At 47.9% G+C, this 230,686-nt stretch carries 197 protein-coding genes, 5 tRNA genes and 3 pseudogenes (1 of these 205 running past the window's edge); 79 read left to right on the top strand and 126 right to left on the bottom strand.

Annotation, left to right across the window (positions count from 1 at the left end):
• The 3 genes from ACO08I_RS25910 to ACO08I_RS25900 all read left to right on the top strand — a co-directional run.
• A protein-coding gene (locus ACO08I_RS25910; protein ID WP_282775671.1) for a glutathione peroxidase crosses the window boundary here: on the top strand, nt 1-431 show its 3' portion. It extends 43 nt beyond the left edge of the window; 431 of the gene's 474 nt are visible here — the last part of the coding sequence; the start codon falls outside the window, past its left edge; the stop codon is at nt 429-431.
• 2 nt (nt 432-433) lie between these two features.
• Nucleotides 434-901: a MarR family winged helix-turn-helix transcriptional regulator gene (locus ACO08I_RS25905; protein WP_421947553.1), complete on the top strand. Its 468-nt coding sequence runs from the start codon at nt 434-436 to the stop codon at nt 899-901.
• A 170-nt stretch (nt 902-1,071) separates the two neighbouring features.
• Nucleotides 1,072-2,604: an ABC transporter substrate-binding protein gene (locus ACO08I_RS25900; protein ID WP_282775669.1), complete on the top strand. Its 1,533-nt coding sequence runs from the start codon at nt 1,072-1,074 to the stop codon at nt 2,602-2,604.
• A gap of 11 nt (nt 2,605-2,615) precedes the next feature.
• Here the strand turns inward: ACO08I_RS25900 and ACO08I_RS25895 are convergent, their stop codons facing one another.
• Nucleotides 2,616-3,761: an MFS transporter gene (locus ACO08I_RS25895; protein ID WP_421947552.1), complete on the bottom strand. Its 1,146-nt coding sequence runs from the start codon at nt 3,759-3,761 to the stop codon at nt 2,616-2,618.
• A 383-nt stretch (nt 3,762-4,144) separates the two neighbouring features.
• On the opposite strand from ACO08I_RS25895, the gene ACO08I_RS25890 reads away from it, so the two are divergent.
• From ACO08I_RS25890 to ACO08I_RS25880, 3 genes are all read left to right on the top strand, one after another.
• Nucleotides 4,145-5,008 carry an AraC family transcriptional regulator gene (locus ACO08I_RS25890; RefSeq protein ID WP_282775667.1) on the top strand — a complete coding sequence of 288 codons (864 nt, stop codon included), beginning with the start codon at nt 4,145-4,147 and terminating at the stop codon, nt 5,006-5,008.
• Nucleotides 5,009-5,280: 272 nt separating this feature from the next.
• Nucleotides 5,281-5,721, top strand: a complete 441-nt coding sequence (locus ACO08I_RS25885; protein ID WP_282775666.1) for a hypothetical protein — start codon at nt 5,281-5,283, stop codon at nt 5,719-5,721.
• Between the two features lie 223 nt (nt 5,722-5,944).
• Nucleotides 5,945-6,826 (top strand): UDP-2,3-diacylglucosamine diphosphatase, encoded by an 882-nt coding sequence (locus ACO08I_RS25880; protein WP_282775665.1) that lies wholly within the window; start codon nt 5,945-5,947, stop codon nt 6,824-6,826.
• Nucleotides 6,827-6,923: 97 nt separating this feature from the next.
• Here the strand turns inward: ACO08I_RS25880 and ACO08I_RS25875 are convergent, their stop codons facing one another.
• Both ACO08I_RS25875 and ACO08I_RS25870 read right to left on the bottom strand, forming a co-directional pair.
• On the bottom strand, nt 6,924-9,422 hold the full coding sequence (locus ACO08I_RS25875; protein WP_421947551.1) for a PIG-L family deacetylase: 2,499 nt from the start codon (nt 9,420-9,422) through the stop codon (nt 6,924-6,926).
• A 58-nt stretch (nt 9,423-9,480) separates the two neighbouring features.
• Nucleotides 9,481-10,917 (bottom strand): glycosyl hydrolase family 18 protein, encoded by a 1,437-nt coding sequence (locus ACO08I_RS25870; RefSeq protein ID WP_421947550.1) that lies wholly within the window; start codon nt 10,915-10,917, stop codon nt 9,481-9,483.
• A 306-nt stretch (nt 10,918-11,223) separates the two neighbouring features.
• Between ACO08I_RS25870 and ACO08I_RS25865 the strand changes: the two genes are divergently transcribed.
• The 8 genes from ACO08I_RS25865 to ACO08I_RS25830 all read left to right on the top strand — a co-directional run bounded on the left by ACO08I_RS25865 (nt 11,224) and on the right by ACO08I_RS25830 (nt 20,126).
• Nucleotides 11,224-11,610: a hypothetical protein gene (locus tag ACO08I_RS25865; RefSeq protein ID WP_282775662.1), complete on the top strand. Its 387-nt coding sequence runs from the start codon at nt 11,224-11,226 to the stop codon at nt 11,608-11,610.
• A gap of 23 nt (nt 11,611-11,633) precedes the next feature.
• Nucleotides 11,634-12,998 (top strand): NAD-dependent succinate-semialdehyde dehydrogenase, encoded by a 1,365-nt coding sequence (locus tag ACO08I_RS25860; RefSeq protein ID WP_421947549.1) that lies wholly within the window; start codon nt 11,634-11,636, stop codon nt 12,996-12,998.
• A 44-nt stretch (nt 12,999-13,042) separates the two neighbouring features.
• Nucleotides 13,043-13,351 (top strand): GNAT family N-acetyltransferase, encoded by a 309-nt coding sequence (locus ACO08I_RS25855; protein WP_421947548.1) that lies wholly within the window; start codon nt 13,043-13,045, stop codon nt 13,349-13,351.
• Between the two features lie 67 nt (nt 13,352-13,418).
• The gene (locus ACO08I_RS25850) at nt 13,419-13,964 is read left to right on the top strand and encodes a helix-turn-helix domain-containing protein (RefSeq protein WP_282784319.1); all 546 of its coding nucleotides are present in this window, start codon (nt 13,419-13,421) and stop codon (nt 13,962-13,964) included.
• A gap of 67 nt (nt 13,965-14,031) precedes the next feature.
• Complete coding sequence (gene lysA / locus ACO08I_RS25845) at nt 14,032-15,288, top strand: diaminopimelate decarboxylase (protein WP_282784316.1); 1,257 nt, start codon at nt 14,032-14,034, stop codon at nt 15,286-15,288.
• Nucleotides 15,289-15,298: 10 nt separating this feature from the next.
• On the top strand, nt 15,299-16,186 hold the full coding sequence (locus tag ACO08I_RS25840; RefSeq protein ID WP_421947547.1) for a T9SS type A sorting domain-containing protein: 888 nt from the start codon (nt 15,299-15,301) through the stop codon (nt 16,184-16,186).
• Between the two features lie 6 nt (nt 16,187-16,192).
• Entirely contained in the window at nt 16,193-18,910 is a 2,718-nt protein-coding gene (locus tag ACO08I_RS25835) for a valine--tRNA ligase (RefSeq protein WP_421947546.1), read from the top strand.
• 109 nt (nt 18,911-19,019) lie between these two features.
• A complete protein-coding gene (locus ACO08I_RS25830; protein ID WP_421947545.1) occupies nt 19,020-20,126 on the top strand; it encodes a site-2 protease family protein in 1,107 nt (368 codons plus the stop codon).
• On the opposite strand, the gene ACO08I_RS25825 is transcribed toward ACO08I_RS25830, so the two are convergent.
• The 6 genes from ACO08I_RS25825 to ACO08I_RS25800 all read right to left on the bottom strand — a co-directional run bounded on the left by ACO08I_RS25825 (nt 20,123) and on the right by ACO08I_RS25800 (nt 27,363).
• The gene (locus ACO08I_RS25825; protein ID WP_282783148.1) at nt 20,123-22,183 is read right to left on the bottom strand and encodes an alpha-ketoacid dehydrogenase subunit alpha/beta; all 2,061 of its coding nucleotides are present in this window, start codon (nt 22,181-22,183) and stop codon (nt 20,123-20,125) included. The two genes, ACO08I_RS25830 and ACO08I_RS25825, sit on opposite strands and share 4 nt — an antisense overlap.
• Nucleotides 22,184-22,225: 42 nt before the next feature.
• The gene (locus ACO08I_RS25820; protein ID WP_282783146.1) at nt 22,226-22,486 is read right to left on the bottom strand and encodes a hypothetical protein; all 261 of its coding nucleotides are present in this window, start codon (nt 22,484-22,486) and stop codon (nt 22,226-22,228) included.
• A gap of 2 nt (nt 22,487-22,488) precedes the next feature.
• A complete protein-coding gene (locus ACO08I_RS25815) occupies nt 22,489-23,265 on the bottom strand; it encodes an enoyl-CoA hydratase/isomerase family protein (protein WP_421947544.1) in 777 nt (258 codons plus the stop codon).
• Nucleotides 23,266-23,567: 302 nt separating this feature from the next.
• Nucleotides 23,568-24,866, bottom strand: coding sequence for a PQQ-dependent sugar dehydrogenase (locus tag ACO08I_RS25810; protein ID WP_421947543.1), 1,299 nt, complete (start codon nt 24,864-24,866; stop codon nt 23,568-23,570).
• Nucleotides 24,867-25,063: 197 nt separating this feature from the next.
• Nucleotides 25,064-25,627, bottom strand: coding sequence for a fasciclin domain-containing protein (locus ACO08I_RS25805; RefSeq protein ID WP_282783141.1), 564 nt, complete (start codon nt 25,625-25,627; stop codon nt 25,064-25,066).
• Nucleotides 25,628-25,899: 272 nt separating this feature from the next.
• Nucleotides 25,900-27,363 carry an SDR family oxidoreductase gene (locus tag ACO08I_RS25800; RefSeq protein WP_421947542.1) on the bottom strand — a complete coding sequence of 488 codons (1,464 nt, stop codon included), beginning with the start codon at nt 27,361-27,363 and terminating at the stop codon, nt 25,900-25,902.
• A 143-nt stretch (nt 27,364-27,506) separates the two neighbouring features.
• Here ACO08I_RS25800 and ACO08I_RS25795 point away from each other — a divergent pair, with 143 nt between their 5' ends.
• A complete protein-coding gene (locus ACO08I_RS25795) occupies nt 27,507-28,418 on the top strand; it encodes a peptidyl-alpha-hydroxyglycine alpha-amidating lyase family protein (RefSeq protein ID WP_421947541.1) in 912 nt (303 codons plus the stop codon).
• 37 nt (nt 28,419-28,455) lie between these two features.
• On the opposite strand, the gene ACO08I_RS25790 is transcribed toward ACO08I_RS25795, so the two are convergent.
• The 3 genes from ACO08I_RS25790 to ACO08I_RS25780 form a co-directional block, all read right to left on the bottom strand.
• Nucleotides 28,456-28,623: a hypothetical protein gene (locus tag ACO08I_RS25790; RefSeq protein WP_421947540.1), complete on the bottom strand. Its 168-nt coding sequence runs from the start codon at nt 28,621-28,623 to the stop codon at nt 28,456-28,458.
• Between the two features lie 1,329 nt (nt 28,624-29,952).
• Nucleotides 29,953-30,411, bottom strand: coding sequence for a hypothetical protein (locus ACO08I_RS25785; protein WP_282784745.1), 459 nt, complete (start codon nt 30,409-30,411; stop codon nt 29,953-29,955).
• Nucleotides 30,412-30,652: 241 nt separating this feature from the next.
• A complete protein-coding gene (locus ACO08I_RS25780) occupies nt 30,653-32,698 on the bottom strand; it encodes a transketolase family protein (RefSeq protein WP_421947539.1) in 2,046 nt (681 codons plus the stop codon).
• Between the two features lie 326 nt (nt 32,699-33,024).
• Here ACO08I_RS25780 and ACO08I_RS25775 point away from each other — a divergent pair, with 326 nt between their 5' ends.
• Nucleotides 33,025-33,462, top strand: coding sequence for a LexA family protein (locus ACO08I_RS25775; protein ID WP_421947538.1), 438 nt, complete (start codon nt 33,025-33,027; stop codon nt 33,460-33,462).
• Nucleotides 33,463-33,470: 8 nt separating this feature from the next.
• Here ACO08I_RS25775 and ACO08I_RS25770 read toward each other — a convergent pair whose 3' ends face one another.
• The 3 genes from ACO08I_RS25770 to ACO08I_RS25760 form a co-directional block, all read right to left on the bottom strand.
• Nucleotides 33,471-34,493 carry a TerC family protein gene (locus tag ACO08I_RS25770; protein ID WP_282784751.1) on the bottom strand — a complete coding sequence of 341 codons (1,023 nt, stop codon included), beginning with the start codon at nt 34,491-34,493 and terminating at the stop codon, nt 33,471-33,473.
• A gap of 508 nt (nt 34,494-35,001) precedes the next feature.
• On the bottom strand, nt 35,002-35,460 hold the full coding sequence (locus ACO08I_RS25765; RefSeq protein WP_044223315.1) for a hypothetical protein: 459 nt from the start codon (nt 35,458-35,460) through the stop codon (nt 35,002-35,004).
• Between the two features lie 131 nt (nt 35,461-35,591).
• Nucleotides 35,592-37,016 (bottom strand): pyridoxal phosphate-dependent decarboxylase family protein, encoded by a 1,425-nt coding sequence (locus tag ACO08I_RS25760; RefSeq protein ID WP_282784754.1) that lies wholly within the window; start codon nt 37,014-37,016, stop codon nt 35,592-35,594.
• Nucleotides 37,017-37,126: 110 nt separating this feature from the next.
• Here ACO08I_RS25760 and ACO08I_RS25755 point away from each other — a divergent pair, with 110 nt between their 5' ends.
• Genes ACO08I_RS25755 through ACO08I_RS25740 form a run of 4 tightly spaced genes read left to right on the top strand, consistent with a single transcriptional unit; the run spans nt 37,127 to nt 40,457 of the window.
• Nucleotides 37,127-38,257 (top strand): glycosyltransferase family 4 protein, encoded by a 1,131-nt coding sequence (locus ACO08I_RS25755; RefSeq protein WP_282784757.1) that lies wholly within the window; start codon nt 37,127-37,129, stop codon nt 38,255-38,257.
• A 55-nt stretch (nt 38,258-38,312) separates the two neighbouring features.
• Nucleotides 38,313-39,014 carry a glycosyltransferase family 2 protein gene (locus ACO08I_RS25750; RefSeq protein WP_160213809.1) on the top strand — a complete coding sequence of 234 codons (702 nt, stop codon included), beginning with the start codon at nt 38,313-38,315 and terminating at the stop codon, nt 39,012-39,014.
• A gap of 1 nt (nt 39,015) precedes the next feature.
• Nucleotides 39,016-39,369, top strand: coding sequence for a DUF2304 family protein (locus tag ACO08I_RS25745; protein ID WP_421947537.1), 354 nt, complete (start codon nt 39,016-39,018; stop codon nt 39,367-39,369).
• Nucleotides 39,366-40,457, top strand: a complete 1,092-nt coding sequence (locus tag ACO08I_RS25740) for a glycosyltransferase family 4 protein (protein ID WP_421947536.1) — start codon at nt 39,366-39,368, stop codon at nt 40,455-40,457. Before ACO08I_RS25745 ends, ACO08I_RS25740 begins: the two co-directional genes overlap by 4 nt.
• On the opposite strand, the gene ACO08I_RS25735 is transcribed toward ACO08I_RS25740, so the two are convergent.
• The 3 genes from ACO08I_RS25735 to ACO08I_RS25725 form a co-directional block, all read right to left on the bottom strand.
• Complete coding sequence (locus tag ACO08I_RS25735) at nt 40,446-41,108, bottom strand: sulfotransferase family 2 domain-containing protein (RefSeq protein ID WP_282784763.1); 663 nt, start codon at nt 41,106-41,108, stop codon at nt 40,446-40,448. The genes ACO08I_RS25740 and ACO08I_RS25735 overlap by 12 nt on opposite strands.
• The gene (locus ACO08I_RS25730; RefSeq protein WP_421947535.1) at nt 41,105-41,572 is read right to left on the bottom strand and encodes a sulfotransferase family 2 domain-containing protein; all 468 of its coding nucleotides are present in this window, start codon (nt 41,570-41,572) and stop codon (nt 41,105-41,107) included. Before ACO08I_RS25730 ends, ACO08I_RS25735 begins: the two co-directional genes overlap by 4 nt.
• A 71-nt stretch (nt 41,573-41,643) precedes the next feature.
• Nucleotides 41,644-41,820 (bottom strand): hypothetical protein, encoded by a 177-nt coding sequence (locus tag ACO08I_RS25725; protein ID WP_421947534.1) that lies wholly within the window; start codon nt 41,818-41,820, stop codon nt 41,644-41,646.
• 432 nt (nt 41,821-42,252) lie between these two features.
• On the opposite strand from ACO08I_RS25725, the gene ACO08I_RS25720 reads away from it, so the two are divergent.
• The 3 genes from ACO08I_RS25720 (at nt 42,253) to ACO08I_RS25710 (ending at nt 48,844) form a co-directional block, all read left to right on the top strand.
• Nucleotides 42,253-45,402 carry a lamin tail domain-containing protein gene (locus ACO08I_RS25720; RefSeq protein WP_421947533.1) on the top strand — a complete coding sequence of 1,050 codons (3,150 nt, stop codon included), beginning with the start codon at nt 42,253-42,255 and terminating at the stop codon, nt 45,400-45,402.
• Nucleotides 45,403-45,928: 526 nt separating this feature from the next.
• Nucleotides 45,929-47,116 (top strand): hypothetical protein, encoded by a 1,188-nt coding sequence (locus tag ACO08I_RS25715; protein ID WP_421947532.1) that lies wholly within the window; start codon nt 45,929-45,931, stop codon nt 47,114-47,116.
• 27 nt (nt 47,117-47,143) lie between these two features.
• Nucleotides 47,144-48,844, top strand: a complete 1,701-nt coding sequence (locus tag ACO08I_RS25710) for a hypothetical protein (protein WP_421947531.1) — start codon at nt 47,144-47,146, stop codon at nt 48,842-48,844.
• Nucleotides 48,845-48,978: 134 nt separating this feature from the next.
• Here the strand turns inward: ACO08I_RS25710 and ACO08I_RS25705 are convergent, their stop codons facing one another.
• The 15 genes from ACO08I_RS25705 to ACO08I_RS25635 form a co-directional block, all read right to left on the bottom strand.
• Nucleotides 48,979-49,278 (bottom strand): hypothetical protein, encoded by a 300-nt coding sequence (locus tag ACO08I_RS25705; protein WP_421947530.1) that lies wholly within the window; start codon nt 49,276-49,278, stop codon nt 48,979-48,981.
• Nucleotides 49,279-49,429: 151 nt separating this feature from the next.
• A complete protein-coding gene (gene ftsZ / locus ACO08I_RS25700) occupies nt 49,430-50,887 on the bottom strand; it encodes a cell division protein FtsZ (RefSeq protein ID WP_282774487.1) in 1,458 nt (485 codons plus the stop codon).
• Nucleotides 50,888-51,054: 167 nt separating this feature from the next.
• Nucleotides 51,055-52,371 carry a cell division protein FtsA gene (gene ftsA / locus ACO08I_RS25695; protein ID WP_044223813.1) on the bottom strand — a complete coding sequence of 439 codons (1,317 nt, stop codon included), beginning with the start codon at nt 52,369-52,371 and terminating at the stop codon, nt 51,055-51,057.
• A 34-nt stretch (nt 52,372-52,405) separates the two neighbouring features.
• Entirely contained in the window at nt 52,406-53,179 is a 774-nt protein-coding gene (locus ACO08I_RS25690; protein ID WP_282774490.1) for a cell division protein FtsQ/DivIB, read from the bottom strand.
• Between the two features lie 28 nt (nt 53,180-53,207).
• Nucleotides 53,208-54,563 (bottom strand): UDP-N-acetylmuramate--L-alanine ligase, encoded by a 1,356-nt coding sequence (gene murC, locus ACO08I_RS25685; protein WP_421947529.1) that lies wholly within the window; start codon nt 54,561-54,563, stop codon nt 53,208-53,210.
• 3 nt (nt 54,564-54,566) lie between these two features.
• Entirely contained in the window at nt 54,567-55,718 is a 1,152-nt protein-coding gene (gene murG, locus ACO08I_RS25680; RefSeq protein WP_421947528.1) for an undecaprenyldiphospho-muramoylpentapeptide beta-N-acetylglucosaminyltransferase, read from the bottom strand.
• Nucleotides 55,719-55,814: 96 nt separating this feature from the next.
• A complete protein-coding gene (locus ACO08I_RS25675) occupies nt 55,815-56,957 on the bottom strand; it encodes an FtsW/RodA/SpoVE family cell cycle protein (protein WP_282774495.1) in 1,143 nt (380 codons plus the stop codon).
• A gap of 10 nt (nt 56,958-56,967) precedes the next feature.
• Nucleotides 56,968-58,272: a UDP-N-acetylmuramoyl-L-alanine--D-glutamate ligase gene (murD, locus tag ACO08I_RS25670; RefSeq protein WP_421947527.1), complete on the bottom strand. Its 1,305-nt coding sequence runs from the start codon at nt 58,270-58,272 to the stop codon at nt 56,968-56,970.
• 91 nt (nt 58,273-58,363) lie between these two features.
• Nucleotides 58,364-59,632 carry a phospho-N-acetylmuramoyl-pentapeptide-transferase gene (gene mraY, locus ACO08I_RS25665; protein WP_282774499.1) on the bottom strand — a complete coding sequence of 423 codons (1,269 nt, stop codon included), beginning with the start codon at nt 59,630-59,632 and terminating at the stop codon, nt 58,364-58,366.
• A gap of 74 nt (nt 59,633-59,706) precedes the next feature.
• Nucleotides 59,707-61,173, bottom strand: coding sequence for a UDP-N-acetylmuramoyl-L-alanyl-D-glutamate--2,6-diaminopimelate ligase (locus tag ACO08I_RS25660; protein WP_282774500.1), 1,467 nt, complete (start codon nt 61,171-61,173; stop codon nt 59,707-59,709).
• 67 nt (nt 61,174-61,240) lie between these two features.
• Nucleotides 61,241-63,394, bottom strand: a complete 2,154-nt coding sequence (locus tag ACO08I_RS25655) for a penicillin-binding protein (protein WP_282774502.1) — start codon at nt 63,392-63,394, stop codon at nt 61,241-61,243.
• A complete protein-coding gene (locus ACO08I_RS25650; RefSeq protein WP_063978278.1) occupies nt 63,384-63,731 on the bottom strand; it encodes an FtsL-like putative cell division protein in 348 nt (115 codons plus the stop codon). The genes ACO08I_RS25655 and ACO08I_RS25650 overlap by 11 nt, the downstream gene beginning before the upstream one ends.
• 11 nt (nt 63,732-63,742) lie before the next feature.
• Complete coding sequence (rsmH, locus tag ACO08I_RS25645) at nt 63,743-64,642, bottom strand: 16S rRNA (cytosine(1402)-N(4))-methyltransferase RsmH (RefSeq protein WP_421947526.1); 900 nt, start codon at nt 64,640-64,642, stop codon at nt 63,743-63,745.
• On the bottom strand, nt 64,639-65,112 hold the full coding sequence (mraZ, locus tag ACO08I_RS25640) for a division/cell wall cluster transcriptional repressor MraZ (RefSeq protein ID WP_282774508.1): 474 nt from the start codon (nt 65,110-65,112) through the stop codon (nt 64,639-64,641). Before mraZ ends, rsmH begins: the two co-directional genes overlap by 4 nt.
• A gap of 567 nt (nt 65,113-65,679) precedes the next feature.
• Nucleotides 65,680-66,513, bottom strand: a complete 834-nt coding sequence (locus ACO08I_RS25635; RefSeq protein ID WP_282774510.1) for a CvfB family protein — start codon at nt 66,511-66,513, stop codon at nt 65,680-65,682.
• A gap of 153 nt (nt 66,514-66,666) precedes the next feature.
• Between ACO08I_RS25635 and ACO08I_RS25630 the strand changes: the two genes are divergently transcribed.
• Nucleotides 66,667-66,864 carry a YwbE family protein gene (locus ACO08I_RS25630; protein ID WP_293565206.1) on the top strand — a complete coding sequence of 66 codons (198 nt, stop codon included), beginning with the start codon at nt 66,667-66,669 and terminating at the stop codon, nt 66,862-66,864.
• Between the two features lie 10 nt (nt 66,865-66,874).
• Here the strand turns inward: ACO08I_RS25630 and ACO08I_RS25625 are convergent, their stop codons facing one another.
• The 7 genes from ACO08I_RS25625 to ACO08I_RS25595 all read right to left on the bottom strand — a co-directional run bounded on the left by ACO08I_RS25625 (nt 66,875) and on the right by ACO08I_RS25595 (nt 72,865).
• Nucleotides 66,875-67,273, bottom strand: a complete 399-nt coding sequence (locus ACO08I_RS25625) for a putative toxin-antitoxin system toxin component, PIN family (protein ID WP_421947525.1) — start codon at nt 67,271-67,273, stop codon at nt 66,875-66,877.
• Nucleotides 67,274-67,279: 6 nt separating this feature from the next.
• Nucleotides 67,280-67,519 carry a hypothetical protein gene (locus ACO08I_RS25620; protein ID WP_421947524.1) on the bottom strand — a complete coding sequence of 80 codons (240 nt, stop codon included), beginning with the start codon at nt 67,517-67,519 and terminating at the stop codon, nt 67,280-67,282.
• A 59-nt stretch (nt 67,520-67,578) separates the two neighbouring features.
• Nucleotides 67,579-69,708 carry a gliding motility-associated C-terminal domain-containing protein gene (locus tag ACO08I_RS25615; RefSeq protein ID WP_421947523.1) on the bottom strand — a complete coding sequence of 710 codons (2,130 nt, stop codon included), beginning with the start codon at nt 69,706-69,708 and terminating at the stop codon, nt 67,579-67,581.
• Nucleotides 69,709-69,802: 94 nt separating this feature from the next.
• On the bottom strand, nt 69,803-70,369 hold the full coding sequence (locus tag ACO08I_RS25610) for a UbiX family flavin prenyltransferase (RefSeq protein WP_421947522.1): 567 nt from the start codon (nt 70,367-70,369) through the stop codon (nt 69,803-69,805).
• A 273-nt stretch (nt 70,370-70,642) separates the two neighbouring features.
• Nucleotides 70,643-71,743 carry a DUF6268 family outer membrane beta-barrel protein gene (locus ACO08I_RS25605; RefSeq protein ID WP_421947521.1) on the bottom strand — a complete coding sequence of 367 codons (1,101 nt, stop codon included), beginning with the start codon at nt 71,741-71,743 and terminating at the stop codon, nt 70,643-70,645.
• An 87-nt stretch (nt 71,744-71,830) separates the two neighbouring features.
• Complete coding sequence (locus tag ACO08I_RS25600) at nt 71,831-72,295, bottom strand: DUF2147 domain-containing protein (RefSeq protein ID WP_202965258.1); 465 nt, start codon at nt 72,293-72,295, stop codon at nt 71,831-71,833.
• 66 nt (nt 72,296-72,361) lie between these two features.
• Entirely contained in the window at nt 72,362-72,865 is a 504-nt protein-coding gene (locus ACO08I_RS25595; RefSeq protein ID WP_421947520.1) for a hypothetical protein, read from the bottom strand.
• Between the two features lie 708 nt (nt 72,866-73,573).
• On the opposite strand from ACO08I_RS25595, the gene ACO08I_RS25590 reads away from it, so the two are divergent.
• Genes ACO08I_RS25590 through ACO08I_RS25580 form a run of 3 tightly spaced genes read left to right on the top strand, consistent with a single transcriptional unit; the run spans nt 73,574 to nt 77,499 of the window.
• Nucleotides 73,574-74,644 (top strand): hypothetical protein, encoded by a 1,071-nt coding sequence (locus tag ACO08I_RS25590; protein ID WP_421947519.1) that lies wholly within the window; start codon nt 73,574-73,576, stop codon nt 74,642-74,644.
• Nucleotides 74,645-74,655: 11 nt separating this feature from the next.
• On the top strand, nt 74,656-76,812 hold the full coding sequence (locus ACO08I_RS25585; RefSeq protein ID WP_421947518.1) for a hypothetical protein: 2,157 nt from the start codon (nt 74,656-74,658) through the stop codon (nt 76,810-76,812).
• Between the two features lie 51 nt (nt 76,813-76,863).
• On the top strand, nt 76,864-77,499 hold the full coding sequence (locus ACO08I_RS25580) for a hypothetical protein (RefSeq protein WP_421947517.1): 636 nt from the start codon (nt 76,864-76,866) through the stop codon (nt 77,497-77,499).
• Nucleotides 77,500-77,563: 64 nt separating this feature from the next.
• On the opposite strand, the gene ACO08I_RS25575 is transcribed toward ACO08I_RS25580, so the two are convergent.
• Nucleotides 77,564-78,484: a metallophosphoesterase gene (locus ACO08I_RS25575; RefSeq protein ID WP_421947516.1), complete on the bottom strand. Its 921-nt coding sequence runs from the start codon at nt 78,482-78,484 to the stop codon at nt 77,564-77,566.
• 150 nt (nt 78,485-78,634) lie between these two features.
• Between ACO08I_RS25575 and ccoS the strand changes: the two genes are divergently transcribed.
• The 9 genes from ccoS (at nt 78,635) to ACO08I_RS25530 (ending at nt 86,902) form a co-directional block, all read left to right on the top strand.
• Nucleotides 78,635-78,814, top strand: coding sequence for a cbb3-type cytochrome oxidase assembly protein CcoS (ccoS, locus tag ACO08I_RS25570; protein ID WP_282783941.1), 180 nt, complete (start codon nt 78,635-78,637; stop codon nt 78,812-78,814).
• 6 nt (nt 78,815-78,820) lie between these two features.
• Nucleotides 78,821-80,956, top strand: a complete 2,136-nt coding sequence (ccoN, locus tag ACO08I_RS25565) for a cytochrome-c oxidase, cbb3-type subunit I (RefSeq protein WP_282783939.1) — start codon at nt 78,821-78,823, stop codon at nt 80,954-80,956.
• Nucleotides 80,957-81,019: 63 nt separating this feature from the next.
• Nucleotides 81,020-81,220 carry a hypothetical protein gene (locus ACO08I_RS25560; RefSeq protein ID WP_282783937.1) on the top strand — a complete coding sequence of 67 codons (201 nt, stop codon included), beginning with the start codon at nt 81,020-81,022 and terminating at the stop codon, nt 81,218-81,220.
• Nucleotides 81,210-82,181: a cbb3-type cytochrome c oxidase N-terminal domain-containing protein gene (locus ACO08I_RS25555; RefSeq protein WP_282783935.1), complete on the top strand. Its 972-nt coding sequence runs from the start codon at nt 81,210-81,212 to the stop codon at nt 82,179-82,181. Before ACO08I_RS25560 ends, ACO08I_RS25555 begins: the two co-directional genes overlap by 11 nt.
• A 127-nt stretch (nt 82,182-82,308) precedes the next feature.
• Nucleotides 82,309-83,865, top strand: a complete 1,557-nt coding sequence (locus tag ACO08I_RS25550) for a 4Fe-4S dicluster domain-containing protein (RefSeq protein WP_282783933.1) — start codon at nt 82,309-82,311, stop codon at nt 83,863-83,865.
• Nucleotides 83,866-83,988: 123 nt separating this feature from the next.
• Nucleotides 83,989-84,429 (top strand): FixH family protein, encoded by a 441-nt coding sequence (locus tag ACO08I_RS25545; protein ID WP_044223067.1) that lies wholly within the window; start codon nt 83,989-83,991, stop codon nt 84,427-84,429.
• Nucleotide 84,430: 1 nt separating this feature from the next.
• Nucleotides 84,431-85,129 carry a sulfite exporter TauE/SafE family protein gene (locus tag ACO08I_RS25540; RefSeq protein WP_044223064.1) on the top strand — a complete coding sequence of 233 codons (699 nt, stop codon included), beginning with the start codon at nt 84,431-84,433 and terminating at the stop codon, nt 85,127-85,129.
• Between the two features lie 111 nt (nt 85,130-85,240).
• Nucleotides 85,241-86,248, top strand: coding sequence for an NAD(P)/FAD-dependent oxidoreductase (locus tag ACO08I_RS25535; RefSeq protein WP_282783929.1), 1,008 nt, complete (start codon nt 85,241-85,243; stop codon nt 86,246-86,248).
• A gap of 366 nt (nt 86,249-86,614) precedes the next feature.
• The gene (locus ACO08I_RS25530) at nt 86,615-86,902 is read left to right on the top strand and encodes a hypothetical protein (protein ID WP_044223058.1); all 288 of its coding nucleotides are present in this window, start codon (nt 86,615-86,617) and stop codon (nt 86,900-86,902) included.
• Here ACO08I_RS25530 and ACO08I_RS25525 read toward each other — a convergent pair.
• The 5 genes from ACO08I_RS25525 to recR form a co-directional block, all read right to left on the bottom strand.
• Nucleotides 86,894-88,324, bottom strand: a complete 1,431-nt coding sequence (locus ACO08I_RS25525; protein ID WP_282783927.1) for a hypothetical protein — start codon at nt 88,322-88,324, stop codon at nt 86,894-86,896. The two genes, ACO08I_RS25530 and ACO08I_RS25525, sit on opposite strands and share 9 nt — an antisense overlap.
• A gap of 95 nt (nt 88,325-88,419) precedes the next feature.
• A complete protein-coding gene (locus ACO08I_RS25520) occupies nt 88,420-90,390 on the bottom strand; it encodes a glycosyltransferase family 2 protein (RefSeq protein WP_282783925.1) in 1,971 nt (656 codons plus the stop codon).
• Nucleotides 90,387-91,031, bottom strand: a complete 645-nt coding sequence (locus ACO08I_RS25515) for a hypothetical protein (RefSeq protein ID WP_282783923.1) — start codon at nt 91,029-91,031, stop codon at nt 90,387-90,389. The genes ACO08I_RS25520 and ACO08I_RS25515 overlap by 4 nt, the downstream gene beginning before the upstream one ends.
• Nucleotides 91,028-92,323: an AAA family ATPase gene (locus ACO08I_RS25510; RefSeq protein WP_282783922.1), complete on the bottom strand. Its 1,296-nt coding sequence runs from the start codon at nt 92,321-92,323 to the stop codon at nt 91,028-91,030. The genes ACO08I_RS25515 and ACO08I_RS25510 overlap by 4 nt, the downstream gene beginning before the upstream one ends.
• A gap of 6 nt (nt 92,324-92,329) precedes the next feature.
• Nucleotides 92,330-92,935: a recombination mediator RecR gene (recR, locus tag ACO08I_RS25505; protein ID WP_421947515.1), complete on the bottom strand. Its 606-nt coding sequence runs from the start codon at nt 92,933-92,935 to the stop codon at nt 92,330-92,332.
• A 93-nt stretch (nt 92,936-93,028) separates the two neighbouring features.
• Between recR and ACO08I_RS25500 the strand changes: the two genes are divergently transcribed.
• The 6 genes from ACO08I_RS25500 to ACO08I_RS25475 all read left to right on the top strand — a co-directional run bounded on the left by ACO08I_RS25500 (nt 93,029) and on the right by ACO08I_RS25475 (nt 98,194).
• A complete protein-coding gene (locus ACO08I_RS25500; protein WP_421947514.1) occupies nt 93,029-93,709 on the top strand; it encodes a DsbA family protein in 681 nt (226 codons plus the stop codon).
• 103 nt (nt 93,710-93,812) lie between these two features.
• The gene (locus tag ACO08I_RS25495) at nt 93,813-95,147 is read left to right on the top strand and encodes a pyruvate dehydrogenase complex dihydrolipoamide acetyltransferase (protein WP_282783916.1); all 1,335 of its coding nucleotides are present in this window, start codon (nt 93,813-93,815) and stop codon (nt 95,145-95,147) included.
• Between the two features lie 98 nt (nt 95,148-95,245).
• On the top strand, nt 95,246-96,070 hold the full coding sequence (locus tag ACO08I_RS25490) for an Rpn family recombination-promoting nuclease/putative transposase (protein WP_421947513.1): 825 nt from the start codon (nt 95,246-95,248) through the stop codon (nt 96,068-96,070).
• Between the two features lie 171 nt (nt 96,071-96,241).
• Nucleotides 96,242-96,601, top strand: coding sequence for a CoA-binding protein (locus ACO08I_RS25485; protein ID WP_044223020.1), 360 nt, complete (start codon nt 96,242-96,244; stop codon nt 96,599-96,601).
• A gap of 53 nt (nt 96,602-96,654) precedes the next feature.
• Nucleotides 96,655-97,545: a class I SAM-dependent methyltransferase gene (locus ACO08I_RS25480; RefSeq protein ID WP_421947512.1), complete on the top strand. Its 891-nt coding sequence runs from the start codon at nt 96,655-96,657 to the stop codon at nt 97,543-97,545.
• Nucleotides 97,535-98,194 (top strand): CDP-alcohol phosphatidyltransferase family protein, encoded by a 660-nt coding sequence (locus ACO08I_RS25475; protein ID WP_282783909.1) that lies wholly within the window; start codon nt 97,535-97,537, stop codon nt 98,192-98,194. The genes ACO08I_RS25480 and ACO08I_RS25475 overlap by 11 nt, the downstream gene beginning before the upstream one ends.
• An 18-nt stretch (nt 98,195-98,212) precedes the next feature.
• On the opposite strand, the gene ACO08I_RS25470 is transcribed toward ACO08I_RS25475, so the two are convergent.
• Nucleotides 98,213-98,437 carry a hypothetical protein gene (locus ACO08I_RS25470; protein WP_044223015.1) on the bottom strand — a complete coding sequence of 75 codons (225 nt, stop codon included), beginning with the start codon at nt 98,435-98,437 and terminating at the stop codon, nt 98,213-98,215.
• Nucleotides 98,438-98,543: 106 nt separating this feature from the next.
• On the opposite strand from ACO08I_RS25470, the gene mazG reads away from it, so the two are divergent.
• Both mazG and ACO08I_RS25460 read left to right on the top strand, forming a co-directional pair.
• Complete coding sequence (mazG, locus tag ACO08I_RS25465) at nt 98,544-99,302, top strand: nucleoside triphosphate pyrophosphohydrolase (protein ID WP_421947511.1); 759 nt, start codon at nt 98,544-98,546, stop codon at nt 99,300-99,302.
• A 139-nt stretch (nt 99,303-99,441) separates the two neighbouring features.
• Nucleotides 99,442-100,032, top strand: a complete 591-nt coding sequence (locus tag ACO08I_RS25460; protein WP_044223011.1) for a bifunctional nuclease family protein — start codon at nt 99,442-99,444, stop codon at nt 100,030-100,032.
• Nucleotides 100,033-100,092: 60 nt separating this feature from the next.
• Here ACO08I_RS25460 and ACO08I_RS25455 read toward each other — a convergent pair whose 3' ends face one another.
• A complete protein-coding gene (locus tag ACO08I_RS25455; protein WP_282783903.1) occupies nt 100,093-101,106 on the bottom strand; it encodes a threonine aldolase family protein in 1,014 nt (337 codons plus the stop codon).
• A gap of 405 nt (nt 101,107-101,511) precedes the next feature.
• Between ACO08I_RS25455 and ACO08I_RS25450 the strand changes: the two genes are divergently transcribed.
• Nucleotides 101,512-101,664, top strand: a complete 153-nt coding sequence (locus ACO08I_RS25450) for a hypothetical protein (protein ID WP_282783901.1) — start codon at nt 101,512-101,514, stop codon at nt 101,662-101,664.
• Here the strand turns inward: ACO08I_RS25450 and ACO08I_RS25445 are convergent, their stop codons facing one another.
• Nucleotides 101,665-103,113: a hypothetical protein gene (locus ACO08I_RS25445; RefSeq protein ID WP_421947510.1), complete on the bottom strand. Its 1,449-nt coding sequence runs from the start codon at nt 103,111-103,113 to the stop codon at nt 101,665-101,667.
• Between the two features lie 75 nt (nt 103,114-103,188).
• Between ACO08I_RS25445 and ACO08I_RS25440 the strand changes: the two genes are divergently transcribed.
• From ACO08I_RS25440 to ACO08I_RS25400, 9 genes are all read left to right on the top strand, one after another.
• The gene (locus ACO08I_RS25440) at nt 103,189-103,449 is read left to right on the top strand and encodes a hypothetical protein (protein WP_421947509.1); all 261 of its coding nucleotides are present in this window, start codon (nt 103,189-103,191) and stop codon (nt 103,447-103,449) included.
• A gap of 54 nt (nt 103,450-103,503) precedes the next feature.
• A complete protein-coding gene (locus ACO08I_RS25435; protein ID WP_421947508.1) occupies nt 103,504-103,908 on the top strand; it encodes a DUF2846 domain-containing protein in 405 nt (134 codons plus the stop codon).
• A 133-nt stretch (nt 103,909-104,041) separates the two neighbouring features.
• Nucleotides 104,042-105,061, top strand: a complete 1,020-nt coding sequence (locus ACO08I_RS25430; RefSeq protein ID WP_421947507.1) for an outer membrane beta-barrel protein — start codon at nt 104,042-104,044, stop codon at nt 105,059-105,061.
• Nucleotides 105,062-105,078: 17 nt separating this feature from the next.
• Entirely contained in the window at nt 105,079-105,846 is a 768-nt protein-coding gene (locus ACO08I_RS25425; protein WP_421947506.1) for an FHA domain-containing protein, read from the top strand.
• On the top strand, nt 105,843-107,132 hold the full coding sequence (locus tag ACO08I_RS25420) for a protein kinase domain-containing protein (RefSeq protein WP_421947505.1): 1,290 nt from the start codon (nt 105,843-105,845) through the stop codon (nt 107,130-107,132). Before ACO08I_RS25425 ends, ACO08I_RS25420 begins: the two co-directional genes overlap by 4 nt.
• Nucleotides 107,133-107,168: 36 nt before the next feature.
• Entirely contained in the window at nt 107,169-108,110 is a 942-nt protein-coding gene (locus ACO08I_RS25415) for a coiled-coil domain-containing protein (RefSeq protein WP_421947504.1), read from the top strand.
• 13 nt (nt 108,111-108,123) lie between these two features.
• A complete protein-coding gene (locus ACO08I_RS25410; RefSeq protein WP_421947503.1) occupies nt 108,124-108,888 on the top strand; it encodes a MotA/TolQ/ExbB proton channel family protein in 765 nt (254 codons plus the stop codon).
• Nucleotides 108,889-108,899: 11 nt separating this feature from the next.
• Nucleotides 108,900-110,216 (top strand): PP2C family protein-serine/threonine phosphatase, encoded by a 1,317-nt coding sequence (locus ACO08I_RS25405; RefSeq protein WP_421947502.1) that lies wholly within the window; start codon nt 108,900-108,902, stop codon nt 110,214-110,216.
• Nucleotides 110,213-112,030, top strand: a complete 1,818-nt coding sequence (locus ACO08I_RS25400; RefSeq protein WP_421947501.1) for a protein kinase domain-containing protein — start codon at nt 110,213-110,215, stop codon at nt 112,028-112,030. The genes ACO08I_RS25405 and ACO08I_RS25400 overlap by 4 nt, the downstream gene beginning before the upstream one ends.
• Nucleotides 112,031-112,064: 34 nt before the next feature.
• Here the strand turns inward: ACO08I_RS25400 and ACO08I_RS25395 are convergent, their stop codons facing one another.
• The gene (locus tag ACO08I_RS25395; protein ID WP_421947500.1) at nt 112,065-115,235 is read right to left on the bottom strand and encodes a CHAT domain-containing protein; all 3,171 of its coding nucleotides are present in this window, start codon (nt 115,233-115,235) and stop codon (nt 112,065-112,067) included.
• 243 nt (nt 115,236-115,478) lie between these two features.
• Nucleotides 115,479-118,184 (bottom strand): S8 family serine peptidase, encoded by a 2,706-nt coding sequence (locus ACO08I_RS25390; RefSeq protein ID WP_421947499.1) that lies wholly within the window; start codon nt 118,182-118,184, stop codon nt 115,479-115,481.
• Nucleotides 118,185-118,519: 335 nt separating this feature from the next.
• Here ACO08I_RS25390 and ACO08I_RS25385 point away from each other — a divergent pair, with 335 nt between their 5' ends.
• Both ACO08I_RS25385 and ACO08I_RS25380 read left to right on the top strand, forming a co-directional pair.
• Entirely contained in the window at nt 118,520-119,137 is a 618-nt protein-coding gene (locus ACO08I_RS25385; protein WP_421947498.1) for an RNA polymerase sigma factor, read from the top strand.
• On the top strand, nt 119,130-120,119 hold the full coding sequence (locus ACO08I_RS25380; protein ID WP_421947497.1) for a hypothetical protein: 990 nt from the start codon (nt 119,130-119,132) through the stop codon (nt 120,117-120,119). The genes ACO08I_RS25385 and ACO08I_RS25380 overlap by 8 nt, the downstream gene beginning before the upstream one ends.
• 96 nt (nt 120,120-120,215) lie before the next feature.
• Here the strand turns inward: ACO08I_RS25380 and rpoC are convergent, their stop codons facing one another.
• The 15 genes from rpoC to ACO08I_RS25305 form a co-directional block, all read right to left on the bottom strand.
• Entirely contained in the window at nt 120,216-124,520 is a 4,305-nt protein-coding gene (rpoC, locus tag ACO08I_RS25375) for a DNA-directed RNA polymerase subunit beta' (protein ID WP_421947496.1), read from the bottom strand.
• Nucleotides 124,521-124,600: 80 nt separating this feature from the next.
• Nucleotides 124,601-128,422 carry a DNA-directed RNA polymerase subunit beta gene (rpoB, locus tag ACO08I_RS25370; protein ID WP_044222976.1) on the bottom strand — a complete coding sequence of 1,274 codons (3,822 nt, stop codon included), beginning with the start codon at nt 128,420-128,422 and terminating at the stop codon, nt 124,601-124,603.
• A 218-nt stretch (nt 128,423-128,640) separates the two neighbouring features.
• Entirely contained in the window at nt 128,641-129,021 is a 381-nt protein-coding gene (rplL, locus tag ACO08I_RS25365; RefSeq protein ID WP_044222973.1) for a 50S ribosomal protein L7/L12, read from the bottom strand.
• 102 nt (nt 129,022-129,123) lie between these two features.
• Nucleotides 129,124-129,651: a 50S ribosomal protein L10 gene (rplJ, locus tag ACO08I_RS25360; protein WP_044222970.1), complete on the bottom strand. Its 528-nt coding sequence runs from the start codon at nt 129,649-129,651 to the stop codon at nt 129,124-129,126.
• Nucleotides 129,652-129,676: 25 nt separating this feature from the next.
• The gene (gene rplA, locus ACO08I_RS25355; RefSeq protein WP_044222967.1) at nt 129,677-130,369 is read right to left on the bottom strand and encodes a 50S ribosomal protein L1; all 693 of its coding nucleotides are present in this window, start codon (nt 130,367-130,369) and stop codon (nt 129,677-129,679) included.
• Between the two features lie 67 nt (nt 130,370-130,436).
• Nucleotides 130,437-130,913, bottom strand: a complete 477-nt coding sequence (gene rplK / locus ACO08I_RS25350) for a 50S ribosomal protein L11 (RefSeq protein ID WP_044222964.1) — start codon at nt 130,911-130,913, stop codon at nt 130,437-130,439.
• 113 nt (nt 130,914-131,026) lie between these two features.
• Nucleotides 131,027-131,641: a transcription termination/antitermination protein NusG gene (nusG, locus tag ACO08I_RS25345; RefSeq protein WP_238578293.1), complete on the bottom strand. Its 615-nt coding sequence runs from the start codon at nt 131,639-131,641 to the stop codon at nt 131,027-131,029.
• A gap of 6 nt (nt 131,642-131,647) precedes the next feature.
• Complete coding sequence (secE, locus tag ACO08I_RS25340; protein WP_421947495.1) at nt 131,648-131,848, bottom strand: preprotein translocase subunit SecE; 201 nt, start codon at nt 131,846-131,848, stop codon at nt 131,648-131,650.
• A gap of 126 nt (nt 131,849-131,974) precedes the next feature.
• Nucleotides 131,975-132,178: a hypothetical protein gene (locus tag ACO08I_RS25335; RefSeq protein ID WP_421947494.1), complete on the bottom strand. Its 204-nt coding sequence runs from the start codon at nt 132,176-132,178 to the stop codon at nt 131,975-131,977.
• Between the two features lie 40 nt (nt 132,179-132,218).
• Nucleotides 132,219-132,291 (bottom strand) — tRNA-Trp (locus ACO08I_RS25330).
• Between the two features lie 100 nt (nt 132,292-132,391).
• Nucleotides 132,392-133,588: an elongation factor Tu gene (gene tuf / locus ACO08I_RS25325; protein ID WP_044222958.1), complete on the bottom strand. Its 1,197-nt coding sequence runs from the start codon at nt 133,586-133,588 to the stop codon at nt 132,392-132,394.
• Between the two features lie 66 nt (nt 133,589-133,654).
• A tRNA-Thr gene (locus tag ACO08I_RS25320) sits at nt 133,655-133,726 on the bottom strand.
• A 219-nt stretch (nt 133,727-133,945) separates the two neighbouring features.
• Nucleotides 133,946-134,018 (bottom strand) — tRNA-Gly (locus ACO08I_RS25315).
• 104 nt (nt 134,019-134,122) lie between these two features.
• Nucleotides 134,123-134,208: transfer RNA gene (locus ACO08I_RS25310), tRNA-Tyr, on the bottom strand.
• Between the two features lie 73 nt (nt 134,209-134,281).
• Nucleotides 134,282-134,355 (bottom strand) — tRNA-Thr (locus ACO08I_RS25305).
• Nucleotides 134,356-134,434: 79 nt separating this feature from the next.
• Here ACO08I_RS25305 and ACO08I_RS25300 point away from each other — a divergent pair.
• Nucleotides 134,435-134,743, top strand: coding sequence for a hypothetical protein (locus tag ACO08I_RS25300; protein ID WP_421947493.1), 309 nt, complete (start codon nt 134,435-134,437; stop codon nt 134,741-134,743).
• A 9-nt stretch (nt 134,744-134,752) separates the two neighbouring features.
• Here the strand turns inward: ACO08I_RS25300 and hpf are convergent, their stop codons facing one another.
• On the bottom strand, nt 134,753-135,058 hold the full coding sequence (hpf, locus tag ACO08I_RS25295) for a ribosome hibernation-promoting factor, HPF/YfiA family (protein WP_044222956.1): 306 nt from the start codon (nt 135,056-135,058) through the stop codon (nt 134,753-134,755).
• A 58-nt stretch (nt 135,059-135,116) separates the two neighbouring features.
• A complete protein-coding gene (locus ACO08I_RS25290; protein ID WP_282775350.1) occupies nt 135,117-136,013 on the bottom strand; it encodes a tyrosine-type recombinase/integrase in 897 nt (298 codons plus the stop codon).
• A 108-nt stretch (nt 136,014-136,121) separates the two neighbouring features.
• On the opposite strand from ACO08I_RS25290, the gene ACO08I_RS25285 reads away from it, so the two are divergent.
• On the top strand, nt 136,122-136,568 hold the full coding sequence (locus ACO08I_RS25285; protein ID WP_282775349.1) for an energy transducer TonB: 447 nt from the start codon (nt 136,122-136,124) through the stop codon (nt 136,566-136,568).
• 803 nt (nt 136,569-137,371) lie between these two features.
• On the opposite strand, the gene ACO08I_RS25280 is transcribed toward ACO08I_RS25285, so the two are convergent.
• The 4 genes from ACO08I_RS25280 to ACO08I_RS25265 all read right to left on the bottom strand — a co-directional run bounded on the left by ACO08I_RS25280 (nt 137,372) and on the right by ACO08I_RS25265 (nt 144,245).
• Nucleotides 137,372-138,478, bottom strand: coding sequence for a DUF3179 domain-containing (seleno)protein (locus tag ACO08I_RS25280; protein WP_421947492.1), 1,107 nt, complete (start codon nt 138,476-138,478; stop codon nt 137,372-137,374).
• 102 nt (nt 138,479-138,580) lie between these two features.
• A complete protein-coding gene (locus tag ACO08I_RS25275; RefSeq protein ID WP_282775345.1) occupies nt 138,581-140,023 on the bottom strand; it encodes a SusD/RagB family nutrient-binding outer membrane lipoprotein in 1,443 nt (480 codons plus the stop codon).
• An 86-nt stretch (nt 140,024-140,109) separates the two neighbouring features.
• Entirely contained in the window at nt 140,110-143,322 is a 3,213-nt protein-coding gene (locus ACO08I_RS25270) for a SusC/RagA family TonB-linked outer membrane protein (RefSeq protein ID WP_421947491.1), read from the bottom strand.
• A gap of 206 nt (nt 143,323-143,528) precedes the next feature.
• On the bottom strand, nt 143,529-144,245 hold the full coding sequence (locus ACO08I_RS25265; protein ID WP_282775343.1) for a pyridoxine 5'-phosphate synthase: 717 nt from the start codon (nt 144,243-144,245) through the stop codon (nt 143,529-143,531).
• A gap of 161 nt (nt 144,246-144,406) precedes the next feature.
• Between ACO08I_RS25265 and ACO08I_RS25260 the strand changes: the two genes are divergently transcribed.
• The 3 genes from ACO08I_RS25260 (at nt 144,407) to ACO08I_RS25250 (ending at nt 146,897) form a co-directional block, all read left to right on the top strand.
• Complete coding sequence (locus tag ACO08I_RS25260) at nt 144,407-145,318, top strand: CPBP family intramembrane glutamic endopeptidase (RefSeq protein WP_052516059.1); 912 nt, start codon at nt 144,407-144,409, stop codon at nt 145,316-145,318.
• Between the two features lie 15 nt (nt 145,319-145,333).
• Nucleotides 145,334-146,170 carry a phosphatidate cytidylyltransferase gene (locus ACO08I_RS25255; RefSeq protein WP_044222928.1) on the top strand — a complete coding sequence of 279 codons (837 nt, stop codon included), beginning with the start codon at nt 145,334-145,336 and terminating at the stop codon, nt 146,168-146,170.
• Nucleotides 146,171-146,246: 76 nt separating this feature from the next.
• Entirely contained in the window at nt 146,247-146,897 is a 651-nt protein-coding gene (locus ACO08I_RS25250) for a phosphatidylserine decarboxylase family protein (RefSeq protein ID WP_421947490.1), read from the top strand.
• Here ACO08I_RS25250 and ACO08I_RS25245 read toward each other — a convergent pair.
• Complete coding sequence (locus tag ACO08I_RS25245; RefSeq protein ID WP_421947489.1) at nt 146,894-147,913, bottom strand: WG repeat-containing protein; 1,020 nt, start codon at nt 147,911-147,913, stop codon at nt 146,894-146,896. The two genes, ACO08I_RS25250 and ACO08I_RS25245, sit on opposite strands and share 4 nt — an antisense overlap.
• A gap of 91 nt (nt 147,914-148,004) precedes the next feature.
• Entirely contained in the window at nt 148,005-150,590 is a 2,586-nt protein-coding gene (locus ACO08I_RS25240; RefSeq protein ID WP_421947488.1) for an alpha-amylase family glycosyl hydrolase, read from the bottom strand.
• 167 nt (nt 150,591-150,757) lie between these two features.
• On the opposite strand from ACO08I_RS25240, the gene ACO08I_RS25235 reads away from it, so the two are divergent.
• Nucleotides 150,758-152,461 carry a T9SS type A sorting domain-containing protein gene (locus ACO08I_RS25235; protein ID WP_421947487.1) on the top strand — a complete coding sequence of 568 codons (1,704 nt, stop codon included), beginning with the start codon at nt 150,758-150,760 and terminating at the stop codon, nt 152,459-152,461.
• 11 nt (nt 152,462-152,472) lie between these two features.
• Here the strand turns inward: ACO08I_RS25235 and ACO08I_RS25230 are convergent, their stop codons facing one another.
• Nucleotides 152,473-155,217 carry a SusC/RagA family TonB-linked outer membrane protein gene (locus tag ACO08I_RS25230; protein WP_282783202.1) on the bottom strand — a complete coding sequence of 915 codons (2,745 nt, stop codon included), beginning with the start codon at nt 155,215-155,217 and terminating at the stop codon, nt 152,473-152,475.
• A 153-nt stretch (nt 155,218-155,370) separates the two neighbouring features.
• Here ACO08I_RS25230 and ACO08I_RS25225 point away from each other — a divergent pair, with 153 nt between their 5' ends.
• Nucleotides 155,371-156,093: an outer membrane beta-barrel protein gene (locus ACO08I_RS25225; RefSeq protein ID WP_421947486.1), complete on the top strand. Its 723-nt coding sequence runs from the start codon at nt 155,371-155,373 to the stop codon at nt 156,091-156,093.
• 4 nt (nt 156,094-156,097) lie between these two features.
• Here the strand turns inward: ACO08I_RS25225 and ACO08I_RS25220 are convergent, their stop codons facing one another.
• Entirely contained in the window at nt 156,098-157,390 is a 1,293-nt protein-coding gene (locus ACO08I_RS25220; protein ID WP_421947485.1) for a carboxypeptidase-like regulatory domain-containing protein, read from the bottom strand.
• Between the two features lie 435 nt (nt 157,391-157,825).
• On the opposite strand from ACO08I_RS25220, the gene ACO08I_RS25215 reads away from it, so the two are divergent.
• On the top strand, nt 157,826-158,317 hold the full coding sequence (locus tag ACO08I_RS25215; protein WP_421947484.1) for a hypothetical protein: 492 nt from the start codon (nt 157,826-157,828) through the stop codon (nt 158,315-158,317).
• A gap of 180 nt (nt 158,318-158,497) precedes the next feature.
• Here ACO08I_RS25215 and ACO08I_RS25210 read toward each other — a convergent pair whose 3' ends face one another.
• On the bottom strand, nt 158,498-159,025 hold the full coding sequence (locus tag ACO08I_RS25210; protein WP_421947483.1) for a biotin transporter BioY: 528 nt from the start codon (nt 159,023-159,025) through the stop codon (nt 158,498-158,500).
• Nucleotides 159,026-159,322: 297 nt separating this feature from the next.
• Between ACO08I_RS25210 and ACO08I_RS25205 the strand changes: the two genes are divergently transcribed.
• From ACO08I_RS25205 to ACO08I_RS25190, 4 genes are all read left to right on the top strand, one after another.
• Nucleotides 159,323-160,144 (top strand): LamG domain-containing protein, encoded by an 822-nt coding sequence (locus ACO08I_RS25205; protein WP_421947482.1) that lies wholly within the window; start codon nt 159,323-159,325, stop codon nt 160,142-160,144.
• A gap of 16 nt (nt 160,145-160,160) precedes the next feature.
• On the top strand, nt 160,161-160,976 hold the full coding sequence (locus tag ACO08I_RS25200) for a hypothetical protein (protein WP_421947481.1): 816 nt from the start codon (nt 160,161-160,163) through the stop codon (nt 160,974-160,976).
• A gap of 21 nt (nt 160,977-160,997) precedes the next feature.
• Complete coding sequence (locus tag ACO08I_RS25195; RefSeq protein WP_421947480.1) at nt 160,998-161,762, top strand: hypothetical protein; 765 nt, start codon at nt 160,998-161,000, stop codon at nt 161,760-161,762.
• A gap of 249 nt (nt 161,763-162,011) precedes the next feature.
• Nucleotides 162,012-162,440: a PLAT/LH2 domain-containing protein gene (locus tag ACO08I_RS25190; protein ID WP_421947479.1), complete on the top strand. Its 429-nt coding sequence runs from the start codon at nt 162,012-162,014 to the stop codon at nt 162,438-162,440.
• A gap of 252 nt (nt 162,441-162,692) precedes the next feature.
• On the opposite strand, the pseudogene tnpC (ACO08I_RS25185) reads toward ACO08I_RS25190, so the two are convergent.
• From tnpC (ACO08I_RS25185) to ACO08I_RS25145, 9 genes and pseudogenes are all read right to left on the bottom strand, one after another.
• Nucleotides 162,693-163,508 (bottom strand): annotated as a pseudogene (gene tnpC, locus ACO08I_RS25185) (IS66 family transposase); the annotation flags it as partial.
• Between the two features lie 31 nt (nt 163,509-163,539).
• Nucleotides 163,540-165,084, bottom strand: coding sequence for an IS66 family transposase (gene tnpC, locus ACO08I_RS25180; protein ID WP_421947415.1), 1,545 nt, complete (start codon nt 165,082-165,084; stop codon nt 163,540-163,542).
• A 30-nt stretch (nt 165,085-165,114) separates the two neighbouring features.
• The gene (tnpB, locus tag ACO08I_RS25175; RefSeq protein WP_421947416.1) at nt 165,115-165,465 is read right to left on the bottom strand and encodes an IS66 family insertion sequence element accessory protein TnpB; all 351 of its coding nucleotides are present in this window, start codon (nt 165,463-165,465) and stop codon (nt 165,115-165,117) included.
• Entirely contained in the window at nt 165,458-165,766 is a 309-nt protein-coding gene (tnpA, locus tag ACO08I_RS25170; protein WP_421947417.1) for an IS66 family insertion sequence element accessory protein TnpA, read from the bottom strand. Before tnpA (ACO08I_RS25170) ends, tnpB (ACO08I_RS25175) begins: the two co-directional genes overlap by 8 nt.
• Entirely contained in the window at nt 165,763-166,044 is a 282-nt protein-coding gene (tnpB, locus tag ACO08I_RS25165) for an IS66 family insertion sequence element accessory protein TnpB (protein WP_421947478.1), read from the bottom strand. The genes tnpA (ACO08I_RS25170) and tnpB (ACO08I_RS25165) overlap by 4 nt, the downstream gene beginning before the upstream one ends.
• Nucleotides 166,037-166,345 (bottom strand): IS66 family insertion sequence element accessory protein TnpA, encoded by a 309-nt coding sequence (gene tnpA / locus ACO08I_RS25160; protein WP_421947417.1) that lies wholly within the window; start codon nt 166,343-166,345, stop codon nt 166,037-166,039. The genes tnpB (ACO08I_RS25165) and tnpA (ACO08I_RS25160) overlap by 8 nt, the downstream gene beginning before the upstream one ends.
• A 236-nt stretch (nt 166,346-166,581) precedes the next feature.
• Nucleotides 166,582-166,938, bottom strand: coding sequence for a hypothetical protein (locus ACO08I_RS25155; protein ID WP_421947477.1), 357 nt, complete (start codon nt 166,936-166,938; stop codon nt 166,582-166,584).
• 10 nt (nt 166,939-166,948) lie between these two features.
• Nucleotides 166,949-167,368, bottom strand: a complete 420-nt coding sequence (locus ACO08I_RS25150) for a hypothetical protein (protein ID WP_421947476.1) — start codon at nt 167,366-167,368, stop codon at nt 166,949-166,951.
• A gap of 246 nt (nt 167,369-167,614) precedes the next feature.
• Nucleotides 167,615-167,863, bottom strand: coding sequence for a DUF5615 family PIN-like protein (locus tag ACO08I_RS25145; protein WP_421947475.1), 249 nt, complete (start codon nt 167,861-167,863; stop codon nt 167,615-167,617).
• Nucleotides 167,864-167,927: 64 nt separating this feature from the next.
• Between ACO08I_RS25145 and ACO08I_RS25140 the strand changes: the two genes are divergently transcribed.
• Together ACO08I_RS25140 and ACO08I_RS25135 are read left to right on the top strand one after the other, a co-directional pair.
• Complete coding sequence (locus ACO08I_RS25140; RefSeq protein ID WP_421946841.1) at nt 167,928-168,248, top strand: transposase; 321 nt, start codon at nt 167,928-167,930, stop codon at nt 168,246-168,248.
• Entirely contained in the window at nt 168,248-169,255 is a 1,008-nt protein-coding gene (locus ACO08I_RS25135) for a transposase (RefSeq protein WP_421947474.1), read from the top strand. The genes ACO08I_RS25140 and ACO08I_RS25135 overlap by 1 nt, the downstream gene beginning before the upstream one ends.
• Nucleotides 169,256-169,555: 300 nt before the next feature.
• Here the strand turns inward: ACO08I_RS25135 and ACO08I_RS25130 are convergent, their stop codons facing one another.
• Nucleotides 169,556-169,792: a DUF433 domain-containing protein gene (locus ACO08I_RS25130; RefSeq protein WP_147168000.1), complete on the bottom strand. Its 237-nt coding sequence runs from the start codon at nt 169,790-169,792 to the stop codon at nt 169,556-169,558.
• Nucleotides 169,793-170,178: 386 nt separating this feature from the next.
• Between ACO08I_RS25130 and ACO08I_RS25125 the strand changes: the two genes are divergently transcribed.
• Complete coding sequence (locus ACO08I_RS25125) at nt 170,179-171,486, top strand: IS1380 family transposase (protein WP_421947473.1); 1,308 nt, start codon at nt 170,179-170,181, stop codon at nt 171,484-171,486.
• Between the two features lie 403 nt (nt 171,487-171,889).
• Here the strand turns inward: ACO08I_RS25125 and ACO08I_RS25120 are convergent, their stop codons facing one another.
• The 3 genes from ACO08I_RS25120 to ACO08I_RS25110 form a co-directional block, all read right to left on the bottom strand.
• Nucleotides 171,890-172,201 (bottom strand): type II toxin-antitoxin system RelE/ParE family toxin, encoded by a 312-nt coding sequence (locus ACO08I_RS25120; RefSeq protein WP_421947472.1) that lies wholly within the window; start codon nt 172,199-172,201, stop codon nt 171,890-171,892.
• A complete protein-coding gene (locus tag ACO08I_RS25115; RefSeq protein WP_421947471.1) occupies nt 172,183-172,437 on the bottom strand; it encodes a hypothetical protein in 255 nt (84 codons plus the stop codon). Before ACO08I_RS25115 ends, ACO08I_RS25120 begins: the two co-directional genes overlap by 19 nt.
• Before the next feature lie 389 nt (nt 172,438-172,826).
• A complete protein-coding gene (locus ACO08I_RS25110; RefSeq protein WP_421947470.1) occupies nt 172,827-173,426 on the bottom strand; it encodes a hypothetical protein in 600 nt (199 codons plus the stop codon).
• A 99-nt stretch (nt 173,427-173,525) separates the two neighbouring features.
• On the opposite strand from ACO08I_RS25110, the pseudogene ACO08I_RS25105 reads away from it, so the two are divergent.
• The 5 genes and pseudogenes from ACO08I_RS25105 to tnpC (ACO08I_RS25085) all read left to right on the top strand — a co-directional run.
• Nucleotides 173,526-173,654 (top strand): annotated as a pseudogene (locus ACO08I_RS25105) (DUF6444 domain-containing protein); the annotation flags it as partial.
• Nucleotides 173,655-173,741: 87 nt separating this feature from the next.
• The gene (gene tnpA / locus ACO08I_RS25100) at nt 173,742-174,050 is read left to right on the top strand and encodes an IS66 family insertion sequence element accessory protein TnpA (RefSeq protein ID WP_421947417.1); all 309 of its coding nucleotides are present in this window, start codon (nt 173,742-173,744) and stop codon (nt 174,048-174,050) included.
• Complete coding sequence (gene tnpB / locus ACO08I_RS25095; protein WP_421947416.1) at nt 174,043-174,393, top strand: IS66 family insertion sequence element accessory protein TnpB; 351 nt, start codon at nt 174,043-174,045, stop codon at nt 174,391-174,393. The genes tnpA (ACO08I_RS25100) and tnpB (ACO08I_RS25095) overlap by 8 nt, the downstream gene beginning before the upstream one ends.
• Nucleotides 174,394-174,423: 30 nt before the next feature.
• Nucleotides 174,424-175,968, top strand: a complete 1,545-nt coding sequence (gene tnpC / locus ACO08I_RS25090; protein WP_421947415.1) for an IS66 family transposase — start codon at nt 174,424-174,426, stop codon at nt 175,966-175,968.
• 73 nt (nt 175,969-176,041) lie between these two features.
• Nucleotides 176,042-177,241: pseudogene (gene tnpC, locus ACO08I_RS25085) on the top strand (IS66 family transposase); the annotation flags it as partial.
• A 1,568-nt stretch (nt 177,242-178,809) separates the two neighbouring features.
• Here the strand turns inward: tnpC (ACO08I_RS25085) and ACO08I_RS25080 are convergent.
• From ACO08I_RS25080 to tnpC (ACO08I_RS25010), 15 genes are all read right to left on the bottom strand, one after another.
• Nucleotides 178,810-180,006, bottom strand: a complete 1,197-nt coding sequence (locus ACO08I_RS25080) for a T9SS type A sorting domain-containing protein (RefSeq protein WP_421947429.1) — start codon at nt 180,004-180,006, stop codon at nt 178,810-178,812.
• Between the two features lie 2,805 nt (nt 180,007-182,811).
• A complete protein-coding gene (locus ACO08I_RS25075) occupies nt 182,812-183,105 on the bottom strand; it encodes a hypothetical protein (protein ID WP_421947384.1) in 294 nt (97 codons plus the stop codon).
• Nucleotides 183,093-183,515 (bottom strand): hypothetical protein, encoded by a 423-nt coding sequence (locus ACO08I_RS25070; protein WP_421947383.1) that lies wholly within the window; start codon nt 183,513-183,515, stop codon nt 183,093-183,095. Before ACO08I_RS25070 ends, ACO08I_RS25075 begins: the two co-directional genes overlap by 13 nt.
• Nucleotides 183,516-183,564: 49 nt before the next feature.
• Nucleotides 183,565-183,705, bottom strand: coding sequence for a hypothetical protein (locus tag ACO08I_RS25065; RefSeq protein ID WP_421947469.1), 141 nt, complete (start codon nt 183,703-183,705; stop codon nt 183,565-183,567).
• 693 nt (nt 183,706-184,398) lie between these two features.
• Nucleotides 184,399-184,566: a hypothetical protein gene (locus tag ACO08I_RS25060; RefSeq protein WP_421947468.1), complete on the bottom strand. Its 168-nt coding sequence runs from the start codon at nt 184,564-184,566 to the stop codon at nt 184,399-184,401.
• 189 nt (nt 184,567-184,755) lie between these two features.
• The gene (locus ACO08I_RS25055) at nt 184,756-184,896 is read right to left on the bottom strand and encodes a hypothetical protein (protein ID WP_421947385.1); all 141 of its coding nucleotides are present in this window, start codon (nt 184,894-184,896) and stop codon (nt 184,756-184,758) included.
• 1,410 nt (nt 184,897-186,306) lie between these two features.
• On the bottom strand, nt 186,307-186,447 hold the full coding sequence (locus tag ACO08I_RS25050; RefSeq protein WP_421947400.1) for a hypothetical protein: 141 nt from the start codon (nt 186,445-186,447) through the stop codon (nt 186,307-186,309).
• 1,826 nt (nt 186,448-188,273) lie between these two features.
• Nucleotides 188,274-188,729, bottom strand: a complete 456-nt coding sequence (locus ACO08I_RS25045) for a type II toxin-antitoxin system death-on-curing family toxin (protein ID WP_044230199.1) — start codon at nt 188,727-188,729, stop codon at nt 188,274-188,276.
• Nucleotides 188,730-188,732: 3 nt separating this feature from the next.
• Complete coding sequence (locus ACO08I_RS25040) at nt 188,733-188,948, bottom strand: hypothetical protein (RefSeq protein WP_044230198.1); 216 nt, start codon at nt 188,946-188,948, stop codon at nt 188,733-188,735.
• Between the two features lie 1,787 nt (nt 188,949-190,735).
• A complete protein-coding gene (locus ACO08I_RS25035) occupies nt 190,736-190,963 on the bottom strand; it encodes a hypothetical protein (RefSeq protein ID WP_421947386.1) in 228 nt (75 codons plus the stop codon).
• A 699-nt stretch (nt 190,964-191,662) separates the two neighbouring features.
• Nucleotides 191,663-193,042, bottom strand: a complete 1,380-nt coding sequence (locus tag ACO08I_RS25030) for a hypothetical protein (RefSeq protein WP_421947467.1) — start codon at nt 193,040-193,042, stop codon at nt 191,663-191,665.
• Between the two features lie 850 nt (nt 193,043-193,892).
• Nucleotides 193,893-194,123 carry a hypothetical protein gene (locus tag ACO08I_RS25025; protein WP_421947466.1) on the bottom strand — a complete coding sequence of 77 codons (231 nt, stop codon included), beginning with the start codon at nt 194,121-194,123 and terminating at the stop codon, nt 193,893-193,895.
• A gap of 665 nt (nt 194,124-194,788) precedes the next feature.
• Entirely contained in the window at nt 194,789-194,929 is a 141-nt protein-coding gene (locus ACO08I_RS25020; protein WP_421947465.1) for a hypothetical protein, read from the bottom strand.
• 808 nt (nt 194,930-195,737) lie between these two features.
• The gene (locus ACO08I_RS25015) at nt 195,738-196,115 is read right to left on the bottom strand and encodes a hypothetical protein (protein ID WP_421947464.1); all 378 of its coding nucleotides are present in this window, start codon (nt 196,113-196,115) and stop codon (nt 195,738-195,740) included.
• Between the two features lie 294 nt (nt 196,116-196,409).
• The gene (gene tnpC / locus ACO08I_RS25010) at nt 196,410-197,975 is read right to left on the bottom strand and encodes an IS66 family transposase (RefSeq protein WP_421947463.1); all 1,566 of its coding nucleotides are present in this window, start codon (nt 197,973-197,975) and stop codon (nt 196,410-196,412) included.
• A 1-nt stretch (nt 197,976) separates the two neighbouring features.
• Here tnpC (ACO08I_RS25010) and ACO08I_RS25005 point away from each other — a divergent pair, with 1 nt between their 5' ends.
• A complete protein-coding gene (locus tag ACO08I_RS25005) occupies nt 197,977-199,101 on the top strand; it encodes an IS701 family transposase (RefSeq protein WP_421946784.1) in 1,125 nt (374 codons plus the stop codon).
• 186 nt (nt 199,102-199,287) lie between these two features.
• Here ACO08I_RS25005 and ACO08I_RS25000 read toward each other — a convergent pair whose 3' ends face one another.
• The 3 genes from ACO08I_RS25000 to ACO08I_RS24990 all read right to left on the bottom strand — a co-directional run bounded on the left by ACO08I_RS25000 (nt 199,288) and on the right by ACO08I_RS24990 (nt 200,795).
• Nucleotides 199,288-200,283, bottom strand: a complete 996-nt coding sequence (locus ACO08I_RS25000; protein WP_081969018.1) for a UPF0236 family transposase-like protein — start codon at nt 200,281-200,283, stop codon at nt 199,288-199,290.
• Nucleotides 200,280-200,507 carry a hypothetical protein gene (locus ACO08I_RS24995; RefSeq protein ID WP_044220747.1) on the bottom strand — a complete coding sequence of 76 codons (228 nt, stop codon included), beginning with the start codon at nt 200,505-200,507 and terminating at the stop codon, nt 200,280-200,282. Before ACO08I_RS24995 ends, ACO08I_RS25000 begins: the two co-directional genes overlap by 4 nt.
• 147 nt (nt 200,508-200,654) lie before the next feature.
• On the bottom strand, nt 200,655-200,795 hold the full coding sequence (locus ACO08I_RS24990; protein WP_421947405.1) for a hypothetical protein: 141 nt from the start codon (nt 200,793-200,795) through the stop codon (nt 200,655-200,657).
• A gap of 234 nt (nt 200,796-201,029) precedes the next feature.
• Here ACO08I_RS24990 and ACO08I_RS24985 point away from each other — a divergent pair, with 234 nt between their 5' ends.
• A complete protein-coding gene (locus ACO08I_RS24985) occupies nt 201,030-201,251 on the top strand; it encodes a hypothetical protein (protein WP_350177394.1) in 222 nt (73 codons plus the stop codon).
• Nucleotides 201,251-202,336: a hypothetical protein gene (locus ACO08I_RS24980; protein WP_421947395.1), complete on the top strand. Its 1,086-nt coding sequence runs from the start codon at nt 201,251-201,253 to the stop codon at nt 202,334-202,336. The genes ACO08I_RS24985 and ACO08I_RS24980 overlap by 1 nt, the downstream gene beginning before the upstream one ends.
• Before the next feature lie 1,716 nt (nt 202,337-204,052).
• On the opposite strand, the gene ACO08I_RS24975 is transcribed toward ACO08I_RS24980, so the two are convergent.
• The 18 genes from ACO08I_RS24975 to ACO08I_RS24890 form a co-directional block, all read right to left on the bottom strand.
• The gene (locus ACO08I_RS24975) at nt 204,053-205,015 is read right to left on the bottom strand and encodes a hypothetical protein (protein WP_213960104.1); all 963 of its coding nucleotides are present in this window, start codon (nt 205,013-205,015) and stop codon (nt 204,053-204,055) included.
• Between the two features lie 949 nt (nt 205,016-205,964).
• On the bottom strand, nt 205,965-206,105 hold the full coding sequence (locus tag ACO08I_RS24970; protein WP_421947456.1) for a hypothetical protein: 141 nt from the start codon (nt 206,103-206,105) through the stop codon (nt 205,965-205,967).
• Between the two features lie 1,652 nt (nt 206,106-207,757).
• Nucleotides 207,758-207,898: a hypothetical protein gene (locus ACO08I_RS24965; RefSeq protein ID WP_421947462.1), complete on the bottom strand. Its 141-nt coding sequence runs from the start codon at nt 207,896-207,898 to the stop codon at nt 207,758-207,760.
• 864 nt (nt 207,899-208,762) lie between these two features.
• A complete protein-coding gene (locus ACO08I_RS24960; RefSeq protein ID WP_421947461.1) occupies nt 208,763-209,221 on the bottom strand; it encodes a PIN domain-containing protein in 459 nt (152 codons plus the stop codon).
• 24 nt (nt 209,222-209,245) lie between these two features.
• Nucleotides 209,246-209,557, bottom strand: coding sequence for a hypothetical protein (locus ACO08I_RS24955; RefSeq protein WP_421947460.1), 312 nt, complete (start codon nt 209,555-209,557; stop codon nt 209,246-209,248).
• Between the two features lie 1,619 nt (nt 209,558-211,176).
• Nucleotides 211,177-211,317: a hypothetical protein gene (locus ACO08I_RS24950; protein ID WP_421947459.1), complete on the bottom strand. Its 141-nt coding sequence runs from the start codon at nt 211,315-211,317 to the stop codon at nt 211,177-211,179.
• Nucleotides 211,318-212,853: 1,536 nt separating this feature from the next.
• Nucleotides 212,854-213,090: a hypothetical protein gene (locus ACO08I_RS24945; RefSeq protein WP_421947458.1), complete on the bottom strand. Its 237-nt coding sequence runs from the start codon at nt 213,088-213,090 to the stop codon at nt 212,854-212,856.
• A gap of 79 nt (nt 213,091-213,169) precedes the next feature.
• Nucleotides 213,170-214,636: an IS66 family transposase gene (gene tnpC, locus ACO08I_RS24940; RefSeq protein WP_421947457.1), complete on the bottom strand. Its 1,467-nt coding sequence runs from the start codon at nt 214,634-214,636 to the stop codon at nt 213,170-213,172.
• A gap of 657 nt (nt 214,637-215,293) precedes the next feature.
• Nucleotides 215,294-215,434 (bottom strand): hypothetical protein, encoded by a 141-nt coding sequence (locus tag ACO08I_RS24935; protein ID WP_421947456.1) that lies wholly within the window; start codon nt 215,432-215,434, stop codon nt 215,294-215,296.
• A gap of 759 nt (nt 215,435-216,193) precedes the next feature.
• On the bottom strand, nt 216,194-216,421 hold the full coding sequence (locus ACO08I_RS24930) for a hypothetical protein (RefSeq protein ID WP_421947409.1): 228 nt from the start codon (nt 216,419-216,421) through the stop codon (nt 216,194-216,196).
• Between the two features lie 1,560 nt (nt 216,422-217,981).
• A complete protein-coding gene (locus ACO08I_RS24925) occupies nt 217,982-218,122 on the bottom strand; it encodes a hypothetical protein (RefSeq protein WP_421947455.1) in 141 nt (46 codons plus the stop codon).
• 2,684 nt (nt 218,123-220,806) lie between these two features.
• Nucleotides 220,807-221,520 carry a hypothetical protein gene (locus ACO08I_RS24920; protein ID WP_421947454.1) on the bottom strand — a complete coding sequence of 238 codons (714 nt, stop codon included), beginning with the start codon at nt 221,518-221,520 and terminating at the stop codon, nt 220,807-220,809.
• A gap of 250 nt (nt 221,521-221,770) precedes the next feature.
• Nucleotides 221,771-222,754, bottom strand: coding sequence for a hypothetical protein (locus tag ACO08I_RS24915; protein ID WP_421947453.1), 984 nt, complete (start codon nt 222,752-222,754; stop codon nt 221,771-221,773).
• 133 nt (nt 222,755-222,887) lie between these two features.
• Nucleotides 222,888-224,291, bottom strand: a complete 1,404-nt coding sequence (locus ACO08I_RS24910; protein ID WP_282784619.1) for a hypothetical protein — start codon at nt 224,289-224,291, stop codon at nt 222,888-222,890.
• A 266-nt stretch (nt 224,292-224,557) separates the two neighbouring features.
• Nucleotides 224,558-224,842 carry a hypothetical protein gene (locus tag ACO08I_RS24905; RefSeq protein ID WP_421947452.1) on the bottom strand — a complete coding sequence of 95 codons (285 nt, stop codon included), beginning with the start codon at nt 224,840-224,842 and terminating at the stop codon, nt 224,558-224,560.
• 1,805 nt (nt 224,843-226,647) lie between these two features.
• Nucleotides 226,648-227,739: a ligand-binding sensor domain-containing protein gene (locus tag ACO08I_RS24900; protein ID WP_421947451.1), complete on the bottom strand. Its 1,092-nt coding sequence runs from the start codon at nt 227,737-227,739 to the stop codon at nt 226,648-226,650.
• A gap of 56 nt (nt 227,740-227,795) precedes the next feature.
• Nucleotides 227,796-227,936: a hypothetical protein gene (locus tag ACO08I_RS24895; protein ID WP_421947450.1), complete on the bottom strand. Its 141-nt coding sequence runs from the start codon at nt 227,934-227,936 to the stop codon at nt 227,796-227,798.
• 1,068 nt (nt 227,937-229,004) lie between these two features.
• On the bottom strand, nt 229,005-230,408 hold the full coding sequence (locus tag ACO08I_RS24890) for a DUF4291 domain-containing protein (RefSeq protein WP_421947449.1): 1,404 nt from the start codon (nt 230,406-230,408) through the stop codon (nt 229,005-229,007).
• Nucleotides 230,409-230,686 lie beyond the last annotated feature (278 nt).

Here is a 230,686-nt window from a genome sequence, read left to right as displayed (position 1 = left end):
AAGTCAAAATGGAGGAATACAAAGGCAAGACCGTTGTGGTGGTCAACACCGCCAGCAAATGCGGGCTTACGCCTCAGTACGAAGGGTTGGAAAAGCTCTATCAAAAGTACCGGGACGAAGGGCTCGTCGTATTGGGCTTCCCCTGCAACCAATTTGCCAATCAGGAACCCGGAAACGCCGAAGCTATTCAGGAGTTCTGCGAGATCAATTACGGGGTTAGCTTCCCTATGTTCGCCAAAATTGAGGTTAATGGAGATGGGGCGCACCCTATCTTCAAGTACCTGAAAGATGAACTCAAGGGTTTGTTCGGGAAAAAAATCAAATGGAATTTCACCAAATTTGTCATTGATAAGAACGGAAAGCCGGTGAAGCGTTTCGCACCGGTCACACAGCCCGAAAAGATGGAGTCAACGATCAAAAAACTGTTGTAAGCATGAGCGATACTGCGGCGGCCCTCTATCTGGAAAACCAGCTTTGTTTCCCGCTCTACGCTGCTTCCAGGATGACGACTAAAATTTATGCCCCTTTGCTGAATACCCTTGGCCTGACCTACCCGCAGTACCTGGCCATGCTGGTGCTTTGGCAGCATGGGGCGCAAACCGTTAACCAAATTGGCAACCACCTTTATCTGGAATCCAATACCCTTACACCTTTGCTCAAACGCCTGGAGCAGAAAGGGCTCATCACCCGAAGGCGGTCCCCTAAAGACGAGCGCAGTGTACTGGTCCAACTCACCGAACCCGGAGCACAGCTAAAGAACAAAGCAAAGGAAATACCCAAAACTATCATCGAATCCTTCAACGACAGCAGGCTCACGGAACCGGAGATCCTACAGTTTCAAAAGACCTTGTTCAAGCTGGTCGAAATCCTGAGTGAACGGGCAGAACAAGATAAAGAGTAACCCCCTCAACCTGACAGGAGAAAAAGCCGCGAAAAAATATCCTTTGGCGGTAACAGTTCAAGGCAAAGCGCGGATAAATTAAAAAAGTCTTAATTTAACCCGCAAAAGCGTAACGAGCGCCGCTTTTCCCCGTTTTAGGACTATGCATGAAGCGCAACACACTAAGAATTATGCCCATACAACCGATACCAGAGACGCAGGACCGCAGCACCAACATTCACATTGCCGTCCTTTACGCCAGGGCCGATCAGGAAGCCTGGGAGGAGCTGGAAAAGCAATTCACCAGCATCAATGCCCGCTACCCTAACGTGCACATCTGGACCGCAACCGACATTGATATAGGTGGCTCAGTAGATCGGCAGCTCAAGGATGAATTGAAGCGGGCAGATATTACGCTGCTGCTTTTTAGCCCGGAATTTGTCAACGACGATATCGTAGATGAGGAAGTACGGGACTTGCTGACCACCTACGCCAGGTTTAGCGACAGCGACGCCTACCGCAAGGAGGAGCGCTTCATTATGCCTATTCTGCTTAATCACCTCTATGGCTGGGACGACATCTACGATCAGCATTTCGACATTGAGAACCTCAGAGTGTTTGACAAGCTGCCAGAGGCCAGGGAAAGCCGGGGCAAAGTCTACGAAAGCATCGCACAGTCTCTGGAGGAATACATTGCGCGCATTAATGCCAAGTCAGTACAGATTGCCCTGCCTACCTGGATCGGTTTCATACCCAGCATCATGTACAATGGTGGCTTCGCCCGTAATGAAAATACGCCACTTTTCCAGAAATACAGGCGAGAGGTCCACTTTGAGCTTAATGACCACCTCGATCAGCTCTGCGAGGACTTCAAAGCCGGGCAGATTGATATGATGTGGTGCACTATTGACCGCCTCCCCTACGTAGCCGATAAAATCAAGGAATGGTCGCCCAAGGTTTTCTACCAGGCTTCCTGGTCCAATGGTGCCGACGCCATTCTGTCCAGGAGCCGTATCAAAACGGTGGCTGACCTTCGGGGCAAACGCATACTCTACCCCCAGGACTCGCCTTCCCATACCTTCCTGAAGTATGTGCTGCAGGAGCATGGGATCAGGCCCGAAGAAGTGGAAGCCATCCCTCAAAAACACACCGACCTGGACCTCCTTACCAAACGCTTCATAAAGGACGACACCCTTGATGCACTGGTGCTATGGAGCCCTTTCGTGGAAGCCTGCATTGCCGAAGGCTGCGGAGACATTAAAGTCCTGACCGACTCTTCCGACTACCCCAACCTCATCGCCGATGTGCTGCTCACCAGTGAGGAATACATCAATCTCAACCGGGAGGAAATCACAGAACTGCTCAAAGGCTGGTTCCGGGAAGTTGACCATTTCCTCAATGACGAATACTACCCCCAAAAAGCAGTTGGCGTACTCGTGAATGCCATCATCAAGCCACTTCCCAGCATCATTCCCAGCTCCATCCGCGGATCCCTTGAAAGTGCCCTGAACAACTACTTCCAGACCTCTCTAAATAAGGTCCACCTCTGCGACCTTGCAGACAATCGGCGGTTTTTCGGCATTGGCCACCATGAAAAGGGGAATGCACAGGATGGCGAAGCTTTGTACACGCAGTTCCTAAACCGGCAGTACCCTCACCTGGCCGATGCCGCGCACCTGCAATGGGATGTTCTGTCTGAGACCTCACTGCTGAGTGCGTTGTAGAGAAGCCTGGCTTAAGCTTTGATGCTACGTGCCGTTACAGAAGCTAAAACAGCCAGTATCACTACAAAACCTAACCCCAGGGCCAGCCCAAAGTGGTCACTGATCAACCCGATCAGGGGCGGAGCGACCAAAAAGCCGATGACCCCTGAGCTTGCCACGGCAGCGATACCGTTGCCCGCACTCACGCCGGGTGTATTTGCTGCTGCGCTAAACAGCAGAGGCACTACAGTGGAAAAACCGAGCCCCACAATTGTAAAACCGAGTACAGACAACACCGGCAATGGCGCCAAAATTGCCAGCAAAAGCCCGGCAGCACCTAACAGACTGCCCATAGTAACGGCCTTGCCCAGCCCCAGCTGCAACCGAATACCATCGCCCATAAAGCGGCCAATGGCCATCGCCATCGAAAACCCGGCATAGGCCAACCCTGCTATAAACGGGCCCGCCTGTAGTTCCTTACGGAGAAAAATCGCACTCCAGTCGGCAATAGCTCCTTCTCCAATCATAATGCAAAAGCCAATGAAGGCAAGCCCCAGTAACGCCCGGGGCGGTATGCTAAGGCCATTATTTTCTGCCGGTGCACTAGGCAGGGAATGGATGACCGGACGCAGCAACAAGTGCAAGCCGACCATCAACAGCGCAACCGTGATCAGGTGTACCTGGAGAGAAACGCCAAGAGAGGCAATAAGGCCGGAACTCCCCGCCCCCACCATCGCTCCAAGGCTGAACATACCGTGGCAAACCGACATAATGGCGATGTGATAGTGGCGTTCCACTGCCGCCGCCGCTGCATTCATGGAAATATTCATGAAGCTGTTCACAAAGCCGATAAGCAGTAGGCCGGCGAACAAGCTGTAGGGCCCCTGTGCAAAAGCCGGTAGTGGAAAAACGCCGCAGAAAAGCAAAGTGGAAAGCGTCATCGCCTGCCCGCTACTCAACCGGGCGGAAAGCCACCCAGCCAGTGGCATCATAAGTAAGGCCCCCACCGGAAGGCCCAAAAGCGCCAGCCCAAGCTGCCCCTCAGACAACATCAAACGGGCCTGCACCTCAGGCAACCGGGCCAGCCAGCTGCCAAAAAGCATGCTCAACGTGAAAAAAGTCAGCCCTACCGAAAGGCTGGGCAGGTGAAACGCAAACGTCTTGAGGGTTTTGATCATAGACAAAATTAATTCTGAAAATGGACAAATTGGTAAGTCATGCAAAAAATAATGGTGACGCCCCCCTAACCATGGGGTCGTCACCACTTTCAAAAACAGTGTATGAAACTATAGTCTTCTTTCAAATTTATTGGTGCAAAGGTACTGGCGTTACAACAACCATTCTTCCGCCATTTTTACCAATATCAATACCATATTAACTTTTTGTGAAGGGCTGAACTTTTCTTAATTTCTTACTGTATTAGCAATATGAAACAGAGGACAGACAGCGTTCTCTGTATAACCAACCATTTTTTCCCTCAGCTATGTGGCTGTTCCCGCCCATAGCCCTTACCACACAGCCAAATTATACTGCGGAAGCCCCAAGCTGATAAACCATGAGCATGAAAGCTGCACTTGAGAAAATAGAACCGGTTTTTGGAAGCTCCTTTACTTTAAGGAGTTTTGATGAATCTGACGACTGTAACCATCCTAACTGGCACTTCCACCCGGAGTATGAGATCGTGTACATCTCAAAGGGCAAGGGCAAACGCCATATCGGAGACCATATTTCTTACTTTGAATCCGGCGACCTGATTTTTCTGGGCCCCAACCTCCCCCATTTTGGGTTTACAGAGGAAGTCTTTGAGGCACACACTGAGATCGTGGTGCAGATGAAGGAAGACTTTCTGGGGTCCGAATTCCTGAAAAAGCCGGAAATGCAGGCCATTAAGCAGCTCTTCCAGCGGTCCCGGCAGGGGCTTTCCTTCAGCGGCCCGGTGAAAGACCGGGTGGGTGAACAACTGAAGGCTATGCTGAAGCAGGATAGTTTTGACCGCCTGCTTACTCTGCTGCACATTCTACAGGAAATGGCGGAAGCCAAAGACTACGAAATGCTGAACGCCAGTGGTTTTGCACTGGAGGTCAACACGCAGGATCAGGACCGTATAGAGGCCATCTACCATTATGTACAACACAACTTTAAAGATGAAGTAAACCTTGATGAAGCTGCACGCCTGGCCAATATGACAGTACCTGCATTTTGCCGGTACTTCAAGAAGCTCACCCGCAAAACCTTTAGCCAGTTTGTGAATGAATTCCGAATTGCTCATGCCTGCCGGTTGCTTGGGGATGACAGCATGACGATTGCAGCAGTTAGCTTTGAAAGCGGGTTCAACAACTTATCACACTTCAACCGGCAGTTTAAACACATTACCAACCTCAGCCCACGGGCTTACCGCAAGAATATCAGGAAAGTCGTTTCCTAAATTCAGGGCTTCTCGAAAAAGAAAATACACAACTGGTTTTGTTCCAACGTTGCACAAAACCAACCAGAGGGCGAGTTTTGTGCAACGTTGGGGCAAAAGCTTTTTGAAAGTTGTGTATTTTATTTTTGCCCCACTACTAAGGTAAATATTTGGGTGGGAATGATGGATGTTTCCGTTTCAGGTCCTACTTTTGCGGCGTACGTGCCTCCTTTTGCAGCAAAAAAGGCAGGCCCATACCCCACTCAAATGTTTAACTAACAATCACTTATCCCATGAAAAAGATTGCTTTTGTGGCGTTGATCGCCTTGCTTGCGGCTTGCAGCAACAATGATGAGGAAAAAAAGATGTTACTGGGCAAATGGCAATACAACCCGGCCCGCATGAGTGAAGAATTCCAGAAGACCAAGCCCTCTCCTCAGGAGCAGGTGGCCCTGGAGCGCTTCGTGATGATGTACCAAAATGATGCCTTCATTTTTGAGGAAGATGGCTCAATGCTCGTTACAACGCCAAATGGCGCCACCCTCAACGGCTCCTGGGAAATGAGCCCGGATGCCAAAACCTTATTCATGAACCTGGGCTCACAGGAAATTCCCAACACAATTACCAAACTCACGAACGAAGAGCTTGTCCTGGCCGCTGATACCACCCGGCGTTCCAAGTATACCCGCGTTCTAAAGAAAGTGGAAGGTCCTGCCCCCGCTGCTACCGAGTAAAGACTACCCTTAGAAAAGGTGACGGGGAGCTGACAACGGTCCAAAAGCCCGGCTCCCCGACCCCTGCTGCTCTCTTTGTCCCCTCAGCCAGGCAAAAGATTAAAACATATATAATTCCCGCTTTACACCTACTTTACATATAAGCCGGAATTTGCACCCAATTCATGGTAACTGTCAGTTCCTGGGATTTTCCATATGCTGGCATGCAGATTCAAAGGCAGATATGAAGCGGGAATTAGATATTGTCATTATTTCAGATGTGCACCTGGGCACTTATGGCTGCCACGCCAAAGAATTGCTCAACTATCTTAAAAGTATTAAGACCGGCACGCTCATCCTCAATGGAGACTTCATTGATATGTGGCAGTTCCGCAAACGGTACTTCCCCAAAGAGCATATTCAGGTCATTCAGCGCATCCTGAAAATGGCAGCCAAAGGCACCAAGGTCTACTACATCACCGGCAACCACGATGATGCGCTGCGCCGCTATTCTGACTTCTCCTCCGGCAATATCCACCTGCGCGACAAGCTCCTGCTCCAGCTCAATGGTAAAACCTACTGGATTTTTCACGGAGACATCTTCGACCTTTTCATTAAGTACTCGCCCCTGATTTCCAAAATCGGTGGCAAAGGCTATGACTGGCTCATTATGCTCAACCGCTTTATCAATAAGGCGCGCATGGCCATGGGCAAACCGCGCATGTCCTTTGCCAAGCGGGTAAAATCATCGGTCAAGGAGGCCATTAAATTTGTTTCAGATTTTGAGGACACGGCCATACAGCTGGCCGGAGAACAAAAATATGATTACGTAGTCTGCGGGCACATCCACCGGGCACAAATGCGCTCTCAGGAAGCACACGGCCATCAGGTCACTTACCTCAACTCTGGCGACTGGGTGGAAAGCCTGACCGCCCTGGAATACAAATGGGGCCGCTGGTCAATATACGAATACGATGAAATGGACTACGCCTTTGTCAATCCGAAACTACGAGTCAAAGAGACCGAACAGACAGCCGAAATGGAGGAAGAGACTGACCTGATTGGCAACATCAGCACTGAGGAAATCTTTCAGCAAATCACAAGGCAGCATCCTGCGGCTCACTAATGCCCTTTCCAGATACAAGCTTAAATCAGAAGGCCCGGTAAACAAACATGTACCGGGCCTTCTGTATTTTGAACGTTTTTATTTCCTGATCCCTGCCCTATCGGTTCTCCTTCCCAATTGAAATCAGGTTGGCAAATAAGCGGTAGGCACCGGGCACCCCTGCAGGTAACTCGCGGAACCAGCTGTAGCCAGAATAAATATAGTACCCTTCACCATAGGGCGCCACCAACAGTCCGCCATTCTTTGGGTCTTCGCCGGGGTCATTGCTGGACAAGACCGCCGTGAACTCATCGCCCCACTCATTGGGGAAGTAGAGCCCTCTTTCCTGCACCCAGCCCTCAAAATCAGATGTCGTGATTTTATTCGGCCAGTTGAGTACCGGATGATCGGGCGCAAGCATACGCACCTCAGCTTCCTCTACGGTCACCCGGTCCCGGCTGATTTTCAGGTGGTAAGGCGCTATATCTTCCATATCCACCTTGAGGTTCCAGGTGGTATTGTACTGATTAATGAGGGTGCCGCCCTGTTTGACATAGTCCAGCAGCACAGGCTGATGAAAAGCCATTCGCTCGTTGGTATTGTACACGCGGATGCCCAATATCACGGCATCGTACTGCTGCAATTGCTCCAGGGTAATATCTTCATCCGACAACAGAGCCACCTCATACCCGATCTGCTCCAGGCTGTTCGGGATTTCATCACCAGCCCCCATAAGATAGCCAATCTGCTTACCAGCTGTGGCAATATCTACTTTCACCACTTTGGCACTATTCTCCAACATGACAGTCTGTGTGGGAATATGATCGTAGGCAATGATATTCAATCCTTTAGTATAAGCCTTCCCATTCTCCAGGGTAGCTACCGCCTGAATACGCCCTTCGCTTTGCTCAGCGGGGGGATAAAGCATGAAGGTAACGACCTGCTCACCAGACTTGGCAGCAATTTCAAATGCCGCTTTTGCAGGCTCGGCCCGCCAGCCTTCCGGTAAGGAAAGCGACAACTGCCCTTTCACTTTATCCTTGCCTGCCCGCACCCGGACCGCCACTTCCTGTGGCTCGTCACCGGCAAAAACATATACCTTCTCCGCAATATTGGCGAACACCGGAGGCGTCACTTCAAAAGGGCGGTAGGTTTCGCCCTGTGAAGGCTTCGTTTCCTTGTACACCACATCCCGGATGACGGTCATGGGCACGCCTTCAATTTCAAGATGGAAAGCCACTTGCAAAGCCCGGGGCGTTTCCGGCAGCCCGCGCAGCTGCTGATCTTCCACTTTGTACATGCCCAGGGAGCCTTCCTCATTGAGCCAGTATGGATTGGTATAGTTCATGTTGCCAGGCAATGCCAGCTTTTTGTAAAACTCATACTGTTGATTGTTCTCCAGTTCCAGTGCCAGCGTCGTATCAGCCATCACTGGCTCGTAAGTCACTGATTTGAGCCGCGTATTAACCGGCGAACGGTTGATGGCCTCCATCGTCAGCTCAATGGTTTCGCCCGGGGTAGCGGAGTAATCCTCGGCAGTGGCTTCTACGTACATTCCCATACAGGCCAGGATGAGCTCGTCCAGCTCTTTAGACTTGACCCGCTTCCAGTACCCCTCTTCTACCCCATCCATGGCTTTTCGGGCATCTAAAAGGTAAGAGACCACTTTATAAGGTTGCCCGAAAGTAAAATTCTCCATGGCTTGATCAAGAATTGCACCTACGGCCTCACCTCCTTTTACGCGGCTCCAGGTCGTATTAATGCCCTGAAACAGGTCCTCCTTTTGCTCAGGCATGTCGCCCTTTAGCAGTTTCAGGTATTCCTGCTGGGTGCCCCGCTGCAGAGTCGCCCCAAAGCCCTGACATTTGTGCATGCTCCGTGCCTCAGCTGCAATCTCATTATTAGACTTGCCGCGCATCGGATAATACACGCCGATATCCACGCTCATCAGGTTAGTTTTGTCTGCTTTCGCGAAAGCTTCCTGACTGCCATAGAACCACCATGAGGTATTAAAAAACAGGCGACGGGGCTGCCAGGGGTCCAGGTAGTCCAGTTGTTCCGGGTATGCTTCAGGATCGCCCGCCAGATCAAAGGCTTCGTAGGATAAAATCGCTGAAGAAGTATGGTGGCCGTGGGTACGCCCGGCTGATTCGTGGTCGAAACGATTGATAATCACATCCGGCTGCCACTTCCGGATAGCCCAGACCACATCGCCCAGGACTTCCTCCCGCTGCCAGATTTCCAGTGTTTCATCGGGGTGCTTCGAATACCCAAAGTCGTTTGCCCGGGTGAACATCTGCTTACCACCATCAATACGGCGAGCCCCCAGGAGTTCCTGTGTACGAATGACACCAAGCAGTTCCCGGATTTCCGGGCCGATCAGGTTTTGCCCGCCATCGCCCCTTGTAAGGGACAAATAAGCCATTTCGGCATTGTATTCATTAGCCAGATAAGCAATCAGGCGCTGATTCTCATCGTCCGGGTGAGCGGCTACATACAAGGCAGAGCCCAGGAAATTCAACTTCTCAATACCCTGGTAGATCTCAGTTGCCGTCCAGCGCTCGGGCGCTTGCCCGCACACCAGCAAGGGCAGCATCAAGACCAGTAATATGCTCATCTTACACTTCATCATCTTTCAGGTCAGTTAGTTATGGTTCAATTTGGATACTTCTACTTTAGTGCTCGGGCCAGTTTTGCAGTACCCCTCCTTTAGATTGTACGCCATTCAGTGGCTTATCCGCAGGAATCCGCTTGATCAGCCGGCGGGACAGCTGCCGCCCCCCTACCATAGCGGAGAAAGTATAATAACCGTGCGGGAAGCTGGAAGTTTCCCAGGTCAGGGTAGAATTTGGCTGTACATCAGACTCAAACAGTACTTGCCCTCTGTCATTGGTCAGGACCAGATGGATGGGGCCCATCTCATGATTCACGATGGTGATGGTATCCGTAAAAGGGTTGGGCAATACCTCCAGATCCAGACGATACGGGTCCATTCTTTCCCCAGCGAGCGGCGCCTCTCCGAAATCGGCATCCACCGTATCTGCCGGCAACATAGGCCCAATAAACCGGGCGGTAGCCTTACGCTGCTGCTCGGCGCGCAAGTCAGTGATTTTTTCTTTTTTCATCTCCGCTTTGGCTAGGGCAGGCGGAGGCTCAGGCAAAGCAGAGGTGTCTCCCCGCATTACGCGGCTGACGGCTTCCAGCAAAGAGTACTCGTTGAAGGCGTCCCGGCCGAGCTCCCAGAGCATGACTCCACCAGCGTGCTGCAAAGCCAGTTCCGTCTTGGCCGTAATGGTGATCAGCCCATTGAAATACAACTGGCCGACTTGATCGAGATGAGCAAATGCCGGGTTGCGGTCTACAATTACACCATAATTTACAGACCGGATGCGGTCCCGGTTGGTAAAGTCCCAACCGTAGAAGGGCAGGCCCAGTACCAGTTTACCGGGAGGTACTCCTTGTTTTTTCCAATACTGCAGGCAGGACTCTGCGAACGTAAAAGGCGAGTGCGGCCCCGAAAGATTGGGTGCCCAGGGACCGGTCAGGTCATAGGCCATGATATTGATAAAGTCGAAAATACGTAGCGCTGCATCCGAAATGTGCTTGTACCGCTTTTTACCCGGCAGTGCCGCTGTGATCATTTTACCTTCCGCATGCAAAGCCCGCCCAAGTGCCAGTACAAAGGGGCTATAGTGGTGGTCTACATACTTCCACTCCAGGTCCACGTCCACCCCGTCCAACTCATACCGGCGGACGTATCGCATGATCTCCTCCACAAAGTACTGCCGGTTCCAGGGTTGCATGTAAGTCTTCCAGGCCGCCGCCCATTCAGGGTCAAGCGCCCCACCGGCTACCGAAATGAGAACTTTAACGTTAGCCGCTCTGGCTTTGCTTACGATAGGGCTGATGTCAACGCCTCCTGTTTGTAACCGGCCCTTATCATCCGGATTGGCAAAAGCAATACACAGGTGGGTCAGCTTTTCAAACTGTATTTCATCCAGCATATAACCCCGCCCGTACTGCAAATAACCGACTACCTTCTGCTCCTGCCCGAAAAGACTGGGAAAAACGGCACACAATAAAACAAAGGAGAACATCAGCCGGTAGTGCATGTTTCAAAGACGGGTTGCTTGGTTTGAGTCGAAATATAGGGATTTTATAGTCCTACAACCCAAAATTTGTAATTTCTGACTTGCTCTTTTCCCACCTCGCTGCGTTGAAAAGCCTTGCCGTCTGTACGGATGGCTGTGTTTTCCGCCTGCTGAGCTAAAAAAGAGCTTCGTCATAATTTCAAAACCCTAAGTTGTTGAACGATATAAAGATGAAGCCCAAATTTACCGCAATAAGGGCTGGGAACCAAGTCTGCGGAAATGTCTATCTTGGATAAGTATAACCCAACTGCTCCAGACCTGAACAAAATGACGAAAGTAAACGCATTTGTCCTATTGCTTGCCCTGATGCTGCTACAGTGCCGCCCAATTGACAATACCGTCCCTCCGGACAGTGATGATGTCTATGAAGTGCGGGACAGTATCCGGGAAGTCATGCTGCTCCGGCTGGGCGAAGCGATGCAGGAAATCAACCGGCGCACGGAAAAAATGCGGCGCAAAGCTTACAGCGTCCCCCAACAAGAGGCCAACAGGTTGCGCGCCCAGGCACAGGATCTGGAAAAGCAGTACCAACAACTCAGCGAGCGTACGCAGCATCTGAAGCAGGATAGCGTCCTCGGGCAGTGGTATACTGAATTGGACGAACTGGAAGTGCAGCTGCTCGATATCAGCCAAACCCTTGGAATATCTCTTTAAGTAAAAATCGACTCCATAATAATATGCAAACTGCAATCGACCCGACCACGGGCAAAAATGTCAAATCCTATAAGCTCATTAGCAACAAGAAGCTGAATAAGACCATCTTTGGTGCACAGGCCGCCTTTCAGGAATGGAGCCGCACCGACCTGGAGGAAAGGGCCCGCCTGCTCCGGGAGGCTGCCCGTATTTTGGGGGAAGAACAAGATGCCCTGGCGATGCTCATCACCCGCGAGATGGGCAAACTGCTCAAGGATGCTAAGGCAGAGGTAGAGAAATGCGCCTGGGCCTGCCTCTACTACGCCCAAAATGCCGAGCGCTTTCTGAGGGACGAATACATCGCTACAGAAGCCTCCAAAAGCTATATCTCCTACCGCCCGCTGGGCGTGATCCTGGCGGTGATGCCCTGGAACTTCCCCTTCTGGCAGGTTTTCCGCTTTGCTGCGCCCAATCTTATGGCCGGCAATACCATCCTGCTCAAGCACGCCCCCAATGTGCCCGGCTGTGCCCTTGCTATTGCCGACATCATGGAGAAAGCCGGCTTCCCCAAGGGTGTTTTTTCCAGTCTGATTATTGACGAAAAGCGCGTTAAGAAGATCATCAAAAACCGCGTTGTCAGAGGGGTGACCCTCACCGGGAGCGTTGGTGCTGGCCGGGCGGTGGCTGGCATGGCAGGCAAAGCCCTCAAAAAGACCGTACTGGAACTGGGGGGCAGCGACCCCTACCTCATTCTCGATGATGCAGATGTCATCAAAGCGGCACAGGTCTGCACCAAAGGGCGGCTGCTCAACAACGGCCAAAGCTGTATTGGCGCCAAGCGCTTCATTGTGATGCGGCAGGTATACAATCAGTTTCTGGAGGCCTTCAAAGCACAGATGGAAGAAGCCGTTATGGGCGACCCTCTGGAAGCCGAAACCGCACTAGGGCCTCTGGCAAGGCAGGACCTCCGCGACCAACTTCACGCGCAGGTCAAAAAAAGCGTCAAAGGCGGTGCCAAACGGCTCATCGGCGGCAAAAAGCCCAAAGGCAAAGGCTTCTTCTACCCGCCCACCATCCTCACAGACGTAAAAAAGGGTACCCCGGCTTATCATGAAGAACTCTTCGGGCCGGTGGCTTCCGTCATTCAGGCCTGGGACGAAGAAGAGGCGATACTCATCGCTAACGACACTAGCTACGGGCTCGGCAGCGCGGTATTCACTCAAAATAGAGAGAGAGGCGAGCAGATAGCGCGCGAACATCTGCAGGCAGGGGCCTGTTTTGTAAATGAGATGGTCAAGTCAGACCCGCGATTACCCTTCGGTGGCATTAAAAACAGCGGGTACGGCAGAGAACTATCCCACTACGGTCTGAGGGAATTCACCAACCCCAAAACCGTCTACATCGAGTAATTAGAGCTAACAGGCTCAGGAACCAAAACACATTCAAGTCAATTATGGAAATTACGAAACAAGCGTTAGACATTCATCAGGATACCGCACGTGAACAGTTCCGCTTCGATATGAAGGGGGATGAAGATGTGTACATGCAGTACCACATCCACACTGATCCTAATCCGAATGTCCTGGAGATTAAGAAAACTTACGTACCCGAAGTGCTAAGCAGCGTAAACATCGATGAGAAAATGGCGATGGAAGCGGTACGCTTTGCTGAAAAAATGGGCTATAAAATTAAAACCACCTGTTCCTTTATGTCAGGCTGGATGAACCGCCATCCCGAATTTGCCGGGATGCGGACCAAATAAACCATACCCTTATTAGCCAATCACCTGACCAACCCGGGCGCCTGAGTAAGGTAAGCCCGGTTTTTTCTTGCCCAACACCCATTTTCTGAGCGCCGAATCAAAAGATTTCCTAAATTGCGAGTGTTTTGATCCCCTCATGGCTTGCGTGGATGAGGGCTTTACCTATTTATTTGACGTAGCATTGGCAAAGACTCCGTTTTCGCGAAATCTCAAATCGCTAAGAAGAGCCCGCGGGCTCAGTCAGCAAAAGCTGGCACAGGAAGTAGGGTTGAAGCGAAGCAATATTGCTTCTTATGAAACGGGAACCGTAGAACCTAATGCGGCCAACTTCCTCAGGATCGCCTATTTTTTTGAGGCAGACCCTGCGCTTTTGCTCGAATCAGAACTTTCTGACCACCCCATACTCAATCCTGAGAACAATCAGCGGCAGGACAACCTTCTGGAATTGCTCAGCCGTTTCTCCGCCAAAACCGACGATGCCGGCAAGGTGGCACAGGGCTTCCGCGAGTACCTCCTTCTCACTCCGGAACAGGAAAAAGCCGGCAACCTTAAGGCTGTGCTGGATATTTTGGAGCGCCTCGTGGCCATCAATCAACGCTTTATGGGGCATTAGCCTGCCAATAAGCCCTCATTTTCCTGATCCATTCTTTATCTTTGCAGGCTAAAATGAACTCAAAACCATGGTTTTAGACAACGACCGTTACGTCCTTAGCGGAGGCGTGGATCCGCTGCAGCTCATCGAGGAGTATGGCTGCCCGCTTTATGTGTATGACAGTGCCATTATTCAGCGGCAGTACAAACGCATGGAAAATGCCATGAAAGTCAAACGCCTGCAGCTCAACTACGCCTGCAAAGCGTTGTCGAATATCAATATCCTGAAACTCTTCCGGAAAATGGGCTCCGGGTTGGACACCGTGTCCGTACAGGAAGTTTCCATAGGCATACGGGCAGGCTTTGACCCGCAGGACATCATCTTCACGCCCAACTGCGTCAGCCTGGAAGAGATTGAAGAAGCTGTGTCCTACGGCGTAAAGATCAATATCGATAATACATCCATTCTGGAGCAATTTGGGCAGGCCTTTCCGGATACCCCCGTTTGCATCCGCATTAATCCCCACATCATGGCCGGGGCCAATGCCAAGACCTCAGTGGGGCATATCGACTCCAAGTTTGGCATCTCCTTCCACCAAATGCCGCTTGTACACCGCATTGTGGAGGCGACCGGGCTCAAGGTGGAAGGCGTCCACATGCATACCGGTTCGGATATCCTCGACCCGGAAGTCTTCCTGAGCGGGGCAGAAATCCTGCTGAATATCGCCAGGGAATTTCCTGACCTCGACTACATCGACTTTGGCAGTGGTTTCAAGGTAGCCTATAAGCCAGGGGACGTGGAAACAGATATTGAGGAGTTGGGTAGCCGCATATCGGAGCGTTTCAATAAATTTTGCGAAGAATACGGCAAGGACCTCAAGCTGATGTTTGAGCCCGGCAAATTCATGGTAAGCGAGGCCGGCTACTTCTTTGCGCAGGTGAATGTCATTAAGCAAACCACCTCTACCGTCTTTGCAGGCGTGGACTCCGGGCTGAACCACTTTATCCGGCCCATGTTCTACAACGCCTACCACAAAATCACCAATATCTCCCGCCCCAAAGGCAAGGCCCGCTTCTACACCGTAGTTGGATACATCTGTGAAACGGATACTTTTGGTATAAACCGGCAAATGACGGAACTTCAGGAAGGCGATTTCATTTGTATGCATAATGCAGGTGCTTATTGTTTCTCAATGGCTTCCAACTACAACTCCCGCTACCGGCCCGCAGAGGTGCTCGTCCACGAAGGGCAGGCCTACCTGATCCGCAAGCGGGAAAACATGGAAGACCTGCTCCGCACACAAGTGGAAGCTCCGATTTTTGATGAGGTGCCTGCGGTAAAATAAAACCGCATTTATGCCACAACGCATTGCTTTCATTCTATGGCTTGCCCTGCTGTCGGCCCGCCCGGCAACAGGGCAGTCTTTTCCGGTACAGGACGCTGCCTGGCAGGGCTTTCGTAGCAATATTGCCGGGCTTGACACCTTTCGGCAAGTCGCCTGTGGGGACACGCTGATCGGCGGGCGCCACTACACGCCTATGCTCAGTATCAGCCCGGATAGTGGTGACACCTCCTACCTCGCTGCAGTCCGGTCGACCGGCGTGCGCAGCTTCTTTGTCCGCCCCGAAGAGACGCAGGAGTACCTCCTGTACGATTTTAGCCTGCAAGCCGGGGATGAGATTATGCTGGAGTTTGTTGAGTTTTCCGGCAGCACCATGCTGAAAGTAGGCAGCGTTGTTACCGTTGGCTCAGGAGCAAATGCCCGCACCGTGATCAACTTTGTGCCCACCAACGGGCTGCAGGAAACCTGGATTAGCGGTGTGGGCAGCCTCGCCGGGCCCCTCTACCGGGGGCTGCTCAACCCAAGCGAATATTCGGAGCTGCAGTGCTTCCGCCTGGCTGACACCCTTGCTTATTCCTCAGTAGACGATGTACAGTGCACCTTCAGCTTTGACTGCCCGGTCATGGTCAGCACTACCGCGATCGAACAGCCTGTTCAGGCCCGGGTCTTCCCTACCCTGCCCTCCGATGGACGGGTTTGGGTGGTCAATACCGGCAATCAGGTACTGTCCGCCACGCTTGTTTCCGCCCTGGGCCAGCCGCTCCGGTCCTGGGCCGGGCTGAGCCCCGGCAGGCACGAACTGCAACTCCCCGATTTATCTTCGGGATTGTATGTACTGCACCTGCAGGAACCGAATAAAAATATATATTTGCAGCATTTCAAACTGATCATTCCCAGATAGTAAAATATGGAGCTTTCCACGCGTTATAACCCACAGGATACCGAAGCCAAATGGTACGACCACTGGCTATCCAAAAACTACTTCCACTCTGAGCCCGACGAGCGCGAGCCTTACAGTATCGTGATCCCCCCACCCAACGTAACCGGCGTACTCCACATGGGGCACATGCTCAACAATACCATTCAGGACATCCTCATCCGCAAGGCCCGGCTGGAGGGCAAAAACGCCTGCTGGGTGCCCGGCATGGACCACGCCTCTATTGCCACGGAGGCCAAAGTGGTAAAAATGCTGCGTGAGCGGGGCATCAAAAAGTCAGACCTCAGCCGCGACGAGTTCATGAAGTACGCCTTTGAATGGAAAGACAAATACGGCGGTATCATCCTCGATCAGCTCAAAAAGCTGGGTGCTTCCTGCGACTGGGAGCGTACCCGCTTCACGATGGAGGACAAGCTTTCCGAAGCCGTACTCAAGGTATTCGTAGACCTCTACAACAAAGGCAAAGTCTACCGCGGGCTGCGCATGACCAACTGGGACCCGGAAGCGCAGACCGTACTGTCCAACGAGGAGGTCATCTACAAAGACGAAAACTCCAAACTATACTACCTCCGCTATAAGATCGAGGGTACGGAAGACGAGTACATCACGATTGCGACCGTACGCCCCGAGACTATCCTGGGCGATACCGCAATTGCCGTCAACCCGGACGATGAGCGCTTCACCCACCTCAAGGGCAAAAAAGCTATTGTACCACTGATCGGCCGCGCCATCCCGATTATTGAAGACCGCTATGTGGACATGGAGTTTGGTACGGGTGCCCTTAAAATCACCCCTGCCCACGACATGAACGATAACGAAATCGGCGAGCGCCACGGGCTGGAAGTCATCGACGTACTGAATGCCGATGGCACCATGAGCGAAGCGGCGCAGCTTTACATAGGCGAAGACAGGTTCAAAGCCCGCAAGCTAATCGTAAAAGACCTCAAAGCCGGCGGGCACCTGGTGAAGGACGAAGACTACCGCAACAAAGTCGGCCGTTCCGAGCGGACCGACGCCATCGTAGAGCCCCGCCTGACACTGCAGTGGTTCCTCGAAATGAAGGACTTTGCCCAAACGGCGCTGAAAGCAGTGGAAACGGACGAAGTAAGCTTCTTCCCGGAGCACTTCTACAATATGTTCAACAGCTGGCTGAAGGAAGACAACATCCGCGACTGGTGCATCTCCCGTCAGCTGTGGTGGGGGCAGCGCATCCCGGCCTGGTACTATGAGGACAAAATCTTCGTGGCCGAAACAGCTGCCGAAGCCCTGGACAAAGCCCGGACAGAACTGGGCAAACCAGACCTGCAACTGGACGACCTGCATCAGGACGAAGACGTGCTGGACACCTGGTTCTCCTCCCAGCTTTGGCCGATTTCCGTCTTTGATGGCTTCGAGACCAACGAGGAGCTGAATTACTACTACCCGACTAATGTGCTGGTGACGGGCTGGGACATCATTTTCTTCTGGGTGGCCCGGATGATTATGATGGGGTATGAGTACGCCCCGGGGCTGCTCGGCGAAGCCGCCAAAAAGGAAAAAGGTGTTCAACCTTTCAACGATGTGTACTTCACCGGTATGGTCCGCGATAAAGACCGCCGCAAGATGAGCAAGTCGCTCGGCAACTCACCGGATGCCCTTCAGCTCATCGAGAACTACGGTGCGGATGGCGTACGCTTTGCGATGCTTTCCAGTGCAGCAGCCGGCAATGATATTGTATTTGATGCGCCCTTCGATCCGGAAACCAGGGAGGTCCTGAACGAAAGCAAGCTCTGCGAGCAGGGCCGCAACTTCTGCAATAAAATGTGGAATGCCCTCCGCCTCATGAAAGGCTGGGAGGTCGAAGCCGGCGAAGGCGATGCCATCAACCGCCTGGCCGTACAGTGGATGGAGCAGCGGCTGAACGAGACCATCGAAAAGCTGGGACAGCAGTATGAGCAGTACCGCCTTTCAGACGCCCTCATGATGCTGTACAAGCTCATCTGGGACGACTTTTGCAGCTGGTATTTGGAGATGATCAAGCCCGACTATGGCGCGCCGATTGATGCCGAGACTCTTGAGGCTTCCCTCAGCATTTACGAGCGGCTGATGACCCTGCTGCACCCGTTCATGCCCTTCATCACCGAAGAAATCTGGCACAACCTGCGGGAGCGGGCAGATGGTGATGACTGTGTGATGAGCAAGTACCCAACGGCTGATGCTTACGATCAGGCGCTGATCGACCGCATTGAGCAGGCCAAGAACATCGTAGCCAGTGTACGGGAAACCCGCAACAGCAAAGGCGTGAAGATGAAAGATGAGCTCGCCCTTCTCGTTCAGGACGAAGCCAACAGCCGCGCGTTGTTCGAACTTACCGGTCTGCGCGAGATGATCATCAAGATGGCAAACCTGTCCGGGCTGGACTTCAGCAGCGACGAGGTCCCCAACAGCGTGTCCTTCCTGTCCGGCAAGACCCAGTTTTTCCTGGAGCTGAATCAGGAAATTGACACGGAAGCCGAGTGCAAAAAGCTCAAAGAAGACCTGGAATACCAGAAGGGTTTCGTAGCCAGTGTGGAGAAAAAGCTAAGCAACGAGCGCTTCGTCAATAATGCCCCCGCACCGGTAGTGGAACGTGAGCGCATGAAACTGGCTGACGGTCAGGCCAAGGTCAAAAACCTGGAAGAGCAGCTGGCAAGCATGGGCTGCCAGTAAGGTATATTAAAGCATATTAAGCAGGGCTGTTTCCGGTAACAGGAAGCAGCCTTTTCTTTTTTGCCGAACAAAATCGAGGCATCAGACGGTTTAATTAATAAAACCTAACATGAGCTGGTCCCTTAAGATTGCCCGCCTCTTCGGCATCAATGTCTACATCCACTGGACGTTCCTGATTCTACTGGGGTGGATTTTCCTGTCGAGCCTGGGCTCCGGGCAAAACATGCAGGAAGCCCTGCTGGGCGTGGCCTTTATCCTCACCCTCTTCGCCTGTGTGGTGCTGCACGAGTACGGGCACGCCCTGACCGCCCGCCGCTTCGGCGTCCCCACCCGCCGCATTACCCTGTTGCCAATTGGTGGGGTGGCGAGCTTGGAAAAAATGCCGGAAAAACCCCGGGAGGAATTGCTCGTAGCCATTGCCGGGCCCGCCGTAAATGTTGTAATCGCCCTGCTGCTCTTTATCGTGATGCAAGTGGCAGGCATCACCTTCCCTACCGAGCAGCTGGAAGACCCCAGTCAGATCAGCCTGGGCAATGCCTTCATCCCCAACCTGCTGGCCGTCAACATCATCCTGGTGCTCTTCAACCTCATCCCGGCCTTCCCCATGGATGGCGGGCGGGTACTGCGCGCACTGCTGGCGATGAAGTACGACCGGGCCAAAGCCACCGCCATAGCCGCTCAGATCGGGCAATTTCTGGCCATTGGGTTCGTCTTCCTGGGCTTTATGTACGACTTCTGGCTGATCTTTATCGGGCTGTTCATCTTTCTGGGCGCCAGCGGAGAATCGCGTTACGAAACCACCCGCCACCTCCTCACCGACCTCAAGGTCTCAGACGTACTCATGCACCAATTCACCGAAATGGATGCCTGGTCGCCCATCAGCGAAGCCATCGACACCCTGCTGGACGGACAGGAAAAGGACTTCATTGTCACTGAACAGGGCGATCTCATCGGCACCATCTCCCGGGACGACATCCTGCGCGGGCTACAGGAAATGGGCCCGGCAGAACGCATCAAACGCATCGTCAATACCAATTGGGTCAGGCTCTCGCCGGACATGGAGCTCAATGAAGCCTACGACCTGATGAACCAGCGCAACCTGAGTATCTGCCCGGTCTACAACCCCGAAGGCGACCTCCTCGGCGTACTGAATACCGAGAATATCCTTGAGGCGATTATGATTGAGCGGGCCCGTGGTGGGCAGGGGGAGAGTTAATACGCCAGCACCTCCCCTATCGCCTCCTGCACCTGTTCCATGGAAAGCACCATAGCCCGTTCCAGCACCTCATTCAGCGGGATAGCCGGCATATTCTCAGAACCGATCGTGCGTACCGGTGCATCAAGGTGCTCAAAGCAATGCTCCTGAATACGGGCAGCCAGGCTTTGCGCGAAGGTGTTATGGACCGGCTCTTCCGTAACCACCAATACTTTGTTGTGGCGGCGGGCAGCATCGTACATCGCCTCCTCATCCACCGGGCTTAGGGTGCGCAGGTCGATGACCTCCACTTGTCCGGGATAGGCTTTGGCCGCGTTCAGCGCCCAGTGCACGCCCATGCCGTAGGTGATCACCGCCAGGGAATTGCCTGCCGCTATCTGCTCCGGATTGGCCTGTAAAGCCACCCGCGCTTTCCCGAAAGGAATGACATAGTCTTCATCGGGCATGATGGTCTTGGCAGCTTCGGTACCTTTCATTTTTGACCAGTACAGCCCTTTGTGCTCAAAAATGACGACCGGGTTCGGATCGTAGTAGGCGGACTTCAGCAGCCCTTTGAGGTCGGCTCCGGTGCTCGGATAGGCGATTTTTACGCCACGGATGTTCGTCACCACCGATTCCACACTGGAAGAGTGGTATGGGCCACCGCTGCCGTATGCCCCAATCGGCACCCGGATGATACTGCTGACCGGCCATTTCCCATTGGAGAGGTAGTACGACCGGCTGACTTCCGTGAACAGCTGATTGAGTCCCGGCCAGATGTAGTCGGCAAACTGCACCTCCACAATAGGCTTGAGCCCCGTCGCGGACATCCCCACGGTACTGCCGATGATGAAAGCCTCCTGAATGGGCGTATTGAACACCCGGTCGTCGCCAAATTTCTGCGCCAGGGTGGCAGCCTCGCGAAATACGCCGCCGAGCCGGCCGCCCACATCCTGACCATACAGCAGGCATTCCTTGTGTTGGCGCATCAGCTCCTCCACCGCAAAGAGGGCACTGTCTACCATAACGGTGGGGGTACCGCCGGCAGGTTCCCGCTCGCCCCGCTCTTCGGTAATGGGCGTGGGCGCGAAATCATGGGTGTATAAGTCTTCCGGTTTGGGGTCTTCGGCTGCCCGGGCACGCTCGAAGTGCTCAGCAACCAACGCCCGTGCCTCCGCTTCTATCTTTTCCACCGCTGCTTCGGTAGCAATATCTTCATTGAGCAATTTATCGCGCAGTACCGGATACGGGTCGCGCTCAGCCGCTTCCTCCAGGTCATCCCGGTACCATTCCTTGCGGACGCCGGAGGTGTGGTGGTTGAGCAGGGGCACCGTAGCGTGTATCAAAAACGGGCGGCGCTCCTTACGCACTTTACGGATCACCTTGCGCAGGGTGTCGTAACAAGCTGCAAAATCGCTGCCATCAATGCTTTCCACTTCAATCCCCTTGAAGCCGGCAGCGTACTCGGCGGCATTTTGCGCCCGGGTCTCCGCCGCGTTGGCAGAGATGTCCCAGCCGTTGTCCTGTACCAGATAAATAATGGGAAACTGCTTAAGTGCGGCCATTTGCAGGGCTTCAGCTACTTCTCCTTCCGTTACAGAAGCATCGCCAAGGGAACAAACCACGACGGGGTTTTTCCCACCAAAATCCTCTGCCAGCCCTTGCTGCTCTTTGTACTGAATGCCCATGGCCACGCCGGTGGTCGGAATAGCCTGCATCCCGGTCGCTGAGGACTGATGCGGGATTTTCGGCTTATCCTCGTCCTTCAGGCTGGGATGGGAATAATACGTCCGCCCACCGGAAAACGGGTCGTCCCGCTTCGCCATCAGCTGTAGCATTAGGTCGTAGGGCTGCAGGCCAATGCCCAGAAGCAGGGCGTCGTCCCGGTAGTAGGGCGCCACATAGTCCTGCGGCAGCAACTGCATACCGGTGGCCAGCTGAATAGCTTCGTGCCCCCGGGAGGTGGCGTGCACGTACTTGGAAACGAATTTGAAGTTTTCCTCATAAATCTCCGTCATGGCTTTGGCGGTTGCCATCAGGCGAAAGCCTTCGAGCAGAGATTGTTTTGCGATTTTCATAGCGGTTTTATTCATGGTTCGGTCAGGATGATTTTTTCGCCATTAGGCGACGGATTCAGGTGGTTCAGGTAACCGGTCCAGGTTTTTTATATAGCGGGCGGTATTGAATTCCGCTCCGCTCGACATGACTTCCCGGACTTCGGCAGCCACACACTGCGCGATCATCAAGCGGGCCGTTTCATCGTTGTAGCCGGCAGCCCTGAGGCGGTCGAAAGTCACCCGGGTATGCGCCGGGTCATTGTTTTTCAACTGCGTATCGACGATCTGCAGAAATTGGTCTTTTAGAATTTGCCGGGGGTCCATGCTTAGGCTTTTTGTTTGAAGGCGTTGATCGCATTCACGGTGAAATCAGAAAGGACCAGCTCCCCGCTTCGTTCGGCGCGGGCTTCGAGCAGCGTATCCCAGTCCTGGGCTTCTTCCCAGAAGACCGCTTTGAGCTGCCGCATAGCTTCGGGGCTGTAATCCGACAGTCGTTCTGCCAGATGGCTCACATAGGCGTCGAGTTGCTCCACGGTTTCAAAGACATCTGCGAATAAGCCTTTGTCCTTCGCCCACTGTGCCGTGCGCCATTCCGATGCATTGATGGCTAATTGTGTCATGGCAGATTTGCCCACTTTACGCTCCACGGCCGGGCCCACCACAAACGGGCCGATGCCTATCGCCAGTTCGCTTAGCTTAACCGATGCCCATTGGCTGGCGATGCAGTAGTCGGTCGCTGCACAGAGCCCCACGCCACCACCAACGGCTTTGCCCTGTATGCGCCCGATGATAAACTTGGGGCACTTGCGCATGGCGTTGATGACATTGGCAAACCCCATAAAGAAGCGCTTGCCGGTGCCCAAATCCTTAATAGCGATCAGCTCATCGAAACTTGCCCCGCCACAGAAGGCACGGTCGCCTCCACTTTGCAGGATGATTACTTTTACAGAGGGGTCTGCTCCGGCAGCGGTGATCGTGTCCGCCAGTTGAGCCAGCAAACGGCCGGGCAAAGAGTTGCTTGCAGGGTGCTCGAAAGTCAGTCGGGCAATGCCTTTATCGTTGACTTCCATACTTACGGAGCCTAATTGGGTTTTATCTGTCATGATTTGGTTAATGCTTTTGGTAAACAGACTTCAAAATACGAATGAATGTTCGTTAGCAAAGGTAAGAAAATGCGGGAGGAATCCGAAGGGCACCCCCCTGCATTTAAGCGCTATGGCTGCTGGGGTAGAGCTTCCCGCTCTGCTCCAGCTTATCCAGGATTTTTAGGCGATGCACCAAAATAGGCAAACGACAAATACTGCCAGGCTATTCAAAAAGTGTAATTTTTTATGCACACCGGCAGCACTCACCTTAAAATTCAAATGGTGCCCCTCGTCAAAAAGGGCACCATTCGATCTTCCGTTTATCCGAGGTAGCGGACTTTCCAGACCTTACCCTCTACGGAGTCGGTAATGTAGAGGCTGCCATCGGGCCCGACTGCCAGTCCCGTGGGGCGGTGCTTGGCATCTTTGGGCTTCTCAATGGTCGTTTCAGCGGCGATATTGTCCACGAAGATTTCCCAGTCGCCGGTCGCTTCCCCGTTGCGCATGGGCACAAAAGCCACGAAGTAGCCTTTTTGGGGTAGCGGTGCCCGGTTCCAGGAGCCGTGGAAGGCAATGAAAACGCCCTCTTTGTACTTTTCAGGGTATTGCTCACTGTGGTAAAAGACCAGGTCATTCGGCGCCATATGCCCGGGGAAGGCCACCACCGGCTCTTCGATGCCTTCACAGCGCCCCTGCTTTTCACCATCGCCCCCGTACTCCGGCGCCAGCACCTTTTTGCCCTGCTTGTGGTCGTAGTAGCAATAGGGCCAGCCAAAGTCGTCGCCATTATCGACCTTCAGGAATTCCTCAGAAGGGAGTTCGGCGTTTTGCTCGTAGCTGTACATGCCCGGGAAGAGGTAGCTTAGCTGATCGCGCCCGTGCTGCATAGCGTACAGTTGATTGCCCTCATGATTGAACTGAATGCCAACGCAGTTGCGCAGCCCGGTGGCAAAGCGCTCGCCATTCCCCTGCTGCGTTTGCCCGGCCTGCATGGCATCAAACTGCCAGATACCGCCTTGCCATTCCAACTGCGGGCAGGGGTCCATACCAGTTGACCCTTTGGTGCGGGCTTCTTTCATGCAGGCATTGGACGGGGCGCCTACATTGACATACAGGTGCCCATCGTTGTCGAAGGTGAGGGATTTGGCTTCGTGTGAGCCTTGTTGCGGGAAGCCGCTCACCACGAGCTCGCGGCTGTTTTCGTCCGGGACAAGGGCACCATCTTCCGGCAGTGGATAGCGGAAGACCTCCGTTGTGGAGGAGCAGTAAAGGTAGCCTTTGTAAATTTCCATCCCCGTGCCGGTATGTTCACCGAAGTAAGCCAGGGTATCGGCCCGGCCATCGCCATCATTATCGCGCAGGGCAGCAATGCCTTTTCCGTCTTTTAGTTGTTGCAATTGTATGTAAATATCTCCATTGTCGCGTACCGCAATATGCCGGGCTCTGCCTACCGCATCGGCTACCACGATAGCTTCGAAATTATCGGGCAGGATGAGCGTCGGGTCTGACCAGCGGCTGGATTTCGCATTGGTTGTTTCTGGCAGCTCTTCAGATACATTGGTGTTGTTGGCGCAGGCTATAAGCCCGAGCAATAATGTTAAAGTCAGTAAATATCGCATGAGTAGTGGGTTGGTTCTTTTGTTGTAACAGATGGGCAGGCGGGGGGTTCAGGAGAGCTGCAGCATCGCCTTGATTGTAATTGAACAACAAGGCAGGCCAGACAAAAAAGACTTGGCAAAACCCTGATACAGGCACTTGCCAAGTCTGTCAAATAGGCTTTTTAAGCCTGTTATTTACTGTGATACACCTTGCCTTGTTATGGCATCACCACGGTATCAATGACATGAATGGTGCCGTTGGACGCCTCAAGGTCGGTCTTAAAGACCTGGGCGCGGTTGCCATTCTCATCAATCAGGTAGACGGCATTGCCTTCAGCAATTGCTTTGAGTTCTGCCCCATTGACGGTGGTTAGGGTAGCGGTGCCCTCGTTGGCTTTAATGGCTTTCACGACCTGATCGGCAGTGATTTTGCCAGGCACTACGTGGTAGGTCAGCAAGGCCTGCAGCTTCTCCTTGTTCTCTTCGAGCAGGAGGGTGGCTACGGTGCCTTCCGGCAACTTCTCAAAAGCCGCATTGGTCGGCGCGAATACAGTGAATGGCCCCGGCTGTTGCAGGGTTTCTACCAGACCGGCAGCTTTTACGGCTGCGACAAGGGTGGTATGCATTTTGGAAGAAGCTGCTACATCAACGATGTCCTTTTCGGCCATCATCTTGGTTTTTTCCTTCTTCATCTTTGCTTTACCATCGTACTGCGCCTGCAAGGGAGAACCTAAGAGCGCGACCATCATAATACTGGTTACTAATGCAATACAATTTTTCATAGCTTACTTTTCAATTAAAAAATGATTCATTCGGGTGATCTTCGACAGGCATACGAGCCTGAGCGCCGATTGGATTTTTTGAAGGGGAAGTTTTTTAGGAAACTTTGACCTGCGGCTGTTCTTTAGACTATGTTTGGAGCGGGTTCGTCATGAAAATCAAGGAATTGTGGCTCTGGCTAAATCTTTTTTGGCGCGTTTGGCGGGCCAAATAAGCTAAAAAAGATGACGTCCCGGTTTGACCGGGATTCATAAGTCCTTGGTTTGCAATAGGATCAAGCTCCAAACATAGTCTTAGCCTGAAAACGCTCGATACGCTTGGCCATATTCCCGAAAACAAAGTAATGGAAAGGCAGCACGGATCCCCAGTAGAGCCGTCCAAACAGTCCGAACGGCCGGAAGGTGGCTTTCTGCCGCAGATAGGCTTGCCCGTCTTTGTGCTGAATGCGAAATTCCAGCCAGGCTTCACCGGGCAGCTTCATCTCGGCGTAAAGGAGGAGCCGTTGTTTGTCTTCATCGGCAATGAGTACCCGCCAGAAGTCAAGGGCATCGCCATCGTGGATGCGGTTGGGATGGGTACGGCCCCGGCGCAGACCGATGCCGCCGACGAGCTTGTCCAGGTAGCCCCGCAGTTTCCACAGCCAGTTAGCATAGTACCAGCCGCGCTTTCCCCCGATGCTGACTACATTTTGCCAAACCTGGTCAGGGGTATTGTGGGTAATGGCGACCTTCTGCTCATCTACAAAACAGCCGTACTCGGGCACTTCAATGTAGCGGTTGAGCGACGCTTTGTCTGAGCTGGAAACCAGAGAGTCTTTCCAACTGCTGACCACCATATTCTGCTGTATCTTATCGAAAGCCAGGGCTACCGCTTGTTCGTAAGGGATAGGGTCGATACCCAGCTCCTCCGCCAGATTGTTGGGCCGGCAGATGACGTCTATTTTCATGCTGTTGACCAGGTTGACGGCCAGTTCGTAGGTGGTGGAGGTCACAAAGTACAGCCAGTAGGAAGACAAACGGGGCGTCATGACCGGCACCACATAGAGCGACCGCTTCAACCCCCGGGCACGGGCGTAGCCGAGCAGCATTTCCTTGTAGGTCAGGATATCCTCGGCACCAATATCGAAGTTTTTGCCATAGTACTGCTCTTTGAGCATTACGCCCGTCAGGAATTTGATCACATCGCGTATCGCAATCGGCTGACAGCGGGTACTCACCCAGCGCGGGGCAATCATGACCGGCAGTTTTTCCACCAGGTCGCGGATGATTTCAAAGGAAGCGCTGCCGGAGCCGATGATGATACCGGCGCGCAGTGCGGTGAGGGGCACCTTGCCACTATCCAGGATTTGTTCTACCCGCAGCCTGGACTCCAGGTGGCTCGACAGTTCCTCGCTGTTGACAATACCCGTAAGGTAAATGATCTGCTGACAGGTCGTTTGCTCGACAAAGGCATTAAAATGCGTAGCGGCCTTCTCCTCCAGGGATTTAAAGTCGTCAATGGCAGCAGACAGGGAGTGGATGAGATAGAAGGCTACATCGAATTCCCCGGGCGCTTCCTGCATATCCACGGGTTTCAGGAAATCGACCTGAAAAACGTCCACCTGCTCTTCCCACCCTTCCGGCACGTCAAAGGTAGTGGCGTTACGGGCACAGCAAATGACCTCGTGCCCGTCTTCCAGGAGCACGGGCAGGAGCCGTCTTCCGATATAGCCGGTCGCGCCGGTGAGTAAGATACGCATGTGGCGTTTTTTTGTTGTTGGAACGGTATGCCCAGGCGGAGGTTCACCGTTAAGACAAAAGCCTGTACGGTAGTAATATACAGGAAAGCACATGAAAGTTGGTTGTAGCGGAGGTCTATTTTTAACCAAAAAAAGGACTTGTTATGATCCGGATGATTTTTTTACTGGCTCTTTCCATAAGCCTGGCCCTCGCTCTTACCGCCCAACCTGCTGCCCAGTACACCGCCTCCGGGCTGCGCCTGCAACTACCCGATGGCTGGCTGCTGGGCGAAGTGGCAGCAGTGGAGAAGAATGCCGAAGGCCACATCTTCGTTCTTAACCGAGGCGACCACAAACTGCTGGAGTTTGATGGAAACGGCACCTTTATTAAAGAGATCGGAGCAGGCCAGAATACCTTCGAGGTACCCCATGGGCTAAAGATTGATGCCGATGGCAACATCTGGACGACTGATGTGGGCAGCCATATCGTTATTCAGTTTTCTCCTGCAGGCGAAGTCCTGAAAGTACTGGGCAGAAAGGGGCAGCAAGGCGAGTATATGAAAAAGTGGAACTACGTCATCTTTGATCAACCTACAGATGTTGACTTTGGCCCAGACGGTAGTATTTATGTCACCGATGGCTATGGCAACAACCGGGTGGTGAAGTTCAATAAAGCCGGCGAGCACATCAGAACCTGGGGTACGAAAGGTATTAAACCCGGAGAATTTGACCTGCCGCACTGCGTTACCGTGCACGATGGCAAAGTCTATGTAGGCGACCGGGAGAACAAGCGCATACAGATTTTTGATCTTGATGGCCATTACCTGGATCAGTGGGACAATACGGGCTACCCCTATTCCATCAAAATCCACGACGGTTATCTGTACTCCCTGGATGGAGTGGCCACCAAGGTTTTCCTTTTTGATCTTAATGGCCGAAAGGTAGGCGAGTTTGCACCACCCAGAGGTTTCGCCCGGGGCGAACTGAGCCTTCCCCACTGGATTGCGGTGGATGCTGAGGGGATATGGATTGCAGAGGTGCTCTCCTGGCGGGCCCAGCATTTCCATAAAGAATGAAGCATAGCCCTTATACTTCAGGGGCCTGTGTTTAAATTCATTTGCCTGCTTTGGAGTCGCAACCATCCCGGAAGCTTGGATCATCAACCTGCCGGAGCAGCAATTGGAGCAGTACACCGAGCCCGCTGCGGAAGGCTACCGCAGTATCCGGATTTACCGGGCGGGGGATATACTCGGAACGGAGAGGTTTGGGCGTAATGCACAAACCCGACGCACGAGTATGCCGGTACGCACAGGTATGCCGACACGAAGTTATGGTTGGTCCCAAACTACTTCGTCGTCGGTATACATTGGAGCTGGATTGGATTGAAGGTAGATTGGAGATGGGGCGGTTGTTTGGGGCATCCTGATTTTCGCCCCTTTTTTGTTTCTGAATCTGCCTAAGCATTAAGTGTGACACCTACGGCGTCAGTTAAAGGGGGAAGACCATTTTTTACTGACTGCCGCCCCCTACTGGGGTCGTACATCAGTAATCTTAAGCTCAAATTGTAGCATCGACTCCAGCGGACCTGTATGCCATGCGCAAGCAGGCAGGGTCGCACTTTTTAATGGGTCTGTTCTTCCCATATTTTTAGGATTCTATATTACGGGTAATTTCTTTCGATCCTTTTGTTGGCCCCTACATAAGCTGAGGCAGAGCGCTTGGCAATGGCTTGGCTTAAGCTCTACACCAGCAACGCAAGACTCCTGTCGGAGAGCTTCCCTCCCGGTACTTTACCGGGATCCGATAGGTTACACCAGGATAAAGCTGGGGCAGAGCGCTTGGCAATAGCTCGGATTAAGCTCTACACCAGCAACGCAAGACTCCTGTCGGAGAGCTTCCCTCCCGGTACTTTACCGGGATCCGATAGGTTACACCAGGAGAAAGCTGGGGCAGAGCGCTTAGAGGGGGCCTGGATTAAGCTCTGCACCAGCAAGAGCCTTGCTCCTGTCGGGGAGCTTCCCTCCCGGTACTTTACCGGGATCCGATAGGTTCTTCAAGGGAAACAGTACCGAGATCCATCAGGTTTTCCCCGGTCAAGCTGGGGCAGAGCGCTTGGCAATGGCTTAGCTCAAGCTCTACACCAGCAGCCCAAGGCCCTGCTCCTGTCGGGGAGCTTCCCTCCCTGTACTTTACCGGGATCCGGCAGGTTTCCCCAGGTTAAGCTGGGGCAGAGCGCTTGGAGGGGGCTTGGGTTAAGCTCTACACCAGCAACCCAAGCCTCCTGTCCTGTCGGGGAGCTTCCCGCTCTCCGATAGGTTACACCAGGAGGAAGCTGGGGCAGAGCTCCCGGAATGGGCTTGGCTCAAGCTCTACACCAGCAGGCAAAGCTCTACGGTAAGTTTAGAGAATCACAAATATCGAATCAGCTCCTGCCCCATCTCCAGATTACACAGCGTGCCCTTTCGAAGACCTGCATAATCCTTTGCGGAAGAATAGTCCCAATCTGTATTTTTGCTGACCAGTCCAGCTTTAGTCGGATTATCGTGGATATAACAGAAGCAGTTGAAAAAATAACCGTTTCCGGGAGCAAAGGGGGCATTCGTAAGCCCTTTAATCGTCACAAATTCGTCTATCCAACCATCTTTCGCTTTGCACTTGGGGCGACCCCCCCCCTGTATGACCCTGCTCTTTGTTGATTGCCTGGGCATACGACTGCAAAAGGATTCCTATGGACTGGTTGATACTTATTACCTGTTCCTCTTCTTTACTGCCTATGCGCTGCCGGTTCACAACTTGCGCCGCATCACCATATTGCTGCTTACGCCTCACCCACTCGATATGATCTACATGGGACCACAGTGCATCCTTAGAGATTTCTGGCGCCTTAACATAAAACAACCAATGAAAGTGATTGGGCATGAGGCAATAACAAAGTAAATCAGCAAAAGGCAGCAAATAAGCACGCATTTTCCAAAGGAAGAACTTGTAATTACGGTCTGAAAAGAAGACCTGCTGCCCGTTATTCCCTTGGTTGTAGATGTGAAAGGACTGATTGGGGTAAAGCTCCATACCGTTTGTATTTGGCATACAAAATAGCCCAAATTCCGTAGAAATGTAGAAGTGCATCAGTGCTTTCCCAAGTGAAGCTGGGGCAGAGCTCTTGACGGGGGCTTGGATCCAGCTCTACACCAGCAGCCCAAGACCCCTGTCGGGTCCCAGTTTTTACCGGGATCCGATAGGTTACAGGATGAAGCTGGGGCAGAGCGCCTGGAAATGCCCTGGCTTAAGCTCTACACCAGCAACAACAGGCTTACTCAAAATCCTCCAGGTAGCTTACCGCACCTTCGTAGACGCGCTCAGCAGTGAAGCCGAACTTTTCATCGAGTACAGTGTAGGGGGCGGACTCCCCGAAGTGGTCCAGGCCAGCGACTTCGCCCAGTGGGCCGACCAGGCCGCGGAGGGTGACCGGCAGGCCGGCGGTAAGACCGTAAGTAGGTACGTCGTAAGGTAACACATCCAGCTGATAGCTGATGGGCTGATTACGGAAGAGGCCTTCGGATGGAGCGGAGACGACCCGTACCTTGAGCTTTTTCTTCTCCCGTAGCAACTTAGCGCCCTCGATCAGGGTAGCGACTTCGGAGCCGTTGCCGACCAGGATGAGGTCAGGGTTGCCGCCCTCTTCCTTTTGGACGATGTATGCACCTTTTTCAGCTGCCTTAGCGGCTTCGTAGCGGCTGCCATTGGCGGGTAGGCTTTTGATGTCCTGACGGGAAAGGATGAGCCCGCTCGGACCGTGTGTGTTTTCCAGGGCTAACTGCCAGGCGACAGTCGTTTCGTCCACATCAGCGGGGCGCAGGGCGGTAAAGCTGTTGCGGCCGGAGTGGTTCTGCAGATGCTCCAGCAGACGGATTTGAGCCTCTTGTTCGATGGGTTGGTGCGTCGGGCCGTCCTCGCCTACCCGGAAGGCATCGTGCGTCCAGATGAAAATTACCGGCTGCTCCATCAGCGCAGCGAGGCGGATGGTCGGCTTCATGAAGTCGGAGAAGACGAAGAAGGTCGCGCAAACCGGGATAACGCCGCCATGCAGGGCCATACCCGTGCACAGTGCCGCCATAGTCAGCTCGGAAACACCGGCCTGCAGGAACGCACCGCTAAAGTCGCCTTTAACAAAAGAAGTGGTCTTCTTGAGGAAGGCATCTGTTTTGTCACTATTGGAAAGGTCAGCAGAGGCGACGATCATGTTGTCAAGGTGGTCGGCCAGGTGGCTGAGTACGGCTCCGGAGGCATTCCGGGTGGCCTGATCGGGCTTTTGCTTAATCCCTGCCCAATCTATTTCAGGTAGATCGCGGTTGAGGTACTGCTCCAGCTTGGCTGCCAGCTCCGGGTTGTTGGAAGCCCAGGCTTCCTGTTCGGTCCGCTTTTGTTCGGCATAAGCGTGCTTTTCGGTTTTCACTTCTTCGTAGAATGCTGCCACTTCCGGGAAAACCGCGAATGGGTTATCCGGGTCGCCGCCCAGCGCCTTTACGGTCTTCTCAAAAGAGGCTCCGGCACCACTCAGTGGCTTGCCGTGGGTGGACACCTGACGCTCGAAGGACTCGCCTTCTTCGGTAACCGCTCCCTTGCCCATGATGGTTTTGCCGATAATGAGGGAAGGACGGTCTGTTTCCGCTACAGCAGCATCCAATGCCTTACGGATGGCATCGGGGTCGTTGCCTTCAATGGTCTGCACATGCCAGCCCCAGGCTTCGTATTTCTTACCCGTATCCTCGTCCATGACTTCGCTGACTTCACTTGACAGCTGAATGTCATTAGCATCGTAGAACATTACTACGTTCCCCAAACCCAGGTAGCCCGCAGTGCGCCCGGCACCCTGTGCAATTTCTTCCTGAATGCCACCGTCAGAGATGTAAATGTACGTTTTGTGAGCTGTCCATTCCCCAAAGCGGTGGGCCAGAAAGCGCTCAGCGATTGCGGCACCGATGCCAAAAGTATGCCCCTGCCCCAGCGGGCCCGAGGTATTCTCCACACCACGGGCTACATCAATCTCCGGGTGGCCCGGCGTTGGGCTGCCCCACTGCCGGAAGTTTTCGAGGTCTTCTGTGCTGTAATGCCCCAGCAGATGGAGTTGGCTGTACAGCATAGCCGACATATGGCCGGGGTCAAGAAAGAACCGGTCGCGGAAGGGCCAGGCCGTGTCTTGGGGGTCATAGTTCATGTACTCCGTAAACAGGATGTGCATGAAGTCTGCACCGCCCATTGCACCGCCGGGGTGGCCGGAGCTCGCTTTTTCCACCATTGCGGCGGAAAGCACACGGATGTTGTCTGCGGCTTTTTGTGTAATTGTAGGATCTGCCATGTTAAAAGGAATAAGGTTTTGGTAATCAAAAAACAGTAAGCTGCCGGGAACGATCAAAGCCGCAGAGGATAGTTCGAACAGCGCCAGCCTCCAGCCACACGGGCTTTTTGCTTTGCATTCCTGCGCCATACGCTTACTTCTGTTTCAAAGGATGCCCAATTCCGGATGTTCAGCCGGCCCTCTGATTTTCGCCCGAAGATAGCTAAACTCTGAGGTATTTCGGAAGCAAGGGAGAAGTGGAAAACAATTCTGAATAAAAAACCACACAAATACTTGCATTAAAAACTTTTTGTTTTTAAAATTGTGGCAACTAAACAAAATGTACGATGGTAAAAATACGGTCCTACGAAGATTTTCAGACCGTCCCTGTAGTGGACATGGACGAGATGACGCCCTACCTGAAAGTGGAGGCTAGTGATGGCAAAAGTTTTCCGCTCCCGGGCGAGGAATACAACTTCATCCGGCTGGATTTGAGCCTGGCCCTCATCCGGCACCCGGCACATACCTTCTTTCTGCGGGTCAGCCAGGAAACGCTGGGCAGTGAAGGCTTTCTGCCCGGACATATTGCTATTGTTGACCGGCAGGCCACACCCCGCCACCGGGACATCATAGCCGCCTACTTCGAAGGCAGCTTTATCCTATGCCGCCTGCATATGCAGGAAGAACAGATCAGTATCCAAACCGATGAGGAAATCATTGCACTGGAACCGGATATGGAATTTGCCATTTGGGGCGTAGTCAAAGACCTGCTTATCCCCCGATAGCAATGCCCCTACTGCTCCTCTTCCTCTGAACGTGCATCCAACTGCCTGGAAGCAGACTCGGCAATATCATGTGCAGCTTCTTCTGCCGGGGCTTCTTCAGCTTTGGGCGCTTTGTAGATGGAAAACAACACACCGGCGCCGAGAGATACAAAAATAACCATCAGGGATACCCATTCCGGGATATGGACCTGATGTACCAATAACATCTTCACGCCTACATAGGCGAGGATGAACACAAGTGCGTGCTGCAGGTACTTGAAACGGTCCAGCACAGACGCCAGCACGAAGTACAGGGAACGCAGTCCCAAAATGGCAAAAATATTAGAGGTAAAGACCAGGAAGGGGTCTGTTGTAATGGCAAAAATGGCAGGGATACTGTCGAAGGCGAACATTACGTCCGTGGTTTCCACCACCATAAGCGCAACGAACAATGGGGTTGCCGCGGTGATATGTTTGCGTTTCACAAAGAAATGCTCCCCGTCAAACTCCTTTGTCACTGGTATGAGACGGCTTACATACTTGATGACCGGATTTTTATTGGGGTGAGCAGCCTCATGCGAAGACCACATCTTGTAAGCAGAATAGAGCAAAAAAACGCCGAATACATAAGTCAGCCAGGCGAATTTCTGAATCAGGACGACGCCCAGAAAAATCATAATGCCACGGAACACCAAGGCACCAAGAATGCCCCAAAACAAAACCCGGTGCTGGTACTTTTGCGGGATACTGAAATAGGAGAAAATCATGGCAATCACGAAGATATTGTCCATGCTTAGCGACTGCTCGACCAGGTAGCCGGTCAGGTACTTAAGCACAGCATCTCTTGCAGTGAGGGATTCCGGATTCGCGATCCATCCATTGCCATAGGCATAATATATAAATACACTGAACAGCAGAGACAGGCTTACCCACAACGTTGTCCACCCCAGTGCCTCACGCGTGGTAATAGCATGAGGGTTACGGTTGAAGACGCCCAGGTCGAGGGCCAGAAGAAAAAATACGAGGGTAATAAAACCGATCCAGATGAACATGTAGTTGCTTTTGGGCAGGAAATCTCCGCTGCCTTGTTTGCGCTTTGTGCCGTGGTGCTGCCGTTAGACGCAGTAATGCGGCTTTATCACCACCGCTTTCCATCTATAAATGCGCGGAAAAGAAGGTTTGTTGATTTCATGCCCCTGCAAACGGCCAGTATACCAAAGCTCCCGGCAGTTCTTTACAATTTGGCTACAAACAGACAAGCACGGATACACACGGCTATCTGATAGTCTTATTTTCTACTTGGTCAGGAATCACAATCAGGGCATAGGTAAGATCTGAAATATAAAGTTGCAGCCGATTGCACAGCTACAGCTGCAGGAGCGGGAACTACAGCCAGATGGCCAAACATTAAGGTCAGGGATAGTAGGAATGCTTTCATAAAAACATAGATTTTGGCAAGGTGAAACCATGGACAATGCCCAAGGTAGCACCATAGCTACTCCTACTCTACCAGAAAACAAAAGCCATGTTCCCTACTATCCCTATAAATGCCAACTTAAATCAGACTGGATCGATCATAGGCAAATCCGTCACCTTCGCTTCTTTTGGCCCTACACTCAGCCAACCGATAAAGCCACCGGAGGCCTTGGCTACGTGGCCCGCAAGGCTCAACAGCCCCTCATAAAAATGCCGGGCCTGCCGCTTATCAATCTTTTTGAGTACTGCATTAACATTGGAAAGCCGGCTGACCAGCTCTTCCTGCCGGGGCTCTGTCTCCCGTGGTAAATCCTGGATCATAGCCAGCAGCCGTTCATGAAGGTCCTGATCCAGCTTTTCGTAAAACTCCATCCACTCCGGATGAAAGTCAAAAGACCGGACATGAGCTACTTTTTCACTGGCTGCCAACTCGGAATCGTCGATAATACCATCGGCACCGGCAACAAGCAGAACAACCTGAGGGACTGCATCGTACAATACTTTCTGGTCCTGAGGTGAAAGGGCATCGATACTTTTAAACATATATATCTTGTTTTAAACTTTGGTTTTTTCGTCTGATGGTGGGTTGGTGCTTTTGAAACAAAAATAGGTTTTTACGGTAAAAAAAGCAGTGGCATAAATCATCAATTCTGTTTTTTCTGCTTCTTTTGTTGTTACCGCCGAAACGGGTTGAAGCTAAGCAAGCGGTTGGCCCAGCCCATCCACTTTGCAGGCTCGGGCTCGGTAGAAGCGTCCTCCTCAACCGGGTTCCCATATAGCGTTTCAAACATTTTTCGCACATTCTGTGCCACCATTCCCCGGAAGGGGATTCTTGCCATAAGCCCGTAGAGTGCCGCATTCCCCTCTGCCTTTGCGTTGGGGTTGGCTTTTGCAAAAGCAACAGCAGAGCGGAGATCATCGATGTAAGCCTGCAACACTGGCAAATTTTGAGGCATGACGGTCACATGAATGCAATTGGGACGCTGCTGCCGGTCCACATACCAGCCCTTCTCTGCCAGCGCATCCGCCACCACAAATATATCGGGCCGGTTATTCCGGGTAGCAAAAGCGAGGATATTCATACAGGGTGCACCGATGCATTCCAGTTCGGCCATGCCTTCAATCGCTGCTTTGAGCTGATCCACCCCCGCCATTACCTGCCCGGCAAGCTCCAGGTAGCGCTGCCGCCCGAGGCTGTTCATCGCAGCCCAGGCGGCAGCGATAGGGCCGCCGGAACGTGACCCAAGAAGCGTAGCTGAGGCGTAAATGCCTCCTGCCCAGTCGGTGGTTATGAAAAACTGATGCCTGAGGTAGGTCATACTTCGGTACAACAGGACTGAGCTGCCCTTTGCTCCGTAGGCAAATTTATGCGTGTCTGCGGATATGGAGGTGACGCCAGGCAGCCGGAAGTCCCAGGGATGGACAAGTTCCGGGCGCAACTGCTCCACCCATGGCAACATGAACCCCCCAATACAGGCATCCACATGGAAGGGCAACTGATGCTCCTGTGCAATCTGAGAAATAGATGGAATCGGGTCGAGCAACCCATGCGGATAAGAGGGTGCAGAAGCTGCAAGCATTAGTGTTCCGGGACCGATTTTCCGCCGCATGGCTTCCACATCTGCTTTTCCATCTTCTCCTACTTCCACTTTCTTTATTTTAAGCCCAAGGATGTGAGCTGCTTTCTCGAAAGCCGGGTGGATGGTAGCTGGCGCAATCACCTCAGTGCAGCCTCTTTTGGCCTTTCGCCCCCACTCCCGATAGGTGTACAGCGCCAGAAAAATGCTTTCTGTCCCGCCGGAAGTCATCGTCCCAGCAACCTGCTCGTCCCCGTGCAGCATATCAGCTGTCATAGCGACTACTTCTTTTTCCATACGCTGCAGGCTCTCAAAGGCGAAGGGGTTGATGTAGCTTTCTGAAAAAAACAGGTTGGAGGCTTGCTTTAAAAACTTATTGTGGGCTTCGTCCACCTGATAGACCATACTCCAGGTACGGCCTTCCTTCCAGCGGGCATCCCCCGACTTAAAACTTTCCATTGCTGCGAGCAGCTTTTCCGGATCCTGGCCCGTCTCAGGTATTCGCTTCTTATCAGTACTCATGGTGGCGAATATACTTTTTTCCAATTGCTTGTCCTGCATGTCAGGGCCATCTCCATCGCTCAAAGGTTAGCCCAAAGATTGTACCTTTGCATTCAGCACAGGTCAAAATCATGAAAATAGCCATACTTGCGGACCCTCTGGACAATCAACGTGGCGGTGTACATGTCTATACCCGCGAGCTTATCACAGCATTAGCCCGGCTCGACTCTGATAATGAGTACCTGCTGGTGCGTGAGAAAGCCACACCCGCTATACCGGGCACGCAGTCCCTCGTAGTGCCCAACAACCGCTTTGGGCTGGTATTCGCCGCCTTCCGCATGTTTTTTATTGTACCGTACTTACTCCGGCGGCATCAGGTGGATATCGTAGTGGAGCCTGCTCACTTTGGCCCTTTCAATCTGCCGCGGCGTGTCCATCGGGTGACGGTCATCCATGACCTGACACCTTTGCTCTTCCCGCAGTACCACATTTGGCACAGTCAGATGCTGCAACGCCTCTTCCTCAAAGGCATACTAAAAAGGGCAAGCCTGGTCATCACCAATTCCCGGCATACGCGCAAAGATGTCCTGGAACACTTCCCGTTCCTAAAAAACAAAGTGATTGCAGCTCATCTCGGAGCCAATCCGGCACTTACCCCCCTGAGGACCCGGGCCTGGCTGGATCAGCAGGGCATTACCACCCCTTACTGGCTTACGGTCGGCACTATTGAGCCTCGAAAAAACCTCGTCAATCTCCTAATGGCCTATCAGCAGTACCGGCAAAATGGCGGCAGCGGTCAGCTCATTGTAGCCGGGCAGCGGGGATGGAAATCAGAGCCGTTCTTCGAAGCGCTGGGCCAGCACCCGTACCGGGCAGATATTCTTCTGACCGGCTTTGTGCCCGATGAAGCCCTCCCGCAATTGTACAGCCACGCCCAGGCTTTGATATATCCTTCCGAATACGAAGGTTTCGGACTGCCTGTACTTGAGGCTATGCGGTGCGGTTGCCCGGTGATTTGCTCCTCTGTATCCAGCCTGCCTGAAGTAGGCGGTTCGGTCGCGTACTATATCGATTATCAGGAGCCTGCATCCATAGCCCGGCAGATGCAGGCGGTAGACCAGCTGGACGACTCAGCAAGGTCAGCCCTCAAAGAACAATCTGTGGAGTGGGCAGCGCAATTCAACTGGGCAGCACATGCCAAAGCCTGCCATGAAGCCCTCCAAAAACTTGCTGCGAAACAACCCGACTCCAGGCACGTATGACTATATTGCACATCTATTTCAAATCCGAGGTCTAAGCTGTAGCAGAAACCCCAAAATGATGCGACCAGAACAAATATGGATTGTTATTCCTGCCTATAACGAAGGCCCTGTGATTGAGCAGGTCGTAGCTAAGGTGATTGGCAGTGGCTTCCCCAATGTACTGGTTATAGATGATGGCAGCAAAGACGATACTGCTTCTCAGGCCCGGCTGGCAGGGGCACGTGTCCTCTCCCACCCCATCAACCGTGGCGCAGGGGCAGCAGCACAAACCGGCTTATCTTACGCGAGGCGTCAGGGCTGGAAATGTGTGGTACAAATTGATGCCGATGGGCAGCACCACCCTGAAGACATCCACAGGCTGGTGGAAGTACAGGCCCAAACAGAAGCTGATATCGTGCTGGGCAGCCGCTTCCTCGACCCGTCCCCTGGCATTCCGCCCACCCGTGTCCTGTACAACCGCATCTCCAATGTCCTGACGAACACCTTTTGTCAGCGCAGCTATTCGGATACTCAGACGGGCTTCAGGTTACTCAGTGCACGAGCCATACGCAATCTCCGGCTCCGGCTTGATGGCTTTGGCTACTGTAGCGAAATGATCGTGCAGGCAGAAGAAAAGGGGCTGACCATTGCCGAGGCTCCTATACAGGTCACTTACACGGACTACTCGCTGAACAAAGGGCAAGACCTGGTCATGGGCATTACCACCGCTGTGGATTTGCTTTGGAAATTGCTATTTTACCCTTCAAAAATGAAGTGACGTGAAGCTTGAAGTCTATCAGATTATCGTTCCACTAGCCTCCCTGGGGTTTGTTTTCAACCTGTTCCGGCGTTTTCTGAAATCAAAAGCCAGTTGGCAAGAGGCTGCTCTGGGTGCCGCCTTTTGGATGTCCGTCGGTATTTTTGCCCTCTTCCCCGACGCAATCTCCAAGGCCATTGCCAACTTTTTTGGGATAAAGAGCAACATCAACGCTATCATTTTTTTCTGCCTGGGACTCATTTTTTTCTTCCAGTACAAACTCTTCTTCATGCTGAAAAAAAACCAGATGGCCACCACTGAGCTGGCTCGCAAAATCACTCTTCAGCAAGCAGAAAAAGAAGACCTCCAATCGTGAAAATCCTTTTCGTACTTGAGCATTTCCATCCTTATATCGGTGGAGCGGAGAAGCTGTTTTACGAGCTGACTACAGCACTGGCAAAGAGCGGGCACGAAGTAGCAGTCATTACCACCCGGTTCCGCCCCGATTTGCCCGAACAGGAGGACATTCAGGGCGTATCAGTGGTGCGGGTCAACTGCCGCAACCGTTACTGGTTCAGCGTGGCAAGCCTGCCGGTGATCCGGCGTATGGCGAAAAAATACGATGTGGTACACACTACTTCCTACAATGCCGCTTTACCAGCCTGGATCGGTGCCGCCCTTAGCAAAAAACCGGTATTGATTACCTTCCACGAAGTCTGGGGACAGCTCTGGTGGCAGCTGCCTTTTGCTAATGTGCTGCAGCGTACTCTTTTTTACTCCTGGGAGCAACTCCTGCTGAAACTGCCTTTTCGTCGCTTCATCGGGGTATCCGACTACACCCGGCAGGCGTTGCGTGCAAGCGGCATTGCTGACGAAAAAGCGCTACGGATTTACAACGGGCTGGACTATACAGCTTTTGAGGCTTATCCTCATCAGCCGCCAAAGGAATTCACCTTCACCTACTTTGGCCGCCTGGGCATGTCAAAGGGGCTGGAGCTCCTGCTCCCGGCAGCACAAACCTTGCTCAGGCAACATCCTGAAGCCAGGTTCAAGCTCATTATACCCACCTATCCTCAACCAATGTACAATTGGGTACAGGCACAATTGGACCAACTCGGGATCCGTCAGCAGACACGGTTGCTCCACGATCTGCCGCGGGCGACCCTCTATCGGGAAATCGCACATTCGTCCTGTGTTGTGATCCCCTCCTATAGCGAAGGGTTTTGCTTTGTCGCAGCAGAAGCCTCTGCTATGGGTGTCCCCATCATTTCCTCCGACCAGGGCGCGTTGCGCGAAGTGGTAAGCGGGCATTGGGTGCCTATGCAGGAGATGAGCACATCGGCACTCGCCCGGGCACTGCAGCGTGCGCATGAGGGAGACTGGGAAAAACGGCCCTTCCGCCCTTTTTACTTACAGGATGCTGTACAGTCCTACATCAATCTTTACCAAGACTTAAAAAGCTGAGCGGTGTGTTTTCACCCAATCGTACAGCGCCATATCCTCCGCATTGAGGGCCTGCAACTGACGGAGCGCCTCTTCGTCAACTTCAGGTAGCGCTTTCCGGAAACGGCGGTTATCGTTGAGGCGGGGCAATGGAGGGATTTCAGCCCAGGCAAGGCGTTTCCCTAACCGCTCGTAGTCCGCCTCGAAGGATTCCAGTAGTCCTATGAAAAAGTAGTCTTTTGGATGCAGCCCCTGCATAAATTTAGACATGCGGTTTCGGTTTTCCTCCAGCGTGGCGTACTCCAGCAAGGTTTCTGAAATCCGGTGGGCATTAGCCGCTGCCACCTCAGGGTTGTGCTCCGGGTGCAACAGGCGATGTTTGAAAAAAGAGTAATTGGAAACTACGCGGTCTACCGGGTCACGTAGCCAGGTAATGACTTTTGCATTATGCTGCAGGTGCAACTCTCGGACTTCTTCGTAGTGCAGGTGGCCATGCAGTACGTTCAGCTGCGGAGGCAGCGCCCGGGGCAGTCCTCCCTGCTCCACCGCTTCAAAGTAATCCCGCCTTCTGAAAGAGACCGATACCCGCTCCACCCCGTAAACCGTTTGCAATGCCCGGTAAAAAGAGGTACCACCCGTTTTGGGAATATGTATGGATATTAACTCGATCATGATTTCCAGTATCCCTGCTTTCGAAACTCAAGAGCCTCACGATAAAGTTCCAGATCTTTGGCATTGCAGGCTTCAATGATGGCCCGTTCCTCAGGGGTGATTTCCCGCTTGCGTTTGCCAGTGGCATTGTGCTGATAAGCCTCCTGAATCGTCCAGCCCATCGCGTCCGCCATATGTTGTAAATCCTCATCCATATGCTCGAGAATACCCACAAAGCGAAAGTCCTTCAGGTGCAGCCCCTCCAGGAATTTGGACATCCGGTTTTGGTTGATCTCGGTTTGCGCATATTCTCTGAGGCTGCGCTCCATTTTTGCCAGGATATCAACCCCTCTCCCTTCTTCGTCAATAATGTCCCGCAGGCGCTCTGACAAATAGAAATAATTGGACACCACGCGGTCCACCGGATCGCGGAGCCAGGTAATTTTGGGGATATCCGGTGACAGCTCCAGAATATTGCTAACCATTGGCCAGGAAAAATGCCCGTGCAGCACCCGCACCCGGTTGGGCAGGGTGCGACCGGTGAACGGCTGCTGTTCTACCGGAATTTACCCCTACCGCGCAGGGGCGTATCAAAACGCAGTACGGCTTCGGCACCATACACATCGCGCAGCATGTTCCGGAAGGAGGTTCCGGCCGACTTAGGGATATGGAAGGACAGCAACTCGAGTTGGTTCCCAATCTTGGAGTCCGGTCTTTTGATATGATTACTCATGTAGTGCTATTAGGTAGGGCTAAGCTAAAAAAAATCCTCATTCTGTACGCCCGGAGTGGCATTTGACCTGGCAAACAGCAAAATATACAAATAGTTAACATGCGTGAATTGGGCAAATCGCTGAGAATTGATTATTTTGTGGCATCTTTAGAAAAAATATGCACGCTCCCCCCGCACCGTAATTCTATTTACGACTGTTTTAGGCTACTACTTATACTGACGATTAAGTGGTTTGCCACAGCAAACCTGCTCAATGTCAGCATTTACGCTGGGAAATGGCTTGCACCTGTCCTGACAAGCTACGCTTCGTCACGGGCCGATGTCGCAAAACACTTCGTATTGCGTATATCATAAGCTCCCCCTTGTCTTCCACCCGGAGACCTCTTGATTTATTGGTAAAAATTACTGAATCTATAAAACTATTACTACAGCATGAGACAAATTTACTTAATGCTCTTTGCGCTATGTATGTTCGGAACAACACTACAGGCACAAGTGCTGAATGAATTACTAATCAGCACCGCAGGCGCTGATGTGGAGTATGTAGAAATTTACGGTGAACCCGGTACACCACTACTTGGTCTAAGTGTCATCGGGGTAGAATCTGATGATCAATCGGATAATGGAGCGATTGACTTCCGGTTTGATTTCGGAGCCGATGATATTATTGGCTCCAATGGGTTTTACCTCATTGGTAACGCACTTGTCAACACGGAGTATGGCGTAACCCCTAACAAGATCATCACCAATTCCCTCGAAAACAGCAGCACCACCTATGGCCTTGTGGTAACAAGCAGTATTTCCGGATCGGCTATTACCGGTGGAGAATTCTGGCGGGATGTGGTGGCAGTTACCGATGAAGAAGCCCCTGAATTCTTTTACTTCGATGCCCCGGTAATCGGACCGGATGGCAATTTCTTCCCGGCAGGCGTACGCCGGGTAACGGATGGCGTAGACACAGATATGGCCAGCGACTGGGTCATCAGTGACTTTAACCTGGGCAATGACAATACGCCTACTGCTGGTACGGGTGTCGTTCCTCCTCCGCCTCCTAGCACGCCGGAAATCTACCTTGAGATGATCGCTGACCCTAATGATAATGCAAATGCCCGTTTTGTTAAAATAAAAAATGGCGGCACTAGCGGTGTTGACCTGACCGGATGGGCGCTGCGCCGCTGGACAAATGGAAGTAGCACCCCTTCCACTAGTAAAGACATCAGCCTTAGCTCGATCGGAACGCTTGCAGCGGGTAGCTGTGCTTACATTGCAAAAGATGCAGATGAATTTATGACGGCTTACGGTTTTGCTCCGGTTATAGACGGAGGCTCCGACGGGCCTGCTGATAGCAATGGGGACGATCAAATAGCGATCATTAATGGCTCTGAAACGGTTATTGACTTTTTCGGAGTTATTGGTGAAGATGGTTCGAATACCTGCCACGAATTTGAAGATGGCGTAGCCATTCGGACAACCCCCGGTCCAAATAACGGCAGCTGGGATGAAGCTAACTGGGAAGTCTATTCGGATGGTTCCACTGCCAGCGGCTGTACTAATCATAACTCTAACCAGCCACAAGACGTAGCTGACCTCGACGTGACCGAATGCACATCAACTCCAGCAGCCCCGGCGAGCACCTGCGGCTTCACCAATGTGTCCTTCTCCGGGCTTAGCTGCCTGGGAGCCCCAAATGAAGGGGACTCCAATTTCACTGGTGGTGCCACGGTAACTTCCGGAGCAGGGGAAGATTATTTAATGCTAAACCCTGAAACCAATATAAACTACGGGACTATCATATCAAGTGTTCAAAACGGTACTATTTCTGCAATAGGCCAAGCGAACATTACCGGCAATACCCCTGGTGAAGTAGCTAAAATCCAAATCGTTGATAGTGGAAATTCGACCTGCAAGTCAGCTATTTTCTACTTCCGTGTCCCGGAATGCGTCTCCTGCCCAACTACCGATGACATCTTCATCAGTGAATTCCACTACGATAACGCTGGCGGCGACGTCAATGAGTTTGTGGAAGTAGCCGTTTCCGAAGAATTTGAGGGTGACCTGTCCGGTATTGAAGTCGTGCTCTACAATGGCAGCAACAACACCTCCTACGATAGCGAAACCCTTGACAACTTCAGTGTAGGCAGCACCGCCAGCGGTATAACCTACTACTATTTCGAGTTCAGCTCCCTGCAAAACGGCGGACCTGATGGCATCGCACTAGAGTGCAATGGTTCAATTTTCCAGCTGTTAAGCTACGAGGGCGATATGACCGTCGATGGCTTTGCCAGCACCAACGTAGGCGTTACTGAAGGCAGCGGCACACCAGAAGAAGGCTCCCTGCAACTCATTGACGGCGTATGGACCGAGACCTGCCAAAACACCAAAGGCGGCGCTAATGCGGATGTGGACTGCTGTGAAGACCCTACCTTCGAGTGTGTTAATAACGATGTACTGCTCGACTTTGGTTCTTACAGCCTTTCGGAAGCGGACGTGGTCAACATCGACAATCAGGACAATCCATCTGATTGCCCCGAAATCACACTCGGCATGATCAGCCCAGCTACGCTGAGCTGTGATGACCTTGGCCAAACCGTTATGGTGACCGTCATGGTCAACACCCCGGAAGGCCCGCAGAGCTGTACTGCTAATATCACTGTGGTAGACGAATCAGGTGAACTGCCTGCACCATGGGGTGCCAGCGATGTAGGCGAAGGCGAGAATGAGTTTAGCTATGAGGTGTGCAACGCCAATAATGGTGAATTTGCGATTACCAGCGGAGGCCGCAACTTCCCGCTGGAAGATGACTCAGATAACACCGGTTTCATTTCTCAGGAACTTTGCGGCAATGGATCCATCACAGTAAAGGTAGAGAGCCGTCAGGGCGGATTCCCTGGTATTGCTATCCGTGAGAGCACTGCAGCGGGTGCCAAAATGGTTAACATGCTTACCAACATCACCGGCAATATCTACTGGTCTACCCGGTACGACACGGATGCCAACCGCAGCTTTACCTCTTTCTACCGCCCATTCCCACGGTGGCTGCGTTTGGTACGTCAGGGCGACTACATCATTGGCTACAGCAGCACTAGTGGCGGCAGCTTCGCATTCGTGAATGCCGCTTATGTGCCGATGGATGCCTGCGTGGAAGTCGGTATGGTGGTCTTCTCTGTCAACAATACGCCTGCAAGTGCGGTATTCAGTAATGTAACGGTGCTTGGCAATTCCAACCCCACCCTCTCAGAGGAAGTGCAGGATGCCATCAACGGCATCAGCCTGAAGCGCGGAGCAGAAGCACAAACCGGCAACGCAGTTACCTTTGAAGTACCAGCTCAGGAGGTACGCAATACCATCCTGTTCCCGAACCCAACCCGTGATGCACTGAACCTGCGCTTCGAGCGTGCACTAGAGGACAACACCATCGTGGTTGTCCGCAATCAGTTTGGGCAGGCGCTCCGTCAGCAGCAGGTAGGTACAGGCGCTGTACAAACTCAGCTTGATGTGGCAACGCTGCCTGCCGGCCTGTACTTCCTGGAAGTACAGGGCCAGGGCGGCATCCTGGAGACGCTGCGCTTTACCAAGCAATAAATGAAAATCAATCGAATCAGAAGCATTGGCCTTCTGGTTGCGCATTGAGATAATCTGCCCCCTTTGCGGATCGTCCGCAGGGGGGCTTTTTTATTTGACTACTCCCAGGACACCAAATAGCCAAACCCTGGCAAATTTTACCGTTAAGCCATGTTTCTCTTTAGCTGCCAACCTTAAAATATTTGGAAAATACTAATTTATGCCGGTCAAAAAATCACCTCGATTTGCAACCTCCTTAAATTCCTACCGTATACATTCACATTGCCCAAAAACAAACACAACTGCAAACTACACACTAAGTAGCGGGGCAAAAATAAGTTTTACAATGGCATTGGTAGCTTTTGCCTTGATAAGTCCCAAAACCCGCCCGATGGTTGGTTTTGTCCCTCATCAAGGCAAAACCCAATTGTAAAACTTATTTTTCGAGAAGCCCTAAGGGCAATAGAAAAGGGATAACACTTACCGTTTTCTGGTAGGCTTTTGATAATAAAATACCCAAATTCCGGATTTCTAAACCCTTACTACTATGAGGATTAAACTACACGCCGCAAGCGGAATACTCACGTTCGTTTTTGCGATTTATTTTTCTTCAGTGCCCATAGGTGCCGCCTATGGGCAAGCCGAAGCAGCTGAACCGCCTGCTTCCACCTTTCAGCCCGCTATGTCTATTGGTTTAAGCTCGGGCACCCATGCCTTTTTTGGTGTTGATGCCACATTGAGGGTCATAAAGCCCGTCAACTTCCGCATATCCTACAACCGCATGCGCATGGATGTAGAAGGGCTTAGCTTTAATGCCTCTTCGCTCGGGTTCTCCGGACAGAGCCTGATTCTGAGCTCCGATCTTGACCTCAGCACCCTTGGGCTGATTGCAGAGTTGCCCATTGGGGAAAAACGCTCTTTCCGCCTCATGGGCGGCGTGATGGTCAATCTCAATAATTACATCAATGTCAATGGTGAATTTGCAGAAGGCGTAGCAGTCAATGACTACGAACTGACGCCTGATCGCATTGGCACCATCAATGTAAATTACACCACCGGCTCTGCCGTTTACCCTTACTTTGGGCTCGGATTCGGCCGTTCGCTTGGCGTGAGGCACCTGAGCTTTGCGTTGGAGGCCGGAGCTATGGTGAGAGGGCGCCCGGATATCCGGTTTAATTCAACAGGCCTGTTAAGCGACAATGCCCAAAATGGCCCGGTCCTTTCCGAAAACTTTAAAAATGTACGGGTACACCCCTCGGTAGGCTTCCGGTTGGCTTATAAATTTAATTTGCCAAAAGACTTGTTTGGCTTGCGCCCTGGCGCGGAGGGGACTTCCGAAATGGTGGATGCACCGGAGCCCGTTGCAAAAGAGCGTCTTGAAAGCGAGACCAAAGAACAACTTACAGATGCCAACCCGGCACCGCCAAAGCAGGCCATACCAACGGCCTCACCTTACCTCATAGTGAAAGGTGCTGCCGTTGACGCAGTAACAAATTTAGAGCTGCGCCAGGCCTACATAGATCTGTACAAAGTGCGCCCCAATGGCGACAAAACCCTGGAGCGCACCGGCCCCTACCCTACCGGGCAGTTCACCCTCGGTCTTGATCCGGGAGACACCTATGAGCTCAACATCACCGTCCCTGGCTATAAGCCTTTCAAAAAGGTACTTAAAGCGGACCCCGGTGGAGCAGCCAAAACGATTACACAACATTTCCCGCTCGAAGCCGAGCAGTAAACCCTGAATCATCCAATCCAAATACTTATGAAAAAGCTATTATTAAATACCCTACGACTAAGCGCCGTTCTAATGCTTGCCTTTTTGGTAACTACTTGTACAGAGGAAGCTCGGGAGGATTTGATAGAAGGGTACGTTGATGGCGTCAACCTCAACATTAATACTGATATCTTCCGGGTGCCCGTTGCCTTCTACTTTGGTGATGCCAACCTGGACACAGGCGGTGACGCTCCCGATAACCTCACCATTACCATTGAGGGCCCGGATAAGGACCTGATTTACTCTACAGACGGTAAGCGGGACTTGAAACCCGTGGCAGGCTTCCTTGAAATCGGATTAGACAAGGAAGTCATGATCACTGAGGATGACCCATTGGAACTTACGGTCATTGCAGAAGCGCCGGGTTATGTAAAGACGGTTCAGAATATTGTGCTCTATGACACTACATATCAGTATATCCCAGTCAACATGGTGAGCCTCAATGCCCCGCCTAAAGGGGTAAGCCTTCAGTTGGGAACAACTTCTGCGGACGCTGACGGTGTTATGCAGGACACCGCATTCTCGACCCCAATGGTCGCCGGCAAAGAGGAAATGGCTAGTGTCAGGCTCAAGCAAGGTACTAAAGTGATGAATGCACAGGGGGAAGAGCTTATCGGTAACATTGAGGTGCAACTGGTACATTTCGACAACCGCAGCGATGAATCTCTGGCCTCTTTCCCTGGTGGCTTCACGGCTACCAACGTAGTAGACGAAAATGGCAATGAAATGGAGCCGGTAGAATTTGTAACCGCTGGTTTTGTTGCACTCGATATGTTTGTTGGCAATGATGAGGTGACCGACTTTTCTGAGCCGGTAGAAGTGGAAGTCGGGATTAATCCGGAGACCATCGACCCGGCTACAGGGCAGCAGGTAAAAGAAGGGGACATTATCCCCATCTGGTCACTCGATGATAATACCGGACAGTGGAAGCACGAAGGCGAGGCCGTTGTAGAAAAAGACGCGGATGGCAACCTTAGCGCTACGATGCTGATCACCCACCTTTCGTGGTGGAACTTTGACTACTTCTACAACTCCTGCCGCTGGTATGAGCCGGTTCGGCTGGTGGTCGAATCTGACTACAACAACTACCGGGATGCGCCCTGGCTCAGAGGGCAACTTTATGACGCTATCACCGGACGTCGTTTCAGCTACCGCCGCTACTTCAAAGCGTTGAACGGGCAAACCATCAACATGTATAATATCCCGAAGAACCGGACTTTGTATATGGAAGTATCTGAAGGCAATCAGGTCATCTACACTTCGCCTCCATTTACGACCATCTGTAACTCTACCACAGTCCTGGATATGAAGACCTTTGAACCCCCGAGCCCGTTGATGCTGGACGTCCGGTTCTCCGGTCTGTGCGAAGGAGCAGGGCCTGACATAATCATTAAGCCAGATGCTGTGATTTATTTCCGGCAAACCGGGCAGCGCTGGGAACCGCTCGCTCAGGTCATTGGCGGTGCCTTCACTACCAGCCGCCTTTTCCGGGGCGAGGTATATGACTTCAGGCTCGTTTACGCCGGCCGCACCTATGATTTTATGGATATTGTCGTGGAGTCTCAGACCCTGGAAGTGGAAGACTACAAGCTTGAGGTAGACCTTGACAACCCAGACAACCGGTCTTCTATCATTGTGGAAGATGTTGTCATCCCACAGGAATACTGCGACATCCTCCTCGGAGGCTAAAAGATACAGACGCATTTAAAGAGAAGCCCCGCCGGCGTTGTTTCGGTGGGGCTTTTTAGCATCCAGGCAAAAAAATAGCGCAAGCCACCCTATGCAATCGGGCTTGCGCCGTAAAAAACTACTATATCATGTCTTTAAGCAGCAATCATGGGTGTTGGAGTAGAGAACTCTAACCTGTTGATTGATTCTGTATTATCTGTACGGTTGTTTACGATATCCAGATTGAGCGTGTAGTGCTCAAAATCCAATGCGAAGGACTGTAGCGTATGCGAACGATTGAGCACCTGATCTTCTAATTGACGCAGCCCCAGAAAGTCTCCCGCTTCAGCGCGAAACTTATTCATAAGCCGTCTAACCAGCTGCAGCGTATTACCCTGACCAGTCTGGTTCAGGATCCCCACGGTAAGCGCTAATTTTATTTTTCGGTTATCCATTGGTTTTGATTCGAAATTCAATGGTGTAACTCTGAATCTGGTGTTTTTGTTCATGTATTTCCCTAAAAAACTTCAACAAAAAAGCGGCTTAACCCCATTTGAGTCAAGCCGCCTACGAAAGCAAAAGTATCTTAAAAAATCAGGCTTCCGCCTAATCTACATTATCGTGAAGGAAGGAATTGCCGCCACGGACCTCCAGCTCATCATCATCGTTGATGCTCCAGGTGGAATGTGACTCTTCCCTGGAATCCGGCACATTATCCAGATTCACGCCCCGGCGCAGGTAAGCTGGCTCGTTCTCCAGTTCGATGATGGCCTGTGGGTTGCTCAGCTTTACGCGGTTATTGCGCAGACGTTCGCGGCGCTTACGCTCTCTTTCCAGAAACTGATCCCGGTCTTCATCTGAAGCCTCACCGCCCTCTGTGTTCACATAGGGCTCGTCATAGGAGTACCGGCCACGGCTTTGGTATTTCGCAATAGTTTCGCGCACATCATCAAACTCTACGGTGTGCCGGCCATTGCCGGAAGGCTCATACCCAATATCTGCCAGGCCCTTTTTTTTTGGCTGGTCCTCAACAGGAGGTTTAGGCTGATCCTCATCCAGCGCAACGATCACCTTGTCATCCGCAACTTTATTCGCCTTTTTCTGCTTATTGTGCTCAAAACCAGTAGCGATAACCGTCACACTGATCTTCTCACCCAGCTCTTCATCATAGCAGTTACCCCAGATCAGGTCTGTACCGTAACCAGCTTCCTCCTGCACGAATTCGGTGATCTCGAAGATCTCGTCCATGGTGACTTCCTTCGTACCGGAAGTGATATTGAGCAGGATATGCTGTGCCCCGCGGATGTCGTTATCCTCAAGCAGCGGAGAATGCAGTGCGTCATCCACAGCCCGTTTGGCCCGGTCTTCCCCTTCAGCGGAGGCAGTACCCATAATGGCTACACCGCTTTCGCGCATAACGGTGTTGACGTCCTCAAAGTCCACATTTACGTAGCCCGGCACTGTGATGATCTCCGCGATGCCCTTGGCTGCTGTAGTCAGGATGTCGTCCGCTTCCGCAAAAGCATCAGAGATGGACAGGTTGCCATGAATCTGCCGCAGCTTATCATTGGAGATGACAATCAGGGTATCGACGTTCTTTTTCAGCTCCTCCAGGCCTTCAGAACCCTGAGAGGTACGGCGGCGCCCCTCAAAAGTGAAAGGCAGCGTAACGATACCCACGGTAAGGATATCCATTTCCTTGGCTGTTTTGGCAATGATCGGAGCTGCACCCGTACCTGTACCACCGCCCATACCCGCTGTGATAAAGAGCATGCGGCAGTTATTCTCCAGATAAGCTTTAACGGCTTCAATGGATTCTTCACAGGCCATTTTGCCGATATTTGGCTTTGAACCGGCACCCCGGCCCTCGGTCAGGTTGGGCCCCAGCTGAATGCGGGTAGTCACCGGGCTGAGTTCCATGGCTTGTGAATCGGTATTGCAAATCGCAAAGTCAACCCCTACGATGCCCTGCCGGAACATGTGCGTCACGGCGTTGCTGCCGCCGCCGCCCACGCCCAGTACTTTTATAATCGGGCTTTCATCTTTTGGCAAATCAAATACCATAACTGCTTGTTTTTTATTTTGCTGGGCTTTCCTGCTGCGCTTTGCGTGGACCCAACATGGTTAATTGAAGTATCAGCGTTCGTTTGTTGTTTGTTGCACCCCGTTCCGGTACCGGGCGTCCCTCCCGCTCCGGAACAAGGTTTGCTTGCTGCCTAATGGGGCCAGATTTAGAATTCATTATCCGGCTCGGCCTCAAACCACTCTTTCGTGCGTTTGAAAAGCTGATCGTACCAGTTGCTGCCTGCCGGTTCTTTCTCTACCGTAACTTCTTCTTCTTCGGCGGGTTCTTCGGCTTGCGCCGGGATGAGCCCTGCTTCCAGGTCATCCAGTCCTTTAATCAGCAAGCCCACACCGGTCGAGTAAATCGGGCTGCTCAGGTGCTCGTGGTACCCGTGCGCCAGGTGCTCCACCGGCGTACCAATGCGGGTACTCATGCCCGTGTGGTACTCGGAAAGCTTATCAATGTGGTTGAGCAGCGCTCCTCCACCCGTCAGCACGATGCCGCCAATAAGCTTGCGCTCAAAGCCGGAACGGCGGATTTCCCAAATCACATAGTCCAGGATTTCTTCCACCCGTGCCTGAATGATACGCGCGAGGTTCTTTTCGGAAATCTCCTTGTGGTCCTGACCGCGCAGGCCGGGAATGGAGATGATCCGGTTGTCGTATACTTCCTCCGCCAGTGCGGAGCCAAACTTCACTTTCAGTTTCTCTGCCTGTGGCTTCATCACGGTGCAGCCTTCCTTGATGTCTTTGGTGATCACATTGCCGCCAAAGGGAATTACCGCAGTGTGCCGGATGATGCCTTCCTGGAAGATGGTAATATCCGTGGTGCCACCACCGATGTCAACGAGTGCCACGCCGGCTTCCTTCTCTTCCTCACTCAGCACCGCAGAAGCAGAAGCGATAGGCTCAAGGGTCATATTCGCCACTTTCAGCCCGGTGCGCTCTACACAGCGGTGAATGTTGTTGGAAGCAGAAATCTGACCGGTAATAATGTGGAAGTTGGCTTCCAGACGAATGCCGGACATACCAATTGGATCCGTAATCCCCTGCTCATTATCCACCGTATATTCCTGTGGAATAACATGCAAAATCTTGTCGCCCGGCGGCAGTACCAGCTTGAACATATCGCTGATCAGCCGGTCGATATCCCGGCGGCTGATTTCGGTATGATCAGAATCCCGGGTAAGGATGCCGCGGTGCTGCAAGCTCTTGATGTGCTGCCCGGCGATACCCACGTGCACCACCTTGAAGGTCTGCCCGGCAGTACGCTGCGCCATGTTCACCGCTTCAGCAATGGCCTTAACAGTCTTTTCAATATTCGACACTACGCCGCGCAGTACGCCCTCGGAGGCGACTTTGCCAAAGCCCAGTACCTCAATTTTGCCATGCTCATCCCGACGGCCCGCGATGGCACAGATTTTTGTTGTCCCGATATCGAGCGCAACAATGATTTCCGATTTGTTTACATTGGTCTCACTCATGGGTATCATTTAACTGTAGTTTTCGTTTTCAAAATTACTTACGCCCGACCACCTGGTCATCATAGGCAACACTAATCTCATCATAGGTCCGCCACCCGGTATAGGGCAGCACTTCCTTATAAAATATTTTGATTCGACGCAGCTTACTGCGGGCGTCTTCAAAGCTTCCAAATTCAATACGGTCACTGCCAATCTTCGGTACCAGGGTGATCTTCCCCCGGCTGTCGAAGTAAATCTGTTCTGACAAAGGCGCCAGGAACGGATCACTCAAAATGAGCTGCGCCAGTAAAAAGGCGTCCTTCAGCCGGTTGCGTTTGCGCTCCAGGAAGGTCTCATTGTAGGTCGGCAAACTACCCGTCGCCACCAGCACTTTTGCGGTAAAGTGCTCCGAGAGGGGCATTTGTATCCCGTCCCGGTCCAGGTAGTAATTATACCCGTTATTGTCAATGACCCGCAGAATCGGCTCCCTGGGGTTGATGTCAATGACGATATGGTTACCTGCCGTCACATAAGCCTCTGCATCCAGAATAAAAGGCTCTGCCTCCAGCACCTGCTCCAGGCGCTCAATATCGATGTCTGACAGCGACTGCCCTTCCAGTGGTTGGTCAAAAGCCCGTTCTATAGCGCCTCTTACATCAGCATCTGCCAAAAGGCTGTTCCCATCCGGTAACGGTTCTATATTCACAATAATATCCTTTACCGCACTGCCGCCTTTCTGTTCCACCGCCGAAATATAGATCACCAGCACGCCCAAAAACAGGACTACCCAGCCGATGCGCCGAAGCATACGCTGTGTTTTAGGGTCCATATTTTGTAGTAGCGGTATCGCCATTTCCTTATGCTTTTCCCCCGAAGTAGTCCTTCAATGGGTTTCTGAGTAAATCAATATCACCGGCACCAAGGGTAAGCAACACTTTGGGCTGCCGCTCCTGAACCAGCTGAAGTACCTCCTCCGCCTGCACCAAATGCTTGCGGGGGTGGTTTATTTTGTCAAACAACCAGGCACTGTCCACACCGGGAATCGGTGCTTCACGGGCCGGGTAAATATCCATCAGCCAGATTTCATCCAGCTGTTCCAGCGCCCGGGCGAATCCATCCACGAAGTCCCGCGTACGCGAGAACAGATGCGGTTGAAAAATGCCGGTCACTTCGCGGTCCGGGAACAACTCTTTTGCTGCTCCGATTGCGGCCCGCAGTTCTTCCGGATGATGGGCATAATCATCGATGTAGGCCTGACCTTCGCTGCGGTGCAAAAATTCAAACCGCCGCCGGATGCCCCGGAAACTGCGCAGGGCCCGCCGGATGTCTTCGCCTTTGCCGCCCAGCTGCAAAGCCACCGTGATGGCTGCCGTTGCATTTTCGACGTTGTGCCGGCCAGGCAGGCTCAGTTGCAGCCCTTCAAGCCGGTGCGCCGGGCTGTGGTAATCGAAGGTAAAGTAGCCGTCTTCCACACGGATATGATCTGCGCGGTAGCTGCCACCTTCCACTCCAAAAAGCTCCAGCCCGGGTACATTCCCCATCTCTGCTGCCCAGCGGTGCTGCAAATACAGCTTGCCGCCCGGCTCCAGTTTTTTGGCGAAAGCCCGGAACCCGGTTTCATGCAAAGACGCCCGGTCGCCGTAGATATCAAGGTGGTCCGCATCCATAGAAAGGACAACCGCAATATTGGGGCTCAGGTGCAGGAAAGACCGGTCGTATTCATCGGCTTCCACGACCACCCATTCCGACTGCCCTTCCACAAAGTTGGTCTCGAAATCAAGGGCGATGCCGCCGAGAAAAGCCGTGCAACTGATCCCACACTCCCGCAGGAGGTAGGTCGTCAGCGTAGTCGTCGTGGTCTTGCCATGCGTACCCGCGATGGCAATCGCTTTCATACCCCGGCTGATGATACCCAGCACTTCGGCCCGCTTTTTGATGGGCGTGCCCTGCTGCCGGAAGTACTGCAACTCCGCATGCGTGTCAGGCACTGCCGGAGTGTAAACCACCAGGTCAACGTCCTTCGGTATCCAGGAGACGTCCTCTTCGTAATGTATGTCAATGCCTTCTGCTGCCAGCGTTCTGGTCAGCTCGGTTGAGGTTTTATCGTAGCCGAGTACTTTGGCACCTCTGCCGTTGAAGTAGCGGGCGATGGCGCTCATGCCAATCCCTCCCACTCCGATGAAGTACACGGTTTTTATGCTTTTCAAGTCCATCGGTTATGGCTTTGCCGATTGGGCCAGCCGGAGCACTTCGCGGGCAATTTGCTCCGCTGCATCCGGTTGTGCCAGTTTTTTGATGTTGGCGCTCAGCGTTTGGCGCCTTTCCTCATCATCAATCAAAGCAATGGCATCCTTCAGAATTCGGTCGTTGGCTGCGGCATCCGGAATCATCAGGGCAGCATCTTTACGAACTAAAGCCTGTGCATTTTTGCTTTGGTGGTCCTCCGCCACGTTTGGGGAGGGTATGAAAATCGCCGGTTTCCCGGCAAATTGCAGTTCTGAGATCGTCAGGGCACCGGAGCGGGCAACGATGACGTCCGCCATCGTGTAGGCCAGGTCCATGCCGTCGATGAAAGCCTGTGCTTTCACGTTGGGCAACTGTGCCGTTTCGCAAGTGGTGAAGGTGGCTTCGTAAAGCTTGCCTACCTGCCAGAGCACCTGTACATCGGGCCGGGCTTTCAGCGCTTCGGCATTCGCTGCCATCGCTTCGTTGATCGACCGTGCCCCCAGGCTTCCGCCAAAAACGAACAGGATGGGTTTTGCCGGATCAAATCCGAAGTGCTTTGCGCCTTCCTCCCTGGTCGCCCGGAGATCCTGCAACTGTGCCCTGACCGGATTGCCGGTGAGCAACAGCTTTTCTGCCGGAAAAAACCGCTCCATACCTTCGTAAGCCACGCAGATCCTGTCGGCTTTCCCACCCAGTAACCGGTTGGTAATGCCCGGGAAGGAATTTTGCTCCTGCAGCAGGGTGGGAATGCCCCGGCTGTTCGCGACCTGCAACAAAGGCCCGCTTGCGTACCCTCCCACGCCCACAGCCACCTGTGGCCGAAAACGCCGGATGATCCGCCGCGACCGCCACAAACTGCTGATGAGCTTAAAGGGGAAACTCAGGTTCCGTAATGTCAATTTTCGCTGGAATCCGCTGATCCACAGCCCTTCGATGGGGTAGCCCGCTTTGGGGACTTTCTCCATCTCCATTTTTCCTTTCGCCCCGACAAACCGGATGTCTGCTTCCGGTGCTATGGCCTTCACCGCATCAGCGATGGCAATAGCGGGGAAAATGTGGCCACCGGTCCCCCCTCCGGATATGATGATCCTGGGGGCGGAGTGTGGGGAATTATCCCCCGGCTTTTCTTTTTCTATGGCCACTTTCAATAATTTATTCCTCTATGTTCAGCCTTCGTACTCGACTCGGCTTTTTCAATGCTCTTTCTCAATCACCACTCACTCCTAACCTCTAAACCACTACCCTCCCCCATCAACCGTCTCAATGTACTTGCTCACACTCAGGATCATCCCAAAAGAGATACAAGTAAACAGGATCGAAGTACCGCCCATACTCACCATCGGCAACGTCACCCCTGTAACAGGTACAAGGTGGACCGAAACCGCGATATTGATAAAGGCCTGCAGCACGAGACTGATGCTCAGCCCGATCACAAGCATAGCACCAAACGCTTTGGGGCTCTTAGTCACCAAACGGGTGGACCGGAAAAACAGGGCTACATACAGACCGATGATGGCAAAGCCACCAAAGATGCCATACTCCTCCACGATGATAGCGTAGATGAAGTCAGAATACGGGGATGGCAGGTAATTCCTTTGAATACTGTTCCCCGGCCCAAGGCCAAGCCATTCGCCATTCGCCATAGCAATCTTAGCCTGCTGTACCTGATAACCGCCATCCGGGTTGTCCATATATTCCCGGACCCGGTTGACCCAGGTATCGGAACGGACCACATCAGGGAAAAATTCCCCAAGCAGCACCAGCATCGCAAACACCACAATGCCCAGCAGCAACAGCAACGCGATATACTGCAGCGCAACCCTGCCTACAAACATCATCATGATGCTCGTGAAAAACAGCAGAATGGCTGTCGATAAATCCGCCGGCGCAATCAGCCCGCAGATGATGAGTACCGGCACAATGATCGGCACAAAAGCCGACTGAAAGTCTTTGATGTAATCCTGCTTTGACCCGATCATACGGGCCAGGTAGATAATCAGCGCCAGCTTGGCAAAGTCCGACGTTTGGAAAGTCACCCCGACAAAGGGCACTTCAATCCAACGGCGGGCATCATTGATATCGGCTCCAAAAGCGATAGTGTAAATCAGCAGTGGGACCGAAATCAGCAAAAGCACGGGCGCTGAACGGGAATACTTCATGTAGTGCATCAGGTGCGCCAAATACGTCAGGAACAGACCGCCCACTACGATCAGCAAATGCTTGACGAGAAAGGACTCCGTGTTGCCGCCCATCTCCCGGTAAGCCAGTGTACCCGTTGAGCTGTACACCGCCATGACCGAGAAAAGCGCCAACAGGGCAATCACCGCCCAAATGGCGCGATCTCCCTGAAGTTCTGCATATATTCTCGTTGCTAGCGACATGCTTGTCTGTTTATTTTAATTGCCGGACGGCTGCCTTAAACAGCTCGCCCCGTTGTTCGTAATTTTTAAATAAATCGAAGCTGGCGCACGCTGGCGAAAGGAGGACTTTTTCTCCGTTTTTTGCCAGCCCTGCGGCCTGTTCGACCGCCTCTTCTGCCGACCGGGCTTCCACAAAGGTGTCTACCAGGCCCCCGAAAGTGGCTTTCAGTTTCGTATTGTCAATGCCCAGCGCCACCATTGCCCGGACTTTCTCCCGGACGAGCGGCAGCAGAGGCTCGTAATCGTTGCCTTTGTCTTGCCCGCCGGCAATCCAAACCACGCCCTTTGGCATGGCATCGAGTGCGTAGTACACCGCATCCACGTTGGTGGCTTTGCTGTCATTGATGTACTCCACACCCTGACAGGTGCCCACCACCTCCATGCGGTGCGGTACCGGAGTGAAGGTTTCCAGCCCTCGCTGTATAGCCTCCGGCGCCGCGCCCCAACGTAGTGCTGCCGTAGTGGCAAACAGTGCGTTGAATGCGTTGTGCTCTCCCCGAAGTTTGGCCGGCCGAAGGTCAAAATGATGACCGCCTGCCATAAAGCCGTTTTCCGTGAGAGCCGCCCGCAGCATCGGCAGCGCTTCTGCCCGAATGTCGTGCTCCGGCAGAAAAGCAGCGATATGCTCATTCTCTGCCTGATACAGGAAGACATCTTCCGGCCGCTGATTCATGGAAATCCGGAATTTAGACCGGATGTAATTTTCCATTTTGTAATCGTAGCGGTCGAGGTGGTCAGGCGAGATATTAAGGATCATCCCAATATCCGGCCGGAAGTCCACGATGCCATCCAGTTGAAAGCTGCTCAGCTCCAGCACGTAATACGCCCGGTGGGCCTCCGTGAGGCAGCGGGCAAAGCTTTTGCCGACATTACCGCCCATTTCCACATCAAACCCTGCGGTTTGCAGGAGGTGGAAAGCCAGGCGGGTGGTGGTGGTTTTTCCGTTGCTGCCCGTAATCCCCATCACTTTTGATTGGTGGTAGCGGGCTGCGTATTCAATTTCAGCAATAACCGGTATGCCTTTGCCTACCAGTTCTTTTATCAAGGGTACGTGATCGGGAATGCCCGGGCTTTTGATCACCTCATCGGCCTGCAGGATACGGTCCCGGGTGTGTTGCCCTTCTTCGTATGCAATGCCGTGGCTTTCCAGCTCACGCTTGTATTTTTCTGCAATGCCCCCGCGGTCGGAGACAAAGACATGATGCCTGTTTTGTTGAGCCAGCAGGGCAGCGCCTACGCCACTTTCGCCGGCTCCGAGTATGACGATGTTTTTCATGTTTCAGCGTTTTCCGGTCATATACCGAAACCAGAACCACAGCTAAGGTGATTCTGGTGCATATTTGTTTATTTGTGTAATGTGTTGGTGACTACCGGATTTTCAGCGTGATGATCGTCAATACCGCCAGTAGGATACCGATGATCCAGAAACGGGTGACGATTTTCACTTCCGGCATGCCTTTTTTCTGATAGTGGTGATGTAGGGGGGACATCAGGAATATGCGCCGGCCTTCGCCGTATTTGCGCTTGGTGTATTTGAAATAGCTGACTTGCAGCACTACCGATAGGTTTTCCACCAGGAAAATACCGCACAGCAGGGGGATCAGCAGCTCTTTACGGAGGATAATGGCCATAGCAGCGATGATGCCGCCCAGGGTCAAACTCCCGGTATCGCCCATGAAAATCTGAGCAGGGAAGGAATTGTACCACAAAAAGCCCAGGGTCGCCCCCACAAAGCAAGCCGCAAAAATCACCAGTTCTCCGGTGCCCGGCAGGTGCAGGATATTCAGGTAGTTGGCGGCAATGGCATTGCCCGAAACGTAGGCAAAAATACCAAGTGATGCACCAATAATACCCGAAACCCCCGTAGCTAAGCCATCCAGCCCGTCTGTGAGGTTGGCGGCATTGGACACTGCTGTGACCACAAAAATGACCAGTGGCACAAACAACAACCACACCCAGCGCGAAGCAGAAGGTTCCTGAATCGGCATCAGCCAGGCATAATCCAGGCGGTTACCTTTCAGGAAGGGAACATTAGTCAGATTGGCTTTGTAATCGCCCTTCTCAGCTGGCCCGATAAAAGCCAGATCAGCGGGGACGTGGATCGTATCGCCCACCATTTCGGTATACCCCAGCTCCGCTGCTTCTTCCACCTCCAGGCGGACTACGATGTCCTCACTGTGGATCATCGTCAGGGCAATCAACAGCCCTAATCCAATCTGCCCCAGCACTTTGAACGTACCGCGCAGGCCCTCTTTGTTTTTGCGGAATACCTTTATGTAGTCGTCAATAAACCCGATCGTAGCCATCCAGACGGTGCTAACAATCATGAGCACCACGTATACATTACTCAGGTCGGCCAGCAGCAGACAAGGGATCAAAATCGCCATAATGATGATAATGCCCCCCATAGTCGGCGTGCCTTGCTTACTCAGTTGGCCGCTCAGCCCCAGGTCGCGCACCGTTTCCCCTACCTGCAAGTAACGCAGGTAGTTGATGATGCGGCCCCCAAAAACCATAGAGATAATCAGAGATAAGACTGCAGCCGCACCCGCCCGGAACGTGATGTACCGGAACAAGCCTGCACCTGAAAAGTCCCCCATGGAATTGCCGAGCCAGTCGACGAGTTGAATGAGCATAGTGTTAATCAGTTATTGGGTGGTTGAAGAAACGCCGCTAAAATAAGCATTTAGGGCGCAGCTCCAGAGCTCCGCTAGGATTTATCCTTCAGCGCTCCCTCTAATTCTGCTTTATCGTCAAAGGGCAGCCGTTCTCCCTTGATTTCCTGATACTTCTCATGCCCTTTACCAGCGATCAAAACAATATCTGTGCCCTGTGCCAGCGCAGCAGCCGTCCGGATAGCCTCCCGCCGGTTGACAATCGTCAGCACTTTACGGGTTGCGTCCTTAGGTACGCCCTTCCACATATCTTCCAGTATCGCTTCCGGGTCTTCACTGCGGGGGTTGTCTGAGGTCAGAATAACCTGATCACTCAGAGCGCAGGCGGTCTTGGCCATGACCGGGCGTTTGGTTTTATCCCGGTCGCCACCACAGCCTACCACCGTAATTACCCGGCTGTCCCGCTGCCGGAGCTGATCAATGGTCTGCAGCACTTTCTCCAGCGCGTCCGGCGTATGAGCGTAATCGACGATGCCGATGTAGCTTTTGCCGGGCGTAACGATGGTTTCAAAGCGCCCGTCCACCGCGCCAAGTTCACTCAGCGCTGTAAGGGTTTCCATCCGGTCCTGCCCCAGCAGCACGGCTACACTGTAAACAGCGAGCAGGTTGTAGGCATTGAAATCGCCAATCAGGCGGCTGAATACTTCCTGCTCATCCATCAGCAACTGCAGGCCAGTGACCGAATTATCCAGGAGCTTTGCCCGGAAGTTGGCCATAGACCGAAGGCTATAGGTATAGCGTTTGGCTAAAGTATTTTGTAACATCACCTCTCCCCGGCGGTCATCAACGTTGACCAGGGCAAAGGCGGTGTCAGGCAACATGTCAAAGAACATTTTTTTGGCCTCGATATAGGCCTTAAAGGTTTTATGGTAATCGAGGTGATCGTGCGTAATATTAGTGAACACTGCCCCGTCAAAGTCAAGCCCCGCAATACGCCGCTGATGCGCTGCGTGGGAACTGACTTCCATGAAGGCATAGTCGCAACCGGCATCCACCATTTCCCGCAGCAATGCCTGTACGGACAGGGCATCGGGCGTGGTATGCGTTGCCGGCAGCGGGGTTTCACCAATCTTATTGCGCACCGTAGACAGCAGCCCCGCCTTGTAGCCCAGCTTCAGGAATAACTCATGAAGCAAGGTTACGGTGGTGGTTTTGCCGTTGGTGCCGGTCACCCCTACCAATTTCAATTGTTTCGATGGCTCACCGTAAAAAAGGCTGGCCATCTCACCGAGCGCCTTTGCGCTATCGGCTACCTGCACACTTGCCAGATGATCCGGCAGGGTTTCGGGCAGCACTTCCGCTACAATTGCGGCAGCTCCCTTTTCCACGGCCGAGGCGATATAATCGTGCCCATCGACTTGTGTGCCCCGGATGGCAATGAACACATCACCACGCTTTACTTTCCGGGAATCAAACTGCAAGCTTTCAACCTCTTGCCCCAGCGGCCCGTTGGCAGCCAGGACCTTTACAGGTTCCAGGAGGGTTTCGAGTGTTGCAGACATGCTACATCCTAGTTTTTATTCGGAGCTTTTCGTACTCCGGTGTTGGTTTCGTTTTGTTTTATCCTGCTTACCGCAAGTAAAGCTTTATCTGCTGCCCGCGGATTCTTGTGCCGGGGATGATAGACTGCCGGGCCACTTTACCTACGCCTTCCACTGAGACTTTGAGTCCGCGGTTTTCCAGCACATGCAGGGCATCCCGCAATCCCAGACCGACTACATTGGGCACTGTTTCTTCTGCCATCGTCCGGGTTTCCATCATCAAACTATCTGAACGGGGGCTCAGTACTGCCATTTGGGTTTCGGGCTCCCCGTGCACCTCCATATCCAGGTAAGCCAATAGCGACCGGTAGTCGTCCTGTGCTCCAATACTCATACCTGGCAGCGTATTTTCCAGGTAAGCTGGCGGTGCCTGAGCATTGAGTACCGGGTGCAGCGCCGGTTTCACCCGGTAGATATTGTCTGCGATTTCCCGGAAGACCGGCCCGGCTACATCACCTCCGTAGAACCCGCCGCGGCGCGGCTTATTGATGACCACGATGCAGGAATACTTTGGAGCTTCCGCCGGGAAATACCCGACAAAAGAAGCCTGATGCCCCCCGATACTTGTCCCTCTGGGCCCTTTCTTATAGTTGACCTGAGCTGTACCGGTCTTCCCGGCAAAGCTGTACTCATCGGTATACAAGTCATGAGCCGTACCCCGTTCGCTTTCCACCACCGCCCGCAGCAACTCCTGCAGTTGGTTAATGGCTTTTGGAGAAGCGATGCGGCGGTTAATTACCGTTGGGTAAAACTGCTCTTCCATTTTGCCCATCCGCTGTATGGCTGAGACCAAATAGGGCTTCATCATTTTGCCCCCATTTGCCACAGCGTTATAAAAGGTCAGCAGTTGCAGAGGGGTCAGTTCCAGCTCATAGCCGATCGACATCCAGGGCAACGTTGTGCCGCTCCAGTAGTCTTCTTCGCTATAGGCTTCCTTGATATAAGGATTGGCTTCCCCTTCTATTTCCAGTCCAACAGGCTGATGTAAGTTGAACTGCTTGAGGCGCCGGACGAAGCGGGCAGCGCCCTCATCGTCATTACCGTCATTCTTTTCTCCGTAGAACTGCTCAATGGTTTTAGCAATTCCCACGTTAGAGGAGATTTCGAATGCCTCCCGCAGCTTGATGGTATCCATACGGTAGCTGTAGGGTGAGGCGTCCTCCATCGTCTCTTCGTAGAACTCCGCCTTACCATTATAGATGCGAATGGAGTCATCGAGGGTCAGGTACTCATCTTCAAGCAGTGCCAGGACGGATGCCGCTTTAAATGTAGACCCCGGCTCTCCTGCCGTTCCAACAGCGAAGTTGTAGGTCTCCCACCAGCCCTGATCGGTTCGGCCAAGGTTAGCGATAGCCCGGACAGCGCCCGTTTCAACTTCGAGCACTATAGCTGTCCCCCATTCCGCATCGTGGGCATTCACTGCACGGTTCAGCGCCCGCTCGGCAATGTCCTGAATATCCAGGTCGATTGTAGTAACGATGTCATTGCCACTCTGGGGCTCTATCGCACTGAGGTCATCTACCGGCATCCAAAGGTCTTTCCGGCGGTCTACGCAGACCATCAACTGCTGACCGGGCTCCCCGCCCAGTACTTCGTCATAGTAACCCTCAAGCCCTACTGGCTTGGCTCCGTCACGGACATACCCAACGGTACGCTGTGCCAGGATGCCAAAGGGCCGTTTGCGCTCACTGCGTTTCACGGCAATGAAGCCTCCACCATTGCGGCCTAGTCGAAATAATGGAAACGATTCAATGAACTTTTTCTCCGCGTAGGAGACTTGCTTTTTTAATAATACGTAGCGGTCAGTACCACCACGCAACTCCAACAGATATTCCCTCGCCCCCCCCACCGTCACATCTTCCAGGACGTAGTAAGCCAGGCAGTGTGCCAGGGTATCCAGATTTTCTTCAAAGGCCTCGTCCGTAGCAGCCAGCGGGTCAAAGCGGATATTGAAGTACGGAATAGACGTTGCCAGGAGGCTGCCATCTTCAGCAAAGATATTGCCCCGGTCGGCTTCAATCGTCCGGTAATCCATATAATTATCCTCCCCGGCTTTGCGCCATTTGTCGCCATTTAAGACGGCCAAATCAACGGTACGATAGATCAATATCAACGCTACCGGAACGACGATGCCGAACAGGAGAAAGTAGACCCGGTAAAGGACTTCATTCTTAATATCCATCTCCTAACTGATAAGATTCCTGTCGTACCTGTATTCGGTTCAGCTTTGATGCATGCGGGCGCAGACCATTGTCTTTCACCCGTTTAGCCACTTCCGAACGCTTGGCATTGTACATGTTCTCTGATTGCAGAGACATGTAGTACCAGCGCATTTCCTTGAGGTCCTTCTGCAGGGTTTGAATCTCCCGTACATTCCGCTCCGCAAGGTGGGAATTGGCGATGTAGACAAAGGTCAGAAACCCCAGGAACAGGATGTAGAACAGTTGGTCCTGCAGCAGCTTTTTGCTCCAGACCCCCATGTCGAACAGACCTGCGATTGGGCTTTGTCTCTTTGCCATTTGGTTTTCATTTATCCTTTGCGCTCCCCTACCCTCAGCTTAGCGCTGCGGGCGCGGGAATTGCGCTCAATTTCTTCTTCTGTGGGCAGCTCGGCTTTTTTGGTCAGCACTTTGAATGGCCGGTCAATATTGCCATAAAAGTCCTTTTCCTGTACACCCTCCACATTCCCGGTCTTCAGGAAATGCTTGACCATGCGGTCTTCCAGAGAGTGGTAAGAAAGCACCACTAAGCGGCCGCCGGGTTTCAGCACTTCGAGGCACTGATTCAGGAAATCCTCCAGTGCGCCCATTTCATCATTCACAGCAATGCGCAGTGCCTGAAATACCTGTGCCAGATACCGCGCCCGGTTGCCGCGCACAAGTGGATCGACGACCGCCAGGAATTCACCAATCGTTTGAATTGGTTTGACCCGTTGTTCCGCCACCAGTTGCTCTGCCAGCGTTTTGGCGTTGCGCACTTCCCCGAAACGGCTCAGAATATCCTGAAGCTCCTCGGCCGTCAGGCGCTGCAATAAAGTCGCAGCGGTCTCTTCCTGCTGTTGATTCATCCGCATATCCAGCGGTGCGTCAAAACGGAAGGAAAAGCCACGCTCCGGCACATCCAGCTGATGGGAAGAAACCCCCAGGTCCGCCATGATGCCGTCCACCTCACGAATGCGGTGCAACTTCAGGAAGCGCTTCAGAAAGCGGAAGTTGTGCTGCACGAAAATGAACCGCTCATCTTCCGGCACATTCGCCAACGCATCTTCATCCTGATCGAAGCCTATCAGCTTGCCCTGTTCACCGAGGTGATCCAGGATAAGCCGGGAGTGGCCGCCTCCACCGAAGGTAGCATCAACATAGACGCCATCAGGGTTGGTCACCAGCCCGTCGATGCAAGGTTGCGCCATCACAGGGAGGTGGTAACTCATAGCTCAGGTGATTTGCCGTTAGCTCTGCCCAGTACGTCTTCTGCGAGATCGGAGAAATCCTCCGGTTCTTCATCCAGCAGCGCCTCGTACTGTTCGGCTGCCCATATTTCAATTCTGTCGTTGTAAGCCGACAGGACCACTTCTTTGTCAATGCCCGCGTATTCCAGCAGGCGCTTGGAGACCAGGATGCGGTCCGCACTGTCCATAGAGACTTTCTGTGCGCCGCGGTAGAAGTAACGGACGAAGTTGCGGTTCTTTTTATTGTAGAGATTCAACTGATTGATCTCGTTGGTGATCCGCTCCCAGACCGGTTCCGGGTACAGCATGAGGCATTGTTCAAAGCCCCGGTTGATGACGAAAGAAAGTGCTTCGCCTTCGCCGAGTTGAGCAATCAGCCCGCTCGGCATCCGCATGCGCCCTTTGGCGTCTATCTTGCACTCGTATTCGCCTAATAGCTGTTCGAAATTCACTTCTTCACCTAGTCATTTCTTCAAATGTATTACTTTCTGACACTTTTTACCACTTTTTACCACCTTTTCTGCCTAAAAAGTTCCTCACATCCAAAAAAACAATGTGCTTACAGACCGGCATCATCAAAAAAATGGCACTTCTCCATGCTTTTTGATGACAAAGACCGAAAAACTATATTGAATCAATGTGGGAAAGCGTGGGACATCTGAACTCAAATTCCCACTTTACAACACCAAAAAGGTAATTTGGAAAGAAAACAACCGTACCAGGAAAAAAATAACCGAAAAAAGCGCAACGACTATTTTGGCAAAGAAAAGACAGCGCCCAACCAGCCCCTCCCTAACAGAAAATGCTCACAACCCTCGCCCCACTCGCGAAGCGAACACCAAAAGACTCACCTAACTGCCACACTGCCGACTATTGACTGCCGACTAAAAGACTGCCCACTAAAAGACTACCCCACTGCCCACTATTGACTGCCCCACTGCAAGACTGCCCACTACAGACTGCCCACTAAAAGACTCCCCCACTGCAAGACTACAGACTGCCCACTAAAAGACTCCCCCCTACTTCAACCGAATCCCCCCATCCACCAGCTCAATCAACTGCTGCTTGTAAAGGCCTCCGATTGCTTTTTTAAAGGTTTTTTTACTCATTTGCAACTGCTCACGGATCAGCTCAGGGTCGCTCTTGTCATGTAAAGCCAGAAAGCCATTGGCGGTGCTGCGGAGCTTAGCCAGGATTTTTTCCGCATTAGGCTCCACCTTCGCATAACCTTCAGGCTGCAGGGTCAGGTCCAGTTTACCATCCGGGCGGACGGTTTTGACGAAGCCTTTCAGGCGTTCTCCCAGCTGCAAAGTGCGGAAGATATCGCTCTTGAAAATCAGCCCCTCGTGCGAGCCATTGACAGCGGCTTTGGCGCCCAAATCGGAAAAGCCGAGGATAAAGAGGTCTACCTCCTGACCTTCTTCCACCGTAAGGTTGTCCTGGGACAGGAAGCGGCGGAAGCGATTGGAGCCGACGAGGCGGTCGGTCTCTTCGTCTACATACACGTAGACCGGATAGTACTTGCCCGCCTCCATCCTAAGGTCCTGCTCGGAAAAGGGCACAAGCAGGTCTTTGTCCAGCCCCATGTCCATCCAGGCCCCGAGGGCAGAGATTTCCTTAACAAGCAGATTGGCATACTGATCACGCTGTACAAAGGGGCGCTGCGTGGTAGCGATGGGCCAGTCTTCAGAATCCGTATACACGAAAACCTCCACTTCCCCACCCTCCTGCAGGCCTTCCGGCACATACTTATTGGGCAGCAGGACATCATCGCCTTCTTCATTGTGAAGGACCATACCGTGGGGCGTGGCACGCACGGCTTTGAGATTTTGGAAGGTGCCAATTTCTATCATGATACAAAGTTAGGTGGTTCTCTGACAATTTCCGCGCCTTGACGGAAATGCTTTCGCGAAAAGCTACTCCATCTGGTCGTATTCCTTTTCACGAAAGCATTTCCCGCATAAATTGTCAGAGAAAGGAGTTAGGCTATCTTTGACGAAAAAAGAATGGACGGCAGAAAGCGATCAAATATCAAGCCCGGGCAGCTGGTGCGCATCGTGCAAAAGCAGGATCAACGAACCGGCGAACTGACAGAAGGCTATGTGGCGCGTATTCTTACTAAATCACCACAGCACCCGCATGGTATTAAGGTTAAACTAGAAACGGGCGAGGTGGGCCGGGTGAAGGAAATTTTGGAGGAGTGAGATTGGGTGTTCAGTGATTTTCCAAATGCTCCTTAAATTCTTCTAAAGATAATATTGTGACCTTTGGAAAGTCAATTTCCTTGAGCGCTCTGAAGTCCGAATCATTGGTAACGAGGCACTTAGCTATTGCACAATCTGTGAATTTATTATCATCAGGATCTCTAACTAACTGCCATCTGTAAAAAACCTCTACTTTTTCAACATTAGGAAGCTCCGTTATTGCCTGTAAGACCACTTGGGAAACTTCCGCTCCCATATGCCGTTCTATGACTTCTGCATATTCGGCCAAAATTTCAGTAGACACACAGAGTTTGAACTCCCTAGTTTTAAGTTTTTGGAAAACCCAATTATAGGGTGATCGCCTTGAAACGGCTACAAGTATGATATTCGTATCGACAACTACGCGCATCTTTCCTTATTCAGATCGATGAGGCGCCCGCATTTTAGTATTAATCATTCTTTCAGCATCTTCATCTGTCCAGCCTTTTGCTTCCCACACTTGATCTGCCATATCCATCGCTTTTTCTGCGAAATAATTGGCGATTAGTTGTTTGATATTTCTTAAACCTTCTTCCGGGACTTCCTGGGCAAAAAGTTTTACTAATTCTAGTTGGAGGTTTGTCAGCGGGGCACCTTCAGGGTTTAATGCTTTCATATTCTATCCTAATTTAAGTGATTTTTGAGTTAAACTCTTATTCGCTCCATATCGTTCCCTCAGCGCACCAGGTTCAGCTCTCCGGAAAAAGTCTCCCGGGTGAAGGCGGTTTCCAGTTGTACCACGTAGACGTACACGCCAATCGGTGCGGCCTTGCCGTTGATCTGCCCGTCCCACTCCAGGTTGCTATCGGAAGACTCAAAAACCAGATTGCCCCAGCGGTCGAATATTTGCAGGGTGTATGTGGCGTTGGGGCAAACCACAAACGGGAAGAAGGTATCGTTGCGCCCATCGGCATTGGGAGAGAAGGCATTGGGCAAATAAGGCGTGCAAATGTATTCCGGCTGTATCGTGTAAATGGAGGCGCACCCAAGTGAGTCTGTCACATTCAGCTCTACAACTGCGGGGTAACTCCCCACTTCCAGCACAGCAGACATACAATTGCTGCAGCTTAAGGCTTCAGCGGGGCTCCAGGTGTAGCTGTAGGACGGATCGCCTGCTACTTCGAAGGCATAGCTGCTGCCTTGCTGAATAGTCACCACCGTATCAATACCTACTACCGGTGCGGGCAGCTCGGGCAGCTCCACAAATATAATGGAATCGCAGCCGTACTGATTGGTAAGCACGACCTGTGTGGAGGTCCCTGCCGGAAATGACATACCGCCCACCATAAACGTCTCACCCTCACATACGGGCGATTCGATGTAAGTAGTACTAACAGGCCTAAAAGATAGGTTGACCGTGACGATGGAATCACAACCGTCAACGCTTTGCAGTACCTCTTCTCCCGATGGATTGAGCTCATTGTAATTGGTATTCCCGACCGTAATATTGAAGCCACTATTCTGACAGGCTTCCAGGGACAGGGTGTCGGTAAGGAATGGGACAAAATTGAGATCAATAGTGACAATAGAATCACAGCCATCAGCAGTGATCATGGCCTCCTGCCCATCGGGATTGGCTTCGTTGTAGGTGGTTCCGTTGACCGTTATGCTGTAGCCGCTGTCCTCGCAGACTTCCTGTTGAATGTTTGTACTGAGGAACTCGACGAAGTTGATGTTCACATTGACCAGGGAGTCACAGCCTGAAGCATTTTGCAGCAGTACGCTGCCAGACGGGCGGTCCACATCAAAGACTTCCCCATCCACCTCAATACTGTAGCCAGACTCGAAACAAGTAGTCCTGCCCAGGTTAATGGTATCCTGAGGAAGCCAGGTGATTTGCGTAAGCACGATGGAGTCACAGCCATTCGCAGCGGTCAGGGTATCCAGGTATTCGCCCGGCGCGTTCGCAACCCCACCATCCGGAAGCGCGACCGGTTCCCCTTCACAAACCGTAAACGCCTGATCTAAAGTGGAAATTCCTTCGGCAATCCGACAGCCCAATGCAAAGATATTGGCCGCCAGAATGTCGTTGTTGTTGACAATGCTGTTGCCCAGGGATATCTCTCCCGCCCCATTGGAGCACAGAATGCCCACGTCACCCAGGATGATGTCGTTCGTGGCTTCGTCCAGAGCGACCGTAGGTGCGCCGGTCACATCATTGGCGAGGATTTCGAAACCCGTCGTCGGCAAACCGGTAAAAACGCCCTGATAAGAGCCCCCCTGATTGAAAAAACTAAGGCTCCCAAAGGGCCCGTCGAAGATGGAAGAGACGGAGGTTTCCTCCTCGGGGGTATTGGGGTTGATGTTCTGATTGGCCGTGATATAGCCCCATGGGCGGGCTTCGGCCTGAGTGACGATCACCAGGTTGCTTTCACAGGCCAGAGACCAGTCCCTGATATTATTGAGCGTCTGTGTGGGTACAGCGGACTCTGTAAGATCAGGCTGCCCAAAAACATCCAGGGTGAGAAACTGCCCCACGAAGATCATATCACAGCCGCAATCGTTGATCGCCTGTACACTGCTAAGGTCTGCCGGGGTGGCACGTTTCAGCTCCAGGTCACAGGAAATGCCATTCTCACCGAATAAAGCCGGGTTTTGCAGCTTGGCCACCAGCCCACCTTCAAAGAAATCCCCATCAAAGGTGTATTCACAGTTGGCACCAAAGGCACCACAGTAGTCTTGTTTGGACAGGTAACATACCGTAATGACTTCTTCTTCCTGACAGCCACAGTCGTCTTGCGCAAAACCGTTAACAGCAGAGAGCAGTGCCAGAAGCAAGGTGGCCCCAAAAAGTAATCTTCTCATGAGTCAGGGGTGATTTCTCAGCAAGTTAAGTAAAATCCTTTTTCCTGCCTAGAGCCGCTATTCCTACTCTGCCACTTTGCTATTAACGGACATCTTATTCCGTTTCGCCCCAGCGATAACTCTGCAAATCAAGCCCGGCAAGGTCTAGTACGCGATCTGTAACAGTCGCAGCCATTTCCTCAAAATTTTGGGGACGGCTGTAGAAGGATGGGCTCGCCGGGCAGATAATGCCGCCGGCTTCCGTCACTGCTTTCATATTATTAAGGTGTATGAGGCTGTAGGGCGTATCCCGGGGTACCAGGATGAGGCGGCGGCGTTCTTTCAGCGCAACATCGGCAGCACGTGTGGTGAGGTCGGTCGACACCCCAGTGGCGATGCGCCCCAGCAGGCCCATAGAGCAGGGGCAAATGATCACCGTACCGTAGCGGGCAGAACCGGACGCAAAAGGCGCCATAAAATCCCGCTTATCGTAAAAGGTGAAGGGGTAGCTTTCGTAGCTTTTGTCCCCCAGCTCGTATTCCCAGTTGAACTTGGCGTTATCGCTCATCACAATGCCTACTGCTTCCAGCTGATCCTGCACCTGAACCAGGCGGTCCAGCAGTACTTTGGCGTAAATACTCCCGCTTGAGCCACCGATGCCGATTGCAATTTTGTGCTTCATAATTGTAGGTTAGTTGAGGAGTAAAGGATCAAAGCCTACGGATTGTTGCGAGTATTGTAGCGGCTGGCTGTTTTTTGACATAGCGGGGGCGCTTCCGCTATCTTTCCTGATGCTGGAGCGAGTATTTTCGGCTACGTTATGGCCCACCAAACCAAACAGAGGGCAGCCCAACCCTTACAAGTGCAAACCAGCTTGCCGTTTTTTGGGGGCCTGCCCTTGCTTGACAGCAGGAGCCGCTATGCTACGGGGCTCGCTGCCCGCTCCATCCTAAAACTACGGGCTTACCAGGTTGATACTGATATTGGCATAAAAGGGATTGGTGAGGGAGTTGAGCATAGCATACTCCTGATTACCGAAAAAGCCCCGGAAAAATTCATCTCCTCCCGGTAAAGTATCTGCGTTATAGCTCCAGTTAATGCGGTATCCTGCCTGGGCTTGCAGCCATACAAAGCCAGTAAGCTGCCGTTGCCACATCGCCCGCCAGCGCATTTCGCCCCGGCGGATTTCCAGGCTTTGATTGTTCAGCGTTTCAGAAACCCCGTTGATGCTGTAGCTCTGGCCTTCTAACTCAAAGCCAGCAAACAGCATATTGCGCGGGCTTAAGCTGTAGCGCACGTGTGCCCGGGCTGGCAGCAGGCATTCTACCCCCCAGGGGCTGTCTTTTGCGGTCCAATTGAGCAGGACTACCGGGATATAGTTCATCTCTCCCACCCGATAGGTACGGGACAAGCCTACCGCCCACTGGAAATAGTCGCTTTTCCGCCATCCGAACAGAGCCGCGGCGGAGTAACGCAGGTAGTCCAGGGACTGCATATTATCGAAGGTGTAGTCTCCGCTCAGATCAGCACTTCCCTGAAAAAGGAGGAAGCGGGTTTCGTCAAGTGGCTTGAAAACGGTGGTATTTAGCCCGGCAGTGCGCAGGCCGTTCTGATTGATGGAGCGGGCCACTTCATTGCTGATTTGGTCATCAGGCTCATCAAATTGGTACCGCATATCCCATATGTTGGCTCCTAGTTGGACCACCAGGCTATTGCGCGAATAGACCGGAATATTGGCGACCAGCCGCACGCCCTGCGTGGAATTGATCTGATAGGTCTCCTGAGGCACATCTGCTCCATCTTCAAAGCTACCAATTGCAGAAAAACTGGCATCATAGGACCCTTGAAAGTCATAACCCAGGGAAATCAGCTGCTGAGGGCTAATCCCGATAATTTTGGAGGAGCAATAGGTTTTCACTTCTACATCTCCGAAGTCAAAATCATCAAATTCACCGAAATCCAGGTCATTTTCCTGCGCCGTGCTGTCAGGCGTCTGAGCAAAGAGCCATCCGCATGACATCCACGCGAATAGCAACAACAAGATACGATAAGACATTGCGGTAGTGCTTTTTATAGCGTTGGAATTTCAATCAAGTGCAAAAAATATGCAGGAAACGGAGGGCTCCCTGCATATTGTGACGGGTTATTTGACCCGGGTCCATACATCTGTACGGCCCAGCGCCTTGACGCCAATGTACCCCCGGATATCCAAGCTACCATCTTTTTTCATTTTAATGGTACAGCTGTAGAGGCTACCGCTTAGCGGGTCGTAAATCGTTCCTTCGGTCCATTCATCGTCGCCAGCGTAAACGAAGTCTTTGAGCATCCGATAACCCAGGAGTGGCGTATCCCGCAAAGACTCGTCCGGATTATTCTTATCCAGTTTGGGCTTTCCTGTTTCCGGATCATTGGGCTCTTTGAGCTTAACGATGCGGCCGTAGTATTTGCCTGCAATGTTCTGAACTTTCACCAGTGCGCGGCCATTACTGGGCGCCCAAACGCCAATGAGTCGGTCCGCTTCCTTTTGGTCTGCTTTTTTGTCTTGCCCGAAAGCAACCCCCACAGTAAGTATAGCGAGAGAGAAGGTAAGAAATATCGATTTCATCATGATTTTAATTGGTTAAAAGTGGTAATTGGGTGAAAAAATGCGTCATCATACCAACGGGAAACTCCTTTATTTGGTATGGGTTACATCAAACATAAAATCTCCTGAAAAGGTTATTGTGGTGTCCATCATGTCAACGGGAATATTGGCATCAATGACCCACACACATTCCCCGGAGGACAGCAATTCTGATAAGTCCGCTTCATTGGAGACCTGCAGGGTAAGGCTTGACTGGCCCTTGGGCACGGGGTTCAACACTCCCACCTGAATCATGTCGCTGGAACTGGTTACCAATTGCAACACGACATCCGAAAAGGCATCAAAGTTTTGCCCCTCCGGCGCTTTCAATACGGCGGAAGCAAGCGTTGCACTCGTTAGCTCCCCCTCCGCATTCATGGCAGGCGTAAAAGAGGCCTGTGCGGTATTAGGCCCTTGAAAAAGCGGCCCTTCCATGACAAAGGACTGGTCATTCACCGGATACGTGGAGGCCGTTTCCTGCCCACAGGAAGAAAGGAGCACCATGCCAACGACGCCTAATAAGTACGCTGTTCGGAAGAAGATAGAAAGTTTCATATTCTATTTTAGTTCACTCGTATACCCGAGTAATGTTTAGCAATAATACCACGGATAAAAGTATTACTTTTCCTAATTATTTCACAACCGGGAGGTGCATATCCCCGGTAATTTTATTGAAAGCGCAGGACATTAGACTTGGAAAAATCAAGCATTGTCTGTAATTTTATTAGAGTTTATTAAGGTAGGTTTTGTATAGGGTATGGATGAGTATTTTTTGCCAGATCAAAGAACGCCCGGAACCTCGTAGCCTAAGCTACGAAGGTGAGGACGAGATGCAGAGCTGGTGAAAAAGACCATTCAGAGACATACAAAATTTGCGTTAATAAACTCTATTTAAAGATAATTTCCTGCACAAATTTTTTCAGTCAAAAGCGCTATAGCCTTCCTCACTCAGGAAAGCTTCCAATAGTCAGGTTTATTGCGAGAACGAAAACGGAGTTGCTTGTCGGGTGCATACACATGCTAATCATGGCTCTCTCTGCATTAGCGTGACGGATTTTCTAAAGGAAAAGAAATTCATGACGTATTGCAATCGTTATCATTAACTGTACAATGCCAGATCAGCAATGCCTTCACTGGCATTCTTTGCTTCATTGCGGAAGCGGTCCGGCAGGCAGTTGTGAATCTATTTGGATAAAGCCGCTCGGGAGACCTTTCAGGAGCCCTGTGGCAGTTGTTTTAGTGTTGACCATAAAGCATTAGATTATGAGACAAGTGTTTTTGAAAGCAGCATTTCCTAGAATTACGATAGTCTTATGCTTTATGCTTCTAGCCAGCTCTTTAATCGAATCAAATACAGTTGGGAAGCACTTTGATAAAAGAGGTGATGGCTGCAACACGAACTATGAAAGTCAATTGAACCTAGTTCAGGAGGCTCCTTTCAAGCACATTCGAGTGGTTAACCCAACCGTCAATTATGATGCCAGCAGAGGAGGATGGCAATACAGAACCCTTCTTTTTTTAGAGGAATCCACAGAAAAAGTAGTCTCGACTGTATCTATAAAGTCTTTGGACCCTTTTGGCGTAATTATGAATGGCACTGTTCCGAGTGAAAAACTGAGGCCGCCTGAGTTTTATCAGATCAGTGATTCCTCAAGGATAGCATTGAGCGCGTATCTGCAAAATGCAGGTTGGGAAAGCGAAATTCCTGTGGATAGGGTTCAGCTCATAAGGTGGGAGCCTTTACTATACGATATAAGCACTATTACAGATTACATAGCCGTTGGTTTTCAACTGTACCTGATGGATAAACATAATGTGATTTTTGCGGAGATTGCAGAATATAAAGTCCTTGATCGAGAAGGCAATATCACTGCCGAGTTGCGAAGTGACTTAGGTGGTGCCCCTCCAATAGTTACTCAAGATGGAAAGTGGATGGCTGTGCGGTACGGTGAAGAATATGCGGATTATTCATTACCTACAGGATTAATTTTTTTCAATCTTGAAACAAAGCAAGCAGTCTATCAGGATACTATTACACCCAACAAAGGCTGGTGGGTTGGTTATTTCCCCATTCATGATTACATCGTCAGCGTTAACGACTATGGTAGCTCTTTCAATAATATGTACTCCATCTACAAACTTAATGAAGGGAAAAAGTATACAAGGCTATTTGATGAAACAGCAGGGGCCCCTGGGGCAGTAATTTTTGAAAATTATGATGAATCCGGGGTTTTTTATCCTGCACGAAGACATAGCAATGCAGACAATGCCGAGAAAAAGAGAGCTGACTTTGAGAGAGACTTTCATTCTGCCAATCTTAGACCCCACAAATAAAAGCCAACCCCATGAGATCAAAACATTTTTTAATAGCAGCCCTCCTCCTGTTTGGCATAGGCCTGGGGCTATCCTTTCAAAACACCTTTGAAAAGCCTTCACAAATTTTCACCGGAGGTAACAGTGACCTGAAGCCGGATAATAAACTTTTTAAAGACAATAAAGAGCCTTCAATAGTTACTTCTGACTCAATAACGAGTGATAACAAACCTCAAAAAGATCTCGATAGTATCCCCTTCAGATACTTGCCATGGTCAGCGCAATTAAAACAAAGCCGCCCCTATCATGAATATGGATCAGTAATATTAAAAAGATACGATCCTGAGCCAACTCACTACTCTACTGAAAATGCGGAGCAGGGGTACATGGTGATCGAAAACTATCCCGGGGTCCTGCATTATCGATATTTACCTTTTCAAGGCGAGCTGAAACGCCCTTACAACTGCTTCCGGCTGGAATTTTACAATCCGGCCTCCAAAACACTTATAAAAAGGGTCAATTTGATTGATTCTTCTCCTTACAATAACGACCGCTATCCTATTTTAGGATTTGGGTATCCAGCGGAGGAGGATTTCAATTGGGATGACTGGGCAGCTATCTATCCGGATGGGCAACAAGCATTTTATGAAAGGTTAAACCATAATGAAAAATGCTACCTGACAGTCAATAATGTGAATGCACTGCCGAATGGCTATACCGTCGTCGAACACCAGCTCATCGAAATGTCAAGAGCGGGAGGTCCTCTTGGATGGGAAGAAACACTAGCCATCTATGACAATCTGGGCAATCAAATCTCCACCTACACGACTAACCATGATATTGTAGCCACATGGGTTTCTGACGATGGTCGATTTCTTGCCTATGTATACGGTGGGCCAGATAGCAGTAATCCACAAGATTATAATAACGGAGGCATAGAGATTTATGATCTCAAAGAAGATAAACCCGTATACCAGAAGTCAAATAAAGAAGCGCAGGTTATGTTCAGTCGCATTGGCATGGACAAATTAAACCATTTGGACATCCCCGCTAGTAAATTGGTGTCCATCGGCACCCACTCACCCGACAGTGAAACTCATAAAGTTATTTTTCTGATTGACTTCAACAACCATAGTGTATACAAAACTAAAGTAGACAAGGCCCAATACCTGCCCCTGAGCACAAATCCTGCTGACAGCCTTTTAAAGCGGCTTCCCTTTACGCGGGAATCTTTCAGCCGTACAGATCTTGGCAATAGCACTTCGCCCCGTGACTTTTTTCGCACCGGCCCCTATATTCAGGAACCTAATAGAATGGGGGTGACGAAGCTTGAGTTTGTTGACGAACGCACCGGTGTTGTAGATAAAGAGGTTAATTTAGTTGAGATGAGCCCTTTTCTGGAAGTTCTCAATACAAAGGAGAAGCCAGAACACAGCAAAACCGGCTTAGTTACCAATCCTGTACAGAGACTTGACAAATCAGGCATTGCGTTCGTAAAAAATTTCGTCGAAGACACCACCGTTTTGTCTCGTATTGACAAGGGAATACTATTAGGTTTTTCAGGGGAAGAGATTTCTGCTGAACACCCAGGCGACCCTAAACGCAAAAACCGCAACACCGTTGCTACTTCTCACACACTTTACCTGATGGAATGTTTTACAGCTGATTGCCGAAGCTACGACGCCTTTTTGATACTTGCTGAACACAGGGTATTCAACAAAAATGGCGAAGTCATTGCTACATTTAGAACGAGTAAAGGCTCCAGTAGCGGCGCACCAGTGATTACCGGAAACGATCATTGGATGGCTGTACACTATGGTGGCGCATTAGGGCCAGATCTTTATTGGCCGGAAGGGTTATTAATTTATGATCTCAACCGGAAAAAACCTGCATTCCATACAAAATTCGATACCGAACTAGCGGGTCCTCTATTTCCCACTGAGGAATACTTCGTCTCCAAACGCAGGCGAAAGGATACTGTCAACATCGAAATATATCACCCAGAGCAAGAAAGCAAGTTCTTCAAATCATACTGCACAAAGCAGACCTATACTTCTGGCTCTTTAGAAGATTACAAGAAAGACGGTGTCCTTTTTTATCCTCAGAATCAACCTTACCTGCCCGGTGAAAATGGCGGGAAAAAACGCTTTACAGAGCATTTCAAAGCAACCCGCCTAAAAAAGCTTTAATCCATAAAAATCAAGCTATTTAACTCCTTATTTTCATAAAAATCATTCAGCATGAAATTCGTTCCAGTCCCAATTTATGTTCTTCTCCTTCTCGGAATAGCGCTACTATCCAGCTGCACAGAAGACGATCCGCCCCAACTCCCGGAATTCCCCAAGACTTACAGCCTCTCTGGTTATGAATCGGCTGACCGGGAGTATGTTTTGGTCACCGAACAGGGCTACACCCCTATCACTCCATCTGACTATTTTGTAAACTACGTAGATACCATGCGGGCAACAGACTGGCTGCTTTTTGTAGGAGACAATTTTTTCATTCAGGAAATTGTGTTGCAAAACGAGACAGAGGCACAACTCACTTTTATGGATGACCCGACAACCGGAGCCACCATGCTTGCCGATAGCTTGGAGTATGAAGTTGCCGGCCAGGAAATCACTTTTACCCGGGATGGATTTGTCATGGTTTTTGACTATAACAGCGGTGCTGACCGGATTGAAATTTGTGAGGTGACTTTCCACTTTGTGGAGGAGGAAGGCTTGAATGGGACTCCCTCCTACTTCACCGCAGGTGGTGAATTTTGCCGGACTTTCGACAGTGAAGACCTGACGACTGCGGGTATAGAACAAAATGTACTGAAAGCGGGGGATACGCTCTGTACGGTAGCCACTACTTTTTTCCTGGAGCCTTGACGTTCAAGCTTCGAGGCTATGCTTGGGACAGATCTGCTGTTGCCGATGTGCTCCGAACATAGCCTCAATCTCCACCCAACGGCATAAAGGCCCACTCCAACCGCCCTTCCTGATACCACAACTCCAAGATGTGGTCCGGGCCAAAGTCCGTCACATAGGCCGGGGCATACTCCCGGGAAACGCTGTTGTTGATGCCCGAGCCCAGCAGCCAGATGCCTTCCGGGGTTTGAAACTCGAATTGCTTGGCACGCATACCAAAATCCCCGCCAATGCACATGACCTCCACACCGCGCTGCTTCACCCGGACCAGTTCAGGGTACCAGGTGGCGGTGAGCTCCGAAAGGCTGTCGCAAGTCGTAAAAAACGGCGTAGGGTTCACATTGAAGGCCCGTAGCGTATCGCCACCCTGTGGCTCCACCATCAGATCACTGAACAGCGCGTGGTGGTGCAGAATCACCCAGTGCGTGGATTCGCTGATTGTATCCGCCACGTTTTGTACCATTTGCCACTGCGCCATTTTATCCGCACAGTTTTCCTGTGGCGGGGTGGAAGGGTAAGGCCAGAACAAATTGGTGTTGAGTACCGTCAGGCAGAAGCCATCCTCCCATACCGTATAATACGGTGGGGAAGGCAAGCGGCTTAGTACGTTTTCCCGTTCGCCATAGTCCCAGTCGTGATTGCCCAGTGCCCAGTGGGTGCGCTCCAGGTTGAATACGGAGTCAAGGTAGTCCATCGTCGCGGGGTCCTTGGCCGTACGGGCGCAAACGTCACCACCCAGCCAAACAGCCTCATAAGGCTCGTAGTCGAAAGCCTCCAGGCGGGGGTCCACCTGATCTTCTGTACCCCACTCATAGGGGTGCCCCAGAAACAGAAAGCGGCGGGGCTCTTTTTCCGTCTTACAACCCATGAGCAACACCCCGGCCATTAAGCTATAGAAAACAGCTATGCGAAAAAAAACCGTATCGACCACAGTAATTTCGTTCAACCTAACAATATGTTTACTTATACAAAAAACCTTCTTTTGACACTTGCCTGACCGAGGGATGACAAAAATCACCCCTAAGCTTTGACTAAGATCATCTTAGCCCCCTGCCACTGCCTCTATCTTGCACTCAAATTGAATTAGACACAAGATATGAAAATCATTATCCTCCTGATCATACTAAGCCTTATTGTGGCTTTAGGCTTCCTTTCGGCCTTCTTTTGGGCAGTCAGGGATGGCCAGTTTGATGACGACGTCAGCCCCGCCATGCGGATACTCTTTGACGACGACCAACCGGACAACAACAAAAATACTACAACAACAAAATCGTAACCTAAAATGGCGCAAGTAGAACAATTCCAGTACGATAATGCCATTGTGCGTAAGTTTGCTTACGCGACGATGGTGTTTGGTGCGGTAGGCATCCTGGTAGGGCTTTTGGCAGCCCTGCAGCTCGTCTTCCCGGCACTGAACTTCGCTACTGCAGAGACCACCTTTGGGCGTATCCGCCCCTTGCATACCAACGCGGCGATCTTCGCTTTCGTTGGTAATGGTATTTTCATGGGTGTGTACTATTCGTTGCAGCGACTGCTGAAAACGAATATGTACAGCAAATTCCTGAACGAGTTTCACTTCTGGGGCTGGCAGGCGATTATCCTCGCTGCGGCGATTACCCTACCTCTCGGCCTGACGAGCTCTCACGAGTACGCCGAGCTGGAGTGGCCGATTGACCTTGCTATTGCAGCAGTATGGGTCGCCTTTGGTGTGAACATGTTCGGGACCATTCTAAAACGCCGGGAAAACCACCTGTACGTAGCCATCTGGTTTTACATCGCTACCTGGGTAACCGTAACGGTACTTCACATCGGCAACAACCTGGAAATCCCGGTGAGCATGTGGAAAAGCTACCCGGTATTCGCTGGTGTACAGGACGCCCTGATTCAGTGGTGGTATGGCCACAATGCGGTGGCTTTCTTCCTGACCACGCCTTACCTGGGCCTCATGTACTACTTCCTGCCTAAGGCAGCGAACCGCCCGGTTTACTCTTATCAGCTGTCGATCATCCACTTCTGGGCACTGATCTTCATCTACATCTGGGCAGGCCCTCACCACTTGCTGTACACGTCTTTGCCTGACTGGGCACAGTCGCTGGGTACGGTATTCTCCATTATGCTGATCGCGCCATCCTGGGGTGGTATGCTCAACGGCCTGCTGACCCTGCGGGGGGCATGGGACCGCGTTCGTCAGGACCCCATCCTGAAGTTCATGGTGGTTGCTGTTACCGCTTACGGTATGGCGACTTTTGAAGGCCCGATGCTTTCCATCAAATCTGTGAATGCAATCAGCCACTTTACCGACTGGACCGTAGGCCACGTACACATTGGCACACTGGGCTGGAACGGCTTCCTGACCTTCGGTGTACTCTACTGGCTGATCCCAAGAATATTCCAAACGCAGCTGTATTCTCAGAAACTGGCCAATGCGCACTTCTGGATCGGCACGCTGGGTATCATGTTCTACTCTATCCCATTGTACTGGGCAGGTTGGACACAGTCTCTGATGTGGAAGCAGTTTACTCCTGATGGCTTCCTGCAGTACGGCAACTTCCTGGAAACTGTTACGCAGATTATCCCTATGTACGCCCTGCGCGCCGTAGGTGGTGCATTATATGTAGGCGGTTACTTTGTGATGCTTTACAACCTGGTGAAGACGATCAAGTCGGGTACTTTCCAGGCTTACGAAGCGGCTGAGGCGCCTGCACGGGTTGCTACTGCCGGTGCCCACAAGGGCGAACACTGGCACCGCTGGATCGAGCGCCGCCCGGTACAATTGCTGATCGGCTCTACGATTGCGATTCTGATCGGCGGTATGGTGGAAATTTTCCCGATGGTCATGATTGGCGATCAGGTACCTAAGATTGAATCCGTGAAGCCTTATACTGCGCTGGAACTGCAAGGCCGTGACCTTTACATCCGTGAAGGCTGTATCAGCTGCCACACTCAAATGGTGCGCCCATTCCGCTCAGAGACCGAACGCTACGGCGAATACTCCAAGTCTGGCGAGTTCATTTACGACCGTCCATTCCTCTGGGGCTCCAAGCGTACCGGTCCGGATTTGCACCGCCTGGGCAACAAATACCCAGACAGCTGGCACTACAACCATATGCTTGATCCAACAAGTATGTCACCAGGCTCCATCATGCCGGTTTATCCATGGCTGATCGAGGACGACCTGGACAACAGCCTGCTGCCTGCAAAAATTGCCGTGCTGCGCACACTTGGCACACCTTACGAAGAAGGGTATGAAGAAGAAGCCATTGCAGATGCTGAGAAGCAAGCTGCCGAGGTGGCTGCCCGCCTGCGTAAGGACGGCATTGAAGGCGACAATCTGGAGCAAAAAGAGATCATTGCCCTGATCGCTTACCTGCAGCGCCTTGGTACAGACATCAAGCCTGCGCCACAAGCCGGCAACTAAAATTAAAGAACTGGTGGCGGGCCTGCTCAACGGCAGGCCTGCCCCCTTCAAATAAAAATCACCATGTTTAAATACATTCTCGAAGGTGCGGGCAACATCAACTGGATGGCGATCGCGTCCCTGTTGACCTTCATGGCAGTATTCTTAGTCAGTGCGGTAATGGCTTTCCGCAGCCAACCTGCATTTATTGATAAGATGGCGAATATGCCACTTGATGACTCCACCCCATCTTTTAACGCTGAAAATGATCGACATGAAAAATAAAACACTTAAGGCGCTGCCCCTGATGTTGCCGCTGCTCCTGCTTACTGTCGCAGCACAGGCACAGGAAGCCGCAGATGGAGGCGCGAACCCTTACTTCTACGACAACTTCCTGTTCTGGTCTCTGGCGGCTCTGGCCGGCACAGTGATTGTGGCAGCGATCGTTGCGCTTTTCCACCTCCTCAATGTGATGGTGAAGGTCAATCAGATCCGCATATTCCAGGAGATGGGGCTGGAAGCTTACGAAAAAGAAGTGCAGAAAGCCAAAGAGCCTTTCTGGGACCGCATGTACAAGCGGTGGACCGATGCCGTGCCCGTGGAGAAAGAGCAGGACGTTATGCTCGACCACGATTACGATGGTATCAAGGAGCTGGACAACAGCCTGCCACCCTGGTGGGTCGCTATGTTCTACATTACTATCGCCTTTGCGGTGGTCTATATGACTTACTACCACTTCACTGATGCCGGCGCCGGCTCAGCTGAAGAGTATGAGATGGAAATGGAGCGTGCCGAGAAGGCGGTTCAGGCTTTCCGTGCCACTCAGGCTAATCTGGTTGATGAAACCAATGTAACAATGCTGACCGATGCGGCAGGGCTTGAGACAGGCCAGAATATTTTCAATGCCAACTGTGCAGCCTGCCACGGTATGCTGGGCGAAGGCGGTGTCGGGCCGAATATGACTGACAATTACTGGATCCACGGTGGCGACATCAAGGACATCTTCAAGACCGTCAAGTACGGTGTCCCTGAAAAAGGCATGATTTCCTGGAAGTCCCAGCTGAGCGCAGCGGATATGCACAAGGTATCCAGCTACATACTGACTCTTGTTGGTACCAACCCACCCAATGCCAAGGAGCCACAGGGCGACCTGTACGAGCCTCAGGCGGATGCGGTGGAACAACCCGCTGCAGATTCCACCAGCACTGCTGCTGAGCAAGAAGATGCCCTGGGCATGAACAAATAGATTATTAAAAGGAGCTCTGCTAAGGCGGGGCTCCTTTCCCAACTACAATTCCTCCAAAGCCGGAGTCACCCTCACGTAACCCAATAAACACCACCCAGCGCTTAACACACTTTAATCATACTACGTTATGAATGCAACCGATCCGATCATAGACACTGAAGACTATCGCGACAAAATCGCGACGGTGGATGATTCGGGCAAGCGCGTCTGGATTTATCCAAAAAAGCCTAAGGGCCGCTTCACCAATGCGCGCACTTACCTAAGCTGGGTATTGCTCGCTTTCCTGTTTGGGATGCCATTTATTAAAGTGAATGGAGACCCTTTATTGCTTTTCAATATTCTGGAGCGGAAGTTCATCCTTTTCGGCATTCAGTTTATGCCGCAGGACTTCCACCTGTTTGTACTGGCCATGTTGACGCTTATTGTCTTCATTGTGCTCTTCACCGTTGTCTGGGGAAGGCTCTTCTGCGGATGGGTTTGCCCACAGACCATCTTCATGGAAATGGTTTTCCGGAAGATCGAATACGCCATAGAAGGCGATGCCAATGCTCAGAAAAGACTCGACAACGCACCCTGGACGACTCAGAAAATCATTAAAAAAGTTAGTAAGCAGGCCATATTTTTTGCCATTTCTGTGCTTGTGGCCAATACCTTCCTGGCTTACATTATTGGCGTCGATGAAGTGATTCAGATTGCTACCGAACCGGTGTCACAGAACCTCTCAGGCTTTATTGCAATGATCCTGTTCTCCGGTGCTTTTTACTTTGTTTTCTCCTACCTGCGCGAACAGGTATGCGTAACAATTTGCCCCTACGGCCGCCTTCAGGGCGTTATGTTGGATCAGAACTCTATCGTAGTAGCCTACGACTTTGTACGTGGTGAGCCCAGAGGCAAGCTGAAAAGGGGGAAAAAGAACAACCCGGCTCCTGCCTCCGGTAATGCTGGCGCATACAACCCCATTGCGCAAATGCAAACGGATATTGCTACCGCAGAAGTGGCGACCGCACCAATCGGGAAAGACTATTCTACGCAGCCCGGTGCCAACCCGGCAGAAACTATGAAGAAGGCCCTCGGCGACTGTATTGACTGCGGGCTTTGCGTGAAGGTATGCCCCACCGGCATCGACATCCGCGATGGAACGCAGCTCGAATGCGTGAACTGTACCGCCTGTATTGATGCCTGTGACGAAGTCATGGACAAAATAGACCGGCCCCGCGGGCTCATCCGCTATGACAGCTACAACGGTATTGAATCCGGCAGGAAGAAGCTCTTCACCACACGGGTCATTGCTTATACAGCTGTACTGGCCCTGCTTGTGGTCGTCAACATCGTACTGCTGATGTCCCGCACAGATGTAGAGACCCTGCTGCTGCGTACCCCTGGCACACTTTACCAGAAAGTGGACGAGACGTATATCAGTAACCTCTACAATTATCAGGTCATCAACAAGACCGCAGAGGAAGTGCCTGTGGAGTTCAAGCTCATCGGTGACATCCCCGGCCGGATAAGGCTCGTCGGCAAGCCACCGGTAGCCGCTGCCGGCAAAGTGGCCGAAGGTGCCCTGTTCATTGATTTGGACAAAGCAGCACTGGAATCCAGGAAGACCAAAGTCATCCTCGAAGTGTACTCCAACGGAGAGCTCGTGGATAAGGTCAAGACCAACTTCCTGGGCCCGGTTAAATAAAATTTGAGTTTTGGTTAATGCAGAGGGAGGGGCCTACTGGCTCCCCCTTTTTCCAAAACCATAAAATATTTTTTGACACAAGAACCCGGTCAGAATGCTGAACGGGCAAAACATTTGAAAATCATGAAATTCAATTGGGGAACTGGCATCGCCATCTTTTTCAGCGTGTTCGTCCTCTCCCTGGTCTATCAGGTCTACCGGTCTACACAGTATGACCATAGCCTGGTTTCCGATCAGTATTACGCTGATGATCTCCGTTATCAGGAGCATTATAACAAACTGGTCAATGCCCAGCAACTTGAAGAGGACTTAAAAATTCAGCCATTAGCCGATAAGGCAACCCTTGAGCTGCACTTTCCGCGACAGGTCTCTGCTTTGGGTGGGGAGATTTACTTCTTCTGCCCCTCCGATCAGTCCAGTGACTTCCGCCTGCCGGTAGAGCCGATGGGTGATGGCATACAGCGCATTCCTACAGAGGAACTGCGCCGGGGCCTTTGGAAGATCAAAGTCGACTGGACCGGCGATGGCAAGGCTTACTATAAGGAACAAGATATCCGGTTGTAATATGGCGATCTGGACGGCATTTACTATAGGCCTGCTCGGCAGCCTGCACTGTGTTGGCATGTGTGGCCCGATTGCCCTATCCCTGCCCTATCAGGGCAAACGGCGTTGGGCAACGGCTGGCAATGTCCTTCTATACAATATTGGCCGGGTCCTGACCTATACACTCCTGGGCTCAGTTATTGGTCTGGTGGGTAAAGGCTTCTTTCTGGCGGGAGCGCAGTCCTATATTTCCATTGGGCTGGGCGTATTCCTGCTTTTTGTTGCGCTGTTTTCCATTGATGTGGAAAGCCGGATCCTGCAAATTCCCTTGATGCAACACCTCAATGGCTGGGTCAAAACCCAGCTGGGCAGGCTATTGCGCGGCGGTGGCAGAGAACGCTTATTCCTCATCGGCAGCCTGAATGGCCTGCTGCCCTGCGGCCTGGTGTATGTGGCCGTCGTAGGCGCAGTAAGTACGGGAGCTATTTGGAACAGTGCGCTATACATGGCAGCCTTTGGGCTGGGCACCATACCATTAATGATGGCAACCGCGCTTGCCGGGCAGTTTATCAAACTGGAATGGCGGGTACGCTTGCGCAAATTACTCCCGGCGTTTCTGGTCGGCTTTGCCATCCTCTTCATCATGCGTGGACTGAATTTTGATGTCCCGATTGAGTTTCGGTTTTGGGAAGACATGCAGAATGCGCCGATGTGCCATTAGCAGACGCAGGCCTGTACCTTGACAACAAAAAGGGTTGGCAGGTCTCTTTGCTACAGCCCCCCTTGTGTTCTTTTAAAGTTACCCAGACCCTAAAAAGCATAACAGAAAATCATGGTCAAGACAGATATCATCATTATTGGAGCAGGACCTGTAGGCCTGTTTACTGTGTTTGAAGCCGGACTGCTGAAGCTGCGCTGCCATATTGTAGACGCCCTTCCACAACCCGGTGGGCAGCTGGCCGAAATCTACCCCAAAAAACCCATCTATGACATTCCCGGCTACCCTACCGTAGGTGCCAAGGAGCTGGTAGACAACCTTATGGAACAGATCGAACCGTTTAAGCCAGGCTTTACGCTGGGAGAGCGGGCAGAAAAACTGGACAAACAGGAAGATGGCAGCTTCACCATCACCACAAGTGAGGGCACACAAATCAATGCGCCCGTAGTAGCCATTGCCGCGGGCCTTGGCAGCTTTGAGCCCCGAAAGCCACCAATCGAAAACATTGAGGCGTTCGAGCACAAAGGCGTGGAATACATGGTGAAAGAACCCGAGCACTTCCGCGATAAGCGGGTAGTGATCTCCGGTGGTGGAGATAGTGCGCTCGACTGGGCAATCCACCTTTCTGATATGGTTAAAGAACTGACGCTGGTGCACCGCCGAAAAGGGTTCCGGGGCGCGCCCGACAGCGTAGAGAAAGTTGAAATGCTAGCCGCAGAGGGCAAAATCAACCTGGTCACAGAAGCACAGGTCATTGGGCTGGAGGGCAACGGTAAGCTGAAAGAAGTGGTCATTCACCACAAAACGGAAGGCGATTACACCAAAGAGACTGATTTCTTTGTGCCTCTCTTTGGGCTTACCCCCAAAATGGGCCCTTTGCAGGACTGGGGCCTCGATATTGACCCAAAGGATGGTATCAAAGTCGATACCTTTGATTACAGCACTAACATCCCCGGCGTATTTGCCATTGGCGACATCAATACCTATCCGGGAAAACTAAAGCTCATCCTGTGCGGCTTCCACGAAGCTACGCTGATGTGCCAGTCTGCCTTCAAAATCGTGCACCCGGAACAAAAAGTAAGTTTTAAATACACTACCGTTAACGGCGTTAACGGGTTTTAAGAATCTTGTGTCAATTCACTTTTGCGCCCCCATTGCCTCCGCCCGGAGTCAAGGGGGCGCTACTTTTTTTACTCTGGCCCGAACTTTAGGACGCTGAGCTCAAGAACCGAAAGTTAGGATATGTTGTTTCTATTTTGTATATTTGGAACTAGCGATTTCAAATATTGTTTTGAAATTGATTCACAATCCAAAATTTGTTCGCCATGACGCCTATTAACCCAGCGGTCTTTTTTTGGTAACCAGCTAGCTTTGCTTTACGCAGAGCCCTCCGCCTAACCAGCACTAAAATAGCTGACAACCTATCAAGACACCCAACGGCAGCCTTAAAGAAGCCTGCCGCATCTACTAACCAAATTATTTACAGGTATGACAAAGAGGTCGATCCAACGCCGACTACTGAAAGCACGCATTTCACTCAACCATACCATTCAAAAAATTCTCGACATTAACCGGAACCGCAAAAAGCTGGAATACTCCAGGCAAGCAGAAGTCCGGGAACAACATCTCAACGAAGAACTGCGCGTACTCAACAAGATGGCCGAATACCAAGACCGGCTCATCAAGCATTACGAACGGACACTCACCTTAAAGAAAGTACGGCACACTACTGTAGAGAGAACAACATCGCATCACCAACAGCCCACCCTACCCTAGGCTGATTGGCATTTTTCCCTGTATCCGGTTTACAATACCGGGCACAAATGGTCGTATTTGCTCCAGCAAATCGCTGAGCTGATATTGCTTGTCTTCTATCCGGTCAAGACTGTTGATGGAAGTCTGTATCAGCTCGGCGAGCTCGTCCTTCTCCATTAGCATTTCCTTGTATTGGGCTACTGCATTATACCAAAGTATAGTGGGCAGGTAGTTCGCATTGCGCTGATACTGCCGTTCTTTATCGAGCAGATGGTATTTGCGTACGACCTTCAGCACCTTGGGGTAGCGTTCCTGCCGAAGCATAGCCTCCAGATAAGAAGAGAAGAAAATATGCCAGCGATGCTCGAAAACTTCCTTTTTGTAAGCTTGCAGAAAAGACTCTGCGTAGTTCTCTGCATTGCGGTATTGTTGGTTATGGTTGAGGCATTTCAGATAGAAAGCTACAAAGCCGATCCGGTTGTGGAAGCTTGGTGTATGCTTCATCTCCGGGTAGGCAGTGCGCATGAGCTGCAGTGCCTCCGGGTACTTCTTCTGCCGTAGCAGTACCGCGCTCAGGTTATTGACATAATGAATGTAATCACTGTTCTTATCCCGCACTGACAGATAACCGTAGTATTCTGCCTTATCATAGTCCTGAAACTTCGTATGCAGCAGCACCCGGTTGCCATAGTAATTGAGCAGAAGGCGCCGGGAATAATACTGCCCCTTGCGAAATAAGCTGTCGATATAGTCATACTTCTCCTTCAGCTTGTCAAACTGCCGGTAGTTGAAGTAAATGAAAGTAAGGCGCACGAGAGCCAGGTAGCGGTTCAGCCCGTCAAGGTGCTCATCATAGAAGACTTCCGTAAGCCAGCCCTCCCACTGCATCGACTGTGCAGAATTTTCAGAATACTGCCCCACGATATCCGTGGTCGCTTCATGCATCCGCTCAAAGACTTCTTTGCAGGTGTCATAGCGCTCCCGGTACTTGCGCAGAAAATCATCTGCCACCCTATGGTGCGCATAGCGCATCCGGATCAGGAGATACTGCCGGTACAGCTGTACCAGCTCGTAGAACTTCGTGAAGTAAAAATCCAGCTGCTCGTAGTCCCGGATCGCTTTGATAAGCTGCTTTTCCTCTACGGGCTCAATGGCGTCAGTCATGATTTGCCGCTCCATTTGGCTCATCCAGTCAAAGCGCATGTCCACATCTATAGCCTCCAGGCGCTCATTGACCCAGTTTTTCAAATTAGAGTACTTGCGCTTGTCAATGGACTTGTCATAGGGCGTGAATTGCCGGATATTGGTGCAGTTGTAGTTCAGGCGTTCCAGTATGCCCAGCTTGATCTCGTCCTCAAACTGCTGTGTTTCGAGCAGGTAGGCCGTTTCATGTGGCAAAAGGCTGTCTGCAAACTCTGTAAACTTCTGTAGCTTCTTTCTCATGTCCTATTCGCTTATTCCTACAACCAAGGTAAGGTTTTCCGATCAAATACAAAAACATCTAGATATTTATATGTGAATTACGGAACAAAATAAGGTCATGGCGCGGTACTGCGCCCTAAATTGCGCCATGCATTCCAGCATATCTCCGTGTCTTTACCCGTATTGTAGTCTTTAGCATAGAAAAAATTAAGCCGCTGCCGGGTCGGCTGATCCACCTCATGAATACGCAAACCGTCGAGTGGGGATAGGATGCCCTTCCGGATAGCAGGCAAACTGACATCTTCTTTATCCGTAGCCGCATAGCCTACCCAGCTGTACCGTCCGATGAGTACCCACAGGCTGTTCCGCAACAAGCCCAGGGGCCGGCGCACAAGAATCGCTTGCAATGGAAGCGTCAACAGCAGGAACAACGCGAAGCTGATGTCGAAAAGCCGTTTATTGCGCTGGCTCATGGACTGCACAATATTATAGCGGATATCAATCGTGTAGAGTTCGCCGGCAGTATTTTTGGAGCTGCTGCCGATGATGCTCATACTTTCCCGGGGCACAATCTTATAATTGACAGCGGGGCCCAGGCGGGACATCCACTGCATGACCGCCTGTGTAGGCACGTCCCGGGAACAGAAAATCACTTCCCGTATGTTGTAGATGTGCACCACCTCCTCCAGTTGTTCAAGGCGGCTGAGGTAGATGGTTTGGTCATGCGGCGCATCAGCAGGCGCTACGGTGCCCACCACCGGGCGGTGGACTTCCGCCTTATGCAGTAACTGCTGTACCCGTTCGCTTTCCTCAATTGTCCCTACAATCACAATAGGCATCTCCCCTTCTTCTCCAATCCTCAGGTGACGAAAAGCTGCAAAGTGCATCAACATACGAACACCAAGGGTAGCCGTGAGCGCCCAAAGTGCGCCCAGCAACAGGAGTGCCCGGGAGTTACGGTACTCTTGCTCCAGCAGTCCGTAAACAGCAAGCAGCACCAGTGTACCCAACATTACGCCTCTGACCAGCCGGCGGAGGCGGTAGCGCTCATCGTACCCTCCGTTGAAAAAGATGGAAAGCAGCCAGATACCTACATAAAGCGGGAAATTGACATATAATATAGAAGAGCTGTAGTAATCCGGGTCCTGAAAATGATATGCCCCCCAGAAATCTTTCAGAAAAAATAATCCGGTGTAAATCACCAGTCCGTCAAGTAGTGGCAGGTAAGCCCGGCTCAGGAAATTTGACACTACTGTCAGCCCGGCCCGCAGGTAGATTGCGATCTGCAACATCAGCACAAACAACGCAGCCTTATTGCCTGTGAAGTGTTTACGGGCAAAAATGATCATGGCATTATAAAAGGCACGGACATAATTCAGGCTGCCCTTTTTGGTGCTCTCGCCTTTGTAATGAATAATCGAGGTCTCGGGCAGGTAATAATTCTTGTACCCTCCCTGAATGATGCGGTAAGACAAGTCAATATCCTCGCCGTACATAAAAAACGCCTCGTCCAGCAGCCCCACTTCATCCAGCACGGAGCGCCGCATAAACATGAATGCACCAGCCAGGACCTCCACTTCATTTGTCTCCATTTCATCCAGATAGCCCAGGTGGTAGCGATTGAAAAGGCGGGATTTGGGGAAAAGCCTGGACAGCCCAACCGTCTTGCAAAAAGCCACCCATGGAGACGGGAAGCCCCGCTTTGACTCCGGCAGAAAAGCACCGCTGCCGTCAATCATGCGGACGCCCAGCCCTCCGGCCTCCGGGTGGGCATCCATAAACTTGATGCACTTCTCGAAAGTGTCTTCTTCCACTACGGTGTCCGGGTTAAGCAGCAGTACATATTCCCCTTTACTTTGCCGAATGGCCTGATTGTTGGCAATGGAGAAGCCCGGGTTATCCTGGTTTTGAATGAGGTGCACCTCAGGGAATTTCTCCTGCACCATGCGCACAGAGTCGTCCACGGAGTTGTTGTCGACCACCCACGTTTCCACTTCCAGCCCGCGTGAGGCCCGGCCAACGGAGAGAAGGGCCTGCTCGAGGAAGTACTTGACGTTGTAGTTAACGATGATGACGGAGAGCTTCATAACTGATGTAGCTTCTTTCGGAGGATATAAATCGCAGCCTGACAGTAAACTTCGTATTTTCCTTCTGAGCCCGTTTGTTCCAATTTCTTTAGCTGTTGCTGAATGGCTCCCTTTGAGTAATTCTTAAGTGTACTTTTTGCGGCTTGTATTGCAGCAGCCCTTCCGCTCTTCAGGCTTCTTATATTCAAGCTCAATGTCTGATTCAAATCTGTTTCCACTCGTTCATCTTCTGAAAAGACGGTTCCGTTAGCGGTAAATTTCACCATATCTTCACACTGCGGCTTCCTCGGATCAATGGTCAGAATAGCATTTTTACGGCTTTTATCACAATGCATCAGATGTGCAGGCCCTCCTTCTCCCCCTCTGCAAACACCGAGCATGTTAAAATAATTTAACCGTAGCTTCTCTCCGTCTTCCCCGCTTTGAGCAACGTAGTGCTCAATATTCATTTTTGGACGACCTTCCATATCCAAATCGTTACTAATTCGGCTCATGCAATAGGCACAAATATGTCCCTGCTCCTTTAGAAGGGCACGCCTGATATCTGCCTTATTGCAATCATCATAAGTCGAGCCCGGGGTGGAGCGTACCTCTTTTAAGGATTGAGGTTCGTTTCCCGCCGCTTTGAGGATGTACTTCATGCTTCGTTCATGAATTCGTAATGAAGCGTTGCTCTTTGAATCTCCGGATCATCGGCTCCATATTTTTGACTCATTTCCTGCAACAGGCCCTTAGCCTCTTCTCTTTTCTGAGGGTTGTCCAGTATACGATATAGCTTTTCAAACTCCAGTTTTGCGGCTTCCGGACGCTCCGGTACATTGAAGACATCCTGAAGAAGGGTATTGGAATCACGCCCCAGCGTATGAGGGACCTCCTTGATGACCTTGAAATTTTCCAATAGGAACACCTGACTCCTGGCTATTTCACTAACGACCTGTGGCGAATGAGTCGTCAGAATAAATTGTATGCCAGGGAAAGTTTTCTCTAAAGCAGGTACCATCCTCCGCTGCCATGCAGGGTGCAGGTGAAGCTCTATCTCGTCGATCAGAACAACACCTTCTCCTTCCAATGGCTTAGTAAGCCCAGGGTTGGCAATAACTAGACGGTGAGCGACATCGGCTACCATGCCCAGGCTCAATTGCTCTCCATCAGAGAGTTGTGAAAGGTTGAGGTCTTGTCCGTCTTTGGTAATCACCAGAGAACTTGGCACTGAGGTAAATTGGTTAATTTCACGCTCTTCTACCCTAAGGTTTGTATATTGTCTCTCCCCAAGTGCAGCGAAGAAGGTTTCCCAGGCACTTCTTACAGCATCCAATCCAGGATTACGATAGTCAAAATCCTTCAACCTGATTTTTTCCCGGTTTTCCTTATTTTCTTCTTCTACGAACCACTTTATAAAATGATCAAACTGTAATGTGCCGCCCCACGCACCTTCGTAGGCTTTCAGTTGGGGGATTAGGTATCGCTTTGGTTCTTCTTCGGGCAACGGACTATCATACCGCAGAGACCTCAACGCCGTATAAAAAGCAAAAACAGGAATTGACTTCTCATTAATCAGGTAAGCCTTTCCAGACTCTTCCACGCCCCAATTATCAATTTCTGAAGATATATTGCCTTGACTTTTGCCCGATGAAATGTCATATTTAAGCTTCAATTGCCCAGGTTTTCCACTAGCCAACGACACTTCTATCTGAACATGACAAACAGTCGCTCCAAGACTTACATCCATCTTTGATAAACCATGACCTTGTGTGGCTGTATCTGAAAACTGATAGTTACACACCAACCGATTCAAATTATTCAACGCCTCCAACACACTCGTTTTACCCGCCCCGTTCCATCCAATAAAAACAGTAGCACCGCTTTCGGGAAAATCAATCGACAAATCCGAAAACCCGCGGTAGTTTTTTAGTTCAAGTCTTTGAATACGCATAAATTACTATTTATGATAAGGCTGCCGCGCCACAATCGACCGCCCCAGGGTCAGTTCATCCGCATATTCCAGCTCGCCGCCGAAGGAAACACCCCGGGCAATGGTGCTCACCTGTACTTCCTTGCCTTCCAGCTTTTTGGAGATATAAAAGGTAGTCGTATCGCCTTCAATGGTGGGGCTGATGGCCATAATCAACTCCTTTACCTCATCTTTTTCAATACGCTCCAGCAACGGGTCAATGGTCAGGTCCTCCGGGCCCACCCCTTCAATTGGGGAAATGACGCCGCCCAAAACATGGTACAGCCCCCGGTACTGACCGGTATCCTCAATGGCCATCACGTCGCGTATGCTTTCCACCACACAGATAGTGCCTTCTTCCCGGCGTTTATCTGCGCAGATGTTGCAGAGCCGGTCATCAGAAAGGTTGTAGCAGCGCTCGCACTGCCGGATATTCTTCCGCATACTAACGATCGCTTCTGCAAATTGCGCTGCAACCTCCTCGGGCTGCTGTGTAAGGTGGAGGACAAGGCGCAGGGCCGTCTTCTTGCCAATACCAGGCAGGGTAGCAAAGGCATTGACCGCTGATTCGATATGTTTGGACGAAAAATTCATGGTTTCAAAATTAGCAATTACCGGGGGAAAACGCGATGCCGGGCAAACAATTCCCACCTTCATACCTTGTCTTGAGTAACAAACTTAGTAAACATGACCCGGTCATTTGACGAATTCGGGCAGGATAAGCCTGCTTTTTTCTACTTCTACGATGCCCTCTGCGGCTGGTGCTATGGCTTCAGCCCGGTCATCCATCAGTTGTACCAACAGTTTGAATCCGAAATGGATTTCGAGGTCATCTCCGGTGGTATGGTTACCGGCGACCGCGTAGGGCGCATTGGAGAAGTGGCTGGTTACATTAGTGAGGCTTACCGGACAGTAGAAGAGCGCACTGGCATTACCTTTGGCCCTGACTTTTTGGAAGGCACCCTCGCAGAAGGCAAAGCAGTCTTTACATCAGTGCCGGCAGCTGTAGCCATGGCAATCGCAAAGGAACAGGCACCTGACAGGCAGGTGGAATTTGCTCACCTTTTGCAGCGAGCAGTTTACTTCGATGGGATACCGCCGGCGGAGGCAAAAGCTTATGCACCCTATGCGGAGCAAATCGGGATGGACGGTTCTTCATTCACCAAAATGATGAAAGACCTGGCTTACCGGCAAAAAGCGGAAGAGGAATTTCAGATCACCGCAAAAATTGGCGTTCGGGGTTTCCCAACCTGCTTTATGAAAACAGGCGATCAGTTTCACCTGATTGCTACCGGTTACCGCCCTTTGCCCGAAATGCTGGCTGCTGTCCAAACAGTATTGAACCAACCCTCCGTGAACCCTAACTAAGCAGGTGGGTTTTAATTATTGAGCAATAATCATTTTCTTTGCACTTAGTGTATAGATTACACCAGGTATTAACAAAAGATCAACTACCAAAATACACAATCGTATGGCAGAAGTCATCAGAATGCCCCGAATGAGCGACACAATGGAAGAGGGCAATATTGTGAGCTGGCTCAAGGAAGAAGGTGAAGAAGTGGAAGCTGGCGAAACGCTGGCGGAAGTGGAAACCGATAAAGCGACCATGGAACTCGACAGCTACTTTGATGGGGTACTCCTCCACATCGCTGTAAAAGAGGGCCCTGTACCCATCAACGACGTCATTGCCGTGATCGGAGAAGAAGGCGAAGACTGGAAAGCTGCTATCGAAGGCGCCTCTTCAGACAACGGTGGCGCTGATGACAGTAGCGACGATTCCGGGGACGAAGAAGCTACGGCACCAAAGGAAGAAGAGACTTCCGGCAGCCCCGCAGCGTCTGCATCTTCAGATAACAGCGGATCAGATAGCGATAAACGCATTAAGGCTTCTCCTCTTGCCCGCAGTATGGCTAAGGAAGCAAACATCGACCTCGCTCAGGTGAATGGCTCCGGAGATGGCGGCCGTATTGTCAAAAAAGATATTGAGGAGGCAATCGAGCAACAACAGTCTGCTCCTGCCCCACAACCTGCACCGTCAGCCCCCGAGGCTCCCGCAGCACAGCCTGCCCCACAGCAGGAAGCTCCGGCAGCTAAAGTTCCTGAGTTTTCTATTTCTGCCAGCGGTGACAACTACGAAGATCAGCCCATCAGCCAAATGCGTAAGACCATTGCGCGCCGCCTTGGTGAAAGTAAATTCTCTGCTCCGCATTTCTACCTGACCGTGGAAATCAATATGGATAATGCCATAAAGGTGCGCAAACGCCTTAATGAAGTGGCACCGACTAAGATTTCCTTTAATGACCTGGTGCTGAAGGCTTGTGCTGTAGCACTGCGTCAGCATCCTGCGATCAACTCTTCCTGGCTGGGCGATAAAATCCGCAAGAATAAAGACGTAAATATCGGAGTAGCTGTAGCTGTAGATGAAGGGCTGCTTGTTCCGGTTATCCGCTTTGCAGACATGAAATCACTGTCGCAAATCAATACCGAAGTCAAGACCCTTGCCGGCAAAGCTAAAAACCGTAAACTGTCTACTGAAGAGATGCAAGGCAATACCTTTACCATCTCTAATCTGGGCATGTTCGGCATTGAAGAATTCACGGCCATCATCAACCCACCAGACAGCTGTATCCTTGCAGTTGGCGGCATCATTCAGAAGCCCATTGTGAAGGACGGAGAACTGGCTGTGGGCAACATGATGAAAGTAACGCTGTCCTGCGACCACCGCGTAGTGGACGGAGCGACTGGCGCTGCTTTCCTCAACACCGTCAAGGATATTCTGGAAGATCCTATCCGGATTTTGGTGTAAAAACCAACCAGCTATAAATGAATACATAAGGGTTCTGGCGAAAGCCGGGCCCTTTTTTATTTTGGAACCCAACCTCCCTTTTTTTTGTATTTTTGAGTATGAGGTATCTGGACCCAAAGAATGACCTGACCTTTAAAAAGGTCTTTGGAGAGCACCCGCACCTGCTGCGCAGCTTTCTTAATGCATTGCTGCCATTGGCGGAGGGGCAACAGATTGAGCATATCGAATACATCCCGGCTGAGCTCGTGCCTAATATCCCTCTACTCAAAAACTCTATTGTGGATGTCCGCTGCACCGACAACCGGGGGCGGCAGTTCATTGTGGAAATGCAGATGCTTTGGACAGACAGCTTCAAAAACAGAATCCTCTTCAATGCCTCTAAAGCTTACGTGAAACAGTTAGACCGGGGGCATGAGTACAAAGGGCTGAAGCCAGTCTACGCACTCAGCCTGGTCAATGAAGACTTTGAGCCCAATACCGGCCAGTATTACCATCACTACGCTATTGTCCATACCGAATATCCGGAAAAACGCATTGACGGGCTACAGTTTGTCTTTGTGGAATTGCCTAAGTTCAAGGCACAAAACCTCACGGAAAAGAAACTCCAGATCCTTTGGCTCCGGTACCTTACCGAAATAGAAGATGGCACGGAGCAACTCCCCGCTGACCTCCTGGAAATCCCGGAAGTACGGGAGGCTATGGAGTACTTGCAGGAAAGTGCATTCACCAGGGAAGAACTGGCAACTTATGACCAGTACTGGGACAGCATCAGCAGCGAGCGTACCTTGATTGAAGATGCCTATTCGGAGGGAGAAGAAAAGAAAGCCCTTTCCATTGCCCGCAGCATGAAAGCTAAAGGCTTTGATACGCCCACAATCGCTGAGCTGACAGGGCTAAGCCAGGAACTTATCGAGAGGTTGTAACAGCGGTTGGGGATAGCGTAATCACCGTATTGTTGGCTCCCCGGGATAAAGTTTTCGGATGTCATTTAGTCATGCTGATCTGTTTGTACGTAAGATATTCAAAGATGGTGGAATACTGTAAAAAACTCTATCTTACTCCAGGTGTTTTTATGCAAACGAATCTCATAAGTGATGAAAAAAACTGTGGTCCTTGGCGCTTCTCCCAAACCAATACGTTATTCCTATGCAGCCGTTCAGCAGCTGACTTCCAAAGGACACGAGGCAGTGCCTATTGGTGTAAAAGATGGTGAGATTGATGGCATCGAAATCATCAAAGGCACTCCGGATGTGGAGGATGTACATACCATCACGCTTTACCTGAGCCCTCCGCGGCAGGCACAGTACTACGATTACATCTTCAGCCTCAACCCCAAGCGGTTGATTTTCAATCCTGGCACGGAGAACCTGGATCTCATCCAATTGGCGAAAGACAAAGGGGTGGATGTGGAAGTTGGCTGTACGCTCGTGATGCTCTCCGTAGGAAATTATTAACTGTGTTTTGCTGAACACCTCTCCCCTCTCAACAGTTAGGCAAATAAAAGATTTTGCCAACAGATACTCAATTTGCAACGGACTGGCTTGAAGAGCGTTACCGGTTTGATGTCGCCGCCCGCAATCCTAAAGTGGAAGCTGCCTGCCTGCAGTACTTCGCTCAACACCCCATGGTTTCCATCATTGACATCGGTGCCGGTACAGGCGCTAACTTTATTTACCTTTCGGAAAAGTTCCCGCAGTCGCAGCAGTGGGCCCTTGTTGAACTCAACCCGAACCTGCTGCAACGAGCGCGCGAACGCCTCAAAATATGGGCTGCCGCCAAAGGCTATACAGTCCGGGAAGATGGGCAAAGCCTGGACTTTCGGCGTAATGATCAGCACATTCAAGTGCAGCTCCTACAGGGCTCTTTCCTGGAATTATCTCAACTATTGCAACCGGACCGGTATCACCTGATTACGGCCTCAGCAGTATTTGACTTGCTTAGTGAACAAATGCTGAGTGATTTGATACAGACCTTCCATCAAAACCGGCTGGCTTTACTGACTACCCTGAATTACGAAAGCATGGCATACCTCCCCGGTGATGCGGAAGATAAACGTTGGATTGAGCTTTACGAGGCACATATGCAACGGGAACAAGACTTCGGCAAAGCGCTCGGCCCCAGGTGCAGTGACTTTTTAGAAAATGGGTATGCCCAGCTTCCGACCGGCCTGACACTACGTGCACCAAGCCGGTGGCAAATCGAACCGGCAGATACCTTTATGCATGGCCACATGCTACAGTTTTTAGAGAAAAGCCTTCTGGAAATGACCAGTATGGGCCATTCCGGCAAAGGGCTGAATGAATGGCTGCAACGCAAAAAAGTACAGCTTCAGGCGCAACAGCTTCGGTTGTCGGTAACGCATTCTGACTTTTTCACCGCTCCGGTTTATGAAGGATAAAACCTGGGTACGGCTACACGCAGCCCTCATGCTGACTGCCCTGACTGCATTGGGGCAGGCAGGGCTTTGGTGGCCCATGTTAGGGGTGTCCCTGATCACTTTTGTCTGGCTCTTGGCTGCTCACGCCCCTACACTACGTCAGTTGCGCCCCATAGGAGGGTATGCCAATTGGGTTACCCTTGCGCGGTGGGCGCTCCTTTTATACGCAGCTTATAGCTACTCCCAATGGTCAGACTATATCGTTTTCCTCCTTTTCCTGACCGTAATTATATCAGATGGCATTGACGGGTACCTGGCGCGCCGTTATCAGCAATCTACGGCTGTTGGTGGTTTACTGGACGTGGAAACGGACGCCCTGATGAGTGCTTTACTGGCAGGGATTCACTATCAGGAAGATATCGTTGGCGGGTGGATACTCCTGGTGGGCGGTATGCGCTATGGTTATGTGTGGTTGCTTTACCTGCTGGGGTGGGAAAATCATAAAGAGGCTGATAATCCAAATGCCCGGTGGATTGGCGCGACCTTTATCAGTGTGCTGATGGGACCGTTTGTAGCCCCGGAATGGCTATCGGTTCCAGCACTAATAGCTGGCAGCCTGCTGGTCACTTATTCTTTTGGGTATTCCATGTGGGGCAAGCGCCAGGCCTGACCCCGGGAAAAGCCATTGCTAGGCAGCGTTCAGTCCACCTTTGCCAGGTTCCGGCATTTTACATTCTTCATCAGGCTTTTTACCACAAACGGTACACTCTCCCACTTCGCTCTTCAGCATAGGATTGTTGGTTGCGCAGGTTCCGCGGAATTCATTGCCTGTGACAATCTGCCGCACGTTGATCAGTGCGAAGCTGATACCAAATACCACAAAAATAATTCCGAGGACATATAAATACTCCATAGTTGTAATCCTTCTTTTGGTGCTAAACAAGTAGTGGGCCGGCACAGTTCATAACTCCGCAGGAAGCCCTACCTTTGCGGGTGCAAAATTACAAAAAAACCACACCATGCAACATAAACTCGATGCTTTTGCCCGATTGCTGAATATAATGGACGAGCTGCGGGAACAGTGCCCCTGGGACCGCAAGCAGACCTTTCAGAGCCTGCGCAATTTAACAATTGAGGAAACCTACGAGCTGGCGGATGCCATCCTGAATGAAGACCTTCCGGAAATCAAGGAAGAAATTGGCGATTTGCTCCTGCATATGGTATTTTATGCTAAAATAGCTGATGAGCAAGGAGCTTTCGACATCGCCGATGCCCTAAATGCCGTTTGCGAAAAGCTCATCAAGCGCCACCCTCATATTTACGGAGACGTGCTGGCCGATGACGAAGAGACCGTCAAGAAAAACTGGGAGCAACTCAAGCTGCAGGAAGGCAAAAAGTCTGTCCTGGCTGGTGTGCCCCGTTCCCTGCCTGCTATGGTCAAAGCCTACCGCATGCAGGAGAAGACCAAACAAGTGGGCTTTGAATGGGAAAACAAGGCGCAGGTCTGGGATAAAGTAGTGGAAGAAATGGAAGAATTCAGAGAAGCAAGCGAGCAGGGGCTGTCACAGGAGAAGAAAGAAGAAGAGTTTGGCGATGTGTTGTTTTCTCTGATCAACTACGCCCGGTTTGAAGGTATAGACCCCGAGACCGCCCTGGAGCGCGTCAACCAGAAATTCAAGCAGCGCTTCGAATACATAGAGGCACATGCAGACCGGGCACTGACAGAAATGAGCCTCGAAGAGATGGATGCGCTTTGGAATGAAGCTAAACGTCGATAGAATTCACCATTTTTCCGGGAAAGCCTGCCAATTTTATTACCTTTGCGCCTCGCAAAATGTATCTTAGAGTTGCCTAAACTACCTTTTGCAGGAATTGTTCTGAAGGTATTAGGTCCTTAAACGTCATGACGCAATCCAGATGAGAAAGATAGAACTCGATATCGTTGCTTTATCTCACAGCGTAACCCAATCCCACAATTATGCGGTGGTCCTTGGTGAACAGGGAGGCTCACGCCGCCTGCCCATTGTTATCGGCAGCTTTGAGGCTCAGGCCATTGCCGTGGCGATGGAGCGTATGACTCCTAACCGGCCTCTGACCCACGACCTTTTCAAAAACACGCTGGAGACTTTCAATATCGAGCTCAAAGAAGTGGTCATCAACAACCTTCTGGACGGGATTTTCTACGCCCGCCTGATTTGCATCAAAGACGGTGAAATCATCGAAGTCGACTCCCGCACTTCCGATGCCTTGGCTATGGCTGTGCGCTTCGATTGCCCGATTTACACTTATGAGTTCATCCTTGATGCCGCCGGTGTAGTCCTGGAAGATGAGGGCGACGAAGACATGGGCGAGCCTGCAGAAGCCGAGGTCACAGAGAAAAAAGCCAGCCTCTCTTCCTACTCTGTCGACGATCTCCGGAAAATGCTGGATGAAGTCCTCAGCGAAGAAAACTATGAGCGTGCTGCGGAAATACGGGATGAGATTGACCGGCGCCAGCAGGAGTCCTAACCGGGCCCAAGAGACGTCTCCTAACTCTACTGGTGCCGCTTGCATCCATCCGTTTACTTTTTATATTTGTTTCAGAACTGCCAGTACCTGATCCATCATTTGTTCTGTAAAGTCCAGATGCGTCACAAACCGTACGGTCTGTGGCCCGAATGCTGAGGCATTGATCCCCCTGGCCTTCAACTCCTCCAAAAACTTGTCAGCAGTCAAGCCTTCCACCAGGTCAAAAATCAGAATATTGGACTGTACAGGCCGAACGCTCTCCACGTAATTCAGCCCCTGCAGCACCTCCCCTATCCGACGGGCCCTTTCATTGTCATCCCGCAGCCGTTCCACCTGATGGTCCAGCGCATATATGCAAGCTGCCGCTAAATAGCCGGCCTGCCGCATGCCGCCGCCCATTACCTTGCGCAAGCGCCGGGCCTGTTGTATGAAATCTTTTCGGCCGATGAGCACCGACCCCACAGGTGCACCGAGCCCCTTGGACAAGCACAGGGAAACACTGTCGAAATGCGCGCCTACCTCCTGAGTGCTTTCCCCTGTTTCCACCAAGGCATTGAATAACCTTGCGCCATCCAGGTGTAAAGCCAGGCCTTTTTCCCGGCACAGTTCCTGGATCGGCCGGATTTCTTCCAGCGTGTAGTAACTGCCCCCTCCTTTATTACAGGTATTCTCCAGGACGACTAAGCGGCTGATGGGCAGCCAGTCATACCGGGGCTTAATGGCAGCGGCTACCTGTTCGGCTGTAATTTTCCCATTCGTCCCTTTGATCAGGTTGATGCCTACGCCGGAATTATAGGCGTAACCCGCAGTCTCGTATTGATAGATGTGGGAGTACTCGTCACAGATCACCTCATCCAGTGGTTGGGTATGTACCTTGATGGCAATCTGATTGGTCATCGTCCCGGAAGGGCAGTACAAGGCGGCTTCCTTGCCAAACATCTGTGCCACTTTTTCTTCCAGCGCATTCACGGTAGGGTCCTCCCCAAAAACATCGTCACCCACTTCTGCCTGCATCATGGCTTCCAGCATCCCGGGGGTAGGCTTGGTGACTGTATCACTGATTAGATTGATCATCTTTTTTGCGGGGAATTTAGGGATTTTTTGAGGGAGTTCACTTGCCAAAAACACAACAAATCTGCAAAACACTTCAGCACCGAATTATACCGACGACGAAGTAGTTTGGGACCAACTATGACTTCGTGTCGGCATACCTGTGCGTACCGGCATACTCGTGCGGCGGGTTTGTGCCTTACGCCCAAACCTCTCCGTTCCGAGTATAGCAAAAATTAAAAAAAGCCGGATTCTCTTGGGACATTCTAAGACGATCCGCCACTAAGCAAGTGTAACAACTCAGTGGATATTTCTGAATAAGCTTTTTCACCTGCCAGGCTGATCGCGAGCGGCACGCAGGCACTGAACGGTATTGCCCTGCCCAAAGCAGGCATACCGCCATTTTCTAACACGAAAATCTTTAGTGCCATGAAAACGATTGCTGAATTGGCAGCCTTGCTGCCTGGCTCTGCCATGCTTACTAAAAAAGCCTGTAAAAAAGTGAAGGGTGGTGAAAATACCCCGCCACCGCCGCCGGAGGACGATGGCCTGATCGGTAATGAAGATATTATTGATGGCTAATCACAGCTTGTCTAAATGGTAGAGCAGCCAGTCTTTCAGCATCAAGTGCTGCTCTGCCATTATCTCATCTGTTAAGCCCTTTTTCCTAAGCGGGTCCACATATGGCAGCGATTTCATTTTGATGACCTGCCGACAATACCCCAGACATTTTTTATAGCGTTGCCCCACAGCAGTTTCGCCATTGCCCGAGCGGTCAATAAACCTCCTGAAGCTGGAAATCCTATCCAAAACAAAAGAAACAGAGTGCCCCCGGGCGCCATACGTATCGCAAAATATCCGTACTTCGAGCATCCTGAGCCGAAGCTTGAAAAACCACCCATCGTGGGGAGTGCTCCTCATAATTTCTAAAGCCTTATCAAATAAATCTGGCGCATTGGTGTGCCATCCTTTATAGTATAGCAGATAGACCTGGGCTAAAGTCAAAGTTTCTGCTTTATCCTTGAGCAGATAAACAGCATGCGAATCAATAAACTGCTCTACCCAGTCAAATTTTCGAACCATCAGCCCGGTGACCACCGAATTCAAAAAGCGGGTTGCTGTCAACTGATTATCTACAACGATAAGCTCTTGAGCATAGCCAAACTGGAAAAGCTCAAAAAGCTGAGAGATATAGGGTTCCTTATTACCCGCAACCAGAGGTGCCAGGTAACTGATGAGAGTTTTAAGGGCCAGGCTGACCTCAAATTCTCCCCATGAACCATAACCGATAAAAAAAGTAGTCTTCAATTTCAGAAAAAGTGCATCATTGACGCCCCCGGTATATAGCCTCCATAGTTGCTGAAAAAACGTCAGGAGTTCAGGCGCCTCATCAGAAGATGCAAAGGAAAGGGCCTCTTTCAGTCCAAGAAAGGTAGTGTCATCGGGTAGTGTCATCCTTCTTACGGAACGGTCAATACCGTAAATCAGCAATTGGTGGGCGAGCATTTCATTTAAAGCCTGGGCTAACTGATGTAAGTCCTCCGTTCGCTGTTCGTTCTTTTGGATGTTATCAAAAAAATACCGTTCGTGCAATAAAGCCAGGCGCGCCTGCAGTTTCAACAGCCCATCCGGAGCACTCTCCAGTTTTTTCAGCCCGTCATTCAGGGCTCTTTCAAACGCCCCCGTACGCCTTCTTCTATGCAGGGCCTGTACAAGCAGGAATTGTTGGGCCTGCGGTTGTGCCTGTAGCTCTGCATCAATCAGGTACTGTTCGATATACTGCTGCAAGGTGGTCATCAGGTTACGGAGCTTTTGCGGCTCGTACTCTTCTCCCCTGTAGGCCTTTCGGAACAAGTACTTCAGGTCCAGTTGCTCATCATCAAATTCAGGGTGGTGAGGCACAAGCGCATCCCAAAGCTTTACCACAGGTGAATCCCGGTGTCTTGCTTTTTGAAGGATTGCCTTTCGGACAGCCTTCAGTTCATCAGTTGCGAAGGCCCCTATTGTGCGGGCAAGCTTTGTGGAGTGCATTGTTGTGGGCAGTAGCTTTGGATATGATGAAGATAGGGAAATTCTCGAGATACAGGCTATTCCAACCTTTATAGTGTGTATAACAAATTGCACAAAACACAAAGGCAACCCTCTGCATTTAAGCCCTATGGCTGCTGGGGTAGAGCTTCCCGCTCTGCTCCAGCTTATCCAGGAGAGGCAAACGGCAAATGCTGGCAAGCTATTCAAAAAGTGCAATTTGTTATGCACACACCTTTATACTACTCTATTACAGCTTATTTCAATCCTTATAAACAAGAAAAAATGTCTTTGGCTGAGCTTTCCTCTGGGAGTAAATTGCCAATGATTTTTGCATAAACCGAGCCTGGCTTTCTAATTCACTGAAAGTCAAGCTCTTTTAAAACTCTTGAGATGAAAAAACTAACTTACATTTTCCTTACAATATGTTTTTGCTCCACCCTCCATGCTCAGGAAACCGGGACGATCTACTTCATGAGGAAAACTGGTATTTCAGGTACGGTATCCGCGTTTAATGCCTTTATAGATGGCGAACTTGTTTGCCGGCTGAATAACAAAAATTTCTCTGTACATGAAGTGCCTGCTGGCGAGCATACCATTACCGTGCAGTTTAGTGGTAAAAATGCCAAAGAAAAAGCAGAGCCCATTACCGTTACCGTAGAGCCTGGTCAACCGGTCTTCGTGCAAATGGTGCTCGAAGTTCGGGCGATCATCAACAACCTTTACTGTCAGGAGATTACTGAAAGCTCTGCACGTCCTGTACTGAGAAAGCTAAAGGAAGATACCAAATGCCGCTAACCTTCTATTTCCAGCCTTATCAATCGCGAAAGTTGGCTTTGTGCCCGTATGTTCTGTCACCGACCTTTACACTTGCCTTGTGGGTGCTTCTAACCTTAACGATAAATTCTGTAAACTCACAAACTAAACCGCCATGCGAAAATTAATTTTTACGACTGCCTGCTTCGTTCTATTTAGCCTTACGCTCGCTGAGGCTCAAATTTATATTGGACCAAAGATTGGGGGAAGCTTGAATCGTTTTTCATTGAGAGGAGATGATATCGCCGACTTTTACTCCATCAAAATAAGGCATGGGTTCATCGCTGGCATTACTGCCGATATCCCACTATTTTCCGGACTGTCAGTGCAGACTGAAGTTCTATATTCCCAATCCACTTACTATTTGGAAAACCCCAGGGTGTATAACTTCTTCTTGGGATTCCTTAGTAATTTACCTGTATACGATGATAATGGAGATATTATAGGCACTCTTCCTGTAGCTGCAGTAGGGTCCCAATACGATGGTCCTCTTGGCTTTGATGTTATAGAATCAAACTCCTATGAACTATACTGGGATCAATCCTATAAAATCAACAGTTTAGACATTCCCTTGCTCCTGAAATACGAATTCATCGGCAGTTCGTTTGGATATTTTATTGAAGCAGGTCCTGTAATATCCGTAGGATTAAATGGTGAACTTGACGGCATAATAACTAATAGCCAGGGAAGTGAAACCGATGACGATTGGTTGTCCAACATAGTTGACCAACGCCCGGAAGTCACCCGAAACTATGAGCGCTGGATTGAGGATCACAGTAATAGAGATTTTATTTCTAATAATGATGCAGAGTGGCTCCTGCAGAATGGCTTTACACTAACCAGCGGAGACTTTGATGGAGAATTACTTTTCCAAAATAATGTTTCAAGTCCATTTGGCACGATCAATCTGGGAATTGCTTTAGGTGCCGGTATATATATTGAGACAGGTTTGGGAAGAGCCTACCTAGGCTTGAGATATATCCGTGGTGCAAGTAACTTTTGGAATGAATCTTATCAGGTTTTTCAATACAGAGGTCTCAATCAAAGGCGACTGGACTACGAAGCCTTCGACACCCGCACCAACAACCTCCAGCTTTCCGTCAGCTATGCCTTCCCTCTGGGAGGAGGTTTCTAAAACTTAATCCCCTGGTTATGAAATGTAACAACTGCGGCGCTGATAATGGTGCCGGACAGCTGAGGTGTACACAGTGCAATGCTCCATTACAGGGGTCGATGATGGCAGATTCTAATCATGAAGATTACGAGCCTGGCATGGCTAAGAACACCTGTGGGAATTGTGGGACTGGTAACGACAGCAATGCGCTACGGTGCAAGCAATGCAACGCCCCACTCCAAGGTTCTATACTTGGCAAACCCTCGTTGCACTCTGGAGCTGCCCCGTCACGTACGAGCGAAAAAGAACAGGCAGCTGCTCATTCCAACCACACCCTTACCTGCCCCAATTGTGCCTACCCTAATATTACACAGGCTAAACTTTGCGTGGCCTGCGGCAGCGAAATTGCGCAGGATATGGCTGGTAGCAATACCCTGCCATTTTCACCGAATCCACGCCATCAAGATATGCCAGATAATAAAACCGTAAACCCCTGGCAACAGCAACCATCTCCGGGGTTTTGCCTGCAGCCTGTAACCTCCAATCAGGAATCCCCTCTAAAACCGAAAGTATTTAAAGCCCATAGGGTGACCCTCAACCGGGAAGTGCTGGAGGAGGGCAATCAAACCATTACCAGTCAGGTGCAGGCAATAATTGAATTAAGAGAGGGGCAATGGTGGCTTATGGACCGTAGTGCACAGCACACTACCTTTCTGCTTGTACCACATAGTGGAGTCCCCCTGAATCCGGGAGATAAAATCCTCATGGGCAATCGGGTTTTCGAATTTAAACCGGATACGAAATGACCCGTGGCCAATTGCCCTCAGATCAACGAGCGCCTAAGCCGGGCACTTATGTAAAGGACTTCTACCTGGAGCGTATGCTGGGCGAAGGAACTTTTGGTGTCGTCTATCTGGCCAGAAAGCAAGAAGCCCCGCAACAGGAAGTAGCCCTCAAACTACTCAAAAGCTGGGCTGTCCCGCCACACGCTGAAGAAAGCCTGGCCAAACGGTTTGAGCTGGAATACCATACTGGCCAAATCAGTTCCCTAAACCTGGTGCAGACCCTGGAGATGGGTGAATGGGAGGGCACGCCTTTTTTTACGATGGAGTACTGCCCGAAAGGTGATCTTCGGCAACTCATCCTGAAAAAAATGCCCTTCCTAAGAGCGGAAACGGTGGCATTAGATATACTGAAGGGGTTGAATACACTTCACCACTTTGGAAAAATACACCGCGACTTAAAACCGGAAAATGTACTTTTTGATGATGCAGGCAAGGCTAAGCTTACCGACTTTGGCATTGCCGGGCACCTCAATATTCAGCTTACGGTAGTCAATAGTGAAACACAACGGCCTGAGCAAATTTTTGGAAGTTATGCCTATATGGCACCTGAGCAGGCATCACCCAGGCACCGCTCCCAGACTTTGTTGCCTACCATCGACATCTTCAACTATGGCGTTATCTGTTTTGAGTTATTCTCCGGTGGCAGCTACCCATTTGGCAGCTGGAACACGACGGAAGATATCGCTGCCTATCGCGCGCGAGCGGCAAAAGGAGACATGAGTGACCTAAGCACCTATTGCCCTGATCTCCCCAGTCAATGGGTAAGCCTGATCACCAGAGCTTTGCAACCTGATGCCAGGCAGCGGTTTCAGCACACGGACGAGATGCTTGCTTTTCTTGGCCAATTGCCTAAAAGTGCACCTAAAAAAGACTACCCCAATGCACTAATTGTCCGAAACGGAGAAGAATTCAGAAGGTGCTACCCCTTGCCGCCCAATCAGCGGTCCCGCATTCACCGGCTAGGCAGGGCTGAAAGCGATGTGGTGAATGACCTTTCGATCAAGGAAACACTGACCCAAACCATTTCAAGGCGGCATGCTACCCTTGAATATCATCATGAGCAAAAACAATGGTTTATACGGGATGGGCAGTGGGATGCGAGCACTGCAAAGTGGCGGCTATCCAAAAACGGAACTTTCCTCAATGGGGTCAAAGTAGGAAAAACAGGTAAACGACTTCAAACCGGCGATATTATCAGCTTAGGGCAGACGACCCTCGAGGCCATTTATTCACCAGTCAAGCAATAGCAAAAGATGAAGCGAAGAGATTTAAATGTGTTTAACATGTCTTTTATCGACCTTTTAGCGGGAGCACTTGGAGCGGTAGTCATGCTGTTCATTATCATCCCTAAAGTCGATATCGAACAAATGGAAGAACTGGAAGCCCTTGCTGCGGCAGAGTTTGAAATCAAAAGCCTGGACAGTCTGCTGATCATGGTGAAGTCTTCTGTCCCAGATTCTGATTATACGGCCATTATCGAACAGACCCAGCGGCTGCAAATGACAATCGGCAATCTCCGAAAAGATGTAAATGAACTTCAAGGGCAGCTGAGCCAGAAAATTCAGGAAAAAAAACAATTAGAACAACAACTTTCCAAATTGGAGAATCAAAACGAAGCGTTGCGTAAAAAAGTCAGCGACCTTCAAAAACGACAACCCAAAAGCGAAGAAAAGGAAGTTCCTGAGAAAGCTCCTCTTGCTGAAAATCAGCCAGATAAAGAGGAAGAAGACTACAGTGAACCCATCGATACCACCCCCGGCATTGGAGACTTTCAGATGGGCTTCAACCCACCTTTGACCGTAATGATTGAATGGGAATCCAAAGATCATTGGGTCCACCTGTACATGAAGCCCAAAGACAGCAACTTCTGGTGCTTTTACCAAAGTAAGCGCCGGGTAACTCCTTTCGGGAAATGGGCAAGGTTTAAGTTCAAAAAAACACCTTATGAAGCGATTGTTCAGGATCAAGAACTTACTCAGGGAGAATACGAAATCTATGCGCAGCTGGACAAGCCCAGAAGCGGGGGAGAAACGATAATCCAAGGCTTTATCGCTGCCAATCCTAAAGAAGGAGTGCCACAAATGATCCGTTTTGGCGACATCAAGGTTCAAAGCACCCCTCCGCCCTACCATCGCAAAGCAACCGGAGATGCCCTACTGGGCTACCTGACCATTCAAGACAACAAAATTACCTGGGACCCTGTGAAGGAGCCTATCATTCAATAAATATAAATATAACATGAAAAGCGGAAAACTTATCAATTTGCTGATCAGCCTTGTGGTAGCTATTGTCTTTGGGTTGATTATTTACGGGATAGGAAGTGCTGTATCTGAAGAATCCGGCGCTTACCGACTCCTAGAACTTATGGGAGCCAATCTACCCAGTGGCTTTATTCAAATCCTGACCTATTTTCTCTTCTTGTACGGGATTTTGGAAATTTTGCGGATGAACCGACAAGCTAACCTTGAAGAACATGCCTTTTCATTAGGGTTATTGCCAGAACAGGAGCAATACGTATTGTCTGCAGAGGATGTTGCTCAAATCAAATTAAAGATGGTTGAACTTGGCCGGGGCACCCCCTATTTACTAGTGGAAACCATCAAACGTGCCTGCACTCAATTCCGGGCAAATAAGTCTGTAGCCGAAACACTGGATGTGGTGAGCGCGCATACCAACCTGTTGAGCAGAAATAGCGATAGCGAACAGGCGCTGATTCGCTATGTGGCCTGGGCTATACCCTCCATTGGCTTTATAGGCACTGTAATAGGTATAGCCAGTTCACTGGGTGCTGCCAACCAAGTAACGACACAAGATGGTATAAAAGCAGTGACGTCACTGCTCAATGTTGCATTTGACACCACACTTGTTGCCCTGATTCTTAGCATAGTCCTTATGTTTTTCTATCATCTCCTTCAGGAGCGCGTGGAAAAGCTACACGCAAACATTGAAGACTACGTCATGGAGAATCTTGTCAACCGCATTTATCACCGCGAGCCCGTATAACCCTTTCTCACATGAAAACTAGAATTGGCAGCAAAATCGACGTAGGAAAAGTACGGGAACATCAGGAAGATGACATGCTTATCGCCCCTGATGCACTAAATAGCGTATGGGAATACGATACCCGGAAATACTACGATTCCGACGAAAAGCTGGTTTTGCTGGCCATTGCTGATGGAATGGGTGGAATGAATGCCGGAGAGGTGGCTTCTGCGATTGCAATTTCAAGCCTTCAGTCTTTTTTCTCCAAGCTTGAACCAGCTGCATGCCATCCTCAAAATCTTCCTGACTTACTTACTAATGCCATTGAGCAAGCTCATCAGGAAATCTTGTCCCGTGGAGGCAGCTCCCCTGGTGAAGCGGGAATGGGAACGACTATCGTTGCAGTGGCCCTACATCAGGGTTTTGCTACGGCAGGTTGGGTCGGAGATAGCCGAGGCTACCTCAAAAGGAATGGAGAACCACTACGACAATTAACCAAAGACCACTCTCTGGTACAAGACCTGATTGACAAAGGAGCTCTTTCGAAAGCACAGGCTGCCTTTCACCCACAGCGCAATGTCATTTTGCAGAGTTTAGGTAGTCATCGGGCGCTGTCACCCGATGTGATTCAGATTAAGGTCCATGAAGAGGATATTCTTTTACTTTGTTCTGATGGGTTGAACGGGATGATAAGTGATAGTGAAATTGAAGAAATACTTACACTGAGCAACGAACCTCAACAGAGTGCCCATAATTTGGTAAAAGCCGCTTTGATTGCCGGAGGGCATGATAATGTTTCCGTTATTGTTGCTGCCCTGGAACCATTAGAGCAATCATTGCCATCGCTGGCTAAAGTGCAGGCTCAAAAGCAGCCCAAAATGGTTACTCCCCAACCAGGCACCTCCACTACAGCGCTGAAAATCTCCCTAGCCGCTTTTTGCCTGATCGTCCTTTTCTCAGCTGTCTTGATTTTTAAAACTGACTCTTCCATTAAAAAACCTACCGAAGACCCCGAAGCAGCAAATGTGCTATCTTCTCCTGACCAAACCTCTCCATCCCACTCTGATACCAGGCCGGATACTTTTCCTGCCCCTTCCTCCCCAACATGGCATTCCGAAGATTTCTATGTCATACGGGTGAATGTTTTTGCAGAAAAGCAAAATGCATTGGATTACAGTATACATCTTCAGGATTTGTATCAATCCTATCAAATTGAAGTAAATCCTACGGGTGACCTTTTCGAGGTGATCATTTTAAAATTTAAGGACCATAAGGAAGCAGAGGCCTTCAAGGCTAGCCATCCGGAACTGAAAGAAAGTATTATTTATCGTCAAAAACACAACCAATGAGCTGGAGCCAGGGCCAATTATTTTATGAACGCTTCCGCCTTGAGCGCTTGCTTGGAAGAGGTGGATTTTCTGAGGTGTGGAAAGTAAACGATGAAAAAGCAAGGGCTATCGCCGCCATCAAAATCTTCATTAAACAGGATGAAGAAGGCGTGGAACTGTGCCGGCAAGAATACCAAAAAGCGCACAATCTAAACCACCCCAATATACTCCGACCGACCTACTTCGATGTATACAAGGGTGCCCCTTTCCTCGTAATGCCCTATTGCAGCCAGGGCACCCTGGCTGATAAAACCGGAACGCTCTCTCCTGAACAAGTGCTACAATTGTTCAGGGAAATAGCTAGTGCCTTAAACTATATTCATACCCGGACGAACTCTATTTCACATAACGATATTAAGCCTGACAACATCTTGATTGATGAGGAAGGCCACTTTCTGCTCACCGATTTTGGTATCAGTCAGCGATTTCAGCAAAAATTAACCCAAACAGTCAACACCGCACAAAGAGAAGCGGAAGTCGTCAAATCCGGAATAACAGCTTTAGCATACAGGGCTCCTGAACTATTTAACTACAAAGACCGGACGCAAAAACCTGCTTCAAACCCTACTGATATATGGGCTTTAGGAACCTTGCTCTTTCAGACGTGCAGTGGGCAGCTACCCTTTCATGGTGAAGGGGGATTGGCTCAATTGATCGGTATGAGCGATGGAACTACTGCTGTTTCGGACTTGGTTCTGCCTTTGCCTGACTTTCTATTGCCACATCAAAAGCAACTGATTTTGAGTTGCCTGGAGCTGGAGACCTGGAAAAGGCCGAGCGCAAAAGCAATTCTGGAAACGCTCGATCAAGCGATCTCACCCCAGGCAGCATCTAAGACTCCACGTGCTGGAGCCGTTTTGTCATCTACAGAGCAAACCTTTCTTGATCAATATGGGGTCTATGTGCTTATCTCTATCGCCACTTTATTGGTAATACTCGCTGTTTGGGCAATTGCCGGAGGTGGCAAGCCGAGCCCTGAAACATCAATAGCTCACCTAAATGATTCCACAGAACAGATAAGCAGCCAATCACCTGACAGTTCTGTTCTTATCTATGATGTTCCGGAAGATACTTTCCTGTTTGAGGAAGACGATGCCTATTGGGATAATTATGAAGAAGACCTAGATGCTACGGGTACTTATCAAACCAACTCCACTGCTAGCAATTCGGGAAATGCAAATACACCAAAAGTAAAGACGAAAACTCAAGATCCAGAACAAAAAAAGCCGCTTCCTGCTCCTGATCAAAAGGATACAAGTAAAGTACCACCAAAACCGGATCCAATTATCGCTCCACATGCATCTTCCGCTTCCCCTACCCCTGCTAAGCAACCTGCCACGCCTGCAAAAATCAAGCTGTCAAGAGCTGCTGCTGATCAATTCCTCAATACTCAAATAATGCTAACGGTTGTGGCCAGATCAGGTATTAATACCCTAAACGGTGAAGAATTTGTTCGCAGTCCAATTCAATTTACTCTAAAAAACCAGGTCACAGCCGGAAACATAATCGTAATCCCTTCTGGAAGCCATGTTAAAGGCGTAATCACACGTGCATCAAGTGGAAAATTTCTGGCTCCTGCTCAAATTCAAATTGAACTGGCATCAATTACTATAAACGGACAACCCATTGCCATTGATCGTATTGAAATCAACAAGAAAGGGCGTGGAGGCGAAAAAGATATATTCATTCTTGATGGAGAGCGTTTTGACATAACCATTCAACCCTCCAAATCCCCAGCCTTGGAAAAATATATTTATGACCTCGTTGAATACTAAAAAACGGCTCCGCTTCTAGGCATAACCCAAGCAATTAGAGCGACCCCATATCCCCCACCCCAATAAATGCCGCCCAGTAAAAAGGATAGGCACCGGTATCGTTATGACCATCCAGGTAATCCAGCTTTGCCTGCCGTAAGGCGGCATCCTTGGTCATCCCCGATTTAAGGTACCGATAAAAGCGGACCATCAACTCCTGCGTGCTTTGGTCATTGACTTGCCAAAGCGTAGTGGCAATGCTTTTGGCACCGGCATAGGCAAAGGCCCGCGCCAGGCTGATGATGCCTTCGCCGCGCTGCAGCTCACCGGTACCGGTCTCGCAGGCAGAGAGCACGACCAGGTCGGCATTCAGCTGAAGATTGTACAGGTCACGGACGTAAAGCAGCTCATTTTCTAAACTGTCCGGTTTTGGGTAGAAGGCCAGGTAGGAGTAGTCGCCTACCCGAGGGTCCGCTTTTCCGTGGGTCGATAAATGGAGGATGCGGTAGTCTCCTGCTCTTTCTACAAACGATGCTTCGGTGGCTTCTGCTCCGTAGAAGGCGTCTGTTTTGAAAACCCTTTGAATGCTGTCCAGCTCTGCCTGTGTGTACGGTAAGCCCCAAAGCGTATCGCTCCGTGTGCCCGCCAGCCAGTCGCTTTGGTCGAGGTGGCTGGATAGCACCGTATCCACCGTTGCAAAGGGAGCTACCGCCAATAGTTCGCGCGTGGGTGCTTTCCGGTGTTTTTTCTCTTTCATTTCCTTCAGCAGCGTAGCCGAATAACAATAGCTGACCTGATGCTCCCGGAGCAGGTAGGGCAATCGCTCGGCGGCATATAAATTATTCGCATCGGGCTTTTCCATCAGCAAAGCCTCAAACGGGATATACCCCAAAATGCCATCCGGTACAATGACAAGCTGTTCGGGCAAGCCTTCGGCTACCGGCGCGATGAGCTTCTCATAGAGTTTCGGCGCCACTTCCAGGTAAGCTTCGTAGGCAAAAGGCAGCGGCTGACTGATATTGCCGCGCAATTGTTGTACCCATTCCTCAAGCGGGAAGTCCCGCTTAACTTCTTTTACTTCATAGTTGTCTTTTTCTATCCTGAAGATGAAGATGGAACTGTCGCCTACGAAGTATTCGAGTAGGGCTTGGCCTTCCTCCAATAACTCCATTTGTACTTTTTCCACGCTTACGGTGCTGAGGTCGTACTTGAGCTGGTAATATTCTGGATAATCGCTTTCCAATCGTGCCTGGAGGCTGTCATAGGCTTGATTGAGGTCAAAGAGTTGGGAGCTGATAGCAAGTACTGTGGTGTCGGTTTCCTCCAGGCCTTCCTGGAGTTTTTCCTGCCGCTTTTTATCGTAGTAGGTGAGGTCTACACGCAGGTCGTATTCTTTCTCGAGTAGGCTGTCGGGGATACCGGCGTAGTGGAGGGCGTTGGACTCCTGTAACTGACTGTAGAGAATAGCAGCCTTGCTTTCTTCAGTGTACTGAAACAAAACGGGGTCTGTATTTGCGGCTTCCCTTCCCTTTCTGAGCCGGTTATTTATCCCTAATTCAAATAACCGCTGATAGCGTTGAAGCCAGGGCAAACGGGAAGCCGAATTGCTCAGCCCTTGCTGTTGGTAGCGGAGCGCATCCACCGCTCGATCGGACCAGATGACGGCCTGTTCGTAATCGGGGCTTGGGCGGCCCGATGCATACATTTTCGAGTACGCCTCCAGAGTATTGAGCAAAAACTCTAATGACATGACGCTGGAGAAGCCTTCCATTGACCATCCATTTGCATCTAGGCTCTTTTGATAGTGCCATTTTGCTTGTTCCATATCCCCTCCCACAGCATAATGATCTCCTAAATGTTTATGGGCGGAAGCCACCCGGTAGTGCCTCGGGCCATATGCTTTCTCCCAAATTTCCAATGCCTGTCCAAAGTGGCTGTAAGCCTCTGAATGTCGCCCTTGCCTCTGAAGCGCGGCGCCGTAATTGACGTGAGATAATGCTAAGTCCTGATGCTGCTCTGTCAGCACCTTTCCCTGAACCTCCAAGGCACGCTCATGCGCAGCAATGGCCGCTTCTATTTCCTCCAGTTCTACCAGAACAGTCCCCTCATTGTTAAGGTAGATCCCCAGTGCTTTTTCTCCCCCCTGCGTTACCTTTTCCTGTAATGCAACAGCCTGCTTGTAAATCGGAGCAGCGCGCTCCGGGTCAAACATTGATTGATGGCAGCTTCCGATGTTGTTGTAAGACAAAGCCAAATCGGCATAACTCTCAGGAAAAGCCTGTTTCTTGATCGCCAGAGCTTTTTCATGAAATTGGAGCGCCCTGGCATAGTCGTTCATTTCAGCATAGCATGTTCCAAGGTTATTATAACTCAGCGCGAGGCTGTACTCATTGCCCTGGGGATGTGCAAGTAGAATATCTATGGCTTTCAGCTGTAGTTCAACAGCAGCCCTGTAGTCGCCTTTTGTCTGATGGGCCGATGCGAGATTGCTCAGGGGCAAGAACAAGTTCAGGTCTTCCGCTCCAAAAAGATCAGTGGTTAGGTCAAGCGCTGCTGAATAATGCTCAATAGCTTTATCATTATCTCCCATTTGGTAGTACGCATACCCCACCGCATTATGGGCGCGTGCCACCTTTCGAAGGTCCTTCGGCGCTGCGTAAAGCCGTTCCTGAAGTGCCCTCTCCTGATAGGTAACCGCAATATCATAATCTGCCAGGGCAGTATAAGCGTTCCCGATTATGACCAATGCATCCGCCTTATCATGGGTAGGCGCCTTATCCTGACCTGAATAAATCTTCAACAGGGCTTCTCCAACTTCTATCGCTTTTTTGTAATCCTGCGCACGGTTGTAGCAAATGGCCAGGCTCCGGTAGGCTAGTAAAGTCTCTAAAGCCTCCGGACCAAAGTGCTCTTGCCGGATAGACAGCAGCTGATTGAATGCCTGAATAGCCCGATCCATGTCTCTGGTGTAATAATACACCTCGCCCTCAAAATTGACGAGGTCTGCCAGGAGCGGGGTTCGGTCTCCAAAAGCATCAATAAAATCTGGCTTAACTGCTTTGACCAATTCCAGCGCAGCGGTGTAATCCCGTTGTTTGATCAGGGTATCAATTTGGTGGAGCACGATTTCTGCATCAGCAGAGTCCTTTATCGAAGTGCCGGGCTCCTGAGCTGAAACAAAAAGAGAAAACCCTAATGCGGTGAGCAAAAATAACGTAGCTTTCATGTCTGACTGAGGTTATACGCAATACGAAGTGGTTTGCGACATCGGCCCGTGACGAAGCGTAGCTTGTCAGGACAGGTGCAAGCCACTTCTCAGCGTAGATGCTGACATTGAGTAGGTTTGCTGTGGCAAACCACTTAATCGTCAGTATAGTAAGTGGCACCCTTCTACTTATCGGCAACAATAGCGGGCGTACCTTAAATATACAACAAAGGCTACCATTAAGGCAGCCTCTGTTGATTGAATTTAATGTATTACTATTTTTTTCACAGCCCGGGACGACGCCCAGCTTACTTCCAGCCAAAACAGTCCCGATGGTAACTCACTAATGTCCAAACTAACCTGCTGACTTTCGTTTACCTCCATTTGGGACCATCGCTTCACCACTTGCCCTTGTGCGTTCAGCAATACAAAACTCGCAGGATCGTCCATCCTTTTTGGTAATTTCACATAGACCCTTTCTCGTACCGGATTAGGAAACACCTCTACTGAAGAAGCCATGGTCTCCTCCCATGAGCTCGAATTCGGGCTTCCCTCATTGACAATCACAGTATAATCTTCCACCTCCCGGGCACTACCTGTACTGCAGGATTCGGCAAAACCATTGGGGTCCATACTGACCCGCATGCGCGTTGGGCCTGTAAGTGTATTCCCGGGAATGTTGATCGCTCCGAAAACCGGTGTTGTATTCATTGCAGACTGCTGAAAGACTAATTCATCAGCATCCTGAAAATCTCCATCCTGATTAAAATCTATCCAAACCCGCCAGTACACCGGTTGTTGATTGTCATCTGTCCCGGGCGTCAGCGTAAGCGGATACTGAGCGCCCTGCTCCAGATTTGCAGACAGGTCCATGTAATCGCCAAACCCATAAGATTTGCCTGTTTCATGGTCAATTTCCTTGAGCTGCACCCTTGCAATCCAGTCATCCCATGTGGTACCGTAGGAGTAACAGTACGCATCTTCACACCCACGTGTAGAGAAAAGGACTGAATTCGAGAATTCGCCTTCGACACCATCGCAGCGCGACTGCACCTGAAATTCGTAGTTGCGGCAGGGCTGCATATTCCCCCAAATGGTGGAGGGCGACGTAAACCAGTTGCCTGTTATCCAGCCTGTCTGCCCCTCTGTTTTGAAGCGGGTCCGGTAAGCATCCGCTCCTCCGCCAACCGGGGACCAAACCAAATATACATGAGAGTATCCCGTCTCTAAGGTCTGCAAATCATTGGGAGGCGTACAGCCACCACCGCTATCGCCTACGCAAAAAGAGGTGACTTCCTGCTCCTCAAAATCCCCACCAGATACTAACACTTCCCCCGTAGGTAAAGCCAGGGTATAACTCCCATCACCAAAGTCACAGCACATACCATCACCGTAAGAGTCGGAAAAGACCAAGTTATAACAGCCTTCCTGCAGGCAGAGCGCTTCCTCCACCACCACCCCTTCTAACCCTTCTTCATAGGGCCCACCGAAGGCAAGAAGACTGCCACTGCCTGATTGATAAACACCCCAAGTGGTTTCATCCCCGTAATCATCCAGGGTAATAGTCAACCCCAGGGCAATCCCATTGCACCCACCACCGCCGCCGCCCGCATCCAGGCATTCCAAGGCAGCCCGTGCGTTAATGCGGCCGCTGCCCAGCGCACCCACAAAACCAGGGTTGACAACATCGATATTATCAGCACTGCTCAGCAAACAGTCGACTATTTCCTCATTTGCCGCATTGGGCTTGTAAGACTTCATATGCGCCAACAGCCCTGCCACCATCGGGCAGGACATAGAAGTGCCATTATAGCTGTCATAGCTGCCCTGATTGAAAGCGATTGGGCTTAAGATATTCGTACCTGGGGCTGCTATATCCACCCAATATCCATAATTGGAGCTGGTGTTGCGCACATCTCCGGAACGTGTATTGGCAACAGCTAACACTCCGGTGTAGGCTGCAGGATAAGATGGGATTGAAGTATTATCATTACCCGCAGCTGCGACCACTATCGCGCCATTATCAATGGCCAGGCTTACAAGGTTAGAGTTTACCACTGAAAAACCCCCGCCCCACGAGCAACTGATGATTTCTGCTCCGGCTGCCACCGCGTATGCAAATGCGCCCCACACTTCGTCAATCTCGGTTCCAGTTGTACCATCTGTTTTCCCTTTACACGACATGATCCGGGCATTATTGAAAGAAATAGAGGCGCCTCCAACCCAATTGTCAGTTACCCCACCGGCAATCCCCGCGCAGTGAGTGCCATGAGAAAAAACAGCTGAAGATGCATAAGCCGGAGGCTGGGGGTCATTGTCCCAGTTGGCCGCATCCCAGCCGATATAGTCATCTATATATCCATTCCCATCATCATCTATGCCTTCGATCCCATCGTATTCTGCCTCATTTATCCAGAGGTTGCCTTCTAAGTCCTCATGGTCCCATTTCACCGCATCATCCGTTATTGCAACAACTACCGCTTCTCCTTCCTGGTGCAGGTCCCAGGCATCGTAAGCATCAATCTGAGCGAGGAACCACTGATTGGAGTTGTTTGCATAGGCATCATTGGGCGTATAAAAGGAGCGCATGACCGGCACCTGCTCTGCAAATTCTACTGCAGGCTCCCGCATCAGCAATTGTATGAACGCCTGTTCCTGACCGGTTTCTGAAAAATACAATTGGTAAGTATGGTCAAAAAAAGAGCTTGAAAGCCTGCCGAATGGCTTGTGAATGCGGTATACACCAAATGCCCTGAACAGCTCGGCAAATGGCCCGTAGGCTGACAGGTCTTGCAGGCTGTCCATTTGGGCCCATTGAAGGCCCGCGCTCTCCTGAATTTTCACATAAACCCTCCCCTCGTAATATTCGCCGGGAAGGTTCTGATGCTGGGATTGGAGAGCTGCGGGTAGAAGCAGCAATAATATAATGTACAGCAATAATGAAACTGAAGTGAAAGCTTGATTTTCCATGACGGTGTAAAGGATTTAAAAGGTTATTAAACTGCCTGGTTAGTGGAAACAACGGTCTAAATGTCCCCCTGATACGCCCTGTTTTTCCAGTAGTATATTTTCCAAGCTATTCAATACTCCGCCTTTCGTAAAAACCAATATCTCTCGTTTATAAGATTTAAATTTAAGCATACAACACCTGAAAACCCCTGCCGTCTCAGCAATGGCAACTAAATAGTGTATAAGGATGAAAACGCTAAGGCCATCCCTATTCTTTCTTTTCTCATGCCCGCATTTGATTGATTCCCTTTATTTTAAATACATTTACAACAATACTCGCCCCATAATCCTGAAGTATGCCCACAACGAAACCTCAATACTCCGATGAGCAGCTCCTGAAAATGATCAGGGGCAGCGAACAGGAAAGGGCCAATGCCCTGAAAGCCTTCTTTACAGACCAGCAGCTGAGGGCATCGGTCATACGCAAAATCCAGCAAAAGGGAGGGAGTGCAAATGATGCACAGGATGCCTTCCAGGAAGGGTTCAAAGCGTTTTACCGGCATCTTTTGAATGGTAAATTCGAAGGCAGGAGTAGTTTGCGTACCTTTTTTGTAGGCATTTGTATCCGCTGCTGGCTCGACGGCTTGAAAAAAAGCTTCTACCAGCGGACTACCCTTACAGATAAGGAAGAGACATTGGATGACGAATATGAGCATACGCCGGAAACCCGGATGATGAGCCGGGAACGAAAAAGCCAGCTGCAAAAAGTACTGGCGCTCCTTGGCGATCGGTGCAAAAAAGTCATCATGATGGGCTACGAAGGTTACAACAGTGAAGAGATTAAACAAAAGCTGGAAATTGAGGCGGAGGAAGCGGTACGAAAGATCAGATACCGCTGCATGACCAAGCTCAAAGAAAAACTGGCCAGCCAACCTACCTTAAATGCACTTCTAAAAAGCCTGAGCTATGGATAAAGCAACCCTACATGAAAAGCTTGATGCCTATCTAAAAGGCAGTTTGGATGCAGCAGAACAGGCTGAAGTCCGGCAGCTCATTGACTCCGATAAGGACGTAGCTGACCAACTGGAATTGGTGCGCCTGGAACAGGAGCTGGCAGAAGTCATGGTAGATGAGAAGCTGGACGAAATGATGAAAGCGTGGAATGAAGAAGCATCTTCCCCTGCCGCGATATCTGATACAGCCCCTAAGCCCAAAGCTGGTTCATTCCCGGGTCAGTGGGTAATGTGGGGATCCGTCTTAATTATATGTGCCGGTTTAGTTTTTTGGTCTTGGCCATCACCCCAAGAAACTGCTAGCACCGATGCGGTGAACGAAGACCCACCTTCAAGTGTCCAATCAGAGGATAGGGAACCTTCTGTAGATGCTCCAACCGAAGCCGCCACTTCCGAGCCGCCTGCTCAGGAAACTAAAAAAGCGCCAGCCCCAGCCAAAAAAGAATCTAAAACCCCTCCACCAGTCGCTAGTGCAAAAGAACCTCAGCCATCCGAAGCAATACAACAGCTTGCACTGGCAGTAGCTACGAATACCCATGCAACAGGTGGAACATATATAATTAGAAAAGGAGCTCAGCCAAATGAGTCCCCCCTAGCCAAAGGTTATCGCCTGATGGGAGAAGGGAAACTCGATGAAGCTGAATCTGCCTTGCTTAAAGTACCGGAAGCCCAGGAGCGGCGATATCTCAACGCGCAACAATACCTCGCCTTTATTTACTTCGAAAAAGGTGAGTATGAAAAGTCCATCCCCATCCTGGAAAACCTGACCCAACTGAACTATTCACAGCAAGCGGAAATGGAATGGTATCTTGCACTGTCCTATTTAGCTACTGAAAACCCCAAAGGTTTGGAGGCCTTAAAGCAGGTTACCACTGAAAGCACCTCCCCTGAAATACAGGAGGAAGCCCAACAGTTATTGGATGAAATCAACGCGCTTGATTAAATTCAAATAACCACGATTTTTGGTCATTCAGCTACAAAAAAGCCCCCTCCCGGCATGACCAGAAGGGGGCTTACTTTTTATCCTAAGCTTCCGATTTTACTCTTCAGCTACTTCTTCTAATTGCTTGCGGCGTGCTTCGTGTGCCTCGTGCGCTTCCATGGTGGTTACAAAGAGATCTTCGTACTCACGCATGCCCGTACCAGCCGGGATACGCTTACCTACGATGACGTTCTCTTTCAGACCGTTGAGGAAGTCCATTTTGGCACCGATTGCTGCTGTGCTCAGTACCTTAGTCGTTTCCTGGAAGGAAGCGGCAGAAATCCAGCTTTCCGTACCCAGTGAAGACTTAGTGATACCCTGCAGGAGCGAGCTTGATGTCGCAGGCACTGCATCGCGGTATTGCACCAGCTCGAGGTCATTGCGGCGCAGCTGAGAATTTTCTTCCCGCAGCTGACGCAAAGTCACGAGTTGTCCGGGGCGCAGCTTGTTAGAGTCGCCAGACTCGGTAACGACTTTCTTATCGAAAATCCAGTCGTTCTGCTCCAGGAATTGGTACTTCTCAACCGCTTCGCCTTCGAGGAAGCTGGTATCACCCGGATCCTCGATTTGCACGCGGCGCATCATCTGACGCACGATCACCTCAATGTGCTTGTTGTTGATGGTGATACCCTGTGCCCGGTATACTTCCTGTACCCCGTTGACCAGGTAAGACTGTACGGCAAATGGCCCTTTGATATTCAGAATATCGCGTGGCGCAGTTGCTCCATCAGACAGTGGAGTGCCTGCGCGAACGAAGTCACCTTCCTGTACCAGGATGTGCTTGGAAAGACCGATCAGGTACTTACGCTTCTGACCATCTTTCGCTTCGACCATTACCTCGCGGTTACCCCGCTTGATCTTACCGAAGGAGACTACACCGTCGATTTCAGAAACCACTGCAGGGTTGGATGGGTTACGAGCCTCGAAAAGCTCTGTTACCCGTGGCAGACCACCGGTGATATCGGCGATCTTACCCAGCTTACGTGGAATCTTGGCAATCTTCTGACCGGCGCGGATCGTATCACCCTCATCAATAGAAAGGTAAGAGCCCACCGGCAGGTTATAACTCCGCAATTCCTCACCGTCTGCACTTACGATTTTGACAGTTGGGATTTTGCGCTTGTTCTTGCTTTCTACGATCACCTTCTCTGCGTAGCCCGTTTGATCGTCCCGCTCAACACGATAAGTTGAACCTTCTTCAATAGACTCGAACTTGGCTACACCTGAGAATTCAGAGATAATTACGGCGTTGAACGGATCCCAATCCGCAATCATATCTCCTTTCTTGATCTTCTGACCTTCCTTCACGTGCAGGTTAGCACCGTAAGGAACATAGTGGCTCGCGAATTGCTTACCGGACTTGGCGTCCACGATCCGGATTTCACCGGTACGAGACAGAACGATGTCCTTCTCTTCACCAGGTTCTTCCACCATTTCTGTTGTTCGGATACTATCGAATTCGATCTTACCTTCAAACTTGGAAACGATCTCAGATTCTGACTTGGAAACCGATGCGATACCACCTACGTGGAAGGTCCGCAGCGTCAGCTGTGTACCCGGCTCACCGATCGACTGTGCAGCAATGATACCCACGGCATCTCCCGACTCAGCGGTCCGGCCCGTTGCCAGGTTTTTACCATAGCACTTTGCACAAACACCTCGCTTGGTGTCGCATGTGAGTACCGAACGGATCGTTACCGACTCTACTTCCGCCTCTTCTATTCTGGCAGCCATAGCCTCAGTAACATACTCTCCGGCCTTGAGCATAACCTCTTCCGTCTCGGGGTGCAGGACATCATGCAGGATGAAGCGGCCAGCAATACGGGATTTCAAATCCTCGACTACTTTGTCGTTATCCAGAAGTGCGGTGGTTTCTATGCCACGCAAGGTGTTGCAATCATCCTCATGGATAACCACGTCCTGGGCAACATCCACAAGACGACGTGTCAGGTAACCTGCATCAGCCGTCTTCAGGGCGGTATCCGCCAGACCCTTACGGGCACCGTGGGTAGAGATAAAGTACTCCAGTACGGACAGACCGTCTACGAAGTTGGACAGAATTGGGTTTTCGATAACCGCTCCACCGGTATCACCCGATTTCCGCGGCTTCGCCATCAGTCCACGAAGACCGCACAGCTGCTTAATCTGCTGCTTGGAACCCCGTGCACCGGAGTCCAGCATCATGAATACAGAGTTGAAGCCCTGCTTGTGAGAAGCCAGCTCCTTCATCAGAACATCCGTGATGCGGTTATCCGCATAGGTCCACTTATCGATAATTTGGTTATAGCGCTCGTTGTTGGTGATAAGGCCCATGTTATAGTTATCCCAGACCTCATCTACCTCAGCTTGCGCTTCTTCCAGTGTGTTGATCTTAACAGAAGGCTCGATCAGGTCACCCAGGTTGAAGGACAGACCGCCTTTGAAAGCCCAGAGGAAGCCCATTTCCTTGATCGCATCAAGGAAGGCTGCCGTGACCGCAAAGTCAGTCCGCTCAATGACGTCACCAATGACCCGCTTCAGGTTCTTCTTCGTCAGCAGTACATTGACAAAAGGCACGCTTTTGGGCACGTTTTGGTTAAACATAACCCGTCCGGTAGTTGTATCAATGAGCTTATTGGCCAACTCGCCTTCTTCATTCTCTACCTTCACTCGGACCTTGATTGAAGCATGCAGGTCGAGCTGCCCTTCGTTGTAGGCAATCATCACCTCTTCAGGAGAGTAGAAACGACGACCCTCACCTTTTACTTTGGTCTCTTCGGTGGAGCGGCGCTCTTTAGTAATGTAGTAAAGCCCCAGTACCATATCCTGAGAAGGCAGCGTAACCGGCGACCCGTTCTGTGGGTTAAGCATGTTGTGAGAAGACAACATGAGCACTTGCGCTTCCAGAATTGCGGCGTGGCTCAGAGGCACGTGTACCGCCATTTGGTCACCGTCAAAGTCGGCGTTGAAGGCACCACATACCAGCGGGTGCAGCTGAATCGCCTTACCCTCAATCAGCTTCGGCTGGAAGGACTGAATGGAAAGACGGTGCAGCGTTGGTGCCCGGTTAAGCATAACCGGATGCCCTTTCAGTATATTTTCGAGGATTTCCCAGATGATAGGGTCCTTACGGTCTACAAGTTTCTTAGCAGATTTTACCGTCTTCACAATACCGCGCTCGATCAACTTACGGATCACAAATGGCTTGAACAGCTCAGCTGCCATCGCCTTAGGGATACCGCACTCGTGAAGCTTAAGCGTTGGGCCTACAACGATCACCGAACGGCCGGAATAGTCCACACGCTTACCGAGCAGGTTTTGACGGAAACGCCCCTGCTTACCTTTAAGAATATCACTCAGCGACTTCAATGCCCGCCCGCCCTCAGCTTTCACAGCGTTGGATTTACGGGAGTTATCGAAGAGAGAATCCACAGCTTCCTGTAGCATCCGCTTCTCGTTACGCAGAATTACTTCAGGCGCTTTGATTTCGAGCAAGCGCTTGAGACGATTATTTCGAATAATCACCCGGCGGTAGAGGTCATTCAGGTCAGAACTCGCGAAGCGGCCACCATCCAACGGCACCAGAGGGCGCAGTTCAGGTGGTACAACCGGCAAGTACTGAATGATGGTCCATTCCGGACGATTTTCAATACGGGTCAGTCCATCGCGGAAGGCTTCCACTACCCGAAGGCGCTTCAGAGCCTCGGACTTACGCTGCTGCGAAGTTTCATTGGCAGCCTGATGGCGCAGGGCGAAGGACAACTGATCCAGCTCAAGTCGCATCAACAGGTCACGGACAGCATCCGCTCCCATCTTAGCGATGAACTTATTGGGGTCCTCATCGTCCAGCATTTGGTTGTCCTGCGGCAGGGTATCCAGAATTTCCAGGTACTCTTCTTCCGTCAGGAGGTCCATTTTAGCTACGCCTTCTTCTTCTTTCACACCTGGCTGAATCACTACATAACGCTCGTAGTAGATGATACTTTCCAGCTTCTTGGAAGAAAGCCCAAGCATATACCCAATCTTGTTGGGCAGTGATTTGAAGAACCAGATGTGTACCACAGGGACCACCAGCTTGATATGGCCCATGCGCTCACGGCGGACTTTCTTTTCCGTCACCTCCACTCCACAACGGTCACAAACAATACCCTTGTACCGGATACGCTTGTATTTACCGCAATAGCACTCATAGTCTTTTACCGGTCCGAAGATGCGTTCGCAGAACAGACCATCACGCTCCGGTTTATAGGAGCGGTAGTTGATCGTTTCCGGCTTCAGCACCTCACCGTATGAACGCTCCAGAATTTCATCCGGAGAAGACAGGCTAATGGTGATACTGTCGAAGTTTTGGGTCTGAATATTATTCTGTTTCTTAAAGGACATATGGTATTGTTGGTATGGGGCAGCAACAGGGCTGCCCCAGTGAAACAATCTTATTTGTTAGGCTGCAGCAACAGCATGACCTAGTCGAACTTCACATCCAGTGCCAGGCCGCGAAGCTCGTGCACCAGTACATTGAACGACTCCGGAATGCTTGGGTCCGGCAGTGGGTCGCCTTTCACAATAGACTCGTAAGCCTTTGCACGCCCGTTGATGTCGTCCGACTTGATGGTGAGCAACTCCTGCAGGATGTTGGCTGCACCGAATGCCTCGAGTGCCCATACCTCCATCTCACCAAAACGCTGACCACCAAACTGTGCTTTACCACCTAGTGGCTGCTGCGTGATGAGGGAGTATGGCCCGATGGAACGTGCGTGCATCTTGTCATCCACCATGTGCGACAGCTTCAGCATGTAGATCACACCTACTGTGGCTTGCTGATGGAAACGGTCGCCGGTCTCGCCATCGTAAAGATACGTCTGACCAAGGCTTGGCAATCCGGCCTGCTGAATGTACTCATCGATCTCCTCCTTGCTGGCACCATCGAAGATTGGCGTACCAAACTTCATTCCCAGCTTCTCACCTGCCCAGCCCAGTACGGTCTCGAAAATCTGTCCGAGGTTCATACGGGAAGGTACACCCAGTGGGTTCAGCACGATATCAACCGCTGTACCATCTTCCAGGAACGGCATATCTTCAATACGCACAATCCGGGAAACGATGCCTTTGTTACCGTGGCGACCTGCCAGTTTATCTCCTACACGAAGCTTACGCTTTTTAGCCATGTAGACTTTTGCCAGCTTAAGTACGCCTGCGGGCAGCTCATCACCAATGCTGATGTTGAACTTCTCGCGCTTATAACGGCCAACTTCCTCGTTCACTTTGATGCTGTAGTTGTGCAGCAGCTTAGCTATCAGACCGTTCGTGTCGTCATTGTCTGTCCAGTTCGTGTAGTCAACACTTGTGTAGTCAACTTCGCGCAACTGAGACTGTGTGAACTTGGTCCCTTTAGGAATAATAGGCTCGTTGTAGATGCTCTTCACGCCCTGAGAAACCTTGCCTTTGATCAGGATCAGCAGCTTGTCAATCAGGATGGTCTTGAGCTCGTTGAGCGCAATCTTGTGCTGGTCTTCCAGCTTCGTGAGCAATTCTTTCTCCTGTGCTTTCTGGACTTTATCCTTTTTGGCACGGGCAAAGAGTTGCTTATCGATAATTACACCTTTAGTGGAAGGAGGTGCTTTCATAGAGGCATCCTTCACATCACCGGCCTTATCACCGAAGATCGCACGGAGAAGCTTTTCTTCCGGAGTTGGGTCAGACTCTCCCTTAGGAGTAATCTTACCGATCAGGATATCGCTTTCACGCACCCATGCACCAACCCGGATGATACCGTTTTCGTCGAGGTCTTTGGTGGCTTCTTCACTGACGTTTGGAATATCGTTAGTCAGCTCTTCCTCACCGAGCTTGGTGTCCCGGACATCCATTTCGAAGTGTTCGATGTGGATGGAAGTGAAGATATCCTCGCGGACTACACGCTCAGAGAGTACAATAGCATCCTCGAAGTTGTAGCCTTTCCATGGCATGAATGCCACTTTCAGATTCTGCCCCAATGCCAGTTCGCCTTTCTCGGTAGCGTAGCCGTCACAAAGGATTTGTCCCTTCGTAACGCGCTGTCCGCGCTTTACAATCGGCTTCAGGTTAATACTTGTCCCCTGGTTCGTCCGGCGGAACTTGATCAGCTTGTAAATCTTCCGGTTGTCTTCGAAGGAAACTAATTGCTCCTCGTCGGTCCGGTCGTAGCGGATGATGATTTCATTCGCATCAACGTATTCCACCACGCCATCTCCTTCAGCGTTGATCAGCATACGGGAGTCACGAGCCACTTTACCTTCCAGTCCTGTACCCACAACTGGTGAGTGCGGGCGCAGCAGTGGAACGGCCTGACGCTGCATGTTTGACCCCATGAGGGCACGGTTGGCGTCATCGTTCTCCAGGAAAGGGATCATAGAAGCCGACACCCCAACAATCTGGTTAGGCGCAACGTCCATGTACTCTATTTCATCGGGCGCAAGTACGGGGAAGTCACCGTGTTCACGGCACTTAATACGATCAGACTCAAAGGCTCCTTTTTCCGTGATTGGAGCGTTCGCCTGAGCGATCCGCTTAAAGTCTTCGCCCTCAGCTGACAGGTATTCGGGTTCCAGTTTTACCTCTACGGACCCGGAAGTCACTTTCCGGTAAGGGGTTTCGAGGAAGCCCATCTTATTCACCTTCGCGTGAACGCAAAGGGTGGAAATCAGACCAATGTTTGGCCCTTCCGGTGTCTCAATAGTACATAGACGGCCGTAGTGAGAATAGTGAACGTCACGTACCTCAAAGCCGGCACGCTCTCTGGAAAGACCGCCTGGCCCGAGGGCAGAAATACGCCGCTTGTGCGTAATTTCAGACAGCGGGTTGGTTTGATCCAGGAACTGAGACAACTGACTGGTTCCGAAGAACGAGTTAATCACAGAAGATAAAGTCCGTGCATTGATCAGGTCAATTGGCGTAAAGACCTCGTTATCCCGAACATTCATACGCTCACGGATGGTACGGGCCATACGGGCCAGACCTACACCGAACTGCGCATAAAGCTGCTCGCCCACCGTACGCACGCGGCGGTTGCTCAGGTGATCGATGTCATCAATTTCTGCTTTCTGGTTGATCAGGCTAACCAGATACTTCACGATAGAGATGATGTCTTCGCGAGTAAGTACCAGCGTTTCCTTATCAATATCCAGTTTCAGCTTGCGGTTGATCTTGTAGCGCCCCACTTCCCCGAGGTTGTAACGCTTATCGGAGAAGAACAGCTTATCGATGATACCGCGGGCAGTTTCTTCATCGGGTGGATCTGTACCGCGCAGCTGTCGGTAGATATACTGCACCGCTTCCATTTCAGAACTGGAAGGGTCTTTTTGCAGTGTATTGTATATAATGGAGTAATCCTGGTCAATTTCATCCTTTTGCAGGATAACCGTTTCGGTTTCTGCATTGAGGATAAGCTCAATATTGTCCTCGTCGAGTACAATATCCCGCTCCAGGATAATTTCATTCCGCTCAATGGTAACCACTTCACCGGTATCCTCATCTACGAAATCCTCAGACCAGCTTCGCAGTACCCGGGCAGCCAGCTTACGCCCGATAGCTTTTTCGAGCCCGTCGCGGGTAGCAGGTACTTCGTCTGCAAGGTCGAAGATATCGAGAATGGCTTTATCCGTATCATACCCGATCGCCCGCATCAGCGTCGTTACCGGGAACTTCTTCTTACGGTCGATGTAAGCATACATCACCGTATTGATGTCGGTGGCGAATTCCATCCATGCGCCCTTGAAGGGGATCACACGGGCAGAATAGATCTTGGTTCCGTTGGGGTGGAAGCTTTGCCCAAAGAATACCCCTGGCGAACGGTGAAGCTGTGACACTATGATCCGTTCAGCACCATTGATCACGAAGGTACCCTTAGGTGTCATGTAAGGGATGTTCCCGAGGAATACATCCTGCACGATGGTTTGGAAATCCACGTGCTCTTCGTCATTACAAGACAGGCGCAGCTTAGCTTTCAGCGGCACACTATAGGTAAGCCCTCGCTGCATACACTCATCGATGGTGTAGCGGGGAGGGTCAACGAAGTAATCGAGAAATTCCAGAACGAAAATGTTTCTGGCATCCGTGATAGGGAAATTCTCCTGAAAAACCTTATAAAGTCCTTCGTTCATACGATTTTCAGGGGTTGTTTCCAACTGGAAGAACTCCTGAAAAGACTTTAACTGGATTTCAAGAAGATCGGGGTATGGTGAGGGAAGCTTTATTTTGCCGAAGTTCACTCTCTTCTCTTCGGCGGTCAATACCTTACCGTTTGACGTCATTGGCAATATTGTTTGTGTTCTTGGCAGTCAAGAGCTTTCTCTCAAAAGCAGCCGCTGTAATAATACCCAAAATTATGGAAAAAGTTCAATTTTCGTGAACTTATCTATACGACGATAGGCTTAGCCAGTTGGAGACCAACTCGCTAAGCCTTGAGGGGAGAGGAATAAGCTGTTTCCAAAAGGGAACCTGCTTACTCCCCTTCCTTTGTATGTGCTGATTACTTCAGCTCAACTTCAGCACCGGCGCCTTCCAGTGCTTCCTTGATTTTTTCAGCCTCTTCCTTAGGCACACCTTCTTTGATGGTACCAGGAGCGCCGTCAACCAGTTCTTTCGCTTCCTTCAGACCGACGCCAAGCAAGCCTTTCACTTCCTTAACGACTTTCAGTTTGCCTGCACCAGCAGACTTCAGGATAACGTCGAACTCAGTCTTTTCTTCAGCAGCTGCACCGCCTTCGGCTGCGCCACCACCTGCAGCAACTGCAACAGCTGCAGCAGCAGGCTCAATGCCGTATTCCTCTTTCAGGATGTTAGCCAGTTCGTTGACCTCCTTAACAGTGAGGTTGACCAGCTGTTCTGCAAATTCTTTCAGATCTGCCATTGTAAGATAATTTTTGAAGTAGTGTACGTTTAAAAATATATTGTGCGTACAGCTTGGAAGCCGTATGGATTGGGCGGCCCCACAGGGGGCTGCCAGGTTGAATTACGCCGCGCGCTCTTCCAGTGCCTTGAGCAGACCAGCAATGGTCTGACCTCCAGACTTGAGGGAGCCGATAACGTTCTTCGCAGGAGACTGCAGCAATGAAATAACCTCTGCCAACAGGTCTTCCTTCGATTTGAGGTTCGCCAGTGCTTCGAGCTGATCGTCACCGATATAAACATCAGATTCGATATAAGCTGCTTTGAGCGCAGGCTTCTCACCGTCTTTGCGGAATTCCTTAATCAGTTTTGCAGGCGCATTTGCGGTCTCTGTAAACAGGATCGCTGTATGCCCCTTAAGTGCCTGATGAAGTTCTTCGTAATTCTTTTCCCCGGAAGCAGCTTCGAGGGCTTTCTTGATGAGGGTGTTTTTCACCACCTTCATCTCCACGCCCTTCTCGAAGCACATGCCGCGGAACTTATTGATTTGTTCTACCGTAAGCGTAGAAGAATCTGCGAGGTAAAAGTATTCTACCCCGGATAGTTTCTCCTTCAACGCCTCAATGGTAGCTGTCTTTTCTGCTCTAGTCATTGCTCTTCGGTTTTGAAAAGTTTACTTAACCAATGTTTTTGGCGTCTACCCGAATACCGGGGCTCATCGTGCTTGCCATCGTTACATTGCGCATGTAAGTACCCTTAGCAGATGCCGGGCGCATACGGCTCAGTGTGCCGAGCAGTTCCTTCGCATTTTCAGCCAGCTTTTGTGGCTCAAAGGACACGCGGCCAATGGAAGCGTGAATGATACCATATTTATCTACGCGGAAAGAAATCTTGCCGCCTTTTACGTCTGATACTGCCGCAGCAACATCCGGAGTAACCGTCCCTGTCTTAGGGTTTGGCATCAAACCACGGGGACCAAGAATACGGCCGAGCCGACCGACCTGAGCCATTGTCTGTGGCATCGCCACGACAACATCAAAGTCAGTCCAGCCACCCTGTACTTTCTGAACCAGCTCATCGAGTCCGGCATAGTCTGCACCAGCGGCTTTTGCTTCTTCTTCCTTGTCAGGAGTACAGAAAACCAGTACGCGCTTGGTCTTACCGGTACCATGAGGCAGCACTACAGTGCCACGGATAGCCTGATCTGCCTTTCGTGGGTCTACGCCCAAACGAACATGCAAATCAACGGAAGCGTCAAACTTTGTCGTATTGACTTCTTTTACGAGTGCCGCGGCTTCATCGAGCGTGTAGCTCTTGCTACGATCGACTTTTGCTTCAGCAGCAGCTCGTTTTTTTCCAACTTTTGCCATTGTGAAATATTTTGAGGTGAATAGCGTCCAGGTGTCATGCCTGAACTCCCTGCTTAAAAATGTTTTGCTAGTTCTCAGCAGCAGCTGCCGCTGCTTCTTCCTCAGTCATCCAGGGTGGTGTGCCTTTAACAACGATACCCATACTGCGGGCAGTACCTGCAACCATCTTCATCGCGGATTCCACTGTGAAGCAGTTGAGGTCTGTCATTTTGTTTTCAGCAATTGCTTTGCAATCGTCCCAGGTTACCGTACCGACTTTGTCACGGTTAGGCTCAGAAGAACCTTTCTTAAGCTTAGCTGCGTTGAGAAGCTGTACCGCCGCCGGTGGTGTTTTGATTACGAAGGAGAAAGACTTGTCCTTAAACACCGTGATCACAACCGGCAATACCTGCCCCTGCTTGTCCTGTGTCTCCGCGTTGAAACGCTTACAGAACTCCATGATGTTGACCCCCTTAGCACCAAGAGCCGGACCTACCGGAGGAGCGGGATTAGCAGCACCACCACGAACCTGCAGCTTGATAAAAGTATCTATTTCCTTAGCCATTGTATCTCGCTTTAAAAATATTTGGGGCTACGTTGCTTAGGGGAAGCTCCTGCATTCCGGTTGCATCAGTCGGAAAACAGGGACAAAAGCGTGTAGCTAAAATTACAATCCAGTTATGAGGTCTTCTCTACCTGCATGAAGTTGAGCTCAACTTCCGTACCTCTGCCAAAGATTTTAACAATAACCTTTAGCTTCTTCTTCTCATCATTCACTTCCTGAATGTCTCCAACAAATTCGCTGAACGGACCATCAATGATCTTTACTGTCTCGCCAACGATAAATGGCTCGATCATGGCTTCGCCTGCCTCCTGCGACTCATCCACTTTGCCCAGCATACGGTTGGCCTCGGAAGGGCGCATGGGGATAGGGTTATTCTTACCCAAAAAGTGAATGACATTTGGAATATTGGCGATGGTTTGAATGATCTCACCAGACAACCTGGCAGGGATAGCTTCAATCAGGATATAGCCAGGAAGGATATTCCGCTCGGAAATCACTTTTTTCCCGGCACGGATTTTATATACCTTTTCAGTTGGTACCAGTACCTGCGTAATGAAGTCTGCCCATTTTGAGCGGTCGATTTCAAGCTCAATACGTTCCTTGATCTTACGCTCTTTACCACTAATAACACGAAGAGAGTACCACTTTTTATCAGGGCCCGTAGACTCTAATGGTTCATTAGTGATTTCTTCTTCTTCGATATGCTTTTCGTTGTCCTCAGACATCATTACGGATTATCCTGAAAAATTAGAGCTATAGATCTGGTCCAGTACGCCCTTGGACACTACATCCATGAGGAAAATAACCAGTGCGAGCAGAATTGAAGCCACCAAAACGACGACTGTGCTGCTCTGCAGGTTTGACCATGATGGCCAGGTTACCTTAGTAACAAGCTCATTATAGCTCTCTAGAATGTACAATTTCAACCTTTCCATCTTACCTCGCTTGTTAAGTTGAAGCCTAAAATTATTTTTTCCAATTTACAGGGACGTCCCATAGCACAACTATCCGCTGTATCTATGGGATTCATAATGAATTTACCCTGTAAATTTTGCCAGCCATTAGCAGGTAATTCCTGCGTCCTCCGGCTTAGCACTTGCACGGGCAGGAGGACTTCCCGGTCGTGCATCTGTAAGGTCGCTATCGCTCCCAACAGCTGCATCACCGGGATCGTATTTCTGCGTCCTCCGGCTTAGCACTTGCACGGGCAGGAGGACTTCCCGGTCGTGCATCTGTAAGGTCGCTATCGCTCCCAACAGCTGCATCACCGGGATTGTATTCCTGCGTCCTCCGGCTTAGCATTTGCACGGGCAGGAGGACTTGAACCCCCAGCCTACGGTTTTGGAGACCGTCGCTCTACCAGTTGAGCTATGCCCGTGTGTGGAAGAAGACCGAGTTGAACACAACCCAGTCTTCCTCACTTATTTCAAGACTTGCTTACAGGCGATAAACCTGTACAAGTTTCGTTCGAAAGTTGCTTAGTCGATAATCTCAGTTACCTGACCGGCACCTACGGTACGACCGCCTTCGCGAATCGCAAAACGCAGACCTTTCTCCATTGCGATGGTGTTCAGCAGCTTCACTTCGAGTGAAACGTTGTCACCAGGCATTACCATCTCAACACCGTCTGGCAGATTCACATCACCAGTTACGTCAGTGGTACGGAAGTAGAACTGTGGGCGGTAGCCGTTGAAGAATGGCGTGTGACGGCCACCTTCTTCCTTGCTCAGTACGTAAACCTCGCACTTGAAGTGTTTGTGAGGCTTAACAGAACCTGGCTTACAGATTACCATACCACGCTTGATGTCGTTCTTGTCGATACCACGCAGCAGCAGACCAGCGTTGTCACCAGCTTCACCACGAGTCAGGATCTTACGGAACATTTCCACACCTGTGATAGTGGAAGTCAGTGGCTTCGCGTCATCAGCCATCATACCGATGATCTCAACGGGATCACCAGTGTTGATAACACCACGCTCGATACGGCCTGTAGCAACAGTACCACGACCTGTGATAGAGAATACGTCCTCGATAGGCATCAGGAAGTCCTTATCGATTGCACGCTCCGGCTCAGGAATATCTGAGTCAACAGCAGCCATCAGGTCAAGGATTTTCTGACGTGCGTCAGCATCTCCTTCGAGTGCCTTCAGTGCAGAGCCCTGGATGATAGAAGCGTTGTCGCCGTCGAATTCGTACTGATCAAGCAGCTCACGAACTTCCATCTCAACGAGCTCAAGCATTTCCTCGTCATCAACGAGGTCAACTTTGTTCATGAAGACAACGATGCTAGGTACACCTACCTGGCGAGCGAGCAGGATGTGCTCACGAGTTTGTGGCATTGGACCGTCGGTAGCAGCCACAACAAGGATCGCACCGTCCATCTGAGCAGCACCAGTAACCATATTCTTTACGTAGTCAGCGTGACCTGGGCAGTCAACGTGAGCGTAGTGACGGTTTTCTGTTTGGTACTCTACGTGTGCCGTATTAATGGTGATACCACGCTCCTTTTCTTCTGGAGCAGCATCGATAGAGTCATAGTCTTTCTTCTCAGCGAAACCCGCGTCGGCCAATACGTTTGTGATTGCCGCAGTAAGCGTCGTCTTACCGTGGTCAACGTGACCGATAGTACCCACGTTCAAGTGGGGTTTCGTTCTTTCAAAAGTTTCCTTAGCCATCGGTAATCAAATTTTTGATGCGAAATTTTAGTAATGAATCAGAATAAAGTACCGTTCACTAAAGTGAGCCAATGAGGGGAATTGAACCCCTGACCCCTTCCTTACCATGGAAGTGCTCTACCCCTGAGCTACATTGGCTTAACTTTTACATTCATGAAGCTTGCACTTCCATCCTGCTACTCTTGCCAGAGTAACTTCGGTATCAGGCAGACGCTCCTTGCCGTGACCGGCTTATTTTTTGTGCCTGCCTAAGCAAGACACTTATCAATATTTCAGAAGAAGAAGATCAGGTTACCTTATTCTGATGAAGGGCACTCCCCTATTCTTCATGTTTTCCCAGCAGTCTGGGAAAATTAGAGCGGGCGACGAGACTCGAACCCGCGACCCTCAGCTTGGAAGGCTGATGCTCTACCAACTGAGCTACACCCGCTTTTCTAACTTTTCAAATGCTGCGATCCCTTTGCAGGGACCAGAAACAGCAAAACGCCTTAGCTACCTTCGTAGCATTGGCGAAAATTTCAGTTGGAACTGAAATGGTGGGGGTGATAGGATTCGAACCTATTCAGACAAAGTCACCAGATTTACAGTCTGGCCCGGCTCTCCAACTCCGGCGCACCCCCGTTTGCTTCCCAAAAACTTCTGAAAAAGCCTCCGGAAAGCAGTTTGTGTTTTAAAGCGATTTTGCTGCTTTTGAGCCAGCAGAGGGATTCGAACCCCCGACCCGCTGATTACAAATCAGCTGCTCTGGCCAACTGAGCTATGCTGGCTTATGACTCATTGTACAGCAACTTTTACACCGGAAAAGTGGTTGGTAACACCCTTCCTGAAATCGCCCCGCAAAGATAATTGAAAGAATCAAATCCGCAAGCGGTAAAACACTTTTTTTTTAGCCTGTCAAACATCGCTTTTGGATCATTTTCTCAAAGCGATTGCAAAGATACAACTTTTGTCAATATTCAAAAAGCTCGTTCACTTTTTTTGGTACTTTTTTTCAGTTGCCCGGCAAAGTTAGCAATTCCCGGACAACCTGCAATACCATTAGTCTATAGAATCGGAAAAAGTTCCCCGTTAAATAACTTGCGCCGCTTGAGCCTTAACCCAAGCGGCGCAAATAACCCCATCCTTTATACATCAGGCTTACAACAGAAAGCCTGATCTTGCGGCTTAAGCCGATTTGCGACGGAGGCGGTCTTTGTACCGGATCAGTTGCCGGCGCATCGTCGAGGCAGCACCGTCTACTGAGGACTCAAAAGTTTTGGCGGATTCCCGCACAAATAAAGTATCTCCGGGGACACTTATGCTGAGCTCTGCGATCTTGTCTTTGACCTGACCGGAGTTTTCCAGTTTCAGCGTCACCTTAGCTTCGATAATCCTGTCAAAATATTTTTCCATCTTCTGTAGCTTCTGTTCGATAAAATCGATGAGTTTCTGGTCGGCTTTGAACGATACTGCTTCTGTTTGAACTTTCATAATCTTTCCTTTTTGATGATAATGAGGTTAAATATGGTCGTACATCAGGGGGCAGATGCTAATCTTCCCCTTTTGCGTTAGGATGGGCTTGTTGGTAAACGGCTCTTAGCCGCTCTACAGAGTTATGCGTGTATACTTGCGTGGAAGCCAGGCTGGAATGCCCCAGCAAAGCTTTTATCGCATTAAGCTCGGCGCCATTCTCAGACAAGTGAGTCGCAAAGGAGTGGCGAAGGGCGTGTGGCCCAAGCCGCTCGTCGGGGCTCACAGCCGAGAGGTACTTACGTACAATATTATAGACCAGCTTGGGGTACATAGGTTTGCCTTTTGCGGTAAGCAACAGGAGCTTTTGTTTGTTAGCTCCGGGCAGCTCTTCACGCCACCTGAGGAAGTCCTGCACTTCCAGCACCAGGCTTTTCCCAATCGGCACCAGTCTTTCCTTCCCCCCTTTACCGCGAATGAGAATCTCCTGCTGCGCCCAGTTAAAGTCCTCCGGGCGTAGCGCGATCAACTCCGAGCGGCGCATCCCGGTGGCATACAACAGCTCCAGGACCAACCGGTCTCTTTTACCTTCATATCCTTCCGGGAATGTGACCTCACTGAACAAGATCTGAAGTGCTTCTTTCCGCACCGCCCCTGGCAGGCGCTTCGGCAATTTGGGGGCCGATACCTTGAGGGTGGGGTCTTCTGCTAAATGCCCTCTGCGGAGCAAAAAACGGTAGTAGGCCTTGATAGTGGAAAGCTTACGGTTAACCGTCCGGGCTTCCCGCCCTTCCGTAATCAGCTCCACCATGAAAGACCGTATATGGCTGTGGCGGACCTCCTGCATTTGGTCAATACCTAAAGCCTTACTCAGGTATTCCATGAATTGCTGCAGATCTTTGCGATAAGCGGTAATGGTATGGATAGAGAAACGCTTCTCGAATTCCAGGTATTGAAAGAAGGACTCTAGTTTCATTTAGTGGGCTTAACTGTGGAATCAAGTTAGGTAGAAAAAGATTATTTGTCAAATTTTCTTATCATTGATCACTTCAGCGGGGTTCACCCCTGATCTTAAAGCCTAGCTATGCAACGCGAAAAGAAAGACAAACATTTCATCAAAAAGCCGGTATATCCGGGCGGCCCTAAGGCACTGCGGCAGTTCATTGCGCAAAACCTCCAATACCCGAAGGAAGCGCTGAAAGCAAAGGTGGAAGGCACCGTTGTGCTGAAATACAGCATCAACCACGAGGGGCAGGTTACCGAAGCGCAGGTCGTCTCTGGCATTGGTCAGGGTTGTGATGAGGAAGCGGTACGGGTGACGAAGCTGTTAAAGTTCGAAGTACCGAAATTGCCCGGGAAGAAAACGAAGGTGGTTTTTCACAATACTATTAAGGTGCATTTCCGTTTGCCTAAGCCGGAAGCGCAGCCTACTGCTGTGCAGTACGAGTATACGTCTTCAGCGAAAGCGGAGCCGACCAAGCCTGCTGCGCCTTCGGGTGGGGGTAGTTATAGTTATACGATTGAGTTTTAATTCTTTTCAGCTCCCGAGAATCACCGCATCTCCAAGACCCTGTGCGTATACTGACGATTAAGTGGTTTGCCACAGCAAATCTACTCAATGCTTGCGCGTGTCTCGTCGTCTTTGGGCTTTGACCACCTTAAAGGCGGGAGGGTCAGCATTTACGCTGGGAAGTGGCTTGCGCTTGTCCTGACAAGCTATGCTTCGTCACGGACCTGTCCTGACAAGCTATGCTTCGTCACGGACCTGTCCTGACAAGCTATGCTTCGTCACGGACCTGTCCTGACAAGCTATGCTTCGTCACGGACCGATGTCGCAAATCCAAGATTCCAGACGATGAATGTCTGGATCAACCGCCCAGACGATGAATGTCTGGATCAACGACCCCAGACGATGAATGTCTGGATCAAAGACCCGACATTTATCGTTCCCCGTGCTGGCCGTCAGCGCCAGTAGGTGACCACTTCGTATTGCGTATAATTAATACTTTGGCCTCCGCCGCCCCGCCTGATCCTTTCTTCCGGTTGTACCCGGGGAGCTGGAACCGTGAAAAACAGGCGCGCATTAAAGGTGTAACTCATTCTGAGCAACCCGGCGTAAGTCCACCGGTTGCGGGGGTTATCAGCAACGGATTCCGTGCATGGAATGAGGGCCTGCTATGTATTGTAGTCGAATATCGATTCAACCTGCCAATACCTGCCCTGAATCGGCTCAAGCCCCAGGCTGTCAGACAAAGGGGCCACAGGAACAACAGCCTTGCCCGTAAAGACTCAACGGCAAACAGAAACCAGAAAAATTTGCAGACAACGCATAGCTCAAAAGTCACTCAATGGGTAAACCTTACATATACCATCCGCAATAATAGCAAAGACCCGCTCCTTAGGCGGAAGCCGGTTATCCTCAAAAAGAAGGGGATAGGTGATGTGCCCATTGGAGGGATAGTCTCCATAGGGGAAATCCCGGTAAGCATAGCCGCTACCTTGCAGGTCAGATACAACTACCGGAGAGGGATCCACTCTTGTCCAGGTACCCCAGGTCGTTTCCAGATAATGCCGCAGCGCCAGTGATTCCCCCTGTAATCCTCCAAATATGCACCTGCCTTCCAGCTGCCACCAAAAACTCTCTGTGAATCGGTCGAAAGCCAGCATATTATTGTTGTAGATCAGCCCAGACACTCCATAAAGGATACTGTCTCTTTCCCACACTTTTGCGGTCCCGGTTAGCGGGCTGTAAGTAACCGAAACCGGGATTCCGCCGACTTCATCGTTTATGATTTCGTGCCAGTTTAGGATAGCGTGTGGGTAGACTTTTGTTTCTCCGTTGATCCGGACCACAACGACCAGGTCTTCATCGGTCAGGTAAAACCCGGCATCCGGTGAGATTTCGAAAGGATGGTATTGTATGAACTGAGGATCGTCGAGGGCTTCTATCTCATCGAAGTCGGCTCCCTGAGCCACCCCTGCTTCCGGAACGCTCCATCCCGGCAGGGTATCCCAGGTCAAAGGGGCATCGGTACCTTCTGCCCCATGCAGTTCGAGACCAGGGTAAGATGCGCTAAAGACAAACCAATACCCCATTCCGGAATTAAGTGGGCGAAGCTGACTGCCCGCCAAAGGACCATTGACTGCTCGCCCCCAAACATCCCAGCTGGTACCGGAAGCATCAGTCATAATAACAGGAAAGCCACGGTCTACCCCCTGAAAGTCTAGCAACACGCCGTTGAGTTCGCGCTCAAAAGCCACCACCACGTTGCGGGCTTTACTTCCTGCAACGACTATGTGCTTTCCTGCAAGCCAATCCTCTATTACTTTGGTCTTTGGCCCCGGGCTCGCAGGAATCGTAGTTTCCGGCACGGGCACATCCGCTGAACAGCCTACACAGATCAAGGTGACAAGAACCACCCACAGGGATAAATATTTCATAATCGGAGATGACAATTCCTGGAATAAGTAAGGGCTGTTGCCACATCAGTAACAACAGCCCCTACACGATTAACTCGGAGTATTAACTCTGTCGAGCTTAACTTAGTTCACGTCCCACCACAACTTTGAGCTCAGGTCGTTAGGGTTAGAAGTAACGGCCTGCAAAGAAGAGTTGTTACGCGTCTGCTCACTAATTGGATAAGGCAGGCGAACAGGGATTACATCGTTGGTAGCAGCAGCTGGCACTTCCAGCTGCGGGTAGTCCAGACGGCGCCATTCTGCCCATGCCTGAGGGCCATTCATGTAGAATGCAATCCACTTTTGCCAGCCCAAAGACTCTTTCCAGTTGTCTGCGTTGTAAGGGTTAGCAGCAACGTAGTCTGCAATCGCAGCCTCATCAGTGATACCCCAGTAGTTCATAGACGCTTCGATACCTGCAGCATAAGCAGCAGCAGCATCGCCAGCGAGAATTCCACGCTGGAAAGCCTCAGCTGCCAGGAAGTTCACCTCAGCAAAGTCAATGATCACAGCCGGAGCTGTAGCCTCACGTACCCTTCCGCTTGGACGGGAAGTTGTGGACTTCAGTGCGAATGCATCACCGTCAGTCAGGCCATAAGGCATACCTACGATTTCACCACTGTTGGTAGGAGCTGCATACACATCAAGACGAGGGTCTCCCATAGCCTTGAGATTGTCAACCAGTACATCAGTGACGGCAAAGTCATCACGGGTATTGATTACAGCATCAATGAAGAGCGGGTTTGCAATATTTGGATCAGAAGAGAATGCAAACAGTGCATTGTCCTCATTGCCTTCAAGCATACCACCTTCAGCTGCAGAAGCGATGTACGTCTTGGCAGTGTTCTCGTCCACATCAACAATACGCATAGCCATACGCATCATCAGAGAGTTACCGAGCTTGCGCCACATGTCAACATCACCGTTATAGATCAATTCGCCGGAATCAAATGAACCAGAAGAAGGATCAAGTGCATTAACAGCCGCCTGCATACGTGCAAGCAGGTCCGTATAAATGCTCTGCTGTGTATCATAGGCAGGGAGTGGGAACTCGATACTCTTCAACGCCTGTGTATAAGGCATGTCACCGAAAGCATCCACCATATTGTGGAAAGTATGAACCATCAGGATTTCAATGATAGCAATCTGGTTGCCCCGCACCGCTTCTGTAAGCGTTTCGTCCATCTGGATCATTCCTTTTGCCACTTCAAGTTCTTTCAGAACGTCTGTATAGAAGTCGACCCATTCCACATCAAAGTCATTGCCATCTACGGTATAACGAGACTCTTCAGCGTACTCATTCTGAGCCCAGTGCTGCACACAAAGCATGGTCCACTCTGCGTTATAACCACGGCTCCAAAGTACACGATTGACCTGATACTCCGCTTCTGTCACCAGGTTTACAGCGGGTACATCGATTGGGTTATTCGGGTCAACGTTTAGCTCTGTGATATCCTCACAGGCAGTAGACCCAACCAGCAGTACGCTTAGCAGTAGGGCATACTTATATTGAAAGATATATTTCATTGTAAATTTTGTTTTAGTTAAGAACACCGAACAAAACGCCTGGCGGGCGAAAACAGTGCCCGCCAAACGTTTCGGTATTGTTAAAATTAAAGCTTGAAGCTCAGGTTAACACCCATAGAACGGGTAGAAGGAATCTGTGCGTTTTCCAGTCCCTGATCGTTACCAGCACCTGTGATGATCTGTGGATCGAGGTATGGCAGGTCAGCAGTAAGGATAGCCAGGTTACGGCCAAAGATAGACACTGTTACGTCACGGAATGGCGCTTTGCCAAACAGACGGTTAGGAATCTTGTAGCCAAGGCGAACGTCACGCAGCTTGATAAAGCTGGCTTCAAATACGTTTGGCGCGGCACGGTTCCAGTAAGTCTGGTAGTACACCTGTGGGTCAACCGCAATATCGTTTGGCGTACCATCTTCCTTCACACCTGGCAGGATCAATCCTTCGGCACGAATATCATCGATTCCGTTGAAAGAAACGGTCTCAGGGTGCATGCCGGAGTACTTAGACCACTGCAGAGAAGTAGAGTGGATAGCCCCTCCTTTCTGGAAGTCAAACAAAACGCTACCAAAGAGCCCCTTGTAGCGGAAGCCTGTCTGCAAGCCACCGGTCCAGTCTGCGACCGCAGAACCGAGGAATACACGCTCACTGGTAAACTGGTAGAACCCGTCTTCATCCACCAGGCGCTCACCATTTTCATTAAACACGTAGTCTTGTCCGAAGATAGCCATGTATGGCAGTCCTTCAGCAATACGAAGGTCAGCAGCCCATGTGCCTCCACGTGCAATACTTTCCACACCGTCAGCAAGGCTAACCACCTCGTTGTTCTGGCGCAGTGCATTCAGCGTAATATTCCACTGGAAGTCCTCAGTTTCGATTGGCACTACGTTTACCTGGAATTCTACGCCATAGTTGCGCATCTCACCGGCATTAAGAATTTTGGAAGTATAGCCGGTAGCTGCTGAGGCAGGAACAGAGAATATCTGGTCTTCTGTAGTCCGGTCATAGTAAGCGATATCAATGCCGAATCGGCCATTGAACATGCGCAGATCAAGACCAAATTCATACTCAGAAGTAAGCTCTGGGCCAAGATTTGGATTATTCTGTCCGTTTGGTACCGCATAGCGAGGGTTGCCCATATAGTTAGGCACCTGTGGAGAGAATACGTCTGTCAGGCGGTAAGGGTCAGCATCCAGACCTACCTGAGCGTAGCTTGCCCGTACTTTCGCGAATGAGATCGGACCGATGGCACCACCGAATACTGGTAAGTCAGAAATTACTGCACTCAATGAAACGGATGGGTAAAAGTAAGAATTTGACCCTTCCGGAAGCGTGGAAGACCAGTCATTACGAGCGGTAACATCCATGTACAGCCAGTTGTCAAAGCCGATAGAAGCCAGACCAAATACACTATTGATACCCCACTCCTGCTCGTTCGTTGATACGATTGGAGAAGCCAGGGAGTTGCTAATATTGTAGAAACCGTCCAGTGCCAGACCACCGTTAGTCTCAGCAGAAGTACGGCGGATGAACTGATGCATGCGGTTACCACCAGCAACAACATTCAATGAAATGCGGTCGAAGTCTTTGTTATAGCTCAACTTTGCTTCCATGTTAGTTTCCTGGAAGCGGCGCTCTTCCTCTCCGTAGTAAGAAGTCTCCACGGACTGGATTGGAATACCTTCACGGGTGCTGAACTGATAGAAATCTGTACCAGCGCGGCCGGAAAGTGAAAGGCCTTCTGCAAGGTCAACAACTACCTGACCATTACCGAAGAAGCGGTTACGAGTATCCTCCTGCAGGAAGTTCTCACGTACCCAGAATGGGTTATCAAAGAAGTTGGGCTGCTCATCGTAGAACAACAGATTGTTGTCAGCGTCCTTTTGAGGGCCACGTGCATTCCAGGTCTGCTGGAAACCATCCGTACGAACATCGTTGCGCAGACGGTCCATGTCCAGCTGTGTTTGCCACCACTGGGTGAAGGCCTGCATTGGGTTACCGTTGTTGTAGCCCGTTACGTTACGGTTTTGTGCATCCGTACGAACGTAGTTACCTGCCAGTTCCACACGTACGCGATCGTGGATTTTGTACCCGGAGTTGAAGGTAAGTGTGTTACGCTCGAGTTCACCGTTAGGCATAGTGCCAGCCTGGCTCAGGTTGGTGAAGCCCAGGCGGAAGTTACCTTGGTCGTTAGCGCCACTAAGCGCGATGCTGTTCTGTAGCGTCTGACCTGTTTCGAAGAAGTCTTCGTAGCCGGAGTTAGGAGCAACCCATGGGCGTACTTCTTTGTACAGTGGGCTGCCTGGGTCCCAGCTGTCCCAGTGGCGAACCAGACGGTTAGGGTCATACTTTGGTCCCCATGAGCCGTCCTTTGAGTAAGAAGGATAGAGGTATTCCTGACCATCCTGAATTACAGTATTGAAACCGTGTGGGGTACCTGTGTTCAAGGCACCGCCGCCGTATTCCTGCTGGTGAGGGATGAGGTTGTTCACCTGATCAAGCGTCATGCTTGAGTTCACTTCAACACCAATTCCCTTGCCTTTGCGGCCGGAACCGTCCTTGGTTGTGATCAGGATAACACCGTTTGCACCACGCTGACCGTAGAGTGCAGAGGCAGCCGCACCTTTTAGTACCGTCATGCTTTCGATGCTTTCAGGGTCAATGTCCTGAATGGTGTTACCGTAGTCATAGGCCGTACCACCACCAAAACCGCGCATCTGCGCATTGGAAGCGAAGTTGGAGTTATCCAGTGGGATACCATCTACAACGAACAGCGGCTGGTTATCACCAAGGAAAGAGTTGGAACCCCGAATGGTAATACGGGAAGAACCGCCCAACGAAGAAGGTGCGCCCTGGATCTGAATACCCGCAACTTTACCGTTGAGGGAGTTCACAACGTTGACTTCCTTGGTCTCCGCCAGTTCTGCACCTGAAACCTCCTGTACGGAGTAACCAAGTGCCTTTTCCTGGCGCTCAATACCAAGGGCAGCCACCACAACCTCCTGAAGATTCACACCTTCTGTCATAGTGATGTCCAATGCAGTCTGATTGCCCACCTCTACTTCCATCGTTTCGAAGCCGGTGTAGCTGACTACAAAAATGGCATCTTCACCCTTGACATTGATGGAGTAAGCCCCATCGATGTCGGTGATTGTACCCGTTGTTGTTCCTTTGACTAAGATACTGGCACCCAGGAGCGGGTCGCCGTTTTGGTCACTGATAGTACCAGTGACAGTTCTCTGTGCGAGCATGGAACCAATGGCAAAGACCACCAGTCCCAGCACTAGTGAGAGTTTTTTCATACTAATTACTTTTTGTTTTAAAACGTAGAGTCAAACGCTAAAGTAGCGCTTTTCACAAACATAAAGAGTTTAAAGGTTAAGTTTTTGTTAACCTTATGTCAATTTAACGCCATGATTTCCCAATGCGCTGCCTTGAAGGATGCCAAAATTTCTGTTTTCACCCTTTTTGGTAAGCCGACCGACCGAACGCCAAAAACAATCCCCCCCTATCCCAACTGCCGCAAATACAATTGAATAGTATTCGAAAGCCCGAAGTAAAGAGCATCAGAGATCAGGGCGTGCCCAATTGAAACTTCAAGCAGGCCTTCGATATTTTCCTGGTAAAACCGAAGATTGTCGAGATTGAGGTCATGCCCGGCATTAATCCCCAACCCGGCTTCCCGGGCCACCTTTGCAGCCTGAACGTGAGGGGCAACGGCTTTCTGACGGTCTGCTTCAAACTGTTTGGCATAATCTCCCGTATAGAATTCGATACGGTCTGCACCTACCGCCTTCGCTCCTTCCACGTATTTGGCAACCGGGTCGACAAAGATGGATACCCGGACGCCTGCTGCATGCAACTGCTGCGTGATATCTATCAGAAAGGCTTTGTGCTTGACGGTGTCCCACCCCTGATCGGAGGTCAGCACATCGGGGCTGTCCGGCACGAGTGTAGCCTGTGTGGGCTGGTGTTGCTGCACCAACTCCATAAATTTTTCCGTAGGATTGCCTTCTATATTGAATTCAGTCGTATTTACTGCTTTTAGTTGTGGGATATCGCTGTAGCGGATGTGCCGCTCATCGGGGCGGGGGTGCACAGTGATGCCTTCTGCTCCGAACCGCTCGCAGTCTTTTGCGACCTGCACCAGATCCGGGAGGTTGCCCAACCGGGCGTTTCGGATTAGCGCAACTTTATTGATATTTACACTTAGACGAGTTGGCATGCCATCTTTGATTTTTGGATTAGGAGTAAATTTGTAGAACGTTTTTCGGTCTGCTTGGTTGCCTGAACACCGGGGCAACGGCTGCGCAATACAAAGCCAGTTACCGGAAGCCCTAAGGTTGCCACAATTTTCCTAACTTCGACCGGAATAGAGACCAACTTATGGATACAGAAAATTTACCGCCACTGGGCGTATTCCTGCTCCTAATCCTTTTTATGATGGTGGGAGCCGGAATTGGCAGCGGGCTCGGATACCTGGCCGCACAACTGCAGGGACTGGAGCTGAACACCGTGATTACTGGCTTTAATGAACAAAGCCCGGTGGAAGAGCGCAACCTCGTACGGGTAGTCAATCTTTTTTCCCAGCTTTTCGTATTCACGGTTTCCTCTGCGCTGACGGCTTATCTGGTTTACCGCCAACGAGCCTTACATTATCTAAGGCTGGACCGGGGAGCTTCCGTCAATATACTTTCCGCAGCGGTGGCCTTTATTTTTGGCATCTTTATTTTCTCTCAGTTTCTGTACTGGCTTAATATGCAGTTGCCCTTGCCGGACTGGGCCAACAATATGGAGGGCGATGCTGCCGAAATGATCAAAGGGATTTTGGTCATGAACTCTGCGGGCGAATTCCTGCTCACGCTTTTCGTCGTGGCCGTTCTCCCGGCAATTGGAGAAGAGTTATTGTTCAGAGGTATCATACAGCAGCAACTGGAGCGCATGGGGCAGAACCCCGTATTGGCCGTCTGGATGGCAGCCTTTATTTTCAGCGCTTTTCACCTTCAATTTGCCGGTTTTTTCCCACGCTTATTTCTGGGGGCTGGGCTGGGCTATTTGTACCTGTGGTCCAGAAGCCTCTGGGTACCTATTCTGGCGCACTTCTTCATCAATGGTATGCAGATCGCCGGGCAGTATATACAGAAAAATGCGTTGGCGGAATCGACCATTGAAGATGTCAACTGGTGGGCGACCGGTTTGTCCGTATTACTAATTGCGGGATTGAGTTACTATCTTTACCAGCATTATTTAACAAAAGTAAAACCAACGGAGGCTGAAGAAACGCCCCTGCAGCCCTAACTGATATACCAAAACATGAATGGTCTGATCCAACGCGCCATTACCGGTATTATTTTCGTCCTCGTCGTAACAGGCTGCATTTACGCAGGCCCAGTGAGCTTCGTGGCCCTGTTTGCCGTTATTACCGGAGGCGCGCTGTGGGAATTCTTCGGGCTCGTGCTCACCAAGCAGCACCGCCGGGATATGATACGGCGCATGCTGGCACTGGGGCTTGGGCTCGTGCCCTTTTTTATGAGCACCATCGTGCAACTCCAACTGGTACCAAACCGGGAAGCCTTTATCGCTATTTCCTCCCTTTTGTTTTTTCCGTTCACCTTTTCGGTCTTCATCTATGAGCTGTATACAAAATCGGAGCGCCCCTTTGAAAACGTAGCCTTTGTGATGCTGGGTATGGTTTACATCGGCGTCCCCTTCGCGCTGCTGCTTTTTGTAGCTTTTGACAGCGGTCTGTATTATCCGAATCTCGTTTTTGCACTTTTAGTTATGAACTGGGTGAATGATTCCGGCGCTTACTTCGTAGGCTCTAAGTTCGGGAAAACGCCCCTCTTCCCGCGCATTTCCCCCAAAAAGACCTGGGAGGGCTCGGCTGGAGGAATGATCTTTACGCTTGTTTTCGGGATGATCCTTTACTATACTTTCCAGGAGCTGGACCTGCGCGACTGGCTGGTACTGGCGGCCATAGTCGTGATTTTCGGTTCGCTGGGTGATTTGGTGGAGTCTATGCTCAAGCGGAGTGTGCAGATAAAAGACTCCGGAGGGTTGCTACCGGGGCACGGAGGGCTCCTGGACCGTTTTGATGCATTCATATTCCTGTTACCCTTTGCGACAGCCTATCTCTTATGGATCCGATAGAACATTATTCTGTCCTATGTGCTTAGGATATCAGATCTTCCACCTAAATTTGGAGCAAAATTAACGAACATACCTCATGGCAATCATACACCGCGAAGGGCATCGCATGCTCATTATTTTAGGCCTCGCCTTAGCTGTCCTTAATATCGTCACTTACCTGGCCTGGCCTGGTTTTTTATGGCTGGCAACAGCCGCATCCATTATCTTTTTTGCCTTGGTTCTACAGTTTTTTCGCAATCCGAAAAGAACGATCCCCAAGGCAGATGATACGCTGGTCTACGCTCCCGCAGACGGGCAGGTCGTGGTCATTGAGGAGGCTGAAGAGACCGAGTACTTCAACGCCAAACGCCTGCAGGTTTCCATTTTCATGTCTCCGCTCAATGTGCATGTCAATCGCAATCCCTTAGGTGGAGAAGTTCGGTATCTGAAACATCACCCGGGCAAGTATCTCGTCGCCTGGCACCCTAAGTCTTCCACTGAAAACGAGCGGACCACCGTGGTAATTAAGAATGGGCAAACGGAAGTCCTGCTTCGGCAAATCGCCGGAGCGATGGCTAAGCGGATTCGTAATTACCTTAGCATTGGCGACCGCATTACGCAGGGCGGTGAAATGGGCTTCATCAAGTTTGGGTCAAGAGTAGACCTCTTCCTGCCGCTTGATGCAGAAGTGAAGGTCAATATCGGTGATAAGGTAAAAGGAAATAAAACAGTGATCGCCAGAATTTAACGCTCTGTCCAGATGACTTCCCCCTGCTCATTGAGGTATTGCCAGCGGTTTTGATAGACCACCTGTGCCAGTCCCGCCCGAAAAGGCAGTGCAGCCTGATAACGGGGCGGGATCCGCCAGACGCCATCTGTACCGATGTAACCCCAATGGCCTTTGTTCTTTACCTGGGCCAGCCCGTTAGAGAAAACCCCGGCATCCTGAAAGCCGGCCTTGATCACCAGATGTCCCGCTGTGTCAATATAACCATACCGACCGTGCAGTTCCACCGGAGCCCGGTCATTTCCAAAGTCACCGGCAAATGTGTAGCGGGGCGCAACCAGTAGAGCCCCTTCTGTATTAATAAAACCGTACTTTTCGTCTTGTACAATAGTGGCCATTCCATTGAAAAACTCACCGGCCAGGCCACCTTGCGGTGCATCGAACTGCGGTTCCAAAAGTAGCTGCCCTGCCGTGTCTATCAGGCCCCACTGCTCCCCTTCCCACACTGCAGCAACTCCGTCACGGAAGGCCTCTGCTCTATCGTACTGAGGGGTGATCGCAAGGGTGCCGGACTTGTCAATGTAGCCCCACTTTTCTCCAATTTGCACGGCAGCAAGCCCTTCACTGAAAGGGCCGGCCGCATCAAACTCCGGCTGAATAGCCCACTCTCCATCCGGGCCTATAAATCCAAAATAAATACCCCTGGCGACCGGTGCCAGCCCTTCTGAAAAATCACCGGCAGCATCAAACTTCAGGGGGATTTCCAAATCGCCGCGCCGGTTGATGTAGCCCCAGCGGCGAACAAGCTGTACCCGGGCCAGCCCTTCTTCAAAAAAGCCAATGAACCGGAACCAGTGCTTGAGCAGCAAGCGCCCCATCTCGTCCATGTGCACCAGCTTATCATTAAACCGGACACGGGCGAAGCCATTGTAGAAATCCTCAACCTCCAGATACTGCGGCTCAATAACCACATCCCCGATACGGTCGATGAATCCGTAGCGGCCCCGGTCACGAATAATGTAAAGCGGGCTGTCCATAGGCAGATTTGGAAAAAATTTTGGGCGAATATACTCTATACGGTTGGCTTTGTTGCATTGGCCACCCTCAAATCTGCCTCACAGGCATACATCAGGGGCCGCTGATCATCAGTTTCAATACCTGTGTACGCCCTTCCCGCTGCAGCCTGACGAAGTACAAGCCTGAGGGGTAGTCACTGAAGTCCAGGCGGTGCGTAGCTTCGGAGAACGTTGCCGTTTCTAAAACCTGCCCATTAGACCGCAACAGGGATAGGTGTACCGGACCGGCCCCGATGTCGCCGTCTAACCTGACCGTAGCGCTTTCAGCTGCCGGATTAGGAAAGACCTTAGCATCCATAACTGAAGTGGGCATCGATGCTGTACCCGATGGCGTTTCCAGCGACAAGCGGAATACCCAGGTTTCCAAGGCATCAAGCACCGCATTGCTAATCACCCAGTTTTCAATGCCCCCGGTGGCGTTTACAGTGAGCGTACCCATATCTGTGTCCGACCGGATTTCTGTAATACGGTATTCCCCGGCGGGCAGGGAAGACACCGGAAGATTAAAGGTGGTATTGAAAAAGCTGTTGAAGCCCATATTCGCGACCATCACCAGGGCCTCCTCTTCCAGAATGCGGGCATAGCTCAGAATTTCTTCCGAGCTGGACTGTACATCCAGCAAGTAGCCACGACGAAGGGCTTCCTCTTCGTTGCGCAGGTGCACAAGTTCCCGGTAGGTACTGAGCAGGGAAGAAGGGTTACTCTCCATATTCGCTACGTTATTGACCGTGTAGCCCCCTCCTACTCCAATCCAGGGATTTCCATTGGTGAACCCCGCATGAGCGCCTCCTGTCCACTGCATGGGGCGGCGGATGTTCTCATGGGCGCCGGTGCCCAGCATGCCTACTTCTTCCCCGTAATAGATAAAGGGAACCCCAGGCAGCGTCAAATAAATAAATGCCGCCTGCTTCATTTTGTAGTCCAGTGCCTCAAACTGACTGTAGATGCGGTCGATATCGTGGTTGGTCAGAAAGGTCGCATACTGAAGCTTGGGGTACCCCTCCTGAATAACCGCCAGTTGCTGTCGGATGGGCGAAGCCGTACCCCCGTTGACCCCCGCAATAATCCCGTAAGCCAGGTCGAAATCGAAGCACAGATCCAGTCGTTCCTCCGTGACGTAAGGCAGAATGGAAGCGGTATTGGACCACACCTCTCCTACCGTTACGGCATCAGCATTTACGTTTTTGTACAACGTTCGAAAATCCTCCAGCAGCTCGAAGGTCTCAGGCGTATTCTCCAAAATCGTCCCATCCTCATCGAGGTACTTGATGGCATCAAGGCGGAAGCCATCCACGCCTTTGTTGAGCCAGAACTCGGCGATATCAAAAATTTCCTCTTTCACCGGAGGGTGGCTGTAGTTGAGGTCCGGCATGCCGCCCCAAAACAGCCCATAATAGTAATCGCCGTTGCGCGGGTGCCAAACGGTCTGCCCCCACGGGCCAATGAAGCCCGGATTGGAGTCCGACCACACGTACCAGTCCCGGTAGCCGCCCAGGCTGTTGGCCGATTGCTGAAACCAGGGGTGCTGATTGGAGGTATGGTTCATGACAAAGTCGATGATAATTTTGATGCCCCGGTCGTGGGCGGCATCCAGCAGGGCTTCGAAGTCCTCCATAGTGCCGTAGTCCGGCTCAGTAGCGTAGTAATCCGTGACGTCATAGCCATGGTAGGAAGGCGATTCCATCATCGGCATCAGCCATATTCCGGTAATGCCCAGGTCGGTATCGGTATCCGGGTCGCCATCATTCAGGTAATCGAGTTTTTCGATGATGCCCTGAAAGTCCCCTATTCCATCTCCGTCGCTATCGTAAAAACTGCGGACGAAGATTTCGTAGAAGACGGCATCGTTCCACCAGTGTGTCTCGAAGTCTAGGGAGAAAGCCGGGTCGCAGAGGGTGCAGCTGTTGAAGCAATACACCAAAGGCCCGGCGCCACCTGCCTCCGCCTGTACCGTACGTACCCGCTGCCCATCCGGCCCTTCCACCGTACAGTCCAAAGGCGGTGCCTCCACGGTGCTGCCATTGAGGAACACATACTGATAATCGCCGGGAGGTACGCTCAGGCGGGTTTCGAATACACCGTCCCCGTCCTCATCCTGTAAGGGGATAGCAGTAGGGTCCCAGTTCTCCGGCAGCCCGGCTGCTTCCTGGAAGTCGCCCATCACGAAGACGCCCTCGGGAGCGACCGTTTCCATTTTCATATTGACGGCGAGGCGCAGCGTGGCATTACAGGAGTCGAAAGTTAATGCCGGAAGGCTTAGCCCTGCCTCTCCTACTGTCACCTGCCGGTTGAAGTTGCCGCCACCATCGCCAATCGCGCAATCTGCGGAAGGCAGCTCCGGTTTTTCATTCCAGCTGCTGCCATTGACAAATTTGTACAGGTAAGTGCCGGGGGGCACCTCTACGGTCAGTTCATACACCTGGTCTCCGTCCGGGTCCGCCAAAGGGGAAGCACCGGGCATCCAATCCCCGCCGTACCCGGCTACAGCCTGAAAGTTGCCGGCAACGTGCACACCGTTGGGCGACAGGGTTTCCTGGCTCATATCTACCCGAAAGGTTAGGGGGACGGGTTGGGCAGAGCTGGCAAAGGAAAGGCTAAGCAGCGATAAAAGGCAGGTAAAAAAGCGGAATGAATTCATATCAATGGATGGTTAAAACAATGCGACTAATACTGGTAAAGGTAAGGAACAACCTCCAGCTATCGGGCTTCATCCCTGATTGATTTGTTGGTTGCCCGACGCTGCTTTATTTTTTGTTGGCGTTTACAGTGTCATTGCACTATATTGAAGGAAAAACCCCAACGGCTATGAAATGGTCTCTCTTTTGCGCTGCTATTTTGTCTGCTACGATTACCACTACCGCTCAGGTCGAATGGGCGCTCGACGAGTCATTCCCGGATAGCATTAAGACTTTTGTAGTGTCTCAGCGGGGGGAGCACTTGCTTAATTTCACCCACAAGGTCAGCCCAACACCGCAACCGGATGTGATTAAAGAGCATAAGCTGGTGGTTAGCGACGAGGAAGATCCAGAGATATTCTTTCTCGCTATACAGGAAACCCACGATAACGGTGCCACGCTCGATATTTCAGATGTTATCGAACTTCCGGACTCTACTTTCGTCATCCCTCATATCACTGGGTGGGTAGACGATCAGGGCTGGATTAGTGTATGGAGATATTTCGACTATTTTGGTACCACTTGGAATAGTGCGGAGTTATTTTGTTTCAACAGCTTTTCTCATGATCTAACCGGTCCTACTGGAGATGCTTTCCCAACCGGTGAAATAGCCCTGCTTGGCCCGGAGGCTCACTTTAATTTCAACAACGCTCATGGCGGTAGAATATCCTATCAGTCCTGTCAGCCATCATGGGAATCCTTCTTTGAATTCCAGGTGCAGGATCAAACGATCACTTCAGGTGGGCGCTTGATTTATACCGGGCCTACTGGCTTGTACACGATTTCCGCACAGGGAGTTCCGACCGCTCACTTTCCGCAGTGGCATTTCAGCCGCATCGAGCCCAATCCATACAACGGCATCATCGGCTACCGGCACGATTCACTTTTTGCCCTTACTCCTGATTTTGAAATCCTGCAGGCCGCTGATTTCACAACCGATCCTATTTTGGATTTCTCCACCGGCTATGGCAAGGTAGCGGTGCTTACGCAAAGCCAGCAAGCCTATATTTTCAATGACAGCCTTCAATTGCAGGGCAGCTTCCCTTTGAATGAGGATAGTGAATTTTGGCGCGTGGATGTGGGCGCCGAATACCTGGGGCTTGCCGGGCTGGAAACATTTGGCTCTGATATGCCCACAGGAGGCACAGAGGCTTTTTTCTCCACTTCCTACACCTTTGAAGGCGAAGACTTTGGGCTCGACCGGGACTTAGGCGTTATTGGGTATCAATTAGGAGCGGTACTTTACACGCAGGGCGATCCGGCTTTTCCAGGGTTTAGCCGGACTTACTTCGACTCGGTTGTAGTCCAGGTACAAAATTTCGGTGACGAAGCTGTCAGCCGGTTCAAAATTCGGTCCGGTAATCGTCCCGCACGCTTTGCCTATGATGTCGAAGGGCAGGACCTTCTCCCCGGCAATACTTTACAGGTGACGCTGAGCAATTTCTGGATCCACACCGAGGGCGACGCGGGAGACCTGGAGCCCGTTTGCTTCTGGACCTCACACCCCGACGACAAGACCGATGCCAATTCAGGGAATGATGGCACTTGCGCTGATTTTGTAGTAAGTACGCCCCCCGCACCTGAAGCAATACAACTTAAGGTTTTCCCCAATCCGGCTCAGGACCGGCTATTCATTGACTGGGGGGGGTCCGGGACAGCCACTTGCCGGATTATTCATCCAACGGGGCAGATCATAGAACAATTTGTACTGCCTGTACAAGGCAACAACCCGCTCCAGGTAAACCTCAGTCCGTATCCGACGGGCATGTATATCCTGTCCTTACAGACTACGGAAGGGGAAAGCGCGGCAAAACGGTTTATCATAGCCCGGTGAGACACGCCTTTTTAGAGCGTCAATTCCACCCCAAACGTAAAGGTACGGGCGGGCAGGTAGGTATTGCGCCGGTCGATGCCCCAGGACAGTATATTCGCATCGCTATAATGACCCCCAAAGCCGGTACTGCGGAGTGGTCCGTAGCGCACTTCGGGGTCAACACCGGTATACCGGGTTAGGGTAAATAGATTCTGAGTATTTAGAAAAACCCGTAAGGCCTGATCGTCAAGCCGACCGTCAGCACGTCTCAAGCCGGGCCGGTAACTAAGCGTTAGGTTGTCAAGACTCAGAAAAGAAGCCGACTCCACATGCTGGCTATTGATAGTTGGCCGCTCTTTGAGGAACCGATTAAAAGGTTCTCCAACCGCGACATTATACAAGTTCGTCACTGCACCGCTACCGTAAGATGCCCGGGTAGCATTGAGCAAGTCGTGCCCGAAAACACCCCTGAAGAATACCTGGAGATCAAAGCGGCCCCACTGAAAAGTATTGCCTAAACCCAATGTAAACGAGGGCTGGGCATTGCCCAATACGGCAAAGTCTTCCTCTTCATTCCTAAAGGAACCGTCCCCATTTTGATCTTCAAATATATATTCACCATCATCATCCACGCCTGCGTAGACTGGCCCCCATATTTGTCCCATCAAGGCTCCACTTTGGAAGCGTATGGGCTCTTGATAAGAAAGACCAAACGTCAATGGCGGGCCCAAATAACCAGCCTTGGTAGCCCGGTCGAGCCCGTTTTCCAACTTGGTACGACCAGTAGCTGCCACGACCGCCATCTGCCATCTAATTGCCCCACTTTGTTTAGCCTCCCACTCGAGTGCCACCTCGGTACCCTGAGTGACAAACCGGGCATCGCGCTCCCAAAAGTTGCCACGCCCTGAAAGCACCGGAGCGTTGGCATATACAAAATCCAGAAAGTTGCTCGTGACTGAACGATAAGCATTGATACTGCCCACCAGTCTGCGCCTGTATAAACTAAAATGCATACCCAGGTCGAAAGTCTCGCCCCGCTCCGGGCGTAAGGGACTTGGAGCGACACTATACCCCCCATTCGGCACCGTTATTAAAGGTGTGCCAGAGGGCGTTCCTCCTGTCAGGCCATAGCTTGCACGCAAGCTCAGGGCATCTATATTCTTTGATTTCCAAAACAGGCCTTCGAAGTTGTAAGACGCCCCTACGGAAGGAAAGGCATTCCAATCGTTTTCCCGGTCGAACAATGGTAACCGCTCATAGCGCAAAGCTCCATATATAGCCAGTGGCTTTTTAACTGTAAGGTGCACCATAGCGAACCCCGCTTCCAGGGCAGTCTCACCAGCGAAGGACCGGACCTCACCCAGCCCCTGAAAGAAATCTATCGATTCGGACAGGTTATTGTAATCGACTTCATCTTCTGCGAAATCTCCTCCCTCAATTAAAATACCATCACCCCGCAGATATTGCCGGGAGTACCCGGCAATTATTTGCAGACCGCTACCTTGCCACACCCGACGTTCATACCTCAGCAATGCTTCTGTAAGGGCACTGCGTTGGGACCGTGTCGACTTTGCCGCAAATCCATTCTCGAAAAATCCACGGTACCAGGCTGTTTTCTGATAAGCCTCTCCTAATGTCCAAGTCGATTGCTGCACGGCATAGCGGCCAGACAGGCTTAGTCCCCTTACCAACTCAAACTCAGCATGTAGGTTGGTGGCCCATATCGTCTGCTCAGCTTCACGAACAGCTTGTTCAATTATGGAGAGCGGATTGAAGACCTCCACTTTCCCTGTTTCGAAATACCCACCATAATCTACCGCTGCCGGATCAAATACCGGTGCCGTAGGGTTAAAAATGTGCGCATACCGGAACGCTTCCGGGAAGCCCAAATCGCTGTCCTGACTGGCCGCGCTTACCGTAGCAGAGACTTTCAACCGGTCATCCAAAGCCGTTTGCTGTATACTGGCCCGCCCGTTAAAGCGCTGAAATCCAGAGCCTCGCAGTATGCCCGATGCATTGCGGTAGTGCCCCGATGCCCGGTAGGTGGTGCCGCCATTTCCACCCGATAAGGACAAGCTGTGTATGTGGGCCAGGCCGGTACGTGTGATTTCATCCACCCAATCAGTGCGATGGCCCAGGTTTTCTCCTCCAAGCTCCAAGAAGGTCGATATATCTGCCATTTCTGCCTGCCGGGACAGACGCTCCGCACTGACCGAACCTTGATAGCGGATTACTGAATTGCCCGCTTCCCCTTTCCTGGTTTCAATCTGAATTACACCTGGTAGACCTCTAAGACCATAGATAGCCGTAGCAGCGCTGCCCCGTAGCACGGTAACCGATGCAATATCCTGAGGGTCAATAGTGAGCAGGTCCGCAGCCGGGAAACCATCCACGACGATGAGGGGGGAGCGTGGACCGTTCAGGGCTGAAATGCCCCGCAGGCGTACATCGAATGGTTCGTTGGGGTCATTGCCAGCCCTGGCAATGGTGAGGCCTGCGATCCTGCCCTGCAGCAAATGCATGGGATTCTGTATGTTGCCCTGATTAAAATCCTCAGCCCGTAGATGGGCAACTGGTAGCGGGCTAATTGCTTCATTGGTTTCCATACCATAGGGCAAGGGAATAACCTCTACAGTCTTTCTGTAGACGGAACTATAGCGCTCATGGAGTAGCAGGCTATCCGTTTGAAGGGTATCCTGAGCTTGGGCATGAAGCACTACAGTGGCTGAAAAAAGGATGAGGAGCAAAAATTTGCGCGAAGTAACCGGAGCGGGCATAGATTTTATGATTTGTTTAATCTATGACGCATATATGCTCAATGAATTGGAAGAACACCACACTTTAACAGGTGGAACAGCAAAAAAATATTTATTTGAATGCAGCGTTAGACTTGCACGCCGGGTTCTGAAAGTGAATCAAACACCCTAGATATGAGACCTATAACCTTCCTTCCTGTTGTTTGTATCCTGTTTTTAAGCTTTTCCGGAACTGCCCAAAGCCGTTTCTCCTTCGGTGTGGAGCTATTCCCGCATCTGTCGTGGGAGCAGGACCCGGTCATTGAAGACTACGGCCCCCGATTTTCCAAACATGCCGGTATGCAGGTCGGGTATCAGCTGGGGCAAAATTTCCGGTTGCAGTCCGGGCTGGCCTATACCGAGATCGGGCGCCGGTTCCAGTTTGATGGTGAAGACCTTCGTTGGGGCAATCAACATGATGGGCAGGGTGGCTTCAATCCGGATATCCCAGCACCAAATATTGGTACAGTAACCCAGAATACCGTGCATCGCTATGTAGAAGTGCCATTCAGGCTAACCTACCTTTCACCCGGGGAGCAGACCCGTTTTTACCTGTCCGGTGGTATCGCTCCCCGCTTTCATATACAATCAGTTGGAAAAATACGGCATGAGCTGCCTGATAACGCTGGGGTAGACCGCCGCACTGAGCCCATTTCCAACGTTGACTTCGACCGGATACAGCTGAGTATTCTGGGCAGCGCAGGCGTGGAAATGAACCTGGGTGGAACGACCTTCTTCGCAGGTCCCCGCATTCAATTCCAGCAACTCACTGGTGAATCAGAGTCGCTAACCGGGCCCAATGCCTTCGAGCTCGGGTATATGCAATTGGGGCTGGAATTTGGGGTGCGGTTTTATTAACCTGCTACCAGAGCGCCTTGGTGTAGAGGCGCTTAACGTCAGAAGCAGCGTGGGCGGTAGGCGTACCCAGTACAAACGCTGTATTATTGTAGATGGCAATGTCATCGTAAAACAAGATATTAAGGAGCACAGGCTCCCCTATTTGCCCTGTATTCAGGTCAATTTGGGCGAGCAGATAGCCGGTCTCATCGCGCAGCAGCGCATAGAATGCTTCCGTTTTTAAATCCTGAATGACCCGGCCGTTCCAATCTTTGTGCTGTACATAATGGGCTGGTATCACCTGTTTTGGCCGGCCTTCAGCATCGAAATATTCAATCCGCTGTTCATCGTGGTTAAACAGGATTAACTCCCCACCGGCCAGAAAGAGAAAATTGTCCTGAGGGTTCTTGTAAAAAACCCGCTGCAGGAAGTCTGCGTCTGTTTGGCGGGTACGGATGTAATCGTTTTCCGCTCTGGATACATCACCTGTGTTGGAAATCGACTGGCCCTCCATAATCAGGCCGAGGTCTGCCATATAATTGTCCAGCTGCTCCGCGTAAAGGACCTGCCGGAAGTTATCAAGCGCGCCGTTAGTCAGGCTGGCCCTCAGGTACCGCTTGAGCAGGCCCTGATAAGCCACATTCTCATAGTACATCGCCTCCTCGGTACTGCACCGGCAATCGCGGTAAGCCCCGATATAATCGGTATACTTCATGGTTTCCAGGGGTACGATTTGCGCACGGGTATAGCCCAGGTTGATGTAGCGGTAATTGGCCAGCAGGTAGAGGCGGTTGCGGCAGTTGACCTCGATATCGGTGACCCGGCGAAGGTCTAATTGCTGCTCAAAAAGCAATATGCCATCCGGTGAGCGGACTTCAATCCAGGCGTTGCTCCCGGTGCGTTTCCGGCTAAGGGTAAAGAGGTAATCATCCCAAATGGCAAAGGCAAAAGGCAGGCGGTCTTCCGGACTGAGCTGCCGGAGTTTTTTCTGAGCAAGGACCTCTACCAGGGGCAAATTAGCGGGTACGGGTTGAAGGGTAATCTGAAGCGCATCTGCCTGTTCCACTACTACCGTATCTGTGAGGTAACCGATTGCAGAAACACGGATTTGGGCGGGCCACTCCCGGACAGAAAGCTCAAACTGCCCGTCTGCATCAGCAGCAGTACCGGTCTTTTCCGTAAGGAGAAGCAGGTTGGCAAAAGGGATGCCTACACCTGTTTTAGCATCCTTTATTTTTCCCAATACAGCATTAGATTGACCAATAAGATTGATAGCCAACAGATAGCATACCGAAGCACTTAAAAGTCTTTTATTCATGGCTTTACTCTTTTGATATTGACAAGCCACAGCGCAAGAGGTTCATTGCAGTACTATTGCTCCGCACGAGTATGCCCTTTACTGATCGATCCGATATACAGTGCTGCACTTTGTGTGCAGATGACCACAACTCATTTTCCACTGTATCCCTGACCGGTATTCATGAAAATCCCGTAAAAGGCATACAGCCCGCCTCTTCGGCCTCCTACCGGCTACCAGCATACGACTTGCTGGCTCCGGGGAATCTGCCGCAATGACGTTTTTGCAACGGGTACTCTACCAACATATCTTTGCCACCAATCGCATTCAAAAGTAACAGATTTGTCTTTTCCGGGTATAATGGCCTTTTTTGGGAACAAAATGCATCTTGTTGTGTAATTTTAGAACTGTCGTTCATTTAGCACCAATATACTTCACTAAAACTCAACATTAACGATGAAAAAGATTTTGAATACCCGTGTATGGATCCTTACAGTAGCGGTCCTTATGGGCACGGTATCCTGTACGGAGGAGGAGCACATGCTTCGTGGTACAACTACCAATCTGGAAGAGGAATTACTGATTGAGCCCATCAATGTTCAAATCATAGCGGCACCGGAAGAGGACCGTCTGCCAACAGACCTGAAAGCGGAGGTCACTGGGCCGCACGCCAGTGAGGTATACATGATGTCTGGCGAGAAGCAACTGATTTTGAAGACCAATGAAGAAGACCCTCGTCTGGCGACGCTGGCATTAGATATCCGCCGTGTAGACCCAATTACAGCAGATAACCCTGTCCAATTCACGTTGACGCTCACTGCGGAGGGCTACGAGGTTGTCAACCGCGTATTTCATCTTACGGATGCCAGCGGAGAAACCTGCGGGATTCGTTTGACGCGTGAGGACGATAGCAACGTCAAGGCAGAAGACATTACATCAGGAAGGTAGGCCTTGTCTAAAATCTAACGCAAAGGTCAAATTGCTAATCAAAATACAGCCTAATCAACACTGGCTCAATGGGGTATTTCCACCGGAATGCCCTATTTTTTATTCTTACCCTCAGATCAGCAAAGCGCTCTTCAGATTTTCAAAAAGACAGGTAAAGCAAAAGCAGCTGCACAGGGGGACTTATGCAGTCTTTCGCTTCCGCAGCATACTCCAGGCGATAAAGCCGCCCAGCAGTATCTTCACGATAGCGCCCGGCCAGAATGGATAAAAGCCGTACTCCATCGCTTTGTCCCATCCGTACAGGTGCGCCAGCCACAGCAGCCCACTTCCCACGATGACGACCGTGCCCAGCCCATTAGCAAGGAGGCTGTAGCCCAAATGCTGCCCCCATCCCCGGCGGCGCAGCAATCCCATGCCTAGTGCTGCTATAAAAAAGCCAATAAGAAACCCCCCGCTACCCCCCGAAAAAGAAGACCATCCGCTGCCCCCTTCGGCAAAGACTGGCAGCCCCAGCCCACCGAGCAGCAGGTAGAGCAGTACCGCTCCCCCGCCCCACGGGAAGGGCAGTAACAGCCCAACCAAAAGTACAGCCAGGCTCTGACCGGTGATGGGGATGCCGCCCAGGGCTTCCGGCGTCTGAATGCTCAGCTGAGCCATAAGGGCTAGGAAAAGCAAGGCTAGTACCAGGTTGATCAGGTGGGTGGTCATAGTGGTTTGGGTTTAATCGCATCAGCATTCAAAATACACAACAGAAAATAAATATACCTATTGCGCTCTAAACCATATTTTTGAATGTATTTCATATGCTTTCATAAGTTTTCATTTTCCTTATAGGTAACTCACCAGCTATCTTGAGTTCAGAAACACAATTATAGTCACAAAGATTGGCAAGTATGTTTGCGGACTGATTTTCCAGGGTAGCTTTTTACGTCACTGTCGATCGAAGTTACTACAGCTGGCAATGTAAAATTAGTCTGGCGATCACCACTTTCCAACCAATAAAAAATGAAAAACATGAAGCATTCGACTCTGATTATGGGTGTGATACTGATGATGGTCACACTATTGACTATTAGCGCTTGTAAGGATGAAGAAGGCGAAGCGACACCTGATCTCTCTATGCAGTTGCAGGAAGGGCTTGTCCTTCACACTCCTTTTGATGGGAATGCTGAAGACATGGTTTCTGGTCAGGCAGGCGCTCTGGAAGGAGGCGTAACTTTTACCGAAGACCGGAATGGGGAAATCAGCAGAGCCGTCTATTTTTCAGGCTCGACTTATGTGGAGTTTCCTTCCAGGTCAGCCTTTAACTTTGGGAATACTCAGGACTTCACTATTTCCGCTTTTGTGAATCCAGATGAGCAGCCTGATAATGGTAGTTTTTCAAACGATATTGTAGCCAAGTGGTGTAAAGATGGTAGTTGCAGTCAATATGGCTATCCATTTAGCGTAAGAATAAATTTTTCAGAGGGAGAGCAAGATTTGCGCTTCGTGGGTGGGAGATTTAGAAGTAATGAATGTGAACAAGGAAATTCAATTGGAACCGATGAGCAGAAGGTTGATCAGTGGTATCATATCGTCTTTCAAAAAAAGTCAACGCTTATGTACTACTATCTTAATGGAGTTCTCGTAGCCACTAAAGATGATGACGCTAACGATACTTCAGGCGGCTGTTCAACCCAAAATGCCTCTCCGCTCCGCTTTGGAACCAGAAACCCTGAAGCTACTACTGCCGGAGGACGTAGTTACTTCAAGGGGTCCCTTGATGATGTACGCATTTACAATCGTGCGCTGACAGAGGAGGAGATTGAGTTTTTGTCAAATAACTAATCTAAAATCCAGAGTCATGATATTCTCGATAATATTGATATTGTCTCTTTTCTTGTCTTCATCTGATCACATCAGTGAAATAGCAACTCTCAATGCAGAAGCGGAAATCATACGTGAAGATTTTTTTTTAAATAATCACTATTCTGCAAAGGCTTATTACAATCCATACCCCTGGGAAGTTGGAGGAACGGCACGTCGCCTCTTACATGAATTTGATTGCTCAGTACCTAGATGGAGAAAACAACATCCAATTACATATTGTGCTATTTCAAGTAATATTGATTTAGTGCTATATGAATTAGAGAATTATCAGGGAGAGTATAGGGTTTTGAGCGGGAGTTCGAGTCTAAATGGCTTCCCTGAAAAATTCAAAACACCTGGCTCTGTAGAAGTATTATATAAAGGTAATAGAAAATGCATCTCTACAATTGGAAGAGAAAACTCAAACACCTCTTATTCTCAGAACTCGAACAGGCCTAATAGATCTCCCTCAAATTTATCCTCACCAACAAATGAAGCTACTTCGCCAAACACTGAAACCTCTAATGACCCATATGCAAAACATATAGGTTTTAAATGGGTAACAGTTCACGGTCTTCTGGGTGAAGAAGGAAAATACCATTGGTCTATAGAGAACTATAGTGGTCAAAAGTTGGAAGTGAAGTTCAAGGTTCTAATAAATTTACGCGGTTATTGGGAAGAGACTAATAATTGGGGTAGTCCATATTACACTAAGGTGATTCCTTCTAACGGCTCTGTTCATTTTACGACTGATTATGTAGGACCGGATGGAAGGAAATTTGAATATGTAAGTGCCAAGCCAGTTTATTGACATTGGCTAAACAAGAAAATCATGAAAGTTAAAATAATTTCATTATTCACAGTTTTCTTCTTGTGTCTTTTTCAAGCAAATGCACAAGGGGGGGGAGACATATTTTTGGGCATTAGCGGTGGGACATTCTTGTCTTCACTCAAGAATAAAGGCTTTTTTATTTCGGAAAACAAGTCGAATGTAGGGCTATCAATAGGCGCTGATTTTGAAAACTATATTTCAAGTGGCCTATCTTGGGGTGTTAAGTTTAACTATTACAATTCTGCTGGGGGACAGCTTAATTATAGTAATATTAACAATATCACGCTTTTAAATGATGACATACCCTTTGAATTCAGGACATCTTCAGGAGATACGGATATTCGTTATTTCATTGATTATTTGGAATTTATCGGCAGCATAAAGCTAAATATAGTACGGTATAGCAATATGTTGTTCTTTATAGAACCTCATATTGGTATAATGCACCCTATAAATGCAGAAGGTTCTATAAATGGAGGAAATAAGATTGATGTGATACCTAGTATTGGATTCGATATTTTTCATGGAGGTTTTGCGTTAGGAACAAGTTTTCCATTGGGCAAAACAAATATTTTTTCTAGTCCAAAAACTTTTTTCATATGTTCGTTGCAATATAGGTTTACATTTAATAGCAACATTCTTTACGGAAGAAATATTGTTATTGACACAGCGTTTGATAATTCTAACACATCAATGAATATGTTTGGCGTATTCGTTGGAGTTAAGAGGAATATAGGAAACATCAATATATTAAAAGGTGGATAAGGGAATTTGAAAGCTGCTTAATGAAGCGTACATATTCACTTGTATTAGCAGCCACCAAAAGGGGCGGTCGCTATAAGTTGGTCGCACTGACATCTGGTTTATTGGAATAGGTCACAAATAGCAACAAGCTGAAGGGACACTCCTTGGTCGTTATAGGGTGATCTGTTAGTTGGATATTCAAATAGCAACCAAAATTTTCTATTGTTGAAATTACGGCAATATTTAATTCTTTATAATAAAACTTGAAGCATGAGAATCACGATCACTTTATTCCTGAGTATTCTATTATTTGGTACCTTGAATGCTCAAAGCACGAGTACCTATGAAATAACGGTTGTCACCCCGAAAATGGCAAATGCCGGCACAGGAGCCCGAGTTTTCCTCAAAATAAATGGGGCAAGCCGTAATAGTACAGCCTTACATTTGGACAACCAATACAATAACCATGAGCAGGGGGATGTTGACGTCTACAGCTATGAATTACCAGATGTCGGAAATATCGAGTCTATTGTTTTATATCACGACAATACTGGAAAAAAGCCGGGGTGGTTTTGTGAATCTGTTACGATCTTGAATACACGTACGGGAGAGGAATGGTATTTTAATGTAAATAAATGGTTTGCTACCTCTGCTGGAGATGGTAAGATTCGTAGACGTATTTATCCAACCAAACTGTAATGACTACTCATTGCGAGTAGAGTACATCCACAAGCTAATGATCATTTGCAGCACTGAATTCATAAACAACCTTGTCCGCTTTCAATAGCATAGCAGCGGCTGCCAAAAAGGGAGTCGCTGCTATGCGCTCTGTCGCTAAAGGTCAGCATCCGGGAGTTGCACTGACAAGAACTATCAAGAAATCATGATTGAGGGACAGTTCCATCTGCAAAGTTTTCATATAGGGTCATTACTTAGATACTTTGTAACTATTCAGCACGCCTGCGTGCTGGTTAATTGAAAAACGATAGAATTATCCATAAACAAATTCTTCAATGCCTTGAAAACATTGATATTTTGTTTACGAGCCGTGACGATAAAACTGCGGATTCTTGCGAAGAACCTGGCGCCGTCAAAACTTCTGAAACAACCCGAGATCTTTTGTTTGACTTTCATCATTCGGATGTCCCGTTCAGAGAAGTTATTGTCAAATGGCACTTTAAAATCGTAGAAGAACCTCAAAATATCGTCAGCGTAGTCTCTAAAGCGTTCTATTAGGTTTCGAGGCTTCGTTTTTTTATCCCGGCCTCTTTTCTTTTTCGGAGGAGGTTTGTAGGGGTTGGCTTTAAGCCCTTTTTGTACCAGGCTTTCATAGAGGCTTCGATACCGGCTTAAAGTTGCCGGGGACAAGAACTCCTTGCCTTTGGCAATAGCCCTTTCTTTAGTAGCTTTCATTTTGAGGAGCAGGCCTGCAAGTTCATCCGCCCAAGCTTGCTTATGGCGTTCTTTGACAAAGGTTAGTTCTCTTAGCAGGTGTGCATTGCACAGGCCGTGTTCACGGCCGTAGCGGTAATAGCTCTTCCAAAAGTCATGAATGGCAATGCCTTCGAATTTGGGCAAAATGCCAATATCATCCATGGCAGCCTGTCCCCGCTTGGCATGAGGCTTATAATACGCATGCTGGCTAGTCGAACAGCTATGCAGCCACAACCGCTGGGCCATTATCCGGATACCGGTTTCATCAAAGCCGGCCACAACTGCTGTTGTCAACAGTGCCTTGAGCCGCTCTTCAAAAGTGTCCAGTTGGCCAAAGGCCGTATGACGGTAAGCGTCCGAGCAACTACGTGTTTTGCTCCATCGGTTTCCACTGGGGGCTGGGTATTAGGGTGTTGAGTTCGGAGAGCTTGGTATCAGGGATACGATCGAGGGTGTCTTTAAGCCATTGGTAAGGATTGATCTGATGTTCCTTACAGCTGGCCATGAAGCTGTAGATCATGGCGGCCCGCTGAGCGGCTTCGTGGGACCCGGCAAAGAGATAGTTCTTTCTGCCCAAGGCCAGAGGCCGGATTTTGTTTTCGATATGGTTATTATCGATGAGTAGGCGGCCGTCCTGGAATAGGGTTACTAAAGTGGGCCATTGGTTTTGGGCATAGGTGAAGGCCTGCCCCATTGCACTTTTGGGGGTGACATAGACGCATTGCTCATCCAGCCAGTCTTTAAACTCCTGGAACAAAGGCAGTAGATGCTCTTCCCGATAGGCCTTACGTTTTTCGGGGGTATATTCTGCGGTTTTGCGTTCGTGGCCATAGATCTGCTGGATCAGTCCCAGAGCATGCTGGGCTCGTTTTTTATCATTGCCCTGTGCTTCGAAGAACTTACGCCGCACATGTGCCCAGCAGCCCAGGCGTTCTACATCGGCACGTGCAGCGATCTGGTTGTAGGAGCCCAGTCCGTCGGTCTGTAAAAAGCCGCCCTGGAAGCCGCTCAATACAGTATTGGCGGCCTTCTGGCCACGATTATCTTCATAGACAAACAGCACCTGCCCGGTCTGTGGGCTACGTATTGCCCACATCCAGCCCAGCATCTGTTTGCTGCCCTTTTTACGGGTATCTACTTTGATACGATTACCGTTCTTGTCTTTGAGGATTTTGGTCAAGACCTTTATTTTTGATTCGTCGGCTTGCAGATAGGCCTGTTCCAATATCTGCTGGCGATGGACTTCGTATAGCGGCTTGAGTAGGGTGCAAACGGCTACAAACCAGCTATTGATGGTTGATTTGTGGACCGCCCAGTCATGATTGCGCTTAAAACGCTGGATCTGCCGGTAAAAAGGCAAATGATCAATATATTTATTGATAATAATGTGAGCTAGCAGACTAGCCGAGGCAATACTCTTTTCAATGGGGCGGCTAGGCAGCGGTGCACAAACAAACTCGGTGTTTTCATCCACCCGCGTATTGGGCTTGGCGTATTTGGGGCGGATCAACCGGATGACCTTCAGCTCCGCCGGTGTATATTCCACATACTCGGTGATGTGCTCGCCAACACGCACCATGCCCGTAGTATCTTCTTCCGGTTCCAGGGCCTTTTCTTCTACCGGGAAATGCTCCGGCAGCGGTGTGCGCCCGGGATGCTTCTTTTTTGCCACCGGCTTATTGCGCTCGTAGCTGATCTTTTCCCGCAAGGGGGCCATCTCCGCCCCCTCCGCTTCGGCCTCTTGGCCGGCAGCGAACATATTGAGCTGTCCGGCCGGTGGAGCATCCGCTACAAAGCGTTCGCTCTTACGCCCAAACAGCATACGCTCCAACTTCTCCAAACGGAATTTGAGTTGCGCATTTTCGGCCAAAACGGCCTCGTGTTCTGCTATGGAAACGGTTGCTTTCATTGGTGAAAAGATACGAAAAAGGTAGCAAAATCAGGCACCGTGGCGGTATCTTTTGCGCCTTTTTATGGACTTTAATTCGATGCCTTCCAGCACTAGCACCAGCTCCGGCCAGCTTAGCTCGGCCGTCCCCTCACGGGCCGCCAGGGGCAACTCAAAAGTCCCCCGCTCCAGCTGTTTGTAATACAGGGCAAAGCCTGTTATATCCCACATCAGCAGCTTAATACGGTCGCGGCGGCGGTTCACGAAAATGAATACATCACCGCTCATTAATTCCTGGTCCATATGCGCCCGCACCAGGCCGCTCAGCCCCGAAAAGCCCTTGCGCATATCTGTGGCCCCGCCGTAGAGGAAATACCGCTGTCGAGAAGAAAAACTAAGCATGGCATAGATGTTGGATGATTTGCGCCAGGGTCGCTGGCGAACCGCTGCGCAGGCGCAGCTCTTGATCGGCCAGGCACACTACTACTTCATGTGCCGCCCGGGGTTCGTGTGCGGCCCGGGGACGGATGCGCAAGAAGCCGGCCCCTTCATCTGGAACGTGTTCCGACAGACGGCGCTGCCAATAATAAAAAGTAGCTGCATTGATACCTTCTCGTTCACAAAATGCCTTCTTGCTTAACCCGGAAGCAGACTGCTCGGCCAGCAGAGCCTGCCACTTTTGTACGCGTTTGACTGGATTCATATCTTTAGGTTTTGCCCAAAGGTAGATTCATGAAAACCGGCAGTCAAGACGCCTTTGCTCGGACGCTTACGTTTGTAATACAGGGCAAAGCCTGTTATATCCCACATCAGCAGCTTAATACGGTCGCGGCGGCGGTTCACGAAAATGAATACATCACCGCTCATTAATTCCTGGTCCATATGCGCCCGCACCAGGCCGCTCAGCCCCGAAAAGCCCTTGCGCATATCTGTGGCCCCGCCGTAGAGGAAATACCGCTGTCGAGAAGAAAAACTAAGCATGGCATAGATGTTGGATGATTTGCGCCAGGGTCGCTGGCGAACCGCTGCGCAGGCGCAGCTCTTGATCGGCCAGGCACACTACTACTTCATGTGCCGCCCGGGGTTCGTGTGCGGCCCGGGGACGGATGCGCAAGAAGCCGGCCCCTTCATCTGGAACGTGTTCCGACAGACGGCGCTGCCAATAATAAAAAGTAGCTGCATTGATACCTTCTCGTTCACAAAATGCCTTCTTGCTTAACCCGGAAGCAGACTGCTCGGCCAGCAGAGCCTGCCACTTTTGTACGCGTTTGACTGGATTCATATCTTTAGGTTTTGCCCAAAGGTAGATTCATGAAAACCGGCAGTCAAGACGCCTTTGCTCGGACGCTTACCGAGCAATTGCCGCACATAAGAGCCCTTAGGCGAGGATGTGCGCAGTGCCGGGCGGGCGGGATGGCTCCCCCCGGTAGGGCTTGCACCCAACGGTTCGGCTAGCCGCAGTACGGAGTAAAACGGAGTATTGTCGGCTAGCCATTGTTCGGCGTTCGTCTTATCATTTTATCTTAAAACATGGTGGGTTGAATAATATTTCTCTATTCTCTCATCATTCGACTTACTAAATCTTAATTTCTTCTTGTTACCTTTACCATATTCCTTATAGTACGTCCATGATTTTTGAAGATTTAAGTCGTTACTTATTTGTCTTAAATGCTTATTAATGAAACTCAGTTTCGACAGGTTTACCTTACACACTTTTTCTAAATATTCAATCCTCCCATATCTCCACTGTTCATAATCAGCCTTTGATAAATAGTCTAATCTCATCAATAAATCGACTACACTTACATACCCCTTCTCTTCCAACAACTCATTTACTTTTAAGTCCACTAATTTTGCCAATTCCAATTTGTTCATCAATCCTATTTTAATTTTCTAAGTTTCCATTAATAATAGTTTCATCTTCATGCGTATGGATTTTACTTATCAAATCATTCGTTATTTCTTCAACTAAGCCATTCAATAACTCTGAGTATTCTTGATATTCCTTCCATAGCACTTTCGTCAAGAACTCTTCGTTTATATTTACCATTACAGTTGTATATTTTTGTCGATGATACCTATATGGTTTAACTCCATACTTTCTGCAAATCGCTAATAACAGCTTTTTGTCCCATTCACTATTTGTCGAAAGCCTATATTCAACCGGATTCCTGTGAATCTCTAATTCTGGATACTTCTTTAAAATCCTTTCTTTTGCGGTTTTAGCTGCATTTTTCTCTCCATTAGTGCTCGCTCCAGATATTAAGGCTTCTATCTTTCTTATTCGATCAAGTAAGTTTTTCATTCATCAGATTTTAGTAACTCAAGTCTTATTTTTATTTATTTGATGACGCCGAACGGCCCGGCTACGTGACGTGCCGGACTCTAAATTTACCATTTTCGTTTCATTTCACAAATGCTAGCGCAGGCAGAGCAAAAGACCAAATTGGCGCAGCCTGGCTTTTGCTGCCTGTGCGGGTTTTTCATTCTCCATTTTCCTCTCGAAGATTTTTACCGGCATGGCATGTAGCCATTGTTGCAGGCAGTTTATTTACTTAATTCCTTCTATCTTATCTTTGTACACATTTACCAATTTGTAATCCTTGTTCATTTCAAGGACTCCACCCCATACTTCTTTTACCGTTTTATGGAATTCTTTCATACTCATATTGCCAAATCGGATATGGATTACTTTTGGCGGAGGCTCTTTAAACATTATCCGGTTTGAAAAATCGCTATCTTTTGTAATTATCGTTAATTCATGCTCTTTCGCATAATCCCATATTTCCTTATCCTTCATTGCAGCTGTAACAGCCCCCTAAATACTCTGACAAAAGTCTAAAAACTTTTTTAGAGATTTAGATATGGAAAAGCAAGAAAACAGAGGCCGGAAATTCAGCAAAAAGGAGAAGCTGGAGATTCTGGATGAAGCTAAAGCTTATGGGGTCAAAGTAACTTTGGCGAAGTATGATGTGTACCCTGCAACGTACTATTACTGGAAAAAGCAGTATCAAGCTGATGGTGCTGATGGCTTAGACCATAGCGTAGCTAAGGCCAACCGGAGCCGGATACGAGAGCTGGAAAACGAACTGGTCCATTACAAGCTCATGCTTGCAGAAGAGCAGTTGAGAAGCCGGTTAAAGGATGAGCTATTGAAAAAAAAGTACCCAGAGTTGAGAAAATAATGTTAGCAAAACAATACATGTCGCTGGGTTTGATGCGGGATGAAGTGTTAACGATAACGGGGCTTACCCGCCATGATTTATACTATCAGCCAACGGGCCGAAAAGTAGGCAAGCAAGCCACCCATTGGACACTGTTCAAAGACCCAGTAACTCAACTCTTAACGCGTCGTAGTAACGAGGAAGTAGTCACCGGTATTATCTCTATTTTGGCTGATAAAGATTTGCCAAATTGGTATCGTTTGGTGAGTGCTACTTTACAAGTTCGAGGTTGGTATATCAACCATAAAAAAGTGTACCGGCTGGAACAGGAAAATGGCCTTTTGTGTAAGGCCAGAAAACGTAAAGGGCGTAATTTTGTCCAGTACCGCAGAGTATGCCCGCAAGGCCCATTAAGGATCATTGAAATGGATATCAAGTACGTCTGGGTAGCTGGAAAGTCCTGCTACGCCTACGTCCTGACGATATTGGATACTTTTACCCGCTTTGCCTTACATTGGGCTGTAGGCTACGTCATGAAGCAAGAACAGATCAAGGATGCCTGGGATCAGGTCATCGTGAAATACTTGCAGCCAGCGGACTTGCTCAAAGCTCAAATCAGCGTCGAAATACGCAATGATAATGGCAAGCAATTTTGCAGTAAAATGGTCCAACAATACTTTCGGGACAACCACCTTGATCAGGTTTTTACTCATCCTTATACGCCCGAGGAAAATGGCCACGTAGAGAGCTTTCACAAGACCTTAGGCAGCTCTTTGAAAGGAGCCTATTTCCACACGCTCAAAGACTTGGAAAACCGGTTGAATAAGTTCTACCAGACTTACAATAATCATCGCCAGCATAGCTCTATAGCGATGCTCAGTCCGAGTATGTTTTGGGCACTCTGGGAGGATAACCAAATCGAAATGGAAACCTTCGATAAAAAGAAAGCTCGGTTCAAATTGAGGCTAAGTCTTCAGGATGTTTTATCTTGGAAAGAGATACACCGCTATGACTGTTCCTTCGGGTAATCAGAACCAGCAGGTGTTCCTCGCAATAATGAGGTTCCCTCGATGGGGCCTCATTATTAAAAACGTAATGGTAGGCCTACGCATTACTACCTTCGGTACAATCGTCACCGTTGGTGTTCTCGCAGAGCAAAGATAATACCATCACGAATGATTATTATTCACTAATAGAATTTTGTCCGATTCTTAGGGGGCTGAACCAGCAGCATCAATGTCAATTTGATGTACATATTCTTCGCTATTCCATAACCCAAAATAGTAGGGCAAATTTACATCTATCAAATATTTCGGCATATCTTTTTATCAGGCTGCTATATCTTTTATCCGGTAATTTTTATTCATCATTTCTAAGGCAAACTTCTTGCATGCTTCTATATCTTCTTTGACCAGAACCGGATATTGCTCTAGTATTTCTTCTTCTGTACTCCCATTAAATAGAAACTCCAAAATCGTCTGAGCCGTAACCCTCAATCCTCTTATCGTAGGTTTACCATTGCACAGTTCGTCATCTACAGTTATTCTCTCAAAAATGTATTCCATCTTCTATCTTTTTTATCAGTACATTTCTCTGTTATTCAGAGTTCCCATAAATCGGTTCTAACAAGATAAGGTTTTCAGATCAATTTAGTTGAATTCTAGTTAGGTCTCTATATCAACAATTCTTAATTAACCAACTAAAAATTGATTACCAGTTATTTAAACATATATTTTTATTCGATTGTACCAAATTGCCTGCAACGGCCCGGCTACGTGCTGTGCCGGATTCTAACCCGGATTATTCACGGCAAGGCATAAAAAAAGGGTATAAGTTCTTATATTAGAGTTGCTTAGCCCGGATTATTCACGGCAAGGCATAAAAAAAGGGTATAAGTTCTTATATTAGAGTTGCTTAGGCTTTAAAAAATATAAAAACTCCATACCCAAAAATGAGTAATAAAAATACGGCTTTTTATCAGAATAAAAAACAATACACCTTCGATTTTTCGGGCCAGGAAACCAGCTCAGATGGAGGCTTTAGCCTTCTGTACAAACTGGCGAGAAGATCAAAATTGATCAAAGCGTTCAGTGAGCAGGTCCCCGACCGGCGCGACCCTGAGCTGATCACTTACAGTGTTGAAGAGCTGATAATGCAACGGGTAATGCTGCTGGCTTGCGGTTACGAAGATTGTAATGATGTAGATTACCTCAGGGAAGACCCCTTGCTGAAAGCTCTAATGGATAACGGCTTGTGTTCTCAACCAACGCTGAGCCGCCTGGAAAACAGCCTGAACATGGGCGCCGTGTACCGGCTGGCTGAGTGGTGGGTTGACCGGTATGTGGCTAGTTTGCCCACTGATAAAGAGTATGTGATCATTGATGTGGATTGTACCGACGACCCTACCCATGGAGATCAGCAGGGCAGTTTGTTTCACGGCTACTACTGGCAGTGGATGCTCAATGAGCTGTTTTATATAGATGGGGAAACGGGGCAAATCATCCTGCCGGTATTGCGCCCCGGCAACGTACACTCCAATAAATGGAATGACAGGTTTTTGCGGGTAATCGCCAGGAAAATCCGCCAGCGCTTTGGGGATATTCAAATTATCGTCCGGGCTGATGGCGGGTTTTCCTGCCCTGGTTTTTATGAGGTAGTGGAGGAGCAAGACCTTGATTTTTGCATTGGCCTTACATCTAACCCCCGCCTGAAAGCGGCGGTCCGGAAATCTTATGACCGGGTCAATAAGCACTATGGGCAAAAGGGGGCCCGGCATCAAAAGTTTGTAGGGCCCTTCAGTTACCAGGCTGATTCCTGGGATAACCCTCAGCAAGTATATGCCAAAATTGAATCGACGGGCAAAGGCATGAATCTGCGTTTTATCGTTAGCAACTTTGCCGACGACGATGCCGAAGAGCTATACAAAGATTTTTATGTGCAACGCGGAGAGGCCTCTGAAAACCGGATCAAGGAAGTGAAGAACATGTGTTTTTCAGACCGGCTCAGTTGCCATCGTTTCAGTGCCAACTTCTTCCGGCTAATGCTGTCGTGCCTGGCTTATGAGTTGTTGCGCAATTTACGGGGACTGATCCGGAAAACGGCTCATGCCAAAGCCTGGGCCTGGTCGGTACAGTCTATCCGGCTATATCTGCTAAAAGTAGCTGCCCAGGTTCATGAAACGGTTCGCAGGATACACATTCGTTTTTCGCGAGCCTTTTCCCAACAGAACCTGTTCCGAGAAGTAATGATGCAGTGTTAGTGGCTCGCCAGCCAGGTGTCAACAAGGAGGGGGTTTTTTCTACAGGGGCAAGCCCTGGAGGGAAGGCTATGCCCTTGGCTCATCATTTTCGGCTTTTTTCCGGCAAAATGAGAAAAAATTCTTGGCGAAGAAAAATTAATTCTATTCCGACCGGGAGCCAAGGAGTAGTTTTGATAAAATCAGCGCGGCATGGAGTTAAAATTTAATTTCAACTCCATGCCGTGAATAATCCGGGCTAAATTTACCATTTTCGTTCCATTTCACAAATGCTAGCGCAGGCAGCAAAAGGCGATCTTGGCGCAGCCTGGCTTTTGCTGCCTGCGCGGGTTTTCCATCTCAATTTTCTTCTCGAAGATTTTTACCGGCATGGCATGTAGCCATTGTTGTAGCCAGCCGTTTTCAATTAAATATCTATATTATCAGGATTTCTCTTGGAATGGATTATCGCATGAATATTAACTACTCCACCAATAAAATCATAAATTATAATGTGATTTTTAAAATTACAGCACCTGAACCTCAATTCTCTTAATCTGCTATTCCTACATGGTGCACAAGATTCAGGATGATTTTCAAGTTTTTCGGTATATTCTACTAATTCATTCATGTATTTATCTGCCGATAATTCTCCACTTTGCTCTAAAATATAATCATGAATCTCCGCTAACATTTCCAAAGCTGAAAATGTCCAATTGACTACTGTTTTTTCGTCCAACTTTCAACTTGTTTTTTTACCTCTTCAGAAGTTAATGTATTCCCTTCTTTTACTTCTTGTCTTGAATATTCCAATACTGAGATCAAATCTTCAATAGAAATTGGGGTTCCCTCTCTTGCCAATTCACCCACTGAACCAAATGAATCAATAATTCCAAGATTCTTCAAGGATTTAATGATCTGATGGAAATCCTTTAAATTCGAAGACTTCACATTTATATAATATGTCTTGCTCATAACTTTGCTTTAACTGAATATTGTTTTACTCAATATCCAACTTTATTTTGAAATCTACAAGTTCGCTAATTTTTCTTCTTCTGTCTGGATACTCTCCAATCATCCCTATTGCCAGAAAAAATTTTATTTGGGCTCAACAAACTACAATGTCCAATGAGACTTTTGTTCCAAATAGTTTAATCGGAACTTCTTTTCATCTTTTAAATGGCTATATTTCTGATTTGACACAGCCTTCGATAGAGTTAAACACAGCTGAATCTTCCCTTAAATCAAACAAAAGTCAGAATTGTGATTTTCTTAATTTATCGGTTGGCTACAACGGCCAGGCTAGCCGCAGTACGCAGCGCAGCGGAGTATTGTCGGCTAGCCATTGTTGCAGGCTGTATTCATCATTCTTGAATTTTACACAGAAAGTCAATTTTAATATTCGTTTGTTTAAACTCTTTCATATCACCATTCTCATATAATTCGATATACGATCCTAATTCTAGATCCAATCTACCTTTCACCTTTTTATCTTCGGATATATTCAAATTTAATGTTGCCGTTGTAATCGGCATTTTTTTTATCCTATTAGGAGTATCATTCTCGTTCAATTTAAAAACATGCTCTCCATTCTTTCCAGTCGTCATTAGCCTTCCAACGATAGTAAACTCCTTTTCCTCTTTAATAATTATCGAAAGTAAATAACCAGGATCTTGAATAAACCCACTCAGATAGATTGAGAAATAGTCTTTTGGCTTTGGAAGACTTACTCTCTCCTTATCTCCCAAATAATATCTTAACCCTTCAAAGCACTCGCAAATCATTGGTGCCATATTTTTCGAATTGATTTCTTCCTCTTCTGGGTTTTTCTTTAAATCCTGTTCCCAAGATACTATACCAAATTGCACCAACGAATCTTTAGCTTCTCTTAAGTCTATTCCGAAAATCAATGAAAACCCATCTGCTAAATCTAGGTAAACATTCAGCCGCTTTAAAAAAGTCAAAAAAATACGATATTTAAGCCCATGGAACCGTCTGCCCTAAATAACCTGCTATCCAAGCTGCCGCCTGACATTAGCCAGGTGGTCAGGGTTATTGTTTCTATGCAGCAAGAAGCCATATCCCAGCGCGACGAAACGATCCGGGCATTAGAGCAGCGCATCAAAGAACTGGAAGCCCAGCTCAACCAAAACAGCCGGAACAGTTCTCGACCGCCGAGCAGTGATGGCCCTAAGAAGTCACGCACAACGTAAGCGTCCGAGCAAAGGCGTCTTGACTGCCGGTTTTCATGAATCTACCTTTGGGCAAAACCTAAAGATATGAATCCAGTCAAACGCGTACAAAAGTGGCAGGCTCTGCTGGCCGAGCAGTCTGCTTCCGGGTTAAGCAAGAAGGCATTTTGTGAACGAGAAGGTATCAATGCAGCTACTTTTTATTATTGGCAGCGCCGTCTGTCGGAACACGTTCCAGATGAAGGGGCCGGCTTCTTGCGCATCCGTCCCCGGGCCGCACACGAACCCCGGGCGGCACATGAAGTAGTAGTGTGCCTGGCCGATCAAGAGCTGCGCCTGCGCAGCGGTTCGCCAGCGACCCTGGCGCAAATCATCCAACATCTATGCCATGCTTAGTTTTTCTTCTCGACAGCGGTATTTCCTCTACGGCGGGGCCACAGATATGCGCAAGGGCTTTTCGGGGCTGAGCGGCCTGGTGCGGGCGCATATGGACCAGGAATTAATGAGCGGTGATGTATTCATTTTCGTGAACCGCCGCCGCGACCGTATTAAGCTGCTGATGTGGGATATAACAGGCTTTGCCCTGTATTACAAACAGCTGGAGCGGGGGACTTTTGAGTTGCCCCTGGCGGCCCGTGAGGGGACGGCCGAGCTAAGCTGGCCGGAGCTGGTGCTAGTGCTGGAAGGCATCGAATTAAAGTCCATAAAAAGGCGCAAAAGATACCGCCACGGTGCCTGATTTTGCTACCTTTTTCGTATCTTTTCACCAATGAAAGCAACCGTTTCCATAGCAGAACACGAGGCCGTTTTGGCCGAAAATGCGCAACTCAAATTCCGTTTGGAGAAGTTGGAGCGTATGCTGTTTGGGCGTAAGAGCGAACGCTTTGTAGCGGATGCTCCACCGGCCGGACAGCTCAATATGTTCGCTGCCGGCCAAGAGGCCGAAGCGGAGGGGGCGGAGATGGCCCCCTTGCGGGAAAAGATCAGCTACGAGCGCAATAAGCCGGTGGCAAAAAAGAAGCATCCCGGGCGCACACCGCTGCCGGAGCATTTCCCGGTAGAAGAAAAGGCCCTGGAACCGGAAGAAGATACTACGGGCATGGTGCGTGTTGGCGAGCACATCACCGAGTATGTGGAATATACACCGGCGGAGCTGAAGGTCATCCGGTTGATCCGCCCCAAATACGCCAAGCCCAATACGCGGGTGGATGAAAACACCGAGTTTGTTTGTGCACCGCTGCCTAGCCGCCCCATTGAAAAGAGTATTGCCTCGGCTAGTCTGCTAGCTCACATTATTATCAATAAATATATTGATCATTTGCCTTTTTACCGGCAGATCCAGCGTTTTAAGCGCAATCATGACTGGGCGGTCCACAAATCAACCATCAATAGCTGGTTTGTAGCCGTTTGCACCCTACTCAAGCCGCTATACGAAGTCCATCGCCAGCAGATATTGGAACAGGCCTATCTGCAAGCCGACGAATCAAAAATAAAGGTCTTGACCAAAATCCTCAAAGACAAGAACGGTAATCGTATCAAAGTAGATACCCGTAAAAAGGGCAGCAAACAGATGCTGGGCTGGATGTGGGCAATACGTAGCCCACAGACCGGGCAGGTGCTGTTTGTCTATGAAGATAATCGTGGCCAGAAGGCCGCCAATACTGTATTGAGCGGCTTCCAGGGCGGCTTTTTACAGACCGACGGACTGGGCTCCTACAACCAGATCGCTGCACGTGCCGATGTAGAACGCCTGGGCTGCTGGGCACATGTGCGGCGTAAGTTCTTCGAAGCACAGGGCAATGATAAAAAACGAGCCCAGCATGCTCTGGGACTGATCCAGCAGATCTATGGCCACGAACGCAAAACCGCAGAATATACCCCCGAAAAACGTAAGGCCTATCGGGAAGAGCATCTACTGCCTTTGTTCCAGGAGTTTAAAGACTGGCTGGATGAGCAATGCGTCTATGTCACCCCCAAAAGTGCAATGGGGCAGGCCTTCACCTATGCCCAAAACCAATGGCCCACTTTAGTAACCCTATTCCAGGACGGCCGCCTACTCATCGATAATAACCATATCGAAAACAAAATCCGGCCTCTGGCCTTGGGCAGAAAGAACTATCTCTTTGCCGGGTCCCACGAAGCCGCTCAGCGGGCCGCCATGATCTACAGCTTCATGGCCAGCTGTAAGGAACATCAGATCAATCCTTACCAATGGCTTAAAGACACCCTCGATCGTATCCCTGATACCAAGCTCTCCGAACTCAACACCCTAATACCCAGCCCCCAGTGGAAACCGATGGAGCAAAACACGTAGTTGCTCGGACGCTTACCGCACAACAACCCAAAAAAGCAAGAAAGGCAGGAAACCCGGTGGACAGCCAGGGCATAAGGGCACTACTTTGAAGATGGTGCCCAGCGCCGAGGCGAAGATTGAGGACCATTACCCAAAGGCTTGCTCTGGTTGCGGCGCAGATTTATCGGGGCAGCCAAGCTTGGGGTTTGACCGCCGTCAGGTCTTCGATATCCCACCAATTGAGATACAAGTCACAGAGCACCGTGCACACCGCGCCAGCTGTTCCTGCTGTGGGGTGCGCACGCAGGGGCTCTTCCCCGCCGAAGCTACAAATAATGCGGTGTACGGCCCCAACCTGCGGACATTTGCCAGCTACTGCATGTCCTACCAATTGCTGCCTTACGGACGCACGGCAGAACTGCTGTCCGATTTTTTAGGGCAGCCAATAAGCGAAGGGACGCTGGACAATATGCTTTCAGAGGCTTGCTGCCAACTGGACAGCTTCAGCGAGCAAATAATAAGGCGCTTTCAACAAGAGGAGGTAGCCGGCTTTGACGAAACAGGCGTGCGCGCGCAAGGGCAGGCTTATGCCCATGTGTCCAGCGGCAGCGCCCATACTTACTTCTTTCTTGGAAAGCGGGGCTATGCTACGATGGACGAAATGGGCATCTTGCCAGGTTTTAAAGGCATTGCAGTGCATGACCGCTACGCTAACTACTTCGGCTATGACTGCCAGCATAGCCTGTGCAATGCCCATTTACTGCGCAACTTACAAGCCGTCATTGACGAGCATAATGATTACTGGGCCCGGCAACTGCAGGAACTGCTCAAAAACATCAATAAAGCAGTAAAACGGGCAAAAGCGCAAGGCAAAGATGCGTTTTCTTCCAGCCACTGCGCACAGTACCGCCAACGATACATGACCTGGGTACAACAGGGGCTAAAACTGCACCCTGCTATAAATGGGGATGGCACAAAAGGGCCGCCTAAGCAAACCAAAACCCACAACCTCCTTATGGCCTTAAAAGAATATGCCAGCGAGGTGCTCCGTTTCCTGTACGACTTCCGGGTCCCTTTTGACAACAACAGGGCGGAGCGGGACATAAGGATGCTAAAAGTGAAAATGAAAATATCCGGTTTCTTTCACAGCATAGAGACTGGCAACCGCTTCCTGCGTATCAGGGCTTTCTTATCCACAGCCACTAAACAGGGATACTCCGCTTTTGAGGCCATGAAGAAGCTCTTCACTGGCCAAACTGAGCCATTCGTATCGAATTTGGTCTGGGGCGATTGATATACCGGCTGAATGGTTACATACTGATACCCTCATTTATTTTATTGCTCGTAAAATCAACTTAACCCAATGAAAATCATTCAATTATTCTCCTGCTGAATCTATTCAATGCACCTGCGAACCCTTAAGATTCAATCTTATTCGGGCATGAAACCTTATTTGCTCATTGATTTTCATTTACCGGTTGATTTTCATAAGCCCCCTGGACGCGGACTCCTTTCCTGATACCGTTTTTATTTCCATTCAACCGGGCCGCGGTAACTCTTGATCTAATTTTTCAATTCGGGCTATCCCAATTCTCCTAAACCAACTATAAAACTGTAGAAACTTCATTTGCCCCGCCTTAAAAGACTTTTCTCCAATGGACTAACCAATTTAAGCCCAGTTTCTGAAAATTTCTACTCGGGCATTTTCCATTTCCAGGCGGGGAGAATCCTTATTTCAAATTCTTACTGATACCTTTCATTAGTTGCGCGATTGTCTGTGAACGGCCCGGCTACGTGACGTGCCGGACTCTAAATTTACCATTTTCGTCTCAATTCACAAATACTAGCGCAGGCAGCAAAAGACGAAACTGGCGCAGCCTGGCTTTTGCTGCCTGCGCGGGTTTTCCATCTCAATTTTCTTCTCGAAGATTTTTACCGGCATGGCATGTAGCCATTGTTGGGCGCTTCCATTTTATTCGTCGTAAACCTAAAAAAGCGACCGGTTTACCAATTCTGGATACTTCAAAAGGGCCGTTTTTACCGATTTCTCAATCATTTTGAACCGATTCTCTAATTCTGATGATCTCAAATTGATCTTGAAAACTGATCTCAATTTACCGGTTTCAAATTCTTGATCTTGAAAGTCAATCTCTCTAATTGATCCAAATTTCTAATCTCCAGTCTTCAATTTGATTCATCTAAATTTCAGTTTTTCAGGTCGATCTCAAATTCAAGTTGGCCAATTCAATCTACTGATTTTCAATCTCTAAAATTTCAACTTGATTCTCGACAACCCGATTCAATTTGATCAGACTCTTATTCGGTGAAAGGTTCAAATCCTTGACCTTATCCCCTATTCAATTCGATGGTTTACCCAAATTCTTGATTTCCCGTATTGAGGCCCTAAACGCAAAATCTCTCCAAAAAACTCGATTTCCTTTTTCGATGACAGGGAGCGGATATTGTTAAGGATCTCAATTATTCGGGACAACGGATTACCCGATAAAACAACTCTATTTTCCTTTTTTGCCTGCCTAATTGGGCTATACATTCAATTGACCGTAACAAACAAAACTCGGGTTGCAAAAACCAATTACTCCCGATTTTAAAAGGCAGGCTTTCTACCTAATCATTTGTTTATCAGTTTTTTATTCCCAAAATGGAGTGCGCCCAACGGCCCGGCTACGTGCCGTGCCGGATTCTAAATTTACCATTTTCGTCTTAATTCACAAATGCTAGCGCAGGCAGCAAAAGACCAAACTGGCGCAGCCTGCTTTTGCTGCCTGCGCGGGTTTTTCAATTTCCATTTTCCTCTCGAAGATTTTTACCGGCATGGCATGTAGCCATTGTTGGGCGCAGGGTCTAAATCTTTATTATTTTTTGAGAAAAAATTTGATTAGAAGAAACAACTTGTATAAAGTAGACTCCTTGTATTAATTCCTCTAAATCAATTTGATTGTGGTTGAATGGTAATTTTCCAACTTTAATTATTTTTCCCTGCCCGTCGATAACTCTATACTCAAAATCATCAGAGTCCGTATTTTCAAAACTGATATTTAGAGTATTTCTCAACGGATTGGGATATACTTTAAAAGATGGAGTTGAAATATTATCCAGGCTAGAAACAGTAGATTCAATAATTCTTTTGAATGAATAAAATTCTTCTTTCGAAAATACGGTATGTCTATTCCCAGCACTCCAAGTTAATACACCAAAGTTGGTGTAAGAGACGTCATTATCAATGCTTATCATAGGACTTCCGCTTTCACCAGGAAAACCTACAACTTGATTTACTCCAACCAAGTTAGAGTTCACATTTCCAACAAGATCAAAAGTGCCATACTGATAATACAATGTATCACCATTAAATTCATCAGAAAAATTTGGGAAAATATTAGGATAGGCAAACTTGTAGTAAACTTTGTTTATGTAGTCATTTAATTGTTCAAAGAACCCTATTCCTAACCAACCTGTAGTTAGGCCTATGTTATCATCAATCTGAATAACTGCTAAATCAGGATCGAGATCCCATTTTTCAAAATGGAAAACTTTAGAAGCATATCTACATGAGAAAACACTTGAAGGTTCACCATTGTCATATGCGGGGCAAACAAGAATAGAGTCATATAAGAGAGAATCTGGATTATTTGAGGATAAACTAAATAGGCAATGTGCAGATGTTAAAATTTGATTTTTACCAATAAATGCACCGGAACAAATACTGGTCAAGGAATCATTCTGATTGGCAAAAATCTTGACTGAGGTTCTAAATGGGTAGGAATTAATATCGTATTGGTCAGCAACTTTCACCCTATTTGTAAAGTTCGTTTCGGGGATAACGTTTTCAAATGGCGTAGAAGTTGGCAGAATAACTGTAGGATAATCAGCGCTTCCAATATAATGTGATGTACTATCAGCTGTTAAGTTAGGTAAGTTATCCAGTGTATCTATAAAGGAAATCTCATTATTGAGTAAATCATGTACCATTAATCTCTTTTGTTGAGAGAATACCAAAGTAGAGCTTATTGAGAAAACGAAGAGAATAGTTAAACTTTTCATACGTGCTAGTTGATTTATGATTTGAGTAATGATATCGTAGAAACGATTAATCATCTCCTATATTCGAAAGTGCCTATATTTAACAGTCTTAAAAGTTATGTTTCTAATACTTTGAAATATTAAATTTAGGAGTCGTTTCCTGTATCGTTTATTTTGACTGCCTTGCGCCCAACGGCCAGGCTACGTGACGTGCCGGACTCTAAATTTACCATTTTCCTTTCATTTCACAAATACTAGCGCAGGCAGCAAAAGACAAAACTGGCGCAGCCTGGCTTTTGCTGCCTGCGCGGGTTTTCCATCTCCATTTTTCTTTCGAAGATTTTTACCGGCATGGCATGTAGCCATTGTTGGGCGCTTCCATTTTATTCGTTGTAAACCTAAAAAAGCGACCGTTTTAACGGTTCTGGATACTTTAAAAGGGCCTTTTCTACTGATTTTTCAATCTCATTGAATCGATTCCCTAATTCTGATGATCTCAAATTGATCTTGAAAACTGATCTCAATTTACCGGTTTCAAATTCCTGATCTTGAAGACTAATCTCCCAAATTGATCAAAATTTCTAATCTCCAGTCTTCAATTTGATTCGGCTAAATTCCAGTTTTTCAAGTCGATCTCAATTCAAGTTGACCAATTCAATCTACTGATTTTCAATCTCTAAAATTTCAACTTGATTCTCGACAACCCGATTCAATTTGATCAGATTCTTATTCGGTGAAAGGTTCAAAATTCTTGATCTCCTACCCTACTCAATTCAACGGTTTACCCAAATTCTTGATTTTCCGTATTGAGGCCCTAAACGTAAACTCTCTCCCAAAAACTCAATTTCTTCTTTCGATGACAGGGAGCGGTAATTGTTAAGGATCTCAATTATTCGGGACAACGGATTACCCGATAAAACAACTCTATTTTCCTTTTTTGCCTGCCTAATTGGGCTATACATTCAATTGACCGTAACAAACAAAACTCGGGTTCCAAAAACCAATTATTCCCGATTTTCAAAGGCAGGCTTAATCTCTAATCGTTTGTTTATCAGTTTTTTATTCCCAGAATGGAGTGCGCCCAACGGCCCGGCTACGTGACGTGCCGGATTCTAAATTTACCATTTTCGTCTTAATTCACAAATGCTAGCGCAGGCAGCAAAAGGCGAAATTGGCGCAGCCTGGCTTTTGCTGCCTGCGCGGGTTTTTCAATCTCCATTTTCCTCTCGAAGATTTTTACCGGCATGGCATGTAGCCATTGTTATGGGTTGCCGCTTTATTCTTTTCACCGTTTCAAAAAAAGGGCCCATTTCAAATTCTGGATAAACCAAAAGGCGGCTGTTCAATTCTTTTCAACTGATTTCAATTTGCTGATTTTCAGTCGATTCAATTTCAAAATCTTGATTCTTTAATTTGATCTTCTTGAATCTAAAATCAACCAAAAATCGGACGATAATCAATCTGGTTCAGGATTCAGGCCTCAATTTCCAGAAGATTCAACCTGATTTTTGATCTCTTCAATTTACTGGATTCAATCTCCCAAATTCATCAAAATTAGTTTCAGGTTCTCCAAATCTTGAGTTTTTGATCTCTGATCTTAGATTGTCAAATTGATTCAATCAACGTTCTCCGTTTCAAAATCTCCAGATTCCTGATTCCCAAATTCTGTTTTTGGACGAAATTCTGATTCTTGGTTTTTATTCAAAAGCCGCCTAAACTCAAACTCCTTCTGAAAAAACCAATATCATTTTTCAAGATGGGCCCGGTTAATCTTAAGCATCCAAATTTTTCGTTTTCTGCCCGATTCACCGTAAAGAATACAATACTCGACAGGGCATTTACCCGCCTTTTTAAATTTCAATTGCCCGATTTGAAAATCAGTTCTCGATTTCCGGACAATTACCCGATTCTGAGTTCCATTTTTGAGGCGGGACAATTCATACTTTCAATTCCATAGAATACCAATTCTGATGCGGTACCCCATAACGGGAACGTGCAGCCGCAGTACGTAGCGCAGCGGAGTATTGCCGGCTGCACTGTGTTCACAGCATTCGCGTTTTATTCGATATTGCCAAAATAAGCGGCCATCTCTCTATCTTCGAAGACGAGAAAGGGGGCTTTTCCCAAATTTATCCAATTTATTCGTTGAGGACAAACCAATTTTCGGGCGTAACAGCTAACCTCATTTGTTTTATCGCCCGTAAAAACCAACTTAACCCAATGAAAATCATTCAATTATTCTCCTGCTAAATCTATTCAATGCACCTGCGAACCCTCAAAAACCAATCTTATTCGGGCATGAAACCCATATTTGCTCGTTGATTTTCATTTACCATTTTGATTTTCATAAGCCCCCTGGACGCGGGCTCTTTTCCTGATACCGTTTTCATTTCCATCGGACGGGGCCGCGATAACTCTTGATCTGATTTTTCTATTCGGGCTATCCCGATTCTCGTAAACCAACTAAAAAACTGTAGAACTTCTCATTTACCCCGCCTTAACAGACTTTTTCTCCAATGGACTAACCAGTTTATACCCAGTTTCTGAAAATTTCTACTCGGGCATTTTCCATTTCCAGGCGGGGAGAATCCTTATTTCAAATTCTTACTGATACCTTTCATCAGTTGCGCGATTGTCTGTGAACGGCCCGGCTACGTGCCGTGCCGGATTCTAAAATTACCATTTCAGTTTCCATTTCACAAATGCTAGCGCTGGCAGCAAAAGAGCAAATTGGCGCAGCTTGGCTTTTGCTGACTGTGCGGGTTTTTCATCTCTATTTTCTTCTCGAAAGTTTTTTACCGGCATGGCATGTAGCCATTGTTAGCATCAGTTTTCTTTCCTATCTTCATCGTCAAAATTAACGAGGATTTTATTTAACTCTTTTATCGGTCCAGTCCCAATTCCACCTTTTTTAATAGTCAATTTTATTGATTCCTTGAATTTCGATTTGTCGATTTCAATATTGTTTTCAGCTATGTAAAAGATTGCAGATGAATTATGAAACTCTATTGCCAAATCTTTGATTCTATCATTGTATTTTTCATCATGCTTTTTGTCTTTCAGAGCAATGTATTGCAAAAAATGATTTTCATCTAACTTATACAATATTAAACTATCCATTTTTTTATGTCTGTCTCAGAATCTGGATAGAAATTTACTGCTTCAAAATATATTTCTGTACAAATATCTGAGACCAATATTTGGTCACCACTCATCTTTGAAAAGCTTTCATTGTCTTGTAGGGCATCATTAAATGCTTTTGATGGTTTAATTAATTCTCGTTCAATTAGTGATTTATATGCATAAGTTCTTATTAACGGATTTTCATGGGTTGTCAATCCTTTTAGTTTTTCGTCACTCGCTTTTGATTTAAGCTTCAGAAATTTTTGATATTGTTCACTTTTTTCTCCAATAAAACCAATATGTTCTGATTCCATCATTTTATCTTGTGCAATTTCTTCAACAAGCTTATTTACATCTATACAAGAAGTTGTGAAAAATATGATTAATATAATGGTAATTTTTTTCATTTTCAATTGATGCTAACGGCCCGGCTACGCGCAGGCTGGGATTCTAAATTTACTCTTTTCGTCCGATTTCACCAATACCAGCGCAGGCAGCAAAAGGCGAAATTGGCAAAGCCTGGCTTTTGCTGACTGCAGCGGGCTTTTCATTCTGATTTTTCAATCGTAGATTTTTACCCAGCTTGAGTGTAGCCATTGTTGGGCGCTTCCATTTTATTCGTTGTAAACCTAAAAAAGCGACCGATTTACCGGTTCTGGATACTCCAAAAGGGCCGTTTTTACCGATTTTTCAATCTTTTTAAACCGGTTCTCTAATTCTGATGATCTCAAATTGATCTTGAAAGCTGATCTCAATTTACCGGTTTCAAATTCTTGATCTTGAAAGTCAATCTCCCAAATTGATCAAAATTTCTAATCTCCAGTCTTCAATTTGATTCGGCTAAATTCCAGTTTTTCAAGTCGATCTCAATTCAAGTTGACCAATTTAATCTACTGATTTTCAATCTCTAAAATTTCAACTTGATTCACGGCACCCCGATTCAATTTGATCAGATTCTTATTCGGTGAAAGGTTCAGATTTCTTGATCTCCTACCCTACTCAATTCAACGGTTTACCCAAATTCTTGATTTTCCGTATTGAGGCCCTAAACGCAAGCTCTCTCCAAAAAACTCGATTTCTTCTTTCGATGACAGGGAGCGGTAATTGTTAAGGATCTCAATTATTCGGGACAACGGATTACCCGATAAAACAACTCTATTTTCCTTTTTTGCCTGCCTAATTGGGCTATACATTCAATTGACCGTAACAAACAAAACTCGGGTTCCAAAAACCAATTATTCCCGATTTTAAAAGGCAGGCTTAATCTCTAATCGTTTGTTTATCAGTTTTTTATTCCCAAAATGGAGTGCGCCCAACGGCCAGGCTACACGCAGTGGGGGATTTTTCCATCAACCCTTTCTGTTCTTGATTCAAATATACAGCGCAGACAGCAAAAAGACGAAATTGGCGAAGCTTGGCTTTTTGATGGCTGTGCGGATTTTGATTCACCTTTTTCATTTCTAGGATTTTACCCCCATTGTGTGTAGCCCTGTGTTGGGTGCAGGGCGGGTTGGCTGTGAGCCCGAGCAATTGCCGCACATAAGAGCCCTTAGGCGAGGATGTGCGCAGTGCCGGGCGGGCGGGATGGCTCCCCCCGGTAGGGCTTGCACCCAACGGCCCGGCTACGCGCAGGCTGGGATTCTAAATTTACTCTTTTCGTCCGATTTCACCAATACTAGCGCAGGCAGCAAAAGGCGAAACTGGCAAAGCCTGGCTTTTGCTGACTGCAGCGGGCTTTTCATTCTGATTTTTCAATCGTAGATTTTTACCCAGCTTGTGTGTAGCCATTGTTGGGCGCTTCCATTTTATTCGTTGTAAACCTAAAAAAGCGACCGTTTTACCGATTCTGGATACTTCAAAAGGGCCTTTTCTACTGATTTCTCAATCATTTTGAACCGATTCCCTAATTCTGATGATCTCAAATTGATCTTGAAAACTGATCTCAATTTACCGGTTTCAAATTCCTGATCTTGAAGACTAATCTCCCAAATTGATCAAAATTTCTAATCTCCAGTCTTCAATTTGATTCGGCTAAATTCCAGTTTTTCAAGTCGATCTCAATTCAAGTTGACCAATTCAATCTACTGATTTTCAATCTCTAAAATTTCAACTTGATTCTCGACAACCCGATTCAATTTGATCAGACTCTTATTCGGTGAAAGGTTCAAATCCTTGACCTTATCCCCTATTCAATTCGATGGTTTACCCAAATTCTTGATTTCCCGTATTGAGGCCCTAAACGCAAAATCTCTCCAAAAAACTCGATTTCCTTTTTCGATGACAGGGAGCGGATATTGTTAAGGATCTCAATTATTCGGGACAACGGATTACCCGATAAAACAACTCTATTTTCCATTTTTTTGCCTGCCTAATTGGGCTATACATTCAATTGACCGTAACAAACAAAACTCGGGTTCCAAAAACCAATTATTCCCGATTTTCAAAGGCAGGCTTAATCTCTAATCATTTGTTTATCAGTTTTTTATTCCCAGAATGGAGTGCGCCCAACGGGAACGTGCAGCCGCAGTACGTAGCGCAGCGGAGTATTGCCGGCTGCACTGTGTTCACAGCATTCGCGTTTTATTCGATATTGCCAAAATAAGCGGCCATCTCTCTATCTTCGAAGACGAGAAAGGGGGCTTTTCCCAAATTTATCCAATTTATTCGTTGAGGACAAACCAATTTTCGGGCGTAACAGCTAACCTCATTTGTTTTATCGCCCGTAAAAACCAACTTAACCCAATGAAAATCATTCAATTATTCTCCTGCTAAATCTATTCAATGCACCTGCGAACCCTCAAAAACCAATCTTATTCGGGCATGAAACCCATATTTGCTCGTTGATTTTCATTTACCATTTTGATTTTCATAAGCCCCCTGGACGCGGGCTCTTTTCCTGATACCGTTTTCATTTCCATCGGACGGGGCCGCGATAACTCTTGATCTGATTTTTCTATTCGGGCTATCCCGATTCTCGTAAACCAACTAAAAAACTGTAGAACTTCTCATTTACCCCGCCTTAACAGACTTTTTCTCCAATGGACTAACCAGTTTATACCCAGTTTCTGAAAATTTCTACTCGGGCATTTTCCATTTCCAGGCGGGGAGAATCCTTATTTCAAATTCTTACTGATACCTTTCATCAGTTGCGCGATTGTCTGTGAACGGCCCGGCTACGCGCAGGCTGGGATTCTAAATTTACTCTTTTCGTTCGATTTCACCAATACTAGCGCAGGCAGCAAAAGACGAAACTGGCGAAGCCTGGCTTTTGCTGCCTGCAGCGGGCTTTTCATTCTCTTTTTTCAATCGTAGATTTTTACCCAGCTTGAGTGTAGCCATTGTTGGGCGCTTCCATTTTATTCATTGTAAACCTGAAAAAGCGACCGTTTTACCGGTTCTGGATACTTTAAAAGGGCCTTTTCTACTGATTTTTCAATCTCATTGAATCGATTCCCTAATTCTGATGATCTCAAATTGATCTTGAAAACTGATCTCAATTTACCGGTTTCAAATTCCTGATCTTGAAAGTCAATCTCCCAAATTGATCAAAATTTCTAATCTCCAGTCTTCAATTTGATTCGGCTAAATTCCAGTTTTTCAAGTCGATCTCAATTCAAGTTGACCAATTCAATCTACTGATTTTCAATCTCTAAAATTTCAACTTGATTCTCGACAACCCGATTCAATTTGATCAGATTCTTATTCGGTGAAAGGTTCAAAATTCTTGACCTCCTACCCTATTCAATTCAACGGTTTACCCAATTCTTGATTTTCCATATTGAGGCCCTAAACGCAAACTCTCTCCAAAAAACTCAATTTCTTCTTTCGATGACAGGGAGCGGATATTGTTAAGGATCTCAATTATTCGGGACAACGGATTACCCGATAGAAATACTGATTTTCCATTTTTTGCCTGCCTAATTGGGCTATACATTCAATTGACCGTAACAAACAAAACTCGGGTTCCAAAAACCAATTATTCCCGATTTTCAAAGGCAGGCTTAATCTCTAATCGTTTGTTTATCAGTTTTTTATTCCCAGAATGGAGTGCGCCCAACGGCCCGGCTACGTGACGTGCCGGATTCTAAATTTACCATTTTCGTCTTAATTCACAAATGCTAGCGCAGGCAGCAAAAGGCGAAATTGGCGCAGCCTGGCTTTTGCTGCCTGCGCGGGTTTTTCAATCTCCATTTTCCTCTCGAAGATTTTTACCGGCATGGCATGTAGCCATTGTTATGGGTTGCCGCTTTATTCTTTTCACCGTTTCAAAAAAAGGGCCCATTTCAAATTCTGGATAAACCAAAAGGCGGCTGTTCAATTCTTTTCAACTGATTTCAATTTGCTGATTTTCAGTCGATTCAATTTCAAAATCTTGATTCTTTAATTTGATCTTCTTGAATCTAAAATCAACCAAAAATCGGACGATAATCAATCTGGTTCAGGATTCAGGCCTCAATTTCCAGAAGATTCAACCTGATTTTTGATCTCTTCAATTTACTGGATTCAATCTCCCAAATTCATCAAAATTAGTTTCAGGTTCTCCAAATCTTGAGTTTTTGATCTCTGATCTTAGATTGTCAAATTGATTCAATCAACGTTCTCCGTTTCAAAATCTCCAGATTCCTGATTCCCAAATTCTGTTTTTGGACGAAATTCTGATTCTTGGTTTTTATTCAAAAGCCGCCTAAACTCAAACTCCTTCTGAAAAAACCAATCTCATTTTTCAAGATGGGCCCGGTTAATCTTAAGAATCCAAATTTTTCGTTTTCTGTCCGATTCACCGTAAAAAATGCAATACTCGACAGGACCTTTACCCGCCTTTCAAAATTTCAATTACTCGATTTGGAACTCGAGTTCTCGATTTCTGGACAATTACCCGATTCTGAGTTTTCATTTTCGAGGCGGGACAATTCATATTTTCAATTCCATAGAATGCCAATTCTAATGCGGTACCCCATAACGGCCCGGCTACGTGACGTGCCGGACTCTAAATTTACCATTTTCGTTTCAATTCACAAATGCTAGCGCAGGCAGCAAAAGGCGAAACTGGCGCAGCCTGGCTTTTGCTGCCTGCGCGGGTTTTTCAACCTGCATTTTCCTCTCGAAGATTTTTACCGGCATGGCATGTAGCCATTGTTGCCTGCAGGTGGTTTTTCCGGGTATTCTTAATTTCTGAATGATTCAATATTCTCTTCAAACCATTTCCTCGATTCATCCAAACTTATTTCACCTGATGCCATTTCCATTGTAAAGTTGAACAGGATTTCATTTGTTCCCGATCCTGATTTTGGAACTTGTTTATCTCCTATTTCTATTTTTGAAAGGTCTTCTTTTAGTTTGTACCCATTTAACTTCATGAATAACAGCCCACTTCCTAATCCTGTCCGTTTATTCCCGTCTTGAAATACATGATTGGATATTATCGAAAACATGTAAACTGCTGCCTTTTCAAATATTTTTGAATAGATTTCTTGGCCAAACATCTCTCCTTTTACTGCATCTATCACATATTCTAATCCATTTTCATTTAGCAGGTTGTTAGGTGGCACAAAATTTCCTCCATGTTGATCAATCGTCATGCGGTTTATCAGGATAATATCCTCTCTTTCCAGGTACTCCATCTCTTAAGCAAGAGATTTAAAAACCTCTCCATATTTGTCGAAATCTTCCTGAATCATCTCTTTCAATCTATTCGACCTCTCATTCCTGACATTTGAATCAATGATGCTATTCTCGGACAAAATCTCTGTCAGAATCTCCTTAAAATAATTTGGGTTCTCTATCAAAACCTCTGTGATTACTGACTTAAGAACCTCTTTATCTACTTTTTCGATATTCATCCTGTTCTTTACTTTTTACGGTCATCAACCTGTTCAACTTTCCTTAACACCCATTCACAAATTTTAGTTTCTTATCTAGCTTGCAGGCAACGGGAACGTGCAGCCGCAGTACGCAGCGCAGCGGAGTATTGTCGGCTGCACTGTGTTGGGTGCTTCCATTTTTATTCTTCGTAAACCTATAAAAGCGACCGGTTTAACAATTCTGGATACTTCAAAAGGGCCGTTTTTAACTGTTTTTCAATCTTTTTGAACCAATTCCCTGATTCTGATGATCTCAAATTGATCTTGAAATCTGATCTCAATTTACGGTTTTGATTCCTGATCTTGAAAGTTAATCTCTCAAATTGATCAAAATTTCTAATCTCCAGTCTTCAATTTGATTCGGCTAAATTTCAGTTTTCAGGTTGATCTCACATTCAAGTTGACCGATTCAATCTACTGATTTTCAATCTCTAAAATTTCAACTTGATTCTCGAAAACCCGATTCAATTTAATCAGATTCTTATTCGGTGTAAGGTTCAAAATTTCTTGTCCTCCTACCCTATTCAATTCGACGGTTTACCCAAATTCTTGATTTTCCGTATTGAGGCCCTAAACGTAAACTCTCTCCAGAAAACTCGATTTCTTTTTTCGACGATAGGGAGCGTATATTGTTAAGGATTTCAATTATTCGGGACAACGGATTACCCGATAAAACAACTCTATTTTCCTTTTTTTGCCTGCCTAATTGGTCTATACGTTCAATTGACCGTAACACACAAAGCTCGGGTTTCAAAAACCAATTATTCCCGATTTCCAAAGGCAGGCTTTCTACCTAATCATTTGTTTATCAGCTTTTTATCCCCAAAATGGAGTGCACCCAACGGCCCGGCTACGTGACGTGCCGGATTCTAAATTTACCATTTTCGTCTCAATTCACAAATGCTAGCGCAGGCAGCAAAAGACGAAACTGGCGCAGCCTGGCTTTTGCTGCCTGCGCGGGTTTTCCATCTCAATTTTCTTCTCGAAGATTTTTACCGGCATGGCATGTAGCCATTGTTGGGCGCTTCCATTTTTTTCTTCGTAAACCTAAAAAAAGCGACCGGTTTACCGATTCTGGATACTTCAAAAGGGCCGTTTTTTCCGATTTTTCAATCTTTTTGAACCGATTTTCAATTCTGATGATCTCAAATTGATCTTGAAAACTGATCTCAATTTACCGGTTTCAAATTCCTGATCTTGAAGACTAATCTCCCAAATTGATCAAAATTTCTAATCTCCAGTCTTCGATTGATTCGGCTAAATTCCAGTTTTTCAAGATAATCCTGATTCAAGTTGACCAATTCAATCTGCTGATTTTCAATCTCTAAAAATTCAACTTGATTCACGACAACCCGATTCAATTTGATCAGATTCTTATTCGGTGAAAGGTTCAAATTTCTTGATCTCCTACCCTACTCAATTCAACGGTTTACCCAAATTCTTGATTTTCCGTATTGAGGCCCTAAACGCAAGCTCTCTCCAAAAAACTCGATTTCTTCTTTCGATGACAGGGAGCGGTAATTGTTAAGGATCTCAATTATTCGGGACAACGAATTACCCGATAGAAATACTGATTTTCCATTTTTTTGCCTGCCTAATTGGGTCATACAATCAATTGACCGTAACCAACAAAACTCGGGTTCTAAAACCAATTATTTCCGATTTTCAAAGGCAGGCTTAATCTCTAATCGTTTGTTTATCAGATTTTTATTCCCAAAATGGAGTGCGCCCAACGGCCCGGCTACGCGCAGGCTGGGATTCTAAATTTACTCTTTTCGTTTGATTTCACCAATACCAGCGCAGGCAGCAAAAGGCGAAACTGGCAAAGCCTGGCTTTTGCTGACTGCAGCGGGCTTCTCATTCTCTTTTTTCAATCGTAGATTTTTACCCAGCTTGAGTGTAGCCATTGTTATGGGTTGCCGCTTTATTCTTTTCACCGTTTCAAAAAAAGGGCCCATTTTAAATTCTGGATAAACCAAAAGGCGGCTGTTCAATTCTTTTCAACTGATTTTAACCTCTTGGTTTTCAGTTGATTCAATTTCAGGATTCTGATTCTTCAATTTGATCGGTCCTTATTTCTAATCAACCAAAAATCTTACGAGAATCAACCTGATTCAGGGATTCTGATCTCAATTTCCAGAAGATTCAACCAGATTTTTGATCTCTGATTTACTCAATTCGATTTCCCAGATTCATCAAAATCAGTTTCAGGTTCTCCAAATTCAAAGTTCTTGATCTTGGTTGTGCAATTGATTCAATCAACGTTTCCCTGTTCAAAATTTCCAGATTCCTGATTCTCGAATTCTGTTTTTGGACAAGGTTCAAATTCCTGATTTCTATTTCAAAAGCCGCCAAAACCCAAACTCCTTCTGAAAAAACCAATCCCATTTTTCAAGATGGGCCCGGTTAATCTTAAGAATCCAAATTTTTCGTTTTCTGTCCGATTAACCGTAAAAAATGCAATACTCGATAGGACCTTTACCCGCCTTTCAAAATTCCAATTACCCAATTTGGAACTCAAGTTCTCGATTTATGGACAATTCTCGATTCTGAGTTTTCATTTTTGAGGCGGGAGAATTCATATTTTCAATTCCATAGAATACCAATTCTGATGCGGTACCCCATAACGGGTTGTGCAGCCGCAGTACGTAGCGCAGCGAAGTATTGTCGGCTGCACTGTGTTCCGCGCATTTTCAATTAAAGTTACTCAATACACTTATTAATTCAATGTTTAGTCCGTTTTCCTTTCTCTTACTGTTGATGATTTTTGTATTCGTTAGCCCAATTTCTCTTGGATTATTCTCAAAGTCAAATTCTGGGTCACATAGTAGCTCGTAATAGTTCTTACAAATCATACTGAAATCTTTTCCTTTACAAATTACGATTGCGAATAAATTTCTTATCCCATTTGCGTTATAAAAATTAATCAACTTGTTAATATGATCTCTTGCAATGGGACATCTTTTCCCACATGATTTTAAAATAAAAGTTTCTATTATTATCGAAACATTACCATTCTGATCACGAATTACAATATCTAATTCACCAGCTTGTTTCTCAGTTGATGATTTCCCACTCCGTGTTTGATCTGAGACATTATATCCTTTTGCTCTCAATAAATCAGTCAAATAGTCGTTAAACTGATCTTCTGAAAGTTGAAGAGTTTTTCTTTCCTGGATAAGTGAGATTAATGAAACTACATCTGAATAATTCAATATTATTTTTTCTTCTGTTTCAATACTAGCTATTTCACTTATATTACTTGCTAGACTTCTCTTTCTTTTTGAATTAATAAAATCATTTGTCACATCCTCCATTTTCGATAATAGCGGATCAATATTATGTAGTGGATTTAGAGGACTCCATCGAATTCCATATTTATTTGATAGTAACTGTAGTTCAGACTTATTTAACTTAGTGCTATAAATATTTATTTGTTCAATATCGCTAATATTGATTACTCGTCCGTTGGTTATTATAGTTTCACCTGCTAGATAATTATTCACGAATTCACCTAAAACTTCTTTTTCCTCACATAAGAAACGGTATTCTACGAAATTCTTTCCCTTGACTCGAAGACAGTATTTTTTAAAATATTGATCTGGTCGAAATCTAGTAACAGGGTATAAACCATAATGACTGATACAATCACGCATAAATTTCAGGTAGTCCAACTTATAATTGGCTTGTATACGAGATTCTTGTTTCATACTTTCTGATAAATTCACCCATTCTCTGAGGATACTGACGACAACATTATCATCATAGCTTTTAGGGAAAGTTTCTTTTGCTTCTGTTATTGAGAGTTCTTTATCGAATTGTGCATATATCTTTTCGCCAAACACGTTTTTAACAAACCGGTTGATTTCACCTTTTTTATAGTTTTTATACTTGTGATTTCCAGTTATAGGTAAGGCATTGTAATAAGGATTTGTATTTTCCATAGATGATATAAAGTCATTCAATTTGGCTAGAACTTTATTTCTCTTATCATTTGAAAAATTCAGACAATTATCTATATAAAAAGTAGCCCATTTAGAAGCTTCTAACTCATCTGTAATAGAATAATTCATTTATATATCATACAATTTTACGTTTAAAAATTGCGCGGAACGGCCCGGCTACCCGCAGGCCCGGATTCTTGAAATTAATCTTCTCATTCGATTTCACCAAAATAGCGCAGGCAGCAAAAGGCTAACTTGGCGAAGCCCGGACTTTTGCTGACTGCAGCGGATTTTCTTTTCTCTTTTTTCGTTTTCAAGATTTTACCGGGCTTGCCGGGTAGCCACTGTTCACAGCATTCGCGTTTTATCCGATTTTACCACAACAAGCGGCCATCTCTCTATTTTCGAAGACGAGAAAGGGGGCTTTTTTCAAGTTTATCCAATTATCCGATTTTGATAACCGATTTTCGGGCGAAACAGCTAACCTCATTTGTTTTATCGCCCGTAAAAACCACCTTAACCCAATGAAAATCATCCATTTATTCTCCTGCTAAATCTATTCAATGCACCTGCGAACCCTAAAAAACCAATCCTATTCGGGCATGAAACAGTTATTTGCTAGTTGATTTTCATCTGCCGTTTTGATTTTCATAAGCCCCCTGGACGCGGACTCCTTTCCTGATACCGTTTTCCTTTCCATCGGACGGGGCCGCGGTAATCTTGATCTAATTTTTCTATTCGGGCTATCCCGATTCTCGTAAACCAACTAATAAACTGTAGAAATTTCTATTTACCCCGCCTTAACAGACTTTTTCTCCAATGGACTAACCAGTTTATACCCAGTCTCTGAAAATTTCTACTCGGGCATTTTCAAGTTTTAGGCGGGGAGAATCCTTATTTCAAATTCTTACTGATACCTTTCATCAGTTGCGCGATTGTCTGTGAACGGCCCGGCTACGCGCAGGCTGGGATTCTAAATTTACTCTTTTCGTCCGATTTCACCAATACTAGCGCAGGCAGCAAAAGACGAAACTGGCGCAGCCTGGCTTTTGCTGCCTGCAGCGGGCTTTTCATTCTGATTTTTCAATCGTAGATTTTTACCACCCAGCTTGTGTGTAGCCATTGTTATGGGTTGCCGCTTTATTCTTTTCACCGATTCAAAAAAAGGGCCCATTTCAAATTCTGGATAAACCAAAAGGCGGCTATTCAATTTTTTTACCTGATTTTAACTCCTTGATTTTCAGTTTATTAAATTTCAGAATTCTGATTCTTCAATTTGATCGGTTCTTATCTCTAATCAACCAAAAATCTCACGACAATCAACCTAATTCAGGATTCAGATCTCAATCTCCGGAAGATTCAACCTGATTTTTGATTCCTGATTTTACTCAATTCGATTTCTCAGATTTATCAAAATCAGATTCAGGTTTTCAAATCTTGAGTTCTTGATCTTGGTTGTCAAATTGATTCAATCAACGTTTCCCTGTTCAAAATTTCCAGATTCCAGATTTCTAAATCCTGTTTTTGGACGAGATTCAAATTCCTGATTTCTATTTCAAAAGCCGCCTAAACTCAAACTCCTTCTGAAAAAACCAATCTCATTTTTCAAGATGGGCCCGGTTAATCTTAAGCATCCAAATTTTTCGTTTTCAGTTTGATTCACCGTAAAGAATACAATACTCGACAGGACATTTACCCGCCTTTCCGAAATTCCAGTTACCCGATTTGGAACTCAAGTTCTTGATTTCCGGACAATTCTCGATTCTGAGTTTTCATTTTTGAGGCGGGACAATTCATATTTTCAATTCAATAGAATGCCAATTCTGATGCGGTACCCCATAACGGCCCGGCTACGCGCAGGCTGGGATTCTAAAATTAATCTTTTCGTTTGATTTCACCAATACTAGCGCAGGTAGCAAAAGGCGAAACTGGCGCAGCCTGGCTTTTGCTGACTGCAGCGAGCTTTTCTTTCTGATTTTTCAATCGTAGATTTTTACCCAGCTTGTGTGTAGCCATTGTTATGGGTTGCCGCTTTATTCTTTTCACTGATTTTCATAAAAGGGCCCATTTCAAATTCTGGATAAACCAAAAGGCGGCTGTTCAAACCTTTTCTACTGATTTCAATTTCTTGATTTTCAATTGATTAAATTCAGGGTTTTGATTCTTCAATTTGATCGGGTCTTATCTCAAATCAACCAAAAATCGGACGATAATCAACCTATTTCAGGATTCAGATCTCAATCTCCAGAAGATTCAACCTGATTTTTGATCTCTTCAATTTACTGGATTCAATCTCCCAAATTCATCAAAATCAGTTTCAGGTTCTCCAAATCTCGAGTTCTTGATTTCTGATCTTAGGTTTTCAAATTGATTCAATCAACGATTACCTGTTCAAAATTTCCAGATTCCAGATTTCTAAATTCTGTTTTTGGACGAGGTTCAAATTCCTGATTTCTATTTCAAAAGCCGCCTAAACTCATACTCCCTCTGAAAAAATCAATCTCATCTTTCAAGATGGGCCCGGTTAATCTTAAGAATTCAAATCTTTCGTTTTCTATCCGATTCACCGTAAAAAATACAATACTCGACAGGACCTTTACCCGCCTTTCCGAAATTTCAGTTACCCGATTAGGAACTCAAATTCTCGATTTCTGTCGAAATCCTGATTCTGAGTTTTAATTTTTGAGGCGGGAGAATCCATATTTTCAATTCCATAGAATACCAATTCTGATGCGGTACCCCATAACGGGTTGTGCAGCCGCAGTACGTAGCGCAGCGGAGTATTGTCGGCTGCACTGTGTTAGGCACAGGCTTTATTCTAAATTTATAACCAAAATTCATCAGCTTTTTGATTCATTTGTCTTATCCTCTCTTCGACAAATTCTAAATCTCTTTTCGTTCTTAAGTAGTATTCAGGGTAGTATAAAAACCACTTTTCTTTTATCTTAATTATTTGTGGGATTTCAAAGAAATAATCTCCGTTATTGAAATTCATCTTCACAGTAACATCTGCCCAATCTCCAACGATAAATCGGTTAAATCCTCCGTAGTTCTTAATTCTCACATCTTCAATTGTTATTGTGTCTATAAATGCCTTTTCTATTTTGAATCCTTTATCTTCCTCCATTATTTCTGATATGTACCCTGCTCTTACTATAAAATTATCCATTCTTCTTTCAAATCTTGATTCTAACCATTCCATATGTTTTTCTTGGTCTTTAATATCAGGTCGGTATTCAAAATTCTTTGTAAATAGATATTTTTGAGCCTCTAACGGAATTGCTAATTCTAAATATTTTGTCGTATCTCTTTGACGAAAAAATTCAATTACTCTTTCTGCTATTTCTTCTGGCGAATCAAAACCAAGTGAATCGGATTGAAAATCATATTTATTTTGACTGTCAGAATTTTCAATCTTATCTGAATTGGTATTTTCAATATTGTTTTCAGTTGTTCCCTTATTTGAGCATCCAATTATTAGAATTATCGTAACTATTCAGCACGCCTGCGTGCTGGTTAATTGAAAAACGATAGAATTATCCATAAACAAATTCTTCAATGCCTTGAAAACATTGATATTTTGTTTACGAGCCGTGACGATAAAACTGCGGATTCTTGCGAAGAACCTGGCGCCGTCAAAACTTCTGAAACAACCCGAGATCTTTTGTTTGACTTTCATCATTCGGATGTCCCGTTCAGAGAAGTTATTGTCAAATGGCACTTTAAAATCGTAGAAGAACCTCAAAATATCGTCAGCGTAGTCTCTAAAGCGTTCTATTAGGTTTCGAGGCTTCGTTTTTTTATCCCGGCCTCTTTTCTTTTTCGGAGGAGGTTTGTAGGGGTTGGCTTTAAGCCCTTTTTGTACCAGGCTTTCATAGAGGCTTCGATACCGGCTTAAAGTTGCCGGGGACAAGAACTCCTTGCCTTTGGCAATAGCCCTTTCTTTAGTAGCTTTCATTTTGAGGAGCAGGCCTGCAAGTTCATCCGCCCAAGCTTGCTTATGGCGTTCTTTGACAAAGGTTAGTTCTCTTAGCAGGTGTGCATTGCACAGGCCGTGTTCACGGCCGTAGCGGTAATAGCTCTTCCAAAAGTCATGAATGGCAATGCCTTCGAATTTGGGCAAAATGCCAATATCATCCATGGCAGCCTGTCCCCGCTTGGCATGAGGCTTATAATACGCATGCTGGCTAGTCGAACAGCTGTGCAGCCACAACCGCTGGGCCATTATCCGGATACCGGTTTCATCAAAGCCGGCCACAACTGCTGTTGTCAACAGTGCCTTGAGCCGCTCTTCAAAAGTGTCCAGTTGGCCAAAGGCCGTATGACGGATATTATATAAGGTGCCAGTACTGAGCTGATGGCCGAAAATATCCTGGACAAACTCTTTGGTCCGTTCGTAAGGCAGCAGTTGGTAATCTTGCATATACACCAAAAGGCTCTTTATGTTGGGGCCGTATTGCACATAATGGTTAACACCCGCCGGAAAATCGGCTCGGTTGACATGCCCGCAGGAACAGCGTTTAACTTCAGCCTGGTGTTCGGTTATGACCAACTCCAACGGGGGTAAGTCATATACCTGGCGGCATTCTATGGAATCGGCTTTTTGCCTGCAAAGGCTTTTTTGGCAACAGGCACAAACCTCCACTTTATGAAGCTCTTTTTCGCCTGGGGAATCCACCATCTTTAGATTAGCCCCCTCGTGGCCCTTCTGCCCGCCAGCCTTGCGGCCAGTCGTTTTGCGCTGGCTTTTGGGGGCAGGCTTGTCAAACTCATCCGAAGAAGGAGGCTTGCTGCTATTCCTGCTGTTCTTGGATATCTGATCTTCCAGTTCTTTGATCCTGGCTTCTAATTCCTCGATCTTCGATTTATAGTGATGGTCATAGAACACTACTATAGCCTCGACGAGCACTCGGGCTTCTTCGGGCAATCTCTTGATGGCTTGTTGTAGTGGTTCTGGAAGCATCCCAAAAAATAATAACTTTACTGACCTTTCGCACGCGAAAGATTTGGAAAATTGATTAATAATGTTAGGGCAGTTATCTTGCAGCTCAAAGGAGCGCAAGATGAAAGACCCAAAGTTACTTGACTTGTATTCGGACTACCTGCTGGCATCGTTTCGCATGGCGACAGCCACCGGCTTGTCCGAGCTGACCGATCAGGCACTGAGCCATGACAAGATCAGCCGTTTTTTAGGGCAGGAAGCCTTCACGGCAAAAGACTATTGGCGTTGCATAAAGCCTTTGGTACGTAAAGTGGAGCACCCGGACGCGGTCATCAAGATAGATGACACGATCGAGGAGAAGCCGCACTCTACGGAGAATGAAGTGGTCACTTGGCACTGGGACCACTCCAAGAAGCCGAAAGCGGGGCACACCAAAGGGATCAACATCCTGAATTTCCTTTACCAGAGCCCACAGGGTATAGAGCTGCCTGTTGCTTTTGAGATCGTGCGCAAGTCGCAAGAATACGTGGATGCCAAAAGCGGGCAGGTAAAGAAGCGCAGCCCCCGCAGCAAGAACGAGATGCTGCGCGACCAGCTTTTTGCACTTGTCAAATACAACCGCGTGCCCTTCCGCTATGTGGTATGGGACACTTGGTTTGCTGCCAAGGAGAACTTCGAGTTCGTGCATTATGAGCTGGGCAAGCATTTCATCAGTGCCTTGAAGAGCAACCGCAAGGTCGCCCTTAGCATGGAAGACAAGCTGGAAGGCAAGTTCCACCGAGTCGACGGGCTAGAACTGCAAGCAGGCCAGGCCATTACTGTTTACCTCAAAGGGCTGGATTTCCAAGTCCAGTTGGTCAAGCAGGTCTTTATAAACCAAGACGGCTCAACTGGAGACTTGTACCTGGTCACCAACGATCTGGAGCTAAGCGGCCCAGCTATCTGCACAACCTACGGGACACGCTGGGGAGTGGAGGTATTCCACAAATCGCTCAAACAAAACGTGGGGCTGGAAAAGTCCCCCACCAAGCACGAGACATCCCAGTGCAACCATGTTTTTGCTGCCATGATTGCCTGGACTAAACTCGAACTGCTGGCTGCAAAAGAGCAGACCAACCACTTTGCCCTAAAAACCAAAATTTATGTCAATGCCCTCAGGGCGGCTTTTCAAGAGGTGCAAAGGCTCAAAGCCTATGTCCCTAAAATTGGACCGCCGGATGGGCTAGCCACCCCTCTTTTGGGGTAAGGCCTTGATTAACTTGTTCATGCGAGTGCTTTTTCAGTGCCATGCACTGAGTGGGCTTGCTGTGCCAAGCACCCTGAGTACTGCTAATTTTTTCAATTATCATAACCTTTCGCGTGCGAAAGGTCAGTAACTTTATTTTAAATCCTCAGCACACAGGCGTGCTGGTGTGTATAACAAATTGCACAGCTATGCCGCTGCGACAAGTTGCTGGATCGTACTCCACGCTCCACTTTTACGATAGCACCGCAAATCCGCGATGGCTTGCGCCCCATCAACCGTCCAGCGTTGGCCGGATAATTTGAGCCGCTGCTGCAAGACACTACGATGAGCGGCCTCTACTGGTCCAGAGCCGATGAGCAGCCCTTCATCCCTGTAGGTTTTGTACTGCATACGGTCTTCATGCTCTTCGTAATAAGATAGCAGTTTCGCCTTAGCTTCCCGGGCTTCGTGATTTCTCGCTCTGAGGCAGCTTACGTTATCCACTACCTCGTGCACTCTATTGGCTGAGAGTACTTCACACTGGCCAGCCACCCAGGCTTTGCGTTTTTCATCTACTCTAAACTGATGTTTTGCAAAGAGCACCAGTTTTTCTTTGGCGTGATAGAAGTCTAATATTTGACGAGCCCCAGGGAAGTTGTCCTCGGCCCAACGCCATATCCATGGGGCTCCATCTCCCAAAATGACCTTTTTTTGATAGGGTACTAGATGGCGCTCCAGTTTAGGGAAAAACTGGTCGACACTGCCAAAATGGGACACATAGACGGATTGGCGTATTTGTCTGCGCTTGGCCGACAGTTGTACCACATCTTGGTGTTGAAATATGCGGCCGAGCTTAATTTCTTTCCAGCTCTTTTCCTCTCGTGTAGGGAGCATCATGCCATCCATCATCACATAAGTAGGCGCTTGCTCATCAGTAATTTCTAAACTGGGTATGGCCCCTTCCGCATCCGCGCTGACCAATGGGCCTACTAAACTGCCATAGTGCATACAGACACGCTGTATTTGCATACCAGATAAGTCTAGCCTAAGCAGTTCTTCCAGTGTCTCGCTAGCCTGCTCGTAAACACTGCCCTGTCCTAGCAGGCAGCACAGCTCCCGCAGGCGCTCACTGAGGGCAAAGCGTTTTGTGCCTTGGCATAGCACGTGGTTTTTAGACAGCGTAAGCTGCCCAAAACTTGTCAAGACTTTTTTTTAGCGTTGCGGCTCTTTGGCAGTGGCCCATCTTGTTGGGTAGCTACCTTTTGGGCAAATTGGCGGGCTAAATCTAAAACGCTATTCTCATAAGCTGACGATGAGGTCGCGTTGGCTTGAGATTGCAGAAAGTCGAGTAGCTCGGCACGCATGCCACTTAGTATCTCGTCGGCAACTTGTTCTAGCTCGCTCGGGGTGGGGGTTGGCTTCTTCATACTTTAAAGATAGCTAACTTGTGCAATTTGTTATACACACGGCGTGCTGAATAGTTACGAATTATCAAGATTATTTGGAAGTACTTCATTTTTTTTCTTTTTGCTTGTGCCTAACGGCCAGGCTACGCGCAGGCTGGGATTCTAAATTTAATCTTTTCGTTTGATTTCACCAATACTAGCGCAGACAGCAAAAGGCGAAACTGGCGCAGCCTGGCTTTTGCTGACTGCAGCGGGCTTTTCTTTCTGATTTTTCAATCGTAGATTTTTACCCAGCTTGTGTGTAGCCATTGTTATGGGTTGCCGCTTTATTCTTTTCACTGATTTTCATAAAAGGGCCCATTTCAAATTCTGGATAAACCAAAAGGCGGCTGTTCAAACCTTTTCTACTGATTTCAATTTCTTGATTTTCAATTGATTAAATTCAGGGTTTTGATTCTTCAATTTGATCGGTCCTTATTTCTAATCGGGTGTGACGGATTTTTGATGTACAGAAAGATACGTATCTTAAAGCAAAAAGAAGGTATGAGCGCACGAATAGTAAAGCAAGATGGGGGTAAGGTCACGATAGAGGTTGATATGGAGCTTAACGGCAGCATGCTGAGCCAGGAAGAAGCGATACAGCTAGCCCTAAACGAAGCAGGCAAACTCGCCACGCGCGCTGCCGCCGAGCGTTTCGATACGGATGGTACTGCCATCACCCACAAAGGGCAGCGCCTTTCGAGCAAGGGGCGAAAAAAAAGTTAATGTCCACACCTTACGGCAAAGTCTGCGTCAAGCGCCACGTCTACCAGCCTGTTTGTGGCGGCGTGAGCTACGTACCAGCTGACAGCACGGCAGGCATAGTAGGCAAATCGACGCCACGGCTGGCCAAGCTGCTGGCTAGCGACTATTGTGAGGGCTCAGCCAGGAAAGTGTCAGCCCGGTTTAAGGAGCACCATGAAGTCGAAGTGAGCAAAGACCTTGTGCGTGATGTGAGCCTGCGCATCAGCCGCCACGCTAAAGAAGTAGAAAGCCGCTGGTCTTACGCCATGCCGGAAGAGGTAAGCCTTTGCGGGGTCAGCTCAGTGAGCATAAGCCGGGACGGTGCGATGGTGCACCTTCTTGACGGCCTGCCTGGCAAGCCTAAGCGCAAACCGGGCTACCGGGAAGCGATGTGCGGCGTAATCAGCCTTTACGGGCATGAGGGCAAGTTGCTGCACTCTATTTACTTGGGGGTTGGCGCGCAAGAGAAAAAAGGGGCTTTCACCCATCTGTTGGAAGAAGAGGCTGAGCGGCTTAAGGCACAGTTCGAAGAGGCTGGGCTACGGCCGGTTTACGTGGGGGTTGCAGATGGGGCGCCCGACAACTGGACACAGCTGGAGCGGTTAACCGACTACCAGGTAACGGACTACTACCACGTCACTGAACGGCTTTACAAACTGGCTGCAGTAATGCCCCTGCCCTCCAAAAAACGTGCGCAGTGGGTAAGCCAGCAAAAGAGTACGCTGCTGAACGAGCCGGGCGGCGCAGCCCTCGTTGTGGAGCGCGCGCGTCAGGCGGCTGCGGGTGTCAAGACGCAGAAGCGGCGCGAAATCGCCCGCCAGCAAGTTGTATACCTGGAAAACCAGCAGCACCGGATGAATTATTTTCAAATGCAGGAAAAAGGGCTGCCTATCGGTTCCGGCACCGTAGAGGCAGGGTGCAAGACGCTGATCAAAGCCCGTTTGGGAGGTAGTGGCATGAGGTGGCTTAATGTGCATGCCGATGATATGCTTATCGTCCGTGCGCTCAAGCTGTCTGCGGGCAGATACGAGCAATATTGGAAAAAGAGAATGCGGTATGCAGCTTAATAATTACATCAAAAATCCGTCACACCCTTCTAATCAACCAAAAATCGGACGATAATCAACCTATTTCAGGATTCAGATCTCAATCTCCAGAAGATTCAACCTGATTTTTGATCTCTTCAATTTACTGGATTCAATCTCCCAAATCCATCAAAAACAGATTCAGGTTTTCAAATCTTGAGTTTTGGTTTCTGATCTTAGGTTGTCAAATTGATTCAATCAACGTTTTCTAGTTCAAAATTTCCAGTTTCCAGATTTCCAAATTCTGTTTTTGGACGAGGTTCAAATTCCTGATTTCTATTTCAAAAGCCGCCTAAACTCATACTCCCTCTGAAAAAACCAATCTCATCTTTCAAGATGGGCCCGGTTAATCTTAAGAATTCAAATCTTTCGTTTTCTATCCGATTCACCGTAAAAAATACAATACTCGACAGGACCTTTACCCGCCTTTCCGAAATTTCAGTTTCCCGATTAGGAACTCAAGTTCTCGATTTATGGACAATTCTCGATTCTGAGTTTTCATTTTTGAGGCGGGAGAATTCATATTTTCAATTCCATAGAATACCAATTCTGATGCGGTACCCCATAACGGCCCGGGCTACACGCAGGCCGGGATTCCTGAAAATAATCTTTTCATCCCATTTCACCAAAATAGCTGCGGCGGGCAAAGGCGAAATTGGCGTAGCCTGGCTTTGACTGCCGCAGCGGACTCTTTTTTCTAATTCTTCAATGGAGGATTTTACCCGGCTTGTGTGTAGCCAATGTTCACAGCATTCGCGTTTTATTCGATTTTACCATAACAAGCGGCCATTTCTCTATTTTCGAAGACGAGATAAGGGGGCTTTTTTCAAGTTTACCCAATTCTCCGATTTCGGACCACCAATTTTCAGGCAAAACTGATACCCTCATTTATTTTATCGCCCGTAAAAACCAACTTAACCCAATGAAAATCAATCAATTATTCTGCTGCTAAATCTATTCAATGCACCTGCGAACCCTTAAGATTCCATCTTATTCGGGCATGAAACCTTATTTGCTCATTGATTTTCATTTACCGTCTGATTTTCATAAGCCCCCTGGACGCGCACTCCTTTTCTGATACCGTATTCTTTTCCATTCAACGGGGCCGCGGTAACGCTTAATCTAATCTTCAATTCAGGCTATCACAATTCTCGTAAACCAACTATAAAACTGTAGAAATCACACCTGCCCCGCCTTAACAGATCAATTCTTCAATGGACTAACCAATTCAACCCCATTTTCTGAATACTGATAATCACGCATTTACCATTTTTAGGCGGGGAGAATCATTCTTTCAAATTCTTACAGATACTGTTTTCTGTTGCGCGATTGTCTGTGAACGGCCAGGCTACACGCAGTGGGGGATTTTTCCATCAACCCTTTCTGGTCTTGATTCAAATATACAGCGCAGACAGCAAAAAGACGAAATTGGCGAAGCATGGCTTTTTGATGGCTGTGCGGATTTTGATTCACCTTTTTCATTTCTAGGATTTTACCCCCATTGTGTGTAGCCCTGTGTTGGGTGCAGGGCGGGTTGGCTGTGAGCCCGAGCAATTGCCGCACATAAGAGCCCCCAAGGGCGAGGATGTGCGCAGTGCCGGGCGGGCGGGATGGCTCCCCCCGGTAGGGCTTGCACCCAACGGTGAGTACATGCGGCGTGGCGGCATTTAGCCGACATGAGCGTCATGTACATTGTTATCATCTGGTTTTCCATTTATAAATACTTAATTTCTTGTTTGAATCGACTAAAAATACGTATTCATCATTTTTCCTCATTCTATATCCTTGGGGAATATTGAGTCCTTTTTCCGTCCATTCAAACTTCAAATTGTCAATATTGAATTTCCCTGTAGTTTTAGTAGTGGAATCGTTAATCAATAGAGCATTCCCTAATTGAATATAATTGTCTTTTTGATTTTCTATTCTAATATCTCGAAAATATTCCCTATCATTTTTTTGTCTTACAAGAGAACCATCATTAAGGTTAAAGCAATTGTAATTAATCATAAATTGATGAAATGTATCTTCGTTTTCATCTATAACAATTCCTTTTGGAATGGTTGTTTGTTCCCATTTAATTTCACCATTCTGAGTGTCTAGACAAATAAGTAAATCCCTTTCAGATATTGCTAAAAGAACATAATTTCTCCCAATATATATGCTTGGCCAATATGTTGTCTTAGGAAAGATGTATTCCCATTCTTTATTTCCAGTTAGAATATTTCTTTTGATTAACTTGGTTTGAGAGACAGAAAAGGTGTTCCCTTTATCTGACCTTAATTGATCTCCATAGTCGCCTTCCCAAATTATTTTATTTGAGAATACATCAACACAACCAGATTTTCCTAGGTACTTGTCAAAGTCATAATCTATACTTACAAATAGATATTGATCTTCCTTTATAGAATAATCCCCAATCGTGTACTCATATGATTGGATCAATTCATTTTGGTAGTGTTCGTATCCTTTACCACTAATTAGAAAAATAGAATCGTTTCGTTTTTCAATTGTATGAGTCTTGAAATCAGATTCAAATATTACTTTTTTTGTTAATTTTTTAAGATCAAACTCTATGACATTTATTTCATGCTTATATATAATTCTGGAGCTATCAATGTGAATTCCTATATTACTATTTTCTATTTTATGAATTAACTCCATTTTTTTAATTCTAACTTGATGATAACGGCCCGGCTACGTGACGTGCCGGATTCTAAATTTACCATTTTCGTCTCAATTCACAAATGCTAGCGCAGGCAGCAAAAGACGAAACTGGCGCAGCCTGGCTTTTGCTGCCTGCGCGGGTTTTCCATCTCAATTTTCTTCTCGAAGATTTTTACCGGCATGGCATGTAGCCATTGTTGGGCGCTTCCATTTTATTCTTCGTAAACCTATTAAAGCGACCGTTTTAACGATTTTGTATACTTCAAAAGGGCCGTTTTTACCGATTTTTCAATCTTTTTGAACCGATTTTCAATTCTGATGATCTCAAATTGATCTTGAAAGCTGATCTCAATTTACCGGTTTCAAATTCCTGATCTCGAAGACTAATCTCCCAAATTGATCAAAATTTCTAATCTCCAGTCTTCAATTTGATTCGGCTAAATTCCAGTTTTTCAAGTCGATCTCAATTCAAGTTGACCAATTCAATCTACTGATTTTCAATCTCTAAAATTTCAACTTGATTCTCGACAACCCGATTCAATTTGATCAGATTCTTATTCGGTGAAAGGTTCAAATTTCTTGATCTCCTACCCTACTCAATTCAACGGTTTACCCAAATTCTTGATTTTCCATATTGAGGCCCTAAACGCAAACTCTCTCCAAAAAACTCAATTTCTTCTTTCGATGACAGGGAGCGGATATTGTTAAGGATCTCAATTATTCGGGACAACGGATTACCCGATAGAAATACTGATTTTCCATTTTTTGCCTGCCTAATTGGGCTATACAATCAATTGACCGTAGCAAACAAAACTCGGGTTACAAAAAACAATTATTCCCGATTTTCAAAGGCAGGCTTAACCTCTAATCGTTTGTTTATCAGATTCTTATTCCCAAAATGGAGTGCGCCCAACGGCCCGGCTACGCGCAGGCTGGGATTCTAAAATTAATCTTTTCGTTCGATTTCACCAATACTAGCGCAGGCAGCAAAAGGCGAAACTGGCACAGCCTGGCTTTTGCTGACTGCAGCGGGCTTTTCTTTCTGATTTTTCAATCGTAGATTTTTACCCAGCTTGTGTGTAGCCATTGTTATGGGTTGCCGCTTTATTCTTTTCACCGATTTGTACAAAAGGGCCCATTTCAAATTCTGGACTATCCAAAAGGCGGCTGTTCAATTTTTTCAACTGATTTTAACTTCTTGATTTTCAGTTGATTCAATTTCAGAATTCTGATTCTTCAATTTGATCGGTTCTTATCTCTAATCAACCAAAAATCTGAAAACAATCAACCTATTTCCGGATTCAGATCTCTATTTCCAGAAGATTCAACCTGATTTTTGATTCCTGATTTTACTCAATTCGATTTCCCAAATTCATCAAAATCAGTTTCAGGTTCTCCAAATCTTGAGTTTTTGATCTTGGTTTTCAAATTGATTCAATCAACGTTTCCCTGTTCAAAATTTCCAGATTCCAGATTCCAGATTCCCAAATTTTGTTTTTGGACGAGATTCAAATTCCTGATTTCTATTTCAAAAGCCGCCTAAACTCAAACTCCCTCTGAAAAAACCAATCCCATTTTTCAAGATGGGCCCGGTAATCTTAAGAATCCAAATTTTTCGTTTTCTGTCCGATTAACCGTAAAGAACACAATACTCGACAGGACCTTTACCCGCCTTTCAAAATTTCAATTACCCGGTTTGAAAATCAGTTCTCGATTTCTGGCGAAATCCTGATTCTGAGTTTTCATTTTTTGAGGCGGGAGAATTCATATTTTCAATTCCATAGAATGCCAATTCTGATGCGGTACCCCATAACGGCCCGGCTACGCGCAGGCTGGGATTCTAAATTTACTCTTTTCGTTTGATTTCACCAATACCAGCGCAGGCAGCAAAAGGCGAAACTGGCAAAGCCTGGCTTTTGCTGCCTGCAGCGGGCTTTTCTTTCCTAATTTTTCAATCGTAGATTTTTACCCAGCTTGAGTGTAGCCATTGTTGGGCGCTTCCATTTTATTCGTTGTAAACCTAAAAAAGCGACCGTTTTACCGGTTCTGGATACTTCAAAGGGCCGTTTTTACCGATTTTTCAATCTTTTTGAACCAATTCCCTAATTCTGATGATCTCAAATTGATCTTGAAAACTGATTCCAATTAACCGGTTTTAATTCCCGATCTCGAAGACTAATCTTCCAAATTGATCCAAATTCTTAATCTCCTGTCTTCAATTTGATTCAGCTAAATTTCAGTTTTTCAGGTCGATCTCAAATTCAAGTTAACCAATTCAATATACTGATTTTCAATCTCTAAAATTTCAACTTGATTCTCGACAACCCGATTCAATTTGATCAGATTCTTATTCGGTGAAAGGTTCAAATTTCTTGATCTTATCTCCTATTCAATTCGACGGTTTACCCAAATTCTTGATTTTCCGTACTGAGGCCCTAAACGTAAACTCCCTCCAAAAAACTCAATTTCTTCTTTCGATGACAGGGAGCGGTAATTGTTAAGGATCTCAATTATTCGGGACAACGGATTACCCGATAAAACAACTCTATTTTCCTTTTTTGCCTGCCTAATTGGGCTATACATTCAATTGACCGTAACAAACAAAACTCGGGTTCCAAAAACCAATTATTCCCGATTTTCAAAGGCAGGCTTTCTACCTAATCGTTTGTTTATCAGTTTTTTATTCCCAAAATGGAGTGCGCCCAACGGCCCGGCTACGCGCAGGCTGGGATTCTAAAATTACTCTTTTCGTTCAAATTCACAAATACTAGCACAGGCAGCAAAAGGCGAAACTGGCGCAGCCTGGCTTTTGCTGACTGCAGCGGGCTTTTCTTTCTGATTTTTCAATCGTAGATTTTTACCCAGCTTGTGTGTAGCCATTGTTATGGGTTGCCGCTTTATTCTTTTCACCGATTTTCACAAAAGGGCCCATTTCAAATTCTGGACTATCCAAAAGGCGGCTATTCATTTTTTTTAACTGATTTGAATTCCTTGATTTTCAGTTGATTCAATTTCAGGATTCTGATTCTTCAATTTGATCGATTCTAATCTTAAATCAACCAAAAATCTGACAACAATCAACCTGTTTCCGGATTCTGATCTCAATCTCCAGAAGATTCAACCTGATTTTTGATCTCTTCAATTTACTGGATTCAATCTCTCAAATCCATCAAAAACAGATTCAGGTTCTCCAAATCTTGAGTTCTTGATCTTGGTTGTCAAATTGATTCAATCAACGTTTCCCTGTTCAAAATTTCCAGATTCCAGATTTCTAAATTCTGTTTTTGGACGAGATTCAAATTCCTGATTTCTATTTCAAAAGCCGCCTAAACTCAAACTCCCTCTGAAAAAACCAATCCCATTTTTCAAGATGGGCCCGGTTAATCTTAAGAATCCAAATTTTTCGTTTTCTGTCCGATTCACCGTAAAGAATACAATACTCGACAGGGCATTTACCCGCCTTTCAAAATTTCAATTACCCGGTTTGGAACTCAAGTTCTTGATTTCCGGACAATTCCCAATTCTGAGTTTTCATTCTTGAGGCGGGACAATTCATATTTTCAATTCCATAGAATGCCAATTCTGATGCGGTACCCCATAACGGTCCGGCTACGTGCCGTGCCGGATTCTAAATTTACCATTTCCGTTTCATTTCACAAATGCTAGCGCAGCGGCTTTTTCATCTCCATTTTCCTCCCGAAGATTTTAACCGGCATGGCATGTAGCCATTGTTGGCTGCAGTTTTTATCGCCTATATTTTCTAATATCAATGAATTCCAAATCGATAAATTCACCTGCTAAATGATCAAAGTCTTTATCTGTTGTATATAATTTCAATTTGTATACACTAGCGGTGGCGGCTATCCATATATCATTCTTCCCCATATTTCTTGAACTAAAGTCTACCTTCTTATTGGATAATTTTCCTTGGCTATAGGCATCTATATCTCCGTAACGGTCAATAACCTCTTTTATATTCACATTGATCTTTGCAATTCTTTCAAGAGTCTTTTCTAATCTCTTTTTTCGGCTATCTCCTATTCCTAATTTTTTGGTTAATGCATTTAATTCTCCTAGAGTCACTACTGATATCATAAGCCTATTCTGATTCTTGAATATCTCGTACTCCTTTTCAATTTGTTCTGACACTTCTGTTCCTCGGCTATATATCAACAGTAAATTTGTATCCAGTATTATATCCATTGGCTTTCCACACTAATCAGATTGTTAATCAAGGTTTTCCAGTAATTCTTCTAAAGAATGTTCCCACTCAATTTCATCGGTTAGGCTTTTGAATTCCTGGTAATTGATCGGTTTGTAGTTTTGTTCTTTTAAAAGTTGATCTAAGGTTACGCCTTCTCTTACTTCAACGATTCCGTCTTCAACATTTAGGCTTTGTTCATCCTCAACAATGTTCATCTCTTCTATCTCTTCCGCCTGTTGAAAGATTAACTTTAGTTTTTTGACATCATCAATCCTTGTCAAAACATTGATAATGTCTTTCCTAAGTTTATTTGTATTTACTGTATGATTCATCATATTAACTTTTTCTTCTTCCTACTAGCATTCCTCCTTCGATCCAATTTACAACTTATTAGAACAATCTTGAGACTTTATCAGTTCCCAAAAACTAGCCACCGCTTTTATCAATTGATTATCAGTTATTTACAATAAAACCATGTTGCAGCCAACGGGAACGTGCAGCCGCAGTACGTAGCGCAGCGGAGTATTGCCGGCTGCACTGTGTTCACAGCATTCGCGTTTTATTCGATATTGCCAAAATAAGCGGCCATCTCTCTATCTTCGAAGACGAGAAAGGGGGCTTTTCCCAAATTTATCCAATTTATTCGTTGAGGACAAACCAATTTTCGGGCGTAACAGCTAACCTCATTTGTTTTATCGCCCGTAAAAACCAACTTAACCCAATGAAAATCATTCAATTATTCTCCTGCTAAATCTATTCAATGCACCTGCGAACCCTCAAAAACCAATCTTATTCGGGCATGAAACCCATATTTGCTCGTTGATTTTCATTTACCATTTTGATTTTCATAAGCCCCCTGGACGCGGGCTCTTTTCCTGATACCGTTTTCATTTCCATCGGACGGGGCCGCGATAACTCTTGATCTGATTTTTCTATTCGGGCTATCCCGATTCTCGTAAACCAACTAAAAAACTGTAGAACTTCTCATTTACCCCGCCTTAACAGACTTTTTCTCCAATGGACTAACCAGTTTATACCCAGTTTCTGAAAATTTCTACTCGGGCATTTTCCATTTCCAGGCGGGGAGAATCCTTATTTCAAATTCTTACTGATACCTTTCATCAGTTGCGCGATTGTCTGTGAACGGCCCGGCTACGCGCAGGCTGGGATTCTAAAATTAATCTTTTCGTTCGATTTCACCAATACTAGCGCAGGTAGCAAAAGGCGAAACTGGCGCAGCCTGGCTTTTGCTGACTGCAGCGGGCTTTTCATTCTCTTTTTTCAATCGTAGATTTTTACCCAGCTTGAGTGTAGCCAATGTTCACAGCATTCGCGTTTTATTCGATTTTACCATAACAAGCGGCCATCTTTCTATTTTCGGAGACGAGATAAGGGGGCTTTTTCCAAGTTTACCCAATTCTCCGATTTTGATAACCGATTTTCAGGCAAAACTGATACCCTCATTTGTTTTATCGCCCGTAAAAACCAACTTAACCCAATGAAAATCATTCAATTATTCTCCTGCTAAATCTATTCAATGCACCTGCGAACCCTCAAGATTCAATCTTACTCGGGCATGAAACCCATATTTGCTCGTTGATTTTCATTTACCGTTTTGATTTTCATAAGCCCCCTGGACGTGTACTCTTTTCCTGATACCGTTTTCCTTTCCATCGGACGGGGCCGCGGTAACTCTTGATCTAATTTTTCAATTCGGGCTATCCCAATTCTTGTAAACCAACTAAAAAACTGTAGAACGTCTCATTTACCCCGCCTTAACAGACTTTTTCTCCAATGGATTAACCAGTTTATACCCAGTTTCTGAAAATTATTACTCGGGCATTTTCCATTTCCAGGCGGGGAGAATCCTTATTTCAAATTCTTACTGATACCTTTCATCAGTTGCGCGATTGTCTGTGAACGGCCCGGCTACGCGCAGGCTGGGATTCTAAAATTAATCTTTTCGTTCGATTTCACCAATACTAGCGCAGGTAGCAAAAGGCGAAACTGGCGCAGCCTGGCTTTTGCTGACTGCAGCGGGCTTTTCATTCTCTTTTTTCAATCGTAGATTTTTACCCAGCTTGAGTGTAGCCATTGTTATGGGTTGCCGCTTTATTCTTTTAACCGTTTCAAAAAAGGGCCCATTTCAAATTCTGGACTATCCAAAAGACGGCTATTCAATTTTTTTCAACTGATTTTAATCTCTTGGTTTTCAGTTGATTCGATTTCAGGATTTTGGTTCTTCAATTTGATCGGTTCTTATCTCAAATCAACCAAAAATCGGACGATAATCAACCTATTTCAGGATTCTAATCTCAATTTCCAGAAGATTCAACCTGATTTTTGATCTCTTCAATTTACTGGATTCAATCTCCCAAATTCATCAAAATCAGATTCAGGTTTTCAAATCTTGAGTTCTTGATCTCTGATCTTAGGTTTTCAAATTGATTCAATCAACGTTTTCCAGTTCAAAATCTCCAGATTCCTGATTCCCAAATTCTGTTTTTGGACGAAATTCTGATTCTTGGTTTTTATTCAAAAGCCGCCTAAACTCAAACTCCTTCTGAAAAAACCAATCCCATTTTTCAAGATGGGCCCGGTTAATCTTAAGAATCCAAATTTTTCGTTTTCTGTCCGATTAACCGTAAAGAATACAATACTCGACAGGATCTTTACCCGCCTTTCAAAATTTCAATTACCCGGTTTGAAAATCGGTTCTCGATTTCTGGCGAAACCCTGATTCTGAGTTTTCATTTTCGAGGCGGAACAATTCATATTTTCAATTCCATAGAATGCCAATTCTGATGCGGTACCCCATAACGGCCCGGCTACCCGCAGGCCCGGATTCTTGAAATTAATCTTTTCATTCGATTTCACCAAAATAGCGCAGGCAGCAAAAGGCTAACTTGGCGAAGCCCGGACTTTTGCTGACTGCAGCGGATTTTCTTTTCTCTTTTTTCGTTTTCAAGATTTTACCGGGCTTGCCGGGTAGCCACTGTTCACAGCATTCGCGTTTTATCCGATTTTACCACAACAAGCGGCCATCTCTCTATTTTCGAAGACGAGAAAGGGGGCTTTTTTCAAGTTTATCCAATTATCCGATTTTGATAACCGATTTTCGGGCGAAACAGCTAACCTCATTTGTTTTATCGCCCGTAAAAACCACCTTAACCCAATGAAAATCATCCATTTATTCTCCTGCTAAATCTATTCAATGCACCTGCGAACCCTAAAAAAACAATCCTATTCGGGCATGAAACAGTTATTTGCTAGTTGATTTTCATCTGCCGTTTTGATTTTCATAAGCCCCCTGGACGCGGACTCTTTTCCTGATACCGTTTTCCTTTCCATCGGACGGGGCCGCGGTAACTCTTGATCTAATTTTTCTATTCGGGCTATCCCGATTCTCGTAAACCAACTAACAAACTGTAGAACTTTCCTTTTACCCCGCCTTAACAGACTTTTTCTCCAATGGACTAACCAGTTTATACCCAGTTTCTGAAAATTATTACTCGGGCATTTTCCATTTCCAGGCGGGGAGAATCCTTATTTCAAATTCTTACTGATACCTTTCATCAGTTGCGCGATTGTCTGTGAACGGCCCGGCTACGCGCAGGCTGGGATTCTAAATTTACTCTTTTCGTCCGATTTCACCAATACTAGCGCAGGCAGCAAAAGGCGAAACTGGCAAAGCCTGGCTTTTGCTGGCTGCAGCGGGCTTCCCTTTCTGATTTTTCAATCGTAGATTTTTACCCAGCTTGAGTGTAGCCATTGTTATGGGTTGCCGCTTTATTCTTTTCACCGTTTCAAAAAAAGGGCCCATTTCAAATTTTGGACTAGCCAAAAGGCGGCTATCCAATTTTTTCAACTGATTTTAATCTCTTGGTTTTCAGTTGATTCAATTTCAGGATTCTGATTCTTCAATTTGATTAGTTCTTAGTAACTATTCAGCACGCCTGCGTGCTGGTTAATTGAAAAACGATAGAATTATCCATAAACAAATTCTTCAATGCCTTGAAAACATTGATATTTTGTTTACGAGCCGTGACGATAAAACTGCGGATTCTTGCGAAGAACCTGGCGCCGTCAAAACTTCTGAAACAACCCGAGATCTTTTGTTTGACTTTCATCATTCGGATGTCCCGTTCAGAGAAGTTATTGTCAAATGGCACTTTAAAATCGTAGAAGAACCTCAAAATATCGTCAGCGTAGTCTCTAAAGCGTTCTATTAGGTTTCGAGGCTTCGTTTTTTTATCCCGGCCTCTTTTCTTTTTCGGAGGAGGTTTGTAGGGGTTGGCTTTAAGCCCTTTTTGTACCAGGCTTTCATAGAGGCTTCGATACCGGCTTAAAGTTGCCGGGGACAAGAACTCCTTGCCTTTGGCAATAGCCCTTTCTTTAGTAGCTTTCATTTTGAGGAGCAGGCCTGCAAGTTCATCCGCCCAAGCTTGCTTATGGCGTTCTTTGACAAAGGTTAGTTCTCTTAGCAGGTGTGCATTGCACAGGCCGTGTTCACGGCCGTAGCGGTAATAGCTCTTCCAAAAGTCATGAATGGCAATGCCTTCGAATTTGGGCAAAATGCCAATATCATCCATGGCAGCCTGTCCCCGCTTGGCATGAGGCTTATAATACGCATGCTGGCTAGTCGAACAGCTATGCAGCCACAACCGCTGGGCCATTATCCGGATACCGGTTTCATCAAAGCCGGCCACAACTGCTGTTGTCAACAGTGCCTTGAGCCGCTCTTCAAAAGTGTCCAGTTGGCCAAAGGCCGTATGACGGATATTATATAAGGTGCCAGTACTGAGCTGATGGCCGAAAATATCCTGGACAAACTCTTTGGTCCGTTCGTAAGGCAGCAGTTGGTAATCTTGCATATACACCAAAAGGCTCTTTATGTTGGGGCCGTATTGCACATAATGGTTAACACCCGCCGGAAAATCGGCTCGGTTGACATGCCCGCAGGAACAGCGTTTAACTTCAGCCTGGTGTTCGGTTATGACCAACTCCAACGGGGGTAAGTCATATACCTGGCGGCATTCTATGGAATCGGCTTTTTGCCTGCAAAGGCTTTTTTGGCAACAGGCACAAACCTCCACTTTATGAAGCTCTTTTTCGCCTGGGGAATCCACCATCTTTAGATTAGCCCCCTCGTGGCCCTTTTGCCCGCCAGCCTTGCGGCCAGTCGTTTTGCGCTGGCTTTTGGGGGCAGGCTTGTCAAACTCATCCGAAGAAGGAGGCTTGCTGCTATTCCTGCTGTTCTTGGATATCTGATCTTCCAGTTCTTTGATCCTGGCTTCTAATTCCTCGATCTTCGATTTATAGTGATGGTCATAGAACACTACTATAGCCTCGACGAGCACTCGGGCTTCTTCGGGCAATCTCTTGATGGCTTGTTGTAGTGGTTCTGGAAGCATCCCAAAAAATAATAACTTTATTTTAAATCCTCAGCACACAGGCGTGCTGAATAGTTACAGTTCTTATCTCTAATCAACCAAAAATCTAACGGTAATCAACCTGTTTCCGGATTCAGGCCTCAATTTCCAGAAGATTCAACCTGATTTTTGATTCCTGATTTTACTTGATTCGATTTCTCAGGTTCATCAAAATCAGTTTCAGGTTTTCAAATCGTGAGTTTTTGGTTTCTGATCTTTGGTTTTCAAATTGATTCAATCAACGTTTTTCAGTTCAAAACTTCCAGATTCCAGATTCCCAAATTCTATTTTTGGACGAGATTCAAATTCCTGATTTTTATTCAAAAGCCGCCTAAACGTAAATCTCATCTGAAAAAACCAATCCCATTTTTCAAGATGGGCCCGGTTAATCTTAAGAATCCAAATTTTTCGTTTTCTGTCCGATTCACCGTAAAAAATACAATACTCGACAGGACCTTTACCCGCCTTTCAAAATTTCAATTGCCCAATTTGGAACTCAAATTCTCGATTTATGGACAATTCCCAATTCTGAGTTTTCATTTTTGAGGCGGGAGAATTCATATTTTCAATTCCATAGAATGCCAATTCTGATGCGGTACCCCATAACGGCCCGGCTACGCGCAGGCTGGGATTCTAAAATTAATCTTTTCGTTCGATTTCACCAATACTAGCGCAGGCAGCAAAAGGCGAAACTGGCACAGCCTGGCTTTTGCTGACTGCAGCGGGCTTTTCTTTCTGATTTTTCAATCGTAGATTTTTACCCAGCTTGTGTGTAGCCATTGTTATGGGTTGCCGCTTTATTCTTTTCACCGATTTGTACAAAAGGGCCCATTTCAAATTCTGGACTATCCAAAAGGCGGCTGTTCAATTTTTTCAACTGATTTTAACTTCTTGATTTTCAGTTGATTCAATTTCAGAATTCTGATTCTTCAATTTGATCGGTTCTTATCTCTAATCAACCAAAAATCTGAAAACAATCAACCTATTTCCGGATTCAGATCTCTATTTCCAGAAGATTCAACCTGATTTTTGATTCCTGATTTTACTCAATTCGATTTCCCAAATTCATCAAAATCAGTTTCAGGTTCTCCAAATCTTGAGTTTTTGATCTTGGTTTTCAAATTGATTCAATCAACGTTTCCCTGTTCAAAATTTCCAGATTCCAGATTCCAGATTCCCAAATTTTGTTTTTGGACGAGATTCAAATTCCTGATTTCTATTTCAAAAGCCGCCTAAACTCAAACTCCCTCTGAAAAAACCAATCCCATTTTTCAAGATGGGCCCGGTAATCTTAAGAATCCAAATTTTTCGTTTTCTGTCCGATTAACCGTAAAGAACACAATACTCGACAGGACCTTTACCCGCCTTTCAAAATTTCAATTACCCGGTTTGAAAATCAGTTCTCGATTTCTGGCGAAATCCTGATTCTGAGTTTTCATTTTTTGAGGCGGGAGAATTCATATTTTCAATTCCATAGAATGCCAATTCTGATGCGGTACCCCATAACGGCCCGGCTACGCGCAGGCTGGGATTCTAAATTTACTCTTTTCGTTTGATTTCACCAATACTAGCGCAGTCAGCAAAAGGCGAAACTGGCAAAGCCTGGCTTTTGCTGACTGCAGCGGGCTTTTCATTCTCTTTTTTCAATCGTAGATTTTTACCCAGCTTGAGTGTAGCCATTGTTATGGGTTGCCGCTTTATTCTTTTAACCGTTTCAAAAAAAGGGCCCATTTTAAATTCTGGATAAACCAAAAGGCGGCTGTTCAATTCTTTTCAACTGATTTTAACCTCTTGGTTTTCAGTTGATTCAATTTCAGGATTTTGATTCTTCAATTTGATCGGCTCTTATTTCAAATCAACCAAAAATCTCACGACAATCAACCTAATTCAGAGTTCTGATCTCAATTTCCAGAAGATTCAACCTAATTTTTGATCTCTTCAATTTACTGGATTCAATCTCCCAAATCCATCAAAAACAGATTCAGGTTTTCAAATCTTGAGTTCTTGATCTTGGTTGTCAAATTGATTCAATCAACGTTTTCTAGTTCAAAATTTCCAGTTTCCAGATTTCCAAATTCTGTTTTTGGACGAGGTTCAAATTCCTGATTTCTATTTCAAAAGCCGCCTAAACTCATACTCCCTCTGAAAAAACCAATCTCATCTTTCAAGATGGGCCCGGTTAATCTTAAGAATTCAAATCTTTCGTTTTCTATCCGATTCACCGTAAAAAATACAATACTCGACAGGACCTTTACCCGCCTTTCCGAAATTTCAGTTACCCGATTAGGAACTCAAATTCTCGATTTCTGTCGAAATCCTGATTCTGAGTTTTAATTTTTGAGGCGGGAGAATCCATATTTTCAATTCCATAGAATACCAATTCTGATGCGGTACCCCATAACGGCCCGGCTACGTGACGTGCCGGACTCTAAATTTATCATTTTCGTTTCAATTCACAAATGCTAGCGCAGGCAGCAAAAGGCGAATGTGGCGAAGCGTGGCTTTTGCTGCCTGCGCGGGTTTTTCAATCTCTATTTTCCTTTCGAAGATTTTTACCGGCATGGCATGTAGCCATTGTTGGGCGCTTCCATTTTTTTCTTCGTAAACCTAAAAAAAGCGACCGGTTTACCGATTCTGGATACTTCAAAAGGGCCGTTTTTTCCGATTTTTCAATCTTTTTGAACCGATTTTCAATTCTGATCATCTCAAATTGATCTTGAAAACTGATCTCAATTTACCGGTTTCAAATTCCTGATCTTGAAGACTAATCTCCCAAATTGATCAAAATTTCTAATCTCCAGTCTTCAATTTGATTCGGCTAAATTCCAGTTTTTCAAGTCGATCTCAATTCAAGTTGACCAATTCAATCTACTGATTTTCAATCTCTAAAATTTCAACTTGATTCTCGACAACCCGATTCAATTGGATCAGATTCTTATTCGGTGAAAGGTTCAAATTTCTTGATCTCCTACCCTACTCAATTCAACGGTTTACCCAAATTCTTGATTTTCCGTATTGAGGCCCTAAACGTAAACTCTCTCCCAAAAACTCAATTTCTTCTTTCGATGACAGGGAGCGGTAATTGTTAAGGATCTCAATTATTCGGGACAACGGATTACCCGATAAAACAACTCTATTTTCCTTTTTTGCCTGCCTAATTGGGCTATACATTCAATTGACCGTAACAAACAAAACTCGGGTTCCAAAAACCAATTATTCCCGATTTTCAAAGGCAGGCTTAATCTCTAATCGTTTGTTTATCAGTTTTTTATTCCCAGAATGGAGTGCGCCCAACGGCCCGGCTACGCGCAGGCTGGGATTCTAAATTTACTCTTTTCGTTTGATTTCACCAATACTAGCGCAGGCAGCAAAAGACGAAACTGGCGCAGCCTGGCTTTTGCTGACTGCAGCGGGCTTTTCATTCTGATTTTTCAATCGTAGATTTTTACCCAGCTTGAGTGTAGCCATTGTTGGGCGCTTCCATTTTATTCTTCGTAAACCTATAAAAGCGACCGTTTTACCGATTCTGTATACTTCAAAAGGGCCTTTTCTACTGATTTTTCAATCTCATTGAACCGATTCCCTAATTTTGATGGTCTCAAATTGATCTTGAAAACTGATCTCAATTTACCGATTTCAAATTCTTGATCTTGAAAGCCAATCTCCCAAATTGATCCAAATTTCTAATCTCCAGTCTTCAATTTGATTCGACTAAAATCTTATTCTTCAAGATAATCCTGATTCAATCTACTGGTTTTCAGTCTCCAAAATTTCAACTTGATTCTCGACAACCCGATTCAATTTGATCAGATTCTTATCCGGTGAAAGGTTCAAATTTGTTGATCTTATCCCCTATTCAATCCGACGGTTTACTCAAATTCTTGATTTTCCGTATTGAGGCCCTAAACGCAAACTCTCTCCAAAAAACTCGATTTCTTCTTTCGATGACAGGGAGCGGTAATTGTTAAGGATCTCAATTATTCGGGACAACGAATTACCCGATAGAAATACTGATTTTCCATTTTTTTGCCTGCCTAATTGGGTCATACAATCAATTGACCGTAACCAACAAAACTCGGGTTCCAAAAACCAATTATTCCCGATTTTAAAAGGCAGGCTTAATCTCTAATCGTTTGTTTATCAGTTTTTTATTCCCAAAATGGAGTGCGCCCAACGGCCCGGCTACGTGACGTGCCGGACTCTAAATTTATCATTTTCGTTTCAATTCACAAATGCTAGCGCAGGCAGCAAAAGGCGAATGTGGCGAAGCGTGGCTTTTGCTGCCTGCGCGGGTTTTTCAATCTCTATTTTCCTTTCGAAGATTTTTACCGGCATGGCATGTAGCCATTGTTGGGCGCTTCCATTTTATTCATTGTAAACCTAAAAAAGCGACCGTTTTACCGGTTCTGGATACTTCAAAGGGCCGTTTTTACCGATTTTTTAATCTTTTTGAACCAATTCCCTAATTCTGATGATCTCAAATTGATCTTGAAAACTGATTCCAATTAACCGGTTTTAATTCCCGATCTCGAAGACTAATCTTCCAAATTGATCCAAATTCTTAATCTCCTGTCTTCAATTTGATTCAGCTAAATTTCAGTTTTTCAGGTCGATCTCAAATTCAAGTTGGCCAATTCAATCTACTGATTTTCAATCTCTAAAATTTCAACTTGATTCTCGACAACCCGATTCAATTTGATCAGACTCTTATTCGGTGAAAGGTTCAAATCCTTGACCTTATCCCCTATTCAATTCGATGGTTTACCCAAATTCTTGATTTCCCGTATTGAGGCCCTAAACGCAAAATCTCTCCAAAAAACTCGATTTCCTTTTTCGATGACAGGGAGCGGATATTGTTAAGGATCTCAATTATTCGGGACAACGGATTACCCGATAAAGAAAACTGATTTTCCATTTTTTTGCCTGCCTAATTGGGCTATGCAATCAATTGACCGTAATCAACAAAACTCGGGTTCCAAAAACCAATTATTCCCGATTTTCAAAGGCAGGCTTAATTTCTAATCGTTTGTTTATCAGTTTTTTATTCCCAAAATGGAGTGCGCCCAACGGCCAGGCTACACGCAGTGGGGGATTTTTCCATCAACCCTTTCTGGTCTTGATTCAAATATACAGCGCAGACAGCAAAAAGACGAAATTGGCGAAGCTTGGCTTTTGCTGACTGCAGCGGGCTTTTCATTCTGATTTTTCAATCGTAGATTTTTACCCAGCTTGAGTGTAGCCATTGTTGGGCGCTTCCATTTTATTCGTTGTAAACCTAAAAAAGCGACCGATTTAACGATTTTGTATACTTCAAAAGGGCCGTTTTTACCGATTTTTCAATCTTTTTAAACCGGTTCTCTAATTCTGATGATCTCAAATTGATTTTGAAAGCTGATCTCAATTTACCGGTTTCAAATTCTTGATCTTGAAAGTCAATCTCCCAAATTGATCAAAATTTCTAATCTCCAGTCTTCAATTTGATTCGGCTAAAATCTTATTCTTCAAGATAATCTTGATTCGAGTTGGACAATTTAATCTACTGATTTTCAATCTCTATCAATTCAACTTGATTCATGACAACCCGATTCAATTTGACCAGATTCTTATTCGGTGTAAGGTTCAAATTTCTTGACCTTATCCCCTATTCAATTCGACGGTTTACTCAATTCTTATTTTCCGCTTTGAGGCCCCAAACGCAAACTCTCTCCAAAAAACTCAATTTCTTCTTTCGATGACAGGGAGCGGTAATTGTTAAGGATCTCAATTATTCGGGACAACGGATTACCCGATAAAACAACTCTATTTTCCATTTTTTTGCCTGCCTAATTGGGCTATACATTCAATTGACCGTAACAAACAAAACTCGGGTTCCAAAAACCAATTATTCCCGATTTTCAAAGGCAGGCTTAATCTCTAATCGTTTGTTTATCAGTTTTTTATTCCCAGAATGGAGTGCGCCCAACGGCCCGGCTACGTGCCGTGCCGGACTCTAAAATTACCATTTTCGTCCCATTTCACAAATGCTAGCGCAGGCAGCAAAAGGCGAAACTGGCGAAGCCTGGCTTTTGCTGCCTGCGCGGGTTTTCAATCTCCATTTTCCTCTCGGAGATTTTTACCGGCATGGCATGTAGCCATTGTTGGCTGCAGCAAATTCAATTAATTTTAATCGTTCTCAGTACTCCTTTCGCTATACAGCATGTTTCGTTTGAAAGATCAATTTTCTTCGTCTTTACTGATAGCTTTTTTAGGAAGCTTTCTTGATCTAATAAAACACAATAATATCCAATATGACCAATTCGACCTTTTGGATAATAAAACTTGGTCATTACTGAATCCAAAATATCATATTCATAAAATATCTTGTAGTCCAAAGCTCTACTTTCAAAGCTATTATCGATTCCTTCTAAGTCATAAGTGATTGTTTTTAACTGCCCTTCAAATTCTCCAGTCACTTCATATAATAGTTCGTTTCTCTCATAAGTCGTAGTCACTGATTTCAGTGAAATCAAGTCCATCCAAAAGATATCACTTTGATAAACGTCCACATTGAATTCTTCTGCAAAATCGTAAATTATTTCAGAATGACGTATTGGTTTTTCAATCCATCGATCTATATAAGTGCGAGGTCCCGTTTCCGAATACCTTCCATAATCAAATATAAAAGTCATTTCAGAATTGCTTATTTGACCTACATATGAATCAATCCCTTTAACCGGTAAATATTTGAAATCTGTAGGAGTATTAATTTTAAACACTCCTAAATCAATTTCCTTCCAGTCTTCTTTATTAATTTGGCATTTGACATCACAGGTTTTTTCACATGACAATGACAGAACCAACAGACTAAAAATTAGTAACTTTTTCACTTCTTTCAACCTTTAATAGGGCTTGACTTCAATTGCACTATTCACGGTTCTTAACTCTATTTTTATTTGTTGCAGCCAACGGCCCGGCTACGTGACGTGCCGGATTCTAAATTTACTCTTTTCGTTTGGTTTCACAAATACTAGCGCAGGCAGCAAAAGACCAAATTGGCGCAGCCTTGCTTTTGCTGCCTGCGCGGGTTTTTCAACCTCCATTTTCCTCTCGAAGATTTTTACCGGCATGGCATGTAGCCTATGTTATGGGCTTTTGTAAAGATTCTTTTATCTTTTTATTTAACTCTCTATGAAACTTTGTATGGCTGTTATCAAGCTTTTTGCAAAGTTGAAGTTTTCCTTTATAATCACTTAAACTCACTCCGCTCTTTTTAGCTAATGCTTTCGCAAATTCATCAATCCTTTCTTCCTTTAATTTACTCAGGATTAACTGTGACTTAAAATACCGAATAAACGCTCTTGAAAAATAACTAGGCATGATGTCATAGGAGTTTAACAATTGAACCCTGTAGATAAAAAACGTCCAACAAAAAAACTCAATTGACTCATTTCCATGAGATATTTCATAAATACCTTTTAAAAATTTGCTAATCCAAATACCGAAAATAAAAGAACTTCCAATAAAAATAGTTATTACTTTCCACCCGGAATCAGATTCAAATATATTGGTATCTGATCTATCTTTAAAAAAGATAAAGTAAATTAAATATAAGAATATTAGTAAAACAGGGACAAAAGATGTTTGAGTTATTACAATAGGATAATTCCATCCTCCCTTTACGTATCTAGAGTCAATATTTTTATTTGGACTTATTGATACTAAATTTCTTTTTCTTGGACTATACAATTTGACTATCTGATAAAATACATCAAAAGGGAATTTTAATGCGTTTATAGCAATCTGTTTGAATCCAGTTTTTCTAACACCATATATCGGGTAAATTATCTTCTCAAAAAAATCTTTATCAAGAGTAGAATAATTATCTATTTGGCTATATTTATATCCATCTGGAATATGAAATCGAAATTTAGCTTTGTTTGTGGCAGAAATTATGTTTTCCTGTTGGTTTTCAAACCTAGCTCCATTATACCTCGACATTACAAACTCCCATGCGAATATTCTTTTCTTTTTGAATTCATCTTCTATTAATTCGTCTGGAGGTGTGTCCAAATAGCTTTTTTTTCCTGCATCGAGTTTGTCCTGGTTTTCAATTCCACTCAACTTATAATGATTAATTTCCTGAGTCAATAATTGAATGTAGCCGACATAACGATTGTGTGATCGAAATTTATACCAGATTACATTATACAAAAGAGTAATTACTAGCAGTAGGCTGTTCAGTCTGATAAGGTTCTCACCCTAGGGATTTTAGCTCTCGGTCCATTGATTTTCGCAGCCCGTAGCGGTTGTGGCAGACGTTATCCTGCTGCCACTCTTCCACATCCAGGCAACTGACGCTGGTCAGCGCACTGCGGACAAACCCGCTGGTGATTTCCCGGTTGTACAAAGCGACACTGAGCACATCGGCACTAATGGCCTTCATCCCCCCTTTGTTTTTGTAGCGGCTGAAGGTGCTCTCGATAATATCGGAGCAACAAATGATCTGGCTGCACCCTTTATATAATCCGGCATGGGCGGCAAAGTACGCATCTATTTTGGCAACGAATGCCTTGGCTTGTTTGGTGGCTACCTTTTGGGCACTCAAATACTGGGCGGCACTTTGCTGCCAGCGTTGAAAGCTGTGCTCGCTTAACCCTGCCGTTTTCAAGATAGCCGACGCGATGGCAATCAACTCCCTGACCTGCCGCAAGCGCCGCAGTAAAGGCCAGGCCTTACGGTAAAATGCGATGTGCCGACGCGCCACGGCCGGCAGCTTGGCCCAGTAGCCATCCATGCGGTTTGCCCACTCGACGATAGTGAAAATTCTCAGGAAGCGGTCTTTGTCCCGTAAGGTAGGCGGCAGCAACCCGCCCCAATCTGAGAGCATAAGCCGCCTGCGCAGTTGCCCGATTGAGGCGCTTAGCTCGCTGAGGGCTTCATCTTGCCCAAAGATATCCTTGACGGCGTTCATCATCACATGGCTGCAGTCACTGGCCCGGGGCAGGCTCAGGCTGCGCATAGCCGCCAGCAAAGACGTGCCTTGGTCGCTTACGGCGTACTTTAGCTTCAGGCCAGGATACCGGCTGAGGTTGTCCTGGATAAAGCGGGCGATGAAGGGGCCCGTCCAAGAGTTCTGCACCTCCATGCCGAGCACTTCAGCGTCCAGGCCGCACAGCGGGGCGCTGTAACACTGGCCGGCATCGACTTTGACGCCCAGCATGAGCAAGAGCTTTTCTTTGCCGATTTGGATACTCTCGTCAATGATGACTACATAATCGCCTTGCAAATCGCGGGTATACTCCAAGGCGTAATAGCCGCAGCGCAAAACCCAGTTGCGGATTGTAGTAGGGCTGGGCTTACCGTATAAGGGCCAGCCCATCATTTGGGCAAAAAACGCTGCGCTCTTCGCCGCACAGCGTAAAGAGCCACCAGCGTGCACCACTATATAAACGGCCAGCACCATCATCTGGGCCGGGTAGGAATGGTTAAAGACTTTTTCCGGCTCTGCAATCTTGCGCAGGCGGGCAATCTCAGCGTCCTGACGGGCTATTTTTGCATCCCGGTCTTTGATTTGGCCTTTCAGGCGACGGCGCCCGATGGTCTGCTCTTTTGCTTGAGACCTTGAATGTTTTATCGTAGCTTTGAGTCGTGCCCACATTAATGTGTTTTTTTGGTCGAACTCTAAAGCTACGGAAGTGTGGGCATACTTTTGCTTGGCAAAATACGTAGGGCTGATTTTGCATCAAACTGAACAGCCTATTACTAGCAGTGATAGAAATAAAATAATAGGAATATCTAAGTCAATTGCTTGACCTTTACTCCTTTCGAAATAAAATTTTGCAAGAAACCCAGATAATCCAGCTACACTAATTATGTAACCAATATACCTTGTGATACAACTTCTAATTTCTGCAGTTTCATTTTTTAAAATTTCATATTCTTTCTCAGAACCAAAAAACATAAAATAAAATTTAATGCTTTAATTTTTTTTGGCATTTGACACCAAAACTTCTTATTCTCTTGAAAATTGCCCATAACGGCCCGGCTACGCGCAGGCTGGGATTCTAAATTAATCTTTTCGTCCGATTTCACCAATACTAGCGCAGGCAGCAAAAGAGGAAACTGGCGCAGCCTGGCTTTTGCTGCCGTAGCGGACTTTTCATTCTGATTTTTCAATCGTAGATTTTTACCCAGCTTGAGTGTAGCCATTGTTATGGGTTGCCGCTTTATTCTTTTTCACCGTTTATACCAAAGGGACCATTTCAAATTCTGGACAAACCAAAAGGCGGCTATTCAATTCTCTTCAACTGATTTCAATCTCTTGGTTTTCAGTTGATTCAATTTCAAAATCCTGATTATTCAATTTGGTCGTCTCCAATCTCAAATCAACCAAAAATTTGACGATAATCAACCAATTTCAGGATTCTGGTCTCAATTTCCAGAAGATTCAACCTGATTTTTGATTCCTCAATTTACTCAATTCGGTTTCCCAAATTCATCAAAATCTGATTCAGGTTCTTAAATTCTTGAGTTCTTGATCTCCAATCTTCGGTATTCAAATTGATTCAATTACCTGTTCAAAATCTCCAGATTCCTGATTTCCAAATTCTGTTTTTGGACGAGATTCAAATTCCTGATTTTTATTCAAAAGCCACCTAAACTCAAACTCCCTCTGAAAAAACCAATCCCATTTTTCAAGATGGGCCCGGTAATCTTAAGAATCCAAATTTTTCGTTTTCTGTCCGATTAACCGTAAAGAACACAATACTCGACAGTACCTTTACCCGCCTTTCAAAATTTCAATTACCCGGTTTGAAAATCAGTTCTCGATTTCTGGCGAAATCCTGATTCTGAGTTTTCATTTTTTGAGGCGGGAGAATTCATATTTTCAATTCCATAGAATGCCAATTCTGATGCGGTACCCCATAACGGCCCGGCTACGTGCTGTGCCGGACTCTAAATTTACCATTTTCGTCCCATTTCACAAATGCTAGCGCAGTCAGCAAAAGGCGATCTTGGCGCAGCCTGGCTTTTGCTGCCTGTGCGGGTTTTCCATCTCCATTCTCCTCTCGAAGATTTTTACCGGCATGGCATGTAGCCATTGTTGGGCGCTTCCATTTTATTCGTCGTAAACCTAAAAAAGCGACCGGTTTACCAATTCTGGATACTTCAAAAGGGCCGTTTTTACCGATTTCTCAATCTCATTGAACCGATTCCCTAATTCTGATGATCTCAAATTGATCTTGAAAACTGATTCCAATTAACCGGTTTTGATTCCCGATCTCGAAGACTAATCTTCCAAATTGATCCAAATTCTTAATCTCCTGTCTTCAATTTGATTCAGCTAAATTTCAGTTTTTCAAGATAATCCTGATTCAAGTGGACCAATTCAATCTGCTGATTTTCAATCTCTAAAAATTCAACTTGATTCACGGCACCCCGATTCAATTTGATCAGATTCTTATTCGGTGAAAGGTTCAGATTTCTTGATCTCCTACCCTACTCAATTCAACGGTTTACCCAAATTCTTGATTTTCCGTATTGAGGCCCTAAACGCAAGCTCTCTCCAAAAAACTCGATTTCTTCTTTCGATGACAGGGAGCGGTAATTGTTAAGGATCTCAATTATTCGGGACAACGGATTACCCGATAAAACAACTCTATTTTCCTTTTTTGCCTGCCTAATTGGGCTATACATTCAATTGACCGTAACAAACAAAACTCGGGTTCCAAAAACCAATTATTCCCGATTTTAAAAGGCAGGCTTAATCTCTAATCGTTTGTTTATCAGTTTTTTATTCCCAAAATGGAGTGCGCCCAACGGCCCGGCTACGTGACGTGCCGGACTCTAAATTTACCATTTTCGTCTCATTTCACAAATGCTAGCGCAGGCAGCAAAAGGCGATGATGGCGAAGCCTGGCTTTTGCTGCCAGCGCGGGTTTTTCCATCTCTATTTTTCAATCGAAAATTTTTACCGGCATGGCATGTAGCCATTGTTAGCGGCTGCTTTTATTTTAAGGTTCAAATTTTTCAAACTTTCCACTATTATGTTTATAAACTCCGTCATTGTTCGTGCCAAGCCAAATTCCACCTCTATCATCTAAGTAAATTGAAATTAACAAAACATTCTCAGTTCCGTTATGTATTTCTATATTAGATAGCGATTCACCATTGTAGCACCAAATACCATCATCATAAGTCGTCATCCATAATTTCCCTTGCGTGTCTGCTATACCACTCATAAAATAGAGGATTTTATCATTTATGATTTTCTCAGGCAATTCCGCAGCTTCTATCTTTTCATAACCTTTTGGTAAGTCAGAATTGATTTTGTATTTGCTATAAATATTACTTAGCCAGTAATAGCCATTCTTATCCTGAATCATTGAGCGTACTCCTGGAACTCTGCCATCAGGAAGAGTTGAGAGTTCTTTTTCCCCAAACCATAAAAACGAATCACCATCATATCGGAAAGCTCCTGCTGTTGCCGTTCCAAACCAAATGTTTCCGTTTTTATCTTTGTTGACACCAAAAACGGCATAGGGGCTATTATTATTTCCTTCAAAAGGAACTCCTTCTGTTTCGATTCCAAAGGCTTTTTTTAAGTCTTTTCTTGGTAATTCTAATTCATACAGAGAATCGCCATCTAAGCGGTAAAGGTCATTTGCATTATATCCAAACCAAAGGTCATTCGGTTCAAGTTTCCATTCGTTCTTTGATGACTTAATCGGCTGTAAAGTCGTGAATTCTGTACCATTATATTTACTTATTCCGTTCTGGGTTTCAATGTATAAATTCCCCTCTTTGTCTTCTTGTATACCTCTGATTTGGTCGTACGCTAAACCGTCCTTTGTAGTAAATTGAATTATTTTTGTTCCATCATATTTATAAACACCATTGCCATTACTTCCAAACCAATAATTCCCTTTTGAATCTTGAAAAATTACCCAAATCTGATTATCAAGTCCTGAAACAATCGTTCCTATTTCAGTATTTTGATTTTGTTCCGATTTAGACTTCACTTGACCATTGCAAGAAATCACGATAATTGATATAAAAACTGTAAGTATTAGATTAATCAAATTTTTTATCATCTCTATTTCCAAGTTTTGTTTTAAGTTGCCGCTAACGGCCCGGCTACGCGCAGGCTGGGATTCTAAATTTACTCTTTTCGTTTGATTTCACCAATACTAGCGCAGGCAGCAAAAGGCGAAACTGGCGCAGCCTGGCTTTTGCTGACTGCAGCGGGCTTCTCATTCTCTTTTTTCAATCGTAGATTTTTACCCAGCTTGAGTGTAGCCATTGTTGGGCGCTTCCATTTTATTCGTTGTAAACCTAAAAAAGCGACCGATTTACCGGTTCTGGATACTCCAAAAGGGCCGTTTTTACCGATTTTTCAATCTTTTTAAACCGGTTCTCTAATTCTGATGATCTCAAATTGATCTTGAAAGCTGATCTCAATTTACCGGTTTCAAATTCTTGATCTTGAAAGTCAATCTCCCAAATTGATCAAAATTTCTAATCTCCAGTCTTCAATTTGATTCGGCTAAATTCCAGTTTTTCAAGTCGATCTCAATTCAAGTTGGCCAATTCAATCTACTGATTTTCAATCTCTAAAATTTCAACTTGATTCACGATAACCCGATTCAGTTTGATCAGATTCTTATCCGGTGAAAGGTTCAAATTTCTTGTCCTCCTACCCTATTCAATTCGACGGTTTACCCAATTCTTATTTTCCGTATTGAGGCCCTAAACGTAAACCCACTCCAAAAAACTCAATTTCTTCTTTCGATGACAGGGAGCGGTAATTATTAAGGATCTCAATTATTCGGGACAACTGATTACCCGATAAAACAACTCTATTTTCCATTTTTTTGCCTGCCTAATTGGGCTATGCAATCAATTGACCGTAAACAACAAAACTCGGGTTCCAAAACCAATTATTCCCGATTTTCAAAGGCAGGCTTTCAACTTAATCAATTGGTTTACAGATTTTTATTCCCAAAATGGAGTGCGCCCAACGGCCAGGCTACACGCAGTGGGGGATTTTTCCATCAACCCTTTCTGGTCTTGATTCAAATATACAGCGCAGACAGCAAAAAGACGAAATTGGCGAAGCTTGGCTTTTTGCTGACTGTGCGGATTTCTTACCCACACTTTTCATTTCTAAGACTTTACCCCCATTGTGTGTAGCCCTGTGTTGGGTGCAGGGCGGGTTGGCTGTGAGCCCGAGCAATTGCCGCACATAAGAGCCCCCAAGGGCGAGGATGTGCGCAGTGCCGGGCGGGCGGGAGGGCTCCCCCCGGTAGGGCTTGCACCCAACGGTCCTGTGATATGGAGCGGACGCAGCGATAGCAAGTCTGATCTCATATCACTTGTTATAGCCAGTTAATCCTATGTTTAAATCGTTTCTTTTGGGTTTGTAAATTGTTTCAATCGGAATTTCTAAATGCTGTAATTGATCATGTTCAACATAAACTCTCTGTTTCTCAACAAATTTTGTTATATCAGAAATGCTTTGAATCATTTCACTATTATATCTTCTTAGTAATTTACCTTTAATACCGATCTGTATTGCTTTTCTTTGAATTTTATTGCCATGTGGATCATGATTGGGATCCCATTGCAATCTTGCTTCGCTTTGTTCTAACTTTGATCGCCATTCTGATTCTGAGTCAAAATATTCCTCTTTATAAGAAGAGAATACTGCTTCTTTCAACGGTTCTTCCCAACCTGTTTTACTTACTCTAATGGCCAATATTCTTTCTTGATTTTCTTTTGTTGCCCATCCGCTCCTATACATCATCCAAAGGTAATTTGGTTTTATCCATGTCATCCGTCCAAAACTAAAATCATTTCCTCCAAATTCTTGATTAATTACTGCATATTCTGCAATGGATGGTTTGTACGCTTGATAAACAATTATAGAATCTTCGAATTGATATGCTGAAATGCAGTTTCCATAATTGGGTAGTAAGTGTTTAATCTCAGAATACTTCCCTATCTTGATTCTCTCTCTATGCGGGAATGGCACACAATTGATCATTCGTCCTTTTCTTCCTGATTCTTTTTCCCAATTGACTAATCTTTTTACAGCAAAGTCCTTGATTATGATATCTTCTGTATTAGAAAGATTCTGAAGATAGTTCTTAGCTTCCTTTGTACCAATATCTGCCAATGCCCAAACACATTTTCTTGAAACTGGTTTGTAGTCAAATTCAGGTATCTTATTACTGATAATTTGTTCATATAAAAATTTGGCTGTTGCGGGATGACTTCTTGTTTGAAAACCAGATGCTATATTATCATGAGTTGTGTGCCAGTCTAAACGAAAAAGCCACTTCTCCAATTCGATTTCGTCGAGTTCTGATAATGATTTGTTGTATTGATAGTAAATATCCCAAACTTTCTGCGGATTTTTTTCATGGTAGAGTTTGGAGTATTCTTCAAACACCGATAGATCGTCATTGATCCAATTAAATTCATGTCCAACTTCTCCTGTTTCTATTTCTCCAATTTTATAGCCCAAAATACCTGTAGCTACTTCTTTAAATCTATTTAGCCATATTATCCACTCTTCATCTTCCATTAGACCAGATAATGACAAACCCGCTGGTTCGCAAGACGAACTAACATGCTTTTCTTTTTCTGATGTGCTAAACCAAAATTGAGTACCTTCTATCCACCCCTCCAATTTGGACATAATTGTAGGCACTCTATAATCCCAAATTGGGAAGTCATACCTTATGTTCAAATTTGCAAATTGTCTTTTCATCTTTCTCTTGTAATTGGCTATAACGGCCCGGCTAGCCGCAGTACGCAGCGCAGCGGAGTATTGTCGGCTAGCCTGTGTTGGTGGCAGTTGTTTTCATTTTACTACTTAAGAGTATTTTCCTCAATTAGCCTTTTCAACAATTAAAACTAGTGGTTCTTAGAGGTCGAAAAAACATGTCACTATTACTTTTTTATTTTTCGCTTGCTATGAGTTAATGCTACAGAACTCTTTTAATCTGAAAATTCACTTGACCTCAGGCAAGATAATAATTCCTCCTT

Source organism: Phaeodactylibacter xiamenensis, from assembly GCF_965229835.1.
GTDB classification, from domain to species: domain Bacteria; phylum Bacteroidota; class Bacteroidia; order Chitinophagales; family Saprospiraceae; genus Phaeodactylibacter; species Phaeodactylibacter xiamenensis.
Note: the sequence above shows the minus strand (reverse complement) of the source record. Positions and strands in the feature narration are given on the sequence as shown.

Excerpts from the sequence above, each read along its gene's own strand:
- ACO08I_RS25775 (WP_421947538.1), top strand. The coding sequence starts at position 33,025 with ATGGTAAAAATACGGTCCTACGAAGATTTTCAGACCGTCCCTGTAGTG.
- secE (WP_421947495.1), bottom strand. The coding sequence starts at position 131,848 with ATGGAAAGGTTGAAATTGTACATTCTAGAGAGCTATAATGAGCTTGTT.
- recR (WP_421947515.1), bottom strand. The coding sequence starts at position 92,935 with ATGAATTTTTCGTCCAAACATATCGAATCAGCGGTCAATGCCTTTGCT.
- ACO08I_RS25905 (WP_421947553.1), top strand. The coding sequence starts at position 434 with ATGAGCGATACTGCGGCGGCCCTCTATCTGGAAAACCAGCTTTGTTTC.
- ACO08I_RS24965 (WP_421947462.1), bottom strand. The coding sequence starts at position 207,898 with ATGGCTACACACAAGCTGGGTAAAAATCTACGATTGAAAAATCAGAAA.
- ACO08I_RS25450 (WP_282783901.1), top strand. The coding sequence starts at position 101,512 with ATGAAAACGATTGCTGAATTGGCAGCCTTGCTGCCTGGCTCTGCCATG.
- ACO08I_RS25460 (WP_044223011.1), top strand. The coding sequence starts at position 99,442 with ATGAGAAAGATAGAACTCGATATCGTTGCTTTATCTCACAGCGTAACC.
- ACO08I_RS25650 (WP_063978278.1), bottom strand. The coding sequence starts at position 63,731 with ATGGCAAAGAGACAAAGCCCAATCGCAGGTCTGTTCGACATGGGGGTC.
- ACO08I_RS24975 (WP_213960104.1), bottom strand. The coding sequence starts at position 205,015 with ATGGAGTTAATTCATAAAATAGAAAATAGTAATATAGGAATTCACATT.
- ACO08I_RS25605 (WP_421947521.1), bottom strand. The coding sequence starts at position 71,743 with ATGTCTTATCGTATCTTGTTGTTGCTATTCGCGTGGATGTCATGCGGA.
- ACO08I_RS25615 (WP_421947523.1), bottom strand. The coding sequence starts at position 69,708 with ATGAGAAGATTACTTTTTGGGGCCACCTTGCTTCTGGCACTGCTCTCT.
- ACO08I_RS25730 (WP_421947535.1), bottom strand. The coding sequence starts at position 41,572 with ATGGTTAGCAATATTCTGGAGCTGTCACCGGATATCCCCAAAATTACC.
- ACO08I_RS25770 (WP_282784751.1), bottom strand. The coding sequence starts at position 34,493 with ATGTTCATCTGGATCGGTTTTATTACCCTCGTATTTTTTCTTCTGGCC.
- ACO08I_RS25030 (WP_421947467.1), bottom strand. The coding sequence starts at position 193,042 with ATGAATTATTCTATTACAGATGAGTTAGAAGCTTCTAAATGGGCTACT.
- ACO08I_RS25580 (WP_421947517.1), top strand. The coding sequence starts at position 76,864 with ATGAAATTCGTTCCAGTCCCAATTTATGTTCTTCTCCTTCTCGGAATA.
- ACO08I_RS25420 (WP_421947505.1), top strand. The coding sequence starts at position 105,843 with ATGACCCGTGGCCAATTGCCCTCAGATCAACGAGCGCCTAAGCCGGGC.
- ACO08I_RS24950 (WP_421947459.1), bottom strand. The coding sequence starts at position 211,317 with ATGGCTACACTCAAGCTGGGTAAAAATCTACGATTGAAAAAAGAGAAT.
- murC (WP_421947529.1), bottom strand. The coding sequence starts at position 54,563 with ATGGACTTGAAAAGCATAAAAACCGTGTACTTCATCGGAGTGGGAGGG.
- ACO08I_RS25055 (WP_421947385.1), bottom strand. The coding sequence starts at position 184,896 with ATGGCTACACACAAGCTGGGTAAAAATCTACGATTGAAAAATCAGAAT.
- ACO08I_RS25245 (WP_421947489.1), bottom strand. The coding sequence starts at position 147,913 with ATGGACAGCCCGCTTTACATTATTCGTGACCGGGGCCGCTACGGATTC.
- ACO08I_RS25430 (WP_421947507.1), top strand. The coding sequence starts at position 104,042 with ATGCGAAAATTAATTTTTACGACTGCCTGCTTCGTTCTATTTAGCCTT.
- ACO08I_RS24890 (WP_421947449.1), bottom strand. The coding sequence starts at position 230,408 with ATGAAAAGACAATTTGCAAATTTGAACATAAGGTATGACTTCCCAATT.
- ACO08I_RS25900 (WP_282775669.1), top strand. The coding sequence starts at position 1,072 with ATGCCCATACAACCGATACCAGAGACGCAGGACCGCAGCACCAACATT.
- ACO08I_RS24905 (WP_421947452.1), bottom strand. The coding sequence starts at position 224,842 with ATGGCTACACTCAAGCTGGGTAAAAATCTACGATTGAAAAATCAGAAT.
- ACO08I_RS25820 (WP_282783146.1), bottom strand. The coding sequence starts at position 22,486 with ATGGACCCCCGGCAAATTCTAAAAGACCAATTTCTGCAGATCGTCGAT.
- ACO08I_RS25230 (WP_282783202.1), bottom strand. The coding sequence starts at position 155,217 with ATGCCCGCTCCGGTTACTTCGCGCAAATTTTTGCTCCTCATCCTTTTT.
- ACO08I_RS25005 (WP_421946784.1), top strand. The coding sequence starts at position 197,977 with ATGAAAGACCCAAAGTTACTTGACTTGTATTCGGACTACCTGCTGGCA.
- tnpA (WP_421947417.1), bottom strand. The coding sequence starts at position 165,766 with ATGAATCCAGTCAAACGCGTACAAAAGTGGCAGGCTCTGCTGGCCGAG.
- ACO08I_RS25435 (WP_421947508.1), top strand. The coding sequence starts at position 103,504 with ATGAAAAAACTAACTTACATTTTCCTTACAATATGTTTTTGCTCCACC.
- ACO08I_RS25595 (WP_421947520.1), bottom strand. The coding sequence starts at position 72,865 with ATGAAACTTTCTATCTTCTTCCGAACAGCGTACTTATTAGGCGTCGTT.
- ACO08I_RS25135 (WP_421947474.1), top strand. The coding sequence starts at position 168,248 with ATGTTAGCAAAACAATACATGTCGCTGGGTTTGATGCGGGATGAAGTG.
- ACO08I_RS24925 (WP_421947455.1), bottom strand. The coding sequence starts at position 218,122 with ATGGCTACACTCAAGCTGGGTAAAAATCTACGATTGAAAAATCAGAAT.
- ACO08I_RS25895 (WP_421947552.1), bottom strand. The coding sequence starts at position 3,761 with ATGATCAAAACCCTCAAGACGTTTGCGTTTCACCTGCCCAGCCTTTCG.
- tnpB (WP_421947416.1), bottom strand. The coding sequence starts at position 165,465 with ATGCTTAGTTTTTCTTCTCGACAGCGGTATTTCCTCTACGGCGGGGCC.
- ACO08I_RS25380 (WP_421947497.1), top strand. The coding sequence starts at position 119,130 with ATGGATAAAGCAACCCTACATGAAAAGCTTGATGCCTATCTAAAAGGC.
- ACO08I_RS25150 (WP_421947476.1), bottom strand. The coding sequence starts at position 167,368 with ATGAAAAACTTACTTGATCGAATAAGAAAGATAGAAGCCTTAATATCT.
- ACO08I_RS25205 (WP_421947482.1), top strand. The coding sequence starts at position 159,323 with ATGAAAAACATGAAGCATTCGACTCTGATTATGGGTGTGATACTGATG.
- ACO08I_RS25200 (WP_421947481.1), top strand. The coding sequence starts at position 160,161 with ATGATATTCTCGATAATATTGATATTGTCTCTTTTCTTGTCTTCATCT.
- murD (WP_421947527.1), bottom strand. The coding sequence starts at position 58,272 with ATGAAAAACATCGTCATACTCGGAGCCGGCGAAAGTGGCGTAGGCGCT.
- ACO08I_RS25190 (WP_421947479.1), top strand. The coding sequence starts at position 162,012 with ATGAGAATCACGATCACTTTATTCCTGAGTATTCTATTATTTGGTACC.
- ACO08I_RS25560 (WP_282783937.1), top strand. The coding sequence starts at position 81,020 with ATGTTTAAATACATTCTCGAAGGTGCGGGCAACATCAACTGGATGGCG.
- ACO08I_RS25220 (WP_421947485.1), bottom strand. The coding sequence starts at position 157,390 with ATGAATAAAAGACTTTTAAGTGCTTCGGTATGCTATCTGTTGGCTATC.
- ACO08I_RS25195 (WP_421947480.1), top strand. The coding sequence starts at position 160,998 with ATGAAAGTTAAAATAATTTCATTATTCACAGTTTTCTTCTTGTGTCTT.
- ACO08I_RS25075 (WP_421947384.1), bottom strand. The coding sequence starts at position 183,105 with ATGGATAGTTTAATATTGTATAAGTTAGATGAAAATCATTTTTTGCAA.
- ACO08I_RS25815 (WP_421947544.1), bottom strand. The coding sequence starts at position 23,265 with ATGACAGATAAAACCCAATTAGGCTCCGTAAGTATGGAAGTCAACGAT.
- mraY (WP_282774499.1), bottom strand. The coding sequence starts at position 59,632 with ATGCTCATTCAACTCGTCGACTGGCTCGGCAATTCCATGGGGGACTTT.
- ACO08I_RS25610 (WP_421947522.1), bottom strand. The coding sequence starts at position 70,369 with ATGAAGCACAAAATTGCAATCGGCATCGGTGGCTCAAGCGGGAGTATT.
- rpoC (WP_421947496.1), bottom strand. The coding sequence starts at position 124,520 with ATGTCCTTTAAGAAACAGAATAATATTCAGACCCAAAACTTCGACAGT.
- ACO08I_RS25625 (WP_421947525.1), bottom strand. The coding sequence starts at position 67,273 with ATGCGCGTAGTTGTCGATACGAATATCATACTTGTAGCCGTTTCAAGG.
- ACO08I_RS25535 (WP_282783929.1), top strand. The coding sequence starts at position 85,241 with ATGGTCAAGACAGATATCATCATTATTGGAGCAGGACCTGTAGGCCTG.
- ACO08I_RS24995 (WP_044220747.1), bottom strand. The coding sequence starts at position 200,507 with ATGAAGAAGCCAACCCCCACCCCGAGCGAGCTAGAACAAGTTGCCGAC.
- ACO08I_RS25290 (WP_282775350.1), bottom strand. The coding sequence starts at position 136,013 with ATGAAACTAGAGTCCTTCTTTCAATACCTGGAATTCGAGAAGCGTTTC.
- ACO08I_RS24980 (WP_421947395.1), top strand. The coding sequence starts at position 201,251 with ATGTCCACACCTTACGGCAAAGTCTGCGTCAAGCGCCACGTCTACCAG.
- ACO08I_RS25045 (WP_044230199.1), bottom strand. The coding sequence starts at position 188,729 with ATGGAGTACCTGGAAAGAGAGGATATTATCCTGATAAACCGCATGACG.
- rplL (WP_044222973.1), bottom strand. The coding sequence starts at position 129,021 with ATGGCAGATCTGAAAGAATTTGCAGAACAGCTGGTCAACCTCACTGTT.
- ACO08I_RS25255 (WP_044222928.1), top strand. The coding sequence starts at position 145,334 with ATGAATGGTCTGATCCAACGCGCCATTACCGGTATTATTTTCGTCCTC.
- ACO08I_RS25545 (WP_044223067.1), top strand. The coding sequence starts at position 83,989 with ATGAAATTCAATTGGGGAACTGGCATCGCCATCTTTTTCAGCGTGTTC.
- ACO08I_RS25080 (WP_421947429.1), bottom strand. The coding sequence starts at position 180,006 with ATGAAAAGTTTAACTATTCTCTTCGTTTTCTCAATAAGCTCTACTTTG.
- ACO08I_RS25475 (WP_282783909.1), top strand. The coding sequence starts at position 97,535 with ATGAAGGATAAAACCTGGGTACGGCTACACGCAGCCCTCATGCTGACT.
- ACO08I_RS25260 (WP_052516059.1), top strand. The coding sequence starts at position 144,407 with ATGGATACAGAAAATTTACCGCCACTGGGCGTATTCCTGCTCCTAATC.
- ACO08I_RS25210 (WP_421947483.1), bottom strand. The coding sequence starts at position 159,025 with ATGACCACCCACCTGATCAACCTGGTACTAGCCTTGCTTTTCCTAGCC.
- ACO08I_RS25785 (WP_282784745.1), bottom strand. The coding sequence starts at position 30,411 with ATGGAGCTTTACCCCAATCAGTCCTTTCACATCTACAACCAAGGGAAT.
- ACO08I_RS25540 (WP_044223064.1), top strand. The coding sequence starts at position 84,431 with ATGGCGATCTGGACGGCATTTACTATAGGCCTGCTCGGCAGCCTGCAC.
- ACO08I_RS25020 (WP_421947465.1), bottom strand. The coding sequence starts at position 194,929 with ATGGCTACACACAAGCTGGGTAAAAATCTACGATTGAAAAATCAGAAA.
- ACO08I_RS25760 (WP_282784754.1), bottom strand. The coding sequence starts at position 37,016 with ATGAGTACTGATAAGAAGCGAATACCTGAGACGGGCCAGGATCCGGAA.
- ACO08I_RS24935 (WP_421947456.1), bottom strand. The coding sequence starts at position 215,434 with ATGGCTACACACAAGCTGGGTAAAAATCTACGATTGAAAAATCAGAAA.
- ACO08I_RS25335 (WP_421947494.1), bottom strand. The coding sequence starts at position 132,178 with ATGCAGCTGTTGGGAGCGATAGCGACCTTACAGATGCACGACCGGGAA.
- ACO08I_RS25515 (WP_282783923.1), bottom strand. The coding sequence starts at position 91,031 with ATGAAGTACATCCTCAAAGCGGCGGGAAACGAACCTCAATCCTTAAAA.
- ACO08I_RS24990 (WP_421947405.1), bottom strand. The coding sequence starts at position 200,795 with ATGGCTACACACAAGCTGGGTAAAAATCTACGATTGAAAAATCAGAAA.
- ACO08I_RS25660 (WP_282774500.1), bottom strand. The coding sequence starts at position 61,173 with ATGTCTGCAACACTCGAAACCCTCCTGGAACCTGTAAAGGTCCTGGCT.
- ACO08I_RS25725 (WP_421947534.1), bottom strand. The coding sequence starts at position 41,820 with ATGAGTAATCATATCAAAAGACCGGACTCCAAGATTGGGAACCAACTC.
- ACO08I_RS24985 (WP_350177394.1), top strand. The coding sequence starts at position 201,030 with ATGAGCGCACGAATAGTAAAGCAAGATGGGGGTAAGGTCACGATAGAG.
- ACO08I_RS25280 (WP_421947492.1), bottom strand. The coding sequence starts at position 138,478 with ATGAAATATTTATCCCTGTGGGTGGTTCTTGTCACCTTGATCTGTGTA.
- lysA (WP_282784316.1), top strand. The coding sequence starts at position 14,032 with ATGGTTTTAGACAACGACCGTTACGTCCTTAGCGGAGGCGTGGATCCG.
- ACO08I_RS25410 (WP_421947503.1), top strand. The coding sequence starts at position 108,124 with ATGAAAAGCGGAAAACTTATCAATTTGCTGATCAGCCTTGTGGTAGCT.
- ACO08I_RS25405 (WP_421947502.1), top strand. The coding sequence starts at position 108,900 with ATGAAAACTAGAATTGGCAGCAAAATCGACGTAGGAAAAGTACGGGAA.
- tuf (WP_044222958.1), bottom strand. The coding sequence starts at position 133,588 with ATGGCTAAGGAAACTTTTGAAAGAACGAAACCCCACTTGAACGTGGGT.
- ACO08I_RS25050 (WP_421947400.1), bottom strand. The coding sequence starts at position 186,447 with ATGGCTACACTCAAGCTGGGTAAAAATCTACGATTGAAAAAAGAGAAT.
- ACO08I_RS25385 (WP_421947498.1), top strand. The coding sequence starts at position 118,520 with ATGCCCACAACGAAACCTCAATACTCCGATGAGCAGCTCCTGAAAATG.
- ACO08I_RS25235 (WP_421947487.1), top strand. The coding sequence starts at position 150,758 with ATGAAATGGTCTCTCTTTTGCGCTGCTATTTTGTCTGCTACGATTACC.
- ACO08I_RS25070 (WP_421947383.1), bottom strand. The coding sequence starts at position 183,515 with ATGAAAAAAATTACCATTATATTAATCATATTTTTCACAACTTCTTGT.
- ACO08I_RS24970 (WP_421947456.1), bottom strand. The coding sequence starts at position 206,105 with ATGGCTACACACAAGCTGGGTAAAAATCTACGATTGAAAAATCAGAAA.
- ACO08I_RS25690 (WP_282774490.1), bottom strand. The coding sequence starts at position 53,179 with ATGGACCCTAAAACACAGCGTATGCTTCGGCGCATCGGCTGGGTAGTC.
- ACO08I_RS25840 (WP_421947547.1), top strand. The coding sequence starts at position 15,299 with ATGCCACAACGCATTGCTTTCATTCTATGGCTTGCCCTGCTGTCGGCC.
- ACO08I_RS25500 (WP_421947514.1), top strand. The coding sequence starts at position 93,029 with ATGACCCGGTCATTTGACGAATTCGGGCAGGATAAGCCTGCTTTTTTC.
- ACO08I_RS25125 (WP_421947473.1), top strand. The coding sequence starts at position 170,179 with ATGAGTAATAAAAATACGGCTTTTTATCAGAATAAAAAACAATACACC.
- hpf (WP_044222956.1), bottom strand. The coding sequence starts at position 135,058 with ATGAAAGTTCAAACAGAAGCAGTATCGTTCAAAGCCGACCAGAAACTC.
- ACO08I_RS25490 (WP_421947513.1), top strand. The coding sequence starts at position 95,246 with ATGAGGTATCTGGACCCAAAGAATGACCTGACCTTTAAAAAGGTCTTT.
- ACO08I_RS25155 (WP_421947477.1), bottom strand. The coding sequence starts at position 166,938 with ATGAACAAATTGGAATTGGCAAAATTAGTGGACTTAAAAGTAAATGAG.
- tnpB (WP_421947416.1), top strand. The coding sequence starts at position 174,043 with ATGCTTAGTTTTTCTTCTCGACAGCGGTATTTCCTCTACGGCGGGGCC.
- ACO08I_RS25800 (WP_421947542.1), bottom strand. The coding sequence starts at position 27,363 with ATGCGTATCTTACTCACCGGCGCGACCGGCTATATCGGAAGACGGCTC.
- ACO08I_RS25855 (WP_421947548.1), top strand. The coding sequence starts at position 13,043 with ATGGAAATTACGAAACAAGCGTTAGACATTCATCAGGATACCGCACGT.
- ACO08I_RS25600 (WP_202965258.1), bottom strand. The coding sequence starts at position 72,295 with ATGATGAAATCGATATTTCTTACCTTCTCTCTCGCTATACTTACTGTG.
- ACO08I_RS25870 (WP_421947550.1), bottom strand. The coding sequence starts at position 10,917 with ATGCACTACCGGCTGATGTTCTCCTTTGTTTTATTGTGTGCCGTTTTT.
- ACO08I_RS25265 (WP_282775343.1), bottom strand. The coding sequence starts at position 144,245 with ATGCCAACTCGTCTAAGTGTAAATATCAATAAAGTTGCGCTAATCCGA.
- ACO08I_RS25040 (WP_044230198.1), bottom strand. The coding sequence starts at position 188,948 with ATGAATATCGAAAAAGTAGATAAAGAGGTTCTTAAGTCAGTAATCACA.
- ftsA (WP_044223813.1), bottom strand. The coding sequence starts at position 52,371 with ATGAGTGAGACCAATGTAAACAAATCGGAAATCATTGTTGCGCTCGAT.
- ACO08I_RS25885 (WP_282775666.1), top strand. The coding sequence starts at position 5,281 with ATGAAAAAGATTGCTTTTGTGGCGTTGATCGCCTTGCTTGCGGCTTGC.
- rplJ (WP_044222970.1), bottom strand. The coding sequence starts at position 129,651 with ATGACTAGAGCAGAAAAGACAGCTACCATTGAGGCGTTGAAGGAGAAA.
- ccoS (WP_282783941.1), top strand. The coding sequence starts at position 78,635 with ATGAAAATCATTATCCTCCTGATCATACTAAGCCTTATTGTGGCTTTA.
- tnpC (WP_421947415.1), top strand. The coding sequence starts at position 174,424 with ATGAAAGCAACCGTTTCCATAGCAGAACACGAGGCCGTTTTGGCCGAA.
- ACO08I_RS25655 (WP_282774502.1), bottom strand. The coding sequence starts at position 63,394 with ATGGATATTAAGAATGAAGTCCTTTACCGGGTCTACTTTCTCCTGTTC.
- ACO08I_RS25735 (WP_282784763.1), bottom strand. The coding sequence starts at position 41,108 with ATGATCGAGTTAATATCCATACATATTCCCAAAACGGGTGGTACCTCT.
- ftsZ (WP_282774487.1), bottom strand. The coding sequence starts at position 50,887 with ATGGTATTTGATTTGCCAAAAGATGAAAGCCCGATTATAAAAGTACTG.
- ACO08I_RS25145 (WP_421947475.1), bottom strand. The coding sequence starts at position 167,863 with ATGAAGGATAAGGAAATATGGGATTATGCGAAAGAGCATGAATTAACG.
- mazG (WP_421947511.1), top strand. The coding sequence starts at position 98,544 with ATGCAACATAAACTCGATGCTTTTGCCCGATTGCTGAATATAATGGAC.
- ACO08I_RS25525 (WP_282783927.1), bottom strand. The coding sequence starts at position 88,324 with ATGAGAAAGAAGCTACAGAAGTTTACAGAGTTTGCAGACAGCCTTTTG.
- ACO08I_RS24960 (WP_421947461.1), bottom strand. The coding sequence starts at position 209,221 with ATGGATATAATACTGGATACAAATTTACTGTTGATATATAGCCGAGGA.
- ACO08I_RS25585 (WP_421947518.1), top strand. The coding sequence starts at position 74,656 with ATGAGATCAAAACATTTTTTAATAGCAGCCCTCCTCCTGTTTGGCATA.
- ACO08I_RS25250 (WP_421947490.1), top strand. The coding sequence starts at position 146,247 with ATGGCAATCATACACCGCGAAGGGCATCGCATGCTCATTATTTTAGGC.
- ACO08I_RS25890 (WP_282775667.1), top strand. The coding sequence starts at position 4,145 with ATGAAAGCTGCACTTGAGAAAATAGAACCGGTTTTTGGAAGCTCCTTT.
- ACO08I_RS25215 (WP_421947484.1), top strand. The coding sequence starts at position 157,826 with ATGAAAAAGATTTTGAATACCCGTGTATGGATCCTTACAGTAGCGGTC.
- ACO08I_RS25285 (WP_282775349.1), top strand. The coding sequence starts at position 136,122 with ATGCAACGCGAAAAGAAAGACAAACATTTCATCAAAAAGCCGGTATAT.
- ACO08I_RS25415 (WP_421947504.1), top strand. The coding sequence starts at position 107,169 with ATGTCTTTTATCGACCTTTTAGCGGGAGCACTTGGAGCGGTAGTCATG.
- ACO08I_RS25620 (WP_421947524.1), bottom strand. The coding sequence starts at position 67,519 with ATGAAAGCATTAAACCCTGAAGGTGCCCCGCTGACAAACCTCCAACTA.
- ACO08I_RS25780 (WP_421947539.1), bottom strand. The coding sequence starts at position 32,698 with ATGGCAGATCCTACAATTACACAAAAAGCCGCAGACAACATCCGTGTG.
- rpoB (WP_044222976.1), bottom strand. The coding sequence starts at position 128,422 with ATGACGTCAAACGGTAAGGTATTGACCGCCGAAGAGAAGAGAGTGAAC.
- ACO08I_RS25750 (WP_160213809.1), top strand. The coding sequence starts at position 38,313 with ATGATGCGACCAGAACAAATATGGATTGTTATTCCTGCCTATAACGAA.
- tnpB (WP_421947478.1), bottom strand. The coding sequence starts at position 166,044 with ATGCTTAGTTTTTCTTCTCGACAGCGGTATTTCCTCTACGGCGGGGCC.
- ACO08I_RS25510 (WP_282783922.1), bottom strand. The coding sequence starts at position 92,323 with ATGCGTATTCAAAGACTTGAACTAAAAAACTACCGCGGGTTTTCGGAT.
- ACO08I_RS25550 (WP_282783933.1), top strand. The coding sequence starts at position 82,309 with ATGAATGCAACCGATCCGATCATAGACACTGAAGACTATCGCGACAAA.
- tnpC (WP_421947457.1), bottom strand. The coding sequence starts at position 214,636 with ATGCTTCCAGAACCACTACAACAAGCCATCAAGAGATTGCCCGAAGAA.
- ACO08I_RS25880 (WP_282775665.1), top strand. The coding sequence starts at position 5,945 with ATGAAGCGGGAATTAGATATTGTCATTATTTCAGATGTGCACCTGGGC.
- ACO08I_RS24955 (WP_421947460.1), bottom strand. The coding sequence starts at position 209,557 with ATGATGAATCATACAGTAAATACAAATAAACTTAGGAAAGACATTATC.
- ACO08I_RS25060 (WP_421947468.1), bottom strand. The coding sequence starts at position 184,566 with ATGAAAAAGGTGAATCAAAATCCGCACAGCCATCAAAAAGCCAAGCTT.
- ACO08I_RS25115 (WP_421947471.1), bottom strand. The coding sequence starts at position 172,437 with ATGAGCAAGACATATTATATAAATGTGAAGTCTTCGAATTTAAAGGAT.
- ACO08I_RS24895 (WP_421947450.1), bottom strand. The coding sequence starts at position 227,936 with ATGGCTACACTCAAGCTGGGTAAAAATCTACGATTGAAAAAAGAGAAT.
- ACO08I_RS25710 (WP_421947531.1), top strand. The coding sequence starts at position 47,144 with ATGAAAAAGCTATTATTAAATACCCTACGACTAAGCGCCGTTCTAATG.
- ACO08I_RS25590 (WP_421947519.1), top strand. The coding sequence starts at position 73,574 with ATGAGACAAGTGTTTTTGAAAGCAGCATTTCCTAGAATTACGATAGTC.
- ACO08I_RS25270 (WP_421947491.1), bottom strand. The coding sequence starts at position 143,322 with ATGAAAAAACTCTCACTAGTGCTGGGACTGGTGGTCTTTGCCATTGGT.
- tnpA (WP_421947417.1), top strand. The coding sequence starts at position 173,742 with ATGAATCCAGTCAAACGCGTACAAAAGTGGCAGGCTCTGCTGGCCGAG.
- ACO08I_RS25530 (WP_044223058.1), top strand. The coding sequence starts at position 86,615 with ATGACAAAGAGGTCGATCCAACGCCGACTACTGAAAGCACGCATTTCA.
- ACO08I_RS25675 (WP_282774495.1), bottom strand. The coding sequence starts at position 56,957 with ATGTCGCTAGCAACGAGAATATATGCAGAACTTCAGGGAGATCGCGCC.
- ACO08I_RS25875 (WP_421947551.1), bottom strand. The coding sequence starts at position 9,422 with ATGAGCATATTACTGGTCTTGATGCTGCCCTTGCTGGTGTGCGGGCAA.
- ACO08I_RS25720 (WP_421947533.1), top strand. The coding sequence starts at position 42,253 with ATGAGACAAATTTACTTAATGCTCTTTGCGCTATGTATGTTCGGAACA.
- ACO08I_RS25140 (WP_421946841.1), top strand. The coding sequence starts at position 167,928 with ATGGAAAAGCAAGAAAACAGAGGCCGGAAATTCAGCAAAAAGGAGAAG.
- ACO08I_RS25715 (WP_421947532.1), top strand. The coding sequence starts at position 45,929 with ATGAGGATTAAACTACACGCCGCAAGCGGAATACTCACGTTCGTTTTT.
- rsmH (WP_421947526.1), bottom strand. The coding sequence starts at position 64,642 with ATGAGTTACCACCTCCCTGTGATGGCGCAACCTTGCATCGACGGGCTG.
- ACO08I_RS25520 (WP_282783925.1), bottom strand. The coding sequence starts at position 90,390 with ATGAAGCTCTCCGTCATCATCGTTAACTACAACGTCAAGTACTTCCTC.
- tnpC (WP_421947415.1), bottom strand. The coding sequence starts at position 165,084 with ATGAAAGCAACCGTTTCCATAGCAGAACACGAGGCCGTTTTGGCCGAA.
- rplK (WP_044222964.1), bottom strand. The coding sequence starts at position 130,913 with ATGGCTAAGGAAATAGATACTTTTATCAAGCTGCAGGTTCGTGGTGGT.
- ACO08I_RS25400 (WP_421947501.1), top strand. The coding sequence starts at position 110,213 with ATGAGCTGGAGCCAGGGCCAATTATTTTATGAACGCTTCCGCCTTGAG.
- ACO08I_RS25765 (WP_044223315.1), bottom strand. The coding sequence starts at position 35,460 with ATGTTTAAAAGTATCGATGCCCTTTCACCTCAGGACCAGAAAGTATTG.
- rplA (WP_044222967.1), bottom strand. The coding sequence starts at position 130,369 with ATGGCAAAAGTTGGAAAAAAACGAGCTGCTGCTGAAGCAAAAGTCGAT.
- ACO08I_RS25445 (WP_421947510.1), bottom strand. The coding sequence starts at position 103,113 with ATGCACTCCACAAAGCTTGCCCGCACAATAGGGGCCTTCGCAACTGAT.
- ACO08I_RS25485 (WP_044223020.1), top strand. The coding sequence starts at position 96,242 with ATGAAAAAAACTGTGGTCCTTGGCGCTTCTCCCAAACCAATACGTTAT.
- ACO08I_RS25755 (WP_282784757.1), top strand. The coding sequence starts at position 37,127 with ATGAAAATAGCCATACTTGCGGACCCTCTGGACAATCAACGTGGCGGT.
- ACO08I_RS25455 (WP_282783903.1), bottom strand. The coding sequence starts at position 101,106 with ATGATCAATCTAATCAGTGATACAGTCACCAAGCCTACCCCCGGGATG.
- ACO08I_RS25065 (WP_421947469.1), bottom strand. The coding sequence starts at position 183,705 with ATGGCTACACTCAAGCTGGGTAAAAATCTACGATTGAAAAATCAGAAT.
- ACO08I_RS25795 (WP_421947541.1), top strand. The coding sequence starts at position 27,507 with ATGATCCGGATGATTTTTTTACTGGCTCTTTCCATAAGCCTGGCCCTC.
- ACO08I_RS24910 (WP_282784619.1), bottom strand. The coding sequence starts at position 224,291 with ATGTGGGCACGACTCAAAGCTACGATAAAACATTCAAGGTCTCAAGCA.
- ACO08I_RS25555 (WP_282783935.1), top strand. The coding sequence starts at position 81,210 with ATGAAAAATAAAACACTTAAGGCGCTGCCCCTGATGTTGCCGCTGCTC.
- ACO08I_RS25635 (WP_282774510.1), bottom strand. The coding sequence starts at position 66,513 with ATGATAGAAATTGGCACCTTCCAAAATCTCAAAGCCGTGCGTGCCACG.
- ACO08I_RS25425 (WP_421947506.1), top strand. The coding sequence starts at position 105,079 with ATGAAATGTAACAACTGCGGCGCTGATAATGGTGCCGGACAGCTGAGG.
- ACO08I_RS25015 (WP_421947464.1), bottom strand. The coding sequence starts at position 196,115 with ATGGAATGGTTAGAATCAAGATTTGAAAGAAGAATGGATAATTTTATA.
- ACO08I_RS25830 (WP_421947545.1), top strand. The coding sequence starts at position 19,020 with ATGAGCTGGTCCCTTAAGATTGCCCGCCTCTTCGGCATCAATGTCTAC.
- ACO08I_RS25240 (WP_421947488.1), bottom strand. The coding sequence starts at position 150,590 with ATGAATTCATTCCGCTTTTTTACCTGCCTTTTATCGCTGCTTAGCCTT.
- tnpA (WP_421947417.1), bottom strand. The coding sequence starts at position 166,345 with ATGAATCCAGTCAAACGCGTACAAAAGTGGCAGGCTCTGCTGGCCGAG.
- ACO08I_RS25630 (WP_293565206.1), top strand. The coding sequence starts at position 66,667 with ATGGACGGCAGAAAGCGATCAAATATCAAGCCCGGGCAGCTGGTGCGC.
- ACO08I_RS25825 (WP_282783148.1), bottom strand. The coding sequence starts at position 22,183 with ATGAAAATCGCAAAACAATCTCTGCTCGAAGGCTTTCGCCTGATGGCA.
- ACO08I_RS25810 (WP_421947543.1), bottom strand. The coding sequence starts at position 24,866 with ATGCGATATTTACTGACTTTAACATTATTGCTCGGGCTTATAGCCTGC.
- ACO08I_RS25495 (WP_282783916.1), top strand. The coding sequence starts at position 93,813 with ATGGCAGAAGTCATCAGAATGCCCCGAATGAGCGACACAATGGAAGAG.
- ACO08I_RS25390 (WP_421947499.1), bottom strand. The coding sequence starts at position 118,184 with ATGGAAAATCAAGCTTTCACTTCAGTTTCATTATTGCTGTACATTATA.
- nusG (WP_238578293.1), bottom strand. The coding sequence starts at position 131,641 with ATGATGTCTGAGGACAACGAAAAGCATATCGAAGAAGAAGAAATCACT.
- ACO08I_RS25395 (WP_421947500.1), bottom strand. The coding sequence starts at position 115,235 with ATGAAAGCTACGTTATTTTTGCTCACCGCATTAGGGTTTTCTCTTTTT.
- ACO08I_RS25865 (WP_282775662.1), top strand. The coding sequence starts at position 11,224 with ATGACGAAAGTAAACGCATTTGTCCTATTGCTTGCCCTGATGCTGCTA.
- ACO08I_RS25225 (WP_421947486.1), top strand. The coding sequence starts at position 155,371 with ATGAGACCTATAACCTTCCTTCCTGTTGTTTGTATCCTGTTTTTAAGC.
- ACO08I_RS25470 (WP_044223015.1), bottom strand. The coding sequence starts at position 98,437 with ATGGAGTATTTATATGTCCTCGGAATTATTTTTGTGGTATTTGGTATC.
- ACO08I_RS25805 (WP_282783141.1), bottom strand. The coding sequence starts at position 25,627 with ATGAAAAATTGTATTGCATTAGTAACCAGTATTATGATGGTCGCGCTC.
- ACO08I_RS25130 (WP_147168000.1), bottom strand. The coding sequence starts at position 169,792 with ATGGAATACATTTTTGAGAGAATAACTGTAGATGACGAACTGTGCAAT.
- ACO08I_RS25860 (WP_421947549.1), top strand. The coding sequence starts at position 11,634 with ATGCAAACTGCAATCGACCCGACCACGGGCAAAAATGTCAAATCCTAT.
- ccoN (WP_282783939.1), top strand. The coding sequence starts at position 78,821 with ATGGCGCAAGTAGAACAATTCCAGTACGATAATGCCATTGTGCGTAAG.
- ACO08I_RS25835 (WP_421947546.1), top strand. The coding sequence starts at position 16,193 with ATGGAGCTTTCCACGCGTTATAACCCACAGGATACCGAAGCCAAATGG.
- ACO08I_RS25275 (WP_282775345.1), bottom strand. The coding sequence starts at position 140,023 with ATGAAATATATCTTTCAATATAAGTATGCCCTACTGCTAAGCGTACTG.
- ACO08I_RS25705 (WP_421947530.1), bottom strand. The coding sequence starts at position 49,278 with ATGGATAACCGAAAAATAAAATTAGCGCTTACCGTGGGGATCCTGAAC.